This window comes from Thalassovita sp. ABM4_323, assembly GCF_056158665.1.
Genome location: NZ_JBSWTS010000007.1, coordinates 173499 through 393737, shown reverse-complemented (window position 1 = coordinate 393737; position 220239 = coordinate 173499). Strand labels below are relative to the sequence as shown.

The following is a 220239-nucleotide window of genomic DNA, read 5'->3' as shown; positions in this document are numbered from 1 at the left end:
GAAGCTCATGTGCAGACCTTTCGGGTAAGGAAATTACGAAATTCTGGTGATGAGGGTTATTAAATTGCGCACTCCGCTGCAAGCATATTTTGCACCTGCGGCATTTCTTGCGGGCTGATCACGGGTGCAAGGTCGGATTTCTTGACTCACTGCCATGGGTTAGTGTTGGCTACATGCATTGCAATTAAGGGAGGAAAGGATGCTTCACAGTATTAGGTTGATCAGTGCGACGGTATTTGGCGTAGCGTTCACCGCAGGAATGGCCTTGGCCGAATGCCCGAAAAGGCCTCCGTCCCACAAATGGAATATCCAATCCGGCGATCAGAGAGTGGATGCGGCTTTCTTGTCCGCCAATTTGTCCGGAAAACGTGTAAGATACCGGGGTGATGGAACCGAGCGCTATCATAAGGACGGCAGCTATTCCTATCAGTCTGAGGGGCTGGTGTGGCCCGCGCCAAGCTATAAGTTTTATTCCAACGGCGTACGCTGCATCGACTATCCAACCCCAAGATTTGATCTGTACGTGGTGAACAACAAAAAGCTGGTGCTTGTGAACATGCAGGATTGGCGCGGGATAGGTCGGGTCTTGCGGTGACATCCGTGGAAGAAACCACTCAATAACCCTGGAAATCTCGAAGAATCTTGCATGTGCGGCGGATTTCATGCTGCATTTGCAAACACTTTCTGGTCTGAACGCTGAAGACTCTTGGCAAATAGATAATTGCCGAGAGCCAAGACATGATCCAGACACCGTATCTTCTTTTCCTGGGCGACGCGCCCGATCAATTGGCCGCAAAGGTTGCCCAAGGCATCAAGGATTGGAGGCCGGAATTCGCCGTAGGGCAGTTCCGCATGGAGGGCTGCAAGGCCGACATGGGCCTGACCGACATGACGTTGGAACAGGCCAAGGCCGCTGGCGCGAAGACGCTGGTGATCGGTGTGGCCAACCGGGGCGGCGTGATCAGCCCCGCGTGGAAAAAGGTACTTGTGGCCGCGCTGGAAGAGGGTTTCGATCTGGCCAGCGGCCTGCACAACCTGTTGAAGGACGAAGCCGACCTGGTTGCCGTGGCCCAGGCGTGCGGGCGCGAACTGCATGACGTGCGTGTGCCCGAGGTGGATTACCCAATCGCCAATGGTGTGAAACGCACCGGCAAACGCGTGCTGGCTGTGGGTACCGATTGCTCGGTCGGCAAGATGTACACTGCGCTGTGCCTGGAAAAGGAAATGCGTGCGCGTGGCATGAACGCCGATTTCCGCGCCACCGGCCAGACCGGGATTCTGATCACCGGGGACGGGGTGCCTCTGGATGCGGTGATCGCGGATTTCATGGCGGGCTCGATTGAGTACATCACCCCCGACAATGACGCCGATCACTGGGACATCATCGAAGGGCAGGGCAGTCTGTTTCACGTGTCCTATTCGGGTGTGACCATGGCGTTGATCCATGGCGGACAACCGGATGCCTTGATCGTGTGTCACGAACCGACCCGCGCCCATATGCGCGGCCTGCCCGGATACAGCCTGCCCAGCCTGGAGGCGGTGCGGGATATGGCGCTGAGCCTGGCCAAGGTGGCCAACCCCGGGGCGCAGGTGGTGGGCTATGCGATCAACACCCAGCACATGAGCGAAGATGACGCGTTGGCCTATGTTGCCAAGGTCGAGGCCGACCTGGGCCTGCCCGCGACCGATCCGTTCCGTTTTGGTGCGGGCAAGTTGGTGGACGCGCTGGCCGCGATTTGATTTTCTTGGCGTCGGCCGGGTTTGGCGCGGCAGATGTTGGGCAGTTTGAGTATTTGCAGAGCAAAGAAGGAGAGCGGGCGCGTGAGCATCACGGTTGAGAAAGATGTGTTCCCCCTGGCGCAGGTTTTTACCATCAGCCGTGGCAGTCGGACGGAAGCGCGGGTGTTGACGGTTCGGGTGACGCGCGATGGTGTGACGGGTTGGGGCGAATGCGTGCCCTATGCGCGCTATGGCGAGACCTTGGAATTGGTGACACAGGGCATTCTGGGGCTGCCGAGCGACGTGTCGCGCGCGGGTTTACAGGACTTGCTGCCCGCTGGAGCTGCGCGCAATGCGGTGGATTGTGCGCTGTGGGATCTGGAGGCGAAGAAAGCCGGAAAACGGGTGTGGGAGCTGGCGGGGCTGGTTGCTCCGGGGCCGGAGATTACCGCCTATACGCTGTCATTGGCCGCGCCCGCGGAGATGCGGGCGCAGGCAGAGAAGAATGCGTTCCGACCGTTGTTGAAGATCAAGCTGGGCACGCCTGACGATATGCCTCGGCTTGAGGCCGTGCGCGCCGGGGCGCCCGAGGCCAGGATTATCGTCGACGCCAATGAAGGCTGGAGCGCTGAGGTTTATGCCGATCTGGCGCCGCATTTGGTGCGTTTGGGGGTGGCCTTGGTCGAACAGCCCTTGCCTGCGTCCGAAGATGAGGCGTTGATCGGGATGGATCGTCCGGTGCCGGTTTGTGCCGATGAGAGCTGTCATGACCGCGCCAGCCTGCCCGACCTGAAGGGCAAATACGACGTGGTCAACATCAAGCTGGACAAAACCGGCGGTCTGACCGAGGCGCTGGCCCTGCGTGATCAGGCTCTGCGCGAGGGGTATCAGGTGATGGTGGGGTGCATGGTCGGATCGTCTTTGGCGATGGCTCCGGCGACCTTGGTGGCGCAGGGTGCGATGGTAACAGACCTTGACGGGCCGCTCTTGTTGGCCGAAGACCGGGACAACGCATTGCAATTCGATGCGGCTGGGGTGCATCCGCCCACCGCCGCGCTTTGGGGATAAGGAGACGCCCATGACCCGCACTGTTTACGTGAACGGAGAATACCTGCCGGAAACCGAGGCCAAGATCTCGATCTTTGACCGGGCGTTCCTGATGGCGGATGGCGTTTACGAGGTGACCAGCGTTCTGGGTGGCAAGCTGATTGATTTTGACGGCCATGCCAAACGTCTGGAACGCTCGTTGAACGAGCTGGACATGCCCAAGCCGCCTGAATTCGACGATCTGCTGGAGATCCACCGCAAACTGGTGGCCGAGAATGGTGTCGAAGAGGGTATGGTGTATCTGCAGGTCACGCGCGGTTCGGCTGGTGATCGTGATTTCGCCTTCCCCGATCCCGAGACCACCCGCCCCGGAGTGGTGCTGTTTACCCAGAACAAGCCCGGTCTGGCCGACAACCCCGTGGCCAAGCAGGGCGTCAAGGTGATCTCGATCGAGGATATTCGCTGGGGCCGCCGCGACATCAAAACGGTGCAGCTGCTGTACCCCTCGATGGGGAAAATGATGGCCAAGAAAGCCGGGTGCGATGACGCGTGGCTGGTCGAGGATGGCTTTGTCACCGAAGGCACCAGCAACAACACCTATATCGTCAAGGACGGTAAGATCATCACCCGCAACCTGACGACGGACATCCTGCACGGGATCACCCGCGCGGCCGTTCTGAAGTTCGCCAAAGAGGCGCAGATGGAGGTCGAAGAGCGGCCCTTTACCATCGAAGAAGCCCAGCAGGCGGACGAGGCGTTTTTCACCTCGGCCTCGGCCTTTGTGATGCCGGTTGTGGAAATCGACGGTGTGGCCATTGGTGACGGAAAAGTGGGCAAAGTCGCCCCGCGGTTGCGCGAAATCTATCTGGACGAAAGCCTGAAGGCCGGTATCTAAGGCATTCGCGCGAAAACTTTTGGGCACCGCGTTGCGTAATCCGCGCAGCGCGGTGTTTTCGTGTTAGCCTGCGCGCGACCCCAAAAGCGGAGCGCGCGATGCCCAGCCCAGTTTATGATACGTCTCATCCTGTTCTTGTGACCGGGGCCACCGGGTTTGTCGCCGGCTGGCTGGTCAAAGGGTTGTTGAGCGAGGGTTTCACCGTTCATGCAGCGGTGCGCGACCCGGACAACACCGAAAAGGTGGCGCATCTGACGGCGTTGCCCGGCCAGCTGAAACTGTTCAAGGCGGACTTGCTGGAGCCGGGCAGCTATGCGCAGGCGATGGCCGGGTGTCAGGTAGTGTTCCATACAGCCTCGCCCTTTACCCTGCGGATCAAGGATGCGCAGCGCGATTTGGTGGATCCAGCCGTGAATGGCACCCGCAATGTGTTGGAACAGGCCAATGCCACCGACAGTGTCAAACGAGTGGTTTTGACCAGTTCCTGCGCGGCGATCGTGGGGGATGCGGCGGATTTGGCCGACTATCCGGGCGGCGTGATGACCGAGGCGCAGTGGAACACCACGTCCTCGCTGACGCATCAGCCCTATTCCTTTTCCAAAACTCAGGCCGAGGGCGAGGCGTGGAAAATCGCTGGGGCTCAGGATCGGTGGGATCTGGTGGTGATCAATCCGTCTTTGGTGGTGGGGCCGGGCGTGTCGGCGCATCAAACCTCGGAATCCTTCAACCTGATGCGCCAGATGGGGGACGGAAGCTTCAAATCCGGCTTGCCGCCCTATCAGATTGGTATGGTGGACGTGCGCGATGTGGCTCAGGCGCATCTGTTGGCCGGATTTGTTCCCCAGGCCGAGGGGCGTCATATTGTGTCCGAAGGCAGCTATTCCATGCTGGATGCGGCGGAAATGTTGCGGCCCGAGTTCGGCGAAACGCTCCCCTTACCCACCAAAGAGCTGCCGAAATGGATGCTGTGGCTGGTCGGGCCCTTCATTGACCGAAGCCTGACGCGCAAGTTTATCGCGCGCAGCTTTGGCCACCCATGGCGGGATGACAATTCCAAATCGCGCCAGGCCTTGGGTGTGCAATACCACTCGGTGCCCGAGGCGCTGAATGCGATGATGCGTCAGATGGTCGAGAGCGGCCGGGTCAAACCCTAGGCATCAAACCGAAAGCTCGACGCCGTGAGGCCACCAAAAACGCCCTTTTGATGATAGGTGCGCACAGCGGTGTCATTCTCGGCGGCGCCCAACGCGGCGAACAGGGGCACCAGGTGATCCTCTTTGGCGTGGCAGATGCGCGCGTAGGGGGCCGATTCCCAATCCAGAATGCGCGGCGTGCGCTGGGCGGCGGGCAGGGCCAATGTTTCGGTCAGCCAGGTGTCGAACCCTTCTGACGGGACGCGCAATTCCGGGCCCAACATGCGCAGGTTGTGATAGCTCAGCCCCGAGCCGACGATCAGCACTCCCTGATCCCGCAGGGGCGCCAGGGCGCGGCCCAGTTCGAAATGTTCCGCCGGGTCGTAATGCGAGCGCATCGACACCTGAAACAGAGGCACGTTCGCCTGCGGATACATCACATAGGCGGGCACAAAGGTGCCGTGGTCGAACCCGATTTTGTCGTCCAGTCGCGTGGGCAGACCTGCGTCGCGGATCAGATCTGCGGCCTGCTCGGCGATTTGTGGTGCACCGGGGGCGGGATAGACGATCTCGTAGGTTTCGGGCGGGAAGTTATAGTAGTCGTAAACCATCGGCGGGTGGGCCGAATGCATCACCGCATAGTCCGGGCCCTCCCAGTGTCCCGAGATCATCAGAATCGCCTTGGGTTCAGGATATTCCGAGGGCATCGCGGCCAGGCTGTCGGCCAGAGGTGCCAGATGCTGGTTGCGATCCTCCATCCAGGGCCACGGCCCGCCACCATGCGAAATGAAATAGGTTGGCAAAGTGGTCATGGCGGGCTCCGATCGTAATTAGGCGGTGACACAATATCGAGCACGGCCTCCGGGCGCCATCCCGATTTCCAAACAGCACCTGTGCGTCAACTGCGGGTGGGTTTAGCCCTTGTCGCCGACATTTTCGGCAAAGGCCTTTTTGAACGCCTCTTGCTGATCCGCGCTGGCCTCGGTCTGAAAGCCCTTTTTCCAGTCGTCATAGGGCATGCCGTAGTAAATCTCGCGGGCTTCGTCCTTGGACATCTCGATGCCGCGTTCGTTGGCGGCCTCTTGGTACCAGCGCGACAGGCAGTTGCGGCAGAAACCGGCCAGGTTCATCATATCGATGTTCTGAACGTCTGTGCGTTTTTCCATCAGGTGCGCGCGCAGGGTGCGAAACGCGGCGGCCTCGATTTCAAGGCGGGTTTGGTCGTCGATCTGGGTCATGTCTGCTCCTCCGTTGGGTGCCTAAGATGTGCAGGCGCGGGTGGTGATTTCAAGCGGGACGAGGTCTTATCCGCCACAATCCTCCAGCGCAGCGGTCAGGATCGGGGCCAAGCGTTTGGCCCAGTCGACCTGCTGCTCTTCGGTTTCGATCAGGTCGTTGCGCAGCTCGATCAGGGTGTTCTGACGTTCATAGGCAATCGCGTGGCGCGCAATTGCATCGCCGGGCAGGTGGCCGCCATAGGGTTCGTTTTCGCCGACGCACAGATCGGGCTCTTGCTCCAGCCGCCGGATCAGCGGCACCGAGAACCGCGTGTCCGCCGCATAGAGAATCCCGATCTGCCACGGGCGCGGTTCGCGGCCCTGCAATTGCCGGGTGAAGCTATGAACCGAGACGATCACCGTATCATCCCGCCGCGCCGCCAGCTGCGCCAGCGCGGTGTGATAGGGGCGATAACAGCGGTTCAGGCGCCGGTCCAGCTCGGCCTGATCTGCGTGGCGATTGGCGGGGATGATCGTCCCGTCATACAGGCGCATCAGCAGGGTGGGGTCGTCCTCGCCGCGGTTGGGATCGATCACCAAGCGCGAGAAATTGGACAGGATCGCCGGGGCGTTCAGCTCTTGGGCCAGGGCCCGCGTCACGCCCGCAGCGCCTATATCATAGGCAATGTGGCGGTTCATATCACCTGCCGCCAGTCCCAGCTGGCCGTCATTGACAAAAGGCGGCACGGTATTTGCGGCATGATCGCATGTGATCAGCCAGCGACCGGGCCGATCAGCGCCTAAAATTTCATATGGTTCGTAGGTCATCAAACTTTCACGTCCTTTGCTCACGCTGTAGGGCAAATTGACAGGGAATGGAATTGCCGCTAGTGCCTAGCGCAGCTATAGTTAGCGGTAACATGGAATTTTGCGCTCTTTCGCGCCAAAGCAATACGGATGAGAAAATGAGACGGCATCGCAATGTGAAAATCGTGGCCACCCTGGGCCCGGCTTCGGACGACTATGATATGATCCGCAAGCTGCACGAGGCCGGCGCGGACGTGTTCCGCCTGAACATGAGCCACGGCAGCCATGAAGAAATCGCCGAACGCCACGCGATCATCCGCAAGGTCGAAGAGGACCTGAACAGCCCCATCGGCATCCTGGCCGATTTGCAGGGGCCCAAGCTGCGGGTGGGCGTGTTTGCCAATGGCTCTGAAGAACTGGTGGAAGGCGCCGCGTTCCGTCTGGATCTGGATCCGGCCGAGGGCACCCTTGATCGTGTCTGCCTGCCGCACCCCGAAATCTTTGCAGCGCTGAAGGTTGGCGCGGGCCTGCTGGTGAATGACGGCAAGATCCGGCTGAAAGTAACCGATTGCGGTGCGGACTTTGCGAATTGCGAGGTCGTCACCGGCGGGACCATATCCAACCGCAAAGGTGTGAACGTGCCGGATGTCGTTCTGCCGCTGGCCGCGCTGTCGAAAAAAGACCGGGCCGATCTGGAATTCGTCTGCGATCTGGGTGTGGATTGGCTGGCGCTCAGCTTTGTCCAGCGCCCCGAGGACGTTCAGGAGGCCCGTGAACTGGCCAAAGGCCGGGCCGCGATTCTGTCCAAGATCGAGAAACCGGCCGCTGTCGATTGCTTTGCGGAGATTCTTGAGGTCAGCGACGGTGTCATGGTTGCACGGGGCGATCTGGGTGTTGAATTGCCGGTGGCCGCGGTGCCGCCGATCCAGAAACGCCTGATCCGGGGCTGCCGTGCTGCGGCCAAGCCGGTGATTGTCGCCACCCAGATGTTGGAAAGCATGATCGAATCGCCGATGCCAACCCGGGCTGAGGTCTCGGACGTGGCCAATGCGATCTACGAAGGGGCTGATGCGATCATGCTCAGTGCGGAATCGGCGGCGGGGCAATATCCGCTCGAGGCCGTGGGCACCATGGACAACGTTGCCAAAGAGGTCGAAAGCGATCCGACCTATGTCGCCGTGATCGAGGCCTCGCGCAAAGCCGAGCGCAGCTCGATCGCCGACGGGATCGTGGCCGCCGCGCGCGAGATCGCAGAAACCACCGATATTCAGGCAATCTGTTGCTATACCCAGTCAGGCACCACGGCGTCGCTGACCGCGCGCGAACGTCCACGCGTGCCGATCATCGCGCTGACCTCGGTGCGGGAAACGGCGGGGCGTCTGGCCCTGACCTGGGGCACCAATTGCGTCATGACCGGCGAGGTTGAGCGCTTCAAGCAGGCGGTTGTCAGTGCGGCTCAGGCCGCGACCTCGCAGGGATTTGCCACCGAAGAGCAGCAGATCGTCGTCGTTGCAGGCGTGCCGTTCAACCAGCCAGGCACCACAAACATCCTGCGCGTTGCCCCCTGTGCGGAACGTTTGATTTATGCCTCTGACCCAGAGTAACCTCCGCTAAACATCGGAGGAGACACACATGGACACGGATACACTGTTCGTACTTGGCCTGTTTCTGGCCATCATGGCGATCCCATCAATCGTATCCGCCTGGAGCGACGGTCACGTCCCACGCGTGGCCTCGATCGTGTTGATCCTTGGGGGTGGGCTCATGGTCTGGGCCCACTCGCAACAGGTTGGGGGTTACAGCTTTGATGAAATCCCCAGTCTGATCGTCAAAGTCGTGGGCAAGTTCATCTGATTTTTCGCTTGCCAGCATCCAAAGACGCCAGTATAGGACCCCCCTGTCTGCGCGACCGGCCGAAGAGGCATGCCGAGTTGCGTTCAAACCGTTTGAAAGACAAGGAGACGGAAATGCCCAAGATGAAGACCAAGTCGAGCGCTAAGAAGCGCTTCAAGGTGACAGCAACCGGTAAGGTTCTGGCAGGTCAGGCTGGCAAGCGCCACGGCATGATCAAACGCACCAAGAAATTCATTCGCGACGCACGCGGCAACACCACGCTGTCCGCCCCCGACGCCAAGATCGTCAAGGGCTACATGCCCTACGACCGCTAAGAGGAGATTTAGACAATGTCCCGCGTTAAAGGTGGAACCACGACCCACGCCCGTCACAAGAAAGTCGTCAAGGCCGCAAAAGGCTATTACGGCCGTCGCAAAAACACCTTCAAGGTGGCCCGTCAGGCCGTCGACAAGGCGAACCAGTACGCAACTCGCGACCGTAAGAACCGCAAGCGGAATTTCCGCGCCCTGTGGATCCAGCGGATCAACGCAGCTGTGCGCTCGCATGACGAGGCTCTGACCTACTCGCGCTTCATCAACGGCCTGAACCTGGCCGGTGTCGAAGTCGACCGTAAAGTTCTGGCCGATCTGGCCGTGCACGAGCCCGCCGCTTTTGGTGCCATCGTCGAAAAGGCGAAGGCCGCGCTCGCGTAAACCCAACCTTGGGTGACACATTAAAGAAGCCGCGGACCTTTTGGGGTCTCGCGGCTTCTTGCGTTTTGGGCCTGTGCTGGTAACAGGGTCCCAACGGAATTGGAGGGTCGGATGGACGATCTGAGAGACAAGTATCTGGGCGCGATCTCGGGCGCCGGTGATGAAAACGCGCTAGAGGACATCCGTCTGCAGGCCGTTGGCAAAAAGGGCGAGGTCGCCCTGAAAATGCGCGAGCTGGGCAAGATGACCCCCGAAGAGCGGCAGGTCATGGGCCCCAAGCTGAACGCGCTGAAGGACGAGATCAACAGCGCCCTGGCCGCCAAGAAATCCGCGCTGGCCGATGCCGCGCTGGACGAGCGTCTGAAAACCGAATGGCTGGACGTCACGCTGCCGGTTCGTCCGCAGCGTCAGGGGACCATCCACCCGGTCAGCCAGGTCACCGAGGAAGTCACCGCGATCTTTGCCGACATGGGCTTCAGCGTGGCCGAAGGGCCCCGCGTGGAGACCGATTGGTATAACTTCGACGCGCTGAACATCCCCGGCCACCACCCCGCGCGCGCCGAAATGGACACGTTCTATATGCACCGCGCCGAGGGCGATGACCGTCCCCCTCACGTGCTGCGCACCCATACCAGCCCCGTGCAGATCCGCTCGATGGAGAAACACGGCGCGCCGATCCGCATCATCTGTCCGGGCGGTGTGTATCGCTGCGACTATGACCAGACCCACACGCCCATGTTCCACCAGGTCGAAGGTCTGGCGCTGGACAAGAACATCTCGATGGCGAACCTGAAATGGGTGCTCGAGGAATTCTTCTCGGCCTTTTTCGGCACGGATGTGAAAACCCGCTTCCGCGCCTCGCACTTCCCCTTCACCGAACCCTCGGCCGAGGTCGATATCCAGTGCCGCTGGGACAATGGCTCGGTCAAGGTGGGTGAGGGCGATGACTGGCTCGAGGTTCTGGGCTCGGGCATGGTGCACCCCAAGGTGCTGGCCGCCGGTGGCATCGACCCCGAGGAATACCAGGGCTTTGCCTTCGGTATCGGGATCGACCGTCTGGCCATGCTGAAATACGGCATCCCCGACCTGCGGGCCTTCTTTGACAGCGACCTGCGCTGGCTGCGCCACTACGGCTTTGCCTCGCTGGATCAACCCACCCTGCACGGGGGCCTGTCGCGGTGAAACGGGATTTGGATCGGATTAGAGAGATCTTATTAGCTTGCGAAAGCTCGACAGAAACATCTTTTCCATTCGAGAAGGGCGTATCAAAATCGGATCAGTATCAGCTTAACAAACTAGCTGAAGCCGGTCTGATTACGATTGACGACCCGAGTAATGGCACTTTTAGGCCAAATTCATTTTCTCAACCCGGAGCAGCACGCTTCTTGGCCCCGAAAACCTTCGAGCTGACGTGGTTAGGTCACGACTATCTCGACGCAGTCCGCGACGAAGGAATTTGGCACAAGACGAAGAAAGCAGTGTCTGAAACCGGTGGAAGCGCAACGCTGGAAATCGTGAAAGCCCTCGCTCTCGGCTTCGTAAAAAAGAAAATTGCCCAACACACGGGGATCGAAATATGAAATTCACCCTCTCCTGGCTGAAAGAGCACCTCGAGACCGAGGCCACTCTGGATGAAATCCTCTATGCCCTGACCGATCTGGGCCTTGAGGTCGAAGAGGTCATCGACCCGGCCTCGAAACTGGCCAATTTCACGCTGGCCAAGGTCAAACACGCCGAGCAGCACCCCGATGCCGACCGTCTGCGCGTCTGCAAGGTGGACACGGATGACGGCGAAAAGCAGATCGTCTGCGGCGCGCCCAACGCCCGTGAAGGCATCACCGTGGTGCTGTGTAAACCCGGCGACTACGTCCCCGGTATTGATGTCACGCTGAGCGTCGGCAACATCCGCGGCGTCGAAAGCCACGGCATGATGGCCTCCGAGCGCGAGCTGGAGCTGTCGGACGAACATAACGGCATTATCGAGCTGCCCTCGGGCGAGGTCGGTCAGAAATTCGTGGATTGGCTAGCCGAAAACGACCCGTCCAAGGTGGACCCGGTGATCGACATCGCCATCACCCCGAACCGCCCCGATGCGCTGGGCGTGCGCGGTATTGCGCTGGATCTGGCGGCGCGTGGCCTGGGCGAGATGAAGCCCGCCAAGACGGCCACGATTGAGGGCAGCTTTGCCAGCCCGATCACCGTCACCATTGACGAAGACACCGCCGAAAACGGCTGCGAGGTTTTTGCCGGTCGCTTGATCAAAGGCGTGAAAAACGGCCCCAGCCCGCAATGGCTGCAGGATCGCCTGACGGCAATTGGCCTGCGTCCGATCTCGGCTTTGGTGGATGTGACCAACTTCTTCACCTATGACCGCAACCGCCCGCTGCACGTGTTCGACGCGGACAAGGTCGAGGGCAACCTGCGCGTCCACCGCACTAAGGGCGGCGAGACGATGATGGGTCTGGACGAGAAAGAATACACCTTCGGCGAAGGCCAGGTTGTGATCTCGGATGACAATGGTGTGGAATCCATCGCCGGCGTCATGGGCGGGCTGCATTCGGGCTGTACCGAAGGCACCGTGAACGTGTTCGTCGAGGCCGCCTATTGGGATCGCATCCAGATCGCAATGACCGGCCGCGCGCTGAAAATCAACACCGATGCGCGCTATCGCAACGAGCGCGGGATCGACCCCGAATACAACATGCAGGCGCTGGACGACGCGACCCAGATGATCCTGGATCTGTGTGGTGGCGAGGCCTCGGACGTGGTGGTTGCCGGTGCTGTGCCGGATGTCAGCCGCGCCTATAAACTGGACGCGGCGCGCATTCAGTCGCTGGTGGGCATGGAAATCCCCGAGGCCGAGCAGCGTCAGATCCTGACCAAGCTGGGCTTCCGTCTGGAGGGTAATCAGGCTCACGTGCCCAGCTGGCGCCCCGACGTGATGGGCGAGGCCGATCTGGTCGAAGAGGTCGCGCGTGTCGTGTCGCTGACCAAGCTGCAAAGCCAGCCTTTGCCGCGCATTGACGCGGGCGTGCCCGAAATGATCCTGTCCACCGCGCAAAAACGCGAACAGATCGCCCGCCGGACCTCGGCCGCGCTGGGGTATAATGAATGCGTCACCTACTCGTTCATTGATCAGAAATCGGCGGCGCTGTTTGGCGGTGGCACTGATGAAACCATGCTGGAAAACCCGATCTCTAGCGAGATGAGCCACTTGCGCCCGGCGTTGCTGCCCGGTCTGTTGCAGGCCGCAGCCCGCAACCAGGCGCGCGGTTTCATGGATATGGCCCTGTTCGAGGTTGGCCCTGCCTTCCACGGCGGCGAACCGCGTGAGCAGCACAATCTGGTGACCGGCCTGTTGGTTGGCCGGACCGGGCCCAAGGATGTGCATGGTGCCTCGCGCCCTGTGGATGTGTTCGACGCCAAGGCTGATGCCGAGGCCGTTCTGTCCGCCATCGGCGCCCCCGCCAAGGTGCAGATCCTGCGCGGTGTGCAGGGCTGGTGGCATCCGGGGCGCTCGGGCAAGATCTGTCTGGGGCCGAAAAAGGTGCTGGCGGTCTTTGGCGAGCTGCATCCCAAAGTTCTGGCTGAAATGGGCGTCAAAGGCCCTGCGGTTGCCTTCACGCTCTGGTCCGACGAGGTGCCCCAGCCGAAGAAGAAAACCTCGACCCGACCGGCGATGGAGATCAGCGATCTGCAAGCTGTCGAGCGTGACTTTGCCTTTGTGGTGGATGACACCGTCGAGGCGCTGAACCTGGTGAATGCTGCCGCTGGGGCTGATAAGGCTCTGATCGATGAGGTCCGCGTGTTTGACCAGTTCATCGGTGGCTCGCTGGGCGAGGGTAAGAAGTCCATCGCCATCACCGTGCGCCTTCAGCCGACAGACAAAACGCTGAAAGAAAAAGACATCGAGGCCGTCGCGGCCAAGATTGTCGAGAAGGTCAGCAAAGCCACCGGTGGCGAACTGCGCGGCTGAGCTTGATTTCGTCTTCGGCGAGGATAATCTGAGAAAAGGGGCCGGTCTGGCCCCTTTTTGCTGAGGGAGGTCTGAGATGTTGGTATTGCGCAGGGCCGCGGCCGGGGATGTCAGCGGAATCATGGCCTGTATCAGTGCCGCCTACGCCAAGTATCGCGCCGCAGGGATCGATTTGCCCCCAGTTGCCGATGGCGTGGCCGAGGATGTGCGGGACAATCAGGTTTGGGTCGCGCTCGATGGCGGGAAACTGGCGGGTGTGTTGGTTGCCGTCGCGGGCGCAGATCATTGGCATCTGGCCAATCTCGCGGTTGATCCTGGCTTTGGCGGTCGTGGCGTGGCACGGCGGTTGCTGGCCTGTTTCGAGGACGGTGCGCGCCAGGCAGGCGTGCTGGATTTGGTCTTGACCACCCATATTGCCATGCCCGACAACGTTGCGATCTACGCGCATTTGGGCTGGTCAGAAACCGGGCGCGAGGGCAACAAGGTATTCATGGCACGTCGGTTGGACGCCACAGAGCAGGAGTAGGGACATGACACTGAACGTCTATCTGTCCGGGGAAATTCACACGGATTGGCGCGAGCAAATCATCGAGGGCTCGGCCGGGCTGGAGGTCGCCTTCAGCGCGCCCGTCACGGATCACGACGCCAGTGACGATTGCGGCGTGGCCATTCTGGGCGCCGAGCCGGACAAATTCTGGCATGACCACAAGGGCGCCAAGCTAAACGCCATTCGCACGCGGCGCTTGATCGAACAGGCCGATGTGGTGGTGGTGCGCTTTGGCGAAAAATACAAACAGTGGAATGCGGCCTTTGATGCGGGCTATGCCGCAGCTTTGGGCAAGTCCTTGATCGTGCTGCACGGCCCGGATCATCAGCACGCGCTGAAAGAGGTCGATGCTGCCGCATTGGCCGTTGCACAAGAACCGCGTCAGGTGGTCGAAATCCTGCGATATGTGCTGACAGCGGAGTTGCCGGGCTAAGGTTTGCGCAGCGTCATGCTAGGTGCTTTGCCAATCGTCACGATAGGTTTCGGGCGGGAGGTGGCACATGGAGTATGACTATGTGATCGTCGGGGGCGGATCGGCGGGGTCGGTTCTTGCCGCGCGACTGAGTGAGAATCCTAAGGTCTCGGTTTGCTTGATCGAAGCCGGCGGGGGTGGCAAAGACTTTCTGATCCGCGCGCCTGCCATGGTGGCTGCGATGGTGTCCGGGCGCCCAAAAATCAACAACTGGGCGTTCAAGACGACACCCCAGGCTGGCCTGAATGGGCGCCAGGGGTTTCAGCCGCGTGGAAAAGCATTGGGCGGGTCCAGCGCGATCAACGCGATGCTCTATGTGCGTGGCCACCCCAAGGACTATGACGAATGGGCCGATCTGGGCTGTGACGGATGGGACTGGGAAAGCGTCCTGCCCTATTTCAAGAAAGCTGAACGCAATGCCCGCGGGGGCGATGATCTGCACGGAGAATCGGGCCCGCTGAGCGTGTCGGATCAAAGCGAACCCCGTGCGATCTCGCATGCCTTCGTAGACGCCGCAGAGCAGGTGCAAATCCGTCGGAACGACGATTTCAACGGTCCAAGGCAAGAGGGTGCCGGGCTGTACCAGGTGACACAGTTCTCTGACGGTCCAAACAAAGGGGAAAGATGCTCGGCTGCGGCGGCCTATCTGTTCGGGGTCACGAACCGGCGCAACCTGACGGTTTTGACGCGTGCGCATACCCATCGAGTCCTGATCGAAGATAAACGCGCCATCGGCGTCGAAATTCGCCACAACCGGTTGATCCGAAAAATCAAAGCGCGTCGCGAAGTGATCCTGTCGGCGGGGGCGTTCGGCTCTCCTCAGCTGTTGTTATTGTCTGGAATCGGACCCGAGAACGAGCTGCGGCAGCACGGGATCGAGCCCGTCCATTCCTTGCCGGGGGTTGGGCACAACCTGCAAGACCACCTGGATTATGTGATCTCGTACAAATCTCCGCGCAAGGACGTGATTGGGCTGACGCCTGGCGGGCTGATGAAACTGGCCCAGGCAGGGTTGCGCTGGCGAAAGACCCGTACCGGCCTGTTTGCCACGCCCTTTGCAGAAGGTGGCGCCTTTCTGCGTTCAGATCCTCGGCTGGAACGGCCTGACCTGCAGCTGCATTTTGTAGTGGGGATCGTGGACGATCACATGCGGAAAATTCATCTCAGCCACGGTTTTTCCTGCCATGTCTGTGTGTTGCGGCCTCACTCGCGTGGTCAGGTCGGGCTGGCCTCGGGTGATCCAGCAAAAGCCCCACGGATTGACCCGGCGTTCTTGTCTGACACGCGTGACCTGGAGCTGTTGATGACGGGCGCGCGCCAGATGGAAACACTGCTTTCGGCACCTCCGCTGGCGCCTTGGCGCGGGAAACGGCTGTATCCGGTCGATGGCAGTGACGCCTCGCTCGAGTCCGATATTCGCAACCGGTCGGACACGATTTATCACCCGGTGGGCACCTGTAAGATGGGCACGGATGATATGGCCGTGACTGACGTGCAGGGGCGGGTCCACGGTGTTCAGAGCCTGCGGGTGGTCGATGCCTCGCTGATGCCGCGCTTGGTCGGTGGCAATACGAATGCCCCCACCATCATGATGGCCGAGAAAATCGCGGATGAAATGAGCGCGACCTGACCGATCATTGTCCGAAAGGCCATTCGGCGTCGGGTGCTCAAGGGAAAGAGGGGGCAAAGCCCCCTCAGACCACTCAGCCTTCGCGCGGGGGGATGTTCATCCCTTTTTGCACGGCCGGGCGTGCACGGAAACGTTCCAGATACGCGATGATGTTGGGGCGGCTGTCCCACTCGACCACGTCGCGCGCACCATAGAAATCAAGCGCGCCCAGCCAGCCGCCCAGGGCGATATCGGCGATCGAATACTCGCCGCAGATCCAATCCTGGCCGTCCAGTTGTTTTTCGATCACAGAGAGCAGGCGCTTGGCTTCGTTGATGTAACGTTCGCGCGGGCGGGGGTCTTCGATGTCTTTGCCAGCAAAGGCAAAGAAGAAACCAAGCTGTCCGAACATCGGGCCAACGCCGCCCATCTGGAACATCACCCATTGCAGCACCTCGTAGCGTTTGGCGGTGTCCGTGGGCAGCAGTTTGCCGCTTTTCTCGGCCAGATAGATCAGGATCGCACCGGATTCCCACAGGCCCATCGGTTGCCCGCCAGGGCCATCGGGGTCAACGATCGCGGGGATCTTGTTGTTGGGGTTCAGAGACAGAAATTCGGGCGATTTCACATCCGCATCGCCCAGAGTCACGCGGTGCGCCTCGTAGGGCAGGCCGATTTCTTCCAGCATGATCGACACCTTGATGCCGTTCGGCGTGGGGAAGGAATACAGCTGCAGGACTTCGGGGTTTTCAGCGGGCCAGCGTTTGGTGATCGGAAAATCTTCAGGAAAAGTCATGTCGTGCTCCTCAATTCGGGGTCTGAGGGGGAATTTAGCGGAATTTTCCCTATGCGACAGGGGGCAACTCTGTGGAATATTGCACCATCGGCTGTTGAGAAACGCGCGAACGCGTCTGCGGCTGTCTAAAAGAGGGAAGGGAACCCAATGCTACAGGAATTCAAAACGTTCATCGCCAAGGGCAATGTCATGGACATGGCGGTTGGTATCATCATCGGTGCGGCCTTTACCGCGATCGTGAAATCCATGGTCGCCGATCTGATCAACCCGATCATCGGGCTGTTCACCGGCGGTGTGGATTTTACCAACAACTACGCGATTCTGGGCGGCGACGTGCCCGAAGGCGCCAGCCTCGAGGCCGCGCGCGAGGCCGGGGCCTCGGTCTTTGCCTACGGCAGCTTTGTCATGGCTGTGATCAATTTCCTGATCATCGCCTTTGTCGTGTTCATGCTGGTGCGCAGCGTGAACAAGGTCAAAGAGGCCGCCGAAAAAGAAGAAGAAGCCGCCCCCGAGGCGCCCAAGGGTCCCAGCGAACTGGACGTTCTGCTGGAGATTCGGGACTCTTTGAAAAAGGGCTAATCCCAAAAAAGAACCCGGTTTCAGGGACTGCCTGAGACCGGGCCAAGGGAGGATGCACCAAAGGTGCAGGGATCAAGGTGACACCGCCCTGGGGCAGGCATCACCAAGGGTTCATTTCACCAGCAATTGAGGCGAGACCACATCCAATCCCAGTGCCTTGCCGACCGCAAAATAGGTCAGCTGGCCAGCATGGATGTTCAGCCCGTTCAGCAGGTGCGGATCGTCCGCGCAGGCCTGTTTCCAGCCTTTGTTCGCAAGCGCCATCAGGAACGGCATCGTCGCATTCCCCAACGCGATGGTCGAGGTGCGCGCAACAGCGCCCGGCATGTTGGCCACGCAGTAGTGCATGATGCCGTCCACCTCGAAGATCGGATCCTGGTGAGTGGTGGCTTTCGAGGTTTCAAAACAACCGCCTTGGTCAATGGCGACGTCCACGATGGCGGCGCCTGGCTTCATCGTGGACAGCTGGGCACGGCTGACAAGCTTGGGCGCGGCGGCGCCGGGGATCAGCACTGCGCCGATGACCATGTCTGCAGTGGTGAGCAATTCAGCGGTTGTCCCTTTCGAGGCATAGGCGGTCTTGAATTCGCCCCGAAAGGCATCATCCAGATAGCGCAGCCGGGGCAGGGACATGTCCAACACGCTGACATCTGCACCCATACCGGCGGCCACGCGGGCCGCATGGGTCCCAACGACACCACCGCCGATGACGACCACTTTGGCCGGGCTGACCCCGGGCACGCCACCCATCAGAACGCCCCGCCCGCCGTTGGCCTTTTGCAGGGTCCACGCCCCGACCTGCGGCGCCAGCTTGCCGGCGACCTCGGACATGGGGGCCAACAGGGGCAGGGTGCCATCCGCGGCCGTCACGGTTTCATAGGCAATCGCTGTGCAGCCCGAAGCCAGCAGGTCGTGGGTCTGATCCGGGTCTGGGGCCAGATGCAGATAGGTGAACAACAGCTGACCTTCGCGCAGCATCTTGCGCTCGACAGCCTGGGGTTCCTTGACCTTCACGATCATGTCGGCGGTGCCAAAGATTTCCTCGGCGGTGTCCAGAATGGTCGCGCCCGCCGCTGCGTATGTGCTGTCATCAAACCCGGCGCCCACCCCGGCCCCGGCCTGAATGAACACCTGATGGCCGTTTGCCGTGGCCTCTTGGGCGGCGTAGGGCGTCATGCCCACGCGGAATTCCTGAGGTTTGATCTCTGTTGGGCAACCGATTTTCATATCGGGTCCTCCCTGCCTTAGTTTTAAGCTTGCTGTCAGAATGTCGCAGGTTGAACGCAAGTGCTTTGAAAAGAGGGTCGTAATCCAGGGATATTTTGGGATAATCTGCGGCCAAATGGGAAATGGTTCGAAGGAACGTGCGCGAAAATGTCTTTGGATGATACGGATCGTCGCATCCTCAGGGTGCTGCAAAACAAAGGACGCATGTCCAATGCCGAGTTGAGCGAACAGGTGAACCTGTCGCCTTCGGCCTGTCACCGGCGGGTGCAGCGGCTCGAGCAAGAGGGCTATATCAAGGGCTACGTGGCCATGCTGGATGCCCGCAAGATGAACGTTCCAACGACAGTTTTTGTGGAAATCACTCTTCAGGGGCAGGCGGATGAAACGCTGGAGGCCTTTGAAAAGGCGGTTGCGCGGATCCCGGATGTTCTGGAATGCCATCTGATGGCGGGGACGGCGGACTATATCCTGAAGGTCGTTGCCGAAAACACCGAGGATTTCGCCCGCATTCACCGTCAACACCTGACCCGGCTGCCGGGGGTGGCGCAGATGCAATCCTCGTTCGCCTTGCGCACCGTGTTCAAAACCACGGCGCTGCCGGTCTGACAGTGCTTGCATCCGGTGGTTGAGGCGTGGCATCTCCGCAAACATGGTTAATGTCGCGATCACCTATTTTTCCGGCGCGGGGCACACGCGCAAACTGGCGGACACGATTGCGGTGGCGCTGGGCCAAGAGGATTGCGCCGCGCGTCTGATCGATGTCACCCGGATGGAGCCGCTGGACTGGCAGGCGCTCGAGGCTGCCGATGCGATTCTGTTTGGCGTTCCGACCTACATGGGCGGGCCCGCGGCCGAGTTCAAAGCCTTCATGGATGCCTCCAGCGACATCTGGGAGCGGCAGCTCTGGGCGGACAAACTGGCCGCTGGCTTTACCGTGGCCACTTTTCCGGCAGGGGACAAGCTGAGCACCTTGATGCAGCTGAGCCTGTTTGCCATGCAGCACGGCATGATCTGGGTCGGCCAGGATCAGATCGGGGCGCCCGTCGATCAGACCAAGCCTGGCATCAACCAGACAGGCAGCTGGATGGGCCTGTCCGCGACCACCGTGCGGGACAAGACCCAGTTGGTCAGCGCCGACGATCTGGAAACGGCCCGCCGTTTTGCCGGGCGTCTGGCGCGTGTGGTGCGACGTTGGTCGCTATAGACTGCGCCCAGATTTCCTGCCTAGTCTTCGCCAGACGCGACCCCGAGTTTGAGGAGATCGGAGGCCATCATGTCATACCATCACGCTGACAGGGTTCTGGAAGGGGCTCATTCTTCGCGCGCTGCGGCGACCTCGCGGTTGGCGGCCTCCTGGCGCCGCTCGGCGGTGACTTATGGATTGGACCCGCGCAACAAACGGGCGCCCGAGCGGGTGATGAACTCGGATGTCATTCAGCGCCGCGATGCCATGGGAGAGTTCCTTGAATTGGCGAACCCGCAGCTGGATCAACTGTTCCGGCTGGTCGGGATGGCGGGCTGCTGCGTGTTGCTGACCGATGCCGAAGGCGTGGTTCTGGAAGAACGCTACTCGGACGCGGACAGCGATATTTTTGACAGCTGGGGCCTGTGCAACGGCGCCATCTGGAGCGAACAGGCCGAGGGCACGAACGGAATCGGCACCTGTCTGGCCGAAAAGCGCCAGTTGGTTATTCACCGCGACGAACATTTCCACAGCCGCAACATCGCCATGAGCTGCATGGACGCGCCGATCTATGGCGCCAATGGAGAGGTGATCGCCGCCGTGGACGTGTCCTCGTGCCGCGCCGATCAGACCGAGGGCTATACCCGCCTGATTTCCAACGCCGTCGCCCAGACCGCCCGTCAGATCGAAACCGAGCATTTCCGCGCCGCTTATGCAGGCGCACGATTCATTGATGTCGCGGGCGATCGCCCGGACGAAGCGCGCCTGCTGGCCGTGGATCATGACGATCTGGTCATCGGCGCCACCCGCGCGGCGCGGCGCGATTTGGGGCTGGATGCGGACAGTTTCGCCAATCCGCGCCCCACATCGGACGTTTTGGGGCTGACCTCTGGCGCACCGCGTCACGAAACCGGGCTGGATCGGGCTGAACGCGCTGCCCTGCGCCGTGCCCTTGCCCGCTCGGGTGGGAATGCCAGTGCGGCCGCACGCGAACTGGGGATCGGGCGCGCCACGCTGTATCGCCGGATGAAGCGTCTGGGGCTGGATTAAGCCGCGCTTAAGAACTGTCTCGGGGTGTCTCACTCCTGAGACAGTTCACCCTCACCGACCGCTTTGACGGGGCTGTTTCACACTTCGAATCACGGAAAGCTTCCTCTCATCCGCCGGAAAACCGGCACCTGAGGAGGAGAATTCCAAATGAATGAAATGAGCAATCCCGCAGCCACCAAGTACGCCTCGCCCTTTAAAGAGCGCTACGACAACTTCATCGGCGGCAAGTTCGTTGCCCCTGTCGAAGGCAAGTACCTGGACAACATCACCCCGATCACCGGCCACAAGGTCTGTGAAGTGGCGCGTTCGGGCGCAGCGGATGTAGAGCTGGCGCTGGACGCCGCCCACGCCGCAAAAGACGCCTGGGGCAAAACCTCGGCCGCTGAACGTTCCAACATCCTGCTGAAGATCGCTGACCGCATCGAGGAAAACCTGGACCTGATCGCGACCGCAGAAACCTGGGACAACGGTAAGCCGATCCGTGAAACCACTGCCGCTGATATCCCGCTGTCGGTCGACCATTTCCGTTACTTCGCTGGCGTTCTGCGTGGCCAGGAAGGTAACATGTCCGAGATCGACCACGACACCGTGGCCTATCACTTCCACGAGCCGCTGGGCGTTGTCGGCCAGATCATCCCGTGGAACTTCTCGGTTCTGATGGCCGCCTGGAAATTGGCCCCTGCGCTGGCTGCCGGTAACTGCATCGTGCTGAAACCCGCCGAGCAGACCCCCGCAGCCATCATGGTGCTGATGGAGTGCATCGCCGACCTGCTGCCCGCCGGTGTTCTGAACATCGTCAACGGTTATGGCGCCGAGGTTGGTGCTCCGCTGGCGAAATCGCCCCGTATTGCCAAGATCGCCTTCACCGGTTCGACCGAAACCGGCCGCATGATCATGCAATACGCTACCGAGAACCTGATCCCGGTCACGCTGGAACTGGGCGGCAAATCGCCGAACATCTTCTTCTCGGACGTGATGGCTCAGGACGATGCGTTCCTGGACAAAGCGGTCGAAGGCTTCGTTCTGTTCGCCTTTAACCAGGGCGAGGTCTGCACCTGCCCCAGCCGCGCCCTGATCCAGGAAGACATCTACGAAGAGTTCATCGAGCGCTGCATCGCACGCGTCAAAGCCATCAAACAAGGCGACCCGCGTGAGCTGGAAACCATGGTCGGCGCCCAAGCCAGCCAGCAGCAGCACGACAAAATCATGTCCTACCTGCAAATCGGTGTTGAAGAAGGCGCCGAAGTTCTGGCCGGTGGCGACGCCGCCAAGTTCGAAGGTGACATCGCCGATGGCTTCTATGTTCAGCCCACCATCCTGAAGGGCCACAACAAGATGCGCGTCTTCCAGGAAGAAATCTTTGGCCCGGTCGTCTCGGTGACCACCTTCAAAACCGAAGAAGAAGCCCTGCAAATCGCCAACGACACCATGTACGGCCTGGGCGCCGGCGTCTGGACCCGCGACGGCACCCGTGCCTATCGCTTTGGCCGTGATATCGAAGCTGGTCGTGTCTGGATCAACAACTACCACGCCTACCCGGCCCACGCGGCCTTTGGTGGTTACAAACAGTCGGGCATCGGTCGCGAGACCCACAAGATGATGCTGGACCACTATCAGCAGACCAAGAACATGCTGGTCAGCTACAACCCCAACAAGCTGGGCTTCTTCTAAGTCACAGCCTCCGGGTTTGGGGCGATCTCCAATCCGCCCCGCTCTTCCCCGGCCTGTCCGGCGCTGTCCGCTCCTCCTCTTTCCCGCGGCAGCCCGATCAGGTCGGGGTCTTTTCAAAACCAAAACGCGCGCCGGTCCCCGCCAGCGCGCGTTTTCCATTTTGCGCAGTCTTCTGCTTTTTCTTGGCTCAAATACCCAAATCCCGACAGCGCGTCGAAACGGATCCCCAGAAAAAGACAAACCCCCGGGCCAGGCACGGGGGTCTTCTTTGCATTCAAGCTGTGAGGAGATCCTAGAGCAGACCCTCGCGCTGAGCTTTCTTGCGTGCCAGTTTACGGGCACGGCGGACGGCTTCAGCTTTCTCGCGCGCTTTTTTGACGGACGGTTTCTCGAAATGTTGCTTAAGCTTCATTTCACGGAACACGCCTTCACGCTGCAGCTTTTTCTTCAGGGCACGAAGGGCCTGATCGACGTTGTTGTCGCGAACGCTAACCTGCATGTGGTTTTCACCACCTTTCTAAGTTGAGTTGCAATGAATTGCAGGAGGTGGCCATATAGCAAAGGCCGCCCTATTTGTCTAGGGTGTCCCAAAGCCCGAAAAGGAGCCCGCCATGACCGCCCCGGATCTCAAGGAAACGCTGTTGGATGCGGCGCTGATTCACGTCGCTTTTGATGGGTGGTCTGCCCAGACCTTTGAGTTTGCGGTCGCAGATGCGGGTGTCGATCCGGTGCTGGCACGGGCCATCTGCCCGCGCGGTGCCGTAGATCTGGCCGTGGCCTATCATCAGCGCGGGGATCAGCTGATGATCGAACGATATAAGGCGCTGGACAGCGATCAGATGCGCTATAGCGAAAAGGTGGCCGCTCTGGTGCGCTGCCGGATCGATGCTGCTGACGATAAAGAGGCGGTGCGCCGTGGCTCGACCCTGTTCGCGCTGCCGCAGCACACAGCCGAGGGCGCGCGGCTGATCTGGAACACCTGCGATCTGATCTGGAACACACTGGGTGACAGCTCGGACGATGTGAATTGGTACACCAAACGGGCGACGCTCAGCGGGGTTTATGGCTCGACCGTGTTGTTCTGGCTGGGCGACAATTCGCTGGACCATCAGGCCACCTGGGCGTTTCTGGATCGTCGCATTGACGACGTGATGCGGTTTGAAAAGTTCAAAGCCGGTGTCCGCAAGAACAAGGCGCTTAGCGCGCTTCTGGCCGGCCCCATGGCTGTGCTGTCGCAGGTCAAACCGCCCGCCAGCGCGCGCGCGGACTTGCCCGGCCATATCAACAACGAACCCTGAGGAGAACGCGATGAGCGAGATGATGCGGGCGGTAGAGATCACCGAACCGGGCGGACCGGATGTCCTGAAACTGTGCGAACGCCCTGTGCCCCAGCCCGCCGCCGGGCAGGTGGTGATCAAGGTGGCCTATGCGGGCGTGAACCGCCCCGACGCGCTGCAACGCGCGGGGTCCTACGCGCCGCCGCCCACCGCCAGCGATCTGCCGGGGCTCGAGGCCTCGGGCGAGATCGTGGCGATCGGTGCTGGCGTCAGCGGCAGGTCCGTGGGCGATCAGGTCTGCGCCTTGTTGCCGGGCGGAGGCTATGCCGAATACGTAGCCACCCCCGCCGCGCATTGCCTGCCGGTGCCGCAAGGCATGGGCATGAAAGAAGCCGCCTGCCTGCCTGAAACATACTTTACCGTATGGTCGAACGTATTCCAGCGCGGTGGCCTGAAAGCGGGCGAGCGGTTCCTGATTCATGGCGGTTCCTCGGGGATCGGGACCACCGCGATCCAGTTGGCCCGCGAATTCGGCGCGCGGGTCTTTGTGACGGTTGGCAATCAAGACAAGGCCGCCGCCTGTGCCGCCCTGGGGGCCGAGCGCACGATCATCTATAATGACGAGGATTTCGTCGACGTTTTGCGCGCCGAAGGTGGTGCGAACCTGATCCTGGACATGGTGGGAGGCCTGTACATCCCGCGCAACATCCGTGCGCTGGCTGATGACGGGCGCCTGGTGCAAATTGCGTTCCTGCAAGGTCCCAAGGTTGAATTGAACTTTGCCCAAGTCATGACACGCCGCTTGACGGTCACCGGATCAACTCTGCGCCCGCAAAGCGACCTGGCCAAGGCCAATATCGCCGACAGCCTGCGCGATCAGGTCTGGCCATTGTTGAACGCCGGTAAAATCGGGCCGGTTATGGACAGCGAATTTGATTTGGCAGATGCGGCCAAAGCTCATGCGCGAATGGAAAGCAGTGGGCATATTGGCAAGATCGTTCTGCGGGTTTGACCCGTAATTCCGGGTGGGGGCTCTGTTGGCCTCGGGTATGAGAGCGCTTGTTGCGACCGTATAAGGCGGGAGTTGAAGGCAAAAGTGCTGTTCGCCTGAATGACCTCAGGTGAGTCGCATGTATTGGCCCGGGTTCATTCCTATCCGTTCAGGAATTAACCAATTGGTCACAATCTTGAGTAAATATCACGGCCTCAGGGGCGCATCTGAGGTCGTCTATTCCGCAAATACAGCATAAATTCAATGCGATAGCTTGTAATTGCTAATTGTTCTGGACTAATTGCCTTTGTGCATTTTTGGAAGGGAGCAAGAAAATGGCAGAAGTGAATATGATTGCTGCGGCCGAGTTGGCCGAAATGTCCTTGCCTGATCTGAAGGCATTGCAGAAGAAAGTCAGCAAGGCGATCGAGACGTATCAGGATCGTCAGCGGAAGGCGGCTTTGGCCGAACTGGAAGCGAAAGCCAAGGAATTGGGTTTCAATCTGGCTGAACTGACAGGCCAATCGGCCAAAGGCGCGAAAGTCAAAGGTGTGCCCAAATACGCAGACCCTTCTGACGCCAGCAAAACCTGGACCGGAAAAGGACGTCGTCCCGACTGGTTTATTGCTGCGCTGGACGCGGGAAAAACACCCGAAGATATGGCCGTCTAATTCAGGCGAATTAAGTGGTATTACCGGACGGGTGCAAATACAGCATCCGTCCGTTTGCAATCCTGAACCACGTCGCGCCCGCAAGGCACCGGGTCCAGGGTTTTTGACAGGCATAGACGGGCTTCTTGGATGTGGCCATCGCGACAGGTGATCGTCAGCATGTCGGGTTCCCAGCTTGGGTTTTCCTTCAGAAATGCTTCTTCGATCAGCGACGCTGGCAGCGTGACCGACTTGGTCAGCTTGCGAAAGATCTGAGGGCGATTGACCAGATCAAACGCCTGACGAGACAGCGCGTAATACTGGCTGGCGCTGAGCCCCGAGCATGTTCCGTGTTTCTTCCACTGATACCAGGCCAGGCCCGCACTGCCCATGATGTCCTCCATCTCGCGGGTCATACGTCGGGTGGGGTGCGGCTCGATCGTTGGGCAAAAGGACGGCCAGCCGCGATGATATTGCGGCCACAACCCGTGCAGAACCCAGCCATACGCGTGCCGGTCATCACATTGAGGGGAGTTGCGCGCGTCGCCCTCGAGCACGCACCAATTCGGTGACCAGCTGAGCGCCAACACATAATAATCGAACGCGCCGGCTTTCTCTCCGTCCGCGCGAATGGGGGTGGCGACGCACAGCGCAAAAAGCAGGGCCAAACCGACAAATCTCATTCACTCTTCCCTTCCTTGGCAAAGGCCACTATATAGGCCCCAAGTTCCCCTACAATGGAAACCCGCCTGAACGAGGGCCGCCTGTTTTCAGGCAACGGGGAAGATTTGCGTCAAGGAGAGATGACATGGCCAAACCGATTATGGCGAAAGCAACCGCCGTTTGGCTGATCGACAACACCACGATCAGCTTCAAGCAGATTGCCGATTTTGTCGGGATGCACGAGCTGGAAATCCAGGGCATCGCCGATGGCGACGTGGCCCCCGGCGTCAAAGGCTTTGACCCGGTCGCGAACAACCAGTTGACCGACGAAGAGATCGCCTCGGCTGAAAAGAACCCGCTGCACAAGCTGAAGCTGAAGTTCAACGCCGCCGCTCAGGGTGAAGAAAAGCGCCGTGGCCCGCGCTATACGCCTCTGTCGAAACGTCAGGACCGTCCGAACTCGATCCTGTGGCTGGTGAAGTTCCACCCCGAGCTGACCGATGGCCAGATTGCCAAGCTGGTGGGCACCACCAAGCCGACCATCCAGTCGATCCGCGAGCGGACCCATTGGAACATCGCCAACATGCAGCCGATCGATCCGGTAGCCCTGGGCCTGTGTAAACAATCCGAGCTGGACGCCGCCGTACAGAAGGCTGCTGCCAAGAAAGCCGCCGAGGGCCAGGCCATGTCGGACGACGAGCGCCGCAAACTGCTGTCGACCGAACAAAGCCTGACCATGGAGGCCGAGCCCAAGATCCCGACTGCGATCGAGGGTCTGGAGACCTTCAGCCTGAAGGACGACGAGGAAGAAGAGAAAAAGGACGAAGAGTTCCTGGACGCCGACAGCTTCTTCAACCTGCCCAGCGGCTCGGACGACGAACAGCCCTGATTGGGGACCAATGCATGCGGAAAGGCCCGGGCGGATCGCTCGGGCCTTTTGCGTTGTGCGGGTGGACAGGCTGGCGCAATGGGTATTTTTGCCAAGAAAAAGCTGAATGCGGGGATTATGGGGCGAGGGTAGGCTGTGACTGGCGCGCAACGCGAGAGGAGCTGCGAATTTGATCGAATTTCGATGCTAGGTGGGGAAATCTTCGATTTTTCAGGGCTTTGTCGCAGCTGGGCCTTGGTGCGCTTTGATCAGAAAATAAGTGCCAGAACCCTGGTGTAAATTCTGCGCCGCCTAGTGCAGTTTTTTCTTGATCGGTGAGGGGCTTGGCCCTAAATCCCGCCGTCACAGACGCCAACGCACGCGCCTCTGGCCGGGTCCGGTTTTGGACTTGTGTTTACGTAGCGACGGTAACGTCTCCGTTGGAAGTGAGCGGTCATAGATGGCCGGGTCTATTGGAGATGACCATGAACGCATACGTAACACCCTTTGCGGGCGGTGACGCCATTCGCACATGCGATGGGATCGAAGCCTTTATCCGTTCGATGAATTTTGACCGCCCGACGCTGGTGCTAGAACGCGCGGCCGTGGCGCGTCAGTTTCAAGCGCTCAAGGCGGGTTTGGGCCGCGCGGATATTCACTATGCCGTCAAAGCGAACCCGGCGCGTGAGGTGCTGGAGGTTCTGGTCGCCGAGGGCAGCCATTTCGATGCGGCCTCGCGGGCCGAGATTGAGCTGTGCCTGTCGCTGGGGGCTCAGCCCTCGGGGATTTCCTTTGGCAATACGATCAAGCGGCCCTCGGATATCGCGTTCGCACATCAGGTGGGGATCACCCTGTTTGCCGTGGATGCCGAAGAAGAGCTGGTCAAGATCGCGGAACATGCACCCGGGGCGCAGGTCTATGTCCGATTGTTGGTGGGCTCGACCGAGGCAGATTGGCCGCTGTCGCGCAAATTCGGCTGTGACGGGGATATGGCGTTGCAACTGATGGGCCGTGCGGTGGACCTGGGGTTGGACCCGGTGGGCCTGTCCTTCCATGTTGGCAGCCAGACCAAACGGGCCGAGATGTGGGTGGACACGCTGGATCAGGTTGCCGCAGTTTGGACGCAGGCGCGCGCGCAGGGGTTTGATCTGTCGCTGATCAATATTGGGGGCGGCTTTCCGGCCTTTTATGGCGAGGCGATCGAGCCGCCCTCGATCTACGCCGCCCGCGTGATGGAGATGGTCGAGGCGCGTTTTGACGGTGCTGAAACCGTGATGGCCGAGCCGGGGCGGGGCATGGTGGCCGAGGCTGGGATGATCGCCGCCGAGGTACTGCTGGTGTCGCGCAAATCCGAGGATGACCTGCTGCGCTGGGTCTATCTGGATATCGGCAAATTCTCGGGTCTGGCTGAAACCATGGACGAGGCGATCCGCTACCAGTTCATCACCGATCGCGATCACGAGGAAACCGGGCCTTGCGTTCTGGCCGGTCCCAGCTGTGACAGCGCGGATGTTCTGTATGAAAAGCGTCCGGTTCAGCTGCCTGTGGGATTGCGGGCCGGGGATCGGGTGATCATCCGCAATTGCGGGGCCTATACGTCGACATACGCCTCCGTAGGGTTTAACGGTTTCCCGCCGCTGGACGTGGTGGTGATCTAAAGCGGCTTGCGCGCATTCAGGGCGGCGGTGATCGTGCCGTCGTCCAGGTAATCCAGCTCGCCGCCGATAGGCACGCCTTGCGCCAGCGAGCTGAGCGTGACCAGCCCGTCCAGCTCGTCCGCGATGTAATGGGCCGTGGTCTGGCCGTCGACCGTGGCGTTCAGGGCCAGGATCACCTCGGAGATGTTTTCGGATTTCACGCGGTCCACCAGGCGGGGGATGCGCAATTCCTCGGGGCCGACGGAATCCAGAGCGGAGAGCGTGCCGCCCAGCACGTGATAGCGGCCCTTGAAAACGCCCGAGCGTTCCATTGCCCAGAGGTCGGCCACGTCCTCGACCACGCACAGAACGCCGGTCGCGCGGGCCTCTGAGGCGCAGATATCGCAGATGTCGCCAGTGCCGATATTGCCGCAGTTCAGGCATTCGCGCGCCGTGTCCGCCACGGCTTGCATCTGCGCGGCAAGCGGGGTCAGCAACAGCGCACGTTTGCGGATCAGGTGCAGCACCGCGCGCCGGGCCGAGCGCGGACCAAGCCCGGGGAGCTTGGCCATCGTCTCGATCAGGGCGTCAATGTCGCGGTTGCTGCTCATGCTTTAGAACGGCAGCTTCATATCTGCCGGCAGGCCCAGGCCTTCGGTCAGCTTGGACATTTCGGCCTGCGCCTTGTCGGCCGCCTTGGATTGCGCGTCCTTGATCGCAGCCAGGATCAGATCCTCGACCACCTCTTTTTCGTCGGGTTGGAAGATCGAAGGATCGATGTCCAGCGCCGTCAGTTCGGATTTCAGGGTGCAGGTCGCCTTGACCAGCCCCGCGCCGGATTCGCCGGTCACGGTCATCACGGCCATTTCCTCTTGCAGGGCGGTCATTTTCTCCTGCATTTCCTTGGCGGTTTTCATCATCTTGGCCATGTCGCCAAGGTTGCCTAGACCTTTCAGCATCTGCTGTCTCCTGTGTGTCGGGCGCGGGGTGCGCGGGATGTTCTGGCCTTCATATCGCAGCGCCAAGGCGTGCGGACAAGGGCTGAGCGGATTAATCCTCTTCGAAAGGATCCCATTCGTCTTCGACCTCTTGTAGGGCATCAGCCTGGGCCTCGGCGGCCAGGTCTTCGTGGGTGCGGACCTCGGTGATCTTGGCTTTGGGGAACGCGGCCAGCGCGGCCTGCACCATCGGGTGCTGTGCGGCTTGCTCTTTCAGGGCGATCTCGGCGGCGTGTTCCTTTTCATAGATCGTCTCGGCGCCATCCTCATTGGTGACGATGACGGCCCAGCGGTTGCCGGTCCAGCTTTGCAGTTTCGAGCCCAGACGTTGCGACAAATCCGAAGGTGCGTCGTCCGTCGGTTGGAACGTAATCCGGCCAGGGCTGTAGCTGACCAGACGCAGATACTTGGCGACATGCGCCTGAAGCACCCCATCCCGATTGGCTTTGATTAGTTCATAAACATGATCAAAGGTGGGGAACCGGGCCAAGGCCTGATCCACATCTTGCGCCAAGGCCATGACCGGGCCGCCAGACGGGCCCGAGGGTGCGTGTCCGCCCGAATACGCATCGGTTTGTCCCATGGGCGCAGACGGCGCCGCGCGACCACCACCGGGCGACGGGGGCGGAGGCGGCGTTGCGTCCTTCAGGCGGCGCACCAGGTCTTCGGGCGCGGGCAGATCGGCAACATGGGTCAGACGGATGATCGCCATCTCGGCGGCCATCATGGTGTTGGGGGCGTGGCCGACCTCTTCGAGGGCTTTCAGCAGCATTTGCCACATCCGCGTCAGCACCCGCATGGGCAGACGGCCGGCCATATCCTGTCCCCGCGCGCGTTCGTCGGGGGAAACGGTGGGGTCCTCGGCGGCTTCGGGGGTGATCTGAACGACGGAAATCCAGTGTGTGATCTCGGCCAGGTCGCGCAGCACAGCCATCGGATCGGCCCCATCGGCATATTGCGCGCCTAGCTCGGTCAGGGCACTGGCGGCGTCGCCCTTCATGATCATGTCGAACAGATCCAGCACGCGGCCGCGATCAGCCAGCCCCAGCATCGCGCGCACCTGATCGGCCGAGGTTTCGCCTGCGCCATGGCTGATGGCCTGATCCAAAAGCGAGGTCGCATCCCGGGCCGAGCCTTCGGCCGCGCGGGTGATCAGGGCCAGCGCATCTTCGGCAATCTGGGCGCCCTCGGCACCTGCGATCCGTTTCAGCATGCCGATCATGTCTTCAGGTTCGATCCGGCGCAGGTCAAAACGCTGACAACGGGACAGAACGGTCACGGGAACCTTGCGGATCTCGGTGGTTGCGAAGATGAATTTGACGTGGGCGGGGGGCTCTTCCAGCGTCTTCAGCAGCGCGTTGAACGCGCTGGTGGACAGCATGTGAACCTCGTCGATGATGTAGATCTTGTAGCGGGCCGAGGCCGCGCGATAGTGGACGCTTTCGATGATCTCGCGGATGTCATTCACACCGGTGCGGCTGGCGGCGTCCATCTCCATTACGTCGACGTGGCGGCCCTCCATGATGGCCACGCAATGTTCGCATTCGCCGCAGGGTTCGGTGGTGGGGCCGCCATTTCCGTCCGGCCCGATACAGTTCATGCCCTTGGCGATGATTCGGGCCGTGGTGGTTTTACCGGTGCCGCGAATGCCGGTCATGACAAAGGCCTGGGCGATCCGGTCGGCTTCGAACGCGTTTTTCAGGGTACGCACCATGGCGTCCTGACCAACGAGATCCGCAAAGGTCTCGGGGCGGTATTTCCGCGCCAGAACCTGGTAACCTTTGTCGGGAGTATCGTTCATGCCGGGGCCTTGTGAATCGCGGGTTTTAGGTAACCTAAGCCCGCAGGGGCGGCGCGTCCACCGGAATGCCTGTTGCAATGGCCCGCGCGCGCCGCAGCGCAGATGTTGCGTGTGTTGAAGGCTTCGGCTTGGCACCGTTTTGCCAAGTTCCGTAGGGTCGCTGTGCGAAAATGAGCAACATCTGATACAACAAGAGCCGGGTGGAGTTTCAAGGACCGAGGACAGCATGGCCGAGTTTGTCATTCATGCCTTGCAGTTGGGCGATGGTATTCTGGCCTTGTCGCCCGTGCCGGGGCGGGGCGGGGACTATGGCGCCGATCTGGAGCATCTGCGTGAATGGCAGCCGGCGATGGTGATCTCGATGACGACCGAGGCCGAGATGATCGCCAGTGGTGCGCGTGATCTGGGGCAGGACTTGCGGGATAGTGGCACGCGCTGGGTCCATCTGCCGGTCGAGGATTTCGCAGCCCCCGGCCCAGACGTAAGCGCGCAATGGCCCGAAGTCAGTCTTGCTGCCCGCAGGGCGCTGGAGGGCGGCGGACGGGTGTTGATACACTGCAAAGGGGGCTGTGGGCGCTCGGGCATGGCCGCGTTGCGCTTGATGGTGGACGCAGGAGAGCCGACGGCCGAGGCTTTGGCGCATTTGCGGCGCGTCCGGCCCTGTGCCGTGGAAACGCAGGAGCAGATGGATTGGGCGGTTACTCCCACTCCATCTGAATGAACACGGCCTGGGCGTTGCGCTTGGCCAGCTGATCGAAATTCGCCAGGTAGGAAAATGCGCTTTGATCCACCGTGACGGACGAGATCACGTCGCCTCCGCTGTCGATCAGCTGGCGCATACGGGTGCGTAGGTTTTGCAGATAGTCGCGCGTGTCGGCCTTGGCGGTGGCCAGATCGGTGGCGGGGCCGTGGCCGGGCACCACATGGGTCGGGGTCAGGGCCGCGATCTCGTCAAATGCCTCCAGCCAATTCGCGCTGTCCGACACCTCGATCACCCCCAACAGACGCGAGACATAGACGATATCGCCGGTAAACACGGTCTGAGCGCCGGGGTGCCAAACATAGGAATCACCGGGTGTATGCGCGCCGCCCTGGTGTTGGATCTGCAAGGTCGTGCCGCCGAGGCTAAGGTCATAATATTCATCAAAGGTGATGTCGGCATGGGCGGGCTGGGTCCCCGCCAGGTTCTCGCTGCCGATCAGGGCGTCCAAAACCGATAGCTGCATCGAGGCCCGGTCGCGCTGATCCTCGACCGCGTCGGCCGAGGCAATGACGGTCGCGCCCTGCTGCTTCCAATACCCGTTACCCATCCAGCGGTGATCCTGCCCACCGGTGTTGATCACGTATTTCACGGGTTGGTCGGTGACGGTTCGGATCGTCTGATGCAGCGTTTGCGCCCCCAGAAAACTGCCGCCCGCATCGATCAGGATCGCGCCATCGGGTGTAATCACCAGCCCATGGGTCGAGTTATTCCCAAGGTTCTGCGGATCGCGATTTCCGATCGGTCCCACCAGCGCATAGCTGTCTTGGGTGATCTGCGTCACCGTCATCTGGGCCGTTGCTGTGGTGCTTATGAACAGCAGGATCAGGGTCAAAAGTCGTGTCATCGGCGCCTCCCCTCGCATGGATGAGGCACCGATGATCTGCGACGGACAGGCGCCGCGCAATGAGACGACCTGCCGCTGCGGCAAGGTTTCGCTGACTAGTGTCCGCGGCGCGCGCGCTTGGCCTTCATGGTGGATTTCACCATCTTGCTGAACTTGCGCCCTCGCGCACGGGATTCGGCCACGGATTCTGAATTCCGCTGATCCTCGTCCTTCAGCTTGCGCCACCGCTCCAGCCGGTCTGGATCCAGGTCCCCGGCGTCGATGGCCGCGCGCACGACACACCCCGGTTCAGTCTCGTGCTGGCAGTCCGAGAATTTGCAGGTCAGAGCCAGCTCGGTGATGTCCGCAAACAGGGTGTCGATCCCGTCCGAGGCATCGTGCAACGCCAGTTCCCGCATGCCGGGGGTATCCACCAGCCAGCCGCCTGCATGCATCCGGTACATGGATCGGGCGGTCGTGGTGTGGCGGCCCTTGGCGTCATCGTCGCGGATGTCCCCGACGGCCAGGTCCTGCCCGGTCAAGCCGCGCGCGATGGTCGATTTGCCCACCCCGGACGAGCCGACCAAGGCTACGCTTTGCCCAAGGCCACAATATGGTTCCAACAGGGCGATATCGGCCGGGTCCTTGGCGTTGATGGCCAGCACTTCGGCGTCCGAGTACAGCGCCTTGGCGCGCTCAACATAGATCTCGGCGCTCATGTCTTCGGGTTTGTCAGCCTTGGTGATCACAACGACCGGAGTGATCCCGGCCTCGATCGCGATGGCCAGGTAGCGCTCCAGCCGGGCCTCGTTCATGTCGGCATTGCAGGATGTGGTGATGAACAGCGTGTCGATATTGGCCGCGATCAGCTGTGTGTCCGAGGTCAACCCGGCCGCTTTGCGCGAAATCAGGCTGCGTCGATCCAGACGGCGGATGATCCGCTCGCCATCGGTCAGGGTGAAGTCCCCCACGGCAAAGTCGCTGGCGACATGTTCACCGGTCAGGGACAGTTCGATCCGGGTTTCATCATCACGCAGCGCAATCAGGCTGCGACGGCGCACCTCGGCGATGCGGACGGGGATCAGGGTTTCGAATTCTTCAGTTGTCAATTGGCTGGTGAAAAACTGGGTCCAGCCGAGCGTGTTCAAGGACGATATCATTGGTCTGCCTTCGTAAACGCGAAAAGTACCCTCGCGCCGGATGTGCGGCGAAGGGGAGCGGTTTCGGGCAGTCCTGAAATGGCGCGTGCCTTAGCGCAGTACAGCCCGAAGGGTAACAGTGGCGACAATCATCAAGAACCCTCCTTAGGTGCTGTTTTGTGCCCGATTGGCACACTGCGTTAGGTGAGAGGCTGGACAACGACCCAAGCGGGGCTCGTTACGGCTGCTTCCTTCCGGACCTGACCGGGTTGGCGAGGCGCTCGCCCGCGCCAACCTCTCAGGCGTTGATATAGGGCGACGGAACCGGATTCGCAAGCCAGAGCGTCACCGCGATGTCACAGGTGGAATCGGTACAATTCCCATCCATCCAGCATCTGACCGGTCCGGGTGATGTTCAACGGGAACTCGGGCAGGTACCGGCGCGCGCGGGGCGAAAGCGGAAACAACAGTGACGTCGCTGGCACATGCGCAAACCGCCAGTTCAAAGATACGGGCATGTTTGAAACACCAATCCGCTGGAAATAGTTCCTCAGGATCGTGCGGACCTCTTCTTGCGAGCTCAATACCTCGGTGCCGATGGTCTGACCGGGCACCAACCCGCCCCCGCCCGCGCGATAACTGTTCGTAGCCACCAGAAATTCCTGGTCGTCGCGCACGGGCTGACCGGCATAGGTCAGTTTGCTGATCCGGCGTGCATCAGGGTGGCGCTGCTCTCCTCGGATTGAATAGCGTGCAGGTTGGGTGAGGTCGATTTCATAGTCGACACCAAGGATCATGTCGAAATTGTAGCTGGGAAATCCCTTGGTCAGAGCAAACTGATTGGCCTGTCCTGGCGTGACCTGAAGAAACTTGCCAGCCGACCGCTCTAACCAATCGCGCAGCTCGGTCCCGGTGACGCGCAGTACAGACAGCGTATTGGGGAACAAATACAGATCAGACAGGTTGCGAATTGTCAGCGGGCCGGCCTCGACCTCGGTGAAATATTGCGGTCCGGCAGTCCCACCCGCCCGAAACGGAGCAGCCGCAGCCAACAGGGGAACACCTGTGTTTCCCAGCAGTTCGGCCGCGCGTTCACGTTTGGCCATCGTGACGACACGGGTCGCCAAATCAAAGCCCAGATAGGTGAAATAGGTGTGCAGGGACTGACGAGTCTCGGCGACCGGGGTGCGAATATAGTTCAGGGTGGCCTGGTGGTTGTCATCCAGCAGTTTGCTCAGCTGCGTATCCGCTGCGGTGTCCGGCTGCGCGCTGCGCAGATCACAGGTATGAGAATCGATGTGCCAACCGGTTTGAGGATCGTGCTTCAACACCAGGTCCAGGACCCCAAGCTCGCTGCCCCAATGCCCGGCCATGATCGCAGGTTTCCCGTGTAGCGTGCCCCGTTCAGTGTCCACGCCATGGATGCCAACGAAATCAGAGCTGGGAAACCGCTTGTGCTGATGACCGCACAAGACAACGTCTATCCCGTCCAGCGCGGCTAGCTGCATGCTGGCGTTTTCGCGCGCCGAGACCTCGTTTGGGGCGGCTATGCCAGAATGGCTGAGAGCAATGATGATATCCGCCCCTTCGGCCCGCATTTTGGGAATATAGGCTTGGGCGGTTTCGGCGATATCGCGAATATGGACGCGGTCTTGGAGGTGTCGACGTTCCCAAATGCTAACCTGCGGAGGCACAAATCCGATGAGCCCGATGCGCAGCACATGCGACTGCCCGTCAGCATCAACGACCTGTCGGTCCAGGATCACATAGGGGGTGTACAGCGGGCGGTCCTCTAGCGGGGTCGCCCCAAGCTGCACAACCGCATTGGCCAGAACGAGCGGAAACCGCGATGAGGAAATCACCCGGGTCAGAAAATCCAGTCCGAAGTTGAACTCATGGTTCCCGATCGTACCCGCGTCATACCCCATTGCGTTCATCAACGAGATGGCCGGGTGCAGGGCGTCTCCGTCCGGGTGATTATATGCATAGAGATCGCCCAAGGGTGTCCCTTGCAGGAAATCACCCGTGTCCAGCAACAGCGTATTCTCGGCCTCGCTTCTGGCCTGATGGATCACGGTCGAAAGCGATAGCAATCCAGCGGCGGCGTCGGGCTGATCGGTGAAATAGTCATGCGACGACAGATTCAGGTGCACATCCGTGGTCTGCAGAACCCTGAGATGTGTCTTGTTTCGAAGTGCATCAACTTGATTTGAATGGTGCAACGGCTTGGGCTTTAAAAGAGTTGAGGCTCGCCTAATGGCTGTATGATATTGATGTATGATGCAAGTATATATTGTATTTCGCGATGGCAATTGCGACATAGCGTCATTATTTTCCTATTTTTTCAGCCGCTTGTCCAATCTCGCTGCGATTGCAGGTGAATTCTTGGTTAAGTTCAGGTTTACCTGAGCGCGTGCAAGCAGGAAGGGGAGCAACATGAAGCTGGCGGAAACGGTGACCTTCGGTGGTTCGGGATTGAACCGGGCAGCAGAACTACGCGCTGCGCCGCAAGACTTGGAGGCCGCGAGAACCTCGGCTGAGGCAACCACCATGATCATGTGGCGCGGCAAACCTCTTGCGGTATGGGGGCCGGATCGCAATTCGGACCTGGCGCGGCTGCCGATGGATCACCCGATACTGGCCGAGACCTTTCAGCCTCCACTGTTCCTGGGGCTCGAGGACCAGGGTCCGGTTTTTGCCCATGATATATCCAGCTGGGACCCCGGTGATGTCGATCAGGCGCAGTTGAACAGCTTTCTGGATCGCAGTGAACAGCATCACCCCAGCCTGCCCCAGACCCATCTGTTTTCAGAGCTGCGCGGCATCATGACGCGCCTGAGCCCACGGGACGCCGAGCTGGCCGCAACGGCGCGCGCCTTGTTCAGCTGGCATCGCTCGCACCGGTTTTGCGCGATGTGTGGTGCCGAAAGCGAAATGGCGATGGCTGGCTGGCAGCGTGACTGTCCTAGCTGCGGGGCACATCACTTTCCACGCACAGATCCGGTGGTGATCATGCTGATCACGCATGGCAATGACGTGCTGATGGGGCGCTCGCCCGGATGGCCCGAGGGGATGTATTCGCTCTTGGCCGGGTTCATTGAACCGGGCGAAACGCTGGAGGCCGCAGTCCGGCGCGAAGTCTATGAAGAGGCGGGGATCACCGTCGGTCAGGTTGGATACCTGGCCAGCCAACCCTGGGCCTTTCCGTCTTCGTTAATGTTTGGATGCTACGGGACTGCGATGGATCGCGAGATCACAATTGACCCGAATGAAATCGAAGATGCGCAGTGGTTCAGCCGCGAAGATATCATGTTGGCGTTCTCTGGGCAGCACCCGGTGCTAATGCCTGCGCGAAAAGGGGCCATCGCGCAGTTTCTGTTGCGGAACTGGCTTGCCGACCGGCTGGATTAGAGCGAAACTGCGCCAGGTTGGGGCCTAGATCAGACAAGAACGAGTATAAGAATGGAATTTTCTAGCAAAGTAGATGTCGATGCACCGGCAGAATACGTTTTTGACTGCCTTTCAGATTTCCAGAGCTTCGAAAAGGCAGCCTTGCGCCGGGGTGCGGATGTGCAACGGATCGACAATCTGGAGACCCTGGGGACAGGCGCCGCCTGGGATGTCAGCTTCAGTTTTCGCGACAAGAAAAGAGACGTGAACGTCGAGTTGACCGAACACATTTCGCCCGAAGTCGCCTGCTACACCGCGACGGGGCAAGGGTTCGTCGCGACCATGCGGCTTGAACTTGTGCCCATGTCCAAGAACCGCACGCGCCTGACCAACACAGTGGTGATGGAGCCCAAGACGCTTCCGGCACGTCTGTTGCTGCAATCGGTGAAGCTGGCCAAAGGTCAGGTGACCCGGCGGTTCGACACGATGATGGAAGACTACGGGCGCCAACTGGCTCGGCGGCACGCACAGCTTGCGTGACCGCAGGCTTGGTCAGCGCCGGACGCACCGGAACAGGTGATGACCCTGCCGGTGCATTTGGGTCATCCGCGACGATCATCCGCTGGGTAGACGCCCAGAATTTTGTGGCTGGCAGTGAAATAGTCCAGCTCTTCCAACGCCAATTTGACGTGGGGATCCTCTGGATGCCCCTCGATATCAGCGTAAAACTGCGTTGCGGTGAAGGACCCGCCGACCATATAGCTTTCCAGTTTGGTCATGTTGATCCCGTTGGTCGCGAATCCCCCCATGGCCTTATAGAGCGCCGCCGGGATGTTGCGGACTTCGAACACGAAGGTAGTGATCATCTTACCGTCACCGCGCCGCGCGTGATCGGCGTCGGGGCTCATCAGCAGGAAACGGGTGGTGTTATTGCCCTGATCCTCGATGTGACGGGCCAACACCTCCAGCCCATAGATTTCACCGGCCAGTTCACTGGCCAGCGCGGCCAGCGCGGGATCGCCCAGTTCCGACACTTGCCGAGCCGATCCGGCAGTATCCGCGCCGACTTTACGGTGAATGCCATGTTTACGTAGGAAATCGTGGCACTGACCCAGCAGCACCGTGTGGCTCATGGCCGTGTCGATCTGATCCAGCTTGGTGCCCGGCAGAGCCAGCAGGTTGATGTGAACCCTGACGAAATGCTCTTCAATGATGTGCAGGCCAGAATCGGGCAGCAAAGAGTGCATGTCTGCCACCCGCCCGTAAGTCGAGTTTTCCACGGGCAACATGGCCAGATCGGCCTGGCCATTTTTCACCGCATCAATCGCATCTTCGAAGGTGCGGCAGGGCAGGGCCTCCATATCGGGACGGGCCTGACGGCAAGCCTGGTGCGAATATGCGCCCAGTTCGCCTTGAAACGCGATGCGATTGGTCATTTTTCGTGGTTCCTGTCGTTTTTCTGCCCCGGGGGCGATTGGTCGCGGAAACTACACCTTGCGCAAGACAAGTGGAAGCGGATAGATACGCGCCGACAGACACGTAATAGACGGGCGAACCATGTTTGACACGATGACCCTTACCAAAGTCGGCGGCGCGCTCTGCGGCTCTCTGCTTGTTTTTCTGCTGGGCAACTGGGCGGCTGAGACGCTGTACCACGTCGGCGGTGGCGGACACGGCGACCACGCACAGCAAGCTTATGTAATCGACACCGGCGAAGAAGAGTTGGGCGCAGCCGAAGAAGAAGGCCCCGCCTTCGCTGACCTGCTGGCCGCAGCAGACCTGGAAAAAGGCGCCAAGGTGTTCGGCAAGTGTAAAGCCTGCCACAAGATCGAGCCCGGCGTGAACGCCACCGGCCCCTCGCTGTACGGCGTTGTTGGTCGTTCGGTGGGCACCGAGGCTGGCTATGGCTACTCGGGTAAAATGGCCGCTGTGGCCGAAACCTGGACCGCGGACAACCTGAACGCCTTCCTGGAAAAACCCAAAGCCTTCGCCCCCGGCACCGCGATGTCCTTCTCGGGCCTGAAGAAAGAAAAGGATCGCGCCAACGTGATCGCATATCTGGACAGCCTGGACGATTGATCCTTCGCTGATCTTGCAGATTAGGGCCGCTACCCGCCGGGTGGCGGCCTTTTTGCTGCGCGGGTGGGGCAAGTGCATGATCGCAATCGCACAAATCCCGGTGATTGGGGGAATCGCCGCTTGAACATGGTCGTCACCCCCCAGTAGCTTATATCCAAACAAGACCCCGGCAGAGTGGCTCGACCAGGAGGAAAACGCATTTGAAACCCCAACGGACCCGTGCGCAAACGCGTTCATTTCCCATTGTGGCTTGGATTTCTACACTGGCTGTGACCCTTGGGGCGCTGATGCTGGCCCTGCCTGCGTTGGCCGAGGACGAGAAAATCATTCGCTCTCATGGGTATTCCTATTTCGGGGATCTGACCTATCCGGCGGACTATCCGCATTTCAGCTATGTGAATCCGGATGCGCCGAAGGGCGGCGAAATTGCCCTGTGGGCGCCCGGCACTTTTGATTCGATGAACCCCTACAGCCGCAAGGGCCGTGCGGGTCGCTACAGCTGGATGGTCTATGAAAGCCTGCTGGGCGAGATGCCGGCCTCGGGCGGAGGTGCGCCTGCGGATGTTTACGGCGAAATGTACGGGCTGCTGGCAGAACGTCTGGAATATGACGAGGGTAAGAACTGGGTGATCTTCTATATGCGCCCCGAGGCCCTGTTCTCCGATGGGGTCCCGGTGACGGCGCATGACGTGGTGTTCAGCCACAACCTGCTGTTGGAACAGGGTCTGCCGTCCTATGCGCAGGCTGTGAAGAAACGGGTTCTGTCCTCCGAAGCGCTGGATGATCATACCGTCAAGTTCACCTTTGCCCCCGATATTTCGCGCCGCAGTCTGATTGATCAGGTCGGCAGCGTCCCCGTCTGGCCGCGCCATTGGTACGAAGAAACCGGTGCCCGTCTGGATGAGCCACGTTTGGATGCGGCGTTGGGATCTGGCCCGTATGTGCTGGACAGCTACGAGGTGAACCGGCGAATTGTCTATAAGCGCAACCCGGACTATTGGGGCTGGCACCTGCCGATCAATCAGGGCCGACACAACTTTGATTCGATCAGGATCGAGTATTTCGGCGACGATTCCGCTGCCTTCGAGGCCTTTAAAGCGGGCGAATACACCTTCCGCGCCGAAGGGAACTCGAAACAATGGGCGACCGGATACAATTTCCCGGCCGTTGAAAAGAACTGGGTCAAGCTGGAAACCCTGCCCGATGGCACCCCGCCGACCCCCACAGGGATCGTGTTCAACCTGGGCCGAGAGGTGCTGAAGGACAAACGTGTCCGCGAGGCGATCTCGCTGGGCTATAACTTCGAATGGACAAACCAGTCGCTGCAATTCGGGCTGTTCAAACAGCGCCATTCGTTCGTCCAAGGCTCGCATCTGGAGGCCATGGGCGCCCCCGAAGGGGCCGAGTTGGAGCTGCTGAAATCCTTCGGTGATCTGGCGCCTGCCGATCTGCTGACCGAACCGGCGGTGGTGGCGCATTCGTCCAAGGCCGACCGGCTGAACGACCGCCGCAATCTGCGCAAAGCGATGAAACTTCTGGATGCCGCGGGTTGGCCCGTGGGCAGTGACGGCAAACGTCGCAATGCGGACGGAGAGCTGCTGACCATCAACTTCCCCATTGCCTCCAGCGGGTCGGCCACGCTTGAGGCCGTGGTGGAAACCTTCACCCAGAACCTGCAGGCCATGGGCATCGACGCCAAGTTCGAAAAAATCGACCCCGCTCAATACACCCTGCGCACGCGCGAACGGGACTATGACCTGGTGTTTGACAGCTATCGCACCTTCCTGGACACGGGCACCGGGCTGCGTCAGATGTATGGCTCGTCCGAGGCGGCGTTCAGCCTGTTCAACCCTGCCGGTCTGGCGAGCCCGCTGGTGGATGCGATCATCGACTATTCGTTGAAAACCACCACGGCCCAAGATCGCGACACCGCCCTGATGGCGCTGGACCGTGTGCTGCGATACGAGCGGATCATGATCCCTGTCTGGTACAATGACAGCAGTTGGGTCGCCTATTGGGACCAGTATGAACACCCGGCTGAGCTGCCGACCTATGCCTTGGGCGTGTTGGATTTCTGGTGGTACAACGCTGACAAAGCCGCTGCACTGAAGGCAGCGGGCGCGCTGAGGTAACCGCCGCATGGGCGCCTATATTCTACGACGTCTGCTGCTGATCATTCCGACGTTGGTCGGCATCATGATCATCAATTTTAGCCTTGTGCAATTCGTGCCCGGCGGCCCAATCGAGCAGGTGATTGCTCAGATGCAGGGTCAGGGCGACGTGTTCGAGGGTTTCTCTGGCTCGGGCGAGGATGCGGGCGCCACTACCCCAACCGGGGACGAGCAATATATCGGTGCGCGCGGCCTGCCGCCCGAGTTCATCGAGCAGCTGGAAAAGGAATTCGGCTTTGATAAGCCGCCACTGACGCGGTTCCTGACGATGATGGGCAACTATCTGCGGCTGGATTTCGGCGAAAGCTATTTCCGCTCGATCAGTGTCACCGATCTGGTGATCGAGAAACTGCCCGTGTCGATCACGCTGGGGCTGTGGTCGACGCTGATCGCCTATATGGTCTCGATCCCGCTGGGTATCCGTAAGGCGATGAAGGACGGCAGCCCGTTTGATACCTGGACCAGCGGGCTGATCATCGTGGCCTATGCCATCCCCGGTTTTCTGTTCGCGATCCTGCTGCTGGTGCTGCTTGCAGGCGGGTCGTACTGGCAGATTTTCCCGCTGCGCGGCCTGACCAGTGACAACTTCGATCAGCTGTCATGGCTGGGCAAGATCGGAGACTATTTCTGGCATATCGCGCTGCCGGTCATTGCTTCGACCATTTCGGCCTTTGCGACGCTGACCTTGCTGACGAAGAACTCGTTTCTGGACGAGATCAAGAAACACTACGTCATGACCGCCCGCGCCAAGGGGCTGGCGGAAAATCGCGTGCTGTACGGCCATGTGTTCCGCAACGCGATGCTGATTGTGATCGCCGGTTTCCCGGCCGTGTTCATCGGCGTGTTCTTTGGCGGGTCCCTGATCATCGAAACGATCTTTAGCCTGGACGGGCTGGGCCGATTGGGATTCGAGGCCGCCGTGGCCCGCGATTACCCGGTGATTTTCGGAACGTTGTTCATTTTCGGCCTGATCGGGCTGGTCGTGGGCATCCTGTCGGACCTGATGTACGTGGTCGTCGACCCGCGCATTGATTTCGAACGGAGGGAAGGCTGATGGCTTTGTCCCCCCTGAACCAACGCCGCTGGAACAATTTCAAGCGCAATCGGCGTGCCTTTTGGTCGCTGATTCTGTTCACTGTTCTGTTCGGGATTTCACTGTTTTCCGAGTTTATCGCGAATGACAAACCGATCCTGGTGAAATACCAGGGCGAATACTTTACCCCGATTTTCAAATTCTATCCCGAAACCGCCTTTGGTGGCGATTTCCAGACCGAGGCCGCCTATCGCGATCCCGAGGTCCAGTGCCTGATCAAATCCGGCGGGATGGAGGATTGTTTCGACGACCCAGAAGAGATCATCGAGGCCATTGATCGGGGCAGCCTGCAAGAAAGCTTGGAACATTTCCAGGAAGGCTGGGCCCTCTGGCCGATCATTCCCTATGCCTATGACACCACGGTGGACCGCCCCGGTGCCGCGCCCTTGCCGCCAAATGGCCAGAACTGGCTGGGTACGGATGACACCAAACGCGACGTGGTCGCCCGGGTGCTGTACGGGTTTCGCCTGTCCATCCTGTTCACGCTGATCGTGACCACGCTGGCCTCGGTCGTGGGGGTCATCGCGGGGGCATTGCAGGGCTATTTCGGCGGTTGGCTGGACTTGATCTTCCAACGCGTGATCGAGATTTGGGGCGCGACCCCGTCGCTCTATGTGATCATCATTCTGTTCGCGATTCTGGGCAGGGGATTCTGGTTGCTGGTCTTCATCACGGTGTTGTTTGGATGGACAGCGCTGGTGGGCGTGGTGCGGGCGGAATTCCTGCGCGCGCGGAACCTGGAATACGTCCGCGCCGCCAAGGCGCTTGGCGTCAGCAATGCCACGATCATGTTCCGTCACATGCTGCCCAACGCGATGGTGGCCACGGTGACCATGCTGCCCTTTATCGTGACCGGCACGATTGCGACGCTGGCCAGCCTTGATTTCCTGGGCTTCGGTCTGCCGTCCTCGGCCCCGTCATTGGGCGAGCTGACGCTGCAAGCCAAACAGAACCTGCAAGCGTCGTGGCTGGCCTTTACCGCCTTCACCGTGTTCGCGGTGATGCTGTCGCTGCTGGTGTTCATCTTCGAAGGCGTCCGCGACGCATTTGACCCCAGAAAGACCTTTCAATGAGCCTGCTTAGCGTCAAAGACCTGAAGGTCAGCTTCCGTCAGGATGGCCGCACCAATATGGCCGTCAAAGGCGTCAGTTTCACCGTGGATCGCGGGGAAACCGTGGCTCTTGTGGGCGAGTCCGGCTCGGGCAAATCCGTCACGGCCCTGTCCACCGTCTCCCTGCTGGGCGAGGCCGCGATGGTCGAAGGCTCGGTCACCTATGACGGGCAGGAAATGATCGGCGCCTCGGACAGGGTGCTGCGCAAGGTGCGGGGCAACGACATCAGCTTTATTTTCCAAGAGCCGATGACCAGTCTGAACCCGCTGCACACGATCGAAAAACAGCTGGCCGAAAGCATCGCCCTGCATCAGGGGCTGGCCGGGGATGCGGCGCGCGCGCGCATTCTTGAGCTGCTGGAAAAGGTCGGCATTCGCGACGCCGAAACCCGTCTGGGCGCCTATCCGCACCAGCTGTCCGGCGGGCAGCGGCAGCGCGTGATGATCGCCATGGCGCTGGCCAATAAACCTGACGTGTTGATCGCGGATGAACCCACCACGGCGCTGGACGTGACCATTCAGGCCCAAATTCTGGAGCTGCTGGCCGAGCTGAAATCCAGCGAGGACATGGGCCTTTTGTTCATCACTCATGATCTGGGCATCGTCAAACGCATCGCCGATAAGGTCTGCGTGATGAAGGATGGCGAGATCGTCGAGGCTGGTCCCACAGCCGAGATTTTCGGCAATCCCCAACATCCCTATACGCAAAAACTGCTGTCAGCGCGGGCGGCCGGTCAGCCCGGTCAGGTGCCTGCCAACGCGGCGGAATTGGTCCGCACGGATGCGTTGCGCGTGTGGTTCCCCATTCAGCGCGGGTTCCTCAAGAAAACGGTCGGCCATGTGAAGGCCGTGAACGAGGCTTCGATCAATGTGCGGTCGGGCGAAACACTTGGAATCGTTGGAGAAAGCGGCTCGGGGAAAACCACGCTGGCGCTGGCGATCATGCGTCTGATCGGGTCTGAGGGCGACATTCGTTTCGATGGTCAGGACATCCGGGAATGGTCCACGAAACAGCTGCGCGCCCTGCGCAAGGACATGCAGATCGTGTTTCAGGACCCGTTCGGCAGCCTGTCTCCGCGGATGACCTGCGAGCAGATCATCGCCGAGGGGCTGGGTGTGCATGGCGTTGATCCGGGGCGCAGCCCTCGGGACCTGGTGGCCGAGGTGATGACCGAGGTTGGGCTGGACCCGGCGATGATGCATCGCTATCCGCATGAATTCTCGGGCGGGCAACGCCAGCGGATCGCGATTGCGCGGGCGATGGTGCTGCGGCCTCGGCTGGTGGTGCTGGATGAACCGACCAGCGCGCTGGATATGACCGTTCAGGTGCAGATCGTCGAGCTGCTGCGCGACCTTCAGGCCAAATACGGGCTGGCCTATCTGTTCATCAGCCACGATCTGAACGTTGTGCGCGCCATGAGCCATAAGATGATCGTGATGCGCCATGGTGACGTGATCGAGGCCGGGGACGCGCAGGATATCTTTGCCAATCCGGGCACGGACTATACCAAGGCGCTGCTGGCGGCAGCAGACCTGGAATGAGCGACCGACTGACCGCCCGGTTCTGGGTCGATGCCTATCTGACCCGGTTGCGCCTGTATGACATCCCGGCCTTTGTTGTGGCGCATGGCGATGATCAGGCGGGGGCCGTTTTGGTGAAACTGAACACGCTGGATGGGCAGGCGCGGGTGTTCCAGCGCTCGTTCGACCTGCTCAGCGGGGCGCGCAAGTGGCTCACCCTGTCCGAGGGCGCAGAGCCGGACGTGGATGCCGCCATCACCCGACAGCGCGACTTTGATCCCGATCTGTGGGTGATCGAGGTCGAGGACGGCCAGGGCCGGCATCTTCTGGACGAACCGGGGCTGGAATAACCCCCGCACCCAAGGGATACTGACCCAATGGAGTGGCGAGATCAGGGCATATTGCTGGGCGTGCGTCGGCACGGGGAAAACGCGGCTATCTTGGACGTGTTCACCCCTGAGCGTGGCCGTCATCTGGGCGTGATGCGCGGGGCAACCAGCCGCAAGATCGCACCTATCCTGCAACCCGGCGCCCAGCTGGACCTGCGATGGCGCGCGCGGCTCGAGGATCACATGGGCAGCTTTACCGTCGAACCCGTGCGCAGCCGGTCGGCCATGGCTTTGGCGGACCGGTTGTCATTGGCGGGGCTGAATGCGGTGGCGGCGCTGTTGATATTCCTGCTGCCCGAGCGCGAACAGCATCTGGCGCTGTATCAGCGGACCGAGGCCCTCTTGGATATTCTGGACGAGGTGGACGTCTGGCCGCTGGCCTATCTGAAATGGGAAATGGCCGTGCTCGAAGAGTTGGGCTTTGGTCTGGACCTGCGCAAATGCGCGGTCACCGGCAGCCGCGAAGACCTGGCCTTTGTCTCGCCCAAAACGGGGCGGGCGGTCTCGCGCGAGGGGGCAGGGGAATGGGCGGATCGTCTGTTGCCGTTGCCCGTGTGTATGCTGGGGCAGGGTGGGGCTGCGGATGCTGAGATTGCGGATGGGCTGAAAACGACAGGGTATTTTCTGACCCATCGATTGGCGCCGACATTGGGAAATAAACCCCTGCCCGAGGCGCGTCAGCGTTTCATTGATCTGTTTTTGCGGCGCTTAGCGTAGCGCCAGCACCAGATCGACCAACGATCCCATCGCGCTGGCATTGTCGGCCTGATCGCGGGCGGACAGATCCTCCATCCCGATATCAGCGGCATAGATGATCCGCGCCCATTCGGGATTGGTGATGCCGGTTTCAGACAGCAGGTTTTCCAGGAACCGCAGGCGCTCGCGATCTACCTCGGCCAAACGATCCGCCACCAGAGAATTGGCGCGCGCCCAGGCGCGGATCGCGGCATCCAGTTTCAGCCCGCCCAGCGATTCGGGGCGGTGCGCGGCGACGATCTGGCTCAGCTTGCGCAACTTGGCGGTTGGGGTTGGCTCGGCCTCCATCGCTTGGGGAATGTGGCTGACGGCCTGTTCAGCCCAAAGGTCCAGCATCGCCGCGTGATAGGCGGGGACATCTGCGAAATGCCAATAAAACGAGCCCTTGGTAGTGCCCAATCGGCGCGCCAATGGTTCGGCCTTCAGCGCGTCCGGGCCATCTTCGGCCAGGGCGGTGAAACCGGCAAGCAACCAGTCGGTCTTGGAAAGGCGCGGCTTTTTCTGCGACATGAGTCCCCGATACGCCGAGTCCGCCTATTTCGCAAACGCAGAAAAAGCTTGTGGCGCTTTTGTCGCTGGAGATGTGGGCCTCTTGCCCGATTCCCCGGCGATATGCGGTCTAAAGGTCCAGTTCCAACACCCCATCGGGCTCGGCTGCGCGGGATTGGCACAGGATGATGGCCTGAGCGCGCTGGGCTTTGGACAGAACGAAATCTCGGTGCTCGATCTGGCCGGACAGCACACCGCATTTGCAGACGCCGCAGATGCCATCGCCGCATTTCACGTCCACGGCGATGCCGTTTTCATTCAAAACATCCGCTGCAGTCTTGTCTGCGGGAACGACATATTCGCGTCCGTCCCTAAGCCTGATTCTAAAGGGGTGATTTTCATATTCGGGCTGTTCCGGGGCGCTGAAATACTCCAGATGGCGCGCCTCTTCGGGGAAACCGCCCTGTTCAGCCGCAGCAATTACCGCGTCCATATAGCGATCTGGCCCGCAGGTATAAACATGCCAGCCGGGCGCGTATCCTTGCAGAATTCTGGCCAAATCAGCGCGGGTGTCTTCGTCGCTGAAATGTAGATGCACGTTTTCGGCCCATGGGGTGCTGGCCAGATCCTGCAAATACCCTGCGGTTTTGCGGGACGCGCAGGAATAGTGCAATTCGAACGGCCGCCCCAAGGCGTGCAGACGATGCGCAAAGGCGATCATGGGCGTGATGCCGATGCCGCCGCCCATCAGAAAGGTTTTGGTCGCGGATTCATCCAGCGCAAAATGGTTGATGGGTTTCGAAATGAACACCTTGCGCCCGGGATGAAAGATCCGATGCATCAAGGCCGACCCCCCGCGACCCTGATCCTCGCGCAGAACGCCGATCTGGTATCTGTCGGTCTGCGCGGGGTTGCCGGACATCGAATATTGTCGCAGGAATTCGGGGGAAACCAGAACATCCAGATGAGCGCCCGCGCTCCATTCCGGCAAAGGCGCACCGTCCAGCGTGGCGAATTCGTACTTGGTGACATCCGGGGTCATTTGTTCGGCTTTGGTGACCTCGACCCGGATCACGGGGGCATCCCCGGGCACCGTGTAGCGGTGGATCATGGACATGTCGCCCTGGGCCATGCGCGCACGGTATTCCTTGGCAGAGACCATAGAGTGATAGGCGGCGATCCCGGCCTCGCGATCCATGGGGAAGGGATAGGGCCATGGCGGCGGGGCCAGATCGGCGGGGTACACGGCCAGGGTCTGATCTTCGTAGCGCAATTCCAGATCCGTTTGCAGATCGCGTCGGTTCACCGGGGTTGGGGTCGGGCGATAGGCCCCATCCTCGGCCAGCTCGATGTCCCACCACCACTTTTTCACCGCGTTCAGCCCGCCATTGCCTACGGCGTCATCCAAACGGGCCAGCAACGGGGCCGCGCTGGGAATATGCGATGCGGCCCAGCGAAACGGAGCCTCGGCAAACAGCCCTTCCAGGTTCCAGGGGCAGGTTTTCATGCAGCGCCCGCACATGGCCCCGCCTTGGGTGGTGATGCGGTAGGTGGCGCATTTCTGGCTGTCGGATTTCCAAATCTCATAGCCATTGAACATCAGTTTCGGCCCGGCCGTGATCGCCCCCGAGGGACATTCACGCGCACATTTATTGCAGGCCTCGCAGAACCGTTGCAGGCCAAAATCAATCGGCCGGTCATGGGCCATCGGCATATCCGTGGTGACGACGCCGGATTTCAGGCGCGGGCCCAGAAAAGGGTTCAGGATGACTTCGCCAATGCGGCTGACCTCGCCCAAGCCAGATAGCAGCAGCAGGGGCGGTTGCAGGACCTCTCCGTCCATCACGGTATGGGCCTTGGCGGCATAGCCCAGATTGCGGATGTGTTTGGCCAGCACGCCGCCCAACAACGAAAACCGCAAATAGGCGCGCATGGATTGGGCCACGCTGATCCAATCGTCGCCCGAGGCGCCCTCCATCGTTTCGTAGCCCTGATCGATGATCATGCTGATGGCCTGATCATGGGGCGGATCGATCGGCGCGCCCGTTGCGTCGTGCGAATACCAGGCCCAGTCCGGACAGCGCGACAGACCTACCGCGTCGGCCCCCAGGAAATAGGCTGTGGCCTTGATATTGGCCGCGTTGATGTGCGGATCCGAGGGGCGTAGACCAAGTGGGTTGGCCGCGCCATTCTGGATCGCGGTAAAGGCCCCCAAGACCCGACGCTGCGCCATGCTGGGGGCCGATTTGCGGGCGTAGTGGCCGTTTTTTGCGCCGTTCTGTACGTTCTGGCCCATATCTCCGAATTGCGCTCGCGCGAACATATCGGCCCGTTTGGGCACACGCGCGACGTGGGCCTCGTCGATATAGGTCGTGGGCGTGTTCGTGCGTTTGAGCGTTTCAAACGGATGCGCTCCGTCCATGAAGCGTCGGCGCGCATAGGGATCCTGCGTGCGGCCTGATTTGGCGTGAGGTCCACCCAACCACCATCGCGCCCCAGTCAGCAGTGAACGCGGTTGTTGATCCATCGGGGCCAGGGGCAGGTCCGGCGTCAGGTCCATATCTGTGGTCACAGCGGCCAGCCCGAACCGCGGCCCAAGCCAAGGCGCGCTCAGGTTCTGATTTTCAACGGTTGCCAGCCCAGCCGTCACGGCCAGGGCGTTCAAATGCACATCCGAACTGGCACCGCTGTGGGCCTTCGCGTTCCACCCCAGCAGGCGCAAATAATTTGCCAGGACCATGGCTGTTTCAGAGGCGCGCAAGCAGGCACGATGGGCCTGGGCGTCTGCGATCCAGTCGGTCCCAGCCTCGGAGGGCCAAGGATCGCGCGGATATTCATACAGAAAGACCAGCGCATGGGTGTGACCCTCGATCCCCTTGGGTGGGGCCTGCATCGCCTCACGCAGCTCGGCCATGATCACGTCAATGCCCGAGGCCAGTGTCTTGGTCTGACGCGTGCGCAGTTCTTCGGCCAGGCGATCAATATCGGGATTGCGTCGGGGGTCGCCAAGGATGGCGTCAGCGGACAAGCGACAAATCCCAACCATGCTGGCGTCACTGAAATACCCAAAGGCCTTCAGATGCTGTGCGCGTTCCGTCGGGTCCGCAGGGATGTCGGCGCGCGCTGTGTTCACAAACCCATCGCGAATGGCATCCAGCATGGCCTGATATTCGCCCATCGCGTTGACGATGCTTTCGGGAGTCTGGGAGCGATGAAAACTCAGCGCGTGATCTGCGGGCACAGCAGAGGCATCTGTCCGCGCCTGAAGGCGCGCCAGTTTTTCCAAGGGGTAGGGCCCCATATGGACAGGTCAATTCCTGTCGGAAAACACCTTCAAAGGCATGATTTGTTCCCTCCCTCGCGATCATTCAGCCTACATCGCAATCCGGTTCTGGCAAGCAAGTTGATGAAAAACCGGGCAAACTGGGTTGAGGGGACGCGGAAAAACGGCCTATTAAATTTTACCAGTTGATAAAAAATGAAAGCGTGGAATACTGAACACAATAAGAAAACCAAGCACAGTGGAGGTTGAAATGCGTTCCAACACCCTGACGCCAGGTATCGCCGCAGGGCGATTGGCGCCCGAGGATTATGCCCAGAATTTCGCCGATCTACATCCGGCGCTCACGGATCACGAGGCGTTGGTGGCGGCAGATCGCTGCTATTTTTGCCACGACGCGCCCTGCATGACGGCCTGTCCGACCAGCATCGATATTCCTTTGTTTATTCGTCAGATCGCCACCGGGACCCCGAACGAGGCGGCCAAGACGATCCTGGAACAGAACATCCTTGGGGGGATGTGCGCGCGGGTTTGCCCCACGGAAACTCTGTGCGAAGAGGTCTGTGTTCGCGAAACCGCCGAGGGCAAGCCGGTGCAGATCGGCCTGCTGCAGCGCTATGCGACCGACACTTTGATGCAGACGGGGGCCCATCCGTTTGAACGCGCCGCGTCCTCGGGCAAGCGAGTGGCCGTTGTCGGCGCTGGGCCGGCAGGACTGTCCTGCGCCCACCGCCTGGCGATGCACGGGCACGAGGTCGAGCTGTTCGATCCGCGCCCCAAAGCGGGCGGCCTGAACGAATTCGGCATCGCGGCCTATAAATCCGTGGATGGCTTTGCGGGCAAAGAGGTCGACTGGCTGCTGCAAATCGGGGGCATCACCGTGAACGCGGGCCAAGCCCTGGGCGAGGGCATTTCGCTGGACGCTTTGAAGACCGAGTATGATGCCGTGTTCCTGGCCATCGGATTGGCTGGTGTGAATGCTCTGAGTGTCGATGGTGAGGACAAGGACGGGGTCCTCGATGCGGTCGAATTCATTGCCGATTTGCGCCAGACCTCGGACATGGGCTCGGTGCCGATTGGGCGGGACGTGGTGGTGATCGGTGGCGGGATGACCGCGATTGATGCGGCTGTTCAGGCCAAGTTGCTGGGCGCACTGAACGTCACGCTGGTTTATCGGCGCGGCAAGGATCGTATGAATGCCAGCGAATTCGAACAGGACCTGGCCACCAGCAAGGGCGTGCGGATCATCACCAATGCCTCGCCCAAGGCGGTGATCGGCAACGGCGCGGTGCGCGAGATCGAGTTTGAGTACACCGATGATGATCTGGCCCCAACGGGGGAAACCTTCCGCCTGGCCGCAGATCAGGTGTTCAAGGCGATCGGGCAGACTTTGGGTCGTTCTGACTTGCCGGAGCTGGACGGGCGCAAGATCGCCGTCACTGAAACGGGCCGCACCAGTATGGCAGGCGTCTGGGCCGGGGGTGATTGCGCCTCGGGTGGGGACGATCTGACCGTAACTGCCGTGGCCGAAGGGCGCGACGCCGCTGAAGACATCCACGCCGCGTTGTCGGCGTAAGCACAGGGAGATAAGCGAATGGCCAATCTTTCAAGCGAATTCATCGGGATCAAATCCCCCAACCCGTTCTGGCTGGCCTCGGCCCCGCCCACGGACAAGGAATACAACGTCCGCCGCGCCTTCGAGGCCGGTTGGGGCGGTGTCGTCTGGAAAACTCTGGGGTCCGAGGGGCCGCCGGTGGTCAACGTCAACGGGCCTCGGTACGGGGCGATCTGGGGCGCGGATCGCCGGCTGCTGGGGCTGAACAATATCGAGCTGATCACCGATCGCCCGCTGGAAACCAACCTGCGGGAAATCAAATCGGTCAAACGCGACTATCCTGATCGTGCGCTGATCATCAGCCTGATGGTGCCTTGTGACGAGGACAGCTGGGCCGACATCCTGAAACGGATCGAGGATACCGGCGCTGATGGGGTCGAGCTGAACTTTGGCTGCCCGCATGGGATGGCCGAACGAGGCATGGGCAGTGCCGTGGGACAGGTGCCTGAATACATCGAAATGGTGACGCGTTGGGTCAAGAAACACTCGCGCATGCCCTGCATAGTGAAGTTGACGCCAAACATCGCGGATATCCGTAAACCGGCCGAGGCGGCCAAGCGCGGCGGCGCGGATGCGGTTAGCCTGATCAACACGATCAACTCGATCACCTCGGTCGATCTGGATGATTTCGCGCCCGAACCGACGATTGACGGCAAGGGTACGCATGGGGGCTATTGCGGCCCGGCGGTGAAGCCGATTGCGCTGAACATGGTGGCCGAGATCGCGCGCAATCCTGAAACCCATGGTCTGCCGATCAGTGGTATCGGGGGGGTCACCACTTGGCGCGACGCGGCCGAGTTCATGACCTTAGGCGCGGGCAATGTGCAGGTTTGTACGGCGGCGATGACCTATGGATTTAAGGTCGTGCAAGAGATGATCTCGGGGCTGAGCGACTATATGGATCGCAAGGGCATGACATCGACCAGCGAGTTGGTGGGACGGGCGGTGCCGAATGTGACCGACTGGCAATATCTGAACCTGAACTACGTCACCAAGGCCAAGATCGACGAAGATGCATGCATCAAATGCGGGCGTTGTTATGCGGCTTGCGAGGATACCAGCCACCAGGCGATTGCTATGTCCGAGGACCGTGTGTTCAGTGTGAAGGACGAGGACTGCGTGGCCTGTAACCTGTGCGTCAACGTCTGTCCGATCGAGAATTGCATCACGATGGAACGCGTGGCGCCGGGTCAGATGGATGAGCGCACGGGCGCCAAGGTTCCTGGGGAATACGGCAATTGGTTGGATCATCCCAACAATCCAAGCAACGCTGCTGCGGCTGAGTGATTTGTTAAAAGGTGCGCCTGCGGCGCGCTGGTTTAGGCGAGGATTTTCATTTTGAAAATCCTCGCCCGTTTGGTGCCTGGGGCCAGTGTTGGGTCAGGATTTCGGGCCGAGCAGGTTGCGGAACAGCGTGTCCAGATAGGTTTCGGCGCCCGCGATGATGTCGTCCTCGTCCGGGGTGAGGACGGAGACCTGGGCTTCGAAATCCGCATAGTGCTGGGTTGTGGCCCAGATCGAAAAAATCAGGTGGCGTGGATCGACCTGGTTGATTTTTCCTGCGTCCATCCAGCCTTGAATGACTTGGGCTTTTTCGTCGAACAGAGGTTTCAGGTCAGATTTCAGATGTGGGCCCATGCGAGGGGCGCCTTGAAGGATTTCATTCGCAAACAGGCGGCTTTCGCGCGGGAATTCGCGGCTCATTTGCGCTTTGCGGCGGACATAGGCGCAGATTTCTTCAAGCGGATCGCCCTCTGGGTCCATTTCGTGCAGCGGGTCCAGCCAGGTCTCCATCAGCTTGTTGAGCAGGGTGACGTGGATCGCCTCTTTGCCATCGAAATAATAGAGAATGTTGGGTTTGCTGAGGCCGGCATGGTCGGCGATTTGATCCAAGGTCGCGCCGCGATAGCCGTGGGTGGAAAAAACCTCGAGCGCGGCGTCCAGAATTTCTTGCGATTTCTCAACTGGATGCGGCTGGGTTTCTTGGCTGGTGCGGTCTTTTGGACGGTCATTCAAACCCCGTTTCTTGATGTGATGCAAATTTCATCGGCGATCAGCTTAGACTAACCACATGGGAAAAGTCGCCAAGAGATTTCTTGACATGTGACAGCCCGTTCGCAATCGTGAATTTACCAAATGGTAAAAAAGCAGCAAGAGGGCATCGCTCTCCAGCCAGGTTGGCCCTCTTGTCAGGATACAACAAGACGAGGGAAGACCAATGCCAGCGCCCGGTGAAAACCTGAAGATCAACGGCGACCGTTTGTGGGACAGCCTGATGGAGATGGCCAAGATCGGCCCGGGTGTCGCGGGGGGCAACAATCGCCAGACCGTGACGGACGAAGATGGCGAAGGGCGCACACTGTTCCAGAAATGGTGTCAGGAGGCAGGCTGCGAGATGGGTCTGGACCAGATGGGCAACATGTTCGCGATGCGTCCGGGCACTGACCCCGAGGCCTTGCCGGTCTATGTGGGCAGCCATCTGGACACGCAGCCGACGGGCGGCAAGTATGATGGCGTTCTGGGCGTTCTGTCCGCGCTGGAGCTGATCCGCACGCTGAATGATCTGGGGATCAAGACCAAGCACCCGATTGTTGCCACCAACTGGACCAACGAGGAAGGCACGCGGTTCGCTCCGGCGATGTTGGCCTCGGGGGTGTTTGCCGGGATTCACACGCAGGACTGGGCTTATGACCGAGAGGACGCCGAAGGGCTGAAATTCGGGGATGAACTGGCGCGGATCGGCTGGAAAGGCGAAGAAGAGGTTGGCGCGCGCAAGATGCATGCGTTCTTTGAGCTGCATATCGAACAGGGCCCCATCCTGGAGGCCGAGGGCAAGGATATCGGAGTCGTCACTCATGGGCAGGGGCTCAGCTGGACACAGGTGACGATCACCGGCAAGGACGCGCATACCGGGTCGACCCCGATGCCGATGCGCAAAAACGCCGGGCTGGGCATGGCCAAAGTGCTGGAGCTGGTCGACGAGATCGCCTGGTCGCATGCCCCCCACGCAGTGGGCGCCGCCGGGCATATCGACGTGTTTCCAAACTCGCGCAATGTGATCCCGGGCAAAGTGGTCTTTACCGTTGATTTTCGCTGTCCCGATCTGGCTGTGATCCAGGATATGGAGGCCCGCCTGAAAGCAGGGGCCACGAAAATTTGCGAAGACATGGGGCTGGGCGTAGAGTTTGAAAAGGTGGGTGGATTCGATCCGGTCACCTTTGACGAAGGCTGCGTGACGGCGGTGCGCTCGGCGGCAGAGCGCCTGGGCTATAGCCATCGGGATATTATCTCGGGCGCGGGGCATGACGCCTGCTGGATCAACCAGGTGGCGCCGACTGCGATGGTGATGTGCCCCTGTGTGGACGGGCTTAGCCACAACGAGGCCGAAGAGATTTCGAAGGACTGGGCGACAGCGGGGGCGGATGTGCTGCTGCATGCGGTCGTGGAAACGGCCCAGATCGTGGACTAACCCCCGGAGGGTTCAAAGTGGTGACAAAGGACGACGTCAAGGCCGCGGTTGCAAAAGCGATTGATGGGTTCGCGCCCGCCAATCGCATGGATGTGGCGACGCTTGAGGACTTCAAAAAAGCGGTAGTCGAGCCGCGCCTTGTCACCGTGAACTTCAGTGGCGGGATCACTCAGAAATGCTGGAACGTGACGCGGTCTAACGGGATGTACCGGGTCATTTTCCTGCCCACGGCGGGGTATTTTTCGCTGTGTGTGGAATCCGATTTTGGGCCGTTGGATATCGGGGTCCACGGTGATGCGATTGGGTGTTTCGGGTCCGTCTGACCCGCTGCGCCGACAGTAAAGACAGGGAGTAACGACATGACCAAGGTGATCAAGGGCGGGACCGTTTGCACCGCTGACCGGACATGGAAAGCCGACGTTCTGATCGAGGGCGAAAAGATCAAACAGATCGGCGAGGATCTGAAAGGTGACGAATATATTGATGCCGAAGGCGCCTATGTGATCCCCGGCGGCATCGACCCGCATACGCATCTGGAAATGCCCTTTATGGGGACAACGGCGGCGGAAACCTTTGAATCCGGCACATGGGCGGCGGCCGTGGGCGGCACCACGATGGTGGTGGATTTCTGCCTGCCGGGCGAGGATGGCAGCATCAAGAACGCGATCCACGAATGGCACCGCAAGTCGGCTCCGCAGATTTGCTCGGATGTGGGCTATCACATGGCGATCACCGGCTGGAACGAGCAGGTCTTCAACGAGATGAAAGACGCCGTCGATATGGGCGTGAACTCGTTCAAGCATTTCATGGCTTATAAGGGCGCGCTGATGGTCGAGGATGACGAGATGTTCGCCAGCTTCAAACGCTGTCGCGAGCTGGGCGCGCTGCCGATGGTCCATGCCGAAAACGGGGATCTGGTGGCGGACATGCAAGAGGAAATGCTGGCCAAGGGCATCACCGGCCCCGAAGGCCACGCCTATTCCCGCCCGCCGGAATTCGAAGGCGAGGCCGCCAACCGCGCCATTACCATCGCTGATGCCGCCGGGACGCCGCTCTATATCGTGCATGTCAGCTGTGAGCAGGCGCACGAGGCCATCCGCCGCGCCCGCCAAAACGGCATGCGCGTCTATGGCGAACCGCTGATCCAGTTCCTGACGCTGGACGAAAGCGAGTATTTCAAGGGCGACTGGATGCACTCGGCCCGCCGGGTGATGTCGCCACCCTTCCGCGATAAATCCCACCAGGACAGCCTGTGGGCCGGTCTGCAGGCGGGCAGCTTGCAAGTGGTCGCCACCGACCACGCGGCCTTTACCAGCGAACAGAAACTGATGGGCAAAGACAATTTCTGCCTGATCCCCAACGGCTCGAACGGGCTGGAGGAACGTCTGGCCGTACTGTGGACGCAAGGCGTGGAAACTGGCCGTCTGACCCCGAACGAATTCGTTGCTGCGACCTCGACCAATGTGGCGAAGATCCTGAATATCTATCCGCAAAAAGGCGCGATCGTCGAAGGTGCGGATGCCGATATCGTGGTTTGGGATCCCAAGATCAGCAAGACGATCAGCCAGGCCAACCACCACTCGGTGCTGGATTACAACGTGTTCGAAGGCTTCGATGTCACCGCTCAGGCGCGCTATACCCTGAACCGGGGCGAGGTCATCTGGGCCTGGGGGCAAAACAGCCAGCCGCAACCGGGCCGTGGCCGCTTCATCCCGCGCCCGGCGTTCAATTCGGCCAGTGTTGCCCTGTCCAAGTGGAAGGAGCTGACCAGCCCGAAAATGATCAAGCGAGACCCGATGAATATCCCGGCCGGGATTTAAGCGCATGACGAAGGTAGCACTGATCGTCGGCGGAGGTAGCGGCATGGGCGCAGATGCGGCCCGCCGTTTGCATGCTGACGGGTTCGACGTTGGTATCCTGTCCTCGTCCGGCAAGGGCGAGGCACTGGCCAAGGATCTGGGCGGATTGGGATTCACCGGGTCGAACCTCGTGCCCGAGGATCTGCAGCGCTTCGTCGATCTGGCGATGGATCGCTGGGGCCGCATTGATGTGGTTGTGAACTCGGCCGGGCATGGCCCCAAGGGAGACCTGCTGGAAATCACCGATGACGCATGGCACGAGGGTCTGAATATCTTCTTGATGAACGTGATCCGCATGTCGCGCCTGATCGCACCCATCATGGTGGCGCAAAAGGGCGGGACGATCATCAACATCTCGACCTTCGCAGCGTTTGAACCGCGCCTGACCTTTCCTGTATCCAACGTATTTCGCGCCGGCCTGGGCGCCTATTGCAAGCTGTTCTCGGACCGTTTCGGGGCCGACAACGTGCGCATGAATAACGTGCTGCCGGGTTTCATCGACAGCCTCCCGCAACCCCCCGAACGCACGGCGAATGTTCCGCTGGGCCGCATGGGCACAGTGGACGAAGTCTCGGCCACCATTGCCTTTTTGGCCTCGGACGGCGCCGCCTATATCACCGGGCAAAACATCCGCGTAGACGGAGGAGAAACGAGATCGGTATGACCGAGCAAACCGACCAAACTGTCATTTCGGCGAAAAATCTGAGCCTGACCTTCCAGACCAATGACGGCCCGGTGCACGCGCTGCGCGATGTGTCACTGGACATCCACAAGGGCGATTTCGTCAGCTTCATCGGCCCTTCGGGTTGTGGCAAAACGACGTTTTTGCGCGTGATGGCCGACCTGGAAACCCCGACCGAGGGCTCGATCACCGTGAACGGTGTCAGCCCCGAGGTAGCCCGCAAGGCCCGCGCCTATGGCTATGTGTTCCAGCACGCGGGCCTGTATCCTTGGCGCACGATCGGGGGCAATATCCGCCTGCCGCTGGAGATCATGGGCTATGACAAGGCCGATCAAGACAATCGTGTGAAAAGGGTGCTCGAGCTGGTCGAACTGGCTGGTTTTGAAAAGAAATTCCCCTGGCAGTTGTCGGGCGGCATGCAGCAACGCGCCTCGATCGCGCGGGCGCTGGCCTTTGACGCGGACATCCTGCTGATGGACGAACCCTTTGGTGCGCTGGACGAGATCGTACGCGATCACCTGAACGAACAGTTGTTGCAGCTCTGGTCACGGACCAACAAAACCATCGGGTTTGTCACCCATTCAATCCCCGAGGCGGTCTACCTGTCCACCAAGATCGTTGTCATGTCGCCGCGCCCTGGCCGGATCACCGATGTGATCGAAAGCACACTGCCACGCGAACGAAGGTTGGATATCCGCGATACACCCGAATTCCTGGAAATCGCTCATCGCGTCCGTGATGGCCTGCGCGCAGGACACGCCTATGATGACTGAGTCGATCCGCTTCCCTTCTGAGCCACGAGGGGCGCTTCCAAAAAGTCGCCCCTCGCGATCTCCCCGCGCTTGGGTTAAGGACGCGGGCCCCTTCTTCGCTCACGGCCATCGGCTCTCCAGCCTGTACCGTGAGGGTAGAAGACCACCAATTCCTTTCTTTGCTCTTAAAATACTCAGAAAACTGTGCGTTTGGCACAGTGGAGCAATTGAGTATTTGCGGAGCAAAGAAGCAGGGGGGGCGCTGGTATGAAGCAGGCGTTGCTTCCTGTTATTGTGGTCGTAGCGGCGATCTTGGCGCTTTGGTATGCATCGGCAGTCGTGTTGAACGCGCCTTGGGCCTATGATCAGGCAAAACGGGCCAAGGTCGAACTGTCGTTCAGTGAGCTGGTTGAGGAGACTTGGAGCCAGGATAAACCCAAGCTGCCAGCGCCTCATCAGGTTGGAATCGAGATCTGGAAGACCACGGTTGAGAAGAAAATCACCTCGAAACGGTCGCTGATTTATCATTCGGGGATCACGCTTAGCTCGACCATGCTGGGGTTTGTGTTGGGTACGGTGCTGGGCATCGGGCTGGCCGTGGGGATCGTCTATAACCGGGTGATGGATATGAGCGTGATGCCTTGGGTCATCGCCAGCCAGACTATTCCCATATTGGCGATTGCGCCGATGATCATCGTGGTACTGAACGCGATCGGTATCTCGGGGCTTTTGCCCAAGGCCATTATCTCAATGTATCTGTCGTTTTTCCCGGTCGTGGTGGGCATGGTCAAAGGGTTGCGCAGCCCCGGCGTGATGCAGCTGGATCAGATGAAAACCTGGAGCGCCAGCGGTGGGCAGGAATTCTGGAAGCTGCGGTTGCCAAGTTCGATGCCCTATCTGTTTGCCTCGCTAAAGATCGCGATGGCGGCGTCTTTGGTGGGGGCCATTGTGGGTGAGCTGCCCACGGGTGCTGTGGCCGGATTGGGGGCGCGCCTGTTGGCCGGGTCCTACTATGGGCAGACCATTCAGATCTGGAGCGCGCTGATCATGGCCGCGGCGCTGGCGGCCTGTCTGGTGGCGATCATTGGAGTGATCCAGCGTGTGACGTTGAAGCGGATGGGGATGGCGTGATGGGCTGGATTGTCTTTGGAGTGATCGCCTGGGCCGCCGGTTGGGGGCTGAACATCTGGTTGTCACGCCTTCCCCGCGGCCGGGCCACATCGTTGGCGGTGCCGATCATTTTCGGCGTGACCATCATCCTGATCTGGGAATCGGTGGTGCGTGGTTTCGGCATCTCTCCGGTGCTGTTGCCCGCGCCGAGTGCGATTGCGGTACGCTTTGCGGCCTCGACCGGCATCCTGTGGGAGGACTTCGTTCAGACCGTGCTGAAAGGCGCGCTGAGCGGGTATATCATCGGCTGTAGCGCGGCCTTTGTCATGGCGGTGATCGTGGATCGGTTCCCCTTCCTGCAGCGCGGGCTGTTGCCAGTGGGCAATTTCGTGGCCGCGCTGCCCATCATCGGGATGGCGCCCATTCTGGTGATGTGGTTCGGCTTTGATTGGCAGTCCAAGGCGGCGGTGGTCGTGGTGATGGTGTTTTTCCCGATGCTGGTGAACACGGTCGAGGGGCTGCAGGACACGGACAACATGCAGCGTGATTTGATGCGGACGTATGCGTCTGGCTATTGGACAACGCTGCTGAAGCTGCGCCTGCCGGCTGCGATGCCGTTCATTTTCAACGGGCTGAAAATTGCCACGACCCTGGCGCTGATCGGGGCGATCGTGGCTGAATTCTTCGGGTCTCCGATCAAGGGGATGGGATTTCGGATTTCCACAAGTGTGGGGCAACTGGCGCTGGATCTGGTCTGGGCCGAGATCGTCGTCGCCGCCGTCGTGGGATCCGCATTTTACGGCGGGGTCGCGCTGTTGGAAAAAGCAGTGACCTTTTGGCACCCGTCACAGAGAGGCTGAGCAAACCAAATTAACGAATAATCAAACTAGGAGTGTATGAAATGAAAACCATGGTGAAAACGCTGGGCGTAGCGGCCCTGACTGTTTGGGGCGGGATGGCTCAGGCAGCAGACGAGGTGACGTTGCAGCTGAAATGGGTCACGCAGGCTCAGTTCGCGGGCTATTACGTGGCGCTGGATAAGGGCTTTTACAAAGAGGAAGGCCTGGACGTCACGATCAAACCCGGTGGGCCCGATATCGCGCCAGTTCAGGTTCTGCTTGGGGGCGGAGCGGATGTGATGGTTGACTGGATGCCGTCGGCTCTGGCCGCGCGTGAAAAAGGCGCGCCAATCGTGAATATCGCGCAACCTTTTGCCTCGTCGGGATTGATGCTGACCTGTCTGAAAGAGCACGGGATCTCGTCTCCGGCTGACTTCCCCGGCCATACTTTGGGAACCTGGTTCTTCGGGAACGAAATCCCGCTGTACACCTGGATGGGCAAACTGGGCATTCCGACGGATGGCTCCGAAGGTGGTGTGACGATCCAAAAGATTAACTTCAATGTTGATCCTCTGCTGCAAAAGCAAGTCGAGTGCGCAACCACGATGACCTATAATGAGTATTGGCAAGTGATCGACGCGGGGCTGACGCCAGACGATCTTGTGGTCTTCAAATACGAGGACGAGGGCATTTCGACGCTCGAAGATGGCCTGTACACAACCGAAGAAAAATTGGCCGATCCTGCCGAAGTCGACAAGCTGGCGCGTTTTGTGAAAGCGTCGCTGAAGGGCTGGAAATATGCCGAGGAAAACCCCGATGAGGCGGCCGATATCGTGTTGGAAAATGATGAAAGCGGTGCCCAGACCGAAAAGCACCAACGCCGCATGATGGGTGAAATCGCCAAACTGACCGCGGGTTCAAACGGGGCGCTGGACCCGGCTGCCTACGAACGTACCGTTGGAATTGTGATGGATGGGGGCGTGATCACCCAAGCGCCCGAAGGGGCCTGGACCCACATGATCACGGATAAGGCACTGAACTGATTTCCGCTCTGAATACCTTGGGAAAGGCCGGCCCGGTGGGCTGGCCTTTTCGCGTTATTTGGGGTTGTTTTGGCTGACCTTCTGCAGCAGCGAAACCAGCGTCTCGCGCTCGTCCTGGGTCAGGCCGTGGGTGATTTCATCCTGTACGTTTGCTGCGACCTGTTCGATCTGAGACAGCACTTCGGACCCCGAATCAGTTAACGTCAGCACCCGCGCCCGCCGATCTTTGGGGGAAACGGTGCGCTGAACGAATTTTTTTTCCACCAATCTATCGACCACGCCGCCCATGGTTGCCCTGTCACAGGCCACCCAGGCCGCAACCGAGGCCTGATCGGCCCCCGGGTTCAATTTGATGGCAGACATGGCTGCAAACTGAAATGGTGTAATATCAATGCCTTCACGGGTCATATGTTCATGAAACAACGCGGTGGAAGCTTGGTGAGCACGTCTGATCAAGTGCCCCGGCATATCGTGATATTTGGACATTTTTTCTCTGGTTTTTCAATATAACCGACCATATGGTCAGCTTTATCAGTGTCTAGCGTTGTTTTCAATTCCATGCTACCCGATTGACATGATCCATAACGATATGAATACATATCTAATAAGCAACAACACAAATCCTAGGGAGGAGGAGCCGTGTTGAGTTACTTGGCCATTGATCACATGAAAGCGCAAGCGTCCCTTGGGGCGTTTGAGTCGGGTTGTCGCATTTGAGCCGCGTCCCCCGAATGATCTTCCGTTTCGAATCTTGATGGAGACCCGACGCCTATGCGTTTTCTAGGATATTTCCGCAGCTCGTCCGCCTATCGGTGCCGGATCGCCTTCAACCTGAAAGGGCTGGAGTATGATTTCGAGAGCGTGCATCTGAAGCACGGAGAGCAAAAGTCACCGGAATTCGCGGCTGTGAACCCGCAGAAACTGGTGCCCGCGCTGATCACCGATGAGGGTGATGAACTGACGCAATCCCTGGCCATTATCGAATGGCTGGACGAAACCTATCCTGCGCCCGCGCTTTTGCCTCAGGACCCGATTTTGCGTGCCAAGGTGCGCGCGTTTAGCCAGGTGATCGCCTGCGAGATCCATCCGCTGCAGAATCTGCGTGTGCTGCAGTATCTGCGAAACGACCTGTCGCAGGACGAAGAGGCCGTGAACGCATGGCTGGCCCGCTGGTTGAGCGACGGATTGCAGGCCTGCGAGGACATCCTGGCCAAAAGCAACACCGGTACGCCCTACTGTTTCGGAGAAACACCCAGCCTCGCGGATATCTGCCTGGTGCCGCAGGTGTTCTCGGCCCAGCGTTTCAACGTTGATATTTCGCAGATGCCGAATATCAACAGAATTTACGAACAATGTCAGCTTCTTAGTGCCTTTTCGGACGCGCATCCGAAGAACCAGCCTGATTTTGAAGTTTGACATCTCAGCTGCACGGAGGAAAGTATCGCAGTGATGGGAAGTGCAATGACAGAAGCCTCGCAAGAATGGGTCTATGGCCCGTGGTGCGACTCTGATTTGTGCTCCGCGCCCTGTCCTGATCCGACCTTTGCAGCCAACGAATAACGTGTCCATGTGGGCACGTTTGGGCCGGTTCTCGGCCAAACCTGATCTTAACCACGGGAGGTAAGACCATATGAAACTTTTCACCAAAGCACTGCGCACCGCAGCTGCTGCCGCCATTCTGGCCGGTAGCACCTCGGCAGCCTTCGCTCAGGATGTGACGCTGAAACTGCACCAGTTTCTGCCCGCACAGGCCAACGTACCGCGCCTGATCCTGGACGTCTGGGCTGACAAGGTTGAAGCCGAGTCGGAAGGCCGGATCAAAATCGAGCGCTATCCCTCGATGCAGCTGGGCGGCAAACCCCCTCACCTGATCGGTCAGCTGGAAGACGGTATCGCTGACATCGTCTGGACCGTTGCGGGCTATACCCCTGGCCGTTTCCCGCAAGGCGAAGCGTTCGAGCTGCCCTTCATGATGACCAACGCCGAAGCCGCCAGCCGCGCATATTACGAGTATGCCGAAGCCAACATGCTGGACAAGGAATACGCGCCCTTCAAAGTCATCGGTCTGTGGGTGCACGGCCCGGGTCTGATCCACTCGAAAAAGCCGATCACGTCGCCAGCTGAGCTGAACGGTGTGAAACTGCGCGCCCCGACCCGCGTGACCAACAAGTTCTTCACCGAACTGGGGGCCACCCCCGTTGGTATGCCGGTTCCCGCCGTACCCGAAGCCCTGTCCAAAGGCGTGATCGACGCCACCGTTATTCCGTGGGAAGTCACCGGCGCACTGAAAGTGCCTGAGCTGGTCAGCAACCACACCGAATTCGGTGACGCATCGCTGTACACCACCACCTTCATCTTCGCGATGAACCGTGACAAGTACGAAGCCATGCCCGACGATCTGAAAGCCGTCATCGACGCCAACTCGGGCGCCGACGTTTCGGCCTGGGCCGGTAAGCTGATGCAGGAATCGGACGCTCCGGCACGTGCCAAGGCTGTCGACAACGGCAACACCATCCATACCCTGACCCCCGAGCAGGTTCAGGTCTGGCGTGACGCCGCAGCCAGCCAAGAGGCTGACTGGGTCGCCGAAATGGATAGCAAAGGCTATGACGGTCAGGCTCTGCTGGATCAGGCGAAATCCCTGATTGCCAAACACAGCAACTAAGGGGCACCCTCCTTAATATCATTGGCTGCCACGGCAAGCGAAATCTTGCCGTGGTTCGCCTCACCCTCTCTAGTCAAGGACGAGGACCTTCATGCAACAGTTCATGAACAAACTTGCCCGATACATGGCGATCACCGGCGGGGTCATTCTGACCTTTCTTGTGCTTTTGACCTGTGTGTCGGTGTTGGGCCGGACGTTGAACACTCTGTTCCACTCGGGCTTTGCCCAAGCCATCCTGGGTGACTTTGCGCAGACCATTCTGGACACGGGCGTGGGTCCCGTTCTGGGCGACTTCGAAATCGTCGAAGCCGGTATCGCATTCGCCATCTTCTCATTTATTCCGCTGTGTCAAATCACCGGCGGCCACGCATCGGTGGACATTTTCACCTCGGCCCTGCCAGTGCGTGTGAACCGCTTTATCCAGATGATCGTCGAGATCCTGTTTGCGGTCGTGCTGATCCTGATTGCCTGGCGCTTGTACGAGGGCATGAACTCGAAAATGCGCTACCAGGAAACCACCTTCCTGCTGCAATTCCCGATCTGGTGGGCCTATGCCGCCAGCCTCGTCGCCGGCTGCGTTTCAGCCATTGTCAGCGTCTACGTTGCTGTCGTTCGGATTGCTGAATTCTTCCAGAACAAGACCATCATCCACGCCGGTGGAGGAGCAGAGCATTGACCAATCTTGAAATCGGACTGACGTCCTTTCCCCTGCTGTTGTTGATGATTTTCGTGCGGGTGCCGATTGGCCTTGCGATGTTCCTTGCTGGCCTGATCGGTCTGTACTTCATCAACGGGGGCTGGAACGTCGCCTTCGCCAAGCTGAAGACCGAGACCTATTCGACCTTCTCCAGCTATTCGCTGTCCATCGTGCCGATGTTTATCCTGATGGGTCATTTCGCGACCCTGGGCGGGATGAGCCAAGCGCTGTTTAAGGCGGCTAAATCTTTCCTGGGGCACCGCCGTGGTGGTGTTGCCATGGCGGCCGTTGGGGCGTGTGCGGGCTTTGGCTCGATCTGTGGATCGTCGCTGGCCACCGCCGCCACCATGAGCCAGGTCGCCCTGCCGGAACTGAAACGCTATGGCTATTCGGGTGGTTTCTCGACCGCGACGCTGGCTGCTGGCGGTACGTTGGGCATCCTGATCCCGCCGTCGGTGATCCTGGTGATTTACGCCATCCTGACCGAGCAGAACATCGCCAAGCTGTTCCTGGCCGCGTTCATTCCCGGCATTCTGGCTGCGATCGGCTATATGATCACGATCTCGATCTATGTGCGTATCCACCCGGATGCCGCAGGTGTGCGTCAGCCACAGCCGATGTCCGAGCGTTTCCGCGCGCTGGCGGATGTCTGGCCCGTGCTGATCGTGTTCATCGCTGTTGTCGGCGGTATCTACCTGGGTATCTTCACCCCGACCGAAGGCGCTGCTGTTGGTGCACTGGGCACCGGCCTGATCGCGCTGATCAACGGGGGTCTGACCAAATCGACGATGGTCGAAAGCTTCATCGCCACCGCGCGCGGCACGGCCATGATCTTCTTCATCGTTCTGGGTGCCGGGTTCTATAACGGCTTCCTGGCCCAAAGCCAGGTGCCCCAAGCCCTGTCCGAATGGGTGGTTGGCCTGGGTCTGAGCCCATGGGTGATTCTGACCGTGATCCTGGCGTTGTATCTGGTGTTTGGCTGCGTCATGGATTCGCTGTCGATGATCCTGCTGACCATCCCGATCTTTTTCCCGATCATTTCGAACCTCGAGTTTGGCATGACCAGCGAAGAGGTCGCCATCTGGTTCGGTATCATCGTTCTGATCGTGGTGGAGGTCGGTCTGATCACACCACCGGTGGGGATGAACCTGTTCGTCATCAACTCGATGGATCGCAAGACCCCGATGATCGAAACCTACAAGGCCGTTATGTACTTTGTAGGATCGGACATCGCGCGTGTGATCCTGCTGGTTCTGTTCCCGGGTATCACCCTGTTCCTTGTGCGCCTGCTGCACTGAACGTGGCCTTGATCAGATGAGAAAAATCAACACCCCGGCGTATGGTACGCCGGGGTGTTTTGTTTCAGGTCCAGCCCGACTGTGCACCTGCAGCGAAGGATTTTCTGGACTCTAAGTCCGAATATAGTTATGACGCATAGCTAATAGCGGAGATAACAATGACAAGCACTGAAATCATCAACGTCGAAATGCAAGACAACATCGCCGTCGTGACCATGAACCGTCCCGGCAAACGCAACGCGATGAATGACGAGCTGTTGGCGGCCCTGGACGACTTCTTTTCCAACCCTCCGGCAGAAGCCAAGGTTGTCGTGCTGACCGGCATCGACGGTCACTATTGCTCGGGTCTGGACCTGAGCGAGCACGTCGCCCGTGACGCCGAAGGCACCATGCGCCATTCGCGCAACTGGCACGGCGTGATGGACAAGATCCAGTACTCGGGCCTGCCGGTCGTGTCGGCCATGTTCGGCGCCGTCATCGGTGGTGGCCTGGAACTGGCGACCTCAACTCATGTGCGGATCGCTGAGCCTTCGACCATCTTCCAGCTGCCCGAAGGTCGCCGCGGCATCTATGTTGGTGGTGGGGCCTCGGTGCGCGTTGGTCGCATCCTGGGTGCGGATCGCATGACCGAGATGATGCTGACCGGCCGCAAGTACAACGCGGACGAAGGCCTGGACCTGGGTCTGGCGCATTACTCGGTGGGTGAAGGCGAAGCCCTGGCTCTGGCCATGGAACTGGCGCGCAAGATCGCCAAGAACGCCGGCCTGTCCAACTATGTCATGATCCACGCTCTGGCCCGGATCGAGGACATGTCCAAGCAGGACGGTCTGTTCGCCGAAAGCCTGTGTGCCGCGCTGACCCAAACCAGCTCGGACGCCGAAGAGGGCCTGCGCGCCTTCCTCGAAAAGCGCGCACCCACGTTCCGGTGATCGCTCATGGTTCGTAAGCCCGCAGCAAAATCCGCCAAGAAACCTGAGGCATCGAACGGTCCGCTGGACCGCCACCTGCGCTCGTATACTGGGTATAATGTCAAGCGTGCCTCGAACATCATGCAATCCAACGCGGCGCGGACTCTGGACGAGTTCGGGCTGCGCATCACCACGTTTTCCGCGCTGTGCGTGATCGTGGACAACCCCGATGTCACCCAGTCGCAACTGGCCGCCGCCCTGAACATGGAGCGGTCAAACACCGTGTTGATCATCGACTCGCTGGAGCAGGCCAATCTGATCGGCCGCTTCCGTGTGCCGACGGATCGCCGGTCGTATGCGCTGCGGGCGACATTAGCAGGAATTAAACGGCGCGATGCCGCCTCGCGTGCTTTGACCGAGGCCGAGGAGGATCGGCTGGCTCGTCTGAACCCGGATGAGCGCGCGCAATTGATTGAACTACTGGGCCGTATCGACCCCCTGGATTGAGGAGATCCACCTGATGACCGATCAGTTTACCGTCCCTCAGGACGTGAGCACCGAAACGCGCGAGGACGGCACCCTGGTGCTGCGCTCGGCTTACCCCTTGGGGGATGTGGTCAACACCACCGGTGAATGGCTGCATGAATGGGCCGAAAAGTCCCCGGACGCTGTGTTTATCGCAGAACGTGATGGCGATGGCTGGCGCGAAGTCACCTATAAGGACACGTTGAACATCGTGCGCAATCTGGGCGCCTGGCTGCTGTCCAACGGCTATGACAAGAAAGGCCCGGTCGTTGTGATGTCCGGAAACTCGGTCGATCACGCGATGCTGGCTTTGGCCACGCAGTATATCGGCATGGCCAGCGTGCCCGTGGCCGAGCAATACTCGTTGATCCCCGGTGCCCATGACCGCTTGCTTTATGTGATCGAAAAAGTCCGCCCCGGCCTGCTGTTCGTTGATGACGCCAAACGCTATGGCGATGCCATCGCGATGGAGGCCCTGGCTGACTATGACGTGCTGGCCAGCAGCACCGAAGGTGCACCCCGCGACGTGATCGCAATGGCTGACGCGCTGAAGGGTGGCGATGCAGATGTTGACGCGGCCCATGCTGCGGTGACGCCTGAAACCGTTGCCAAAATCCTGTTCACCTCGGGGTCGACCTCGAACCCCAAGGGTGTTCTGACCACGCATAAAATGATGTGTGTGAACCAGGCTCAGCTTGCAGGGGTCTTCCCCGGTCTGAAGGCCAAGCCGCCGAAGATCCTGGACTGGCTGCCCTGGAACCACGTGTTTGGCGGGTCGCATAACTTCAACATGATGCTGTCCAACGGTGGTTCGATCTATCTGGACGATGGCAAACCGACCGACAAGCTGTTCCCGCGCACGCTGGAAAATCTGAAGATGCACACCGGCACGCTGGGCTTTAACGTCCCCGTCGGGTTTGCCCGTCAGGTCGAAGCGCTGAAAGCTGACGCTGATCTGCGGAAAGACTTCTTCACCGGGTTGGATTTCACTTTCTATGCCGGTGCCTCGCTGCCGCAGGAAACCTGGCAAGCCCTGGAAGAAATGGCCGAAGAAGTCACCGGCAATGTACCCTTGATGGTGTCCAGCTGGGGCATGACCGAAACCGCCCCGGCGACGCTGGTGGTGCATGAAAAGGTCGCGCGCTCGGGCATCATCGGTGTTCCGGTTCCGGGTGCCGAAATCAAGCTGATCCCCGAGGATGATGGCCGCTACGAGCTGCGCTGCAAGGGCCCCAACATCATGACCGGCTATTTCGAGGACCCCGAGAAAACCGCCGAGAGCTTTGATGACGAAGGCTTCCTGATCACGGGTGACGCGGTGAAATTCGTGGACCCCGATGACTATGATCGCGGGCTCAGCTTTGATGGGCGTCTGTCCGAAGATTTCAAACTGACCTCGGGCACCTGGGTGCGTGCAGCGGCGCTGCGTGGCCAGCTGATGTCGGCCCTGGATGGTCTGGTCAGCGACCTGGTGATCACCGGGCAGGACCGTGGCTCGATCGGGGTGCTGTTGTTCCCCGCCGAACCGCAGAACGGCAAACCCGGCGAGATTATCACCGATGCGGAAATGGTCGAAGCCGTTCGCGCCCGTCTGGCCGATCTGGCCAAAGACGCCACCGGCAGCTCGACCCGTGTGGGTGCCGCGCTGATCCTGGCCGAGCCCCCCTCGCTGGCCGATCACGAAGTTACCGCCAAAGGCAACCTGAACGTCCGCAAGGTGCTGGCCCGCCGCGCCGCGCTGGAGGCCCGCATCTATGACGACGCCGACGCCGACGTGATCCGCGTCTGAGCAATAGATTGATGCCGGTGGCAAGACCACGTGCCCCCGGCGTCGCGACTGTGAAAGGACCATAGCAATGGTTGATATTACCAAAGTCCGCGCGCTGGACTTCCACACCCACGCCGAAGAACCCTGCGGCTGTCACGCTGATGATGGCTATGATGATCTGCAAACCACGATGGCCAAGTATTTTGGCGCACCGTGGACCCACCCGCCGACCATCGAACAGACCGCCGCCCACTACCGCGAACAGAACATCGCCGCGGTGATCTTCCCTGTCGATGCCGAGCGCGAGACCGGCTATCGCCGCTATAAGAACGAAGAAGTGGCCGAGCTGGCCGCCGAAAACGATGATGTTCTGATCCCGTTTGCTTCGATCGACCCGTGGAAGGGTAAAATGGCCGCCCGCGAAGCGCGCCGCCTTATCAACGATTTCGGCATCAAAGGCTTCAAGTTCCACCCGACCATGCAGGGCTTCTATCCCAACGACCGCATGGCCTATGAACTGTACGAAGTGATCGCTGAAAACGGTGGTATCGCGCTGTTCCACACGGGCCAGACCGGTGTTGGCTCGGGCATGCGTGGCGGCAACGGCATGCGCCTGAAATACTCGAACCCGATGTATATGGATGATGTGGCGGTGGACTTCCCCGACATGAAAATCATCCTGGCGCACCCCTCGTTCCCCTGGCAGGAAGAGGCGCTTTCGGTCGCGACCCACAAGCCTAACGTTTACATCGATCTGTCCGGCTGGTCGCCTAAGTACTTCCCCGAAATCCTGGTGCGCTACTGCAATGGCCTGCTGAAGAAGAAGGTCCTGTTCGGTTCGGATTGGCCGATGATCACCCCAGACCGCTGGCTGTCCGATTTCGAAAAAATCGCCATCAAGGACCACCTGCGCGAAGACATCATCAAGAACAACGGTGCCCGCTTGCTGGGCCTGATGGACTAAGCTTGTTGACTGTCTGAAATCTCTCACCTTGCCCCGGTTTTCGGGGCAGGGACGCTCCCCTCATGCCCCTCAATGCCCACGGAAAGGTCGCCCCATGAAACCCTTTGCCGCCCCCGTCGATGACATTCTCTTTACGCTGGACCAAGTCGGAGGTGCCGCGTCGCTGGATGAATGGGACGCCGATCTGATGCGCGAAATCACCCAGGCCTTTGCCGCCTTCGCCGAGGGCGAGATCGCCCCTCTGGACGAAATCGGCGACACCCAAGGCTGCAAGTTGGTCGATGGCCGCGTGCTGATGCCCGAAGGCTATAAAGAGCTGTACGCAGCCTATGCCGAACAGGGCTGGCCGTCGCTGACCATCCCCGAAGAATATGATGGCCAGGGTCTGGGCGGTGTCGCCTTGGCCGCCGTGTCCGAGATTTTCTCGGGTGCGAACCACTCGTTGCAGATGGTGACCGGTCTGGTCCCCGGTGCCGTGCGCACCCTGCTGGACTATGGCACCGACGAACAGAAATCGGCCTATATCCCGCGCATGGCCTCGGGCGAGTGGCTGTCGACCATGTGCCTGACTGAACCCGGTGCCGGCTCGGATCTGGGCCGTATCCGCACCCGTGCGGTGCAGGACGGTGATGCCTGGAAAATCAACGGCGAGAAGATCTTTATCTCGGGCGGTGATCAGGACATGACCGACGAGATTTTCCACCTGGTTCTGGCTCGTACCGGCGATTCCGACAGCGGCGTCAAAGGTCTGTCGCTGTTTATCTGTCTGTCGAACCAGCCCGATGGCACCCGCAACCCGATCACCATCACCCGGATCGAAGAAAAGATGGGCCTGCATGCCTCGCCCACGTGCCAGATGGCGTTTGACGATGCCCCGGCCGAGCTGATCGGCAAAGAGGGCGAAGGCCTGAAGGCGATGTTCACCATGATGAACCACGCCCGGATCGACGTGGCGCTGCAAGGCGTCGCCCATGCCACCCGCGCCCATGACATCGCCGCCGCCTATTGCGCCGAGCGGACTCAGGGTCGGGGCGCCGATGGTCAGCCGGTGACGCTGGATTATCACGCGGACATCAAGAACATGCTGGGCGAAATGCGTGCTCTGGCCTTGCTGGGCCGCGCCATCAGCCACGTTGCGATTGTCGAGCTGGAAAAAGAAGAAGACCCGATGCTGGTCGAATTCCTGACCCCGATTGCCAAACACTTCTGCACCGAAAGCGCCTCGCGCGCGGCAGATCTGGGTATCCAATGTCTGGGTGGCTATGGCTATCTGCAAGAATACCGGATCGAGCAGGTCTGGCGCGACGCCCGTATCTGCCGCATCTACGAGGGTGCCAGCGGCATCCACGCGCTGACCCTGGCGACCCGTCTGTTGCAAGGCCGCGCGGCCGAAGCCGCCGATCGCTTTGCCGCCTTCACCGGCGCCAACGCCCCGGCCGAGGCTGTCGCCGAATGGACCAAAGCCCGCGAGGCCATGGCCTCGGCGGCCGATCCTTCGGCCAAGGCGGCTGATTTCATGGCGATCTCGGAATGGTTGCTGGTGCGCGCCCTGGCACCGCGCTTTGACACCCACGAGGCCGCGCCCGAAATCGCAACCTACCTGAAGCGCAGCGAACACATGGGCGCGGTTCTGTCAGCCCGTATCTGCGAAGCCTGATTTCGACGAACCCGAATAGACAAAGGCCACCCTCGGGTGGCCTTTTTCGGCTCTTCAGCTCAACGCAAAGAAGCGTACTGACCTCACCTTTTGACCTAGGTCAAAGTTCTCGTGCAAGACATATGCAATTTCGGGCATTCATCACCGGATTTGCACCGCAGGAAGGGCAACACATGACAGACACGGCGCACACGGGCGAGGGCAACCGGCTGGAACATTACCCGGTCACGTTTTTCGCTACGATCATGGGGATGACCGGGCTGTCTCTGGCGCTGCATGCGGCCGAGCTCAGCTGGGGCGCACCCAGCCTTGCATCGACAGTGATCTACTATGTCGCGCTGGGGATGCTTGTGTTGGTGTCGCTGGGCTATACTCTAAAAGCCATCAAGTACCCGGCGGCCGTTTCGGGCGAATGGCACCACCCGGTGCGCATCGCATTCTTCCCCGCCATTTCGATCTCATTATTGTTGCTTGCGACCGCCAGCCTTAGCCACATACCCGCGATTGCCGAACCGATGTGGCTGGCCGGTATGCTGCTGCAAGGCGGTCTGACGATTGCCGTCGTATCGGCCTGGATCGGCGCGCGCTCTTTCCAAACCGGTCATCTGAACCCAGCCTGGTTTATCCCGGCAGTGGGCAACGTCATCGTACCGCTTGCCGGTGTACAACTGGGATATACCGAGATCAGCTGGTACTTCATGTCCGTCGGGTTGATCTTCTGGGTCGTGCTGATGACTCTGGTCATGAACCGCCTGATCTTCCACGATCCTTTGCCCGGAAAACTGCAACCCACCCTGGTCATCCTGATCGCCCCGCCCGCCGTGGGCATGGTCGCCTGGCTCCGGCTGGTGGGTGATGTGGACAGCCTTGCGCGCATTTTGCTGAACGGAGCCTACCTGTTCACCCTGGTCGTCGCGGTGCAGCTGCCTCGGATCGTCAAACTGCCCTTCGCCATGAGCTTCTGGGCGCTCAGCTTTCCGGTCGCTGCGGTGACGATCGCCAGCCTCCAATACGCCATGAAAACCAACAGCATGGCCCACCAATATATCGGCACCGCCCTGCTGGCCGTTCTGATCGTGATCATCGCCGCACTGTTCCTGCGCACCCTCAGGGCCATGGCCGCCGGCCAGGTCTGCGTCCCGGAATAAGCCTTTCTTTGCTCTTCAAAATACTCGCGCCGCAGGCGCAAAAAAACGGCCCCCATGCAGGGGGCCGTCCCTTATTCTGACGATGCTCAGCTTAGCCCAGCAAGCGGCGGGCGATCACCTGCGCTTGGATTTCAGCAGCGCCCTCAAAGATATTCAGGATGCGGGCGTCGCATAGGATGCGGCTGATCTTGTATTCCAGCGCAAAGCCGTTGCCACCATGGATCTGCAGCCCGTTATCGGCCGAGGCCCAGGCCACGCGGGCGCCCAGCAGCTTGGCCATGCCGGCCTCCAGGTCACAGCGCTTGTCATGGTCTTTCTGCCATGCCGAGTAGTAGGTCAGCTGACGCGCCACCATGATCTCGACCGCCATCATCGCCAGCTTGTCCGACACACGCGGGAAGTTGATCAGCGATTTGCCGAACTGCTTGCGTTCTTCAGCGTATTGGATTGCTACGTCCAGTGCGGATTGGGCCACACCGATGGCGCGCGCTGCGGTCTGGATACGGGCTGCTTCGAAGGTTTTCATCAGCTGTTTAAAGCCCTGACCCTCGACGCCGCCCAGCAGGTTGGTGCCCTTGACGTGGAAATTGTCAAAGCCCAGCTCGTATTCCTTCATACCGCGATAGCCCAGCACCTCGATCTCGCCGCCGGTCATGCCTTCGGTGGGGAAGGGATTTTCGTCGGTGCCGGGGATTTTCTCGGCCAGGAACATGGACAGACCTTTGTGGTCGGTCGTGTTCGGATCGGTCCGCGCCAGCAGGGTCATCACATGAGTCCGCGCAGCGTGGGTGATCCAGGTCTTGTTGCCGGTCACGCGGTAATCATCGCCCTCTTTGACTGCACGCGTGCGCAGGCTGCCCAGGTCGGAACCGGTGTTGGGTTCAGTGAAAACGGCCGTGGGCAGGATTTCCGCGGCGGCCAGTTTGGGCAGCCAGTATTCTTTCTGCGCGTCCGTGCCGCCACCTTCGATCAGTTCGGCCGCGATTTCCGAACGGGTCCCCAGCGAACCCACACCGATATAGCCGCGCGACAGTTCTTCGGACACCACGACCATCGAGGCTTTGGACAGGCCGAACCCGCCGTATTCCTCGGGGATGGTCAGGCCAAAGACGCCCATTTCGGCCAGCTCTTCGATGACTTCCATCGGGATCAGCTCGTCGTTCAGGTGCCATTCATGGGCAAAGGGTTCGACCTTTTCCAAGGCATAGCGACGGAACTGTTCGCGGATCATCTCCAGCTCGTCTTCCAGGCCGGTCGCGCCCACGGTGATGTTTGCCGACTGTTCCTGCATCAGCTCGACCAGGCGTTTGCGCGCAGCGGGCGAGTTCGCCGATTGGGTCAGCGTCATCACGGCCGGTTCCATCAGCGCGCGCATTTCATCCTGTGTCAGGCCCATGTCTTGCAGGCGGATGATTTCGCCTTGGCTCATCGGGATGCCACCGTAGATCTGCCACAGGTATTCCCCAAAGGCGATCTGGTGGATCAGTTGCTCGATCTCGCCAAACTTGCCTTCGCCTTGCAGACGCTCGGCCCAGGCCTGCATCTGGCGCAGCGATTCCACATACGTGGCCAGCCAGGCCAGCCCGTGGGCGGCTGTCTGGTTTTCCTCAAGCAGCTTGCCCGAGATACGGTCGCCGTCCGTCAGCAAAGCGCGCAGTTTGGTCGTCGCTGTGTCCAGCACGGTTTCCGCCGGAGCAATCGACGCTGCGGTCAGCGCCATCAGGTCGGGGAGAATGATCGTTTTCGTCATATCAAGGTCCTGTCCGTCATGAGCCATGATTCACATCCTATCTTTTGTCCGCACCGTCCTAGCTATTTTGCAGGTGCAGCGCAACAAAAATACGTTTGAATATAGACTAATGTTCAAAAGTTGCGCGCAAAAATACTGCGATGCAGCGCTAGTGAACTCTGCTACAGCTTTGTCATGGAATATATTTTAGGTGAATTGACGCTTGCGACCATGGGCCTGTGCCTGATGGTCGCGCTGGTGGCCGGAATTATCAAAGGCATGGTCGGATTTGCCATGCCAATGGTCATGATCTCGGGGCTCAGCAGCATTGTGGGGGCGGAATGGGCCTTGGCGGGGCTGATTTTGCCGACGGTTGCCACGAATTTGTGGCAAGCGCTGAGACAAGGGTGGCGCCATGCCTGGGCGTCGACCAAACGCTTCCGGGTGTTCTTGCTGGTCGGAGGCGTGGCGCTGATCCTAAGCGCGCAGCTGGTCACGATCCTGCCGGCGTCATTACTGTTGCTGCTGATCGGTTGCCCGATCGTACTGTTTGCACTGATTCAGTTGTTCGGGATATCGTTGCGTTTGCCCGAAGGCGGGTCAACACGGGCGGAGGCCGGTGTCGGAGCCTTCGCCGGAATGGTTGGCGGTGTGTCCGGCATCTGGGGGCCTCCGACGGTTATGTATCTGACGGCGATCAACACCCCAAAACAAGACCAGATCCGCATTCAGGGCGTCATCTATGGCTTGGGCGCCGTCGCTCTGTTGGGGGCGCATATCGGGTCGGGGGTTGTCCGGGCCGAAACGGTGCCGTTCTCGCTGGCCTTGTTGCCGCCAGCACTGATCGGGGCGGCGATCGGGTTTCGCATCCAGGACAAAATAGACCAGGCCGCCTTTCGCAAGGCGACCTTGGTGGTTCTCTTGGTGGCAGGAGCCAATCTGATCCGCAAAGGGCTGATCGGGTGAGTGAGGCCCGCAAGTCAGACCCTTTGATCGGCCTCAGGCAGCGGGCTTGTAGTTCGCCACGGCATCAATGAACGAGCGGATCTGGCTTTTCAGACGCTCGTCCGTGATTTTCGAGATGACACTCGCGATACGTGCGGTCTCTTCGTCGATCACGGGGCCGTCATCGTTCTGACCTTCGTCCAAACCGTCAAAGAAATAGGACGGCGGCACATCCAGAATGCGCGAAATTTCGAACAGCTTGCTGGCCGAGATCCGGTTGCGACCCAACTCGTATTTCTGGACTTGCTGAAACGAGATATCCAGACCGTTGGCCACATCTGTTTGAGTGAGCCCACGCAGCACGCGCAGATTTTTCAGTTTTTTACCGACATGTTCGTCTACAGGGTGTGACATTTTCTTATTCCACTATCTATTGTCACATTCTTTTCTATCGAAACGTCCTGTGCGATCAATCTGTTACAAATTACAACTTAAGGTGTGCGTATTTACCCTTGATGGATGATTTATGTACCATACTGTGGCAGGGTGCTGATGAAAGCCCCTGTTTGTGTGGGGATAGGCTTTGCAGGCAGTGAAATACTGTCATAACTTGAATACGTTACCAGTGTGGGAGTGTGGGTAGCATGGGTAAAAATCCCAGTTCAGGATTGTTGTTCGAGCTGCTCAGGTCGTTTGTGACGCTGGCCCATTCGTTGAATCTGTCTCACGCGGTGCGCGAATTAAACTCGACCCGACAGACCGTTCGGCGCCATATTAATACGTTAGAAGAGATTAAAGGCGCGCCTCTGTTCCATGTCGAAGATCGTCAATACCGGCTGAGCGAGGCCGGCCGCCGGTCGTTGCGCGAAGCCGAGGATATCCTGGCCCGTGGCGAGGCCTGGCTGAATGACGAAGCGGGACATATCGAGGGCCTGTTTCATCTGGCCCGGCGCGATGAGGAAACGAATTGGGAATTCTACCTGCAACAACATCCGATCACCTCGGTGTGGTCTGGTCCCTCGGCCTTGCTAAGGCGCGGCATCAAATGCTGGGCCGAGGCGGGCGGCGCACTAGAGGCCGACGCCATGTTGCCCATCCGACCCTATCTGATGGTATTCCGTCGCTTCGAAGAAGACTGGGTCTGTACCGAGGTCGGCAGCAACTCATCCTATGCCACCTGGTACGGCTGGGCCTGGGAACGCAGCGCCGTCGGGCGCAGTGCGCCAGGGTTGCCCGGTGGCAAAGCCTTCGCCCATTTGCTGTCTCAGCCTTTTGAAGAGGTCCGCGCAACCCACGGGTTGCGCTATGATCATGTGCATACGCAAATGGCCCGCGGCGAGGCCGGGCAGATGGAGCCGATCAGTTTCAAGCGTCTTCTGATGGGGGGCACATATGCGGATGGCAGCTTTGCTTTGCTATCCTTGGTGGAACGCACCTACGACCTGCAAATTGCTGGCGTTTCAGACGAAATGATACGTTCCATGCCCGCCGAGGAGGTCATGAACGTGTCAGACCCGGCTTTGCCGCTGGAATAACAAGGAAAAGACATTTCTCTCCTGTTTGGTCATCCTGTTGGGGCACACAACCAAAAGGAGAGATTCGATGACAATTAGTGATGTATTTGACGGTGCTCGGATGCTGACCGAAACAGTTTCGACGCTTCAGTCGAACCAGGTTTTTGTAACGGTCGGGGACGATTTTGACGAATATGCGCGTATTGTAAAAGAGGGCCGTCCCGAGCAGCCGCTTGGCCCGCCCTTTGATCCTGAAAAGCAATTTTTGCCAACTTCTAGAGGCATTTGGGTGGTTGGGCACAACCCGCAAGGCCAGCTGGTCCATACCCAGGCGATGCGCTTGTTGGACCTATGTGATCAAACGTTGGCGCGTTACATGACCTCGCGCTATGGCGAGTTCCCGCCCGGTGGCGTGGGCATTGATATGGACGGATCCTGGTTCCGCGCGGGGCCCGGTGCCAAGCGAATCACAGGGCGCGCGTGCTACCACGGAGAAATGTGGCTAAAGGATGACGCGGCCTATCGGGGACGTGGATTGATTGATCATTTGGCACGTTTCGCGTTTCTGACCGCCTTGTTGCACTGGCAGCCCGACTTCGTATTTGGCTTTATCGTGCGGACCGTCGCGCGGCGCGGTTTGGCCGAGCGCGAGGGCTATATGCATTCGGATCCGTACTGCCTGAGCTGGAAGATTGATGGTCGGAACGAGCCGCTGGATTGCAACATGGTCTGGATGGAAATCGATGATATCCGCCACGTGATGCATGTGCCTCTGGAGCACAAAGTTCCGGTCGCTGCCTGACGTATTGGCCGGGTGGGGCCAAAACGGGGGATGATCGCAAAAGAAACGCCCCGGCGCTTGGGCCGGGGCGTTCTATTCAGTGACGAAGGGGACGCGCCTTAGCCGATTGCGGCGGCTTTTACGTCTTCGTCGATATAGGGCAGGTATTGCTCGAAGTTGTCCGAGAACATCTGAACCAGTTTCGCGGCTTGGGCGTCATAGGCTGCGCCATCGGCCCAGGTCTGACGCGGATCCAGCAGGGTGTCATCCACACCAGCCACCGAAACCGGCACTTCGAAGCCGAAGTTTTCGTCCTTGCGGAACTGAGCGTCGTTCAGCGACCCGTCCAGCGCGGCGGTCAGCAGGGCACGGGTGGCCTTGATGGGCATCCGCGAACCGGTGCCGAAGGCGCCGCCGGTCCAGCCGGTGTTCACCAGCCAGCAGGTCGCACCGTAGGACGCGATCTTTTCGCGCAGCAGGTTGCCGTAGGCCTCGGGACGACGCGGCATGAAGGGCGCGCCAAAGCAGGTCGAGAAGGTCGGGGTGGGTTCAACCACACCGCGCTCGGTGCCCGGCGTCTTGGAGGTGAAGCCGGACAGGAAGTGGTACATCGCCTGCGCCGGGGTCAGACGCGAGATCGGAGGCAGAACGCCATACGCATCACAGGTCAGCAGAATGATGTTTTTCGGATGACCACCCTGGGCTTCGGCCGAGGCGTTGGAAATGTATTCCAGCGGATAGGCGCAGCGCATGTTCTCGGTCAAAGAGCTGTCCTGGAAATCCAGTTCCAGGGTCTCTTCGTCGTAGACCATGTTTTCGATCACGGTGCCGAATTTCGAGGTCGTCGCATAGATCTCGGGCTCGGCTTCGGCGGACAGGTTGATGGTCTTGGCATAGCAGCCGCCTTCGAAGTTGAAGGTGCCACGATCCGACCAGCCGTGCTCGTCATCCCCGATCAGGGTACGCGAGGGGTCTGCCGACAGGGTGGTTTTGCCGGTGCCGGACAGGCCAAAGAAGATGGCGGTGTCGACCGGGTTGCCAATCGCGTGGTTGGCCGAGCAGTGCATCGGCATCACGCCGCTGTCGGGCAGCAGGTAGTTCAGCAGGGTGAAGACAGATTTCTTGTTCTCACCGGCGTATTCGGTGCCGCCGATCAGGATCAGCTTCTTGTCGAAGTTCATCGCGATCACGGTGGAGGAGCGGCAGTTGTGACGCTCGGGGTCCGCCTGGAAGCTGGGGCAGTTGATGACGGTGAAATCCGCAAGGAAGCTGTCCAGCGCAGTGCGTTCGGGGCGGCGCAGCATGTGGCGGATGAACAGGTTGTGCCAGGCCAGTTCGGTCACCATGCGCACGTTGATCGCATAGGCCGGATCGGAACCGCCTACCAGGTCCTGAACGTAGTAATCCTTGCCCTTCATGTGCTCCAGCATGTCGGCATAGAGGTTATCAAAGCCCTCGGGCGACATGGCGGCGTTGTTTTCCCACCAGATGGTGTCCACAACGCTGTCGGTTTTCACGACGTGTTTGTCTTTGGGCGAACGGCCAGTGAATTTGCCGGTGGAGACCAGGAAGGCGCCGCCTTGGCCCAGTTTCCCTTCGCCCTTCTTGAGCGCGGCTTCGATCAGCGCGGGCTCCATAAGATTGTAAAAGACATTGCCCAGCCCTTCGATCCCTTGATCTTCCAGGCGGAATTCCGGGTTTACCCGTCCTAATGTCATAATGCCAAGCTCCTGTAGCCGCGCAATTCGCGGCGTTGTCTTTTCACGCGGTGCGGGCTCCCTCCCGCACTGACCGGGTCGCCCCGATAACGGGCCTCTTAGCATGTCGTATTCATGAATTAACAGGACGGTTTAGCGCAGTTAGCGCAACCAATCGAAGGTTAGCGCAATCACGGCAAAAAATGACCTATACAGGCCGTGCCGCTGGCCCGGGCCGGGCGAAAATTATCAATCCGTTGACGAATGGGCACCACAATAGCGCTGAAAACACAGCTGATTTGCAGATTTGGATTGATTGCCGGTGCCAAACAACGGCATACTGAAAAGAAAAATCTTATAAATGAGCAGTACAAGGAATTCGGAGATGTCTAAAATCGCCCTGGTGGACGATGACAGGAATATCCTGACATCCGTGGCCATGACCCTTGAGGCAGAAGGGTTCGAGGTCGAAACTTACAATGACGGTCAGTCCGCGCTGGACGCATTCAACAAGAAACTTCCCGATATGGCGGTGCTTGATATCAAGATGCCGCGCATGGACGGCATGGATTTGTTGCAGCGCCTGCGCCAGAAAACCTCGATGCCGGTGATCTTTCTCACGTCAAAAGATGACGAGATTGACGAGGTGTTGGGGCTGCGCATGGGCGCGGACGACTATGTGAAAAAGCCGTTCTCGCAGCGCTTGCTGGTCGAACGGATCCGAGCGCTGTTGCGGCGTCAGGATGCGGTGGCTGGCGATATCGTCGGGGACACCGAAGAAACCAAAGTGATGGAACGTGGCGATCTGCGCATGGATCCTTTGCGCCACGCCGTCGCCTGGAAAGGGCAGGACGTGTCGCTGACCGTGACCGAGTTCCTGTTGTTGCAGGCCCTGGCGCAGCGCCCCGGTTTCGTCAAATCGCGCGATCAGTTGATGGACGTGGCTTATGACGATCAGGTCTATGTTGATGACCGGACAATCGACAGCCATATCAAGCGGTTGCGTAAGAAAATGCGCTCGGTCGATAACGAGTTCTCGGCGATCGAGACTCTGTACGGTATCGGCTACAGATATAACGAAGAATAATGGCTCTCGCGGAAGGGATGCATTTGCGGGAAACGGCGCCCAAGCGTGACGGCGAGGTTGTGCTGGGGGATGAATTTGTGGCCCCCGACAGCACCGTTGAAAAGGAAATCCAGGCCCGGCGGGCCCGGCGTGGTTTCCTGACGCTTAATCGGTCGCCGCTGACCCGCAAGATCATCACGTTTAACCTGATTGCGCTGAACGTGTTGGTTGCCGGTGTTTTGCTGTTGAATTCGTCGCGCGACTCGCTTGTAGGCGATCGCGTGAATGCGTTGACCGCACAGGCGGAACTGGTCGCCGACGTGGTCGAGGCGCGATTGCCTGCAGGGGCGACCGCGAACCTGGCCTCGGGCGATGGAATTGATGTTGTCGACACGCTGGGCGGATTGGATTTGCGACAGGGCGTCTCGGTCTATGTCTTTGATCCTTCGGGCGAATTGATCGCTGCGGGGCAGGGGCATGGCGCGTCGCGCAGTCCGGTTGCTGATGACGGAGGATCGACCCTGATCTCGGATGCATTGGCGCGGGTTTGGGACAAGTTCGACGCCTTGTTCAACGGCGCACGGGACACGCATTCGATGCCGGGCGTTGAGCAACTGGTCGGCAACATGGTTGCTCCGACGATTGCATCCGGCACTCAGATTGAAACCGGCCTGCAAACCAATGCGGGCAGCTATTTCGCGGCCTCTACACAGGTGGTGCACAGCGGTCAGGTTTTGGGCGTGGTCGCTTTGACCAGCGCGACGGGTGAGATCGATAAACTGGTCCGAAGTGAACGCGAGCGTATCCTCCAGATGTTCCTGATCGCCACGTTGGTGTCGATCGGTCTTAGCCTGGTGTTGGCCTCGACCATCGCAAACCCCCTGGCCGATCTGGCGACAGCGGCGGAGCTGGGCGGGGCGCGAGACCGGCGCAATACAGCTGCGGGGCGGATACGCATTCCCGACCTGACAGCGCGCCCGGACGAAATCGGGCGCTTGTCCTCGGCGCTGCGCGGTATGGTCTCGGCATTGTATGATCGGATCGACAGCAACGAACAGTTTGCTGCCGACGTTGCCCACGAAATCAAGAACCCGCTGGCCAGTTTGCGCTCGGCGGTGGGGACTTTGCGCGTCGCCCAAAGAGAAGACCAGCGCGAAAAGTTGCTGGATGTCATTGATCATGACGTGCGGCGACTGGACCGGCTGGTCAGCGACATTTCCAACGCCTCGCGTCTGGACAGCGAGTTGGTCAAAGAGGAACAAGAGAACTTTAACCTGCTGAAAATGGTAGGAAATCTTGGCGAATATCTCGGTCAGCAGGCCGAAGAAAAGGGGATCGAGTTCATTATGGACATCCCTGACGGGCCGATCTCGATCCATGGTCTCGAGGCTCGGTTGGCTCAGGTCTTCGTGAATTTGATCACCAACGCGATTAGTTTTTGCGAAGACGGGGATGCTATTCGGGTTTGGGTGCGCCAACGGGACAATCGGGTGTTGGTCGTGGTCGAAGACACCGGCCCAGGCATACCCGAGCAGGCCCTGACGAAAGTGTTCAAGCGGTTCTACTCGGAGCGGCCGGAAAAACAGTTTGGGAACAATTCTGGCCTTGGTTTGGCCATTTCGAAACAGATCATCGAGGCCCATGGGGGCGTGATCTGGGCCGAGAATATCCGCCCGACCGAGGCTGATCCGACCTCGGAACCTCTGGGCGCCCGTTTTGTCGTGGGCCTACCGGTCTGATATGTCCTCGGACCCGATCGTATTGCACGCCAGCGCGGTGGCCCTGAACGGGGCCGCCGTTTGCATATTGGGGCCAAGCGGTGCTGGGAAATCAGGTTTGGCCTTGGAATTGATGGCCTACGGCGCGGATCTGGTCTCGGATGACCGCTGTCGGTTATGGCGGGACGGAGAAGAGCTGTTGGTTGACGCTCCTGACACAATCCGAGGAAGAATTGAGGCCCGATCCCTGGGCATTTTGAACGCATCCGCCGTGGGGTCTGCGCGTGTCGTGCTGTGGGTTGATTTGCACGCCGAAGAAACTCACAGATTGCCAACGCAACGTGAGAAGGTTTGTCTGGGCGTTTCGCGCCCCGTCGTTCACAATGTGCCTGCGCCGCATTTTGCAGCGGCAATTCTTCAATATTTAAAGGCGGGCAGGTACGCTTAGATTCATGCATGACCTGGTTGAAAAGCAGCACCAGAACAAACGGCTTGTTCTGATCACGGGCCCTTCGGGGGCGGGGCGCAGTACGTCAATTCGCACGCTCGAAGATTTGGGATTCGAGGCGATTGACAATCTTCCGCTCAGCATGCTGCCCCGCCTGCTTGAGGGGCCGCCCCTCAGCAGCGACATGGCTCTGGGGCTGGATGTGCGCAATCGTGATTTCTCGGTCAATGCGCTGATCGAAACGATTGATCGCGTGGCGGGCCTGCCCAATGTCAGTCCTGAGGTTCTGTATTTGGATTGTCGCCCCGAAGTCTTGTTGCGAAGGTTTTCAGAAACGCGTCGTCGGCATCCCTTGGCGCCTGCCGAAAACCCCGACCAGGGGATCGAGCGAGAGCTGGATTTGCTGGTGCCCATCAAGGCGCGCGCGGATATCCTGATCGACAGCTCTGAGATGACGCCCCATGATCTGAAAGCCGAGGTCGAGCGCCTGTTCACCGGCGAAACCGGGCGCCACTTGGCGGTTTCGGTGAACTCGTTTTCCTACAAACGCGGATTACCACGGGGCATGGATATGGTGTTCGATTGCCGGTTCCTGCGCAACCCCTACTGGGATGAAACGTTAAGAGGACGGGACGGGCGCGACCAAGGTGTGGTTGGCTACGTGGCCCAGGACGCCCAATTCGATGGGTTCTTTGAGCGTGTTCTTGACCTAACGGAAATGCTTTTGCCGGCCTATCGGGACGAAGGCAAAGCCCATTTCGCGATAGGTTTTGGTTGCACTGGCGGGCAACATCGCTCGGTTGCAATTGCAGAAAAGCTGTCAAAGGCCCTTGCAGACCGGGGATGGCAAGTGTCAACTAGGCACAGAGAAATCGAGCGCAAGGCGAATGCTGCATCGCAGCCTGCCGCAGCTCTGAACGTGACAGCGAAGTAAAGGAAGGCAAGCGTGATCGGTATCGTCATCGTCGCGCATGGGGGGCTGGCCCGGGAATACCTGGCAGCGGTCGAACATGTTGTCGGGACCCAAAATGGAATCCGCGCGATCTCGATCGAGCAAGAACACGATAGGGGCCAGAAACAACGCGAGATCTGCGACGCGGCCGACGCTGTTGACCATGGCGAAGGTGTTGTTGTGGTGACCGACATGTTCGGAGGATCGCCTTCCAATCTGTCCCTCCTGGCCTGCCAACCCGATGGCCGCCGCATTTTGTACGGCGCGAACCTGCCGATGTTGATCAAATTGGCCAAAAGCCGTCATATGACGGTTGCCGATGCCGTGCGGACTGCTACTGAAGCGGGACGCAAATATATTGACAGCCAGAATATCTCCAAAGGTTGATTTCAAATGACCGACACCAACGAGCGCCATCTGCAAATCGTGAATGAAAAGGGGCTGCATGCCCGGGCCTCGGCCAAGCTGGTCGAGGTTGTCGAAGGATTCGACGCGCGCGCCGAGGTATGCCGGGATGGCATGTCTGCCTCGGGCGACAGTATTATGGGTCTTTTGATGTTGGCAGCCTCGAAGGGAACCACTATTGAGGTGCGAACCTCGGGCGCGGATGCCGAAGCTTTGGCGCAAGCCATCGAAACGCTGGTGGCGGACCGGTTCGGGGAAGATATGTAAGCGCCGTTTGGCGCAGCAGAAATGGTGCAGCCAGGTGGAAGACAGGGTGATCGAACAAGAGCAGGAAACGTCCGCCGAGGTTGTGCACACGACCTATGACCGGCGTAGCCTGACCTATGCCAACACCTTCGACAGCCCGTTGACCGCGTTGACGATCAAAACGATCGAGTGGCTGACCGGTAAGCTGACCATCCTGCGCATGATCCGCAAGTTCGAACGTCAGGGGGCTCCACAGGGGCAGGCTTTCTGGCGCGCGGCGCTGGATGTGATGGGCATTCCGTTGCAGACCCCGCAGGATCAGATCGATCGCATTCCGCTGGACGGCCCCGTTGTGGTGGTCGCGAACCACCCGCATGGCATGGTCGACGGGATGATTCTGGCCGAGCTGATCGGGCGCCGTCGGGATGACTATCGTATCCTGACCCGCGCCCTGCTGACCGGGATTGACGAGGTGGCCTCGTCCTATCTGATCCCCGTGCCTTTCCCGCACGAGGACGACGCGCAGCGCAAATTCGTGGAGATGCGTGCGCAGGCTATGGCGATGCTGAAACAGGGTGGGCTGATCACGGTGTTCCCTTCGGGGGTGGTGTCGTCGTCGGAAACCATGTTCGGCCCCGCGATCGAGGCCGAGTGGAACGTCTTTACCGCTCAGATGATCCGCCGGTCGGGCGCGCGGGTTGTGCCGATCTATTTTCCTGGCTCGAATTCGCGCTGGTACCAGATGGCCAACCGGATTTCCGCGACCCTGCGCCAAGGATTGCTGCTGCACGAGATCGTGCACAGCTGCAACAAACCGCAAAAACCCATTGTCGGCGAACCGCTGACGGACGCGCAGATGGAGCGACTGAGCAGCGATCCGCGCGGCTTTATGGCTTGGTTGCGCGAACACACATTATCGTTGAAAAACTGACGCTTAGCGCGTCGGTACTGGCGTTTCCCCGCGGTAGTCATAGAAACCGCGTTGGGTTTTGCGGCCCAGCCAACCGGCTTCGACATATTTCGTCAGCAGCGGGCAGGGGCGGTATTTGGTGTCCGCCAGCCCGTCATGCAGAACGTGCATGATCGCCAGACATGTATCCAATCCGATGAAATCAGCCAGCTCCAGCGGGCCCATCGGGTGGTTCGCGCCCAGCTTCATGGCGCTGTCGATCGAGGCCACGTTGCCCACGCCTTCGTACAGGGTATAGCAGGCCTCGTTGATCATCGGCACCAGGATGCGGTTCACGATAAAGGCCGGAAAATCCGAGGCGCTGGCGGCCGTTTTATCCAGCCGCTCGACGATGGTCAGACAGGCTTGATAAGTTTCCTCATCGGTCGCGATACCACGGATGAGCTCGACCAGCTTCATGACCGGCACCGGGTTCATGAAGTGGAACCCCATAAAGCGTTCGGGCCGATCGGTGCGGCTGGCCAGACGGGTGATCGAGATCGACGAGGTGTTCGTGGTCAGGATCGTTTGCGGCGCCAGATGCGGCAACAGTGTTTCGAAGATCTTGTTTTTGACGTCTTCGCGCTCGGTCGCGGCCTCGATAATCAGATCCTGGGGGCCAAGTTCTGTCAGCTCCATGGTGGTTTTGATGCGGCCCATGGCGTCGGATTTGGCATCCTGGGTGATCAGATTGCGGCTGACCTGACGGTCCATATTCTTGTTGATCAGAGCGACCGCAGCGTCCAGCGCATCCTGGTTGATGTCGTTCAACATGACGTCATATCCGGCCAACGCCATAACATGCGCAATGCCGTTGCCCATCTGGCCCGCGCCGATCACCCCAACCGAATTGACTTCCATACGCCCCGATCCTTTTCTTTGCTCAAGAAAGCATATGCACGGGGTCGCGATTGCCGCAAGGGTATCCGTTGTCGAAAATTCGTTGAGAATTAGAAATTTAGCAGTTTTTCAATGAGTTCCGCCGATTCTCATTCGTGGGTGAAAATATGGTGGGTGAGATGACCTATGAACATGCTGGGGCGGGGGCCCTTGACTATCTTTCTTGTGGCTATGGGCAAACGCGTTTGCAGTTTCGCGGGCCCGAACGATCCCTGGATCAGAAATACGCCGTCTTCATTGGTGGGACCGAAACATATGGCAAATTTGTTGCGCGGCCGTTTCCGTCCCTGACTGAGGACATGACCGGACTGACGACTGTGAACATGGGCGTTGTGAACGCGGGGATCGAGACGTTTCGATCTGATCGAACCGTGCTAGATATTGCGCGCGGGGCCGAGTTTGTCGTGCTGCAGGTGATGGGCCCGGAATATGTGAGCAACCGCTATTACACGGTGCATCCGCGCCGCAATGACCGCTTCATTCGGGCGTCGCATGCCTTGCTCGAGTTGTATCCAGACGTAGATTTTACCGAGTTTCATTTCGTTGGGCACTTGCTGCACCGGCTCCGTCGGCAGTCGGCACAGAAATTTGGCAAAGTGATTGGGGAATGCCGGAGAGAATGGCTTACGTCTTGCGCCAGCCTGCTGCACAGAATCGGGCGCCCGACCTTTGTGTTGTGGTTGCCGCGCCACGCGCAGCCACGCTCGGTTCCGGACGAGTTGATCAATGATCGGCTGCTTGCGCCACTGAGCAAACGATGCGTCGCTGTGGTGCAGGTGCCGCAGGATCAAAGCGCGATGCAGCAGGGGACTTCGGGCATGGTCTTTGGCCAGATGGAAGCCTTTGCAGCGGCGGATTTGCCCAATCCCAGGATGCATACGATCATCGCCGAGGCCTTGTACAAAGCGTTGATCCGGGCCGGATATGACTAGGGCGAGCGGGCGCAGATGGTGAATGTTTGGGCGTATCCAGCAGCGCAAACGGGTCAATTCCGCGCGATTCCCGGCGCTCTGGCTTGTGTTCTTGCCTGCGAGGCATAGCCTGAAAGGGTCGTTACCAGTTTGCGGATAGGAGGCGAATCCAAATGATCCGGGTGTATGAACCTCGCGATAACCACAAAGTAACCGCCTTGATTGAAGAGGCCTATGAACGCAGCGATGAGGCCGATCTTGTGCATTCGTTGCGAAAGGCAAATGACCTGCAATGTGATCTGGTCTGGGACGAGGACGGCGAGATCTTGGGGCACGCCTGCATGGCGCGACATCTGCATCCCGAAGGATGGCAGACGATTACCTCGGTGGCGGTGGATTCGGCTGCGCGCAGTTGTGGTATTGGCAGTGAACTGGTACGCGCCTGTCTCGAGGCCGCCCGCCAAACGGATGCCAGCGCGGTCACCGTTCTGGGGAATGCGCGGTATTATCTGCGCTTTGGGTTTACACGCACCGCTGCTGAAGCCCTGGAGACGCCCTATTCCAAGAAAGACACGCTGATGTACCCCATTCGGATCGAAAATGCGGGAATCATGGCGGAACTTGTCTATCCCCCTGCGTATTCGCGCCTTTAGGGCTAGTGGTTGGGGCAGTTGCTCCTATCTATAGGGCATGCGTTTTTTGATCTTTCTACTGCTGTTTGTGCCATTGCAAGCGCGCGCGGAATGCGTGGTCATGCTGCACGGATTGGCGCGCGGCCCGGGCTCGTTTACCTTGATGGAGGCGGTGTTCCGCGCCCAAGGATATCAGGTGGTGCGACCCGGATACCCGTCCACCTCTGCGCCGATTGATACCCTCTCCAAGGCCACGTTGCCCGATGCGATTGATGCCTGCAAAGGGCAAAGAACCCACTTTGTGACACACTCGATGGGGGGGATTTTGCTGCGTCATTGGCTGACTATGCATAAGATCGAGATGTTGGGCCGGGTGGTGATGTTGGGGCCGCCGAATGGGGGCTCGCAAATCGTGGATACGTTTGGTAAATACGCTCTGTTTGACTGGATCAATGGCCCCGCAGGACAGCAACTGGGGACCAAGGGGCTGCCATCGGACTTACCTCCGGTGTCCTTTTCCTTGGGGGTGATTTCGGGGTCTCAATCCCTAAACCCTTTGTTTTCCAGCGTGATTCGTGGGCCGGATGATGGAAAGGTCTCGGTGGCATCGACCCGGGTCACGGGTATGGCGGATCATATCACCCTGCCCGTGACGCATACTTTCATGATGAACAACGCGGTGGTGATTGCGCAGGCGCTGAAATTCATCGAAAAGGGGGTGTTTGATCACGATATGACATGGGCCCAGGCGATCCGGGCCTTGCCGAGGCCAAAATGACCCTGTCCCTGACTCTGAAGAATGCCGAAGTCCTGCGGCCCGACGGAGTCTCGTTTGACGCGCTGAGCCTACATGACGGGGAGATCGTCGACGGCCCGATCGGGCGCGAAATTGACCTTTGCGGGTTTCGGATTCGGCCCGGGATCATTGATGTGCATGGCGATGGATTTGAGCGCCATCTGGCCCCGCGGCGCGGCGCGATGACCGATTTGTCAGCCGGACTGGCATCGGCCGAGGCGGATCTGGCGGCCAATGGCATCACCACCGCGATGCTGGCGCAGTTCTGGAGTTGGGAGGGCGGCATGCGCGGCCCCGACTTTGCACGTCGGATGCTGGAGGCCTTGGCGGACTATCAAACGCTGGGCACGGATATGCGCGTCCAGTTGCGCTTCGAAACCCATATGCTGGACGACTACCCCCAGATCCTCGAGATCGTGCGCCAGTATCAGATTGGCTTTGTCGTGTTCAACGACCATCTGCCTCATGATGCGTTGAACAAGGGGAAGCGCCCCCCCCCGGTTGACCGGACAAGCGTTGAAGGGTGGGCGTTCCCCCGAGTTGCATCACGCGTTGCTAAAGGCGTTGCATGCCAACGGGGCCTTGGTGCCTGATGCCTTGGCTGAGCTGGCGAACGAGCTGGCCGAACGGGGCGTGATCATGGGCAGTCATGACGACGGCTCGGCCGCAGCTCGCCGCTCAGCCCGTGCGATGGGATTAAGCGTTTCGGAATTTCCAGAAACGCGTGAGGCCGCCGAAGAGGCGGCCCAAGCAGGCGACCCCGTGGTCTTGGGGGCGCCGAATGTGGTGCGGGGAGGCTCGCACTCAGGCAACGTCAGTGCTGCTGCGTTGATCGCCGATGGAATTGGGGATGCGCTGGCTTCGGATTATCACTATCCCGCCCCGTTGCAGGCTGCCCTGACATTGGAGAATTGGGCGCTCGTGTCCGAAGGACCCGCGCGATTGTTGGGGCTAGAGGACCGGGGTCAATTGTTGCCCGGCAAACGGGCTGATCTGGTGGTACTTGACCAGCGTGGGCGCGTTGGCGCCACCATCGCCGCGGGTCGCATAACCCATCTGGCTGGAGAAGTTGCCGAGCGTTTTGTTGTCTAGTATCAACTAGTTACCCGGTTGACATGCCCCATTTTGCGGCCGGGCTTGGTTTCGGACTTGCCGTACAGATGCAGCGCGGCGTTGGGTTCTGCGGCGATCACGGGAACGCGGTCCATATCGTCGCCGATCAGGTTCTCCATCACCACGTCTGAATGGCGCGAGCCATCGCCAAGCGGCCAGCCAGCGACGGCGCGGATGTGCTGTTCGAACTGATCAATCGCGCAGCCGTTCTGGGTCCAGTGGCCGGAATTGTGCACGCGCGGAGCGATTTCATTGACGATCAGACCCTGAGGCGTCACGAACAGTTCCACCCCCATGGTGCCGACATATTTCAGCGCGTTGAGGATCTTGCCGGTCAGCAGAACGGCGTCCATTTTCTGGCTGCCGGTCAGGTTGGCGGGCACGGTGGTCGTGTGCAGGATGCCATCGCGGTGGACGTTTTCGCCGGGGTCAAAGCATGAAACCTGCCCGTCCGCAGCGCGGGTGCCGATGACCGAGACCTCGTGAGTGAAGTTCACGAAACCTTCGAGAATCGCGGGGGCGCCTGCCATGTCGGCCAGCGCCTTTTCGGCGTCGTCAGCAGATTTCAGGCGAGATTGCCCCTTGCCGTCATAGCCGAAACGGCGGGTTTTCAGGATCGCGGGGGTGCCGATTTCAGCAATGGCTTCGGCCAGATCAACCTCGTCATCCACGGCCGCAAAGGGGGCGGTTTGCAGGCCCAGATCGGTCAGGAAGGCCTTTTCGGTCAGGCGATCCTGGCTGACGGCCAGCGCGCGACGGTTCGGGCGGATCGGTTTCAGCGATTCCAGGATATCCAGCGCAGAGGTGGGGATGTTTTCGAACTCGTAGGTGATCACGTCCACCGTGTCGGCAAAGGCGCGCAGGGCGGCCTCGTCCTCGTAGGGGGCGGTGGTCAGCGAGTGGGCCACATCGGCCGCGGGCGGGTTGGCGCCAGGTTCAAAGATATGGGTCTTGAAGCCCAGCCGCGAGGCCGCGACGGACAGCATCCGGCCCAGTTGGCCGCCGCCCAGAATGCCAATGGTTGCACCGGTTTGCAGAACGTCAGTCATCGGAGGGCTCATCAGGAATAGAGGCCGAAAGTGCATCGCGCCAAGCGTCCAGACGCTGGGCGATCTCGGGGTCGTTATTGGCCAGAATGCCAGCAGCCATCAGGCCGGCGTTTTTCGCGCCAGCGCCGCCAATGGCCATCGTCGCCACGGGGAAACCGCGGGGCATTTGCAGGATGGAATACAGGCTGTCCACGCCCGACAGGGCCTTGGTTTGTACCGGAACACCGATCACCGGCACCCGCGTTTTTGACGCCATCATGCCCGGCAGATGCGCAGCACCACCCGCGCCCGCGATGATCACGTGCAAGCCCCGATCCACGGCGGATTTGCCGTAGGTCCACAGACGGTCAGGGGTGCGGTGCGCAGACACGATCTTGGCCTCGTAAGCGATACCCAATTCGTCCAGCACATCGGCTGCTTCTTTCATGGTGGGCCAGTCCGATTGGCTGCCCATGATGATGCCCACTTTTACGTCAGTCATTCTGCGCCCCTTCTCTGCGAGCGCGCACTATAGCCAAGGCAGGGGTTTACGCAATGATATCTGGCGTCAAACGATCCTCGATGATCGCGATCATGTCCTTGAGGCGCAGTTTTTTCTTTTTCAGGCGCCGAATGGTCAGCTGATCCGCGGTGCCGCGTTCGACCATGGCGGTGATTGCCTCGTCCAGATCGCGGTGTTCCTGGCGGAAAACCTCAAGCTCCACGCGCAAGACCTCTTCGGTTTTCATCGAAATGTCGGATTGAGCGTTCATGGCGTTGATTCTTATCGTTGGCTACCCCTGTAACATACTGAAAACCAACCTTTTCGCAAAGCCCTTGCGCCCACGCGCCGCGATGCCCATATTTCATGTAACGGGTCGCCTGATTGGGGCCCATCAAACTGGACTGTCGCTTAAACGTAAGGACGTGCCGATGACCAAACTTACCTTGGGGTCTCACCCGTATATGCTGGGCTTTGATCAGCTGGAACGCTTGCTGGAACGCAATGCGAAATCGGGGAATGAAGGCTATCCGCCTTTCAATATCGAGCAGACCTCGGACAATTCCTACAGAATCACCTTGGCCGTCGCCGGGTTCGCCGAGGACGAGCTGGCCATCACGGTCGAGGATCGCCAGTTGGTGATCCGAGGACGTCAGCGCGAAGACAGCGATGGGCGGATTTTCCTGCATCGCGGGATCGCGGCCCGTCAGTTTCAGCGCAGCTTTGTTCTGGCCGATGGGGTCGAAGTGGGCGAAGCCGTGATGGAAAACGGTCTGCTGCATGTCGACCTGACGCGCGCGTTGCCCGAAACGGTGGTTCAGCGGATCAACATCAAGAAGGGGTAAGTCATGGATACTAAATATGATTTTGGCCAAGGGGCCGAGGGTCGCATCGTCTATGTCCGCCAAGTGAATGTCGCGGACCTGCCCGAAGAGATGCAAGAGGCGGTCGAGGGCGAGGAAACGCTCTATGCCGTGCACAGCGCCGAAGGAGAGCGCCTGGCCGTGGTCAAGGATCGCAAGCTGGCCTTCCTGCTGGCGCGTCAACACGATTTTGCGCCCGTCGCTGTTCACTAAACAGAGGGGCCGCTGATGGTCTTTGCGGTCACGACATTCCTGGTGCTGGCCGCCATGTCTTTGGGCGCGCATCGGGTCTTGCCTGACGTTGAAAAGCTGCCGATGCAATGGGCGGTGGACGGTCGTGTGACATGGTATGCGCCGCGTGCTCTGGCTCTGACATTTCTACCTGCTTTGGCCATTGTCACGCTGACGGTCGTGTCTCGGTTGGCAGGTGACGAAGACATCCGCATTGGCCTGTGGGTCGCCTCGGTGTCCTTTGTTTTGGGGCACGCGCTGTATCTGTGGTTGACCTGGCGCCACCTAAAATAAAACGCCCCACCAAATTGGCGGGGCGTTTTCTGTTTCCGTGTGATCTGGCTTAGCTGGCCGAGATCAGACCCATGGCTTCCAGTTTCAGCAGAACCTGGTGGGCGCAGTTGTCCACGTCCGTGCCTTCGGTGTCGATGCTGAGCTCGGGGTTGGCCGGGACATCATAGGGGTCCGAGATACCGGTGAACTCTTTGATCTTGCCTTCGCGTGCCAGTTTGTACAGGCCTTTGCGGTCGCGGCGCTCACACTCTTCGATCGTGGTTGCCACGTGCACTTCGACGAAGGCACCGAATGCTTCGATGTCCTCACGGACAGCGCGGCGGGTGGTGGCGTAGGGCGCGATGGGCGCACAGATCGCGATACCACCGTTCTTGGTGATCTCGCTGGCCACATAGCCGATGCGGCGGATGTTCAGATCGCGGTGCTCTTTGCTGAAGCCCAGCTCGGAGGACAGGTTCTTACGAACGATGTCACCATCCAGCAGAGTCACGGGGCGACCGCCCTGTTCCATCAGCTTTACCATCAGGGCGTTTGCAATGGTCGATTTGCCCGAGCCCGAGAAACCGGTGAAGAACACGGTGAAACCTTGCTGAGCGCGGGGCGGCTTGGTGCGACGCAGCTCTTTCACAACTTCGGGGAACGAGAACCACTCGGGGATTTCCAGGCCCTCGGACAGGCGGCGGCGCAGTTCGGTGCCCGAGATGTTCAGGATGGTGACGTCGTCACGATCGGGGATCTCGTCGTTGGGCTCGTACTGGGCGCGTTCCTGCACGTAAACCATGTGCTTGAAGTCGACCATTTCGATGCCGATTTCTTCTTGGTGGGCGCGGAACAGTTCCTGGGCGTCATAGGGGCCGTAGAAATCTTCGCCCTGGCTGTTTTTGCCCGGGCCCGCGTGGTCGCGACCGATGATGATGTGGGTACAGCCATGGTTGGCGCGGATCAGGCCGTGCCAGACAGCTTCGCGCGGGCCAGCCATACGCATGGCCAGGTTCAGCAGCGACATGGTGGTGGTCGACGCCGGGTATTTGTCCAGAACGGCCTCGTAGCAGCGCACACGGGTGAAGTGGTCAACGTCGCCCGGCTTGGTCAGGCCAACAACGGGGTGGATCAGCAGGTTGGCTTCGGCCTCTTTTGCGGCGCGGAAGGTCAGTTCCTGGTGCGCGCGGTGCAGCGGGTTACGGGTTTGGAACGCAACCACTTTGCGCCAGCCCAGCTTGCGGAAATAGGCGCGCAGTTCGTTCGGAGTGTCGCGGCGGGCACGGAAGTCATAGTGTACCGGCTGCTGAATCCCGGTGACCGGGCCACCCAGATAGATCTTGCCTGCGTGGTTGTGCAGGTAGTTCACGGCGGGGTGCGCATCGTCATCGGCGCCAAAGACCTTCTCGGCCTCGACCGCTTTGTTGGGTTCCCAACGGTCGGTGACGGTCATGGTGCCCAGGATCACGCCTTCCTGGTCGCGCAGGGCGATGTCCTGACCGATTTCCAGCGACTCGGCGAATTCTTCGCTGACATCCAGGTTGATCGGCATCGGCCACAGCGAACCATCCGCCAGGCGCATGTTTTCTACGACACCGTTATAATCTTCTTCGGTCAGAAAGCCCTTGAGCGGGTTGAAACCGCCGTTCATCAGCAGTTCGAGGTCGCAGATCTGACGGGGGGTCAGGTCCCAGCTAACCAGATCGGCCGCTTCGACTTTCAGTTTCTGGGCCGAGTCGTACGAAACGTACAGTTCGGGGATGGGCGCAAGATTATTTTGCATGATTTGTATCCTACTCTTGAATGGAATTAGGCCACTATTCGTGCCGGTGAGTTCAGCATGCAGAGCCTCATACTCTGCAAATTTTCGGTTCAGGAATTGGTCGGTAAGCCGGTTCTTCTCGGCCGCGCCGCGGGCGGTGATGGCATAGGCAAACCGTTGCCGTTTGTCGGGGCCATTGCGCTCGGAGATCTTGATCAGTCCGGCCTGGGCCGTGGTGCGCAACAACGTGTTCAATCGGCCCAGTGAAATCCCCAATGCGCCGGCCGTCGCGCGTTGCGTTGCCTCTGGCGCGATGTCCAGTTGGCGCAACAAACGAAAGAGCATGTCTTCCTCGGCGGCATTGAGCTTTGACGTTGGCATTGTGGTATTCTGCTGGGCGACTCAAGGTGTGTTCACGATTGAACGCATAGCACGACATGTGTGTTCAGCAAAGAACAAACTTTGCGGATCGGCAGATTTTCGCAATGTAGGGTAGGTTTTCCAACTTTTTAAGCAAAGCCGGGACCCGGTTCCAGGGGATGCCAGTCGGTGTAGACGGGCTAGCCAGGGGCCGATGCAAACGCTGCATCTTGTTCCGGGGGCCAGCCACATGGGCCCGCCCCCGGTATTGGGATGTCGGTCGATTACTCTTGTTCGGCCAGCCAGCGTTCGGCGTCCAGCGCCGCCATGCAGCCCATACCGGCCGAGGTCACGGCCTGGCGGTACTTGTGGTCGGTCAGATCGCCCGCAGCGAAAATACCTGGGATCGACGTTTCGGTGGTGCCGGGTTTGACCAGAACATAGCCGCCGTTGTGCAGCTCCAGCACATCCTTGACCAATTCGTTGGCCGGAGCATGGCCGATGGCGACGAAAACGCCCTTACAGGGGATTTCGCTGACCTCGCCGGTTTCCACATGCTTTACGCGCACGGCGGTGACACCCTTGGGGTTGTCCTCGCCGACGACCTCGTCCAGCACGTGATCCCAAAGCGGTTCGATTTTCTCGTTCTTCATCAGGCGGTCGATCAGGATCTTTTCCGCGCGCAGCTCGTCGCGGCGGTGGATCAGAGTAACTTTGCTGGCGAAGTTGGTCAGGAACAGCGCCTCTTCGACGGCTGTATTGCCGCCCCCGATGACCACGATTTCCTGTCCGCGATAAAAGAACCCGTCACAGGTGGCGCAGGCCGACACGCCAAAGCCCTTATAGGCCTCTTCGCTGTCCAGCCCCAGCCATTTGGCGCGCGCGCCGGTGCACAGGATCACCGCGTCAGCGGTATAGACAGTACCGCTGTCGCCGGTCGCTTTGAATGGGCGCGCGGACGTGTCCAGGTCGGTGATGATATCGCCGATGATCTCGCAGCCCATCGCGGCGGCGTGTTCCTGCATCTTTATCATCAGGTCGGGGCCCTGAACCTCGGTAAAGCCGGGATAGTTCTCCACCTCGGTGGTGGTGGTCAGCTGTCCGCCCGGCTCGATCCCCTGGACCAGAATCGGGTTCAGCATCGCGCGGCTGGCGTAAACGCCCGCGGTATAGCCCGCAGGCCCCGAGCCAATGATCAGAACCTTGGTGTGTCGCGTTTCGGCCATGGAATCCTCTTTCGCTTGTCTTGCGTTCCAGAGGCATATAATGGTCTGCCGCGCTGGCGAAAAGCCCTTGTTGCTGTGCGTTGTGGCCTTGTGGTGCGGCCGAAGTCGCGATTTCGGCGCTGGATTATAAAATGGGCGAGATTCAAAATAATAGGTAACTATGTTGCGGAAGGGCGAAATATTATTGCGCTATCGCATTGGTTGCTATAAGAAACCGATCCATAGGAGGATAGTTATGCCGACCTCACGTCTTGACCCAATTGATCGGAAAATTCTGGCCGAATTGCAGGCTGATGGCCGCATGACCAATGTCGAATTGGCCAAACGGGTTGGGATCTCGGCACCGCCGTGTTTGCGCCGGGTGCGGACGTTGGAAGAGGCTGGATTTATCCAAGGCTACCACGCCCGTGTGGATTTGCGCGAATTGGGATTCGAGGTTCAGGTCTTTGCGATGGTCGGACTGCAAAGCCAGGCCGAGGTTGACCTGAGCGCCTTTGAGCAGCGCTGTCGCGACTGGCCCTTGGTTCGCGAATGCCACATGTTGAACGGCGAGGTGGACTTTATCCTGAAATGCGTCGCGCCTGATCTCAGTACGTTCCAGTCTTTCCTGACCGAACAGTTGACGGCGGCGGACAATGTGGCCAGCGTGAAAACTTCGTTGGTGATCCGCAATGCCAAGGACGATCCCGGCGTGCCTTTCGACGTGTTGGAAGAGCGGTTGAGCCGCTCTGCCTAAGCGAGGGTTTCCTCAGTACATTTCCGCCTGTAGGTGCGTGGCCTCGTCGTGGTGCGGATGCGCCATCGGTCCGAATTCGGGCATGCTGCGCAGATGCGGGAAGAGGCTGAGGAAAATCCGCAGCAGTTCGGGGCCCAGCATCTCGGCTTTGTAGCGGCCCGGATGGTAGGATTCCAAATGCAACCCTCCGGCCAGAATGGTCGCGTGGCGCGGCAGGCAGATGTGATAGGCCCGCGTCGGGGCGGGCGGGGTCAGCTGAAATACGCCATCCCCATCCACCAGCTCATGCGCGGGCACATAGGTTGCCTCTTTGCCTTCGCCTCGTAGCAACCGAGCCCGAGGGCCCAGGATCATATCGATCACGGGGCGGCCAATGCCAAAACGATCCGCCATGATGCGCACCAGGCTACTCAGCTCTGGGCGATCCGTGGGCAGATTCGGGATGATTTGCATCGACCCGATCCACAGGACGGGCAGGGGGCCGTATTCCAGCGTTTCGATCATCATGCCGGGTTCCAGATCCTCGATCGCACAGGGGCCATCGATGGTCGAGATCAGCAGCCCACGACCATAGGCGGAAAACGCGGCCTCGAACGAGGGCAGGCTGGGCGCGATCACCTGGCGGTATTCGGGCGTGCTGTCATCGTTCAGATAGGCAATGTCATAGCGGCGCGTCGGGACAGGACGCCGCTGCGTATCCGCCGGCGTGGACCGCAGGTTGAGAGAGTAGTTGGCAGCCGTATCGAATACGGGGGCAATTTTATTCATGAACGCACCTGTTCAGGTTCGTCACATCCGCGTCGGCCCCCACCGACAACGACAGAAGGACAGGTTTCCATCTGTTGATAAGGAAATAGTGGCCGCTGAGGCCCGCTATTGTCAAAGGATTCTGTCTATTGTGTCTTTGGGTCGGGATAGATGGGGTAGTCTACTTGTGATTGTTTCACATGGCTGAACAGATGCGCCACATTCTGGGGGTCTGGCCGAATCGATGCGCAAAAAAATGGCCGCTCAGGTATGAGCGGCCAGATCAGTCGGGCGCATGAAACTTGTATTGGGATCAACCCGCCTGGCGGGCGTCCTTTGACTGTTTGGTCGCGGCTGCCTTCGCGGCCTTCGCTTGCCGGGTCCAGGGCATGGCGGGCATGTCGGACTTGGAGGTTGCGATCACGGATTTCATCCAGCGTTTCTGAGTGCGTGCCATTCTGACTGCTCCTGCAACTCGGGGTTATTCGTTGTTCTGGAAACAATCTGCCCGGCCAATGCGGCATTGTTTGGGCGCTGATCCCAAGACTTTGCGGAAGAAATGTGTCGTTTAGATGCCGGGGCGCTAGAGCCGGATCACCGAGATCAGCCGACCGTAGTCCGCCTCTTTCTCGTGCGTGGTCCGGCGATAGGAAAAGAACCGGTCAGGATCCGAATAGGTGCAATGCCGAATCCAGGTGGCCAGGCCGATCCCCGTATTGCGCAGCCGGTGCAGACCATAGGCAGGCAGATCGAACATATACCGATCTGCGTCACCGCTGATGAAGAAGCGCCCATTGTCCGGATTATCGGCCAGAAAACTGTCCAGGAATTCGGGGCCAACCTCATAGGCGCGCTGGCTGATCGAGGGGCCGACAACCGCGCTGATGTTTTCGCGTTTGGCGCCCAGATCAGACATCGCCTGAACGGTGTTTTCCAGAATGCCGTCCAGCGCCCCGCGCCAACCGGCATGGGCAGCACCAACAACACCCGCCTCGGCATCCGCAAATAGCACAGGTTGGCAATCGGCGGTCAAAATCCCCAAGGCCAGGCCGGGCACGTCGGTGACCATCGCATCGGCAGGGCCGGTCGTCTGATCCGTCTCCTTGATCACCTCAACATCCGCTGAATGCGTCTGGTGGATCGTGACCAGCGCATCGCCTGCGACCTCCATCGCCTGAGCCACGCGCGCACGGTTGATCGTGACGATTTCCTTTTGGTCCGACGAGCCAAAGCCGCAGTTCAAGCCCTGAAAGACGCCCGAGGACGCGCCGCCTTTGCGCGTGAAAAAACCGTGGCGCGTGTCGCGCAGGTCGTCAGAGGTCAGGATTTCCAAAGTCATGACGGGTCAAGGCTCCAGTCCGGGGGGCGCGGTTTGGCCATCGGGATACAGCCCGATGACCTTAAAGAGCGTCCCCATTTCCTCTGGATGCGTCAAGCGTCGATGTGCCTGGATCAGGGTTTCCAGCTCGGCTCCCTGTACCTGTTTGGCCAAGGCTTGGGCACGTGCGGTGATCCCAAGACGTTCCAAGAACACGCCTTGCCCGGTCAGGTGGGTGAATTTGCAGGGGACGGCCTGTGCAAGGGCTTCGAAATCCACATGGGCGGTCAGATCAGCCTGACCCGGAGCGGCCAGCGGGTCAGCGCGTTCGTGGTTGCGCAGCGCTTGCAGCGTGTCGCCCAGGCTGCGCCAGTCCCCATAGTCGATCAGCAGCGCGGCACCGCCATGGTCGGCAATCCGCTGGCCCAGATCTGCGGTGATGGCCGGGGCGGGGGGGCATATCTCGACCAGATCACCGTCTTTCGTGTCGTCCAGCCGGTGGGTCAGGGCCTCTTGCGGGGCCGGACCGGCCAGAGCGAAGATCAGCGCGTCCTCCTCTGCGGCGACCCGTTTTTCGCGCCAGCCATCCCCGTCGCGCACAAACTGGCGGATGGGCAGGGCGTCAAAAAATTCGTTGGCGACAAAGAACAGTGGCAGGCCCGAGGGCAGGTCGGACACCTGTTCATGCCATTGTGGCGAGTACTTCGCGAGGGTCTGAGCCTGTGCCGCCCGTAGGGTTGGCGAGGCCTCGATAAGATGCAGCTGCATGGCGACATGAAAACCGGGCACGGCGCGGGTGGCGCGCAGAATATCAGCCATCAGGGTTCCGCGTCCGGGGCCGGCCTCGGCCAAGACAAAGGCCGAGGGCGCACCCTGATCCATCCAGCATTGCGCCAGCGACAGGCCGATTAGCTCGCCAAACATCTGGCTGATTTCGGGGGCGGTGGTGAAATCGCCCGCAGCGCCCAGAGGATCGCGCGTGGTGTAATAGCCAAAGCGCGGATGCAGCAGGCATTCGGCCATGTAGTCGGCGACGCTGAGGGGGCCGTTGCGACGGATGCGATCAATCAGGTGGGTCTTCAGGTCAGTCATTGCGTCGCTGGGCATATAAGACAAACCCCAACCCCACAATCACCATGGGCAGTGACAGCAGTTGCCCCATGCTCAGGCCAAATTCCCCCAGACGGATCACATGCCCCAGTGGATTGTCCATGGTGATGAACTGATCGTCGGCCTGCCGGAAATATTCAACGAACATCCGCGCCAACCCATAGCCCAATAGGAACGTTCCCATGATCAGACCGGGCTTTTTCAGCGCCCCACGCCGGAAGGCCATCCACAGCAGCAGCGTTGCCAGAATAACACCTTCCAGAAAGGCTTCGTACAGTTGCGAGGGATGGCGCGCGCACAGGCCCACGATGCCCTCGCAGGCTTGCGCGGATTCACCCGGGAAAATCACACCCCAGGGCAGGTCGGTCGGACGGCCCCATAGCTCGGCGTTGATGAAGTTCGAGATCCGGCCCAGCATCAGCCCGATGGGCACTGCCAAGGCCAGCAGGTCTCCGGTGGACAGACGCGGGATACTGTGGCGGGCGGTAAAGACCAGGGCGGCTAGGACCACGCCCAGAAAGCCCCCGTGAAAGGACATGCCGCCCTGCCAGACTTTCAAAATCTCGGCGGGGTGATCCAGATAGTATCCGGGTTGATAAAACAGCACGAATCCCAGGCGCCCCCCTAGGATGATACCGACGATCATCCAGGTCAGCAGATCCTCGACCTGGCCGTCGGTCATCGGGGCGCCCTCGCGCCACAATCCAGGGCGGCGGATGGCCATCAGCACGATGCGCCAGCCGATCAGGATGCCAACGATATAGGCCAGCGCGTACCAACGCAGGGCGAACTCGAATCCGAACAAAGAGATCGAAAACAGCTCGGACGAGATGTCGGGAAATGGGATGCCTGTGCTCATGTGCGTCTGTGTGCCTCTGGCTGGATGGTGAAGTCAACCTTGTGGCTGGCCCCGATGCGCCCCATATAGGGTGCAAAGTGTAACGGTGGAGACGCAGGATGCAGACCCGGAACAAATTTCTGGACGATATGTCCCAATTGATGACCAACGCGATGGGCGTGGCCCAGGGTGCCAAGGACGAGGCCGAAACGGCGATGAAGTCCATGATCGACCGCTGGCTGGCCGATCGTGATTTCGTCACCCGCGAAGAGTTCGAGGCCGTGCGCCTGATGGCCCAGAAAGCGCGCGAGGAAAACGAAGCGCTCAAGGCCCGTCTGGACGCGCTGGAACAAAACGCCAAGTGAATTGATCAGGGGGCCGTTTGGCCCCCTTTGTCATACGGTGTTGGGCGGGGTTTGCCCGTCGAAAAATGCTTGCAGATTGTCCAGCACCATCATCCCCATATCCGTGCGCACATTCAGCGCCGCCGTGCCCAGATGGGGCAGCAGTGTGACCTTGTTGCTGTCACGCAAAGCCCGGGGGATGGCGGGTTCCTGTTCATAGACATCCAGGCCCGCACCGCCGATCTGGCCGGATTCCAGCGCTGCGATCAGGGCGGCCTCGTCCACCACATCCCCGCGCGAGATATTGATGAAATGCGCGTGGGGCTGCATGGCCGCAAAGATCTCTGAATCGATCAGATGATTTGTTGCTGCGCCTCCGGGCACGGCTGTCACCAGGATGTCGACCTGTGCTGCCAATTCCGTCAACGAATTGATCTGCGTGGCGGGCATGTCCACGGATTTGGGCGAGCGGTTGTGAAACAGCACCTCCATCCCAAACCCAAAGTGACAGCGCCGCGCAATCGCCTGACCTATGCGGCCCATGCCGACGATACCGACCTTGCGGCCTGTGACATGCAAGCCCAGCATCTGCGTTGGATGCCAGCCCTGCCACGTGCCCGAGCGCGCCAGACGTTCGCCCTCGGCGGCGCGGCGCGCGCTCATCAAGATCAGGGTCAGGGCGATGTCGGCAGTCGCATCCGTCACCGCGCCGGGTGTGTTCGTGACCGTCAGCCCGGCTGCCTGAGCGGCCGCCACATCAATATGGTTGTAGCCCACGCCGAAATTCGCCAGGATTTGCGCGCGGGGGGTCGGAGCGGCCGCAAAAATATCTGCACTGAACAGATCGCCGAGTGTCGGCATCACCCCGTCAAAGTCCTGAAGGGCTTGGATCATTTCATCGGGGCTCATGGGCAGGGTATCTGCGCGCAGTTCGACGTCAAACAAGCCCTGCGCCCGCGCGATCACGGCGTCAGGCAGGGGGCGGGATATTAGGACGCGCGGCGCCATCAGTACATGCGCCCACCAACGGGAACGTCTTTGTCGGGGGTCAGCAAGACGACCTCGCCCGCGTCGTCGGGCACGCCCAGAACCAGGACCTCGGACATGAATTTGCCGATCTGGCGCGGGGGGAAGTTCACCACGCCCATCACGGTTTTTCCGATCAACTCTTCGGGGGTGTAGTGCTTCGTCACCTGAGCGCTGGTTTTGCGCTCGCCGATGTCCGGGCCAAAATCGATCCACATCTTGATCGCGGGTTTGCGGGCCTCGGGGTAGGGTTCGGCGCGCAGCACTTTGCCGACGCGGATGTCGACCTTCAGAAAATCATCAAAGCTGATTTCAGCCATTGGCCAGCTCCTTGGATCGGTCGGTTGCTGCCTTGACCGTTGCCGCCATCAAGGGGGACAGGCCGGTGCCGGAGTCCATCAGCACCTCTAGCCCCGCTTGCGTGGTGCCGTTGGGCGAGGTCACGTTCACGCGCAGCTGACTGGGGGTCTCCTCGGCCTGCATGGCCAAAGCGCCCGCGCCCGCGACCGTGGCCTTGGCCAGTTGCATGGCCAGTTCCGGGGACAGGCCTTGGGCCTCGCCGGCGGCGGCCATGGTTTCGATCATGTGAAACACATAGGCGGGGCCCGAGCCGGACAGCCCGGTCACCGCGTCCATCTGGCTTTCGGATTGCAGCCGGACAACCTGGCCCACGGCCTCGAGCAGGGATTGCGCCAGGGCCAAGTGATCGCTTGATGCACAGGAATTGCCGATGATCGCCGTGATGCCTTGCCCCACGGCGGCAGGCGTGTTGGGCATGGCGCGGATGATCGGGGTTCTGGCGCCAAGGATGGTTTCGTAGGTGGGAATGCTAACCCCGGCCGCGACCGACACGAACAGTGTGTCGCCATTGCCCATTGCCGCCAGCGTGGGCAGGGCATCGGCCATCATCTGAGGTTTCACCGCGATCAGAACGATCGCCGGGGCGCTGGGCAAATCAGCGTTCAAATGCACGCCGCTGGCCTTCAGCCAATCCGAGGGGAACGGATCATTCACCCAGACAGACGTGGCAGGCAACCCGTTGTTCAGCCAGCCCTCCAGCATGGCCGAGCCCATCTTGCCGCAGCCCAGCAATACCAGCCCGGCCTTGGCCACGTGATCCATGTTCATAAGAAACCCCCGTCATCTTTCGTCAATGTCGGGGGCAAGTGTTACGCGCGACCGTAGGCCTCTGCAATGGCGACCTGAAGGGCCTCTTCGGGTTCACGCCCCCCCCAGACAACCAGTTGGAAGGCGGGGTAATAGCGTTCGGCGCTCAGCACCGCGGCGCGGATCATCGTGTCCACCTGGTCGGGGCAGGCGACCTGACCGCCCGCCAGCACCAGACCGTAGCGATAGACCATCAGTTGCTGATCTTCCCAGAAGGTAAACGCCCCTGCCCAACACTGATCGTTCACGGCGTTCAGCGCCTTGTACATCGAGGGCAGGGTGTCCTTGGGGGGCTCCATTTCAAAGCTGCAGACCAGACGCAGGGTTTCGTCGTAATCGGACCAGGCCAACGTGATCGAGTAGGTTCGCCACTGTCCTTCAACAGCCATCGCGATCTGATCATCTGCGATCCGATCGAATTCCCAATCGTGATAAGTCGCGATGTGCTCGACCAGATCGATGGGGTGAAGGTCTTCGTGTAAATACTGCTCGGACAATGCCATGGCGCCACCTCTTTATGCTGTGTAGCGTTTGGGGCTTGGCAGCGCCCCAAGCGCTAGGTGCCTGCTCTAAGGAAGGGGGCTAGTCCCGCCTCCCTTACCAGATATGGTGCATGGGCGGCGGTTCACATGTAAAGCTAAATTTTGTGGAAAACCGCAATAAGTTGTGGACGAATTGAAGAAAGCTACTGAATAATGGGCAAAACGGAGGCGAATGTTTGCCACACCTGACCGCAGGGACGCAACCTGTGTCAGGCATAGAACAGTTTTCAGTGTAGCCGGTCAGCAAAATCGGCAGTGTTTGACACCAATATCTGCAGCAGAACGGTTTTTACCCAACAGCGAATGACTCGAGGTCGCTTGCTGACTGCCCGCTGCCTTTAAAAGACCGCGATTTGGACAGGCATTCAATAGTCGTTGAACGCACGTTTATCGCTCAATCAAGGGGGCGAACTAATCAACAGTTCAGCGCAGCCTCAGAAGAACCCGCCCTCAGAAACCTTCAGCTCAAAAAGCACCGAGGTGACGGTGTCTGCGGCGTGAATGGTTGGATCGAGGTTCATGATCGCGCCGGTGGCGGCGTCCAGGCCCGCATGGGTATCGGAAAGAACCTTCTGGCGGTTCATGTCGGCCGCAGTGCCCGTCCCGTCCGAGGATTTCCAGTCCACAATCGTCGTGTAACTGGTGTTGCTTTGGATGATGATTTCCGCGTCAAACCGGCAAACCGCGTCGCCCGCTGGCATATCAAACTGGTCCTGATAGCTTCCGAACGTATCCCATTTCAGGTTGGCTGAGGCATTGCTGCCTGTTTTCTTAAACACCTGGCGCAAATGAATGCGGCCCGATCCGATCGTCCCCAGATGATTGGCCACCTGCACCACCTTGGGAACATAGGCGTCATCGACCTCTGCGCCGGTATCGCCCGGGTCCAGGTTGGTTTCGACCTTGTCAACATACAGCGTGTGCATTTCGCCAGAAGGCAGTGGCGCGAACCAGCGCACCGAGCCATCGACGGCCTCGACATTGACCCGGCGGCCGATAAGGTTTGGGTTGACCGCATTGTCATCGGCACCGTCCAGTTCGAATCGGTACAAACCCGACCCCCTGAACTCGCCTTCCGGGCCGAACAGCACGCCGTCCGACGGCAGCTTGATCCGCAACGTGCCCCGGTTCTCTACTGCGGTATCAATTGCAATATCGCCACAGTTAAAGCCCCGCACCGCTGTGGCCGTCGCCGCTGCAACGTCGATTGTGAAATCCACACCGTCAAGGATTGTCACTTCGGTCTTCGGGAACCCTGCTGCGTTCTTCACAAGCGCTTGAGGTTCATCGAGATCGAAAACGCCCGTGTCATCGAAGGCTTCAAGGGGTAAAGCGCCGTCGAAGTCGGACGCTTCGAACGTGCCGCTAGCGCCCCAGATCAGTTTGCCCTTGCTTCGACCTGCTGCGCCCTCAACAACATCACCAAAGAGCCTGTGCGTTGCGGCCTTGATCCGCGCGGTTCCGTTTACCTCGAGGGTGGCGTTGGAAAAGTCAAACGGCGGGCCTTCGCATTCGATGTCGGGATCGGTAAGCTCCACCTTTGTCATGTCCTCTCGGCGCTTGCTGTTTGTGAAAAAGTCCTCATCAGCGTCCCCGCTCTGATATTCCGTAAAGCACATCACACCGTACTTGCAGTTGCGCACCTGCAGCTTATGGACGGTAACATCCCCCCGGAAAGCCGCGGCCTTGCCGGACGCACCCGCCACGTAGGGGGAGAAGAAGATTATGTCCTCACATCCTTGGTGCGTGTCGAGCGGGGCGTTCTCACCACCTTCACCATAGAACCCATACACCCGTGCGCCTCGCGTGTTCGCAGCGCCAGCTACTTTCAACAGGTCTGTTTCGCCAACAGCGATACGAACGCTGTTGGTCGTGTATACGTGTCGGTCATCAATCCCGGTCAGGCCGTAAATGTGTGTGGCCAGCCCAGTGTCCGAGACGCCGTAGCCATGTTGGTCGTTTTCGGGATCATTGGCCAGATGTTCGGCGTGACACTCACGGAGCGTCAGGTTGTATGTACCGACATTCGAAATCATGGCGTCATAGCCACGCGTCTGGCGCAGGTTTTCGACCAGCCCATGGGAGTAAGGTCCGATTTTCAAGAAAGTCCCGGTCCACAGAGCGCCCCCTTGGCCAGCCGCATGGCCATCGTCGTACCAGGCGTGGACGTTCTTGAAAGCAAACTCAGCACTCATATCGGGCACGATAATGCGTGCGTTAAATGCCGTGGTGAACGCCTCAACCAGAGCCTCATCCCCCGCGCTTACCGCTGGGTGTACGCCTCTGATCTTATCGAGAGGTCGGGAGAGCACCACGTTGGTCGTGGTGCTGCCCCGGCCCACAAAGGCGTAGCGCGCCTTGCGATACTGTGTGGTCGCGCTCCCCTTGTCGCGCTGACCGGGCTCGTTCGCATCGGAGACGACCATGATCACCTGACCGGGCCGCAATGCCGTCCCCGTGTCCACGACAGGGAGGTTGGTGCTCCCCGCGACGTAATCTTCCGCCAGGTCGTAGCTTTCTATTTCTGGAGTAAAAACAAACGTGCCACCATTCGTGGACTTGCGCACCGCAGCGCCACGCCCATCAAACTTGACCGTGCCTGTGTGGGTGATTTTGCTGGTGATGTTGTAGGTGTCACCAAGCCGACCATGCACCGTCTTGCCAGATGCTTTCGACCACGCGAACGCCTCGGCCAGGCGCATGGTGTCATCCGTCTCTCCGTCGCCAGACAGCCCAAAGTGCGGGCACTCGGCTTCTCCTGACGGTTCGACACCCGGCATTGCATGTACCGGATCGCCCGCCGCGCTGTTGAACGCGTAGTTCAGGCCACCGGCGGCGATGATTTCCCCATCCGGCAGGCGCCAGTCTGCCTGCAATGCGGCGCTGGCCAGTTCGCGGCTGGGGAAATCGCGCGTGATCAGGCGGTATCCCGCAGGCGCGATACCGGGTATAACGGGTGCCGTGGCGTCCCGCTGAACCTGATAGACCCAATCATCCTTGCGCAGATGAATGATTGAGCATTCCGCCACATCAAACCCGTCGCCAATGGCGTCCGTCAGGTCCGTCACCGATGCAAAAGCGTGCTGCTGGGTGGACCCGGCGGTGCGGCCCAGCGATTGCACGTCAATGGCGCCCCCGCGCGCCGCATTGACCGCCGTGATATCCGCGCGCACATGCTCGGGAAGGAAGCAATCATCAAAATTCAGCAATGTCAGCCCCGCTGGCATATCCTCGGCCACGAACTTTGAAAAGTCCGCCTTGGGTGCTTTTTGCAGACGGAAAGTCGTCAGGGTCCGGGGCCACAGGCGCGGCTCGACCAGCCCGCTGAACTCTGTATGACCCGCGATGTAGATCTGCGACAGCGGCGCTTTCGGCCCCAGGGTCAGCCCCCTGATCTGGCCGGTGGGATCAGCATTGTTCACGGCCAACGTATAGGGCTGATCCTCCCCCGCAAAAGCTGGCAGCCAGACCTTCAGCCGCGCGGCGGGCTGTTCAACCACAAGGCTGACTGCCTTGGTTACCTCATCCGTGGCCGTCTTGGTCTGCACCCCGTCCAGATCGAACACCACAGGCGCGCCACCCACCACGCTGCCGATGGTGACCGTATCCGCGTCCCCGGTGGTCGGATCGAACGGCATCTCGGCGGCCAGGTGATACAACTCGCCATCAATGATCGTGGCGGCCTGGCCAAGCCCCGCATAGTGCAGCGCATCCGATCGAATGCCGGGGTCATGATCCAACGAGACATCCGCGAAGCGCCGCCCGTATTCGTCGATTCCCAGACCCGTGGCGTGAATACCGTCGCCCTGCAGCTCCAGACCGGCCGCGCTGACCAGGCGCAGGTTGTCATAGCGCCCCGAGGCCACCAGCCGCGCCCATTCCCGGTTCGCCCGGTGAGCCGTGCCACCATCCGCCTCGCGCATGACCTCGCCAAAGATCAGCCCGGTGCGTGCATCGCACCAGCTTTGCGCCCGCCAGCCTTCGATCAGCTCGCCGAACCGTTCCTCGCTGATGGTGTAGAGAGGCCCCAGATCCGACCAGTCCTCGCCATGGACCATCCCGATGAAATCAGCCGTATCTTTGCCCGCCACCAACGTGCCGGATGCAGCCGCCAGCGCCGCCGTCATCGCCGCATCAAAGGTGGTGAAATTCTCGCCACCGGGCAGGTGAGTGGCCAGACCAGAGCCGCCCACCGGCTCGTTCACAATCAGCACAGGGCGGCGCAGTTCTGTTGCCAGACGCTTGGCCCAGGCAAAGGCCACGGACGCGATCTGGCCAGCGGTTGCAAAGGGTTCCGCCCCCAGCTGCGCTGACACGATCTCACCAGCGACATGGTCCCATGCAAAAACATCCGGGTGGGTGGACAGATCGCCCCCGGTCTGGCCGGGGTTCTCGCCCGCATTGGACTGGCCCGTCATTCCGATCACGATGGCTTCAGGGGCGTACCAATTTGATCCGACCTGAATTTTCTGGGTTCCCAGCGGTTCTGTGGCCCCAAAGGACACCCAGCCCAGATTGCCAATATGCTGCTCCATTCCAACAATCTGTCGGACACTGGGCATCGACACACGGACGGTGCTGCCGTCGCGATTTCCAATGAGCTCATCAACGATCGTAACCGGATCAAGTGTTGTTGCGCGAACGCCAGCTGCAGCCATGTTCCGCTCCTCCTAGTAGATTGTGATTGTGAAGGGCCCGGCCAGTGGGCCAGGCACGCCGTCCGCGTTTTGCGGTTCCAGCCAAAGAAAATGTGAGCCCTGATCCAGGCAAGCGGCTGTTTCGAGATAGGCGGTGACATCATCGACCGCGCCGTCGAAATCAGAGCTGGCCAGCAGCTCGATCGTATCGTTTCCGGTTACGGCCTGGATACGGTCGCTATGATTTCCATCCACCGCGATATCTGCGCCAGGCCGATCTGACCCGCCTGTCAGGCGCGCGGTCACCGTGCCCGCCGTGCGGCCCGAGACAGAGAGCGCAACCCGGTAGTATTTTCCAGCCAATGCACTCAGGGCCTGGCTGATCGCATCGGCACTGCCTGCGCTATGCTGTGCCACGCCCGCACCGATGCTCCAGCCCGCACCCAGCGCCCAGGACAAAGCATTGTCCATCTGCCCGCCGACCACCAGGTCGGTGCGCCCGGTATCGCCTACGCTCAGGGAATGGCTCTGCTTTGGGGCTACGGTCAGGGCCGCGCCCACGGCGTCGGTCTCACGATCCAGCACGGCCGAGTTGGACCGATAGAGCTGCACTTGCGCGGTGCTTGCATCTTGGCCCGTAGCAAACTGGATCAGTGCGCCGCCCAGAAGGGTTGTAACGGTGATGGCTTCCTCGTCCAGTGCTTCTGGGATGGCCGTGTCCGCCGCACCAACATTGACTGTCAGGATTGCGCTATCTGGCCCCGTCACTCCGGTCGCGCTGACACCGCGCAAGCGTAGCTCCACCACATCTCCAGTCATGTAGAGGTCCAGGCTTCCACCGCCGTTGGCGGCCGGGATCGAGACGGTTGACCAGGCCTCGGCGCCATGAAGACGGTGGTCCAGCTCATAGCTCGCGGTTGCAATCGCGCCCGCACCCGGCTCAATAAGGAAGGTGATCAGGCCCTCTTCATCTGTGCCATCCAGACCCGAGGCGACTGAGAAAAAGCGCGGGGCTGACGGTTGTAGCAGGTTTGCATCCAGCTCCTCTCCAACGCGGGAAGACCAGGTGGGAACTTCGGTATTCGCCAGAACGGCGTCGATCTCAGGAGCTGCATCAATCGTATGAAGGATCGAACACATATCTTCGCTCGCTTCAACGCCGCGAACGATATGCAATGCACTTTCCGACGCCAGCGGACCAAAATGTACAACATCCCACTGCGCCGGCAGAGCGCCGTTGCCCTCCAAGCTTAAAAGCTGGGTCTCTCCGATGTTCGCCCTGACCTGGCGAACAACCGACGTGCCGATCGAATCTTCTTGGCCTGCAAAAACACGAAACCGGATGGCGTAGGTTTGGCCTTCTTCAATCGTGACCAGCTCGTCCAGCTCGATCGCGTTGCCGCTGACCGCGCGGACCCGTGCGGCGAGCTGAACCCGGCTCAGCACATCATGAGACAGCATGATCGCATCCCCGCGCGTAACCACACGAACTGCGCCATCCTGTGTGGCCTGATAGGTGTCGGCGCGATAGATGGTTTCGAGCTGGCGACGGCGGGCCTCGCGCCAGACCTCATCGGCATAGACCTTCCCCGGCAAAGCCAGCGCCTCGGTCAGTTCGATGTCGCCGTCATAGCCCGGCCAGCGCACCACACGCTGTGTCTCCTTGAAGTCGTTTCCAGCGTCCTTGAAGGTGACGACAAATGCATGGGGCGGGTCTGCATAGGCACGCTGCCATTTAAAGGCCCAGGAATTGCGCGGGTTGACGTGGTCTACGATCAACGCGTTCTCGTCAGGGCGATCAATGACGACCCCCCAGGTTCGTCCGTCATGGCGCGGTGTAGCACGCCCTGCTCCTGCTACTTCGGCCAAGATGTCGCGCAGAGTTGTGCCTTTGTCCTGAAGAACTCGGTTATAGGTCAAGCCTTTCGCGGTGCAGAACTCTGCGAACTCCTCAATTTGGGCGAGGTCAAGGTCCGCATCGTCAGCTGGTTTGGGGTTGGCGGGGCTTTGCAGCACATGGCGGTACAGGCTTGCAGGGCTTTGCGTTGCGCGGGCGACCCAGCTTTGCGTCGCTTCATTCCAGTCAGCGCAAATTCGGCGGGCCAGCACGTTGAAACTGTCCAAAGCTCCGTTGAGCTGGTGGGTGGCCTTGATCCTGACAGCCACAAGGGCCAGCGGGCGCGGATAGGCCAGCGGGTATTCGGGGCGGTGAGTTTGCAGCGCCGCCCAGTTGGTGCGTTGTTGCACCTGGCTGCTTTCGGTCTCATCCGTCAACATGGTTAGGCGCACTTGCCAACGGGCGCGCGATGGGAAGTCCCAGGAATGCTGCCGGAAAAAGCCCTCGGTTTTGCTGGCGGCGATCTCCAGCTCCTCGACCAATTGCCACTCAGTGGCCTCTACCAGGCGCTGCTCGACGCGCACACGGACAGAGTGGGTCCTCTTGCGGCCTTTATCGTTGAAACTGACCAGGCCTGCGGGAAAGGCCAGAATGACACTGGCGCCCGAGGCATCAGCGCCTGTGGTGCGCACAACCGGGGTTTCGATAGCAGGCTCGCCCGCGATGACCTCACCCAGATCATCGCGCGGCAACGGGCGCGTCAACTCGACGCCGATCTGCTCTTCGACGATCTGATTGGGAAAAAGACTGACAGGTAGTTCGCCGGGGATTCCATAGCGCACCTCGGTTTCCACCTCGTCAAATTCTGACAGACTGGTCTCGCCGATCCGCATATCGTCGATCGCCAGCTCGCCTTCGCCCAGCACAAACAACGCGCGCAGATACTGATCATCGCCCACGATTTCTGTGTAAGGATGCGCAGCAAAGGGCGGTGCGAAACGCACTGTTCCCAGCACCACTGGTACGGCTCCGTCGGGATCGAGCTGGTTTTTCCAGCCGGAAATCGAATAGCTTTGGCGCACATCTTCCTGGGTGGCGGGCGGGATAAGAGCATTCACCAAAAGCTGGCCAACCATGCTGGCGCCCAGCGTAACGAGCGCCGTACCGGCAGCTTTCCCGATCCCCAGGGCGGCCCCCACGGTTGGGCCGAATACGTTGCCGATCGCCACCGCCGCGACGGATACAACAATCTGGAGAACCGAGCGCAATGTGTCTTTGGCTGGGATAAGGCGGATCACGATTTGGACACCCGGCTTGGGTCGAGTTTGAGACCAATACTCGCGCGCCAGCAGGGCCGTGCCTTTAGGCGAGGTCAGCGAAACGCGCAACTGGCCCCATTGATTGTCGGGAACCGCCGGCAGCGCCTGGCGAATGATCTGGTCCACACTCAGGCCGTAAGGCATATCCAAATTGAGGCGATACTGGCCGGGGTCAATCGCCGTGCTGGCCAGAACATGGATCGGTAAATCCTTCATCGCGGGGCCTCCGAGACGATTTGAACTGGGCGTTCAACAGCCCTTGAATGGTGGCGATAATGCCCCGCGAAGCGATTGGCCCAGGGGCCGTGGCGATAGTCCTGGTGTTTGGCCGCGTCCTCGGCTGCCATATGGATCATGATCCCGTGACGCACCACTATGCCCAAATGCGTGGGCAGCCGGCCGCGCCGAAACACCGCGATATCAAAGGCGATGGCCGGGCCACTGACGGGCAGCCACAGGGGAGAAACCTGCGCCCCCTCGATCAGCGCCGAGATCTCGCCATGCTCCTCGGCCGAGCCATAGCCCAGATAGTCCGGCAAGCTGATGCCCAGCTCTTCTGCGTAAATGATGCAGGCCAGGCCCCAGCAATCCGCCCCCTCGCGGGTGCGACCGAGATCCTCGTGAGGGATGCCGACGAAACTGTTGGACCAGGTCATTCGGGATTCCCCTCTTGGGACAGCGATACGCAGCTGTTACCCATCAAGTGTCGGAGGGCGCCCCAACGCCCTCCGACATTCATTCCTAAGTGATGCAACCACGAAAGAACGAACCTGATGAATGAAGAGGAAATACTCGATGAGCTTGAAGAGCTTCGGCTTACGCAGCTTGTCCACTCAACCTTTATATCCCTCGTATTGGCCGAACTGACACTTGAGCACCCCACGGTACGCGAGTCGTTGGAGAACTTGCTTTGGCAGGCCGAAGAAAATGCCAAAGTGCACATCCCGGCAGAGGTTGGACAGATGATGCCAGAGATTAACCGCATCACGAAGGATCTCTTTGCTTTGGTGAATAAGCAGCTTCCAACGCCTTTGAAGCCCGTGAAAATTTCCCGATAGAAGCCTCCACCTGAGCCGCCAAACTTGGCGGCTCTAGGCGGCGGGTTTTGGCTTTGCGGCGCAATATCCGGTTAATGAGTTTGATTATCCTCCTCATAGGTGCAGCCCCGGAAACTTGTGGCGGCTCATCCGGCCGGAGGGGAAATGCTCCAGCTCGATCTCTTCGCGCGACAGCGACAAAACAATCTGACCCGCATCTCCCTCGGCGTTCATCAACTTTAGACCGAGCCATTCGCCCTCGATGTCGCTAGGAGAGGAGGCCAGGACCACAGCCATGTGCATCTCCGCCAGCTCAGTGAAGCTGCGCAGCACTTCCGTCATACGGTCGTCCAGATTCTCAAGAACGATCTGCGAGGCAGCAGGTACGTCTTCGCTGTCGTCAGGAATGACAGCGCTCGCGATGATCCAAAGATATGGATCGCTTAGCGGATTGGCTCCGCGCCAGGCTGACCGCGTCCCATAGATCAACGGGTCCACGCTTAGGCGCTCCGTGTTGTCCGTGGAAAGTCGGATCGGACCTTCCAGAGCCGGATGGTTGATTTCGAACAGGACAACCTCGATCTCAGCCGAGTGGTGTTCATCATGCGCCTGGCGCGCGTTCAGGGAAATTCTGCGGCTCATGGCATCACCACAATCTGAAAAGATTTTCGAAACTCGACCTGGCCTGCGATGCTTTCTTGCGGGGGCTCATCGCCCCAGGCACAAAGCCATGTTGCAGCAACCAAAAGCGGCGTATTGTCATCGACCAGCAAGGGCCGATCATCCTCATCAAGAAGCGCCCAGCCGTCAGTGGTCGGGTCCGGCATCCAGAAAAGATGTGCCCCGTGCGCGCATTCCAGGCGATAGAACTGGTCAAAGACGGCCTTTTGCGTCCGCGTCAGAATAACCGACAGCGTGACAAACTCAGCCGCCGACGAAAAACGGCGGCGATAGCCCGGCGGGCCGCCATCATGCTGGCGCTTCCGGCGCGCGTCCTGGGGCTGGGCGTTCCAGGTCTTGCGCTCGGGGCGCGGGAGGGTATCGGGCCAGGTCGCAATCATCCGCGCGCGATCCCCCGAGGTTTGAGCCCATAGCGGCTGCCCATGACCTTGGCTGCCTGCCCGCCGCGCGCGCCGGTGCCGGTCGCTACCGCATCGGATAGAACCAGATCGTACCTGCGCTGCCCGCGCGCATCGGTGCTTTCCTGAACCTGCATATCCAGCGCGGCGGAGCTGTTGTTGATCGGAGCGATGATCGGGGCAAAAGTCACATTGGCGGGCTGCATCGTTCCGGTACCTGTCAGGAACGAATACCCCCGAGCATGGCTGACATACCCACCACTTTCATAGCCCGGCATCGTGCCACGTCGGATTGCTTCCAGATTGGCAACTCCGATCCTGGCTGTGCTGACCGCATCGAAAACGTACTCGCTCTCGTGAACCAAGCCTGCCACGCGTTTTGGGTCAGAGCCACCGGTGGCCCCACCGCCGGAAAACCCAGGCAAGCCCAGAGCCTTGAGACCCAGCCCGATCAGCGATCCGAAAATGCCACCACCACCCGATCCAACCTGAACCTGTGAAAGCGCCTGACCAAATACATCGAACCCGCCCCCTAGAACATCGAGGTTCTGCGTGGCCGTGCCCGTCGTTGTGGAAAAACGGGTGAGTGCCTGCTCGGCGGATGCCAGGCGCCGATCCCAATGAAGCGACCCCATCGGATTTGCGGCGGACCACCCGGCCGGTCGTTCAAACCCAGCAAAAGCGGAGGTGGCTTCCTGCACATCGATTGAGGCCAGAAGCTTTTTAAGAACCCCCGCTTCCGAAGTTTTCAGCTCCCGCCATACATATTCAAGTTGAGCGTTGACATCGCCCAAGCCTTCACGCCCACCAACAGCATCGAGCAGTCCGGCACCGCGCGTCTTGTGATGCTGGAACAGGCCGAAAGACGTTCCTGCATCGCCAACCGCCTGGGGGTTGAAACCGCTTTCCACCTGCACATGGCCTAAGATCCCGGAGACCTGATGTGGGGCCAGTCCTTTGCTGGAGAAGAAATCCCAAATCTGGCCCGCGACGGGGTTGTTCGATAGGTTTGCCGCGCTGAAGTCGGTGCCCACCCCACCCATGATTTGACTGACACCACCGCCGCCAATCACTACGGTCGCGGCGGTGACATCCATCCGTGCGACAGATTGAGCGGCAGTTCCTGCCGCAACGGAGGCCGGATCAACCTTTACTGACTTGCCGACAAGGCGATCCCAGATCCCGGCCAGCCCGCCGGCATCGCTCAAGGTCGCGTAATCCGTTCCGACGAGCGCATTTTTGAGAGGGTTTTTGATTGCCAAATCGGCAGCCAACGTCTGGATTTCCTCTGCGACTCCCTCGAATACTCCCGGAATGTCCGCATCGAACATAGCATCGACGATCTTGTCGATCGCGCTCTCGGCCGAGCTTTGCACATCCTCCCAGGCATCCACCTGACGGGCAACTTCAGCGGCCAGATCGCTTTCGGCCAATGCGCCTTCGCGGATCTGATCGGCCAATTCGCTGGCCGCATCGATATTGCGTTGCCGAATTTCCAACTCGGCCTCATAGAGTGCCAGGGCCTGACGGCGGATGGTTGCGTTCTGGCCCATCAGGGCCTGCTCAAATTGCAGTTTGGCCAGAGATTTGGTTTGCGCCTCCAACAAGGACTGCGCGCTGGCGAGGATGCCGAACGGATCGACCCCGGCCAGACCCTTGGCGAGTTCCCATTGAGCCCGCAGGTTCTCCATCGTGGCTTCGGAAACATTCAGGGTTTTCAAAGACTGTTCAAATTCTGCGCGGGCCGCATCGATTTGAAGACGCTTGACCTCCAGGCTGTCCTTTCCATGGCGCAGGATGGCCTCATTGATACGCACCTGGTTTTCCAGGCTGGCGATCTGAGCTGCTGCAGATTTTTCGACCTTGTCCGTCTGAACATCCCGAATGGCTTTGCGCTGTTGCTCTAGTAGTGCTTCCGCCTTGGCGATCTGCTCATCGGTGGCGCCGAGTTCCGCCAGGCGGATTCGCAACACTTCCTTGGCCTGTTCCGTGCGCAGGCGCTCCACCTCAACGCTGAGCTCACCATTCGTCACGATGGCCGCCGCGACGGCGCGCTCATCCTCCATGCTCGTGAGTGTCGCATTGATGGCCTTTTGCCGTTTGCTATCTCGCAGATAAAGCTCTTGTGACTGAGCTTGCTCTAGAGCGACCAAGGCTTCTTTTTCTTTCGCGCTGCCTTCTTCAATATTCATCTCCCGAAGGCGCAATTGCAGCGCCTCGCGGGCATGGCGATTACGGACAGCATCGACCTGTGAGCTGTTTTCCCCGTACTGTGAAATCGCGGCGGCCAACTCGGCCTGACGGGCATAGGACGTTGCCAGCTTAGCGACCTCTTTGTCCTGGCGCGCAGCCAAAGCGCTGCCGTTAAACATGGCCTCAATTTCAGCCGTCTTCTGGGCCACATCACCCAAGGTTAGCAGCACCTTTAGGAGGTCATCATTAAGACCTGTGATCGGTCCGCCTTCTGCAAAATCCAGAATAAGAGATTTGACCTCGGAAAACACCTTCTGCGCTTCGCCGGCCTCAGCAAGATCGGTAATTTTCTGACGACGCTGCAGGAACTCATCGTAGGAGGGGCCGCGGCCATCAGTGAGCGCGGCATAGTTTTCGCGACTATGTTTAGCCTCCAGAGCCTGGCTCATTTGTCGGCCAAGACTGTCTGGCGCGGCGGTCATCGCTCCGGGTCCAAGACTACGCTTAACCCATTGTCCCCAGGTTTCCTTGTCGAAGTCGAGAGACTCTGAAAGGACACTTTGAAGGTGTTTCAACCCGGCGGCCCGGTCCAGTGCCAACAAGGCTTCGGTCATATCCCGAACGTCGCCGGCCATTGTGCCGAAGGTCAAAGACAGGTTCTGGTCGCGCAGGGTTTTCAGCCGATCGGCAACAGATTGCAGACTACCATCCAGCTTGTTCATGCGCTCATCGAGCGACCCAGCGGACTCTTCGGTCGAGAGCAGCATCGAGACCAAGGGCGTTCCTAGCGCGACCACTGCCCCCATCACAGCCCCAATCATACCCATGCCGCCCAGAAGTTGGGGCATCTGTTGGGCAAAAACGATCGATGCGGCGGTGCCAGCCTGCAACTGGACCGCCGCATCGGCAATTTGGTAGCTGGCATTCTGAACGCCGCCGCGCATCGCCCTGGAAGAGCGAGCAACCCGGTTCTGCCCAGCCGCCAAGGCATCATACCGCCCCTGAAGCAGCTGCATACTGCGATTGGCTTCGTCTTGTGTGGCCACGCCCGAAGCAACGGCGGCATTCACGACCTTCTGGGCTGCGGCCAGTTCACGTTCCGCGCGGATCAGCGGATCGATGCTTTCTTCTAATGCACGGTACGCCTGTTGTGCCCTTGTAGCATCCTCGAAAGCCCGTGCACTTTCCCGCGCTGATTTCCGATCAGCACCAAAATCGTTGAACGTGGTGTTAAGGCGGCGCTGCATTCGCTCGGCCGCCTCGGACTGCACTTTGACTTTCTGGAAGTTCTGCGCGGTTTTTTCGGCTGCGCCGGACATAGTATCCAGCCCGCCGGTGACGCGCTGCGCCATGCCGACAACAGCAGAGCCGTCCGCTTCAACAACCAGTTTCGCGCGCATTTCTGTCATGTCGCCTCCAGCACCTTCAGCGCGGCCCGTTCAATGATGCCCAGCCCATCCAGTAGGGCGGGGTCCGGTGCGATCTTCAGCCAGCGGGCCGCCACGTCGATTTCGCTCAGATCGAAGCCAAGCAATTTGGCTCCACCCATCGGCTTGCTGACCACGCGCCACTTTCCGACGGTTGCCAGCGCCAACTGGATCAGGCGGCGCTCGCTTTCGGGGAGGCGCAATTCAGGGGCATCGACGCCCATCATGGCTTCGGCCTGTTCCTGCGCCTGCTGGCGGGTCAGCCCGCCTTCGGCCATCAGATCTTCAATCAGGTCATCGGATATGGCCGCGCCGCCGTAGATCGCCTGCGCGGCCAGGGTCAGTTTTTTTCCCGCAAACCCAACACGGATTCGGACAAGGCCCGATCGACGGCTTCTCGCACGGGCCGCTGGCGCAACAGCCGGGCGCGGGCATCTTCGGAAAACGCCAATTCACCGCTACCGCGTACCTCGATGCCATGCCAGCCGACCCAGTATTTCGAGAGGCGGTCGCGGACCCCGGAAATGACGCCGGAGATGCTTATGTCTTCAGGCTTGGCATAGATCTCCAGTTCATCCTCTGGCAGCCGGAAAATGCCCGTGAACTCTCGGGTATCCACCCCGCCGTCAGCCGGGTATTCGACGGTCACCGGCCATTCAAACGTGTAGTCAGGATCAAAAACGAACATGGCTATCCTCAGCTGAAACGGATTTCGATTTCGTCATCATTGGCGGCGGTGGGCAGGAAGCGCAGATCCAGACGGATGCCAAGATCACCATTGATTTCCTGCTCGGACGGGGCCTTGATCTGCACTTTCGGGGCGGTGACCGTCAGCGTCTTGCCAGCAACCTTTCCCAGCGTGAAAATCAGCGGCTCGGTGACAGCGTTCTTGACCATGCTCAGCAGGTCCTTGGTGGCCAGGTCGGGGTGTTTGACCGTCATAGCGCCGGTGAACATGCGCGGGCTCAGCTTGGTGCCCTCGCAGTTCATATACTCGTTGACCTTTGGGGTTCGCCCATCGGTGAAGTTGAAGCTGGTGACGCATAGCTTGGTGCCGCCCAGGGTGAATGCGAACATGTTTTCCGGGGTGCATTCCAGGCCACGCGGCCAGCTCGAAAAGTCATGCGCTTCGGGAACAAAGGCAACCGGTGCCACGTACTGGCCCTGGCGGGTGAAACTGAAATGTGCCTTCTTGTTCACCTCGGCTGTGAACCCGAAAGAGCCGCGCACCCCGACAACGGTCTGCATCGAAGCACCGTTGCGCAGCTGCTGTGTGCAGGACGGGATTTCGGTGCCGACCGGCAGCGGTGTGAAGACGGTGTCTCCAGCATCATCGGCCATTGCCATGGCGGAGGATTGCAACAGATGCGCATAGGCCGGGGGCGTAGCTGCAACCGCAGGAGGGGCGGCTTCGACCTGATAGGTTGCGCCGGCGCGGATGTTGCTGGGGTCTTCCAACTGGGCCCCTTCCTGCCCGGTCAGAAAATCCTGCTCGGTATAGTCCGCGTCGAGCATATTGAAGGTCACCTCCCGACACAGGATCGCGTCAGCAGCGGCGGTTACTTCGGCGGTGCCGGAGGTGGTTTCCAGAACCTCGCGGATCAACCGCTGTTTCCAGGTTGCCATAGTTTACACTCCTCAAGTGATCTGAATGCGCCGGTCAAAGCGCAAGGTGAAATCGTCCTGCCAGAACAGCCCGCCATGCGAGGCGATCCCGCTCTGCAATGCGCCCCGCACAAAGCGGAACGCCTCGCCGCCTTCTTCGGGGATGAACCGGCACAGAGACAGCAGCACCGCTTCGCGCAGCGGCTTCAGGCTGTTGGTAGCGGCGGCTCCGCGCCGGTCCGCCAAATCGCGCACGGCCATGATCACGCCGATCCGGGCGGTGACTTTCTGATCGATCATGTCTTCGTTCTGATAACGGTTCTCGCCTGCCTGCTCGCCCAACAGGATCACGAAGGCGCTGGGGTATTGCAAAGTGCTGGCGGTGACGCGGCCCAGATCGGCCGACAATCCGACGAATTTGAAACCCGCCACCGTGTCGCGCAGACGGTCCCGTACCTGCATGGGGTCCAACTGAAGCATCACAGGCTCCCTGCATCCAGAAGGTCGGAAAAATACATCGTCGACAGCTCTTCGATTTCGGCCTGGTCTTCGTCGGACACGCCCAGATACGGACGCGCAGGGAGTGTCACAGATCCAACAACCGCGGCCTCGCCATTTGCCAAGGTGAAGGCCAGCGCTTTGCCGCCCTTGGCTTTGATCGTGGCTCCCGCTTGGTGGACGCCGGCATAGATCATGTTGCTGCCGATCTCGACCTGGTCAGGAGCGGATACATGCGTGATTGAGCGCATCAACTGGCCGCTGTCGTGCAGCGTCTTTCCTTGCTCCAGCTGCGCACGCAGGCTCTTCGGCCAGGGCGCACCATCTGGCGCGACATTGGTTTGCCCGATGCGCTCGACGGCACCATTCACCAGGACCGTTCCTATCAGATCCATCAACGGAGCGAGATCTCGGACGCCGGCCTCCAGACGCAGAGCCGCCGCTTGCGGAGCCACATCGTCAAACCGGGCGGTCAGGGTTACGGCCATTTCAGAACCCCTTCAGGCTGTCGCGCGTGAACTCGCGCGCTGGCCCATCGGTCATCGCTACGCCTGGCGAGGTCAGAGCGGTTTCTCCGTCTCCGTCATCCCCGATGGCCGTCTCGCCACGCGCAATGGCTTTCAAGGTCGAAAGGGCATCCTTGCGCAGGGTGCCATAGACCTCGGCGTTATGCCCCAGATTGACATAGAGCCGGTGCATCGCCAGATCGCGGCACAGAACCGTCAAAAGATGAGGCGGATCGGCGAGGGGCAGTTTGACCACCTTGGCCAGATAGGTGTTCATTTCGGCGGTCGCGTCGGCCAGCGCCTGCTCCAGACGGGTATCAGAAGGCGTGTCCGCCCCCTCGAAATCCGTCAAGAGCACGAGATCCCCAGCCGGGATCACCGCCTTTAATTGATCGACGCTGGCATAAGGCATGATCAGCCTTTCTTGACCGTGAATTGCGGATCGGCCTCAAGCTGCGCGATCTCGAAATCGGACAGCTCCTCGGCGGCGACAGTGGTTTCACCCTTACCCCAGCGACGACCCACACGGCGGCGGCCGTCCTCGCGGTGGCAAATCACGGTAATCGTCAGAGCCTCATCGGCGGGGGCCATCGCTTGCCCCCCGCCGGTGGTTGCTGTTGCCGCCTTGGCTGCGGCGGTATGAGCCTTGGCGGCATCTGCCGTGCCATCGGCTCCCTGGGCATTCTGGGTATCCTGGGGATCAGTCTGGGCTTGTTGATCTGCCTTGGCCCGCGCCTCTTCAACACGCGCAGCCAGTTTCTCGTCACCGATGTTGGGCGCAAAGCTGACGCCAAGATCGTGCGCCTGTTTCTCAAGGATTTCACGTTCAGACATTTCAGGTCTCCTGTCAGTTTACAAAAGGGGCCGGACCTGCCGGTCCCTCCAAAAACTGACCGCATTCAACTGATCAGAGGCTCAGACGCCCCTCGACCATCAGTTCTGCGGTGTTACGCCATTTGTTGGTCGCACCTGCCGCATCCCGTTCGTTCATCAGAATTTCACGCGCGGCACCCTCGTTGGACGCCGAGACAACCAGCAGCTTGGGCTTCAGGTTCAGCTTGCGGCCGCGATGGCCCCGCGCCGAGATCATGGCCGCGCGCGCCAGGGCATAGTTCTCGGCCGTCAGCGGCTGACGGGAGGCATAGGCCAACTGCCAGGCACCGAACCCGGACCCACAGCGGCGTTTTGCGCCCCATTTGAATTCGTCGTGATCAAACACGTTGTCATCGGTCAGCGACGTCTTGGGCACGATCTTGGCTTTTTCACGGTCCTGGAAAATGATCGGCTTGATCACGCGACTGTCGTCGATCAGATACCAAGCTGCACCCGCACCGCCCTGGAAGTTGGATACGGATTGTTCAACGCCATCTGCATCCACCACAGGGTGGTCAGTGTCGAAGAACATCTGGCCGTCATAGTGCTCGGTGGTGAACCCCAGCTCCAGTTGCTCCCACACCAGATCATCCGGCAACTCAGCAGCCACCTGGCCCATGTCGCTGACGACCGGGGCATAAATCCCGATCTGATCGTCGGCGATGTCATCGGCCTGGATTGCGATCGTCTTCTCAAACTTGCGGTTGCGGATCGTAAACCCGTCCGCTTCCAGGCGCTCGACGAAGCGTTCGCCGATCCATTCACGCATCGGCCCCAGTTCGGACAGCTTGGGGTAAGTCTGGTTGCGTGTGGTCGAGTTCACCGTCATGGCGATCCGGCCATAGGTGGTTTCAACACCCGTCAGACGTTCGTTAAAAGCGGTATTAAACGCCGTGTTCAGTGCCGCCAGGGCGGCGCGATTGATATCCATGTCAGGAAGCTCCTCAGAGGATTTCGACGACAACGCCTTCAGGCGTGACGTCCAGGCATTTTCCGGCGACCAGCGTTCCGGCCGCCCCGACGGTGTTGTCATCGACCACGTAGACATCGGTTCCGATATCGGTCCGGTCGAGGCTTCCGTCATTCGCCGCCAGGAAGGGACCGCGCTCGATTTCCACGGTTACGTCACCGGCGGCGCCGGTGGTGTTATCCGCCTCAGCCAGTGCAACCCCGCGCATGACGGTGCCGGTGGGAATGGCCGGAATGGCATCTCCCGCCGCGTTCAGCGCCACCAGCGCGCCGCTGAAAATCTGCACTGACGCGGCTACCGGATCGACGAAGCGGCGACCTTTTCCAACGCGAGTGCGCGGACTGTTCTTTGCAAGTGCGACCATTTCAGACCTCCTTCAGTTCGGCATCACGGGTGGCGCGGAATTTTTCGTGATCGACGCCCATCAGGGACGCGACCTGGCGCTCGGTCTTGTCCAGCGCGCCGGTGTTCACCGGGGGCTGACGACCAGCCAGTTTGCGCGCGGAAGGCGCAATTACTACCGGTGCAGAGGCCGCCCAGCCCTGGAACTCGCTCAGGTCCTTGGAGGCCAGCTGTTTGGCCCAGTCCTCCATTGCCGGTGTCAGTTTGCCCTCGTCGCGCGCCTTTTGCAGAGCGACTTCAGCCTTGCCCTCGCCCACCTCGGATTGCAGTGAGGCGAGCTGCGTCTGCAGATCCGCGAAGGCCGACATCGGCACGTATTTCGCGGGATCAACGTCGGCACCAGCGCCTTCCTTCAGGCGGCTACACACCTGGGTGACGGCGTCATCGCCGCTGACACCCGCTGCGGCGGTGACCGAGGCCAGATGGGTTTCGGTTTCGAGAAGCGCTTCAACGCGCTCCGCGATCTGATCGGTGTCGTCAGCCGGCAGGCCAAGCAACTCCGCGATCTGTTCGATCGGGTCCATGTGTTCATCCTTCGATGCGATTTGACGAATTTCCGGGAGGGCCGGATTGTTGACGAGGCCAGCACCCTCGATCAGCACGACGCGCCCATCCGAGCGCAGCGTGGTGAATACGGGAGAAATAAAGCGATAGCTTTTCGACTTGATCGCGCGACGGCCTTCCGCCGTCCATTCGACCGAAGCCATGACGCGATCACCTTCCACATGCATTTCGGTGATCCAGCCCGCCGCGCGGCTGTCGGCAGTACCCTGAGCCGACAAAGAGCGGTGATCAAAATCGATGGGCAAGACGTTGCCCGCTGCATGGGAGAAACTGGCCGCAATAACAGATTCGGCGTCTTCGGGGTACATGCGCAGTTTTGCCCCTGCGCGATTGCGCTTGTCTTTCAGCGCAAAACGCAAATCACCGACCGGCATGACCTCAATTTGGTCAGGCACCGTATCCGGCAAAGGCGCAAGAGCGCAGAAATGTCGTGCTGTTTTACTCATGACGCATCTATGTCACGAGCTGTGCCATATAGGGCCGGGGATGTGGTCTAGGGGATGTTTGACCCTTCTGTGGCAATCCGCGTCCGGGGATGGAGATCAGATACCGTTCAAATCCGCCACAGAGCCTTCAAAAACGCCCGCCTCTGATTTTTATAGGGGATAGGGGCGGCGCGGCCTCAATCGGCCTCTACGGGCAAAATTTCGGGGTGTTCTGTTTTGGCGTCTTCGCTCAGTTGTCGGATCATGGTTTCGGCCCATTCGATTCCCATGTCACGACCGACCGTATCCTCGGGAAGCGACTGCAATTCCTTGAGGTGCGCTTTCCACCCGTCGAGATCTCCGAACACAGGATCTGGGATCAGTGCGATCTTCATTTTGACAACCTTTCAATCAGATCGGCATGCCGTGCAAAAAACTGCGCGAGCCGGTCCGTCAATCCGAAATGATAGTGGATCGCCCCTCTACGCTCAAGGAAAAGCGCCAAGGCGTGATTGATGATATAGGTCGCGTCCTCTTGGGGCATCGCGGACAGTTCGTTCTGCCAGACCGGAATTGCCCTGGCGCTGAACTCAGCGAATTGCGGCCCTAGGATTTCCTGAGCCGGTCGGGCACGCCAGAGCGCCCCCCCAGGTGATACGGCGGTGATTGATCTCACTCGCGGATGTTTGAGTGTCTGAATGTCCGCAAAGGAAAGCGGCGCGTCCGTAATGTGGCTATGCAGAAGCTCGACCCCTGAGACGCGGTTCTGGTTGTCGAAATCGCGCAACAACCCCGCAACAGGCACCCTGTCTGGGGTGTCAATGTCTGCGTCCATGATGGCCGTTGCCGTCCCGTCCGCATCCAGAATGGTAAGCGTCTCGCGCCCGATCGCCATGCGGCGAAGACGCAGGCCCTGCAACACGCCCCGCACATGAGCCTGGCGCTCTAGCGCCATATCCGGCATGGTATTTGCGACACGGGATTCGATATCCAGCCAAACAGCGCCGGGGTTGGTGTCGAAGCCGGGCGTGATACCGCGCGGAACATCCTGCACCTCGCCGGTACGCTTGTGCACCCAAGGCTGTTCATCCAGATCGGGCGTAAGTGACACGTCCCGACCGTGGCGCTTCATCCAGCCTTCGGTCCGCTGAACGGTGTGGCAGCCGCAGAAATAGCCGTTGGGCGGAAAAATCCGGCGCCAAATTGGATTGTCTACCCGCCAGATATGATCGTGAAACCGAGCGTGGTCATGGCGTTTGCTCGGGCGCTCGATCTGAATGTACTGCAGATACGGGAATGCAGCCTGGGTACGCTGAATGCGGGCCCAATGACCCGCTGCATGAGCCGTGCGCATATTGGTGTCATAGATCGTGCGCAGCCGCCGCATCGACCCGAGCTTTACCTCTTCAAACGCGCCCGTGACCGGGTCGCGCATGATAGCCTCGCCCCACCAGCCCGCGGCCTGCAGTGCTGGTTTCATGTCATCTTGGAACTGCGCAAGCGTCCGGCCTTCGCGCATCGATCGGAGGAGCTCTTCACGGATCAGTTCGAGCACATCGTCGCGCATCGCCTTGGCCACGACGAAGTTTCGGGCATGTTCCTCGCGCCAAAGATCCTGATGGTGAAACCGCTGCAGTACCGGCGCAAAGCCCTTGGACTGGAAGTAGGTGATGGCTTCCTTGGGGGCCAGCGGCTTGAGTTCGATCATTGCTTGTCAACCTTCGCGCCGACCTCTCCCGCAAGACGGGCCGCGTAAGTTGACCGGCTGAGATGCTCTTGCAGCGCCTTTGAGCCCGCGCTTTGACTGAACGCCTCCAGGATATCCTGGACATCGGCAAAATCCTGCGCGCTGAAAATCGCCTCCAGCAATGGCCCGATTTCACCCTCCATGACCTTCTGCAATTCACCATCCAGCATCAGCTCATCCACCAGCGCATCGATGCTGTCTTTGGGCGCATCAACCGGGGCGGTCGATGCAGCCTGGCGATCGATCGGAGCTTCGTCGGTCGGAGGCACCTCACCACTCTGCGGCTTCAGGAAATCTTCACCTTCTTCCGGCTCTCGCAGGCTGAACGCTTTGTAAATATCCGCTGTGGCGATCCGCATGCCGAGGGCCGGGCCCTTCTCCATCAGTCGCAACAGAAGGTCTGGATCGGTGCGCTCGGGTGTTACGAAGCTGATTTCCGGCAGCGGAACATTGTGCCGTGGATCGAAGTTCAGTCGAATGATCGCTCCAGCCAGATCACGTTGCAGAGATCCCGCCAGTTGCTCGGCATCGGCGTCCCGAATATCAGATCGCACTTCCTCGTGGATTTTGCCAACCGCATGTCCTCCAGCGATAGCGTCTGTCGTCGCAACCTGACCGAGGATCCCTTTGGACAACTGCTCGTCCCAAAACCGCGCTTTGCCCTCATAGAGCTTTTCCGCGCCCGTTGCGGCCGCCGCAATGACATCGACCTCCATTTCTTTTGGGATGATCGCGGCCATATCAACGCCAATCTGACGCACCGCGCGCAACAGGGTCATACGGTCCTCGGCCGAGGCGGACGTGTCGTATTTACCCAAGCGCAACGGATGGCCGTAGGCTTCACAGAAGATCGCCCAATCCTTGAGAGTGTAATTCTTGAACAGGTAGGCCCAGCCCGCCAGGCGCGCCAGTCCGCCACGGATGGGCAGGCCGGATTTGGCCCTTGCCATATGGATGACATAGCCGTTCAGGCGTAACGGCTGAGGCCCTGCGTTGTCGCGCAAATAGATGTACTGACCGTTTTCCTGATCGAACTCGAACCAACGCGGATCGACCAAGTCCAGAGAAGACACCTTCAGGTTCTTGCCTTCGCGCGCCCAATCGATCTCGCAGACCGAATAGCCCTTTCCCAGAGCGTCCATCATGTCGATAAGCGCTGATTTCACCGGTGGCGAGTTCAGTGTCTGGCGCACCATGTCCGCCGCTTCGTTGGCGAGTTCCGTATCGTCCCCCGGGTTGACCTGAAGCGACAAAGAGCGGATCGCGCGTTTGCGAACCCCCAACACGGCGGAATAGTGCAGATCCTTTTCTTCCATCTGCTCCGCCAGTTCGAGATATGCCGTAGCATCCCCAAGCTCAGCGGCGCGCAGGATCGAAGTCAGACGTGTTGTGGTCAGACCATCTGCGGGATGTCCGCTGTGGATCTGTCGCACCGATCCCAAGGATGGCACGGCTTGGCGCTCCAATAGTTCTGAAACCGGAACTGGCTTCAATGGGCGTCCAAATTGGTCAAGTAGCGACATTACCAAGCTCCTTTGCCAAAGCGGCCTGCTCCGGCACTAAATTCATCATCGTCAGAGTTTTGATCGGCATAGCGAGAACGCGTTCCCGGAACGCCTTGATAGGCATATTCCGCATATGTTTGACGGCTGGCAAAATACCCCAGCGCACAGGCGATCGCGCTGTCACCATGCCGGTTGAACCCATCGCTACCTTTAAATCGAAAATCCTTGGGCACCCGGATGATGCCGTCGACATATTGCAGCGCCTGGTGGTCCGCCAGGACGTCGGCATGTTTGGGCAGCTCGATCGTCTTGTCACCAAAGGCTTCGATATAGGGCGGCATTTCCAGCTCGTACCATTGGCGGGAGAAGCTGACCTCGACGATGCGGGTGCCATAGCGTTGCGCGGCCTTTTCGGCGAGGTAGGCCCCATTGCCGGTTTTATCGAGGGCGCCCTTGGCGAAGTTGGGGATGCGGTCGCAGATGTAGAACAGAATATCGCGCTGCTGATCGAAGGGGATGTTGCGCAGCTCGACAACCAGCTTGGTGCGCCGCACCAGGTCCTTACCCAGCTCCATGATCACGATATCGGTCACGTCGCCTGATCGGGCAAAGTCCTCACCCATGAAGTGCTGCAGATTCTCATTGAGCGTCTTCAGCACCGGCCCCAGATGGGTGTCGCACCATTCGCGGGCCTTTCGGATGCGCTCGGCGTCTGGCGCATTCTTGAATTCGTCCGGCTGGGACCAGCGTTCGACCGGAACGCCTGGCTTCATTACAGCCTCGATCTGGACGCGGGTCAGGGCTGCGCCTTCCATCTCGGCTGGGATCGCGTCGAGTTCCTGACGCATGGCGGCCGTGCGCGCGCCATAGGCGCCCCGGATCAGCGCCTCCCATTCGTCCTGGGCCTCTTGCGACCAGGTCTTGCCCTTCATCTGGCAGACGCGCTTGTAAAGACCGTTTTCAACCGCCTTTGAAAACGGGATGAAATGGACTTTGAAGGGATTCTTTCCGGCCTTGGCCTCGCGGATCAGCTCGTTGAACGGATTGAGCACTCCGTTGTGGGTCGAGATGACGCGCACCTTGCCGCCCCAGATCAGCAGCGCGTTCACCGCATCGATGACCTCGCGCACGTCCTTGTGAAACGCGGCCTCGTCGATCACAACAACGCCCTGAAGGCCGCGAATGTTGGCCGGGTTGGAACTCAGCGCCTCAACCCGAAAGCCGCTTTTGAAGGTGACGCGATAGGCGCTGATATCCTTGGAGGTGCCATCAGGGCGTTCGTCCTTGAACAGGAACTCCTCGATCTCGCCCAGGGCCTCGCCCATCACCTTGGCAAAATGGGCGACATAGCCGATGAACTCTCGGCCCTTATCCTTGGTGTCACCGATGTAGAAGACATTGTCGCCCCCGGCAGATCGGCTGGCCGCGGCGATCAGCGTATCGCCCAGGGCCTCGGCAAAGGTGATCCCGGTACGCCGCCCCTTCTCAGCGATCTTCAGATCCGAGGTATCCTGCAGCCAGTCGATCTGGTGCTGCATGAGGATGCCATCAGCCAACGGATCCAGATCCTCGGGGATCTGCGCGCCGCGGGGCAGCTCTTCTGGTAGGGCTTCGCCATCGCGGGAAAGAACTGGCTTTGTGGGGGCGAGGTCAGCTTGGGTCATGTCACGTCCCCACCACCCAAAAAGCGACCCAAAGCCCTAGCCCAAAGAAAATGCCCGAAAAGAACGGGGTGACTCCATGCTCCGCAACGTAGAAACATACCCTCCAAATCAACTCCTTCCAGCGGATCATGTCTTGGCCTCGCTTAGATCAATCAAATACGGCTGACCGCGCCACCAGGCGATATGGGCGACATCGCCCAGATGCGTGACAAACTCTTCGCGCCGTCCCAGGAACCTGGCGCAGAACGCCTTCCAGCGCGGCCCCTTGCGCCAATGCCAGTCACCCGCCAGCAGAATGGCGTCCTGGACCACAGGGGGACGGCGCGACTTCATCACTTCACGCCCAGGAACTGGTTGCGCATCTGTGCGATACGAGCGGCGCTCAGCCCCCCTTCGCGAGCAGCATCCTCAACCACCTCTTCAAAACGCAAAGCGGCTTCGGCCTCGGCTGCAGCGGTGGCTTCACGCGCCACGCGCTTGCGTTCGTCCTCCAGCAGCTTCTCGCGCATGCTAGAGCTCGACATCAGATCCTTGAGCATCCGGCCAAGGTTCATCAGATCCTTGGGGTCCAGGTGCCCATCTTCTTCACGCACATTCTGGATCATGTGGACCGCACTGGTGGCGATCATCTGCATGAGCACCTTGTGCAGCTCACCCTCGGCCTCGATGTCGATCTCCGACAGCAGTGTCTCGGCGATCTGGAAAGCATCACGCTGATCCTTGAGCGCCTTTGAGAACTTGCCGACCGCCGTCTTGCCTACGGTCAGCTCCAGGCCTTCCTCCTGAAGGCGGAAATTCAAAGCTTCGGTCACATCGATGATGTCACCGAAACCGCGCGTCTCCAGTTCTTCCTTGAGCCACTGGCGCAGCTCGGCTGGTATGAGGTCCAGTTTGGCCGCGGCGGGCATGGCTCAGCTCCCCGGTTTGGGGCGCTGCACACCAGGGTGACGCGCGATGCCCTGCGCTACCTCAACGCCGCGCACGGTTGCTGTCACCACCATAAACCCGGCGTGATCCTCGATCGTGACCAGTCCCTGCTCCTTGAGCCAATTCACCTCGGAGGTGACCTGGTCACGCGTGTAGCCAATGCCCAAGGGGTGCAGCAGCATTTTGATCATGGAGACATTGCTGGTGTATTTCGGGGCCTCTTCGAGCAGGCGCAGAATGGCGATGCGGGCGTGTTCGCTCAGGGTGTCTTGGTATTTGCTCATTTCCGGCCCTCGCTCAGCAGGTGGTCCTCGTGCCGGCTAACGATGTTCTCAAGTCGGCTCATGATCTTTTGATTGCCCTCCATGATCGCCGACATGGTCTCCATCGTGCCGCTCATGCGCGTGAGCTCCATCTGGACGGCGTGGAGGTCGTCCTTGCCGGGCATGACCTTTACGGTCTGTTCCAGCGAAAGGATGCGGTTCTCGTGCCGGTCCATGCGGTCGGACCCTTCTTTGAACCTCTTGTCTGTGTCTTTCTGACGGGTGGCAAAGAAGGTCCAGATGATGGCGCTGAAGGAGAGAGCGAAGCTGGAAAGCTTCAGAAAGGTGTCCAGGTCGAGGGTCACGCCGCACCCCCGTTTCCAGAGATACGCGTGGCCAGTTTGGTCACCACATCCTTGACGGTGTGACCGCCCATGTAGAGACCGAAATACAGCCCCGAGAGCTGCAACAACTGCTCAAACGGCATGGGGGGAAGCGCGATCTTGGCGATGGCGTTGGTGACATGCAGGATCACCACATTCCACAGCCACAGGACGCCGATCAGATACATGCCGGCCGGTCGCCAGGCACTTTTCCACGCCGCATCCGCCTGGTCGGATTGCAATGTGGCGTTGGCAAATTCCATCTCCTGCGCATAGAGCGCGACCATGCCCGGTGCCTGGGCTTCATCCACCTCGACAATGGCTTTCTTCACCGTTTCAGGATCGCTCTCGGCCAGCTGGGGCAGCGCATCAACGGAAACACCTACGCGGCGAGCGATCAGCCCGACGACGCCAGTGGCCAGTTCGGTATTCTCAGCACCTATGCGCTTTGAAAGGATATCCCGCACAAGCGGGGCTCCGGCTTGCAGGGCCAGAGAGATCAGGGCGGCACTCATCAGATGCTCCTCAATTTTGCAGCAAGGGTGGGGAAACGGGTTTGGGCCTTGGCAGCCACAGCATCGCGGTATTGCCAGGCGCGCCACGCCAGCCAGATCAAGGACAGGCCAATGGCGACCGGGATAACCCATTCCAGGGCGGGGATGGCGGACACGGCCTCGGGCCCGGCCGAGGGCAGGTCGATCGCCTCGAGCGAGCTTGAGGACGAGGCCGCGACAGTCGGGGCAACAGCTTTGCTGCGCGCATCAAGCATCCGCTGCAGGGTGGATAGCGTGGCGGCGCCGATGATCCCATCAACGGTCAGGTCGTGATCGCGCTGGAAGGCTCGCACAGATTCCGTAGAAACACCGCGCGGTTTTGCGCCTGGCTCGTAGCCTAACTTGCGCAGCTCGACCCGGATGCCTTCGAGGATTTCGGTATCCATGGAAATCACGATGCGGGCGCAGCCCTGGGGCGTGAATTTCACGCCATCGGGATACATGCCATAGCGGATCATCGAGAACTCGTCGGCACGGCGGCGGGTCAGGCCGGAAAGAACCTTGCCGCCCCCTTTGTTCCAGGCGTAGAGGCGATTTTTGACTCCAACCCAATCGTGGACGCGCCATCTCTTGACCCAGGAGGCGCGGGCGATCGCTCCGGTGTTGAAATGAAACGAGACCGCGCCGTCAAACTCGCCCTGATTGGCGTCCGGCATTTCTTTGGCGACCGCAGGCTCGTAGTTCATCCCCAGCGCCACAGACAGAAGCCGGTCGGATTCCTCGGCCGTGATTGTCATGCCAGGTTTGGGGTCGACAACCCCCGAGGCTTTGGTCAGTCCAGGGCCAATAGTCCAACGCCCAGCGGGGCAGCGGTACGCCTTCAGGACGTCGCCTTCGTGGAGCTTCAGCGCAGCACGGCCGCGCGGGGATGTTTTTTGGGACATGTCGCCTCCTGGAATACGTCGCAGGGGCAGACCACACCCCGTCCCTAACGGGGTGCCATGTTGGGGCTAAAAAAGGTCGGGGGAAGTGGTTTGGGGGCAGAAGGCCACAAGCTATTCATCTCCAAGTGGCAGTGAGAGCTGCTCGTCCAGCCCCTGCTCGCGGCGCATCTGGGTCCGCAATTTATGGACCCAAGCGGCCGTCACGCCAAACTCGGATGCGATGACATTCGCCGATCTCGTCGGCTCGGTCAATCCTGCCTCCAGGATAGCGGCGCGCAATGCCGCTGCACGGTCCTGCGTTTCGCGGGCTCGGGCACTGGGAATGTCCAAGGCGGTGCCACCGAATTGCGCTGAGAGCCAGTCAACAACGTCCTGCCCGACCTCACTGGTAAGATTGGATTTTCTGGAGCTTTTTGGAATGTCCCGCCGCTGCCCGCCGATATTCGCTAACAGTCTTAAAGCGGCTGCTTGACCAAGATCCCGCTCCAATTCATCGATCCATGCATCACGCGGCCGCTCAGACATCGCCGACCTCTTCGAACTTGCCGACCTCGTTGCCCCAGACATCGTGGCCAGGCCATTCCTCGCGCGCGAAAAGCTCGCAGCAGAATGCACTCGGAACAAGGCGCTCGATCATCTGGCGCATTTCAGGCGGCTTGCGGCTGTGTTCGCGGCGCACCGCCTCTATCGCGTTGGGGATCTGCTCCGGCGCAAGGATCAGATTGCGTTCGGATCGGCTGGCCGGGCGCGGCGATCCTATTTTGCCGACAAGGAACGGCTCGGTCGCGGAGCGCAGAACATAACCGGTCCCGAAACAGATCTTCCCCTTGGGTGTCCGTTTGGTCCATGACCCGCCGGTGACATAGTCGAACCCCCAGGCATCCATGACCTCCAGCGCCTGAGACAGGTGCGGCCAGGTCGACCACATGAAGAGATAGCAATCCGGTCCCGCCAGATGCCCGACCGGCAAAGCCTTGATCTCTTTCAGCGGCATGGTCTCATAATGCGCTTCGGGCGATTTGGCGTAACCCTTCTGCGAGCGCATTTCATAGAGCCACGGGTTGTCCGCCAGGATGGCCCCGTATTTCATTGGGGTGAGGGTTTCAAAAGGCCAGTCCATCACTTGCTTCCCTTCTTGCGCCCACGGTGGGTGTGTTTGTTGGGCTGGTTCTTGATCCAAACCGTGCTGACCACGCCTTCGACGATTTTGTAAACGACACTGCCCACGACGACCCCAATGGCCCCTTGCTCGATGCCGCGATCGACGGTGTGCCCGATCTTGCGTCGGATGGTTTCTATATCCATGCCTTCGACACGTTCGAGGTAGCGGATGACAGCGTGATCAGAGACGGAATGCAGAGGCTTTTTCATTTGCGCCCCCTGCTGAAATCAAAATCCACATCTTCGCGCCGCGCCCAGGCTTTCAGTGCCTGAATGACATCGTCGATTTGCGTGTGGTCCCGCAGCATGTCTACATCTGCCGGCACGCTTTGCCATGTCTCGCCAAATTGCTTGCGTATGAAGTTGTTCAGGCCCGCGCGCGATGGCTCGCGCAAAGCGCCAGCCTCTCCCAGCTTACGCCAGAGCACGTGGACCAGGCGCAGATCCGCGCGCGGGGCGCGCTTGTTTCTCGTTTTGCCGGATTTTTGAACCACAAAGCCTTTTGTCTTCAACGCATCGACCACAAGTTTCAGCTCACGCTCGTTCATGTCGGTCAGGCTGGATTTGCCAGTGACGTTAAGCTGCAAATCATGACGGGTTTCGTGGTCCAGTCCCAGCTCGCGGCAGCCTACGAAAATCTGTTTGCGCAAGGTTTCGGCGCTCATTCGCTGTCCCTTTCACCTTCAGGGCGGCAATCGGTGATTTCATCCACCGCGATGTTACTAAACCTGCCGTCTTCGAATTCGGCGGTTGGGCGCACCCAAATCTGACCGTCCCACAAACTCATGTAGATCGTTGCCGGAACCAGGCCTTCCTCGATCAGCCCATGCCCCACAACTGTGTAGAGCCCGCCGGATTGCCGGTGTTGCCAGATTTCGCTTTGCTGAGTTGCGCTCATGACAGCAGCACCTCCAGCTCTCGGGCGATCTGATACAGATCATGGGCGCTTCGGGTGTCAGCAAATTCAGCGGTTACCCACACGTATTGGTCAGCCCCAGACCATTCGACGGACATGGTGTCATCGCGGTCCAGGACCTTGCCCAGGGCCTCTTGGAGGACATCAACGCGGTGCGCGACGGTTTGCTGGTCATTGAGTTTCATGTTTGCACGCCTTCCCTTTCGGATGCTCATCAGGCCGGGGCCACCACGCCCAGGCGACGTCCCCGGCGCAGGGCCGGGAATGTTTCGCTTAGAAATCGACGTTCAAGGCGTCCTTCAGGGCTTTTGCAGGCGTAAATCCAACACCGGTTGAGGCCATGATTTCCATCGCTTCACCCGTTGCGGGGTTGCGTCCGGTGCGCCCCTTGCGGTGGACGGGTTTGATCACGCCCAGACCCGCGATCTGAACGTGGTTCCCGGCCTTCAAGCTGTCCGTGGTCACGGCCTTGAACGCATCCAAAAAGGTCTGCGCCTCAGATTTGGTGGTGCAGGCTGCGGCGGCTATCGCGGCAACCAGTTCGGTGGTGGTGGTCTTCTGTGCCATGTCAGGTCTCCTCTTGATGGCGGGTGAAACTCAAAATCGTGTGGTGCGTCCTTGTGAGGATCGGGCGCGGGCGATGTCCTTCAGGTTGGATTGCGGGGCACTTGCTTCACGAATGGCTGGCTGCTCGAATTTCTACCGCCAAATCTCGCCCTGCCTCTGTTAGGACGCCGGGCGGCTTGACCATTCCCCAATTCTGAAGTGATGCGTAACAAACTCCATTCGGGTCAGCTTGAAATACTGCGCGGTCGATAGCTTCCAAGCCCTTCCCCTCTGCTTCCAGCATCGCTGTTAGCAATCTTCTCTTTGCGGCAGTGAGTTTCATTGCTCGTCGCTCCCTTCAGTTCACAAGGCGCACGGGCGCGTCATTATCCGCCCCGTCGCCCGAACCATCGACCACGTCCGCGAACATCTGCTTGGTCAGGTCATCGGGCAGGCCGTAGGTCCGGTTGAGCTGGATCGCCGCAAGCATGAGGGTGAAAGCCGCCGCTACTGGGGTGGGGGTGGCCTGCCGGGATATTTGCGCAAGCTGGTCGGCAAGGTGGGACAGCTGGTCATCAGTCATGACGCTTGTCCCGGGCGACCGTGATCAGAAACATGAGGAATTCCCTCAGACCATTGACAAGAACCCCCAAACCGATGGTGATGCCCAGCCAGACCCAGAAACTGGAAGTGTAGAGTTGCAAGATTTCATACATCGTCAGCCCTCATGCCTTCGCCAAATCGATGGTGATCGCCTGCCAGCCTGCATCCTGCGTGGGCCGCTGGTAGCAGCGCACGTAGGCTTTGGTGGCGACGGGACGAATGGCGTCGCGCGTGGCTTTAATCGCGCGCTGCCACCGCTCGTCGGTGCTTTCCATGCGCAGGAGGCTGTAGATTTCCGCCCGGTTAATTTTTCCTTCTTTGTCCGTGTTGAAGGCCCGAGTGACAAACACACGCAGCTCATCCCGCGCGTCGGCGGACCATTCATTCAGGCATTCGTCAAAGAGCCCTTTTGCGACTTGCAATTCGGGACCAAATTCAACGAGGTCCGCAACCGCAACCTGGACCTTGAAGAGGCCATCGTGGGACAGGAATGTCTTGTTCCCCTTCTTCCCGCCTTTGGTCAGTTCGTATTGCTGTGCCAGCAGCGCTTCGAAATCCGACAGATCCTCGAATGTGTGCTGCTTGAAGCGCGAGACCCCGGCGGACAGCGAGATCGCGTATCCGATTATTTTGCGCACCAGCTCGTCCTCCAGAAGGTGCTGGGGCTTGATCAGCTTGACCGGGACCAGGCTGCCTTTGGCGTCGGCCAGATATTCGGTGTCGCCAATCACCTGGCGTCCCGTGCCGATCGGATACGGGCTGTTCTCGTGGACCACTTTCACCAGGTGGCCGATATGAACGCCGCCCGTGCGGCCGGTGATCTTGATAACGGTGTCGCCGCTGCCCAACACCCAGGGTTCAGAGCGGATCTCTGCGTGTTGGTATTCAGGGCTATCGTCACCCGAGACAGGGAAGTAAAAAACCTCGCTGCCGATCGGGAACATGGTGGCCACCTGGGCCAGGCTCAAAGCGGTCATTTCAGTTTCCTTTCACTTGGTTCAGCCGATCAACGGCTTCGGCGGTTTGCAGGCACAGATGGCCAGCACCGGTGGTGTCGATCAGCGCGGCCATGGCGGTGATCTCTTCATGGGTGACCTGCTCGACGCCGCGTGGGCCGCGTTGGTCGATTTTGCGTAGCGCCCGGCCGCAATGGGCCAGCATTTCGGTCTCGGTCATGGGCGTGGTTTTCACGGCTTTTCCTCGGCATTCAGCGGGCAGGATTTACAGGCCCGGAACATCATCACGTTGCGCGAATTTACGGGGTTGTAGCGGCGCGACTTCGTGCGCCAGGTGCGACAATCACTGATCGGCATTTCGCCCTGGGCTGGGCATGTCACGGTCGCCTTTTCAAAAACGCCGCGGTACATCTGCTCAACCCGCTCGAGGTCACCGGGGTACTTGTTCGCCAGGACTGCGGAGATCAGCGAGCCAGAATAGCCCATCGCTTTGGCAACCTTATTTTGGCTGCTTTGCATGCAGGCTTTGGCAAGGCCTTCCACCCAATCCGGCAGGTCTTTTCCCCAGCAACGACGGGTCTTTTCAAGAGGTGTTTCAATGCTCATTTAAGGGTCCTCGCAACATGGGTGAACTCGCCCTTATTTTCATCCCAAACCGCGCGAATGCGCTTTTCGCGAGGGGGGATCGGGCCGGTGTTGTGAATGAGGCGGTAAAGCGCCAACCGGCCTTTGTTGTCGGCCTTGCGTTCGATCCGAAGGTATCCGGCGCCCACCAGCATCCGGCAGAAATCGCGCGCTTGATCTTCGGTGACAGGTGTGGCTTCGGTGTTGGCCTGCATTGCGACATCGCGGTAGCTGAACACCCCGGCTTTGCGGATCACGAACCACATCGATTCAGTCGGGGTAATCGAGCTCAACACGCGGCCTTTCTCGTCAGACACAGGCGGCGTTCCAGGCTTTTTTGTCACCTTGTAGAGATCGCGGTTGCCACGTTTGCCATTTGACTTGGCATAGCCCCACCGCACCCAATCCTTGATGGCCAGACGTACGAATTCCAGGCTGCGCTTGCCTGCAGCCGAAAGATCATGCGCAGTGAACTCGTTATGAATTTTGGCTAGCTCCCACAGGTGAGAACGGTTTGCCAGTTTGGTACGCTGAAACCCCATCACACGAACCTCCGCATTTCTGGCGGTCGGCCGGTGTGCAATTGATCCGCGGGCAAGTCTTTGAGCGATACAGAGGTCTTCCCTAGGATATCAGCTTGCAGGTTCGCCAAGTCAAAATTGTTCACCATGAGGCGCGCCGAACCTTTGCTGGCGGCCTTGATGGCGTTCTGAAGGTCAGGCTCGATCGTCACTTTTTTGCACCGGATGGCCAGCAGGTGCCCAAAGTCATCGTCATCCAAGGGTTCCGCTGCGACGCGCGCGAGCATGCGGCTGTTGATCCGCTCCCAGGCCTGCAGTTCGAACGGAAGCTTTTCTTCCCCCACCAGGATGACAGGGACCGCCGAGACCTCGTAAATATCTCGCACAATCTCGATCATCTTCTTTTTCACCAGAAAATCAGCCTCGTCTATGATCAGTGGCTGATTGCTCTGGATCAGAATTTCGCCGATCTGATCGACCATGCTTGGCACAGTGCGCGCGGGCTCGGCCCCAAGGTCCTTTAAGATTTTCTCGCAAAGCGTTTTTCGCGTCCAAGCACTCAGAACCTCGACCAGGCATGCGCGCCGACTGTTGGCGGCATAAATGCTGGCCATAGTTTTGCCGAACCCGCTGGGGCCGTAAAAGCACCCCATTCCAGGCAGGCCGTGGCTGCGGTCCTCCAGGCGGTGCACCATTGCCATGAAGTTCATGACATTGCGCAAGGGGGCGAGAGTGTTGTGTGAGTGGCTGCTCTGTGTCATTGTTTCCTCGTTGCTTTCTTGCAATTCGGCGCGGTCTGGCCGTTACCCAGCCGCGCCACCTTCTTCAGAAGCCCCTCCGAATTCGCCCTGCATCTCCTGCATCGCTTTGTATTCGGGGGTTCTCTGGTAGCCTTTCAGCCACCGGTTTTGGTCACCCGTCAGAGCCACGCCTTCGGCTTGCCGGGCTTCCATCTCTTTTGCTCGCGCAAAGCGGGAGCGAATGTCGTCGTCTTTGTGTGGTGCGGATTTGATCGCGTCTTTTGCCCGATCTTCAAAACTGGCCACAAAGGCCTCGCGCTTGGCCTGCTCTGAGGCACTGAGAGGTCGGGCAATTGGGGCGGGGCGGGGCGCCTTTTCAAAGGCGGCGGGACGGACAACCTTCGCCTCAAGCCCCGCGCTTTCTTTCGGTGCGCTGGCTGAAAGACCGTCAAGGTAGCCCCCTAGCTGCACCGCATCGTATTTGCGCAAGGCTTTGGCCGCTTCTTTCTCGGCCTTTACCCACTTGCGGCGCGCAGCGGCATGATCTCGGGCCTCCTCGATGTCAAAGAAGCCTGCCGGCACACGGCACTCTGCTTCGCCAAGGTACTCGCCTGTCAATGCATAGACATGCAGGCCATCGTGCAGCGCGGCGGGGTCAAAACGCGCCACAACTTTCTGGCCTGAGATTTCGTACATCCAGTCCGCGTGATACTCGTTGCCCATGAAGCGCAGCAGGCCGTTGGAGCGATCAGCATTCAGACCTTCCGCTCCCATCAGCCACAGGCGCCGCTGTTCGTCTGTGGCCTTGCGGATCGGGGCCTGGGCATAGCTTTCCTCAAAGGTTGCCAGGATAGAGCTGCCCATCGTGGTCTGGCCGCGCCGCCCGGCGCGCGCATTGTGCTCTTCGATCCCTTCGGCAACCACCTCAATGAAGCGCTCAAGATCGATTGCCTTCGCGCCATAGTTTTCCGGCTTGGCATCGGGTCGATTGCCGGTATATGCCCCCGCAAAACGCGGGTCTTTGGCGATGTCATCGGCCATATCACGGAAGGCCCGCTCGATCGGCTTGGATTGGCCGGAATAGGGCGTGGCCCAATGGACCTCGACGCCCAGCGTGGTCAGGATGCCGGGAATGTCGTCATCTTTGACTTTGAAGCGAAAACGGGTCGGGGTTCCCCCCGTCAGAAACTTGTTGGCAAATTCACGGCCATTATCGAGAACGATATGCTCAGGAATGCCAAAACGCTCAACCATATCTCCCAGGGCCAGCGAAACACCTACCTTGTTTGGCGTCTTGTCGATCCGCCAGCTAAGGATGCGCCCGGAGTAGATATCCTGAAACGCCACCATTTGCGGACGTACAATTTCGCCCTCACCAGAGTTTGAGCCTGCCTCGGCGGGCCAGCGAACAAACACGTCAAAGCGGTGATAATCCGCGTTCACCGCCTCCATCGCATGCAGGCTCAGCTTATCGCGTGTTTGCGCAGGGTAGATCGCTTTGAGCGCGTCAACACCCTTGCGGCATAGCGTGATGGTCAGCTGCGAGACCTCCGCCTCAAGCCGGCGCCGCATTGTGCGCTCGGGGGCTGTTTGGTAGCCTTCGGCGCGCGCCAGCTTCACCGCACGGCGATAGCAAGACGCAAAGCTGGGCTTCTCAGGCCGCAGGAAGTCGGACTTTAGATAATCCCAAAACTCCTCTGAGACCTCAGCCCGCGTCGCCTTGCGCGTTGCCGCCTGATGCCTGGGGGCCAAATGCGGAAGCCGATCGTCGATGCGAACCCCATCAAGCAACCCAAACCAGGACCAGATGGTGCGTGCGCCAACGCCCCAACGCGAAGCTGCGATATGCACAGCGGTATCCTTGGACTGTCCGGCGCGGCAAAGCACCTCGACCGCCTGAATGATCTCGAGGCGGCGCCGGGCTTCAGCTTTTGGCTTTGCGGGCAAGCTGTCGAACCAGGACCAGGTATCAACGCGGCTGCGCGTCGGCGCTGTCGGTTCTGCATTGGGGCTCAGCAAGGCCAGCAAGGCGCTCTGCGCACGTAAGGGGAGCAGTTTCCAGTGGTACTCCCACCCGCCGCCACGCCCTTTGCGACGCCGGGCATGCTCAGGATGGGCGCGCCAGTTGCCGCGTTCGATCATCGAATTCACACGGCGCTTGCTGACCGGCATGTCGGGCAACTTGGCCTGTGCGAGCTCTTCGGCACTCCACCAGATCTGTTGTGGCTCTGTCGCGTTGGGCATCAGGCATCCCTCCGATTTTGTTCGTCGGAGATGTACTCGCTCAGATCATCATATATCTCGCTCACCAGTCGGCGGCGGGCGGCAACAGGAGCACGTTTCCAGCGTGCAAAAAGGTCTTTGAACGCCTCTTCAACGGGGTCTTTAGGCAGGGCTGACGTGTCGCTACTGGCAAGTGCGCGGCGCGCTTCGGCAGTCTGTTTTCACCTTGCCTGAAGACAGGCGCATGACCACGGCTTTGCGGTCCGCGTCTTCGCCTATTTTCGAGATCTCGGTCAGGTCTTTCAGCGTGACTGGACGATCAGAGCCGCGCAGGAGGTCTATTTCGTCGCGACCCAGCCTGGACCCAGCTGCGACGATCTTTTGAATTTGGCGCGTTGTCATGCCAAATTTTTCGGCGGTTACAGCAGCAAACGAACCGAGTTCGCTTGCTGAACCCTGTCGAGCCAAACCGCCCGCAATCCCCTGCTTTGTCTCAGGGTGTAGCTTTTCGTATACGCGCTTGCGTTCTGCCAGAAAGATGGCGGTGTCCAGGGCGTTCATCTCGGCGCCGGCCAGGTTGTCGTCGATCTCCATCAGGCGCGCCCAGTCGTCCGTTACTTCGGCCCAGACCTTCGCCTCAATCGCACTCCAGCCCAGGCGGCGCGCGGCCTCCAGGCGGTGGCCGCCGGCGATCAGGACAAAGGTGCCTGACTTGGTTTTCCGAACATGAATGGGGTCTTTCATCACGCCCAGTTCGCCGATCGAGGCAATTAGGCTTTCTACCCCGGCCTCGCTTATCGGGCGCAGACGATTGCTGTCGTCGATCGCATCAACAGGAAGCTCGTTTACGGTCATCAGTTTTGGTTCAGACATCGGAGGCAACCTCCGAATTTTGCGATCCACCCGGTGCGGGGTGGGCTTCCCCTTGCACCGGGTGGACGCCACCATCGGCAGGGCCAACAAACCGACGGAGGACCTCGTATCGGAGGAAGCGAACCTTCAGGGGGCTTGCTGCGTCGCGAGCGCGCGCGGCGCGCGGGCAGAGCTTGTTGTTCAGCCGCTCCTCAAGGCAGAGTTTCGCAACCACGAAATCAAGTATTGTGGGTTGAATACACATCGTTTTTTGGCCCTTTCAACATTGTGTAATAGAATCGGACAGCACCGTTGACGCGGCGCTTTTGGCAGTGGATCTCAGCGCCATGTTGGCGAAGCTCCGAAATACAGGCGTTCACCGCCATCACTCGTGCCCTACGAACGATTTGGCGGGTCGTGTGGGGCTTTCCGTCCTTCAGGACGCCCAGGACACGCTGCAGGCGCGGAGAGCTGAGTGGCGCGGCATGCACTAGGTCAGCCCTCCTTCCAGCGAAATGCTGTGGCTGGGAACCGCATCGGCCGCTTTGCTGCGGCAAGGAGTGCACATGCGATTGTGTGGCCCGGCGCTGAGAAAGGTGGCGCCGCAGGTGAGGCACTTGCGAATGTCGTTCTCGGCACTGACCAAGCGGGTCTCGCAATCCGTCAGTGCAAACTCATAGCTGTGGAAGAACGGGCTAACCCTGCATCCTTCTGCATTTTTCACCGCGAACTGCTTACCAACCTGCTGAACGCGATATGGTGGCAGGGTGGCGCTCATGACAGCCCCCCCCCAAAACAGCAGGGTAAAGAGCATCACAAACAGCGCTAGTGCGCCGACGGCATCCTCCAGCCAGTACCGCCACTCACCACTCGCCCGCTTTCTGCTCTTGCGCGGGCGAGTGGCCTCCCGACTCTCTTTTGATGTGTGAGCGGTGGCTTCGGTCGGGTGATCAGGGACAGGCAGGTAGCTCAGGCCATCGAGGTTGGCTTTGCAGAGGCTGGAGCCATGCTCGCCAATGAAGCGGGCGGCCTGATTGACTGCTGTAAAGTCTGCTGTTTGGCGGATGGTTTCGATCAGCAGCACGGCGACAGCGGCGCGTTCGTTCGGGGCCAGGCCAAGGGCGATTTCGTGGGCCCGGAGCCGGATGTCGTCATGCGTCATCATGGGGCACCTTTTGGGATTCTGGGGGGCGGGGGATATGGGTCGGCCATTCCAGATCGGCCGGCCAGCTTTCAGAAAGGGCACGAATGCCCTTCTCAACGGTGTCTGCGAACGGTCGTGTGCCGTTTTTGATTCGGTGGAAGAAATCACCCTTCTTGAAGATGCGGCGCGAGACCGCCCAGTGGGTAATGCCTTCGTGGGCACAAATCTGCTCGCACAGATGGATAAGGTTGTTTGTTGCGCTGCTCATGGGTTGCAGTCCCGGCTGGTCGTTATCAGCGCTTTTTCTACGCACTGTCTTGGCGACAGCGGCGTTCGAGCCAAATGATCTAAGTACCGCTATGCGCAACCGCTCAACTTCGTGCCGCGTCGCGTCGATTTCGGCCTGAACTGCCGACCGGAGTTGGGTCTGCTCATGCGTCATCATCAGAATTACCTCGTGGGGCGGGGAACGGGATTCTGTCGGGCCATTCAAGGTCGGCTGGCCAGTTTGCGTGAAACCATTGGAGCGCATCTCTGTAGGTGTGGGCATTGCAGCCCGCACCCTGGCGCAGGCGCGAAAACAATCGCGCATGGCCGACTATCTTGGTGGAGATGGTCGCCTCTGACCTTTGCAAGTGTTGCGCGAGGTTTTCCGCCAACAAAATCAGGTGACCGTAGTCGATGTGAATAAGGTTTTGACTGCTCATAGGTCGCATTATGAAAATTTACATACTTTAGTCAATGTAAATTTTCATACTGGACGGAAAACCTTACTGTTGCAGAATCTAAAAATGTGTAAAATTACACTTCCATGGACCCAAAGCAGATTTATGAGATTCTGGAAGAACGCAGAAAAGCCCGCGGCCTCTCTCAAACAGAGGTTGGGATGCTTGCCTTCAGCAAACCGGACAATGCTCCCTTGCAGAGCCTTCGAAGAGGCTCTTCGCCCTCTGTTGAGCGGCTCTCTGCTTTGGCTGAGGCTCTTGATTTGGAGTTTTATTTCGGAAAGCGGAGGGAGCCTGGCAAGACGCTTCACTGGAAGGCCCCGATACCTCATCATGGCTTCGCCAAATGCGGTGTTCATGGCTGGGGAAAAGATCAACCTGATCTGCCAGCGTTGCCGGCGCCAGATTTCATGAACGATCCCTCGGCGTTCTACGTCACGGCAAGCGGTTCCTCAATGAAGCCTGAAGGAATTGATGCCGGCGATTATTGCCTGGTCTCGCCAGTGCAAGATATTCGCGAGGGGGATCGCATCTGGATAAAGGACAAAAGCGGTGCGACCTCTATTAAGCGCCTGGATGAAATGACGGGCGATCGGCTGAAGCTGCGGGGATGGCTGCCGGTTGAGGGGGGAACGCAAAAGTCTTTCGACGAGGAACAATTCTCTAACTATGTGGCAAAGGCCCATCCGGTCGTCGCGGTTTTCAGGGGCAAGCCCGGCTCTGATCATAGCGAATTCATACCGGACCCGCGTCATATCAGTTTTCCTTTTTCCGCGCCCTCGGCTGCCGGTGATTATGGCGTGATCGCGCTTCATGACGTGCAGGCAGCGGCGGGTCCCGGTCGCCTGAACTGGAACGATCAGGTGATTTCCTCGCTCGCCTTTCCGACGCCCTGGCTGAAGGCGAACGGGATATCGCCAGACATGGCCTCATTAATTTATGTGGACGGCACATCCATGGAGCCGACGCTGAAGGACGGATCTATTGTCATGATCAATCACAATCGCACGGCTATTCGGGGTCGGCGAATGTATGCGTTCAGCCAGGGTGGAGAGCTGCGTGTAAAACGGTTGGAAACACTATCCGGCGGTGACATCCTTGTACTGAGCGATAATGCAGAGTTCTCCAGCGAAGTGATCACGGGCCAGGATGGGCATGATTTCAAAGTTATTGGTGAGGTCGTCTGGTCGGCGTCAAGCTTAGCTCAATAGGAGATGGGGATGATTAAATATTCACTGATGGTGTTTTTTGCTTTTGGCGCAACTGCCGCAATAGCGGAGGATACCCACCTATCACCCGAACAAGAGCAGACCATTTCAGAGGCGTTCAAGGCCGTTTTAATCGACCCTGAAAGCGGGATGCTCTCTGACCTGTCTGCAGCGAAATCGGCGAACGGAACACTTTCAGTGTGTGGTTATATCAACGCGAAAAACCGTTTCGGCGGATACACTGGGAAAGTGCCTTTCTTTGGTACTTTTCGTGATGCTCACTTCGAGGTCAGAAGCGTGGGTCAAGACAGCGACACTCTGCAGCAGGTCATGAACCGCTGCCAGATGTTTGGCATCTGGAACTGATACAGCGACACAGGTCAATATTGTGCGTCGGTTTCTTCTGATATTGTGGTAGGAGCCGCCGAATCGCGTCCCAGTTCGAAAGTTGCATTGCGTGGACGTATATCGGCCTTAGTCTTTGTTTTTGTTGCGTTAATCCATTTCTGGGACGCTAAATTCATTCTGGGACGCCAGCGTCCCAGTTCCGCACACCTCCGAACCGCCGCATTGGGCCAGTTCTCAGCGCTCTTGAACGTCAAAAATCTTTTGTTGAACAGCACTTACGCCCCATCTGGCGCTATGCGTCGCCAGTGGTCCAGAATTTGACATAAGTGCCCTTATGCGGCTTTTCGGGCCGTGTTACTCTGTCAACGCAAGGCGGACGTGCAGCATCGCTGTAGCTTCTCTATGGCACTTATTTTGTTGGGTTTTCCGCCTTCTTCCAGCCTCTTCTATGATCTTCCGCACTCACTGCAGGTATCTCTGTCAACTAACATTCAGCTGATAAGTCCGAACAAAGAGACCGCCCAGGCCACGCCCGCGGCGATTGCGGCGACGGCCACGCCTGCGCTGCCGGCATCCTTGGCCTGTTTCGCCAGCGCGCGTTCGTCTTTGCCGATGTCATCCACCGCGCGTTCAATGGCCGAATTGATCAGCTCGAACGCCAGAACCAGGATGCCCAAAGCCAGGATCAATGCACGATCCGCGCTGTCCAACGGCAACCACAGCGCCAGTGCAGCCGACACCAGATTGGCCCAGACCCAGCTGCGAAACGAGTGTTCGGTGCGCCAGACGTCAACGCATCCGGCCCAGCTCCAGACCACGCGCAGCTTCAGGCGTTTCAGGAAATACAGCATTTGTCTCCTCCGGCCTTGGATCATGCGGCAATTCCCAAGATATGGCCAGACCGAAGCACTTTCGCACACGCAGCAAATTCTTGCGACGGTATTGCTGAGTGCGTGCGTATCAGAGGTGTCATTCGACGTTTGTCGCGGCCGATGCGGCCGAGCCTTTAGCAATTCACGAGAGCACCATGTCTAATCTACGCAAATACGCCACACCGATCACCATTGGCAGTTTTTTCCTGATGGCTGTCACTGGGGTTTTGTTGTTTTTCCACATGAACACCACGCTGAACAAAGTCGCCCATGAATATCTTGGGCTGGTCATGATCGCGGCCGTGGCGTTGCACGTGGTTCTGAACTGGCGCGCCTTCGCTTTGTATTTCAAGAAACCGCTTGCCATGGGGTTGATGGCAGTTTTTGTCGTCGCGCTGGGTCTGAGTTTTGTGTCCGTACCGCAAACAGGAGGGCGGCCTGAATATGCGGTTGTGAATACGGTGATGACGGCACCGATCGAACAGATCGCCTCCATTTTGGGAACGGATACAGCGGGGTTGATTGATCGGCTGGCGGACCAGGGGATCATGGCCTCGATGGGGCAGTCCCTGGTCGATCTGGCCGGACCCGAGCGCGGGGCAGCCCCGGCTCTGTTCGTCACCCTGGCGCCATAGACCCTAGTGTTTCAGCTTGTTCAGGGTATTCGCGTTCGGGCAATGGGCCGGGGCCTCGGTTGCGCCAAAGCCGGTCTCGGCCAGCCAGGCCTCGCATTGTTGCACGCAGGGGCATTTGCGGCATTGCGTCACCAGCTGGGCATAGCCCTGCGCCGAGATACGGCCTTCGCTGAGGGCTTCTGAAAAGCTGAGCCCCATGCTGCGGGCGACAGAACGGGTCAGCCAGAAATGTCTGGCTGGGTCACCTAACGGATAAAGCACACCCATTTTTATGTCCTTTCAGATCCCTCGCGGGTCTCTAGCGTCTGCAAGTCGGAGAAGCGCGCGCAGTTGGCGCAGCTGTCCGGTACGGTGGACGTGCTTGTGTGCCCTTGCAGCCATCGTTCGCACCCGTCAGTCCAGGTGCAGCCACGGCAGTTATGAACCATCCGAGCCCATTCGCTTTGATCCAGTTCACCCTGGTCGAAAGCCGAGACCAGATCGGCACCGGTTGTTTTGGCCATACGTTGGGCCAGCCAATAGTGGCGCTTTCTGTCTCCGAGTGGTTTCAAGGTCAGCTCCTTCAGGTCAGATAGGCAGCACGTCAACGGGTTTCATGATAGGGGCGAAACCGACATGGTGCCTTGATGCGGATCAATCTGCCTGAGCCCCTTTTAGCGAGCGGAACAGATCCTGGTTGCGGCAGTACGACGGCGTGCTTTGCTGTGGGGCTTTGTGCGCGGCCAGCCAGGTGTCGCAATCCTCTGGATTGGTGCAGGCGGTGCAGCGAAGCACAGCATCCGCCAGATCGTCGGGCTGCAATCGCCCTTGCATGGTTGTCTCTTCCAGGTCCAATTCCAGCGCGGTGGCCATATGGTCCACAAGCGTGGCGTGGCGTTTAATCTTGTCTTGGCTCTGCATGGCCCGTTCCTCCGATGCAGTGTTTCTGGTGCCTGAAACGCTAGTCAGAGTCGGGACGAGCACTTTGACCTAGGTCAATGCAGGGCGTCCAGATAGGCCTTCACGCAGGTTTGCACATGGCGAAAGCGGTCTCCGCCTAAATGTTTGCCACCGTACCAGCGCGTGACCACGATCACATGATCGGTCAGGTTTTCACGTTCCAACATGCGAAGAATCACCATGCCCGCGCCGGATTCGCCGTCGTCGTTCTTTACCTGCGTGCCGTCAGAATACAGAACCGCCCAGGTGTTGTGGGTGGCCTTGGCATAGCGTTTGGCGCGTTTGAGCTGCTTCAAAAATGCGGTCACCTCGTCGGGCGAATGCACTCGCCCGCCAGAGACGGCATATCGCGATCCGCGATCATTGACGACGTTATCGATCTGCAACATGGATCATCCTCTGACCAGAGCGCGACGGCGGGTTGGCGTTAAAAGATGACAAGCCGGTATTGGTCTGACGTCAATCCACACGGCATACGCCATAATGACCCGCAGCTTCTTTTTCGAGCACCATTTGGCCTTCCGCAATGGCGCGCAACCTGCCACCATGGAGACAAAGGAACAAGCGGCGAATGATCCCGAAGCGAGGTAGAGATGTTTTCAATCGAGCATGATTTTGATGCGACCGTCATCACTCTAGTGGATGAAGGGTCGCCAAACCTGCAAGAAGACGTGACCATCAACGCGTTTGAAGACTGCATCGTGATCGAACAGCTGGATCCGCGCACGGATTTGGTGGAACGGATCACTCTGTCGATTGCACAGCTCAAGGATTTGTCTGCGGCGCTGGATCTGCCCGAAGGCGTGTATCAGCGCGTGCGCGAAAGTAAAACCGACTAGTCCACCCGAAAAACCTTGTCGCGGCTGGTCTGGCCGCGGATCAAGGTCAGGCGGGATTTGGCCAGACCCAGCTGTTTGGCCAACAGTTTTTGCACAGCGGTGTTCGCCTTGCCGTTTTCAGGAACCGTGGTGACGTAGACCCGGATCACCCCATCCACCAGCGAAACCTGGTTGCGAGATGCTTTGGGGGTGACACGTACGGCGATCTCGGTGCCGGGCATTGCAAGATGGGTAAGTTCGCTCATGGGGGCCTCTGCCGTAGAACCCCGGATTTACACCAATGCCTCTGCCAGAGATAGTGCATGTGAAACCCCAAGGAGGCGAAGATGCGCACAGGTTTTTTCTGGGATGAGAAGTGTTTCTGGCATGCCGGAGGGGACTATGCGCTGACCCTGCCCGTTGGCGAATTCGTTCAGCCACTGGCCGCAGGCGGGCTGCCGGAAAATCCGGAGACCAAGCGACGGTTCAAGAACCTGCTGGATGTGTCGGGCTTGTTGGATGAATTGCATGTCCGTTCAGCCCCTGCCGCCACGCGCGTAGACCTAGAGCGCGTCCATCCGGCCTCGTATCTGGATCAGTTCAAACAACTGTCTGATGCGGGCGGCGGCGATCTGGGCCTGCGCACGCCCTTCCTGAAAGGTGGCTACGAAATTGCGGCACAATCGGCCGGGCTGGCCAAGCAGGCGTTGTTGGACGTGCTGGATGGGGTCTTGGACAACGCCTATGCGCTGTCGCGCCCGCCGGGCCACCACTGTCTGCCCGATTGGCCCAATGGGTTTTGTCTCTTGAACAACATCGGCATCGCGATCGAGGCTGCGCGGGCGGGCGGCAAAGCCAAACGTTTCGCTGTGCTCGATTGGGACGTGCATCACGGCAATGGAACCGAGGCCGTGTTCTATGATCGTGACGACGTGCTGACCATCAGCCTGCATCAGGAACGCAATTACCCGTTGGATACTGGTGACGTCGCCGATCAAGGGACAGGGGCAGGGAAAGGGTTCAATGTGAACGTGCCTTTGCCAGCAGGGACCGGTCACGCGGGGTATCTGCACGCGATAGAGCGGATAGTTCTGCCCAAGCTTCAAGCGTTTAAACCTGACGTGATTGTCATTGCTTGCGGGTTCGACGCGTCGATCTTTGATCCGTTGGCCCATATGCTGTGTACCGCCGAAACCTTTCGCCTGATGACACAACAGGTGATGACGGCCGCCGATCAGCTGTGTGATGGCAAGCTGGTGATGATTCACGAGGGCGGATATTCAGAGGCCTACGTTCCTTTCTGTGGACATGCGGTGATGGAACAGCTGTCGGGCAGCGAGATCACCGCTCCGGATCCCATGGCGCAGGTGGTGGCGCAACGCCAGCCGGGGCCGCGCAGTCAGCAGATGGTTGAACAGCTGATCGGTGAAATGGCCGTGGAATTGGGGCTGGTGGGTTGACCCAGAGGCCATGAGGCCCGACATAGGGCCTGACCCATTTCGAAAGGCCCCAAATGCCCGAAAAGAATTCTGCAGCATTGGAATTTCTGCTCACGCGGCGCTCGCGTCCGCAAAAGACGCTGACCACGCCGGTGCCCACTCGCGAAGACCTGACACCGATCCTGACCGCCGCCGCGCGTACGCCCGATCACGGCAAGCTGGAACCCTGGCGTTTTATCGTTCTGGAACGCGCGGCGCTGCGCCGTTTGGGCGATCTGGCTCGCGCGCGCGCCGAGGATTTGAGCCTGCCCGAAGACAAGGCAACGAAAGGCCCGATGCAGTTTGACACCAGCGATCTTGCGGTGGCTGTGATCGAAGTTCAAAAGGACAGCGAAAAGGTGCCACCGCTTGAACTGACCTATTCTGCGGGTGCGGCCTGTCTGGCGCTGCTGAACGCCGCGCTGGCTGCGGGTTGGGGGGCCAATTGGCTGAGCGGCTGGCCAAGCCATGATCGTTCTTTCATGTCTCAGGGCCTGGGGCTGGCGGATCACGAACGCATCGCGGGTCTGATTCATATCGGTACAGAAAAATCCGCCCCGCCCGAACGTCCCCGTCCAGATCTGGAGAGCATCGTCACATGGCTATCGGATTGATTTTCAGCTCGTTTTTCAAAGCGCTGGGCCAAATCGGAGACCGCCGCTTCCGGCGCGTTCTGATGCTGGGCATCGTGCTGACACTGGCGCTGTTGGTTGGTGTTTTCGCCGCCTTTTTGTGGTTCTTGCAGGTCACTGTCGGCGACGAGGCCGTGATTCCGCTGATCGGTCAGGTGACCTGGCTGGATGATCTGCTGTCCTGGTCCAGTTTCTTGGTGATGATCATCCTGTCGGTGTTCCTGATGGTGCCTGTAGCCTCGGCCATCACCTCGATGTTCCTGGACGAGGTCGCCCAGGCGGTCGAGGATCGCCACTATCCGCATTTGCCACCCGCCACCAAGGTTCCCTTTTGGGATGCGGTAAAGGACAGCGTGAATTTCATGGGGATCCTGATCGGTGCGAACCTTTTGGCGCTGCTGCTATATGTCATCCCGATCTTCACGCCGTTTTCGCTGTTCATCTTCTGGGGGTTGAACGGGTTCTTACTGGGGATGGAGTATTTCACCCTGGTCGCCATTCGGCGCGTCGGGCGTCAGGGCGCGAAAGAGCTACGCAAGCGCTATCGCGGCACGATCTGGATCGCGGGCAGCCTGATGGCCGTGCCTTTGTCCGTGCCTTTGATCAACCTGCTGATCCCTATTCTGGGCGCGGCGACGTTCACCCATATCTACCACGGAGTGACGGGCGGGCGGCGGTAACCCTATTGCCGCCCCAACTGGGCAATGACGGCGCGGCCGGCGGCATGGACCTGCTCGGGCGGGGCTTTGGCGCGTATCAAGGCGGAAATCCCGACCACGGCCATGGAAAAGAAGGCCGCAAGGTCGGCAAGGTTCGCCTGGGCTTCGACGGCGCCGTTGGCGCGCGCGTTCTCCAGGGCGCCCCGGAACCCGTTGTTCAGCCGTGCCAGATACGCATCAACGAACTTTGCGCTGCCAGGGTCTAGCGCGGCGCGCTCAACCGCCGTATTGGCCATCAGGCAGCCAAGCCCATTGAACGGGCCGTCGATGGCGGACGCATATCCAAGAAACGCGTGCTGAATCGTGGTTTCGTCTGCCTCTGGGTCCTCGATTGGGGCAAGCACCCTGGACAAGTTCACCTGAGAGTACCGGTCCAACACCGCTTCGAACAGGCCCTGTTTCGAGCCAAATTCAGCATACATGCTTTTGCGGTTGATCCCCAGTTCTTCGACCAGTTCAGCGGTGCTGGTACCAGAATAACCCTGCCTTCGAAACAGCTCGATCGCTTTGTCCAGCAGGTCATCTCGTTTGTAGCTTTTGGCGTTGGGCATTTGGTCCTCAAAGAATAGTTGTTGACTCAAGGTAACTGATTGGTTACCCCTGTCAAGGTAACTGAATGATTACCTTGCTTTCACGTCCTCGAATGCCCAACAAATGGAGAAGACAAATGAAAATGCTAAAAACCGCCGCAGCAACCGTCGTCGCCCTGTCTCTGGGGGGCGCTGTTCAGGCAGAGTCTCAATCTTCAGAGATTGCCCTGACCTATGTCTGGACCGCCCACGAGGGCATGGAAGAGCGCTTGGTGAATACTTACCAGGCTGTCGGTCAAATCCTGGAGGCGAATGAACCGGGGCTTCTAAGCTATGAGATCGCAGTCTCGGAAACCGGGGATCAAATCGTGATTCACGAGGTATTTTCGGACGGAAACGCGCTGGCCTTCCATCTGTCGGAAACCGCCGCGCAGTTCTTTCCCCAACTGGTGGAATTCGCCACGCCCGGCCCGTTCATCTTTCGCGGGGACGTCCCCGAAGAGTTGAAGGCCGCTGCCTATCAGATGAACATGGGCGCCATTTTCACGGCCGAATGGACAGGATTCGCGCGAAACTGAGCGCTGAATAAAAAACGCCCCCGCATATCGATGCGAGGGCGCTTGGACGTCACTATAAACAAGGCTAGCTGGCCGGCCCCATTCGATTAAACCAGTCGAAATCCCGCACTGAAATCCAACCAGATAGGATAATCCCTGAAATGATCAGCCACAGGATCGCGGCGACGATCGTTGTGATGATCGCTTTTTTCTTCAGCTGATGATGCTCGGGGGCGCCCGCATGGGTGCCGGGAACCACGTCGCCCACGTCCCCTTGCGTCTGCAGACGGATCGGGATCGCGATGAAAAAGGTCATGAACCAGATCACCGCATACAGAACGATGGCCGAGGTGATTGTCATCAGACTTGCTCCAGCTCGACCAGGCAGCCGTTCATGTCTTTGGGGTGCAGGAACAGCACGGGCTTGCCATGAGCGCCGATCTTGGGCTCGCCATTGCCCAGCACGCGCAGGCCGGTGGCCTTCAGCTGATCACGGGCGGCCAGGATGTCGTCGACCTCATAGCACACATGGTGGATGCCCCCGGCCGGGTTCTTTTCCAGGAAACCGGTGATGGGCGAATTGTCCCCCAGCGGATAGAGCAGCTCGATCTTGGTGTTGGGCAGTTCAATGAACACCACGGTGACTCCGTGATCGGGTTCGTCCTGCGGGGTGTTTACCTTGGCACCCAGCGCGGTGCGGTATTGCTCGGATGCGGCTTCCAGATCGGGAACAGCAATTGCGACATGGTTCAGGCGGCCAATCATGGGGGTCTCCTTTTGAAAACGGTTCGCGCTGTTATGTAACGCACGGTGCTGCGGTTCAAGCTGTCAGGGGGACGCATCCGACCAACGCACAAGGCACCTGCGGAATGTTAACGCCAAATTCACCAAAGTTGACCCATCCTGAGTTGTGCCATCATCAGCAGGAGGATGCCCGAATGGACGATCGTGATCTTTTCCAGTCAGCCCGGTTTCCCACACCCTCGCGGCCCTTGTTGGGCCTGACCATTCTGGTGGTCGAGGACAGTCGCTTTGCGTGCGAGGCGATCCGTATGATGTGTGTCAGATCCGGGGCTCGGATTCGGCGGGCCGATTGTATTTCCTCGGCCGAGCGGCATTTGCAAGTCTATCGTCCCTCGGTGATGATTGTGGATCTGGGCCTGCCGGATGGGAACGGAGCAGACCTGATTGCGGCGTTGAACGTTGCCACCCCGCGCATCCCTGTGATCCTGGGGACCAGCGGGGACGATCTGGCACAGGATGCGTGCCTGGCGGCCGGAGCCGATGGTTTCCTGTCCAAACCCGCGCACAGCCTGGCCGAATTCCAAGAGCTTATTCTGTCCTGTCTACCCGAAGACCAGCGCCCGATGGGGCCGCGCGTCATCAATGACGAGGAAATCATGCCGGACGAGATTGCCTTTCGTGATGATCTGGCTCATGCGGCCGAACTGTTGTGCGATGGCACGAACGACAAGCTGCTGGACTATATCGCCCAGTTTGTAACCGGTATCGCGCGCAGCGCCCATGACGGTGCGCTGTTGACCGCTGGCGAGGCGCTGACGATCTCGCGTATGCGCGGCAAATCCTGTCGCTCGGATGTGGCGCGGCTGGCCGGGCTGGTTCAGGAGCGTCTCAGCGAGCCCGAACCCGTCTAGCGCGCCAGCGTCGGGTCTGATGCGACGCGGGCCAACCGGGTCAGATCTGCGAGGCTTTCGTTCTGCCGTCCACGCTCGTCAAAATTGGAGGGCGACAACCAGACCGCAAAGGCTTCTTTCAGTGCGGGCCAATCTTTGTCCGTGGCGGCAAACCAGGCTGTATCGCGGTTCCGCCCCTTGACGACGGTATGCTGACGAAACAGCCCTTCGTAGCTCAGACCCAGCCGCTGGGCTGCCCGGCGCGAGGGGGAGTTCAAGGCATCGCATTTCCATTCAAACCGACGATATCCAACGCCAAACGACCATTCCATCATCAGGAAAAATGCTTCGGTGGCGGCGCGTGTCTGTTGGATTTGCGGCGACAGATTAATTGCGCCCAGCTCGATTGATCCGGCGTGCGGTGTGATGCGCATCAGGCTGGCGACACCGCCATAAGCCTGTTTTTCCTTGTCGTAGATCGCAAAGAAATACGGGTCGGTCCCGGCGGCCATTTCGCGAATCCAGCGATGAAACTGTGCGGCGGACCCGAACGGGCCCCAGGGCAGATAATCCCAGGTTTGGTCATGGCCATCAAATGCGCGAAACAGCAACGCGGCGTGGTCCTCGGCGTTCAATCGCTCCAGTCGAGCGTAGCGCCCTTCCAGGCGCGTCAGGTTTGGAACAGGTGGAACTGTCCAGCCCTGTATGATCGGACCAACTGGTCTTTCTGGTGACATCGCGACCTCCGGTGCGGCATACACCACAGCACGGTAATACAGCGTGAATGCAGGCAAAAGCCCAATTGTTACAGGATCAGGCCCGGATCCGCTCCAAGCTCCATTCCCGGGAAAACCGCGCCTTCCAGGGTGTAGCGCTCCAGGCCAAAGAGCCCACGCATCATCCAGGCCGCATGGGCGCGCACATCGCGCGTGGGCATCAGGTCGCGGCCCTTGTACAAATCGGCCTGCGACAGCCCCGGCCAGTCGCCGTAAACCTGCCCGCCCCGGATTGCACCACCGGCCAGAATCATCGCGCCTCCGGTTCCGTGATCGGTGCCCTTGGTGCCGTTCTGGCGCACGGTGCGCCCAAATTCTGTCATCGCGACCACGCCGGTCTTTTCCCAAGTCGATCCCAGAGTCTCTCGCAGCACCAATAGCGCGTCGGTCAGTTGGGCAGCGGCACGATGAATGGCAGCGTGCTGACCCCGATGCGTGTCCCATCCGCCGATCGAGAACGAGGCGATGCGGGCGTCCTGACGCAATTGTTTGCCGGTGAACTGGGCGATCTGGCGGATGCCTTGCGTGCCTTTTCCGACCACCCCGGCAACCTCGCCGGATCCCATGGTGTCATTTTCGGGCATTGCCGTCAGACCACCCTCGGAGGTTTCCAACAGCATGGCGGCCTCGTCAAAAGCATCGGCAAAGGCCGGGTCATCGTGCAAGATCAACTCGGCCAGGCGACGCCCCTGCGGGCTAAGGCGCAGCCGCACATCGGGCGACCAGTTCGATACCGGCGCCTCTCCGGACAAGAGCAGCATGTTTTCATGCCCGACAGCAAAGGCGAATTTGGGCGCGATTCCCGGCACCGTTTGCAGCATCCAATTCAGCCAGCCATCACGCGCACTGGCTGGGCCCAGGGTGGGGGTGCCGGCCTCGAGCAGATCCTGACCATCGAAATGGCTGCGCTTGTCCCGATACGGAGTCGAAACAGCGTGGACAAAGGCCAGTTCTTGGGCCTTCCACAAGGGCATCAACGGGGCCATGGCAGGATGCAAGGCAAAGAACCCGTCAAGATCCAGCGGGCGCGCATCGTTTCGCGGCCTCAGCGTTGGGCGCGCCTGGGCGAAATCGCGATCCCCATAGGGTTGCACGATGTCCAGCCCGTCCATGGCGCCGCGCAGGATGATCACCACCAGGCGGTTGTCAAATGGTGCCGAGGCGAAGCTGACCGGTGTCACCAGCGGGCTGGCCGCTGCGGAACAGCCCAAGGCCAGCGCACGACCAAGGACGGCACGACGGGTTAGCGGGATCTGTGTCATCTGGTGTTCTCCTGTCATCGGCGCTGAAACGCCGGAGAGATCAGTACAAGGGCGATGCCTTCTGGCCGGTTCTCGGCGGCACGCGCGGCAAATCGAACCGAATCCGGCGCCTCGGGGCCCAACGCGATCTCGACGAAATCGCGCGGGTCTGGCAGCTGAGAGCGCAGCAGAGCATTCGGGGTCTGCAAAGCCCATTCCATCCGCGCCGCCAGCCCCTGCGGCGTGATCCAGTACGCGTCTTCCTCGGGCCAGCCATCTGGTCCCAGCGGTTGCTCATAGGGTTGCCCCATCCGCCGAAGGGGGCGAATGAAATGGCGTTTTACCCGTTGCTCGACATCATTGGCCTTCCCCTTGAACGGGGTGTCGGCGACGGCCAATGCGCGCATGGCACCCGAAATAAAGTCCAGAGGCGGTTTCACATTCGTGCGGGTGTGCCCCCAGGCGTCAGGGTGCGACAGCATGGTGCGATAGACCTGCGCCAGGTTTCCCGAGCTCGCCATCCAGGTGTCCGTCATCTCGGCGATTAATCCAGTCGAGGCCGCGTCAGACACGAAATGAGTTGCCAGTTTCCAGCAAAGATGCCGCGCCGTCGCCGGGTGCACGGCCAGATCGGCCAAAACCTGATGGACGTCCGCCAGCTTGGCCGGATCACCCCCATAGGTCTGGTCCAGAACGGTTTCGGCCCCGGGCTCGGCCCAATTGGGTTTGAACGTAACCGTATATTCCTTGGACAATGTCAGGCCCGTCAGCAGTTCCGCCAACTGACGCACATCGGTCTGCGTATAGGGGCCATCCACCCCCAATGTGTGCAGTTCCAGAATTTCACGTGCCAGGTTTTCGTTCAGTCCCCGAAGGCGTCCCTTGGCCCTGATTTTGGCCTGAATTTTGGCCTCGGGTCCGATCGAATTCATCTGGTCCAGATAGCTAAGCATCACCGGATTGGTCACCCCGGCAATCAGCAGATCCGCGAAGGGACCGTTCAGATAGGGCCGCACATGGCTTTCTGCATTGGGTAGGGATCCCCGCCGCAAGACCGCGCCAAAGCCGCGCACCGTAAAATGATCGGCCCAGAAACTGACAAGCCTTTCGCGAAACCCATCCTGCGTATAGCTGCGCCGGGCCAGGTTCTGCATCAGCCAGTTGCCCTGCGCCATCCGTGTGTCGCGCACCGCCCGGCGGTATTGCTTGTCGAACTGCTCCTCTTCTGCCTTGGTTTTCGCGGTTCTGCGCGCTTTTCTCAGCGCCTCGACCGCGACCATGCGCTCGCGCAACTGATCATAGGTGTCAATCGGATAGGCGTGGGCCATTTCGTCGGGCCCGGTCAGCCGAGACAGCATCTGCCCGACCGAGTCAGGCGGGGCGATGCCAGGGGCCAGCCCAAAACCAAACCGAAGGTCCGCAAGATAAGGATCAAAAGCCATGAACAAGCTCCGCGTGGTGTCAGCTAAGAGTATAGCGTGAATTGCTGCGATCTCAGATAACATCAGCGCGAAACGGCCCGCTATCCAATGACAAGCGGAAATATGCGTCGGACATGTGGTCTGATCGGCGGCGTGCCGCCGATGGCGCATTAAAAAACGCCCAAGCGCATGCCTGGGCGTTTGAATTGGCGTCGGGTTGGGGCGATCAGTCCTGAGGAATCACCCGCAGCGATAGCTCCATCAGCTGATCCGAGCTGGGATCCGAGGGCGCCTGCATCATCAGGTCCTCGGCGCGTTGGTTCATCGGGAACATGATGACCTCGCGGATGTTGGCCGTGTCGGCCAGCAGCATCACGATCCGGTCGATCCCAGCTGCACAGCCACCGTGGGGCGGGGCGCCATATTGGAACGCCTGATACAGCGCGCCAAAGCGGCTTTTGACCTCGGCTTCGTCATAGCCCGCGATTTCAAACGCCTTCAGCATCACGTCGGGCTTGTGGTTCCGGATTGCGCCGGAGACCAGCTCGTACCCGTTGCAGGCCAGATCGTACTGATAGCCCAGAACGTCCAGCGGGTTGCCGTTCAGCGCGTCCAGACCACCTTGGGGCATCGAGAACGGGTTGTGCTCGAAATCGACCGCGCCGGTTTCTTCGTCTTGTTCATAGATCGGGAAGTCCACGATCCAGGCAAAGGCAAAGCGGTCCTTGTCGGTCAGGCCCAGTTCGTTGCCGATCACGTCGCGCGCCTTGCCGGCGACCTTTTCGAATGCCTTGGGCTTGCCACCCAGGAAGAAGGCCGCGTCGCCGATGTTCAGGCCCAGCTGTTGGCGGATCGCCTCGGTGCGCTCAGGCCCGATGTTCTTGGCCAGCGGACCGGCGGCTTCCATGCCACCCTCGACCTCGCCGGATTTCAGCTTGGCCTGGGCTTCCTTCACGGTGATGCCCAGTTCCTGCGCGACCGCATCGGCGGTTTTCTCGCGCCAGAAGATATAGCCCATGCCGGGCAGACCTTCGCCTTGGGCGAACTTGTTCATCCGGTCACAGAATTTACGACCGCCGCCGGTGGGGGCGGGGATGGCGCGCACCTCGGTGCCTTCGTTTTCCAGCAGGTTGGCAAAGATCGCAAAGCCCGAGCCGCGGAAATGTTCGGAGACATCCTGCATCTTGATCGGGTTGCGCAGGTCGGGCTTATCCGTGCCGTACCATTTCGCCGCGTCCTTATACGAGATTTGCGGCCAGTCCTGATCAACCTTCCGGCCACCGCCGAATTCTTCGAAGATGCCGGTCAGCACGGGCTGGATGGTGTCGAACACGTCCTGCTGTTCCACGAACGACATCTCCAGGTCCAGCTGGTAGAAATCGGTGGGCGAGCGGTCGGCGCGCGGATCTTCGTCGCGGAAACAGGGCGCGATCTGGAAATACTTGTCATAGCCCGACATCATGATCAGCTGCTTGAACTGCTGCGGGGCTTGCGGCAGGGCGTAGAACTTGCCCGGATGCAGACGCGAGGGCACCAGGAAGTCGCGCGCACCTTCGGGCGAGGACGCAGTGATGATCGGGGTCTGGTATTCGCGGAAGTCCTGTTCCCACATCCGGCGGCGCATCGAGGCCACAACGTCCGAGCGCAGGGTCATGTTGTTCTGCATCACCTCGCGGCGCAGATCCAGATAGCGGTACTTCAGGCGGGTTTCTTCAGGATATTCCTGATCGCCGAACACCATCAGCGGCAGCTCGTCCGAGGCGCCCAGCACCTCGATGTCGCGCACGAACACTTCGACCTCACCGGTGGGCAGTTTGGGGTTCACCAGTTCGGGGTCGCGCGCTTTGACGTTGCCATCAATGCGGATACACCATTCGCTGCGGACCTTTTCCACCTCGGCGAAAACCGGGCTGTCAGGGTCGCACAGGACTTGGGTCACGCCATAATGGTCGCGCAGGTCGATGAACAGGATGCCGCCGTGATCCCGGACCCGGTGGACCCAGCCCGACAGGCGGACGGTGTCGCCCACGTTGGATTTGTTCAGCTCGGCGCAGGTATGGCTGCGATATGCGTGCATTTTGTGACCTTTCATCAGGCATCGGCGGCGCAGAGGTCTGCGCAAAGTTCGTCCGTATTCGTCCGGGCCGATACACAAGGTTGCGGCGCTATTGTCAAGCAATGTGGGTGAATTGAGCACATTCGGGCGCCCAAACGCCCCGTGTCGATCCGCGCAGCGAATTGATCAGGTGGATCGAGCGGGCCGCGCGCAGGTCTTTCAGGGTCAGAACGGCCTCTTTTACCTGGCCTGTGTTCAGCAGGCTTTGGCGATAGACACCGGCCAGACACCCCGAGGCCAGCGGAGGCGTCAGCTGTTCGCCATCGGGGGTGGTGATGCTGATATTGGTGATCGTGCCCTCGCAGACCTCATCGCGCTCGTTCAGCAGGATGGCTTCGTCCACGCCACCGGGCAGCGCCGCGCGGGCCAAATCATAGACGGCACGCTGGGTGGTCTTGTGGCGCAACAGCGGATTGGCTGAATCCAGCCGCTGATCTGCGATGACAAACCGCATTTCGGTCATCCGCGCGGGCATAGGAAATGTTTCCAGCTCCAAGGCGCCGTCCTGCGCTAGCATCAGCCGACAGCGCAGCGAGGCTGGGCCGGTGATTTTATCCAGCAGCGCCTCGGCTGCGTCCCGATCATGCGCAAAGCCCAAAGCCCGCGCCGACCCCATCAGCCGCGACACATGCAAACCCTGCCGCGCGACCCCCTGGCCGGGGACATAGCCGAAGGTTTCGATCAGGCGGGTTCCGGCTGGAACATCGCATAGCGGGCTTTCCATAGGGCCTCCTCGTATTCTGCGTCTGCGGTGCTGTCCCAGACCAGTCCGCCGCCGACGTTCAGCGTCGCGCGATCTCCGTCCAGCATCACCGTGCGGATCGCCACGTTAAAGCACGACCGCCCGTCCGGCGCTGCCCAACCGATGGTGCCGCAATAGGCCTCGCGGGGCCAGGGTTCCAGCTCGCGGATGATCTGCATCGCCCGCAGTTTCGGCGCCCCGGTGATCGACCCGCAAGGATACAGCGCCTTGAAAATGTCAGACAGCCCGGTACCGGGCAGTAACTTGCCTTGGACGGTCGAGACCATCTGATGCACGGTCGCATAGGTTTCGACTTTGAACAGGTCAGGCACCTTCACAGACCCGATTTCGCAAATCCGGCTGATATCGTTGCGCAGCAGATCCACGATCATAAGGTTCTCGGCCTGGTTTTTCTCATCAGCAGCCAGGGCGGTGCGCTGCGTCGCGTCGGCGTCCGGGTCGGTCAGCCGGGGCAGGGTGCCTTTCATCGGACGGGTCTGGATGCGGCCCTCGGCATCCGTTTGGAAAAACAACTCGGGCGAGCGGGACAGCAGCGCCGGACCGTCCGATTGTTCGACCAGAACGCCATGGCCCACAGATTGCCGCGCGGCCAGGGCTGCATAAAGCCCCCGCGCCGTGCCCTGAACTGTCGCATCAATGGGAAAAGTAAGGTTCGCCTGATAAATGTCCCCCGCGCCGATATAGTCGTGCACATCCTGAAAGGCGCGGGCATAGCGGCTGGCGTCCCAACGCGGTTGCAACTGGTGCACGGCGCCATCCGCGATCAGGGGCTCTGCGGTCTTGGGCCCGCGAAAACACCCAAACCGCAACAAAGGCAACCCGCGCCCCTTTGGCATCAGGGGCAGCAATCGAGGTTCCAGCGCATAGCCCAGCTCGTAGCTGGCATAGCCCGCCAGCCAATACCCTTCAGCGCGGGCCTTGTCCAAACGCGCCAACGCAGCGGGGACATCCGAGGCGTCCCAGGCGAGGATCTCGTCCAGCGGATCGGTGAATTCTTCGGGTAATCCGGTCGGGCCGGCATCAAATCTTAGTCGCAAGGCTTCTCACCGCACGTGATGTGCCCTCCCCATGCCAGCTATAGCGTATCGACGCGCGGGGTACAGTCCAGACACGACGGATCAAAGATGTTTTGTGATCCCTCTTGCGCCTTGCCGTTCGTTAGCTATAACCCACGACAATTTGCGTGGGGTGAGTTTTAGCCCCGCGTTGTGCTGCCCAACCGCCAGAGTCCAAGAGGTCCGCCATGCCCAAAAGAACAGACATCTCCTCGATCATGATCATTGGTGCGGGGCCGATTGTTATCGGGCAGGCATGCGAATTCGACTACTCGGGTGCCCAGGCCTGTAAGGCGCTGCGCGAAGAAGGCTACCGGGTGATCCTGGTGAACTCGAACCCGGCGACGATCATGACCGACCCCGGCCTGGCGGATGCGACCTATATCGAGCCCATCACCCCCGAAGTGGTCGCCAAGATCATCGAGAAAGAGCGCCCCGACGCGCTGCTGCCGACCATGGGTGGTCAGACCGGCCTGAACACCAGCCTGGCACTGGAAGAAATGGGCGTGCTGGAAAAATTCGGCGTGGAAATGATCGGCGCCAAGCGCGACGCCATCGAAATGGCCGAGGACCGCAAACTGTTCCGCGAGGCGATGGACCGCATCGGACTGGAAAACCCCAAGGCCACCATCGTCACCGCGCCCAAGAAATACAACGGCGACGCCGATCTGGAAGCCGGTGTTCAGATGGCGCTGGACGAGCTGGAAGAGATCGGCCTGCCCGCCATCATCCGTCCGGCCTTTACTCTGGGCGGCACCGGTGGCGGCGTGGCCTATAACCGCGAGGACTACATCCACTTCTGCCGCACCGGCATGGATGCCAGCCCCGTGAACCAGATCCTGGTCGATGAATTGCTGCTGGGCTGGAAAGAATATGAAATGGAGGTCGTGCGCGACCGGGCCGACAACGCGATCATCGTGTGTTCGATTGAAAACGTCGATCCGATGGGCGTGCATACCGGCGACTCGATCACCGTGGCGCCCGCGTTGACGCTGACTGACAAGGAATACCAGATCATGCGCTCGGCCTCGATCGCTGTTCTGCGTGAAATCGGCGTGGAAACCGGCGGTTCGAACGTGCAGTGGGCCGTGAACCCGGCCGATGGCCGTATGGTCGTGATCGAAATGAACCCGCGTGTGTCGCGCTCGTCCGCGCTGGCGTCCAAGGCCACCGGTTTCCCGATTGCGAAAATCGCCGCGAAACTGGCCGTGGGCTATACCCTGGACGAGCTGGACAACGACATCACCAAGGTCACCCCGGCCTCGTTCGAGCCGACCATCGACTATGTCGTCACCAAGATCCCGAAATTCGCCTTCGAGAAATTCCCCGGCTCGGAACCCTACCTGACCACCGCGATGAAATCCGTGGGCGAGGCGATGGCCATCGGCCGCACCATCCACGAATTGCTGCAAAAGGCGCTGGCGTCCATGGAATTGGGCCTGACCGGCTTTGACGAGGTGGAAATCGAAGGCGCGCCCGACAAGGCCGCCGTGATCAAGGCGATCAGCAAACAGACCCCGGACCGGATGCGCACCATCGCTCAGGCGATGCGCCATGGTCTGACCAACGATGAAATTCACGCGACCACCATGTTCGACCCGTGGTTCCTGGCTCGCATCCGCGAGATCATCGAGGCCGAGGACGAGGTCCGCAAAGACGGCCTGCCCGTCACCGAAGAAGGTCTGCGCAAACTGAAGATGATGGGCTTTACCGATGCCCGTCTGGCCACTCTGACCGGCCGGACCGAGGCCAACGTGCGCCGCGCCCGTCAGAACCTGGGTGTGAACGCCGTCTTCAAACGCATCGACACCTGCGCCGCCGAATTCGAGGCGCAAACGCCCTATATGTACTCGACCTACGAAGCCCCGATGATGGGCGAAGTGGAATGCGAGGCGCGCCCCTCGGATCGCAAAAAGGTCGTCATCCTGGGGGGCGGTCCGAACCGGATCGGCCAGGGGATCGAGTTCGATTACTGCTGCTGTCACGCCTGTTTCGCGCTGACGGATGCGGGTTACGAAACCATCATGGTCAACTGTAACCCCGAAACCGTGTCCACCGACTATGACACTTCGGATCGCCTGTATTTCGAGCCGCTGACCTTTGAAAACGTGATGGAAATCCTGCGGGTCGAGCAGCAAAACGGCACGCTGCACGGTGTGATTGTTCAGTTTGGCGGTCAGACACCGCTGAAACTGGCCAACGCCCTGTTCGAAGAAGGCATCCCGATCCTGGGCACCAGCCCCGACGCGATTGACCTGGCCGAGGACCGCGAGCGGTTCCAGCAGCTGGTCAACAAGCTGGAGCTGAAGCAGCCCAAGAACGGCATCGCAAGCACCGACGCGCAGGCCCTGGCCATCGCCGAGGAAATCGGCTTCCCGCTGGTGATCCGCCCCTCCTATGTTCTGGGTGGCCGCGCGATGGAGATCGTCCGCGACATGGCCCAGCTGGAACGTTATATCGCCGAGGCCGTGGTGGTGTCGGGCGACAGCCCGGTCCTGCTGGACAGCTACCTGTCGGGTGCGATCGAATGTGACGTCGATGCCCTGTCGGACGGCAAAACCGTCCACGTCACCGGCATCATGCAGCACATCGAAGAGGCCGGCGTGCACTCGGGTGACAGTGCCTGTTCGCTGCCCCCTTACAGCCTGCCCGAAGACATCATCAGCGAAATCAAGCGCCAGACCGAAGCCTTGGCCTTGGCGTTGAATGTGGTTGGCCTGATGAACGTGCAGTTCGCGGTGAAAGATGGCGAGATCTACCTGATCGAGGTGAACCCCCGTGCCTCGCGGACTGTGCCGTTCGTTGCCAAGGCGACCGACAGCGCTATCGCCTCGATCGCGGCGCGCCTGATGGCGGGCGAGCCGATGGAAAACTTCCCCTTCCGCGGTGCCTACCCCGAGGGCGCGACCCCCGGCAGCCTGCCGATGGCGGATCCGATGACCTTGGCCGATCCGAACATGCCCTGGTTCAGCGTTAAAGAGGCCGTGCTGCCCTTTGCCCGTTTCCCCGGTGTGGACACGATCCTGGGGCCGGAAATGCGCTCGACCGGCGAGGTCATGGGGTGGGACACGTCCTTCCCGCTCGCCTTCCTCAAGGCGCAGCTGGGCGCGGGCAGTGATCTGCCGACTTCGGGCAAGGTGTTTGTCTCGATTAAGGATGATGACAAGACGGACCTGATGATCGAGGCCGCGAAAACCTTGACCGAGCTGGGCTTTGGTCTGGTCGCGACTCGTGGCACCGCTGGCTGGTTGCAGGCAAATGGCGCCGAGTGCGAGGTCGTGAACAAGGTTTACGAAGGCCGCCCCAACATCGTGGACATGCTGAAGGACGGCGAGATCACCTTGGTTCTGAACACCACCGAGGGCGCGCAATCGGTGTCGGACAGCCGCGAAATCCGCTCGGTCGCGCTGTATGACAAGATCCCGTATTTCACCACGGCCGCCGGAGCTCAGGCCGCAGCGCAAGCCATGAAAGCCCGCGCTGAAGGTGATTTCGGAGTGAAAGCGCTGCAGGGATAGTCCTGCAGCTTCGCCTAGCTATCGTTTGAAACCGAAGGCTTGGGGTCGTTGCTGGCGGTACATTTCGCTAGCAATTTGGCGAACTCATCGAAGGATTGCGCGGATTCTCGTAGACCAGCGCTGCGGCCTCCAATTCCTTCTTCTCCTGATCGGTTTACTGCCGAATTAAGGCTACCCAAAACAGTGGAATAATCGGCGACATCCCTCACCACACGTTCGCGCGCCGAAATGCGAACATAATCGATTGCTCCTTGGGTAAGAGTAATCGCGGCGGCTTCCGGTGCGACGCCAAATGCATCGCCAATTTTCGCGATCGTGGCGATACAGTTCAGCTGTTTTGAGGCTTGATAGATCGACTGGATCGCTGCCTTTGGCGATGTACGCGTTGCTAGTTGAGAGCTCATCGCCCCTGCCACGCCGCGTTTTGCCAACACCGCGTCGCTGGTCGTGCCCGCGGCACCGACAACGACAGACCCTGCAGCGGCCAAAGTCAAAAAAGCAAACGCATCCTGAGCACCAGATACTCTGGCTGCGGCGCTTAGATATTCTTTTGACAATTGGTCGGCGTAGTTTCCAATCGAAACCATTGAATTTCGACTGGTTGTTTTGTTTGCGCGTTCTTCGGCCTTTTCAATTTGCTGATCAGCACAACCCGCAAGTGTGGAGATGGCTAGTACAATTAGGATGTGTTTCATAGTTCCCCCTGATTCCAGTTTGAGAAGGGAATTATAGAATGAATAACAATTTAAAGTAGATTGACGCTTGAATTGAGTTGTGGGCAAAGGACGAATCACACCCTATAGGGGCGCTAATGGCCTCAATCAGTCTATCTATGATAGAAAGTAGAGTCGGAGTATCGGCGCTCGAAAAATCTATGCTGCAGATGCAAAATTTTTCGGCGACATAAAAATAATTTAATTACAATGTGTTAGGGAGTCTGGCGTTGGGTGGCCTGCAGAACTAGCCTCTATCTTCCGCCAATTTGCGCAGTGTCACAGAATTTTCACGACAAACTTTCCCAAAATAACCTATACTTAAGGGTATAGAGCAAGCGTCAAAGCTGGATCCCCAATCGGCACCGACGGCCAGTTTTATTTCATCTGGTTATGCTCTGGCACTATGAAAAAGGCCTTGGCGGACCCCAAGTCACCGTCTAGGGCGCCGGTTTTCATAATACCTTTTTAAAATTGCTGAGGCCTTCCGAGAAATCGGAAGGCCTCAATTCTGTGCAACCTTATCAGGTAGGTCCCAGCTTCGGATTTGGCGTTTATGAGGCTTCCTCTTCCAGGTGCAGCTTCATCTCGATCAGGACATGTTGCAGCGCCAGGGTTTCCTTTAAGAGGCGCTTGGCCTCGTTGATGGTGATGACGCCGTCCTCGATGGACTGGTTATATTCGGCCATCAACATCGCGAAACGTTGGCTGAGGGCGATGACATCCGAATTGATGCCGCCGTTGTCCGAGTTCTTGCGGTCTTCGTTGTAAGACAGCGAAATTCCTCGCAAATCCGCCAGGGCGCTGGTGACGTGCGGGTGGCTGGCTGCGGCTTCCAGCGCGGCCACTGCATCGATTGGCATGAAACGGTCTTTGTGTTCCGGGTTGTCAGAGTAGTAGCGCCCCAGCGTCGCTTTGGACTTGCCGGTCAGCGAACAGGCGGCCTCGATACCCACATCTTTGACCAAGGCTTCGGTGTGCTTTTTCAGATATCCTGATGCGACTGACATTCTTGACCTCTTCTACCCCCGGTGAGGGGGAAAACCTTCTATCGTTTCCCATTAATCATTTTCTGAAGCTATGTCATTGCTAAAGCTGACCCTGGTCGGTTTCAGGGGCAAAGAAGTTGTTTGAATGTAACAAGTTGCCGGTTTTCGTGATTGGCAATTAAGCGTTTCGGGTCAATGTGTGCAGACCTGAAGCAGGCCGGGCAACCGGTCAAAATGGCGAGACCGCGGCACAGGTACCCGTGCCGATCATCCCCAGGGCATTGCCCGTCAGTACGTTCCTGACCGTAGTCTCGCCAGGCTCAAATCGCGCTTGATCCCGGCCGAAATTGCCGACAAAACCAGCGCTATGGCCAAGCTCTATTTCCACTATTCGACCATGAACGCCGGCAAATCGACCGTTCTTCTGCAAGCCTCGCATAACTATCGTGAACGCGGGATGCAGACCTATCTGTTGACTGCGCAGTTCGACAATCGTGCGGGGCAGGGACGGGTGGCCTCGCGGATCGGGATCGGGTCCGAGGCGGATACTTTCAGCGCCGGACAGGACCTGTTTACCCGGGTTCAGCAGCGCCTGGCCAAGGGCCCGGTGGCCTGTGTTTTCGTGGACGAGGCGCAGTTTCTGGAAAAAGAGCAGGTCTGGCAATTGGCGCGGGCGGTGGATGATCTGAACGTCCCGGTGATGTGCTATGGGCTGCGGGTCGATTTCCGAGGCGAGCTGTTCCCCGGATCGGCGGCTTTGCTGGCGCTGGCGGATGAAATGCGAGAGGTCCGCACGATCTGCCATTGCGGGAAAAAGGCGACGATGGTGGTGCGGATGGGGCCCGATGGGACGGTGCTGACGGATGGGGCGCAGGTTCAGATCGGCGGAAACGAAACCTATGTGTCCCTGTGCCGTCGTCATTGGCGTGAAAGCGTTGGCGACGCCCAATAGAAAAGGGCGCCCCGCAGGACGCCCTTTCAAAACAGCGATTGCCAGCGATCAGACCTTCAGGTTCGGAATGATCTGTTTTTTGCGGCTCATGACGCCGGGCAGGACAACAGTGTCGCCGGTCACGGTGGCGCCGAAGGATTTCTCGGCCACGCCTTTGACCAGATCGTTGGGAACCAGCAGGGTGGCTTCTTCGTTCAGGATGTCTACGGCGAACAGCAGAACTTCGTCCACGCCGTCCTCTTTGGCGACATCTGCGAACGAGGCCATCAGGCTGTCCTTGCGGTCCAGAACCAGTTTCGGTGCGGTGGTTTCCAGAACCGAGACGCGGAACTTGGTGCCGTCGACTTCGTATTCCTTGCTGTCCATGCGGATCAGTTCAGCATCCGAAAACGCCGAGATGTCGGATTTGGCTTCGAACATTTCGCTGGCATAGGCGGCCACGTCCACACCCAGATCGGCGGCCAGCGCCTCGACCACTTCGCGGTCACGGTCGGTGGTGGTGGGCGAGCGGAATTCCAGCGTATCCGAGATGATGCAGCTCAGCGCGGCGCCTTTGATGGCTTCGGGCATCTTGGCGGCGTCGTCACCCATCAGGTCGTACATGATGGTGGCGGTGCAGGCCAGCGGACGGATGGTGATGTCGATCGGGCCTTTGGTTTCCAGGCCGCCGACCAGCTTGTGGTGGTCGATGATCGCGGTGATGTCGGCATCGTTGATCGCGTCGGGCAGCTCGGCGGGGTTGTTGGTGTCCACGATGACCACGGGCGCGCCGGCTTCGACACCGTCGATGATTTCAGGCTTGTCCAGGTTCCAGCGCTCCAGCACGAACAGAGCCTCGGTGTTGGGCTCGCCCAGCAATTTGGGGGCCGCGGCCACGCCTTTGACTTCGTTCAGGTACCAGGCCCAGACGATGGGCGATCCGGTGGAGTCGGTATCGGGGGATTTATGGCCAAAAACCTGGGTGGTCATGTCGAGATTCCTATTCAAATTGGGTCATTTTGGGCGTCTTATACGCAACCAGTGGGGGCTTGTCACCACTTCCCGCCGCGCTGCGGCAATTGCACAGGGTGCGTATGACCAAGGTATCGGAAATTCAGCTATACGCGCCCGTAAAACGGTTTCTCGAGGCGCTGGGATACGAGGTGAAGTCCGAGATCGGGGCGGCGGATGTTGTTGCCATGCGCGCGGACGAGCCTCCCTTGATCGTTGAGCTGAAGACCGGGTTTTCCCTGACCTTGTTGCAACAGGCGGTGGCACGCCAGGCGGTGACCGATCAGGTCTATGTTGCTGTGCCTCGGTGGAAGGGTCGGGCCGGTTGGCGTGCGTTCAAGGGCAATGTGGGGCTGTGCAAACGGTTGGGCCTGGGGGTGATGACGGTTCGGTTGGACAGCGCTGAGGTTCAGGTGCATCACGAGCCCGCCCCCTTTCGCCCGCGCAAGATCAAGCGGCGGCAAAACACGTTGATGGCAGAGTTCGAGCGGCGGGATGGCGACCCCAACCAAGGCGGGGCCGTGCGCCGGGGATTGGTGACTTCGTACCGACAAGAGGCGCTGCGCTGCGCTGCCTATCTGGCCGAACACGGGGCCAGCAAAGGCAGCGTCGTGGCCAAGGGGGCCGGGGTCGCCAAGGCGACGACCATGATGCGGGACAACCACTATGGCTGGTTCGCTCGGGTCGGCACCGGAATCTACGATTTGACGCCTCTGGGGCAGCAAGCTCTGAGTGCTCCAAAATAACAGCTGCGCCAGTGAAAAAAATTGTGGGAATCACCGAAATTTGCTTAATCCTGAACAGGAATTTGGTTTGTATGTATTGGAGAAAATCATGGGTTTGAAATTTTCCCGGGTAATGGCGCTATGCACGGTTTTGTCTGTTGCTCTGGCTGCACCGGTCTTGGCGGGATCGCCAGAATTCGCCAAGCGTGGCACCACGGTGACGTGGAAATGGAGCGGCAAGTCCTCGGACGGAAAACGCAGCAGCGGAACGAATACCGTGCAAGTGGTCGGCAGCCGCGGCGAGGTTGGAAAATTCAAAAAACAGGGTGAAAGCAAAACCCACAGTTTCATCCCGGCCTGTTGGGTCTGCTCCAGTTCTTCGTATACCTACGACAAAAAGGCCTATGCAAAGCTGTGGCCCCTAGAGCCGGGTAAATCCGTTCAGGTCGCCTTGAAGAAAAAGAGCGGCCGCACGTTCGTTTCGACCTTTACCGTGGGCAAGTTGCAGAAGGTCCGGCTTGGGTTCGGGACTGTCGAGGCCTTCAAAATCACCGAGGAAATGCGTGGCACAAAGGGCAGCTCCTATCGGTCCGTGCACACGTCCTATTGGGCGCCGTCCATCGGTTGGAACGTAAAATACGACCGAAAATCGTCTAGTGGCTCGCGCTACAAGGGCGAACTGACGGCAGTCAATTAGAAAACCACTGGATTGACAGACAGCAGGCGACGGCGCGCTTTGGCTCGGGGGGGCATTTTGATGCTGCGCTGCCGCGTGAAAATTTGTCGAATTTGTCCTGACAATCAGTTGACTCCCCCCATTGCTATTCCTAACTATGCCGCCGTTAGCACTCGACATTGGTGAGTGCTAACGGCCTCGCTTCATGAGAAGGAGGCCAGAGGGAAACTTTGAGCAAGGAGTCTCAGAGATGGCATTTAAACCGCTGCACGACCGCGTGCTGGTACGCCGCGTTGAAAGCGAAGAAAAAACCGCAGGTGGGCTGATCATCCCCGACAGCGCCAAAGAAAAGCCGGCGGAAGGCCTGGTTATCGCCGTTGGCGCAGGCGCCAAGGACGATGACGGTGATCGCATCGCAATGGACGTCGCAGAAGGCGACAAAATCCTGTTCGGTAAATGGTCCGGCACCGAAATCACCATCGACGGTGAAGAGCTGCTGATCATGAAAGAATCCGACATCATGGGCATCCTGTCCTGATCGTCGACGACAGAATTTAAGAAACAGGAGCAAGCACAATGGCTGCTAAGGACGTAAAGTTCGAAACCGATGCCCGCAATTCGATGCTGCGCGGCGTGAACATTCTGGCTGACGCCGTGAAAGTGACCCTGGGCCCCAAAGGCCGCAACGTGGTCCTGGACAAATCCTTTGGTGCGCCCCGCATCACCAAGGACGGTGTGTCGGTCGCCAAAGAAATCGAGCTGGAAGACAAGTTCGAAAACATGGGCGCTCAGATGGTCAAAGAAGTGGCCTCGCGTACCAATGACGAAGCCGGTGACGGCACCACCACCGCGACCGTTCTGGCCCAAGCTATCGTTCGCGAAGGTCTGAAGCAGGTCGCAGCTGGCCTGAACCCGATGGACCTGAAGCGCGGCATCGACGTTGCCACCGCAACCGTCGTCCAGTCGATCAAAGACATGGCCCGCGAAGTCAAAGACTCGGCCGAAGTTGCTCAGGTCGGCACCATCTCGGCCAACGGCGAAGCCGAAATCGGCCAGCAGATCGCTGACGCGATGCAGAAAGTCGGCAACGAAGGCGTGATCACCGTCGAAGAGAACAAAGGTCTGGAAACCGAGACCGATGTCGTCGAAGGCATGCAGTTCGACCGCGGCTACCTGTCGCCCTATTTTGTCACCAACCCTGACAAAATGATCGCAGATCTGGAAGACTGCCTGATCCTGCTGCACGAAAAGAAACTGTCGTCGCTGCAGCCGATGGTTCCGCTGCTGGAGCAAGTCATCCAGTCGCAAAAGCCCCTGCTGATCATTGCTGAAGATGTCGAAGGCGAAGCCCTGGCAACTCTGGTTGTGAACAAACTGCGCGGCGGCCTGAAAATTGCTGCTGTCAAGGCACCTGGCTTCGGCGATCGCCGCAAGGCCATGCTGCAGGACATCGCCATCCTGACCGGCGGTCAGGTCATCAGCGAAGACCTGGGCATGAAGCTGGAATTGGTGACCATGGACATGCTGGGCACCGCCAAGAAAGTCGTCATCACCAAAGACGAATCCACCATCGTCGACGGTGCCGGTGAAAAAGCCGAGATCGAAGCCCGCGTTGGCCAAATCCGCACCCAGATCGAGGAAACCACCTCGGACTACGACCGCGAGAAACTGCAAGAGCGCGTTGCCAAACTGGCAGGCGGTGTTGCCGTGATCAAAGTCGGCGGCATGACCGAAGTCGAAGTGAAAGAGCGCAAGGACCGTGTGGACGATGCTCTGAACGCGACCCGCGCTGCTGTTCAGGAAGGCGTGATCGTCGGTGGCGGTGTTGCTCTGGTTCAGGCTGGCAAGGCGCTGGAAGGCGTCGAAGGCGCCAACGCTGATCAGAACGCTGGTATCGCCATCGTGCGCAAAGCTCTGGAAGCTCCGCTGCGTCAGATCGCTGAAAACGCCGGTGTCGACGGCGCCGTTGTGGCCGGTAAGGTCCGCGAGTCGGCCGACAGCACCTTCGGCTTCAACGCTCAGACCGAAGAATATGGCGACATGTTCTCGTTCGGCGTGATCGACCCTGCCAAAGTGACCCGTACCGCTCTGGAAGACGCGGCCTCGGTTGCTGGCCTGCTGATCACCACCGAAGCCATGGTTGCTGACAAACCGTCCGAAGGCGGCGCAGCCGGTGGCGGCATGCCCGACATGGGCGGTATGGGCGGCATGGGCGGCATGATGTAAGTCACGCCATCCAGTCGGATGATTTTGGGGTCGCCTTCGGGCGGCCCCTTTTCTTTTGCGCCGGTTGTGCCACTTTGCCCGGTATGAAGTTGTTATTGCTCACCGCGCTCACCATGATCGCCTTTGCCGCCAATTCGGTGTTGAACCGGATGGGGTTGGCGCAGGCGGGAATGGACCCTGTGCAGTTCGGGACTGTTCGGTTGTTTGCCGGCGCGGTCACCCTGGTGGTTTTGGCGCTGATCCTGCGGCGCGGGTTGCGGGTTTGGGGACCGGGGCGGTTGGTGTCCGTGCTGTCCTTGTTGCTCTATATCTATGGGTTCTCAATCGCCTATGTGGTCTTGGATGCGGGGCTGGGGGCGTTGATCCTGTTTGGCACCGTGCAGATCACTATGTTCGTCGGAGCGCTTTTGCAGCGCGAGCCCATCCCGGCCTTTCGCTGGCTGGGGGCGGGGATTGCCTTTGCTGGGCTGGTTTGGTTGCTGTGGCCGGGGGCGCAGGCCGCGGTCCCGTTGTTGCATGCGGGCATGATGGTGCTGGCCGGGCTCGGCTGGGGAGCCTACTCGCTGGCTGGGCGACAGGCGGGGGACGCGTTGCAGGCAACGGCGGCGAATTTCCTGTTGGCGGCGCCGGTGGGTCTGATCCTGGGGATGTTGCGCCCGGTGTCGCTGGATATGGCCAGCGCCACAGCCGAAGGTATCCTGCTTGCTGTCCTTTCGGGCGCGGTCACGTCGGGGTTAGGTTACGCGCTGTGGTACAGTCTGGTGCCCGCGCTGGGGGCCGGTCGCGCGGCGGTGGCGCAGCTGTCGGTCCCGGTGATCGCGATCCTTGGCGGCGCGTTGTTGCTGTCCGAAAGCCCGGACATGCGCGTTCTGATTGCCGGAGCGGTGGTGCTGGGCGGCGTGGCGCTGTCACTGCGCGCCAAATAGAAACGGGCCCACCAATTGGCGGGCCCGCATTTTCGTTCTGTGACCTGGCTCAGAGCTTTTCGGTCAGCTCGGGGACCACATCAAACAGGTCGGCGACCAGACCGAAGTCCGCAACCTGGAAGATCGGGGCCTCTTCGTCTTTGTTGATCGCGACGATGACCTTCGAGTCCTTCATGCCCGCCAGGTGCTGGATCGCACCCGAGATGCCGACAGCGATATAGAGCTCAGGGGCGACGACCTTACCGGTCTGACCCACCTGCCAGTCGTTCGGCGCAAAGCCCGAGTCGACGGCGGCGCGCGATGCGCCAACGGCAGCGCCCAGCTTGTCGGCCAGGCCTTCGATCAGCGCGAAGTTTTCTTCGGAACCGATGCCACGACCACCCGACACGACAACGCCGGCCGAGGTCAGCTCGGGGCGATCGCTTTCGGCAACCTTGTCTTCGACCCATTCGCTGAGGCCGGGGTTGCCAGCAGCTGCGGCAGCCTTGACAGCGGCCGAACCACCTTCGCCAGCGGCGTCAAAGGTCGAGGTCCGCACGGTCAGGACCTTTTTGGGGTCGTTCGATTTGACGGTCTGCATAGCGTTGCCAGCATAGATCGGGCGTTCAAAGGTCGACCCGTCCACAACGGCCGTCACATCCGACATCACCATCACGTCCAGCAGGGCAGCAACGCGCGGCAGCACGTTTTTCGCCGATGCGGTCGAGGGCGCGATGATGTGCTCGTACCCGTCGGCCAGCGATACAACCAGGTCAGCAACCGGTTCGGCCAGGCCGTTGGCATAGGCTGCATCGTCAGCGACCAGAACCTTGGCCACACCGTCGATTTTGGCAGCGGCGTCGGCAGCAGCGGCAGGGCCAGCGACCAGAACGGTCACGTCGCCCAGGGCTTTGCCTGCGGTGACAGCCTTGGCGGTGGCGTCCAGCGCCAGTTCCCCGCCCGAGATTTCTGCAAGAAGAAGAACAGCCATTACACGATCCCCTTTTCTTTCAGCTTGGCGACCAGTTCGTCGACCGAGCCCACGATTTCACCGGCCTGACGCTCGGACGGCTCGGCGGTTTTCACGATTTCCAGACGCGGAGCAGTGTCGACGCCGTAATCGGCGGCGGTTTTCTCGTCCAGCGGCTTTTTCTTGGCCTTCATGATGTTGGGCAACGAGGCATAGCGCGGCTCGTTCAGGCGCAAGTCGGCGGTGACGATGGCGGGCAGCTTGACCTTGATGGTCTGCAGGCCGCCGTCCACTTCGCGGGTCACGACGGCGCTGTCGCCATCAATGTCCACTTCGGAGGCAAAGGTCGCCTGACCCCAGCCAGTCAGCGCGGCCAGCATCTGGCCGGTGGCGTTCATGTCATTGTCGATCGCCTGTTTGCCCGCGATGACCATGCCGGGCTGTTCTTCGTCGATCACGCCCTTCAGGATCTTGGCAACGGCCAGAGGTTCGATATCGGTGTGAACATCGTCGGCAGCGTTCACCAGGATTGCGCGGTCAGCCCCCATGGCCAGCGCGGTCCGCAGGGTTTCCTGCGCCTGCTTCACGCCGATCGAGACGACAACAACCTCGTCGGCTTTGCCTGCTTCTTTCAGGCGAATGGCCTCTTCGACGGCGATTTCGTCGAATGGGTTCATTGACATCTTTACGTTGGCGAGATCGACACCCGATCCGTCCGCCTTGACGCGGACTTTCACGTTGTAATCAATCACGCGTTTCACAGGTACGAGTACCTTCATCGGCGCGGTCTCCTTTGAGTGACGGGGGCCGCGAAACGACTCCCCACTAAATTCTCTTGGTTGTGATATATTCTTGCGCGCGGATGAAACAGTGCAAAATCGTCACGTGAGCGCTAAAGGACGCCGCGTTTCGCGAATTGTTGGCATAAAGACATGAAGATTTGTCATGCTGGCAGAGCCAGAAAATGCATAGATACCGAATGGAACAAGAGAAGGCCCGATTGAAATGACGCTGCCAAGCCCTGAAATACTCAAGTCCCCGGCCCGCGAAATGCTGGCACTTGCCCGGGATTTCACGATGGAGACACGGTCACAAATCCCCAAGCTGTGGGAGGATTTCTTTGCCCTACAGCTGGCCCCTGAGAATGCTGAAGGCGACGCGATCTATGGCGCGTCCTTTGGCATGCAACCCGATGGGAGCTTTAAATACGCGGTGGGCATAGTGGTCGATCCCGCCGGTGAAGCCACCGGCGAGACCTGCCACGTGGTTTTGCGCCAAGGCACCTATGCGGTGTTCCGCATGACCGGGCCGTTCAGTGACATCCCGGTGGTATTTGATGCGATTTTCTCGGAATGGTTACCGGCGTCCGACTGGATGCCTGACGCTGGCGCGGTGTTCGAACGCTATCCGACCGACATGATGGGGCAGGACGAGCAACCCAGCTATGAGATCTGGGTGCCGGTGGCCCCAAAGCCCGCCTAGCGGTTCGCGCCCGGTACCCACAGCACGTCCGTTTCGCCATTGTCATTGGCGACGCGGGCGGCGACGAACATCCAGTCGCTCAGCCGGTTCAGGTATTTGACGGCGGCGGGGTTCACATCCTCGATCAGCGCCAGTTCGACCGACAGGCGTTCCGCACGGCGTGAAACGGTGCGGCACAGGTGCAGATGCGCCGACAGCGCCGAGCCTCCGGGCAGGATGAAACTGCGCAGCGGCGACAGGGCCGCATTCATCGCGTCGATTTCAGATTCCAGGCGTTCAACCTGCGTGTCAGCGATGCGTAGGGGCGGGTATTCGGCCTCGGCATCGCTGGCCATGTCGGGGCGGCACAGATCAGCGCCCAGATCGAACAGGTCGTTCTGGATACGCTCCAGCGCTGTGTCCATGTCACCGCTTGCGTGCAGGCGGGCCATGCCCAGCGTGGCATTGGTTTCATCCACGGTGCCATAGGCGTTCACGCGGGCCGAGTTCTTGGCGACTCGATCACCGTTGCCCAGGGCGGTGTCGCCCTTATCGCCGGTGCGGGTGTAGATCTTGTTCAGAACGACCATGTCAGCCCCCCGAGCGCAGCCAGACAAACAGCAGGATCATCGCCACGGCAATGAACTGGGCCACGATCCGCAAACGCATGATCTTGTTGGCGTATTTACGATTGAAATCGCCGCCCTTGGCAAATCCACCAATGCCGGTCATCAGGATCACCACGACGGCCAGACAGGCAATCGCAACAACGTAAAACAGGGGATCGTCCTTCATCCGGGTTCGTCCTTTTCATAGCTTGGGTCTGATGTAGTCGGATCGCGCGCAAAAGCGAACCCGTGTTTTTGTCGCGTCAGCCCTTGGCCAAGATCCAGTCCAGCGCGCGCGAGGGTAGGATGCGCCGAAGTGCCCCCATGATATGCGTCGCCTTGGTCACGTAATAGCGCGGGCGAGGGTTGTCTGACTTCAGAATGCGCAGCAGTTTGGCGGTGACGACCGAGGGGGGCAGCTCGAACGGGTCCTTGCCCTCTTTCTTGGCATAGAGCCGCGGGATCAGCGCATCGCGATACTGCGCCGCGCGGGGCGAGTTTTCCCAGTCGATCCATTTCTCAAAATACGGCACCGAGTTGGCCCGGATGCGCGAGGTCACGGGGCCGGGCTCTAGCAGCACCACCTTGATATTGGTGTCGCGCATTTCGATCCGCAGCGTATCCGTCAGCCCCTCGAGCGCGAATTTGCTGGCGTTATAGGCGGACCGCCACGGGGCCACGACAATGCCCAGAACGGACGAACAGTTGATGATATGCCCATGCCCCTGCGCCCGCATCACCGGAATCACCTGCCGGGTCAGGTCGTGATAGCCCAGCACGTTGACCTCGAATATTTCGCGCAGGGCAGCGCGGGGCAGATCCTCGGCGGCACCAGGGCAGGCGAACGCGCCATTGTTATACAGCGCATCCAGCGTGCCGCCGGTCTGTTCCAACACCCAGGTCAGCGCATCGCGGATGCTGTCCTCCGAGCCATAGTCCAGCTGACAGCTTTCCAACCCTTCGGCGCGCAGGCGGTCCACGTCTTTTTGCTGGCGGCAGGTTGCGAAAACGCGCCAGCCGGCGCGGTGCAGCCCATGCGCGGCGTCATAGCCGATTCCTGACGAACATCCAGTGATCAGAATAGATTTGCGCATGCCTGTTGCCCCTGCCTGTTCGGCTAAGGGCTAGGAAAATTCCGCTGTGGTTGCAAGCCTGTGGTCAGCCTGTGGTCAGCCTGTGGTTTTTTCCAGCAGACGCGCGGCCATCCAGCCGATGCGGCCTGTGTCCTCGACCTTTAGCTTCACCCAGCCATTGCCGGGGTCCTGAAGGATCTCGACGCGGGTGCCACGGGTTAGTTTCAGGATGACATTGTACCGGGTCGAGGGACCGTTGCGCACATTCACGCGGGTGCTTTTGACCTTGCGCAGGTCGATCTGAGGCTCGTCCGCAGCCTCGGCCGCAGGGGGGGCGACCGGGTCAACCCGCGCGGGTTTCGGGCTTGGCTGAGCCACAGCCACAGTGGTCGGATCAAAGGCCGCACGGGTCACCATGGCCTCGTTCACCACGGCGGCTTTGGCAGCGGCCAGCCGGGTTTTCTCGGCTTCAGCGGCCAGCGCGGCAGCGCGTTTTTGCTCTTCTTCTACCTGTAGGGCGGCCAGCTTCTCGGCCTCCAATTCCTTGGTGAAATCCGCCCCGCCGCTGACCTCGTAAAAGGCCCAGCCAAGGAAGAAAATCGACAGCAATACAAAGCGCGACATGGCGCACCTCCTTTAACCCAAACCCAAAAAGAACAAAGACCACTATAGCACAAGTCATTGAAATTGCTTATGGGGAAACCCGCACTACTGTTCCCCTTTGCAAAAAACACCGTGCACAATTCTTCAACGTTCCGGGTGGGTTAGCCTGTGGAAAACCGCGTTTCTTGCCCAAGTTGACGCTGAATCCGGGCTGCATCTTGCCGTGCCAGATTTTGGGGGGTACACAGCATCTATGAGCGACTTGCTGGACGACCCCAACATGAACCCCACCGAATTGGCCGAGCCGCTGCGCCGCGCCATTGGTGATCGTTACCTGACCTACGCGCTGAGCACGATCATGCACCGCGCCTTGCCCGACGCGCGTGACGGGCTGAAACCGGTGCATCGGCGAATCCTTTACGCCATGCGCGAGCTGCGACTCACCTCGGGCGGGGGGTTCCGAAAGTCGGCCAAAATCAGCGGCGACGTGATGGGCAACTATCACCCGCATGGCGATGCTGCGATCTATGACGCGATGGCGCGTTTGGCGCAGGATTTCGCGGTGCGCTATCCACTGGTCGACGGGCAGGGGAACTTTGGCAATATCGACGGCGACAACCCGGCCGCCAGCCGATACACCGAAGCCCGCATGACCGCCGCCGCCGAGGCCCTGCTGGAAGGGCTGAACGAAAACGCCGTCGATTTTCGCGAAAACTATGATGGCACCCTGACCGAACCTGTGGTGCTGCCCGCCGCCTTTCCGAACCTGCTGGCCAATGGGGCCGCAGGGATTGCAGTGGGGATGGCGACGAATATTCCGCCCCACAACATCGAAGAGCTGTGCAATGCTTGCCTGCATCTGATCAAGGCGCCTGATGCCCGCGATGACACTCTGCTGCAATACGTACCGGGGCCGGATTTCCCCACCGGCGGCGTGATCGTCGAGCCCAAGGAAAACATCGCCAAGGCCTATCGCACCGGGCGTGGCAGTTTCCGCCTGCGCTGCAAATGGGAGACCGAGGATCTGGGCCGCGGCCAGTATCAGATCGTCGTCACCGAGATCCCCTATCAGGTGCAGAAATCCAAGCTGATCGAGAAGCTGGCCGAGGTCATCCAGACCAAGAAAGTGCCAATTCTGGCCGATGTACGCGATGAATCCGCAGACGACATCCGCCTGATCCTGGAACCCAAGTCGAAAAACGTGGACCCGCAGCTGTTGATGGGCGCGCTGTTCCGCAACACCGATCTTGAGGTCCGGTTTAGCCTGAACATGAACGTGCTGATCGACGGGGTCACGCCCAAGGTCTGCTCGCTCAAGGAAGTGCTGCGCGCGTTTCTGGATCACCGCCGTGACGTGCTGCAACGCCGCTCGCGTCACCGGTTGGACAAAATCGATCATCGCCTGGAAGTGCTGGAAGGTTTCATCATCGCTTTCCTCAATCTGGATCGCGTGATCGACATCATCCGGTACGATGATGATCCCAAGGCCGCGCTGATGGCCGAAAACTGGGGGCTGAAACACGCGCGGGCCACCTCCGAGGCGGACTATCTTTCGCCGCTGCCCAGCAAGGGCGAGGGCGAACTGAGCGAAGTCCAGGCCGAAGCCATCCTGAACATGCGCCTGCGCAGCCTGCGCCGCCTGGAAGAGATCGAGCTGGTCAAGGAACGCGACGCCCTGATGGAAGAGCGCGCAAACCTCGAGGACCTGCTGGCCGACGAGGGGCTGCAATGGGCCCGCATCGCCGAAGAACTGCGCGAGACCCGCAAAAAATTCGGCAAAAACTATGAACGCGGCAGCCGCCTGAGCCAATTCGCCGAAGCGACCGAGGCCGAAGAGGTGCCGCTGGAAGCAATGATCGAGCGCGAACCGATCACGGTTGTTTGCTCGCAAATGGGGTGGGTGCGGGCCATGACCGGCCATATCGACCTGAATCGCGAGTTGAAGTTCAAGGACGGCGACGGCCCCCGGTTCATCTTCCACGCCGAAACCACCGATAAGCTGCTGATCTTTGCCTCGACGGGGCGCTTCTACACCGTGCAGGCCAGCAATCTGCCGGGCGGGCGCGGCATGGGCGAGCCCCTGCGCCTGATGGTGGATCTGCCCAATGAGGCCGAGATCGTCGATCTGTTTATTCATACGCCCGGGCAGAAATTGCTGGTCGCGTCCTCCGAAGGGAATGGTTTTTCGGTCTCCGAAGACGAAATTCTGGCGCAAACCCGGACCGGGAAACAGGTGCTGAACGTGGGCAAAGATGCGCGCGCACAACTGGTGCGGCCGATCATGGGGGACCACGTCGCGATCGTCAGCCAGAACGGAAAGTTCCTGGTCTTCCCGACCTCGGAACTTCCGGAAATGACCCGTGGCAAAGGCGTGCGCTTGCAGAAATACAACATGGCGCGGGGTCGCCAAGGAACGCTGGAACTGGATGGCGGCCTAAGCGATATCACAACGTTCAACTGGTCCGAAGGATTGAGTTGGGAAATGGGAGGCGGCAAAACCCGCCACGAAACAGATATGACCGAATGGCTGGGCAAGCGTGCCGGTGTGGGTAAAAAGCCCCCCTATGGCTTCCCCCGGTCGTTCAAGTTCAGCTAAACGGAGCGCGCTGACGCGCGCGCCTAATATCTCGTCATCGGCCTTTGGCCTCTTCCTCGGGTGGCGTTACGCCGGGATGTCGCGGTACAGTATCCACGTCAAGGCTCAGCCTTTCTTTGTTCTCTAAATACTCCGGGGAGTCCGCCGCAGGCGGACGGGGCAGAGCCCCTACGCCTTTTCAGCCTGAAGCCAAACACCGCCTTCGGGCCGCAGTGTCAGGATCATCACCGGGTCCGGGCTGCGACCGTGGACAAGGTGGAACCGATACCTGCTGAGCAGGGTTGCCAGGATGATCACGGCCTCTTGCAAAGCGAAACTTGCGCCGATGCAGATGCGGGGGCCATCGCCGAAGGGCAGGTAGGTGAAGCGGCGGATGGCCTTTTTGTCCGCGAAGCGATCAGGAACAAAGCGGTCGGGATCTGGCCAGAGCTCATGGCTGCGATGCAGCGCGTAGATAGGCAGGATCACAGTGTCGCCAGGGCGGATTTCGCGCCCGCCCAGGGTATCTGCCTTCATCGCCGTACGTGAGACCAGCGCCGCGGGGGGATACAGCCGTAGCGTCTCGTCAATGATCGTTCGGGTGACGGGCAGGGCGGGGAGGTCCTGCGCCGTTGCTGTGCGCCCAGACAGGACGGATTGCGCCTCGCTTCGTGCGCGCTCCTGCACCTGTTGGTCAAAGGCGCAAAGATAGAGCGCCCAGGACAGTGTGAGGGCGGTGGTTTCGTGACCGGCCACGATGAAGGCCAGCAGGTTGTCGCGCAGCTCGGCCGTGTTCATTGCGCGCTTTGTGTCCGGGTCTTCGCCTGCCAGCAGCAGATCCAGCAGGTCGGGAATATCGCTGCTGCCCGTCGATTTGCGCGATTCGATGGCGTGATCGGCCATGGACTTCATCTGTTTCACTGCGCGCCCGGCGAAAATTCGGTTGGGTCGTGGAAACCAGGCGGGCGCGCCGATCATATCCAGCAGGCTGACACGTCCGGCCTCGGCGATATAGCTGTCGATGGCTTTGTGGACCGCATTTCGGTCAAACCCCTCGTCGCCCGAGAAGGTCACGTCGCTGATCACTTCGAAGGTGGCGCGCACCATCTCGTCATACATGTTCAGGGCCCGGGGGCGTGCGGCCTCGATCCGTTGCGAGGCATGATCAGCGGCGGCACTCATGATCGGGCCCAGGTTGGTGACATTGCGGTGAGAAAAGACCGGGGCGGCCGCGCGTCTTTGCCAGCGCCAATGCGCCCCCTCGGCCACGAACATCGATTCCCCGATGGCCGGGCGCAGCAGGTTCTTTGTGACGTCTGATTTGGGATAATCGTCCAGTTTCTCCAGCAGCACCCGTTTCAGCGCCTCGGGGTCCATCACCATGTGCCAGCGCTTGCCGGTCTTGCCGCTGACCATAGGCTGAGTTGTCGCGATTTCAGGGATGATCGACAGGATATTGCGCCGGGCGGCGGCCAGGCTGCCAAGAATGCCCAGCGGCTCGGTCACCAGGGGCACGCGGACGGGTGTTGGGGCGGGATGCGTCACGGGATGCGTCATGGGCTCCTCCTTGGGGCAGGATATAGCGCGCAGCGGGGCTGCGCAAAGAGCCGCCGCCGCGATTGCGCTGATGCGCCCCATGCAGTATCCCAAAACAAATTGACCGCCGGAGAGCCCCCATGTTGCGTATCCTCGTCCTTCTTGCCCTGCTTGTCGGGCTGACCGCCTGTACCAATCCCAATGATCTGGACGAGGCGCCGGTGGATCTGGGCGCGTTTGATCTGGGGCACAATATTGTGGTGGCGCCAAACATGACCAAGGGCCCGGTGTCGCGCGATGCCACGCCCGAGGAATGGATTGCCTCTTTGACCACGGCGATTGATGAACGCTTTGGCCGCTACGAGGGCGACAAGCTGATCCATTTCGGTGTCTCGGTCGAAGGATTCGTTCTGGCGCAGCCGGGCATTCCGATCGTGGCCTCGCCCAAGTCCGTGCTGATCATCAACCTGACCGTCTGGGATGACGCTGCCGGGGCCAAGCTGAATGAAACCCCCGAACAGATCACCATTCTGGAAAGCTTCTCTGGCAAGAGTTTCCTGGGATCGGGGCTGACGCAAAGCCGGGAAACCCAGATGCTGGGCCTGTCGCGCAACGCCGCCAAACAGATCGAGGCCTACCTGGTGAAGAAACATGCCGAGGAGGGCTGGTTCGTGCCGACTCTGCCCGCAGACGAGGCCGCAGATCAGGGCTGATTCTCTGACATCTGGCAAAACCCGCCAAAACGGCGTGGATTCTGACCGATTCCGGCGTCAACCAAGGCTTGATTTCCGCTTCTCAAACCAATAAATCGGCCTCCGAAGATCAAACCGGGCCGATGGGGCCCCCAAATGCGAGGCGCCATAGAATGGCAAAGGAAAAGTTTGAGCGTAGCAAACCGCACGTAAACATCGGCACCATTGGTCACGTTGACCACGGTAAGACGACTCTGACCGCGGCGATCACCAAGTATTTTGGTGACTTCAAAGCGTATGACCAGATTGACGGCGCGCCCGAAGAGAAAGCCCGCGGGATTACCATCTCGACCGCGCACGTGGAATACGAGACCGAGACTCGTCACTACGCGCACGTCGACTGCCCCGGCCACGCTGACTATGTGAAGAACATGATCACCGGTGCGGCGCAGATGGACGGCGGTATCCTGGTTGTGAACGCAGCCGACGGCCCGATGCCCCAGACCCGCGAGCACATCCTGCTGGCGCGTCAGGTTGGTGTGCCTGCTCTGGTCGTGTTCATGAACAAAGTTGACCAGGTTGACGACGAAGAGCTGCTGGAGCTGGTGGAAATGGAAATCCGCGAGCTGCTGTCCGAATACGACTTCCCCGGTGACGATATCCCGATCATCGCAGGTTCGGCCCTGGCCGCAATGGAAGGCAACAACCCGGAAATCGGCGAAAACAAAATCAAAGAGCTGATGGAAGCTGTTGATTCGTACATCCCCGAGCCCGAGCGTGCGATTGACCAGCCGTTCCTGATGCCGATCGAAGACGTGTTCTCGATCTCGGGTCGTGGTACCGTTGTGACCGGCCGTGTCGAGCGTGGCGTGATCAACGTTGGCGACGAGATCGAAATCGTTGGCATCAAAGACACCACCAAAACCACCTGTACCGGTGTTGAAATGTTCCGCAAGCTGCTGGACCGCGGCGAAGCCGGCGACAACATCGGCGCCCTGCTGCGCGGCATCGACCGCGAGTTGGTCGAGCGTGGCCAGGTTCTGTGTGCCCCCGGTTCGGTGAACCCGCACACCAAGTTCGAAGCCGAGGTCTATATCCTGACCAAGGAAGAAGGCGGCCGTCACACCCCGTTCTTTGCGAACTACCGTCCGCAGTTCTACTTCCGGACCACCGACGTGACCGGCACCTGCATCCTGCCCGACGGCACTGAAATGGTGATGCCCGGCGACAACCTGAAACTGTCGGCCGAGCTGATCGCCCCGATCGCGATGGAAGAAGGCCTGCGCTTCGCCATCCGCGAAGGCGGCCGCACCGTCGGTTCGGGCGTTGTCTCGAAAATCATCGAGTGATCCGCTCGCTGACATGACCTACGAATGGGCCGCTCAAATGAGCGGCCCTTTTGCGTGTGGCGGTTTCCGTTGATTTGAAATGGCTGGGTCCTTTGTTCGGTGACGCCCGTGCCCTGCGCCCCTGATTTCGAGATTGGTGCGGCCCTGACTGAAACCCGGTCTTGAAATTCCGAACTTGGGGGCGTAAATGAGCCTTCGTCCCGATCAAAGGAAGACGCGAACAAATGGCACGTACTAATCCGCTTCAGTTCATCCAGCAAACCCGTTCGGAGGTTGGCAAGGTTACTTGGCCGACCCGCCGCGAGGTGCTGCTGACAACAGTGATGGTTTTCGTCATGGCCTCGCTGACGGCTGTGTTCTTTGCGCTGGTCGATATGCTGATCCGCGGCGGATTGCGCGGGCTGCTGTCGTTCTTTGGCTGACGAAAAAAGCCCTGTTACGGTGCTGTAAGGGTTGATTAATTCGGCTCTTGGGGGTAGGTGACAGGCCTGATCCGGAAAATGGCGTGCGGCAATTCGTGTTGCACGCCGATTTTTTGTTTCACAGATGGGTGGTTAACCGCCTGAGAAGACGAAGATTTTGGGCCTTTTGGGCCTTGGGATGCAAGGACTGACTCGACATGGCGAAGCGTTGGTATTCGGTGAGCGTACTCTCGAATTTCGAGAAGAAAATCGCCGAGCAGATCAGAACGGCTGTGATCGAGAACGGTCTTGAGGACCAGATCGAAGAAGTTCTGGTGCCCACCGAAGAAGTGATCGAGGTCCGTCGTGGCAAGAAAGTCACGACCGAGCGCCGCTTCATGCCCGGCTATGTGCTGGTGCGCATGGAGATGTCGGATCAGGGCTATCACCTGATCAGTTCGATCAACCGCGTCACCGGTTTCCTGGGCCCGCAAGGTCGCCCGATGCCGATGCGCGACGCCGAGGTGAACCAGATCCTGAACCGCGTGCAGGAAGGCGAAGAGGCCCCGCGCACCCTGATCAACTTCGAAGTTGGTGAGAAGGTGAAGGTCAACGACGGTCCGTTCGAAGATTTCGACGGCATGATCGAAGAAGTCGACGACGAGAACCAGCGCCTGAAGGTGTCGGTCTCGATCTTTGGCCGGGAAACCCCGGTCGAACTGGAATTCACTCAGGTCACCAAGCAGGCCTGAGACTGAACCGTGGGAGGTTCCGGGCGCGCGCGTCTGGGCCGGACCACACAACTGAGAGCCTGAGGAACGCGTTCCAAGGGCGTTGGAAGAAGGAGAGGCCAAATGGCCAAGAAACTGGTTGGTACGCTGAAGCTGCAGATCCCTGCAGGTCAAGCTAACCCCTCGCCGCCCGTGGGTCCTGCCCTGGGTCAGCGCGGCATCAACATCATGGAATTCTGCAAGGCGTTCAACGCCAAGACGCAGGAAATGGAAAACGGCGCCCCGTGCCCGACCATCATCAACTACTATCAGGACAAGTCCTTCACCATGGACATCAAGACGCCCCCCGCGTCTTACTACCTGAAGAAAGCTGCTGGTCTGAAGCCCGTCGGCAAGCGTAACCGTCCCAAGGGTGCTGAAAACCCCGGTCGTGAAGTGGTCGCCACCGTGACCGCCGCTCAGGTCAAAGAAATCGCCGAAGCGAAGATGAAAGACCTGAACGCCAACGACGTCGAAGGCGCAATGCAGATCATCCTGGGCTCGGCCCGGTCCATGGGCATCGAGGTGAAGTAAGATGGCAAAAGTCGGAAAACGCACCGCCGCTGCTCGTGAAGCATTCGCTGGCAAGGCAGACATCTCGGTTGAAGAAGCCGTCGCACTGGTCAAGGCAAACGCCACCGCCAAGTTTGACGAAACCGTCGAGATCGCAATGAACCTGGGTGTTGACCCCCGCCACGCAGACCAAATGGTCCGCGGCGTGGTTTCGCTGCCCAACGGCACTGGTAAATCGGTTCGCGTCGCTGTGTTCGCACGTGGCCCCAAAGCCGAAGAAGCTCAGGCCGCAGGCGCGGACATCGTGGGCGCCGAAGACCTGATGGAAACCATCCAGGGTGGCACCATCGAATTCGATCGCTGCATCGCGACCCCGGACATGATGCCCGTCGTTGGTCGTCTGGGTAAAATCCTGGGCCCGCGCAACCTGATGCCGAACCCCAAAGTTGGCACCGTGACCATGGACGTGAAAGCGGCCGTGGAAGCAGCCAAAGGCGGTGAAGTGCAGTTCAAGGCGGAAAAAGCCGGTGTTGTGCACGCAGGCGTCGGCAAAGCTTCGTTCGACGAAGCCAAGTTGGTCGAGAACGTCAAAGCGTTCGTTTCGGCCGTTGCCAAGGCCAAGCCTGCAGGTGCCAAGGGCGCCTACATGAAAAAAGTCGCGATCTCCTCGACCATGGGTCCGGGTGTGTCGATCGATCTGGGCAGCGTGACTGCCGAATAAGAATTCTGGCCGGGGCAACCCGGTCTGAATGGCGGGGCTCAACGGCCCCGTCCTGTCCGAGACGGAGGGTTCAGGCATCTGCCCGAATAATTCCTTCCTGAGATGGGGAACGAGACGAATTGACCGTTGGGTATGAACCCTCGGGTGATCTGGGCTCGGGACCCTGAAATTGGACCCGAAACGGTGGGGCAACCCACCAAAACTGAGCCGGGGGGCAACCCCCAAATTTGGAGTAATACTGTGGATAGAGCCCAAAAAGAGAAGGTGGTCGAGGAACTCGGCCAGATCTTTGACAGCTCTGGCGTTGTGGTCGTAGCCCACTACGCAGGTCTCACGGTTGCTGAGATGCAGGACCTGCGCGCACGCATGCGTGATGCGGGCGGTGCCGTGCGTGTCGCCAAGAACAGGCTCGCCAAGATCGCCCTCGACGGGAAACCCTGCGAAAGCATCGGTGACCTGCTGACGGGTATGACCGTTCTGACCTATTCCGAGGACCCCGTGGCAGCAGCCAAGGTGGCCGAGGACTTCGCCAAGGATAACAAGAAATTTGAAATTCTTGGTGGCGCAATGGGTGAGAACGCTCTGGACCGTGCTGGTGTCACGGCCGTGTCGAAAATGCCTTCGCGCGAGGAGCTTATTGCCTCGATCGTTGGTTGTATCGGCGCTCCGGCCTCGAACATCGCCGGCGCCATTGGCGCACCTGCTTCGAACATCGCCTCCATTCTGTCGACCATCGAGGAAAAGGCAGAGGCGGCGTAAGCAACCTTTTGATCTGCGTGGGGTCGAAAACCTTGCGTTGGAACACATACCTACAAACGGAAAGAGTCTAAAATGGCTGATCTGAAAAAACTGGCAGAAGAGATCGTTGGTCTGACCCTGCTGGAAGCACAAGAACTGAAAACCATCCTGAAAGACGAGTACGGCATCGAGCCCGCCGCTGGCGGCGCCGTCATGGTCGCAGGTGCAGCTGACGCCGGTGGCGCAGCAGAAGAAGAGAAGACTGAATTCGACGTCGTCCTGCTGGAAGCTGGCGCCTCGAAAATCAACGTCATCAAAGAAGTCCGCGCCATCACCGGCCTGGGCCTGAAAGAAGCAAAAGAGCTGGTCGAAGCCGGCGGCAAAGCCGTCAAAGAAGGCGTCGACAAAGCCGAAGCAGAAGAGATCAAAGGCAAGCTGGAAGCAGCTGGCGCCAAGGTCGAACTGAAGTAATAAACGCCGGGGCAACCCGGATGTTTGTTCAGGCTGGGCCCGGAGTTTTCCGGGTCCAGCCGTACCTGTCTTGGTAAAGGCTTTTGCGAAAGTCTTTTCCTGGGAGAGGTTCGAGGATCGGGAGGCTTCTGGTGGGACAGAGGCCGGGAATTGATCAGAACATCCCTGTTTCGGATGACGTGCCGCCGGGGCCCGACGGCTGGCACGATCAGAGGTGAAACGAAAGGTGACATCGACCATGGCTCAGAGCTTCCTTGGCCAGAAACGTCTGCGTAAATATTTCGGCAAAATCCGCGAAGTGCTGGAGATGCCGAACCTGATCGAGGTTCAGAAATCCTCGTATGATCTTTTCCTGCGCTCCGGTGATGCGCCCCAGCCGACTGACGGCGAGGGCATCATGGGCGTGTTCCAATCGGTATTCCCGATCAAGGATTTCAACGAAACGGCGATCCTGGAGTTCGTGAAATACGAGCTGGAAAAGCCCAAATACGACGTTGACGAATGTATGCAGCGCGACATGACCTACGGCGCACCGCTGAAGGTCACCCTGCGTCTGATCGTGTTTGATATCGACGAAGACACCGGCGCTAAATCGGTGAAGGACATTAAAGAACAAGACGTCTTCATGGGCGATATGCCTCTGATGACCCCGAACGGCACGTTCATCGTGAACGGCACCGAGCGTGTGATCGTCAGCCAGATGCACCGTTCGCCCGGCGTGTTCTTTGACCACGACAAAGGCAAGACCCACAGCTCGGGTAAGCTGCTTTTTGCCTGCCGCATCATTCCCTATCGCGGCTCGTGGCTGGACTTTGAATTCGACGCCAAGGACATCGTTTACGCCCGTATCGACCGTCGCCGCAAACTGCCTGTGACCACTCTGCTGTATGCGCTGGGTCTGGACCAGGAAGCGATCTGTGACGCCTATTACGACACCGTGAACTATACCCTGCGCAAAGGCGAAGGCTGGGAAACCAAGTTCTTCCCCGAGCGTGTGCGCGGCACCCGTCCCACCGAGGATCTGATCGATGCCGCCACCGGCGAAGTGATCTGCGAAGCGGGCAAGAAAATGACCCCGCGTTCGGTCAAAAAGATCATCGATGAGGGCAAAATCACCGATCTGCTGGTTCCCTTCAGCGCGATCGTGGGCAAGTTTGTGTCCAAGGACATCATCAACGAAGAAACCGGTGCGATCTACGTCGAAGCTGGTGATGAACTTACGCTGGAGATGGACAAAGACGGTGAGATCACCGGCGGCACCCTGCAAGAGCTGATCGATGCAGGCGTCACCGAGATCCCGGTTCTGGATATCGACAACGTCAACGTTGGCCCCTACATCCGCAACACTCTGGCGCAGGATAAGAACGCCAGCCGTTCGACCGCGTTGATGGATATCTATCGCGTGATGCGTCCCGGTGAGCCGCCGACCGAAGAGGCCGCCTCGGCCCTGTTCGACACGCTGTTCTTCGATTCCGAGCGTTACGATCTGTCCGCCGTTGGCCGCGTGAAAATGAACATGCGTCTGGCCCTGGACAAGGAAGACACTCAGCGCACGCTGGATCGCGAAGACATCGTTCAGTGCATCAAGGCCCTGGTCGAACTGCGCGACGGCAAAGGCGACATCGACGACATCGACCACTTGGGCAACCGTCGTGTGCGCTCGGTCGGTGAGCTGATGGAAAACCAGTACCGTGTTGGCCTGCTGCGCATGGAGCGCGCGATCAAGGAACGTATGTCCTCGGTCGAGATCGACACCGTGATGCCGCAGGATCTGATCAACGCGAAACCCGCAGCTGCGGCTGTGCGTGAATTCTTCGGCTCGTCGCAGCTGTCGCAGTTCATGGACCAGACCAACCCGCTGTCGGAAGTCACACACAAACGCCGCCTGTCGGCGCTTGGCCCGGGCGGTCTGACCCGCGAACGTGCTGGCTTTGAGGTCCGCGACGTGCACCCGACCCACTATGGCCGGATGTGCCCGATTGAAACGCCGGAAGGTCCCAACATTGGTCTGATCAACTCGCTGGCCACCTTTGCCCGCGTGAACAAGTACGGCTTCATCGAGACCCCCTATCGTGTCGTCAAAGACAGCAAGGTGACCGACGAGGTCCACTATATGTCCGCGACCGAGGAAATGCGTCACACCGTGGCGCAGGCGAACGCCTCGTTGGATGAAAACGGTCAGTTCCAGAACGATCTGGTGTCGACCCGTCAGTCGGGCGACTACACCCTGGCGCCGCGTGAAAACGTGGACCTGATCGACGTGTCGCCGAAACAGTTGGTTTCGGTCGCTGCCTCGCTGATCCCGTTCTTGGAAAACGACGATGCGAACCGCGCTCTGATGGGTTCGAACATGCAACGTCAGGCCGTGCCGCTGCTGCGCGCCGAGGCCCCGCTGGTCGGCACCGGGATCGAAGAAGTTGTGGCCCGCGACTCGGGTGCTGCCATCATGGCGGCCCGTGGCGGGATCATCGACCAGGTCGATGCACAGCGTATCGTGATCCGCGCCACCGAGGATCTGGAACTGGGCGACGCCGGTGTGGATATCTACCGGATGCGCAAGTTCCAGCGTTCGAACCAGAACACCTGCATCAACCAGCGTCCGCTGGTGAAAGTGGGCGACACGGTTCAAAAGGGCGAGGTGATTGCTGATGGTCCGTCCACCGATATCGGTGAACTGGCGCTGGGTAAAAACGTGATCGTCGCGTTCATGCCCTGGAACGGATACAACTACGAAGACTCGATCCTGATCAGCGAACGTATCGCGCGTGACGACGTGTTTACCTCGATCCACATCGAGGAATTCGAAGTCGCCGCCCGTGACACCAAGCTGGGCCCGGAAGAGATCACCCGCGACATCCCGAACGTCGGTGAAGAAGCGCTGCGCAACCTTGATGAGGCTGGCATCGTTTACATCGGTGCGGACGTTGAACCGGGCGACATTCTGGTCGGTAAGATCACCCCCAAAGGTGAATCGCCGATGACGCCCGAGGAAAAACTGCTGCGCGCCATCTTTGGTGAAAAAGCCTCGGACGTGCGCGACACCTCGCTGCGCGTGAAGCCCGGTGACTATGGCACCGTGGTCGAGGTGCGCGTCTTTAACCGCCATGGCGTGGAAAAAGACGAGCGTGCCCTGCAGATCGAGCGTGAAGAGGTCGAACGTCTGGCCCGTGACCGCGACGACGAGCTGGCGATCCTGGATCGCAACATCTACGCCCGTCTGCGCGGCCTGATCCTGGGCAAAACCGCTGTCAAAGGCCCCAAAGGCGTCAAAGCGAACTCGGAAATCACCGAGGATCTGCTGGACAGCCTGAACTCGTGGCCAATGGTGGCAGCTGGCCCTGGAAGAAGAGGCAGACGCCCAGATCGTCGAAGCTCTGCACGAACAATACGAAGTGCAGAAACGTGCGCTGGACGCCCAATTCGAGGACAAGGTCGAAAAAGTCCGCCGTGGCGACGATCTGCCCCCGGGTGTGATGAAAATGGTCAAGGTGTTCATCGCGGTGAAGCGTAAGCTGCAGCCGGGTGACAAAATGGCTGGTCGTCACGGGAACAAAGGTGTGATCTCGCGCGTTGTTCCGATGGAGGACATGCCCTTCCTCGAAGACGGGACCCCCGTTGATTTCTGTCTGAACCCGCTGGGTGTGCCGTCGCGTATGAACGTCGGTCAGATCCTGGAAACCCACATGGGCTGGGCCTCGCGTGGTCTGGGTCTGAAGATCGACGACGCTCTGCAAGAGTACCGCCGTTCGGGTGACCTGACCCCGGTTCGCGAAGCAATGCACGACGCCTATGGTGATGATGTCTATGATGAAGGCATCGCCAACATGGACGAAGCGCAGCTGCTGGAGGCCGCAGGCAACGTGACCCGTGGTGTGCCGATCGCAACGCCCGTCTTTGACGGCGCGAAAGAGGCTGACGTAAACGACGCCCTGCTGCGCGCTGGCTTCAGCGAAAGCGGTCAGTCGGTTCTGTTCGACGGTCGCACCGGTGAACAGTTCGCGCGTCCGGTGACCGTGGGTATCAAGTACCTGCTGAAGCTGCACCACTTGGTCGACGACAAAATCCACGCGCGTTCGACTGGTCCGTACTCGCTTGTCACGCAGCAGCCGCTGGGTGGTAAGGCGCAGTTCGGTGGTCAGCAATTCGGTGAGATGGAAGTCTGGGCCCTTGAGGCATACGGCGCCGCCTACACCCTGCAGGAAATGCTGACTGTGAAATCGGATGACGTGGCCGGCCGGACGAAAGTCTACGAGTTGATCGTCAAAGGCGAGGACAACTTCGAAGCTGGCGTGCCGGAATTGTTCAACGTTCTGGTCAAAGAAGTCCGTGGCCTCGGCCTGAACATGGAACTCCTGGATGCGGAGGGTGAGGAATAAGGGCCCTTGGCCCCATTCCCCCCACCCATCTGCAAGAATTTGAGGTATCAAAATGAACCAGGAACTGACTAACAACCCGTTCAACCCGCTGACCCCGCCGAAGGTATTCGACGAGATCAAAGTCTCGCTGGCCTCGCCGGAACGCATCCTGTCGTGGTCGTACGGCGAAATCAAAAAGCCCGAGACCATCAACTATCGGACGTTCAAGCCCGAGCGTGATGGCCTGTTCTGCGCGCGTATTTTTGGCCCGATCAAAGACTACGAATGTCTGTGCGGCAAATATAAGCGCATGAAATATCGCGGCGTTGTCTGCGAAAAATGTGGTGTCGAGGTGACGCTGCAAAAGGTCCGCCGCGAACGCATGGGCCACATCGAACTGGCCGCGCCCGTCGCGCATATCTGGTTCCTGAAATCGCTGCCCAGCCGCATCGGCCTGATGCTGGACATGACGCTGCGGGATCTGGAACGCGTTCTGTACTTTGAAAACTACGTTGTCATCGAGCCCGGTCTGACCGACCTGCAATACGGCCAGATGATGAGCGAAGAAGAGTACATGGATGCTCAGGACGCGTACGGCATGGACGCCTTCACCGCCAATATCGGCGCCGAGGCCATTCGTGACATGCTGTCCCAGATTGATCTGGAAGCCGAAGCCGAGCAGCTGCGCGCTGATCTGGCCGAAGCCACCGGCGAGCTGAAGCCCAAGAAGATCATCAAGCGTCTTAAGGTCGTGGAATCCTTCCTGGAATCGGGCAACCGCCCCGAGTGGATGGTTCTGACCGTGATCCCCGTGATCCCGCCGGAGCTGCGCCCGCTGGTGCCGCTGGACGGTGGCCGTTTCGCGACCTCGGATCTGAACGATCTGTACCGCCGCGTGATCAACCGGAACAACCGTCTGAAGCGCCTGATCGAACTGCGTGCGCCCGACATCATCGTCCGGAACGAAAAGCGGATGCTGCAAGAATCCGTTGATGCTCTGTTTGACAACGGCCGTCGCGGCCGCGTGATCACCGGCGCCAACAAGCGCCCGCTGAAATCGCTGTCGGACATGCTGAAAGGTAAGCAGGGTCGCTTCCGTCAGAACCTTTTGGGGAAACGCGTCGACTTCTCGGGCCGTTCGGTCATTGTGACCGGCCCGGAACTGAAGCTGCACCAGTGTGGTCTGCCGAAAAAGATGGCGCTGGAGCTGTTCAAGCCCTTCATCTATTCACGACTGGAGGCCAAGGGCCTGTCCAGCACCGTGAAACAGGCGAAGAAGCTGGTCGAAAAAGAGCGTCCCGAGGTTTGGGATATCCTGGACGAGGTCATCCGCGAGCACCCGGTTCTGCTGAACCGCGCGCCCACGCTGCACCGTCTGGGCATCCAGGCTTTCGAACCCACTCTGATCGAAGGCAAGGCGATCCAGCTGCACCCGCTGGTCTGCTCGGCGTTCAACGCTGACTTTGACGGTGACCAGATGGCCGTGCACGTCCCGCTGAGCCTTGAGGCCCAGCTGGAAGCGCGTGTTCTGATGATGTCGACGAACAACGTTCTGTCGCCTGCAAACGGCGCGCCGATCATCGTTCCGTCGCAGGATATGATCCTGGGTCTGTACTACACGACCATCGAACGCGAGGGCATGAAGGGCGAGGGCATGACCTTCGGCTCGATCGAAGAGGTGCAATACGCGCTGGATACCGGTGTGGTTCACCTGCACTCGAAAATCACCGCGCGGATTCCTCAGATCGACGAGGAAGGCAACGAGGTGCTCAAGCGCTTTGAAACCACCCCCGGTCGTGTCCGTCTGGGCGCGCTGCTGCCGCAGAACGCCAAGGCACCGTTCGATCTGGTGAACACGCTGCTGCGTAAGAAAGACGTGCAGAAAGTCATCGACACGGTCTATCGCTACTGCGGTCAGAAAGAGTTGGTCATCTTCTGTGACCAGATCATGACCATGGGTTTCCGCGAAGCGTTCAAGGCCGGGATCTCGTTCGGTAAGGACGACATGGTGATCCCCGACAACAAATGGGACATCGTCGAAGACACCCGCGAACAGGTGCGTGACTTTGAACAGCAGTACATGGACGGCCTGATCACTCAGGGTGAAAAGTACAACAAAGTTGTGGACGCCTGGTCGAAGTGTAACGACAAGGTCACCGACGCGATGATGGGTACCATCTCGGCTGAAAAGCGCGACGAAAGCGGCGCCGTCAAGGAACCGAACTCGGTTTACATGATGGCCCACTCGGGTGCGCGTGGCTCGGTTACGCAGATGAAACAGCTGGGCGGGATGCGCGGCCTGATGGCCAAGCCGAACGGCGACATCATCGAGACCCCGATCATCTCGAACTTTAAAGAAGGCCTGACCGTGCTTGAGTACTTCAACTCGACCCACGGTGCGCGGAAAGGTCTGTCGGATACCGCTCTGAAGACGGCGAACTCGGGTTACCTGACCCGTCGTCTGGTTGACGTTGCGCAGGATTGTATCGTGCGTGAAATCGACTGTGGCACCGAGCGCTCGATCACTGCCGAAGCGGCCGTGAACGATGGTGAGGTTGTCGCGTCGCTGGGCGAACGTGTTCTGGGCCGTGTGGCTGCAGATGACATCCTGGTTCCTGGCACTGACGAAGTTCTGATCGCCAAGGGTACTCTGATCGACGAACGCATGTCCGACTCGATCGAAGAGGCGGGTGTTCAGTCCGCACGTATCCGCAGCCCGCTGACCTGTGAGGCCGAGGATGGCGTTTGTGCCATGTGCTATGGTCGTGACCTGGCGCGCGGTACCCGCGTGAACACCGGCGAGGCCGTCGGCATCATCGCGGCGCAGTCGATCGGTGAACCCGGCACGCAGCTGACGATGCGGACCTTCCACATCGGCGGCGTTGCGCAGGGTGGTCAACAGTCGTTCCTGGAAGCAAGCCAGGAAGGCCTGATCTCGTTCGAGAACCCGCAGCTGCTGACCAATGCCAACGGCGAAGTTCTGGTCATCGGCCGGAACATGAAGCTGCGCATCGTGGACGAACATGGTGAAGAACGCGCCAGCCACAAGCTGGGCTACGGCACCAAGCTGTTCGTAACCGATGGCCAGACCATCGCGCGCGGCGACAAGCTGTTCGAATGGGATCCCTACACCCTGCCGATCATCGCTGAAAAGGACGCAACGGCGAAATACGTTGACCTGACCAGCGGTGTGGCTGTTCGCGATGAAACTGACGATGCCACCGGTATGACTCAGAAGATCGTGATCGACTGGCGCGCTGCCCCCAAAGGCAACGAGCTGAAGCCCGAGATCATCCTGATCGATGGCGAAGGCGAGCCGGTGCGCAACGATGCAGGCAACCCGATCACCTATCCGATGTCGGTGGATGCGATCCTGTCGGTCGAAGACGGTCAGCAGGTCAAAGCCGGTGACGTTGTCGCGCGTATCCCGCGCGAAGGCGCCAAGACCAAGGACATCACCGGTGGTCTGCCGCGTGTGGCCGAACTGTTCGAAGCCCGTCGTCCGAAAGATCACGCAATCATCGCCGAGCTGGATGGTTACGTGCGCTTTGGCCGCGACTACAAGAACAAGCGTCGTATCGCGATCGATCCCGTGGACGAAAGCCGTGAGCCCGTCGAATACATGGTGCCCAAGGGCAAGCACATCCCGGTGCAGGAAGGCGACTTCGTGCAGAAGGGCGACTATATCATGGACGGGAACCCCGCGCCGCATGACATCCTGGCCATCATGGGTGTCGAAGCGCTGGCAAACTACATGATCGACGAAGTGCAGGACGTGTACCGTCTGCAGGGCGTGAAGATTAACGACAAACACGTCGAAGTCATCGTGCGCCAGATGCTGCAGAAATGGGAAGTCTCGGACAGCGGTGAAACCACGCTGCTGAAGGGCGAACATGTCGACAAAGCCGAATTCGACGCTGCCAACCAGAAAGCTCTGGATAAGGGTGGACGTCCGGCCGAAGGCGAGCCGATCCTGTTGGGGATCACCAAGGCCTCGTTGCAGACCCGTTCGTTCATCTCGGCGGCGTCGTTCCAGGAAACCACCCGCGTGCTGACCGAAGCTTCGGTTCAGGGTAAGCGCGACAAGCTAGTTGGCCTGAAAGAGAACGTCATCGTGGGTCGTCTGATCCCGGCCGGGACCGGTGGGGCCACCATGCGCGTGCGTCACATCGCTCAGTCGCGTGACAACGTGGTGATCGAAGCCCGCCGCGAAGAAGCCGAGGCCGCTGCTCAGCTGGCCGCCCCGGTGGATGACGTGGTCGGTGGTGACGATTTCGACACCCTGGTCCAGACCCCTGAAAGCCGCGACGAATAATCGTAGCGAATAAGAATGCGATGCGCCCTCGGTTAATCCGGGGGCGTTTTGCATTTCGGCGCTTTCTTCAGCTTTGCTTTGGCCGTACGCTGGGGTGGAACAAAGAACGCGTTGGCAGCGGGCGGGCAGAAATGAAGCTATGTATCAAAGGGTTGGTTCGGTTTTCCTATCCCTCGATCGGGGGATTCCGGATCTCCAGCGGGCGCAGCCCGGAAGAGCTGCAACACACGCTTTTTGAACGCGATCGGCTCGAATCCCGCTTTGAACTGTTCGAGAAGATCACCCTGCCCACCGTGTTGAGGCAAAGCGATATGGGGTTCTCTTTGGGGATTTTGGTGGGCGATCTGCTGCCCGACTGGGCGCGCGATCGTCTGGACGGTCTGGTCGAAGACCACAAATGCCTGCACATCGTGCAACAGCCCATGCGCCCCCATTTTCGCGCCATTCGCGATGCCTATACTGATCTGCCAACCGATGACGGGGCCACACATATCGCCAGTTTTCGGCTGGATGATGACGACGGATTGCACCGCGATCTGATCGCGCGGGTTCGGACGTTAGCCCTGGGATTGCACGCGATGCGCGACGAAGACCGCCCCTTTGTGATCGGCTTTAACCGCGGCTATTTCCTGAGGCTGGATTCCCCGGATGAGCCTCTGTTCGAGGTCACCGAGCGCACGCCTTTGGGCATTGGCCTGACCCTTGTTGCGCCGGTGGGCGAGGCCACGAATATTTATCGGCGCAATCACCGCAGCGTCGGCGCGTATTATGATGTCTATACCGAGTTTTCGCGGCCCATGTTCCTGCGCACGGTGCATGGTGGCAACGACAGCGATGCGTATAACTCGGGAAACAGCATCCCGGTCAACGGAAAACGAGGCCTGGCGACGTTCCATGACGGATTTGGGTTGAACCTGAACGATCTTCCGGGATTGGCGGGCGCGTGAACAGCAACACCAAAGGCGCGCTGTTGATGATGTGTTCAATGGCGGCGTTCACGTTGAATGACAGCTTTCTCAAAGGACTGGCCGGGCAGGTGCATCTGTTTCAGGTTCTCACGTTGCGCGGCGCCCTGACCACGGTGCTGATCGCAGTGGTGGCCTGGCGGATGGGGGCTTTGCATTTGCGAATCCCGCGCGCAGATCGCTGGCTGATCGGGTTGCGGATGGTGGCCGAGGTCGGCGCTGCGTATTTTTTCCTGACCGCCTTGTTCAACATGCCGCTGGCCAATGTGACCGCGATTTTGCAGTCGATCCCGCTGGCCGTGACGCTGTGCGCGTCGCTGCTGTTTGGCGAGGCCTTGGGATGGCGCAGGTTGATCGCTATTTTGATCGGGTTTGTCGGGGTGATGCTGATCGTCCAGCCGGGCGGGGCAGGGTTCACCAGCTATTCGATCTACGCGCTGATCGCGGTGGGCTTTGTCGTGCTGCGGGATCTGGTCACCAGGCGGCTTAGTGGGTCGACCCCTTCGCTGACCGTGACCTTTGCAACCACCCTAGCTGTGACGGTGTGTTTTGGCGCGGCCAGCCTATCGGTCGAATGGGTTGCGATGGACACCGACCAAGTTTTGCTGATCGTGAAGTCCTCGGTGATGATCATAGCGGCCTATCTTTTTTCGGTGATGGTGATGCGGGTGGGAGAGGTGTCGTTCGTGTCGCCCTTCCGCTATACTGGTCTGCTGTGGGCCCTGGGTCTGGGGTGGTATATGTTTGGCGAATGGCCCAGCCCGCAGGAACTGACCGGCGCCGCCATCGTGGTGGCCAGCGGGGTGTTCATGCTGTATCGCGAAGGTGTGGCGGCGCGCAGACAGGCGCGGGGCCTGACCAAGGGCCTCTAAGGGCAGGGGTGCTGTTGACAAGGGGGGCGACTCCGCCTATACGCGCGACCATCCGGCACCTTGGGGTTCGCCCCCTGACGCCGAATTCAAATCTGTAGTGGCCAAGATCCAAGCAATTTCGTCGCTTTGATCCTCTGCGAACTCACCGCGTCGTTTACCTCGGTACGGAAACGATTGCGGTTTTTGTCTTTGCGGGCGTGTCAAAGCGCCTGAACTGAAATCGCCAGGGGCTTCGGCTGTTGGCAACACAAGAGTAGGAAACGGGGAACCGCCCAATGCCAACGATCCAACAGCTGATCCGCAAACCGCGTCAGCCCAAAGTCAAACGTTCGAAGTCCATGCACCTGGAGCAGTGCCCGCAGAAGCGTGGCGTTTGCACCCGTGTGTACACCACCACGCCGAAAAAGCCGAACTCGGCTATGCGTAAAGTTGCCAAGGTCCGCCTGACCAACGGTTTCGAGGTCATCTCGTACATCCCCGGTGAAAGCCACAACCTGCAGGAACACTCGGTTGTTCTGATCCGTGGCGGCCGTGTGAAAGACCTTCCGGGTGTCCGTTACCACATCCTGCGTGGTGTTCTGGATACCCAGGGCGTCAAAGACCGTAAGCAGCGTCGTTCGAAATACGGCGCCAAGCGTCCTAAGTAAGGAGATCACAGAATGTCTCGTCGTCACGCTGCTGAGAAGCGCGAAGTTCTGCCCGACGCCAAGTATGGCGATCGCGTGCTGACCAAGTTCATGAACAACCTGATGATCGATGGTAAGAAATCGGTCGCAGAAAAAATCGTCTACAACGCGCTGGATCGTGTTGAAGGCAAAGTTAAACGCGCCCCCGTCGAGGTCTTCCACGAAGCCCTGGACAACGTGAAGCCCGCCGTTGAGGTTCGCTCGCGTCGTGTGGGTGGTGCCACCTACCAGGTTCCCGTCGAAGTTCGCCCCGAGCGTCGCGAAGCCCTGGCAATCCGCTGGCTGATTTCGGCCGCACGCGGCCGCAACGAAAACACCATGGAAGAGCGCCTGGCAGGGGAACTGCTGGATGCTGTGAATGGTCGCGGTACCGCCGTGAAGAAGCGCGAAGATACTCATAAAATGGCCGACGCGAACAAAGCGTTCAGCCATTATCGCTGGTAATCCTCAAAGGACTTTAGACCAATGGCACGCGAATATCCGCTCGACCGTTACCGTAACTTCGGTATCATGGCGCACATCGATGCAGGTAAGACCACCTGCTCGGAGCGTATCCTGTATTACACCGGCAAATCCCACAACATCGGTGAGGTGCACGACGGTGCAGCCACCATGGACTGGATGGAGCAGGAGCAGGAACGCGGGATCACCATCACCTCGGCTGCGACCACCACTTTCTGGGAACGCACCGAAGACGGTCAGACCGCAGAAACCGAAAAGCACCGCCTGAACATCATCGACACCCCCGGCCACGTTGACTTCACCATTGAAGTTGAACGTTCGCTGGCGGTTCTTGATGGTGCCGTTTGTGTTCTGGACGCAAACGCCGGTGTTGAACCCCAAACCGAAACCGTGTGGCGTCAGGCTGACCGCTACAAGGTTCCGCGCATGGTGTTCGTCAACAAGATGGACAAAATCGGCGCTGACTTCTTCAACTGTGTGAAGATGATCGAAGACCGCACCGGCGCGCGTGCAATTCCGGTTGGTGTTCCGATCGGTGCCGAAACCGAGCTGGAAGGCCTGGTTGACCTGGTCACCATGGAAGAATGGCTGTGGCAGGGTGAAGACCTGGGCGCATCGTGGGTCAAGGCCCCGATCCGTGCCGAGCTGCAGGACATGGCCGCCGAATGGCGCGAGAAAATGGTCGAGGCTGCCGTCGAAGAAGACGAAGAAGCCATGATGGAATACCTGGAAGGCAACGAGCCCGACGTGCCCACCCTGCGCAAACTGCTGCGTAAGGGCACCCTGGCTCTGAACTTTGTGCCTGTTCTGGGTGGTTCGGCGTTCAAAAACAAAGGCGTGCAGCCCCTGCTGAACGCTGTGATCGACTATCTGCCCAGCCCGCTGGACGTTGTTGATTACATGGGCTTTGAACCCGGTGACGAAACCGAAGAACGCAACATCGCGCGTCGTGCAGACGACGAGATGGCCTTCTCGGGTCTGGCGTTCAAAATCATGAACGACCCCTTCGTTGGTTCGCTGACCTTCACCCGTATCTACTCGGGCACCCTGAACAAGGGTGAGACCATGCTGAACTCGACCAAAGGCAAGAAAGAGCGCGTTGGTCGTATGATGATGATGCACTCGAACGATCGTGAAGAGATCGAAGAGGCATTCGCAGGCGACATCATCGCGCTGGCCGGTCTGAAGGACACCACCACTGGTGACACCCTGTGTGACGCCAAGGATCCGGTTGTTCTGGAAACCATGACCTTCCCCGATCCGGTGATCGAGATCGCGGTCGAGCCCAAAACCAAGGGCGACCAGGAAAAGATGTCGCAAGGTCTGGCCCGTCTGGCCGCCGAAGACCCCTCCTTCCGTGTGGAAACTGACCTGGAATCGGGCCAGACCATCATGAAAGGCATGGGCGAACTTCACCTGGACATCCTGGTTGACCGTCTGAAGCGTGAATTCAAGGTTGAAGCAAACATCGGTGCGCCCCAGGTGGCCTACCGTGAAACCATCAGCCACGAAGCCGAAGTCGACTACACCCACAAGAAACAGTCGGGTGGTTCGGGTCAGTTCGGTCGCGTCAAAATGGTCATCACCCCGACCGAGGCCGGCGAAGGCTACTCGTTCGAATCCAAGATCGTCGGTGGTTCGGTTCCCAAGGAATACATCCCCGGTGTGGAAAAAGGCATCCAGTCCGTCATGGACAGCGGCCCTCTGGCTGGCTTCCCCGTGATCGACTTCAAGGTTGCCCTGATCGACGGTGCATACCACGACGTTGACTCGAGCGTTCTGGCGTTCGAAATCGCGGCCCGTGCAGGCATGCGTGAAGGTCTGAAAAAGGCCGGCGCGAAACTGCTGGAACCGATGATGAAGGTCGAGGTCATCACCCCCGAAGAATACACCGGTGGCATCATCGGCGACCTGACCTCGCGTCGTGGTCAGGTTTCGGGTCAGGAACCCCGTGGTAACGCGATCGCGATTGACGCGAACGTGCCGCTGGCCAACATGTTCGGCTACATCAACACGCTGCGTTCGATGTCGTCGGGCCGTGCCCAGTTCACCATGCAGTTCTCGCACTACGATCCCGTTCCGCAGAACATCTCGGACGAGATCCAGGCTAAATACGCATAACAGCGGTGGGCCAGTGGCCCACCCTACCCCCAACAGTAGGGTGCGGGGGAACCTCGCACCGCTTCAAAGAGCTAAGGAGGCCATAGAATGGCAAAGGAAAAGTTTGAGCGTAGCAAACCGCACGTAAACATCGGCACCATTGGTCACGTTGACCACGGTAAGACGACTCTGACCGCGGCGATCACCAAGTATTTTGGTGACTTCAAAGCGTATGACCAGATTGACGGCGCGCCCGAAGAGAAAGCCCGCGGGATTACCATCTCGACCGCGCACGTGGAATACGAGACCGAGACTCGTCACTACGCGCACGTCGACTGCCCCGGCCACGCTGACTATGTGAAGAACATGATCACCGGTGCGGCGCAGATGGACGGCGGTATCCTGGTTGTGAACGCAGCCGACGGCCCGATGCCCCAGACCCGCGAGCACATCCTGCTGGCGCGTCAGGTTGGTGTGCCTGCTCTGGTCGTGTTCATGAACAAAGTTGACCAGGTTGACGACGAAGAGCTGCTGGAGCTGGTGGAAATGGAAATCCGCGAGCTGCTGTCCGAATACGACTTCCCCGGTGACGATATCCCGATCATCGCAGGTTCGGCCCTGGCCGCAATGGAAGGCAACAACCCGGAAATCGGCGAAAACAAAATCAAAGAGCTGATGGAAGCTGTTGATTCGTACATCCCCGAGCCCGAGCGTGCGATTGACCAGCCGTTCCTGATGCCGATCGAAGACGTGTTCTCGATCTCGGGTCGTGGTACCGTTGTGACCGGCCGTGTCGAGCGTGGCGTGATCAACGTTGGCGACGAGATCGAAATCGTTGGCATCAAAGACACCACCAAAACCACCTGTACCGGTGTTGAAATGTTCCGCAAGCTGCTGGACCGCGGCGAAGCCGGCGACAACATCGGCGCCCTGCTGCGCGGCATCGACCGCGAGTCGGTCGAGCGTGGCCAGGTTCTGTGTGCCCCCGGTTCGGTGAACCCGCACACCAAGTTCGAAGCCGAGGTCTATATCCTGACCAAGGAAGAAGGCGGCCGTCACACCCCGTTCTTTGCGAACTACCGTCCGCAGTTCTACTTCCGGACCACCGACGTGACCGGCACCTGCATCCTGCCCGACGGCACTGAAATGGTGATGCCCGGCGACAACCTGAAACTGTCGGCCGAGCTGATCGCCCCGATCGCGATGGAAGAAGGCCTGCGCTTCGCCATCCGCGAAGGCGGCCGCACCGTCGGTTCGGGCGTTGTCTCGAAAATCATCGAGTGATCCGCTCGCTGACATGACCTACGAATGGGCCGCTCAAATGAGCGGCCCTTTTTGGTGTGCACAGGAACTGAACCAAGTCGTGTCTACATTTCGTCGCCTGACAGTAACTGCACCAACGCATCATTGACGTAGTAGTTGTTGCGGCCATCAACGATTTTGGTGAGTGGTACTCTTTGGTCATCGCACAGTTTTTCAAGGTAGCTTGTGGCGGTCGGACGCGAGACATCAAGGTCGTTCATTAAATATTCGATACGGGTGTATGGGTGGCGGAAGAGATTGTTGATCAGGTCCTGTGAATAGATTTTTTTGTGGTGTTCTCGGATGAGGCGTTTGAAATTTGCCATCATGTGTCGAATGCCTTCTATTAAGTCCAGCGTCAGAAGAGAGGTCTCGGTCACAACGTCGAGCATGTATACCACCCAATCTTCCCACGCGCCCTCATCACGAACGGCCTGAAGAAGGCGATAGTAGTCCGCCTTGGTTCTGTTGATGCCCCGGCTTAAGTAAAGAATCGGGATCCCAAGCAGGTCTTCTTTCGTAAGGTAGAGAACGTTCAACATCCGTCCAACACGACCGTTGCCATCCGGAAACGGGTGAATACTTTCGAACTGGTGGTGGATGATGGCCATGCGAATAAGCGGGTCCAGTTCGTCGTTTGTGTTTATGTAGGTTTCCAACGCCTTCATGTGTGCTTGGACATCCGCAGCGCTTTGAGGGGGAACGTAGACAATTTTTCCGGAGTTGTTTTGCAAACCGGTTCCTGGCAGCTTGCGGAAACCGTCCTCTCGGTTTTTGAGGAGCTGAAACTGCTCGATCAGGGTTCGATTGGTGATCAAACCTGTGTCGCGTAGATGCTTAAATCCTAGCCGCAGAGCGTCCCGATACACGGCCACTTCTTTTGCTGGGCCGCCCAATTGTATGTCCCGATCGTGGCCGCCGCGAAACAGCTCGTCATTGGTCGTAACAATGTTCTCGATCTCCGAGCTGTCTTTTGCCTCTTGCAGCGACAAGGTGTCGATGAGAATGCCCTGATTGGGTATCACTGGTGCAAGGCCTTTGACCTCGGCAAGGGCGCGCGTGGCCTTGTTAAGGGCTTTCATTATTCGCAGTGTTTCGAAATCTGCCGAGGGCGGAAGCGTTGGGATCTGATAAGTTTCTTTCAACATCGCGGCTCTCATTGCAAATATTTGCCAAAATCTTTACATGAGGCTCCGGGCATGTAAATGTTTTGCCGATTTTTTTATGCGATCTAACTGGCGCTGGTTTAGGGCTGCTTTCTTCTTGCCACACCCCCATTCCCCCTGTATACGCGCGCAAGTTCCGATTGGAACGTAGCGGCGGGGTGATTCCCGCCGTTTGGGTTCGACGAGGGTTCGCGGTGGTCGCTGATCCTCCTCTCAACTCCAACGCCTAAGAAAAGGCTATGAAATGCAAAGCCAAAACATTCGCATTCGGCTGAAGGCATTCGATTTCCGCGTACTGGACGCCAGCACCCAGGAAATCGTCAACACGGCAAAGCGCACCGGCGCTTCGGTCCGTGGCCCGATCCCGCTGCCGAACAAGATTGAGAAGTTCACCGTTCTGCGTGGCCCTCACATCGACAAGAAATCCCGCGACCAGTTCGAGATCCGTACGCACAAGCGTCTGCTCGACATCATTGATCCGACCCCCCAGACCGTGGACGCGCTGATGAAGCTCGACCTGGCCGCTGGTGTGGACGTCGAAATCAAGCTGCAGTCGTAAGATCGGAGGGTATAGAAAATGCGCTCTGGTATTATCGCTAAAAAGGTGGGCATGACCCGCCTGTTCATGGAAGACGGCAAGCAGATCCCTGTGACCGTTCTTCAACTGGAAAACCTGCAGGTTGTTGCACAGCGTACCGCCGACAAGCACGGCTACACTGCTGTTCAGCTGGGCTGCGGTTCGATCAAAGCAAAACGCGTCAGCAAAGCCATGCGCGGCAACTTCGCCGCTGCCTCGGTCGAGCCCAAGCGTAAGCTGGCCGAATTCCGCGTGACCGAAGACAACCTGATCGACGTTGGCGCCGAGCTGTCTGCCGAGCACTATGTTGCTGGCCAGAAAGTGGACGTTGCCGGTACCTCGATCGGTAAAGGTTTCGCCGGTGCCATGAAACGCCACAACTTTGGTGGTCTGCGCGCCTCGCACGGTGTGTCGATCAGCCACCGTTCGCACGGTTCGACCGGTCAGTGTCAGGACCCGGGCAAGGTGTTCAAAGGCAAGAAAATGGCCGGCCACATGGGTGCCGTCCGCGTGACCACTCAGAACCTGGAAGTCGTCAAAACTGACGCCGACCGCGGCCTGATCATGGTCAAAGGCGCCGTTCCCGGCTCCAAAGGCGGCTGGGTCACCATCAAGGACGCCGTGAAAAAGAAACTGCCCGAGAACGTTCCGTTCCCGGCTGCTCTGAAAACCGCTGCTGTCGAAGCTCCGGCTGAAGAAGCCCCCGCGGAAGGTGGTGAAGCATGAAACTTGACGTGATCAAACTGGACGGCGCGACCGCCGGTTCCGTGGAACTGTCCGAAGACCTGTTCGGTCTGGAGCCGCGCGCAGACATCCTGCACCGTGTGGTTCGCTGGCAGCGTAACAACGCTCAGGCCGGAACCCACAAGGTTCTGACCCGTTCCGAAGTGAGCTACTCGACCAAGAAGATCTATCGCCAAAAAGGCACCGGTGGCGCACGTCACGGGTCCCGCAAGGCGCCTATCTTCCGTAAAGGTGGTATCTACAAGGGCCCGACCCCGCGTAGCCACGGCCACGACCTGCCGAAGAAATTCCGCAAGCTGGGTCTGAAGCACGCTCTGTCCGCGAAAGCCAAGGCAGGCGAGCTGGTCGTGATCGAAGCCGCTGAAACCGAGGGCAAAACCGCTGCTCTGGCCAAACAGGTTGCAAACCTGGGCTGGAAACGCGCCCTGATCATCGACGGTGCGTCGGTGAACGAAGGGTTCGCCCAAGCCGCCCGCAACATCGAAGGTCTGGATATCCTGCCGACGATGGGCGCTAACGTGTATGACATCCTGAAGCGTGACACCCTGGTGATCACCAAAGCAGGTGTCGAAGCTCTGGAGGCTCGCCTGAAATGACCACCAAGGCAGAACTGTACGACGTGATCCGTAAGCCCGTCATCACCGAGAAGGCCACCATGGCCTCGGAAACCGGTGCTGTCGTGTTCGAGGTCGCCATCGACGCTAACAAACCCCAGATCAAAGAGGCCGTCGAGGCCCTGTTCGGTGTGAAGGTGAAAGCCGTCAACACCACGATCACCAAGGGTAAAGTTAAGCGTTTCCGCGGCCAGCTGGGCAAGCGTAAAGACGTGAAGAAGGCCTACGTGACCCTGGAAGAGGGCAACACGATCGACGTGTCGACCGGACTGTAAGGTCCAGGCTTTCGCAAGAAATGAAAGGCCCCTCGGTGAAAACCGGGGGGCCTTTGTTTTGCCCCACGTCAGGGTGTGTCATGGCGCCAGCGCCCAGGATTTCTGGTGTTTTGCGCAATGACATCTTGGCGCAGTCCTCCGGGCGCGATAGGCTGATTGTTAGGTAGCGAACAGAGGGGGCAGCCACCATGCAGATGGCGGATGAACGGATCATTCAGGTGGACCGCGCAACGGTTTGGGCAGCTTTGCAAAGCCCGGATGTGCTGAAGGAATGCGTGCCAGGCGCGCAGACGCTCACAGGCTCGGTCGAGGACGGGTTTGACGCCACCGTGGTGCAGAAAGTCGGGCCGGTGAAGGCGACGTTCAAGGGGCATGTCACGTTTTCAGACATCGTGGACCTCACAAGCCTGACCCTGAGCGGAGAAGGCAAGGGCGGGGCTGCTGGCTTTGCCAAGGGAGGGGCCAAGGTCACGCTGAGCGAGGTCGAAGGCGGCACGCGCCTGGCCTATGAGGTCGAGGCCAAAGTGGGCGGCAAGATCGCCCAGCTTGGCAGCCGCTTGATCGACAGTTTCGCCAAGAAAATGGCCGACGAGTTCTTTGCCCGCTTCCAGGACGCGCTGGAACCTGCCTCCGAGGCCGAGGAAGAGGGTGAAACCAAAAAGGGATGGTTCGCCAAGCTGCGGGGTTAAGTCGATCAGGCGCGGGATTTTGGCAACGTCCCAACGATTTCGTGCCTCCTTGCGCAAGGTGATGCATGGCCCCGCCTTGTTTGTCGCGACCCGGCATTCTACATGAGCATCTATGAAACGCTTTATCCCCTTCGTTAAGTCGCCGCCACGCGTCGCAGTGCTACGCCTGCAAGGCATGATCGGGTCTGGACGCGCGCCTCTGAACGACGCGGCGATGGCTCCGATTATCGAACGCGCCTTTCGCAAGGGGAAACCCAAGGCCGTCGCGCTGATCATCAACTCGCCGGGTGGTTCGCCCGTGCAATCGGCGCTGATCGCCGCGCGTATTCAACGCTTGTCGAAAGAAAAGGACGTGCCTGTACACGCCTTTGTCGAGGACGTCGCGGCCTCGGGCGGGTATTGGCTGGCCTGCGCTGCGGATGATATCTGGGCGGATTACGGCTCGATCGTGGGGTCCATCGGTGTGATCTCGGCCGGGTTTGGCGCGCACGAGCTGATCGCCAAGCACGGGGTTGAACGGCGGGTGCATACCTCGGTCAAGTCCAAATCCATGATGGATCCGTTCAAACCGGAAAAGCCCGAAGATGTTGAGCGACTAAAGGAAATTCTGGGCGACATGCATACTGGGTTCGAAACCTATGTGCGCGATCGCCGTGGTGCCAAGCTGGCGGATGATCCGGATCTGTTTACCGGGCGCGTCTGGCTGGGGGAAAAGGCCACTGCGCTGGGGCTGATCGACGGGCTGGCCCATGTCGAACCCAAGCTAAAAGAGCTGTACGGCGACAAGGTGCGGTTCATTCGCTATGGCCGTCGGCGCGGGCTGTTGCAGCGTTTTGGCGCACAGCTGACCGACGATGCCCTAAGCAGCATCGAGGAGCGCGCCGCCTACGCGCGTTTCGGGCTCTGACGTGATTTTCAAGATCATCTCTCTGTTTCTGGTCGGTATGGCCGTTTTGGCCATGTTCGGCAAAATGCGCTTTCCTGGTCAGAAGAAACTTCAATCCAAACGCTGCCCGAATTGCGGCCGTTTCAGAATTGGCAGCGGCCCGTGTCCCTGCGAAAAGGGAGTGCGCTGAGTATGGATTGGGTGTTTGCCGGGGTCGGCCTGGTGATCCTTTTGTTGGCCGGGGACGCGCTGGTGCGCGGGGCGGTAAATCTCAGCCTGCGGATTGGGATTCCGGCTTTGATCGTCAGTCTGACCATCGTGGCCTTTGGAACCTCGGCGCCCGAGCTGCTGATCTCGATCACGGCCGCGCTTGAGGGCGTGCCCGGCATCGCTTTGGGCAATGTCGTGGGGTCCAACACTGCAAATATTCTGCTGGTTTTGGGCGTTCCGGCGCTGCTGGCGACCATGCACACGGCCGATTGCGAGACCCGCAAAAGCTATGTTCTGATGATTGCGGGCTCGGTCTTGTTCATCGCCCTGGCTTTCTTGGGCGAGTTCAACTGGATCAGCGGCGTCGTGCTGGTGCTGGCGCTGGCCTTTGTGTTGTTGGATGCTGTGCGCGATGCCCGGGCGCATCGCGCTGCGGGCGAGGATGACGAGCTTGAAGACCCCGAAGGCGCAGACCCCGAAATGCGCTGGTGGAAGATCATCCTGTTCCTGATCTTGGGCCTGATTGGCCTGCCTTTGGGCGCGAACCTGCTGCTCGAGGGCGCGACCTCGATCGCGCGGGATTTCGGCGTCAGTGAAACGGTGATCGGGCTGACGCTGGTGGCCATCGGGACGTCTTTGCCGGAACTGGCCACCACGGTCATGGCAGCGCTGCGCCGACAGGCGGATGTGGCGTTGGGCAACGTTATCGGGTCCAACATGTTCAACCTGCTGGCCATCATCGGCGTGGCCTCGTTGGTGCATCCGATCCCCGTGGATCCGGCCTTTTTGCGGTTTGATCTGTGGGTGATGCTGGGCGCGTCGCTGTTGTTGTTCCCGTTTGTGTTCCTGAAATGGAATATCAACCGGATCTGGGGTGTGGTCTTGACGTCGCTGTATGTCATCTATGTTCTCAGCGTACTGACCTGAGTAACGGAGAACCTGACATGCCTCTTGCATTGGTGACGGGTGGGGCCAAGCGACTTGGCCGCGCGATGGCAGAGTATCTGGCGGCGCGTGGCTATGACGTGGCGGTGCATTACGCAAGCTCCGAGGACGCCGCGCAAGAGACCGTAGCAGCGCTGCAAGCGGCAGGTGTGCAGGCCCATGCCTTTCATGCGGATCTGCTGGACGAGGCCCAGGTGCAGGCGTTGCTGCCCGTTGTCACGGCCCATTTTGGCACGCCGGTGACCTGTTTGATCAACAACGCCTCGATCTTTGAATACGACCGGCTGGAAACAGCGACGCGCGAAGGTTGGGACCGCCATTTCGAATCCAATCTGCGCGCCCCGTTCGTCCTGACGCAAGCCATGGCCGCGCATGTGCCCGACCCGACGCTGGACGCGTTCGAAGAGCCCATTGCGCAGGGATTGGTCATCAACATGATCGATCAGCGCGTGCGCAAGCTGACGCCCGAATTCATGACGTATACACTGGCCAAGATGGGGCTGTGGGCGTTCACGCAGACGGCGGCCCAAGGTCTCGCGCCCCGCGTGCGTGTGAATGCCATTGGGCCCGGACCGACCCTACAAGGTGGGCGGCAGACGCAGGATCATTTTCAGCGACAGCGCAAAGCCACGATTCTCGAGCGCGGCTCGAACCCTGCTGACATCACCGGAGCGCTTGGATATTTCCTCAATTCTCCGGGTGTGACGGGCCAATTGCTGTGTGTTGATGGTGGGCAGCATCTGGGCTGGAAAACACCGGATATTCTGGGGCTCGAGTAGCATTTCGCCTGCACCTATCCGAAAGTTGTGCACGGGTAACGGCTTCGTTTCAAAAGCGTTACAAAAACGTCAATGTTTTCAATATTTTGCTAAGTGTTAAATTTATTGTTCAATGAAAACAGAGGCTTAAATATATGCTTATTTATTGTGCAAATCACGGAAACCGCCCTGAAACAAGGGAAATTTGCGGATACCGACAAGTTATCGGCAGACTTATCCACAGGTTTGGTGGACGGAATAACGCTTGCCCAAGGGGGCCAAAGATTGCAGCCCAGCCCAGAGAATCATAACTTTTGAACGATGATGGATGATTTGCCAGACAACCCAGCCAACAATTCGACCCTGACCGGCCACAAGCTGATCCAATCCTATCTGAAGATGCTGGACAGCTCGCCGGGGGTGTACCGGATGTTGGACGCGCAGGCGCGGGTTCTGTACGTGGGCAAAGCGCGCAACCTGCGCGCGCGGGTGTCGAACTATGCGCGCCTTTCCGGCCATTCCGAGCGCATCGCGCGGATGATCCGCGAAACCACCAAGATGATGTTTCTGACCACCAAGACAGAAACCGAGGCATTGCTGCTGGAACAAAACCTGATCAAGCAGATGAAGCCGCTGTACAATGTGCTGCTGCGCGACGACAAATCCTTTCCCAATATCTTGGTCACAACGGGGCATGAATTCCCGCGCATCAAAAAACACCGCGGTGCGAAGAAAGAGAAAGGCGCCTATTACGGCCCCTTTGCCAGCGCCGGGGCGGTGAACCGCACGCTCAGCCAGTTGCAGCGCGCGTTCCTGCTGCGGGACTGCCCGGATTCACAGTTCGCCTCGCGGACCCGGGCCTGCCTGCAATATCAGATCAAACGGTGCTCGGCCCCCTGTGTTGGCAAAATCAGCGCCGAGGAATACGCCAGCGTTGTTCAGGATGCCCAGCGGTTCTTGTCGGGGCGCTCGACCGGGATTCAGGAAAATCTGGCGGCCCAAATGGCCGAGGCCTCGGACGCGATGGAATTCGAACGCGCCGCCGCCCTGCGCGACCGGATCAGGGCATTGACCCAGGTGCAGACCGCGCAGGGGATCAACCCGCGCACCGTCAGCGAGGCCGATATCATCGCCCTGCATCTTGAGGCGGGGCAGGCCTGTGTACAGGTGTTTTTCATCCGCGCCGGTCAGAACTGGGGGAACCGCGATTTCTACCCGCGTGTCGGGCCCGAGATCGAAGAGGCCGAGGTGCTGGAGGCCTTTCTGGGTCAGTTCTATGACACCAAGGAACCGCCCAGACAGGTGATCTTGTCCCATCCCATCGAGAACATGGATCTGATGCAGCAGGCGTTGACGCAGAAACTGGGGCGCAAGGTGGACATCCTGGTGCCGCAACGGGGCGAAAAATCCGAATTGGTCGCCGGGGCCGCGCGCAATGCCCGCGAAAGCCTGGGCCGGAAAATGTCGGAATCCGCGGCGCAATCCAAGCTGCTGAAAGGCCTGGCCGAGGCCTTTGATCTGGAGGGCCCACCAGAGCGGATCGAGGTCTATGACAACTCGCATATCCAGGGGGCCCATGCTGTGGGGGGCATGATTGTGGCCGGCCCGGACGGGTTCGTGAAAAACCAGTACCGCAAATACAATATCGAGGGGAAAGATCTGACCCCCGGAGATGATTTCGGCATGATGAAAGAGGTGCTGACGCGGCGCTTCAAACGCTTGCTGAAGGACGATCCGGATCGCGTCAAAGGGCTGTGGCCTGACCTGTTGCTGATTGATGGCGGGGCCGGTCAGGTCAGTGCGGTTTTGGAAATCATGCAGGATTTCGGGGTCGAAGACATTCCCATGGTTGGTGTGGCCAAAGGGGTGGATCGGGATCACGGCAAAGAGGAATTCCATCGCCCCGGCCAGCGCCCCTTTGCGCTGAGGATGAACGATCCGGTTTTGTATTTCGTGCAGCGCCTGCGCGACGAGGCGCACCGGTTCGCAATCGGCACCCATCGGGCAAAACGAGCGAAATCCGTCTCGGCGACGCCCTTGGACGAGGTGCCCGGGGTTGGGGCCGCGCGCAAAAAGGCGCTGTTGGCGCATTTTGGATCAGCCAAAGCGGCCAGCCGCGCCAATCTGGTGGATTTGAAAGCGGTCGAAGGCATTTCAGACGCGATGGCCGAAACGATCTACAACTTCTTTCACGAAAAGGGCTGATCAGGCCGCTGGCAGCGTCACAATAAAGGTGGTGCCCTGGCCAAGCGTGCTTTCATAGCGCACGGCGCCGTCATGGGCTTCGAGGATCTCTTGCGTGATGTTCAGCCCCAGACCCGAGCCGCCACGGGCGCGGGTCGAGGCGGAATCTACCTGGCTGAAACGCCCGAATACCTTGTCCTCGCATCCCGGAGGGATGCCGACGCCATGGTCGCGCACCAGAATTTCATTCTGATCTCCGCGGCTGCGCAGCATGATTTCAATGCTTGTGCCCCCGTCTGAAAACTTGGCCGCGTTGGACAGCAGGTTGTTCATCACCTGCGACAGGCGCTTCTGGTCGCCGTGAACCAGGGTCGGCGTGTCGGGAAATTCTGCCACGGCCTCGACCTTGAATTTGTCCAGATAGGATTTGTTGGCGATGATGGCGTCTTTGATCAGCGGCACCAGGTCCATCTGCTCCATGTGGAATTCCATCAGCCCTTGCTCCATCCGCTGCAAATCCAGCAGGTCATCGATCAGGGTTTTCAGGCGGCGGGTGTTGTTGGCCGCGATCTCGATCAGATGCGCGGTTTGCTGAGGCAGCGCGTCCTGGTCGGTCAGCTGCACGATGTCCAGCGCCCCCTGGATCGAGGTCAGTGGCGTGCGCAGCTCGTGGCTGACAGTTGACAGAAAATCGGATTTGGCCCGGTTGGCGGTTTCCGCCTGTTGCGCGGCCCGGGCCATCAGGTCGGCATGGGCCTGTTGTTCGGTGATATCGACAAAGGTCAACGTCCAGCCAACCGCAGGACCGCGAGGATTGATCGGGCTGGCCAGCGGATGCAAGCGCGGGTCATAGGTGTGGCGCCCCCACACGACCGAATGATGCGCGGGCAACCGTCCGGATTTGACGACCTTGCTCACCAGCGGCCCGATCTGCGGCAGATGTGTCAGCGGGGCGCCGACACGGATGTCTTCGCCCTCCAGCAGGCGCTTGGCGGGTTTGTTCAGGCCAGACAGGCGGCCTTCGTCGTCGAAAATCAGCGTCGGCGTGTTGGTTTCATCAAACAGCAGATCGCGCGCGATTGTGGTGATGTCCATCATCCGGTTGTTCACGATCAGCCAACCAAAGGCGGCCAGCACAAACGAGAACATGAACGGAGTTGGATCAAACCCAAACAGGGTCACGCCCCACAGGATATAGGCGGCATTTCCCCCCAGTGGCACCAATGTGATCAGCAACAGAGTCACAAAGAAGGGACGCAGCGTGGGCTTGGCCCGGCGCAGCGTTGCAAAACTGATCGCGACCGAGGCCATCATGAACGCATAGACATAGCTGACGGCAACAAAGAAGAACGGCCCGTGATCAAACTGGCCGGACATGCGACCGTCGACCTCGACCAGGCGGGTGCCCTGGCCGTACAGCAGGTGGTGAAAATCATTGGTGAACGCGACGATCGAAATCAGGGTCGGGCCAACAAAAATCGCGAATTTCTTGAGCTGGGGCAGGGAATCATCCTGACCAAGCGAGTAGTGAAACAGGAACATCGCCCAGGCCGATGGCATCAGTACAATTCCGGGCCAGGCCAGTTGCGACCACAGGATCTTGCAGTCCAGACTGGCGTTCGACAGCTCCATCATCGCAGTGAAGACCCACCACAGCATGCCGATCTCGGCGGCCATGAAGGATCGTTTGCCGGGGAACTGATGTTGGTGCCAGACCCACAGGGCGAACAACACCGATCCGATCAAAACGATCAGAGTCCCGATAACGGGCAGGTCAATGATGTCTGGTGCCAGACAGCTCAAAGGTCTTTTCCTTGGATTGGCCGCGCGTCGGGGCCTCGAAAATCTACTTAATTCGATCAAAATATCTTGCAGCTATGTGTCAAAACTTGGGCTAGTTATGGCGCATACCGGGGTATTGTTGCCGCTTATCACGCTGTCCCGGGACGAAAGGGTGCTTTCCAGCCGAGTGTTAACGGGTTAGGAAGCATCATGACTTGGACGATCCCAAATATCCTGACGGTCATTCGTCTGCTGGCTGCGCCAGGCGTGGCCCTGATGTTCTTGTACTTCACACGCCCCTATGCCGATTGGTTTGCGTTGATGCTGTTCCTCGGAGCGGCGGTCACCGACTGGTTCGATGGCTATCTGGCCCGGCTGTGGGGACAAGAGACCAAAATCGGCGCCATGCTGGACCCGATCGCGGACAAGGCAATGGTGGTGATCGCCCTGATGGTGATTGTGGGTTATTCCTCGATGTCGCCGGGGCTGGTGCTGCCGGCCACGTTCATTTTGTTCCGCGAGGTGTTCGTATCGGGCCTGCGCGAATATCTGGGTGACACGGCGGGGACGCTCAAGGTGACCAAGCTGGCCAAGTGGAAAACCACCTTTCAGATGACCGCGATTGCGGTCCTGTTCCTGCAAGGCGTGTTCGAGCACTATTTCGGCATGTCCAGCTATGGCATGGATGCGGCCATGGTCGAGGACATTCTGGCGGGCCGCGAAGAGGACCTGCAAGGGCTGAACTGGAAACTGGATGGTATGATTTACAGCGGCTATGCCGGGCTGATCCTGCTGTGGGTCGCGGCTGTTCTGACAATGGTCACGGGCTGGGATTACTTTCGCAAGGCGCAGCCGCATCTGCGGGATGAAAGCTGATGGACGTTTTGTATTTCGCATGGGTCCGGGAACGGATTGGCATCCCGCGTGAACAGGTCGACACGCAGGCCGCAACCGTTGCGGATCTGGTGGCGGAACTGATCGCCCGCGAGGAGCGCTATGCCGCAGCATTTGCCGATCTGTCCGCGCTGCGGGTGGCCGTGGATCAGGAACTGACGGATTTCGATGCCCCGCTTGAGGGCGTGCGCGAGGTGGCCTTTTTCCCGCCGATGACGGGGGGCTGACTATGGCGGTTCGCGTGCAGGCCGCGCCATTCGATCTGGGCGCGGAAACCGAGACCTTTGCCAATGCGCAGACCGATATGGGCGCCGTTGTGACTTTTACCGGCATCGTCCGCGATCTGCCCGGGGACAGCCTGGATCGCATGGTGATCGAACACTATCCCGGCATGACCGAAAAGGCGCTGGAAAAGATCGAGTCCGAGGCCCGCCAGCGGTGGTCCTTGGGCGATGTTCTGATCATCCACCGCTTCGGGCCCATGGCCGCAAACGAGCGCATCATGATGGTGGCCACGGCCTCGCGGCATCGCAAAGACGCGTTCGAGGCCGCTGAATTCCTGATGGATTACCTGAAATCCCGCGCGCCCTTCTGGAAGAAGGAATTTACCGCGTCCGGCGCCGATTGGGTTGCCGCCAAAGACGAGGATGAAGCGGCGCTGACCCGCTGGTAGTGACCCGCTGGTCGCGGATCAATCGGGCGCGTTTGCTTTTTCGATATAGGCGCGCAGCTCTTCGGCTTCGTGACGGGCCTCGCGCAAGCCATCCATGGTGGCGGACAGCTCGGCCTCGGTCTGGGCCAGCTGGTTGGTCAGCTCGGCCTCGCGCTGCTGCAAATAGGTGATGGCCTGATCGCGGGTTTCCTCGGCCTCGTGCAGCTCCTGCGCCATTTTCTCCAGCTCGCCCATGTCGGATTTGGATACGCGGGTAAAGCGGTGGATCAGCCAGTTGGCAAACCAACCCACGCAGAAGGCGATGAACAGAACGATTGCGGTGACAATGATGAACTTCAGTCTATCCATCGTCTGATCCTCCTTCGGCCGTCGGTTCGGCCTGCTCTGACTGAGCGTTGTCTTGGGCTGGTTGTTCCATCGATTCAAGCGTGGTTTCGTTTTCCGCCGTGGGTTCGGGGCGGATCAGCTTTATTTCGATGCGCCGGTTCGCGTCCCGGCCTTCGGCGGTGTCATTGTCAGCGATGGGCTGCGATTCCCCATAGCCCTTGGCCGAGAACGAGGCCGTCAGCACCTGCCGTTCACGCAGCGCATTCAGAACTGCCTGGGCCCGACGCTGGCTGAGCGCCTGGTTCATTTCCTCGCGGCCCTGGCTGTCGGTATGTCCGCCGATCTCCATCTTCAGCGCTTCGCATTGGCGCAGCACATTGGCGATGTCATCCAGAATTCCCGTGGCCTCGGCATCAGGTTTATCCGAGCCAGGTTCAAAGTTGATCTTGCGCGTTTTCAGGATCTCGGCCACGTCTGCTTCGCATTCTTCCGGGGTCGGCAAGGACGCGATCGGATCCAGCGCCTCGACATATTCCACGCGGATCTGGAAACGGTCAGTTTCAGACAGCTGGTTGGCAAAGATGCGGGCGATTTCGGCATTGGTTTCGGTGTTACCCGTCTTACCGGAAATCGAGATCAGCTCGGGCGTCACGACGATCAGACCGTTGGACAAGCGCGACAGACCGTCCAGCGCGGTCAGGATGCGCAGGCTCCAGCGGCTGGGCAGGTCTTCGTCCAGACGGGCCGCGTTATAGATCGCGTCGCTGCCAAACCGGGCCTTGGCAAAGGTTTCGACGGTGGTGCGTACTGTTTCGTCGTTCAGGCGGCCACGCAGCTGCACCAGGCCCTCGGGCGAAAGCGTCGCGGTGAATTCAGGGATTTCGGTTGCCACGTCCGTTTCGGCGGGTTTGGTCAGAACCGAATGCAGCGCAAAGACATCGGGCAGGTTGTTTTCCAGCTCGCCGATGACCTGATCGAATTGCGCAGGCGAGGTGGTTTCAGCGGCGATCAGCGTGATGTCCGCATCCGAGAATGTGACCGAGCCCATCCCCATGTCCGACAGGGCCTTGATGGATTGTTCCACCGCCGTGGCCCAGTTTGGGGACGGGACGCCCATGCCAACGGTGCAAGTTGCGTTGCCCTCCAGACCGGCCGCATAGGCGGCGTTCAGGATCCGGTCGCGCGCTGTGTCGCTTTCGGCAGAGCAGGCATCGAACCGGGCGCCGCCTTCGTCGATCACATAGCGCAGGGTAAAGGGAGTGATCACCGGGCGCGGCGCCGTGATATCCAGATTCAGAACCACATCATCGGGGACGCGTCGGTTCAGATCGCTTTCTAGTTTGCGCTTGCTTTTGGCGCTGTCGGCCATGGCTTTGATTTCGACCATGCCCGCCGAAACCGAGATTTTGCTGCGCGGCAGGAACTCCAGCGCCTCCAGCGCGAAGTCCATGGATTGGTCCCACTCGGTCGGCACCGGGTAATCGGCGACCTCCAGCAGATCGGTCGCGCGGCCTTCGGCGGCCAGGGGACGAATGATTTTCAACAGGGTCGCGCGGTCGGTCGAGGCAGGCACCAGCCCGATCAGGGAAATGCCGCTGTCGTTGCGCAGAATTTCAACCGAGAACGTGGGCGCCAGCAAATCCGCGCTGTCCTTGACCGACATCTGGTCAATCACACGGGCGGCATCCACAACGGTGCCAGCAGTGGACAGGGCGTTAAACCGTACGGCTTCGGATGGGGCCTCGCCTGTCAGGAAAACCTGCAATCCGTTGGCCTCGACCTCGGCCCAATGCATCAGTTGCGCATCCAGCGCGCGGCGCACACCCAGTTCGGACTGATCCTCGACCACATTCACGGCAAAGCCCGCACCGATACCGGACAGGACAGCCGCTGCCCCGAAGGTTGCCGAAATGATGGCGATAGAAGATAGTCGCATGGGCCCTGTCGGTCGTTAGTTCCTAGTGTCTTTAAGGGGCACCGCGGCGCAGCGCAATCACAGGAACATCGCACCGGCAAAAAACAGCAAAGGGATCAGCCCCGCATCGCGGTTGGCGCGAAACAGCTTTAGGCAAATCGCGCTGTCGTCGATATCCAGAACCCGCATCTGCCACATCAGGTGTGCCCCCAGCGCCCAAGGCGCCAGCAGCGCGACCAATATCGCAAACGGGCGGTCGGCCTGGCCAGACATCGCGACCAAGATGGACAGCCCCATCAGGATCACGGTTGCCATCAAAAAGCGGCGTAACCATACAGGGGTGTTTTCGGCAAACAAGCGGGCGGTGGATTTCACCCCGATCAGGGCGTCATCCTCTTTGTCCTGGTGTGCATAGATGGTGTCATAGAACAGCGTCCAGACGATCCCGGCCACATACAGGATCAGCGGGGCGATATGCAGGCTGCCGGTATGGGCGACCCAGGCCAGCATGGCCCCCCAGTTGAACGCCAGACCCAGAAAGACCTGTGGCCACCAGGTAAAGCGCTTGGCAAAGGGATAGATCGCAACCGGCAGCAGCGCCAGCACCCCCATCAGGATCGCGGCCGTATTAAAGGTCAGCAGGATCGCGAAGGAAATCAGCGCCTGAACGCCCATCCACACCACAGCCTGTTTCACAGTCACCTGACCTGAGGGGATCGGGCGGGACTTGGTGCGCTCTACCGCGCCATCGAAATCCCGGTCGGTGATATCGTTCCACGTGCACCCGGCGCCGCGCATCAGCCACGCGCCCAGACCACAAGCGACAAAGATCCACAGATCATACAACCCGACCTGACCGTCATGCAGGATCGCCAGCGCCAAACCCCACCAGCAGGGCAGTAACAGCAGCCAAGTCCCGATGGGCCGGTCCGCCCGTGACAGCCTGAGATACGGGCGTGTGAACGCCGGCGCGCGATGGTCAACCCAATTGCCTTTCACAGCGTCGGAAACCTGGCCCTCTGGCTCTGGCATATGCGTGGGTTCGGGCATAAGAATGGGTCCATGACTGTGAAAATCCGCCTCTATGTAGACCATCCCTTGGGCGATGGGCAAACGGTTCCGCTGGACCGCGATCAGGCGCATTATCTGTTCGGCGTGATGCGCCAGCAGACGGGTGCGCAGGTGGCCTTGTTCAATGGCCGCGATGGGGAATGGCGCGCCGAGGCGACCAAGGCTGGTAAGCGAGCGGGCGAGCTGACCTGTCAGGAGCAGACCAAACCTTTGCAGATGCCGCCGGACCTGTGGTTGCTGTTCGCACCGATCAAAAAGGCGCGCACCGATTTCATCGTGGAGAAAGCCGCCGAAATGGGCGCGGCGCGGATCATGCCAGTGCAGACCGAGTTTACCAACTCTGAACGTATCCGTCAGGACCGGTTGCAGGCCCATGCCACAGAGGCCGCCGAGCAATGCGGCGGCACCTATGTCCCCGAGGTGTCGGATCTGCAAAAACTGGACCGTCTCTTGGCCGACTGGCCTGAAGATCGCCAGCTGATGTTCTGTGACGAGGCCGAGGCCGGTCAGGCCCGCGATCTGACCGCAGCCGATCCCGGAAAATGGGCCATTCTGATTGGTCCCGAGGGCGGCTTTTCCCCCGCCGAACGCAAACGCCTGCATGGGTTGCCCTATGCCCACGTGGTCAGCCTTGGGCCGCGTATCCTGCGGGCAGACACGGCAGCCGTGGCAGCGCTGACCATCTGGCAACAGGCGCTTGGGGACTGGGGCGCATGAGCCTGATCCGACCAAACGCAATGAAAGAACTGTCGCGCTGGGCCGAGCCCCTGACGGCATTGGCGATCATCGCGCTTGGGCTTTGGTGGGCGTTGACCACCTTTGGCGTCTTGATGTGGCTGGGGTGGGTTTTGGTGATCGCGGGAGGGGCCTTTCTGGTGTTGGGCATTCGCCGGGCCCGGTTCTGGCGCGGCACCGGAGGCCTGGGCCACGTCGATGTAGACGAGGGGACAATTACCTATTTCAGCCCCGACGGCGGGATCGTTTTGCCCATTGATGATCTGACCCGGATCACGTTGATCTCAAACGGGAATTCGCAGTGCTGGCGGTTGTTTGCGCGCGGTTTTCACCCGCTGAGCATTCCGGTGGATGCCAGCGGGGCGCAGGCCTTGTATGATGTCTTTGCCAGCCTGCCCGGAATCCGAATGGAATCGCTGCTTGGTGCATTGCAGAAGCCGGGCGAAAACGATGTTGTGATCTGGTCCCGAAACCTGACTGCGCTGCATTGACTTTGCCGGCGATAGGCCGCAATTCTGGCCGGACCTGAGGGACTTAAGACCGGAGCGAGACATGTCCATTCCCCAATCTGGCGGCGGGCCGATCGAGAACATGGCCCAGCTGGCCGAGTATCTGGAATCCGGCTGCAAACCAAAAGACGACTGGCGCATCGGGACCGAGCACGAAAAGTTCGGCTATTGCAAGGACACGCTGAAACCGATCCCCTACGAGGGCGAACGCTCGGTCCTGGCGGTGCTTGAAGGCCTGCGGGACGGTCACGGCTGGGCCCCGCTGGAAGAAAACGGCAAGCTGATTGGCCTTGAAAAAGACGGGGCTAATGTCAGTCTGGAACCGGGTGGGCAGTTGGAACTGTCCGGTGCCCCTCTGGAAACCATTCACCAGACTTGTGACGAGGTGAACGAGCACCTGCGCGACGTCAAAGACATCGCAGACAAAGTGGGTGTTGGCTTTATCGGGCTGGGCGCGGCCCCCATCTGGACGCATGAACAGATGCCGATGATGCCCAAGGGGCGCTACAAGCTGATGACCGACTACATGGATCGCGTCGGCACCATGGGCAAATCGATGATGTATCGGACCTGCACCGTGCAGGTGAACCTGGATTTCGCCTCCGAGGCGGACATGGTTCAGAAATTCCGCGTTGCCCTGGCGTTGCAGCCGGTGGCGACGGCGCTGTTTGCCAACTCGCCGTTTTTCGAAGGCAAGCCCAACGGTCACAAATCCTGGCGTTCGCGCGTTTGGCGTGATCTGGATGCGGATCGCACGGGAATGTTGCCGTTTGTGTTCGATCAGGGCTTTGGCTTTGAACAATACGTGGACTACGCCTTGGATGTGCCGATGTATTTCGTCTATCGCGACGGAAAATACATCGATGCGCTGGGGCAGTCCTTCCGTGATTTCCTGAAGGGCCAGTTGCCCGCGCTGCCCGGTGAGACGCCGACCCTGTCAGATTGGGCCGACCATCTGACCACCATTTTCCCCGAGGCGCGGATCAAGAAATTCATGGAGATGCGCGGCGCCGATGGTGGCCCGTGGCGCCGGATTTGCGCTCTGCCAGCGTTCTGGGTGGGACTGATGTATGATCAATCCAGCCTGGATGCGGCTTGGGATCTGGTCAAAGACTGGGATGCCGAAACGCGCGAGGCCTGGCGGGTCGAGGCCTCGGTCCACGGCTTACAGGCTGAGGTTGGTGGTGAAAAGATGATCGACCTGGCCGCCCGCGTGCTTGAGATTTCGCGCAAAGGCCTGATCGCCCGTCAGTGCAGCGGGCTGGGCGGAATGGTTCAGGATGAACGCCATTTCCTGCACGCGCTGGAAGACAGTCTAGAAGCCGGAATGACCCCGGCGGATGAACTTCTGGAACGCTATAACGGCGACTGGAATGGGGATCTGAGCAAGATCTACCAAGAGTTCAGCTATTGATGTGAAGGCCCCCCCATGTCGGGGCGCTATTCATTTCTGGCCGATCCTAGGTTCTGTGCCGGCGCGAATGCGACCGATATTGGCGCGGTGCGTCCAGAAAATCAGCAGGGTCAGGATGGCCCCCAGCGCGACCATGTGGCCATAGCCAAACACCACCATCCAGATCGAGGACAGCGCAGCAGCCATCAGCGCCGAGAAGCTGGAAATCCGCAGCACCACTGCGGTCAACAGCCACGTGGCGCAGGCCGCCAGCCCGACGGGCCAGGCCAGCCCCAGCAGCAGGCCCAGAAAGGTTGCCACGCCCTTGCCGCCTTTGAATTTCAGCCAGATCGGGAAGCAATGGCCCAGAA

At 59.7% G+C, this 220239-nt stretch carries 234 protein-coding genes, 2 other RNA genes and 3 pseudogenes (2 of these 239 running past the window's edge); 124 read left to right on the top strand and 115 right to left on the bottom strand.

Annotated elements, in window-relative coordinates:
• Positions 1-9 carry the start of an L-malyl-CoA/beta-methylmalyl-CoA lyase gene (locus ACXADQ_RS04295; protein ID WP_475315852.1) on the bottom strand. It extends 951 nt beyond the left edge of the window, so only the first 9 of its 960 coding nucleotides appear in the window; its start codon is at positions 7-9; its stop codon lies off the left edge, out of view.
• A 190-nt stretch (positions 10-199) separates the two neighbouring features.
• On the opposite strand from ACXADQ_RS04295, the gene ACXADQ_RS04290 reads away from it, so the two are divergent.
• From ACXADQ_RS04290 to ACXADQ_RS04270, 5 genes are all read left to right on the top strand, one after another.
• A complete protein-coding gene (locus ACXADQ_RS04290; RefSeq protein WP_475315851.1) occupies positions 200-595 on the top strand; it encodes a hypothetical protein in 396 nt (131 codons plus the stop codon).
• A 143-nt stretch (positions 596-738) separates the two neighbouring features.
• A complete protein-coding gene (gene dgcN, locus ACXADQ_RS04285; protein ID WP_475315850.1) occupies positions 739-1740 on the top strand; it encodes an N-acetyltransferase DgcN in 1002 nt (333 codons plus the stop codon).
• 81 nt (positions 1741-1821) lie between these two features.
• A complete protein-coding gene (dgcA, locus tag ACXADQ_RS04280) occupies positions 1822-2787 on the top strand; it encodes an N-acetyl-D-Glu racemase DgcA (protein ID WP_475315849.1) in 966 nt (321 codons plus the stop codon).
• A gap of 10 nt (positions 2788-2797) precedes the next feature.
• On the top strand, positions 2798-3661 hold the full coding sequence (locus tag ACXADQ_RS04275; protein WP_475315848.1) for a D-amino-acid transaminase: 864 nt from the start codon (positions 2798-2800) through the stop codon (positions 3659-3661).
• Between the two features lie 98 nt (positions 3662-3759).
• Positions 3760-4815, top strand: coding sequence for an NAD-dependent epimerase/dehydratase family protein (locus tag ACXADQ_RS04270; protein ID WP_475315847.1), 1056 nt, complete (start codon positions 3760-3762; stop codon positions 4813-4815).
• On the opposite strand, the gene ACXADQ_RS04265 is transcribed toward ACXADQ_RS04270, so the two are convergent.
• The 3 genes from ACXADQ_RS04265 to ACXADQ_RS04255 form a co-directional block, all read right to left on the bottom strand.
• On the bottom strand, positions 4812-5606 hold the full coding sequence (locus ACXADQ_RS04265) for a dioxygenase family protein (RefSeq protein WP_475315846.1): 795 nt from the start codon (positions 5604-5606) through the stop codon (positions 4812-4814). The genes ACXADQ_RS04270 and ACXADQ_RS04265 overlap by 4 nt on opposite strands.
• A 102-nt stretch (positions 5607-5708) precedes the next feature.
• Positions 5709-6032, bottom strand: coding sequence for a DUF1244 domain-containing protein (locus ACXADQ_RS04260; protein WP_475315845.1), 324 nt, complete (start codon positions 6030-6032; stop codon positions 5709-5711).
• Positions 6033-6098: 66 nt separating this feature from the next.
• Complete coding sequence (locus ACXADQ_RS04255) at positions 6099-6839, bottom strand: N-formylglutamate amidohydrolase (RefSeq protein ID WP_475315844.1); 741 nt, start codon at positions 6837-6839, stop codon at positions 6099-6101.
• A gap of 137 nt (positions 6840-6976) precedes the next feature.
• Between ACXADQ_RS04255 and pyk the strand changes: the two genes are divergently transcribed.
• From pyk to ACXADQ_RS04205, 10 genes are all read left to right on the top strand, one after another.
• Entirely contained in the window at positions 6977-8422 is a 1446-nt protein-coding gene (gene pyk, locus ACXADQ_RS04250) for a pyruvate kinase (protein WP_475315843.1), read from the top strand.
• A gap of 28 nt (positions 8423-8450) precedes the next feature.
• Positions 8451-8672, top strand: coding sequence for a hypothetical protein (locus ACXADQ_RS04245; protein ID WP_475315842.1), 222 nt, complete (start codon positions 8451-8453; stop codon positions 8670-8672).
• Positions 8673-8785: 113 nt separating this feature from the next.
• Entirely contained in the window at positions 8786-8986 is a 201-nt protein-coding gene (rpmI, locus tag ACXADQ_RS04240; protein ID WP_010443552.1) for a 50S ribosomal protein L35, read from the top strand.
• 15 nt (positions 8987-9001) lie between these two features.
• Positions 9002-9364 carry a 50S ribosomal protein L20 gene (gene rplT, locus ACXADQ_RS04235; protein ID WP_425096134.1) on the top strand — a complete coding sequence of 121 codons (363 nt, stop codon included), beginning with the start codon at positions 9002-9004 and terminating at the stop codon, positions 9362-9364.
• A 111-nt stretch (positions 9365-9475) separates the two neighbouring features.
• Positions 9476-10546: a phenylalanine--tRNA ligase subunit alpha gene (gene pheS / locus ACXADQ_RS04230; protein ID WP_475315841.1), complete on the top strand. Its 1071-nt coding sequence runs from the start codon at positions 9476-9478 to the stop codon at positions 10544-10546.
• On the top strand, positions 10543-10944 hold the full coding sequence (locus tag ACXADQ_RS04225) for a DUF2513 domain-containing protein (RefSeq protein ID WP_475315840.1): 402 nt from the start codon (positions 10543-10545) through the stop codon (positions 10942-10944). The genes pheS and ACXADQ_RS04225 overlap by 4 nt, the downstream gene beginning before the upstream one ends.
• Positions 10941-13340, top strand: coding sequence for a phenylalanine--tRNA ligase subunit beta (pheT, locus tag ACXADQ_RS04220; RefSeq protein WP_475315839.1), 2400 nt, complete (start codon positions 10941-10943; stop codon positions 13338-13340). The genes ACXADQ_RS04225 and pheT overlap by 4 nt, the downstream gene beginning before the upstream one ends.
• Before the next feature lie 76 nt (positions 13341-13416).
• Complete coding sequence (locus ACXADQ_RS04215; RefSeq protein WP_475315838.1) at positions 13417-13866, top strand: GNAT family N-acetyltransferase; 450 nt, start codon at positions 13417-13419, stop codon at positions 13864-13866.
• Between the two features lie 4 nt (positions 13867-13870).
• Positions 13871-14320 carry a YtoQ family protein gene (locus tag ACXADQ_RS04210; protein WP_475315837.1) on the top strand — a complete coding sequence of 150 codons (450 nt, stop codon included), beginning with the start codon at positions 13871-13873 and terminating at the stop codon, positions 14318-14320.
• Between the two features lie 67 nt (positions 14321-14387).
• Positions 14388-15989, top strand: a complete 1602-nt coding sequence (locus tag ACXADQ_RS04205; RefSeq protein WP_475315836.1) for a GMC family oxidoreductase — start codon at positions 14388-14390, stop codon at positions 15987-15989.
• A gap of 73 nt (positions 15990-16062) precedes the next feature.
• On the opposite strand, the gene ACXADQ_RS04200 is transcribed toward ACXADQ_RS04205, so the two are convergent.
• Positions 16063-16764 carry a glutathione S-transferase family protein gene (locus ACXADQ_RS04200; protein ID WP_475315835.1) on the bottom strand — a complete coding sequence of 234 codons (702 nt, stop codon included), beginning with the start codon at positions 16762-16764 and terminating at the stop codon, positions 16063-16065.
• Between the two features lie 147 nt (positions 16765-16911).
• On the opposite strand from ACXADQ_RS04200, the gene mscL reads away from it, so the two are divergent.
• The gene (gene mscL, locus ACXADQ_RS04195) at positions 16912-17343 is read left to right on the top strand and encodes a large conductance mechanosensitive channel protein MscL (RefSeq protein WP_475315834.1); all 432 of its coding nucleotides are present in this window, start codon (positions 16912-16914) and stop codon (positions 17341-17343) included.
• A gap of 111 nt (positions 17344-17454) precedes the next feature.
• Here mscL and ald read toward each other — a convergent pair whose 3' ends face one another.
• Positions 17455-18570, bottom strand: a complete 1116-nt coding sequence (gene ald, locus ACXADQ_RS04190) for an alanine dehydrogenase (protein WP_475315833.1) — start codon at positions 18568-18570, stop codon at positions 17455-17457.
• Positions 18571-18717: 147 nt separating this feature from the next.
• On the opposite strand from ald, the gene ACXADQ_RS04185 reads away from it, so the two are divergent.
• The 4 genes from ACXADQ_RS04185 to exaC all read left to right on the top strand — a co-directional run bounded on the left by ACXADQ_RS04185 (position 18718) and on the right by exaC (position 22474).
• Positions 18718-19176 (top strand): Lrp/AsnC family transcriptional regulator, encoded by a 459-nt coding sequence (locus ACXADQ_RS04185; RefSeq protein WP_475315832.1) that lies wholly within the window; start codon positions 18718-18720, stop codon positions 19174-19176.
• 43 nt (positions 19177-19219) lie between these two features.
• Positions 19220-19774, top strand: a complete 555-nt coding sequence (locus ACXADQ_RS04180) for a flavodoxin family protein (RefSeq protein ID WP_475315831.1) — start codon at positions 19220-19222, stop codon at positions 19772-19774.
• Positions 19775-19843: 69 nt separating this feature from the next.
• A complete protein-coding gene (locus ACXADQ_RS04175) occupies positions 19844-20803 on the top strand; it encodes a GAF domain-containing protein (protein WP_475315830.1) in 960 nt (319 codons plus the stop codon).
• A gap of 147 nt (positions 20804-20950) precedes the next feature.
• On the top strand, positions 20951-22474 hold the full coding sequence (gene exaC / locus ACXADQ_RS04170) for an acetaldehyde dehydrogenase ExaC (protein ID WP_475315829.1): 1524 nt from the start codon (positions 20951-20953) through the stop codon (positions 22472-22474).
• Between the two features lie 292 nt (positions 22475-22766).
• Here the strand turns inward: exaC and rpsU are convergent, their stop codons facing one another.
• Complete coding sequence (rpsU, locus tag ACXADQ_RS04165) at positions 22767-22973, bottom strand: 30S ribosomal protein S21 (protein ID WP_043871123.1); 207 nt, start codon at positions 22971-22973, stop codon at positions 22767-22769.
• Positions 22974-23085: 112 nt separating this feature from the next.
• Here rpsU and ACXADQ_RS04160 point away from each other — a divergent pair, with 112 nt between their 5' ends.
• The 3 genes from ACXADQ_RS04160 (at position 23086) to ACXADQ_RS04150 (ending at position 25413) form a co-directional block, all read left to right on the top strand.
• Positions 23086-23772 (top strand): COQ9 family protein, encoded by a 687-nt coding sequence (locus ACXADQ_RS04160; RefSeq protein ID WP_475315828.1) that lies wholly within the window; start codon positions 23086-23088, stop codon positions 23770-23772.
• Between the two features lie 10 nt (positions 23773-23782).
• Positions 23783-24763: an NAD(P)H-quinone oxidoreductase gene (locus tag ACXADQ_RS04155; protein WP_475315827.1), complete on the top strand. Its 981-nt coding sequence runs from the start codon at positions 23783-23785 to the stop codon at positions 24761-24763.
• Between the two features lie 314 nt (positions 24764-25077).
• Positions 25078-25413 carry an H-NS histone family protein gene (locus ACXADQ_RS04150; protein ID WP_475315826.1) on the top strand — a complete coding sequence of 112 codons (336 nt, stop codon included), beginning with the start codon at positions 25078-25080 and terminating at the stop codon, positions 25411-25413.
• Positions 25414-25433: 20 nt separating this feature from the next.
• On the opposite strand, the gene ACXADQ_RS04145 is transcribed toward ACXADQ_RS04150, so the two are convergent.
• Positions 25434-26075 (bottom strand): ribonuclease T2 family protein, encoded by a 642-nt coding sequence (locus tag ACXADQ_RS04145; RefSeq protein WP_475315825.1) that lies wholly within the window; start codon positions 26073-26075, stop codon positions 25434-25436.
• 125 nt (positions 26076-26200) lie between these two features.
• Between ACXADQ_RS04145 and ACXADQ_RS04140 the strand changes: the two genes are divergently transcribed.
• Positions 26201-26944 carry a DUF1013 domain-containing protein gene (locus ACXADQ_RS04140; protein WP_475315824.1) on the top strand — a complete coding sequence of 248 codons (744 nt, stop codon included), beginning with the start codon at positions 26201-26203 and terminating at the stop codon, positions 26942-26944.
• A 464-nt stretch (positions 26945-27408) separates the two neighbouring features.
• Positions 27409-28581 (top strand): type III PLP-dependent enzyme, encoded by a 1173-nt coding sequence (locus ACXADQ_RS04135; protein ID WP_475315823.1) that lies wholly within the window; start codon positions 27409-27411, stop codon positions 28579-28581.
• Here the strand turns inward: ACXADQ_RS04135 and recR are convergent.
• The 3 genes from recR to ACXADQ_RS04120 all read right to left on the bottom strand — a co-directional run bounded on the left by recR (position 28578) and on the right by ACXADQ_RS04120 (position 31359).
• Positions 28578-29171, bottom strand: a complete 594-nt coding sequence (recR, locus tag ACXADQ_RS04130) for a recombination mediator RecR (protein WP_475315822.1) — start codon at positions 29169-29171, stop codon at positions 28578-28580. The two genes, ACXADQ_RS04135 and recR, sit on opposite strands and share 4 nt — an antisense overlap.
• A 3-nt stretch (positions 29172-29174) precedes the next feature.
• Positions 29175-29519 (bottom strand): YbaB/EbfC family nucleoid-associated protein, encoded by a 345-nt coding sequence (locus ACXADQ_RS04125; RefSeq protein ID WP_475315821.1) that lies wholly within the window; start codon positions 29517-29519, stop codon positions 29175-29177.
• A 91-nt stretch (positions 29520-29610) separates the two neighbouring features.
• The gene (locus ACXADQ_RS04120; RefSeq protein ID WP_475315820.1) at positions 29611-31359 is read right to left on the bottom strand and encodes a DNA polymerase III subunit gamma/tau; all 1749 of its coding nucleotides are present in this window, start codon (positions 31357-31359) and stop codon (positions 29611-29613) included.
• 226 nt (positions 31360-31585) lie between these two features.
• Between ACXADQ_RS04120 and ACXADQ_RS04115 the strand changes: the two genes are divergently transcribed.
• Positions 31586-32080: a protein-tyrosine phosphatase family protein gene (locus ACXADQ_RS04115; RefSeq protein WP_475315819.1), complete on the top strand. Its 495-nt coding sequence runs from the start codon at positions 31586-31588 to the stop codon at positions 32078-32080.
• Here the strand turns inward: ACXADQ_RS04115 and ACXADQ_RS04110 are convergent.
• The 4 genes from ACXADQ_RS04110 to ACXADQ_RS04095 all read right to left on the bottom strand — a co-directional run bounded on the left by ACXADQ_RS04110 (position 32058) and on the right by ACXADQ_RS04095 (position 36405).
• On the bottom strand, positions 32058-32966 hold the full coding sequence (locus ACXADQ_RS04110; RefSeq protein ID WP_475315818.1) for an MBL fold metallo-hydrolase: 909 nt from the start codon (positions 32964-32966) through the stop codon (positions 32058-32060). The two genes, ACXADQ_RS04115 and ACXADQ_RS04110, sit on opposite strands and share 23 nt — an antisense overlap.
• Positions 32967-33061: 95 nt before the next feature.
• On the bottom strand, positions 33062-34105 hold the full coding sequence (gene rsgA / locus ACXADQ_RS04105) for a ribosome small subunit-dependent GTPase A (protein WP_475315817.1): 1044 nt from the start codon (positions 34103-34105) through the stop codon (positions 33062-33064).
• 181 nt (positions 34106-34286) lie between these two features.
• An RNA gene (ffs, locus tag ACXADQ_RS04100) (signal recognition particle sRNA small type) lies at positions 34287-34385 on the bottom strand.
• A gap of 55 nt (positions 34386-34440) precedes the next feature.
• On the bottom strand, positions 34441-36405 hold the full coding sequence (locus ACXADQ_RS04095; protein WP_475315816.1) for a bifunctional 2',3'-cyclic-nucleotide 2'-phosphodiesterase/3'-nucleotidase: 1965 nt from the start codon (positions 36403-36405) through the stop codon (positions 34441-34443).
• A 115-nt stretch (positions 36406-36520) separates the two neighbouring features.
• On the opposite strand from ACXADQ_RS04095, the gene nudC reads away from it, so the two are divergent.
• Both nudC and ACXADQ_RS04085 read left to right on the top strand, forming a co-directional pair.
• The gene (nudC, locus tag ACXADQ_RS04090) at positions 36521-37495 is read left to right on the top strand and encodes an NAD(+) diphosphatase (RefSeq protein WP_475315815.1); all 975 of its coding nucleotides are present in this window, start codon (positions 36521-36523) and stop codon (positions 37493-37495) included.
• Positions 37496-37546: 51 nt separating this feature from the next.
• A complete protein-coding gene (locus tag ACXADQ_RS04085; protein WP_475315814.1) occupies positions 37547-38014 on the top strand; it encodes an SRPBCC family protein in 468 nt (155 codons plus the stop codon).
• Positions 38015-38076: 62 nt separating this feature from the next.
• Here ACXADQ_RS04085 and ACXADQ_RS04080 read toward each other — a convergent pair whose 3' ends face one another.
• Entirely contained in the window at positions 38077-38910 is an 834-nt protein-coding gene (locus tag ACXADQ_RS04080) for a prephenate dehydratase (protein WP_475315813.1), read from the bottom strand.
• A gap of 121 nt (positions 38911-39031) precedes the next feature.
• Between ACXADQ_RS04080 and ACXADQ_RS04075 the strand changes: the two genes are divergently transcribed.
• The 7 genes from ACXADQ_RS04075 to recO all read left to right on the top strand — a co-directional run bounded on the left by ACXADQ_RS04075 (position 39032) and on the right by recO (position 46555).
• Positions 39032-39553: a c-type cytochrome gene (locus ACXADQ_RS04075; protein ID WP_475315812.1), complete on the top strand. Its 522-nt coding sequence runs from the start codon at positions 39032-39034 to the stop codon at positions 39551-39553.
• Between the two features lie 200 nt (positions 39554-39753).
• Entirely contained in the window at positions 39754-41685 is a 1932-nt protein-coding gene (locus tag ACXADQ_RS04070) for an extracellular solute-binding protein (RefSeq protein WP_475315811.1), read from the top strand.
• 7 nt (positions 41686-41692) lie between these two features.
• Entirely contained in the window at positions 41693-42778 is a 1086-nt protein-coding gene (locus ACXADQ_RS04065; protein WP_475315810.1) for a microcin C ABC transporter permease YejB, read from the top strand.
• The gene (locus ACXADQ_RS04060) at positions 42778-43890 is read left to right on the top strand and encodes an ABC transporter permease (protein WP_475315809.1); all 1113 of its coding nucleotides are present in this window, start codon (positions 42778-42780) and stop codon (positions 43888-43890) included. The genes ACXADQ_RS04065 and ACXADQ_RS04060 overlap by 1 nt, the downstream gene beginning before the upstream one ends.
• Entirely contained in the window at positions 43887-45470 is a 1584-nt protein-coding gene (locus ACXADQ_RS04055) for an ABC transporter ATP-binding protein (RefSeq protein WP_475315808.1), read from the top strand. Before ACXADQ_RS04060 ends, ACXADQ_RS04055 begins: the two co-directional genes overlap by 4 nt.
• Positions 45467-45799, top strand: coding sequence for a DUF1491 family protein (locus tag ACXADQ_RS04050; RefSeq protein ID WP_475315807.1), 333 nt, complete (start codon positions 45467-45469; stop codon positions 45797-45799). Before ACXADQ_RS04055 ends, ACXADQ_RS04050 begins: the two co-directional genes overlap by 4 nt.
• 27 nt (positions 45800-45826) lie before the next feature.
• Positions 45827-46555: a DNA repair protein RecO gene (recO, locus tag ACXADQ_RS04045; protein WP_475315806.1), complete on the top strand. Its 729-nt coding sequence runs from the start codon at positions 45827-45829 to the stop codon at positions 46553-46555.
• Here recO and ACXADQ_RS04040 read toward each other — a convergent pair.
• Together ACXADQ_RS04040 and ACXADQ_RS04035 are read right to left on the bottom strand one after the other, a co-directional pair.
• Entirely contained in the window at positions 46547-47104 is a 558-nt protein-coding gene (locus ACXADQ_RS04040; protein WP_475315805.1) for a TetR/AcrR family transcriptional regulator, read from the bottom strand. The genes recO and ACXADQ_RS04040 overlap by 9 nt on opposite strands.
• Positions 47105-47213: 109 nt before the next feature.
• The gene (locus tag ACXADQ_RS04035; protein WP_475315804.1) at positions 47214-50384 is read right to left on the bottom strand and encodes a 2Fe-2S iron-sulfur cluster-binding protein; all 3171 of its coding nucleotides are present in this window, start codon (positions 50382-50384) and stop codon (positions 47214-47216) included.
• A 232-nt stretch (positions 50385-50616) separates the two neighbouring features.
• Between ACXADQ_RS04035 and ACXADQ_RS04030 the strand changes: the two genes are divergently transcribed.
• Positions 50617-51939 carry an NAD(P)-dependent oxidoreductase gene (locus ACXADQ_RS04030; protein ID WP_475315803.1) on the top strand — a complete coding sequence of 441 codons (1323 nt, stop codon included), beginning with the start codon at positions 50617-50619 and terminating at the stop codon, positions 51937-51939.
• A gap of 18 nt (positions 51940-51957) precedes the next feature.
• Positions 51958-53265, top strand: a complete 1308-nt coding sequence (preA, locus tag ACXADQ_RS04025; protein ID WP_475315802.1) for an NAD-dependent dihydropyrimidine dehydrogenase subunit PreA — start codon at positions 51958-51960, stop codon at positions 53263-53265.
• Positions 53266-53358: 93 nt separating this feature from the next.
• Here the strand turns inward: preA and ACXADQ_RS04020 are convergent.
• Positions 53359-53990, bottom strand: a pseudogene (locus tag ACXADQ_RS04020) (TetR family transcriptional regulator C-terminal domain-containing protein).
• Between the two features lie 206 nt (positions 53991-54196).
• On the opposite strand from ACXADQ_RS04020, the gene ACXADQ_RS04015 reads away from it, so the two are divergent.
• From ACXADQ_RS04015 to ACXADQ_RS03980, 8 genes are all read left to right on the top strand, one after another.
• Positions 54197-55447: a Zn-dependent hydrolase gene (locus tag ACXADQ_RS04015; protein ID WP_475315801.1), complete on the top strand. Its 1251-nt coding sequence runs from the start codon at positions 54197-54199 to the stop codon at positions 55445-55447.
• Positions 55448-55467: 20 nt separating this feature from the next.
• Complete coding sequence (locus ACXADQ_RS04010) at positions 55468-55770, top strand: hypothetical protein (protein ID WP_475315800.1); 303 nt, start codon at positions 55468-55470, stop codon at positions 55768-55770.
• A 36-nt stretch (positions 55771-55806) separates the two neighbouring features.
• Positions 55807-57267: a dihydropyrimidinase gene (gene hydA, locus ACXADQ_RS04005; RefSeq protein WP_475315799.1), complete on the top strand. Its 1461-nt coding sequence runs from the start codon at positions 55807-55809 to the stop codon at positions 57265-57267.
• 4 nt (positions 57268-57271) lie between these two features.
• Positions 57272-57970, top strand: a complete 699-nt coding sequence (locus tag ACXADQ_RS04000; protein ID WP_475315798.1) for an SDR family oxidoreductase — start codon at positions 57272-57274, stop codon at positions 57968-57970.
• Positions 57967-58761, top strand: coding sequence for an ABC transporter ATP-binding protein (locus tag ACXADQ_RS03995; RefSeq protein ID WP_475315797.1), 795 nt, complete (start codon positions 57967-57969; stop codon positions 58759-58761). The genes ACXADQ_RS04000 and ACXADQ_RS03995 overlap by 4 nt, the downstream gene beginning before the upstream one ends.
• Positions 58762-59007: 246 nt before the next feature.
• Positions 59008-59871 carry an ABC transporter permease gene (locus tag ACXADQ_RS03990; RefSeq protein ID WP_475315796.1) on the top strand — a complete coding sequence of 288 codons (864 nt, stop codon included), beginning with the start codon at positions 59008-59010 and terminating at the stop codon, positions 59869-59871.
• The gene (locus ACXADQ_RS03985; RefSeq protein WP_475315795.1) at positions 59871-60710 is read left to right on the top strand and encodes an ABC transporter permease; all 840 of its coding nucleotides are present in this window, start codon (positions 59871-59873) and stop codon (positions 60708-60710) included. The genes ACXADQ_RS03990 and ACXADQ_RS03985 overlap by 1 nt, the downstream gene beginning before the upstream one ends.
• A gap of 50 nt (positions 60711-60760) precedes the next feature.
• Positions 60761-61732 (top strand): ABC transporter substrate-binding protein, encoded by a 972-nt coding sequence (locus tag ACXADQ_RS03980; RefSeq protein WP_475326030.1) that lies wholly within the window; start codon positions 60761-60763, stop codon positions 61730-61732.
• Between the two features lie 54 nt (positions 61733-61786).
• Here the strand turns inward: ACXADQ_RS03980 and ACXADQ_RS03975 are convergent, their stop codons facing one another.
• The gene (locus ACXADQ_RS03975; RefSeq protein WP_475326029.1) at positions 61787-62140 is read right to left on the bottom strand and encodes a MarR family winged helix-turn-helix transcriptional regulator; all 354 of its coding nucleotides are present in this window, start codon (positions 62138-62140) and stop codon (positions 61787-61789) included.
• A 363-nt stretch (positions 62141-62503) separates the two neighbouring features.
• On the opposite strand from ACXADQ_RS03975, the gene maiA reads away from it, so the two are divergent.
• The 10 genes from maiA to ACXADQ_RS03925 all read left to right on the top strand — a co-directional run bounded on the left by maiA (position 62504) and on the right by ACXADQ_RS03925 (position 73362).
• On the top strand, positions 62504-63148 hold the full coding sequence (gene maiA / locus ACXADQ_RS03970) for a maleylacetoacetate isomerase (protein WP_475315794.1): 645 nt from the start codon (positions 62504-62506) through the stop codon (positions 63146-63148).
• Positions 63149-63362: 214 nt separating this feature from the next.
• A complete protein-coding gene (locus ACXADQ_RS03965) occupies positions 63363-64397 on the top strand; it encodes a TRAP transporter substrate-binding protein (protein ID WP_475315793.1) in 1035 nt (344 codons plus the stop codon).
• A gap of 91 nt (positions 64398-64488) precedes the next feature.
• Complete coding sequence (locus ACXADQ_RS03960) at positions 64489-65073, top strand: TRAP transporter small permease (RefSeq protein ID WP_475315792.1); 585 nt, start codon at positions 64489-64491, stop codon at positions 65071-65073.
• Positions 65070-66392: a TRAP transporter large permease gene (locus ACXADQ_RS03955; protein WP_475315791.1), complete on the top strand. Its 1323-nt coding sequence runs from the start codon at positions 65070-65072 to the stop codon at positions 66390-66392. Before ACXADQ_RS03960 ends, ACXADQ_RS03955 begins: the two co-directional genes overlap by 4 nt.
• A 158-nt stretch (positions 66393-66550) precedes the next feature.
• Positions 66551-67321 carry a crotonase/enoyl-CoA hydratase family protein gene (locus ACXADQ_RS03950; protein ID WP_475315790.1) on the top strand — a complete coding sequence of 257 codons (771 nt, stop codon included), beginning with the start codon at positions 66551-66553 and terminating at the stop codon, positions 67319-67321.
• A 6-nt stretch (positions 67322-67327) separates the two neighbouring features.
• A complete protein-coding gene (locus ACXADQ_RS03945; protein ID WP_475315789.1) occupies positions 67328-67807 on the top strand; it encodes a MarR family winged helix-turn-helix transcriptional regulator in 480 nt (159 codons plus the stop codon).
• A gap of 13 nt (positions 67808-67820) precedes the next feature.
• Entirely contained in the window at positions 67821-69614 is a 1794-nt protein-coding gene (locus tag ACXADQ_RS03940) for a feruloyl-CoA synthase (RefSeq protein WP_475315788.1), read from the top strand.
• A gap of 67 nt (positions 69615-69681) precedes the next feature.
• The gene (locus ACXADQ_RS03935) at positions 69682-70557 is read left to right on the top strand and encodes an amidohydrolase family protein (protein WP_475315787.1); all 876 of its coding nucleotides are present in this window, start codon (positions 69682-69684) and stop codon (positions 70555-70557) included.
• Positions 70558-70651: 94 nt separating this feature from the next.
• The gene (locus tag ACXADQ_RS03930) at positions 70652-72214 is read left to right on the top strand and encodes an acyl-CoA dehydrogenase family protein (RefSeq protein ID WP_475315786.1); all 1563 of its coding nucleotides are present in this window, start codon (positions 70652-70654) and stop codon (positions 72212-72214) included.
• 173 nt (positions 72215-72387) lie between these two features.
• Entirely contained in the window at positions 72388-73362 is a 975-nt protein-coding gene (locus tag ACXADQ_RS03925) for an SLAC1 anion channel family protein (protein ID WP_475315785.1), read from the top strand.
• A gap of 91 nt (positions 73363-73453) precedes the next feature.
• On the opposite strand, the gene ACXADQ_RS03920 is transcribed toward ACXADQ_RS03925, so the two are convergent.
• Positions 73454-75139: an acyl-CoA dehydrogenase family protein gene (locus tag ACXADQ_RS03920; protein ID WP_475315784.1), complete on the bottom strand. Its 1686-nt coding sequence runs from the start codon at positions 75137-75139 to the stop codon at positions 73454-73456.
• Between the two features lie 147 nt (positions 75140-75286).
• Here ACXADQ_RS03920 and ACXADQ_RS03915 point away from each other — a divergent pair, with 147 nt between their 5' ends.
• Complete coding sequence (locus tag ACXADQ_RS03915) at positions 75287-76057, top strand: sulfite exporter TauE/SafE family protein (protein ID WP_475315783.1); 771 nt, start codon at positions 75287-75289, stop codon at positions 76055-76057.
• Positions 76058-76090: 33 nt separating this feature from the next.
• Here the strand turns inward: ACXADQ_RS03915 and ACXADQ_RS03910 are convergent, their stop codons facing one another.
• Positions 76091-76450, bottom strand: coding sequence for a helix-turn-helix domain-containing protein (locus tag ACXADQ_RS03910; protein WP_475315782.1), 360 nt, complete (start codon positions 76448-76450; stop codon positions 76091-76093).
• A 230-nt stretch (positions 76451-76680) separates the two neighbouring features.
• Here ACXADQ_RS03910 and ACXADQ_RS03905 point away from each other — a divergent pair, with 230 nt between their 5' ends.
• Entirely contained in the window at positions 76681-77571 is an 891-nt protein-coding gene (locus tag ACXADQ_RS03905) for a LysR family transcriptional regulator (RefSeq protein ID WP_475315781.1), read from the top strand.
• A gap of 67 nt (positions 77572-77638) precedes the next feature.
• Positions 77639-78352 carry a hypothetical protein gene (locus ACXADQ_RS03900; RefSeq protein WP_475315780.1) on the top strand — a complete coding sequence of 238 codons (714 nt, stop codon included), beginning with the start codon at positions 77639-77641 and terminating at the stop codon, positions 78350-78352.
• 98 nt (positions 78353-78450) lie between these two features.
• Here the strand turns inward: ACXADQ_RS03900 and ACXADQ_RS03895 are convergent, their stop codons facing one another.
• Positions 78451-80049, bottom strand: coding sequence for a phosphoenolpyruvate carboxykinase (locus ACXADQ_RS03895; protein WP_475315779.1), 1599 nt, complete (start codon positions 80047-80049; stop codon positions 78451-78453).
• A 364-nt stretch (positions 80050-80413) separates the two neighbouring features.
• Here ACXADQ_RS03895 and ACXADQ_RS03890 point away from each other — a divergent pair, with 364 nt between their 5' ends.
• Genes ACXADQ_RS03890 through ACXADQ_RS03860 form a run of 7 tightly spaced genes read left to right on the top strand, consistent with a single transcriptional unit; the run spans position 80414 to position 85794 of the window.
• Complete coding sequence (locus ACXADQ_RS03890; RefSeq protein WP_475315778.1) at positions 80414-81115, top strand: response regulator transcription factor; 702 nt, start codon at positions 80414-80416, stop codon at positions 81113-81115.
• A complete protein-coding gene (locus ACXADQ_RS03885; protein WP_475315777.1) occupies positions 81115-82833 on the top strand; it encodes a sensor N-terminal transmembrane domain-containing protein in 1719 nt (572 codons plus the stop codon). Before ACXADQ_RS03890 ends, ACXADQ_RS03885 begins: the two co-directional genes overlap by 1 nt.
• Position 82834: 1 nt before the next feature.
• Positions 82835-83260, top strand: a complete 426-nt coding sequence (locus ACXADQ_RS03880; RefSeq protein ID WP_475326028.1) for an HPr kinase/phosphorylase — start codon at positions 82835-82837, stop codon at positions 83258-83260.
• 4 nt (positions 83261-83264) lie between these two features.
• A complete protein-coding gene (gene rapZ, locus ACXADQ_RS03875) occupies positions 83265-84194 on the top strand; it encodes an RNase adapter RapZ (RefSeq protein ID WP_475315776.1) in 930 nt (309 codons plus the stop codon).
• A gap of 12 nt (positions 84195-84206) precedes the next feature.
• Positions 84207-84599 (top strand): PTS sugar transporter subunit IIA, encoded by a 393-nt coding sequence (locus ACXADQ_RS03870; protein ID WP_475315775.1) that lies wholly within the window; start codon positions 84207-84209, stop codon positions 84597-84599.
• A 6-nt stretch (positions 84600-84605) separates the two neighbouring features.
• On the top strand, positions 84606-84884 hold the full coding sequence (locus ACXADQ_RS03865) for an HPr family phosphocarrier protein (protein WP_475315774.1): 279 nt from the start codon (positions 84606-84608) through the stop codon (positions 84882-84884).
• A gap of 46 nt (positions 84885-84930) precedes the next feature.
• Complete coding sequence (locus ACXADQ_RS03860; protein WP_475315773.1) at positions 84931-85794, top strand: lysophospholipid acyltransferase family protein; 864 nt, start codon at positions 84931-84933, stop codon at positions 85792-85794.
• A gap of 3 nt (positions 85795-85797) precedes the next feature.
• On the opposite strand, the gene ACXADQ_RS03855 is transcribed toward ACXADQ_RS03860, so the two are convergent.
• Positions 85798-86673 (bottom strand): 3-hydroxybutyryl-CoA dehydrogenase, encoded by an 876-nt coding sequence (locus tag ACXADQ_RS03855; RefSeq protein WP_475315772.1) that lies wholly within the window; start codon positions 86671-86673, stop codon positions 85798-85800.
• A 158-nt stretch (positions 86674-86831) separates the two neighbouring features.
• Here ACXADQ_RS03855 and ACXADQ_RS03850 point away from each other — a divergent pair, with 158 nt between their 5' ends.
• The 4 genes and pseudogenes from ACXADQ_RS03850 (at position 86832) to ACXADQ_RS03835 (ending at position 90143) form a co-directional block, all read left to right on the top strand.
• A complete protein-coding gene (locus ACXADQ_RS03850) occupies positions 86832-87644 on the top strand; it encodes a DUF6473 family protein (RefSeq protein WP_475315771.1) in 813 nt (270 codons plus the stop codon).
• A 152-nt stretch (positions 87645-87796) separates the two neighbouring features.
• On the top strand, positions 87797-88276 hold the full coding sequence (locus ACXADQ_RS03845; protein ID WP_475315770.1) for a GNAT family N-acetyltransferase: 480 nt from the start codon (positions 87797-87799) through the stop codon (positions 88274-88276).
• Between the two features lie 37 nt (positions 88277-88313).
• On the top strand, positions 88314-89033 hold the full coding sequence (locus ACXADQ_RS03840; RefSeq protein WP_475315769.1) for an esterase/lipase family protein: 720 nt from the start codon (positions 88314-88316) through the stop codon (positions 89031-89033).
• Positions 89030-90143 (top strand): annotated as a pseudogene (locus tag ACXADQ_RS03835) (alpha-D-ribose 1-methylphosphonate 5-triphosphate diphosphatase). The gene ACXADQ_RS03840 and the pseudogene ACXADQ_RS03835 overlap by 4 nt, the downstream one beginning before the upstream one ends.
• A 2-nt stretch (positions 90144-90145) precedes the next feature.
• Here the strand turns inward: ACXADQ_RS03835 and ACXADQ_RS03830 are convergent.
• From ACXADQ_RS03830 to ACXADQ_RS03820, 3 genes are read right to left on the bottom strand one after another with little or no spacing between them, the layout of a single operon-like run.
• Positions 90146-91213, bottom strand: coding sequence for a 5-(carboxyamino)imidazole ribonucleotide synthase (locus ACXADQ_RS03830; protein ID WP_475315768.1), 1068 nt, complete (start codon positions 91211-91213; stop codon positions 90146-90148).
• Positions 91206-91694 (bottom strand): 5-(carboxyamino)imidazole ribonucleotide mutase, encoded by a 489-nt coding sequence (gene purE, locus ACXADQ_RS03825; RefSeq protein WP_475315767.1) that lies wholly within the window; start codon positions 91692-91694, stop codon positions 91206-91208. The genes ACXADQ_RS03830 and purE overlap by 8 nt, the downstream gene beginning before the upstream one ends.
• A gap of 46 nt (positions 91695-91740) precedes the next feature.
• Positions 91741-91965 (bottom strand): YdcH family protein, encoded by a 225-nt coding sequence (locus ACXADQ_RS03820; protein ID WP_475315766.1) that lies wholly within the window; start codon positions 91963-91965, stop codon positions 91741-91743.
• Between the two features lie 160 nt (positions 91966-92125).
• Here ACXADQ_RS03820 and ACXADQ_RS03815 point away from each other — a divergent pair, with 160 nt between their 5' ends.
• From ACXADQ_RS03815 to ACXADQ_RS03805, 3 genes are read left to right on the top strand one after another with little or no spacing between them, the layout of a single operon-like run.
• Positions 92126-92539, top strand: a complete 414-nt coding sequence (locus ACXADQ_RS03815; RefSeq protein ID WP_475315765.1) for an Hsp20 family protein — start codon at positions 92126-92128, stop codon at positions 92537-92539.
• 3 nt (positions 92540-92542) lie between these two features.
• Positions 92543-92770: a DUF1150 family protein gene (locus ACXADQ_RS03810; RefSeq protein ID WP_475315764.1), complete on the top strand. Its 228-nt coding sequence runs from the start codon at positions 92543-92545 to the stop codon at positions 92768-92770.
• Positions 92771-92785: 15 nt separating this feature from the next.
• Positions 92786-93082: a hypothetical protein gene (locus ACXADQ_RS03805; protein WP_475315761.1), complete on the top strand. Its 297-nt coding sequence runs from the start codon at positions 92786-92788 to the stop codon at positions 93080-93082.
• Positions 93083-93131: 49 nt separating this feature from the next.
• On the opposite strand, the gene ACXADQ_RS03800 is transcribed toward ACXADQ_RS03805, so the two are convergent.
• A complete protein-coding gene (locus ACXADQ_RS03800) occupies positions 93132-95204 on the bottom strand; it encodes a bifunctional sulfate adenylyltransferase/adenylylsulfate kinase (protein WP_475315758.1) in 2073 nt (690 codons plus the stop codon).
• A 263-nt stretch (positions 95205-95467) separates the two neighbouring features.
• Entirely contained in the window at positions 95468-96409 is a 942-nt protein-coding gene (gene trxB, locus ACXADQ_RS03795; RefSeq protein ID WP_475315755.1) for a thioredoxin-disulfide reductase, read from the bottom strand.
• Between the two features lie 235 nt (positions 96410-96644).
• Between trxB and ACXADQ_RS03790 the strand changes: the two genes are divergently transcribed.
• Positions 96645-97145: an Lrp/AsnC family transcriptional regulator gene (locus tag ACXADQ_RS03790; protein WP_475315751.1), complete on the top strand. Its 501-nt coding sequence runs from the start codon at positions 96645-96647 to the stop codon at positions 97143-97145.
• A 12-nt stretch (positions 97146-97157) separates the two neighbouring features.
• Here the strand turns inward: ACXADQ_RS03790 and ACXADQ_RS03785 are convergent, their stop codons facing one another.
• The 5 genes from ACXADQ_RS03785 to lgt form a co-directional block, all read right to left on the bottom strand.
• The gene (locus tag ACXADQ_RS03785; protein WP_475315748.1) at positions 97158-97913 is read right to left on the bottom strand and encodes a Hint domain-containing protein; all 756 of its coding nucleotides are present in this window, start codon (positions 97911-97913) and stop codon (positions 97158-97160) included.
• A gap of 292 nt (positions 97914-98205) precedes the next feature.
• On the bottom strand, positions 98206-98349 hold the full coding sequence (locus ACXADQ_RS03780; protein WP_475315745.1) for a hypothetical protein: 144 nt from the start codon (positions 98347-98349) through the stop codon (positions 98206-98208).
• A gap of 126 nt (positions 98350-98475) precedes the next feature.
• The gene (gene pgeF / locus ACXADQ_RS03775; RefSeq protein WP_475315742.1) at positions 98476-99231 is read right to left on the bottom strand and encodes a peptidoglycan editing factor PgeF; all 756 of its coding nucleotides are present in this window, start codon (positions 99229-99231) and stop codon (positions 98476-98478) included.
• Between the two features lie 6 nt (positions 99232-99237).
• Positions 99238-100302 carry a class I SAM-dependent methyltransferase gene (locus ACXADQ_RS03770; RefSeq protein WP_475315738.1) on the bottom strand — a complete coding sequence of 355 codons (1065 nt, stop codon included), beginning with the start codon at positions 100300-100302 and terminating at the stop codon, positions 99238-99240.
• On the bottom strand, positions 100295-101179 hold the full coding sequence (lgt, locus tag ACXADQ_RS03765; protein ID WP_475315734.1) for a prolipoprotein diacylglyceryl transferase: 885 nt from the start codon (positions 101177-101179) through the stop codon (positions 100295-100297). Before lgt ends, ACXADQ_RS03770 begins: the two co-directional genes overlap by 8 nt.
• A 98-nt stretch (positions 101180-101277) precedes the next feature.
• Between lgt and ACXADQ_RS03760 the strand changes: the two genes are divergently transcribed.
• Entirely contained in the window at positions 101278-101523 is a 246-nt protein-coding gene (locus ACXADQ_RS03760) for an accessory factor UbiK family protein (RefSeq protein ID WP_475315732.1), read from the top strand.
• 30 nt (positions 101524-101553) lie between these two features.
• Here ACXADQ_RS03760 and ACXADQ_RS03755 read toward each other — a convergent pair whose 3' ends face one another.
• The 7 genes from ACXADQ_RS03755 to ACXADQ_RS03725 all read right to left on the bottom strand — a co-directional run bounded on the left by ACXADQ_RS03755 (position 101554) and on the right by ACXADQ_RS03725 (position 112686).
• A complete protein-coding gene (locus ACXADQ_RS03755) occupies positions 101554-102510 on the bottom strand; it encodes a 2-hydroxyacid dehydrogenase (RefSeq protein ID WP_475315729.1) in 957 nt (318 codons plus the stop codon).
• Positions 102510-102848, bottom strand: a complete 339-nt coding sequence (locus ACXADQ_RS03750; RefSeq protein WP_475315727.1) for a tRNA-binding protein — start codon at positions 102846-102848, stop codon at positions 102510-102512. The genes ACXADQ_RS03755 and ACXADQ_RS03750 overlap by 1 nt, the downstream gene beginning before the upstream one ends.
• Positions 102841-103656 carry a pyrroline-5-carboxylate reductase gene (gene proC, locus ACXADQ_RS03745; RefSeq protein ID WP_475315725.1) on the bottom strand — a complete coding sequence of 272 codons (816 nt, stop codon included), beginning with the start codon at positions 103654-103656 and terminating at the stop codon, positions 102841-102843. Before proC ends, ACXADQ_RS03750 begins: the two co-directional genes overlap by 8 nt.
• A gap of 41 nt (positions 103657-103697) precedes the next feature.
• Complete coding sequence (locus ACXADQ_RS03740) at positions 103698-104198, bottom strand: type III secretion system chaperone family protein (protein ID WP_475315722.1); 501 nt, start codon at positions 104196-104198, stop codon at positions 103698-103700.
• 473 nt (positions 104199-104671) lie between these two features.
• On the bottom strand, positions 104672-108895 hold the full coding sequence (locus ACXADQ_RS03735) for a hypothetical protein (protein ID WP_475315717.1): 4224 nt from the start codon (positions 108893-108895) through the stop codon (positions 104672-104674).
• 12 nt (positions 108896-108907) lie between these two features.
• Positions 108908-112246, bottom strand: a complete 3339-nt coding sequence (locus ACXADQ_RS03730) for a host specificity factor TipJ family phage tail protein (RefSeq protein ID WP_475315713.1) — start codon at positions 112244-112246, stop codon at positions 108908-108910.
• Positions 112243-112686 carry an NlpC/P60 family protein gene (locus ACXADQ_RS03725; RefSeq protein WP_475315709.1) on the bottom strand — a complete coding sequence of 148 codons (444 nt, stop codon included), beginning with the start codon at positions 112684-112686 and terminating at the stop codon, positions 112243-112245. Before ACXADQ_RS03725 ends, ACXADQ_RS03730 begins: the two co-directional genes overlap by 4 nt.
• 117 nt (positions 112687-112803) lie before the next feature.
• Between ACXADQ_RS03725 and ACXADQ_RS03720 the strand changes: the two genes are divergently transcribed.
• The gene (locus tag ACXADQ_RS03720; protein ID WP_475315706.1) at positions 112804-113088 is read left to right on the top strand and encodes a hypothetical protein; all 285 of its coding nucleotides are present in this window, start codon (positions 112804-112806) and stop codon (positions 113086-113088) included.
• A gap of 93 nt (positions 113089-113181) precedes the next feature.
• Here the strand turns inward: ACXADQ_RS03720 and ACXADQ_RS03715 are convergent, their stop codons facing one another.
• From ACXADQ_RS03715 to ACXADQ_RS03505, 43 genes are all read right to left on the bottom strand, one after another.
• The gene (locus ACXADQ_RS03715; RefSeq protein ID WP_475315704.1) at positions 113182-113709 is read right to left on the bottom strand and encodes a hypothetical protein; all 528 of its coding nucleotides are present in this window, start codon (positions 113707-113709) and stop codon (positions 113182-113184) included.
• Complete coding sequence (locus ACXADQ_RS03710; RefSeq protein ID WP_475315700.1) at positions 113706-114128, bottom strand: hypothetical protein; 423 nt, start codon at positions 114126-114128, stop codon at positions 113706-113708. The genes ACXADQ_RS03715 and ACXADQ_RS03710 overlap by 4 nt, the downstream gene beginning before the upstream one ends.
• The gene (locus ACXADQ_RS03705; RefSeq protein WP_475315698.1) at positions 114125-117748 is read right to left on the bottom strand and encodes a phage tail tip lysozyme; all 3624 of its coding nucleotides are present in this window, start codon (positions 117746-117748) and stop codon (positions 114125-114127) included. Before ACXADQ_RS03705 ends, ACXADQ_RS03710 begins: the two co-directional genes overlap by 4 nt.
• On the bottom strand, positions 117745-118044 hold the full coding sequence (locus ACXADQ_RS03700; RefSeq protein WP_475315696.1) for a hypothetical protein: 300 nt from the start codon (positions 118042-118044) through the stop codon (positions 117745-117747). The genes ACXADQ_RS03705 and ACXADQ_RS03700 overlap by 4 nt, the downstream gene beginning before the upstream one ends.
• 62 nt (positions 118045-118106) lie before the next feature.
• Positions 118107-118454 carry a hypothetical protein gene (locus ACXADQ_RS03695; protein ID WP_475315693.1) on the bottom strand — a complete coding sequence of 116 codons (348 nt, stop codon included), beginning with the start codon at positions 118452-118454 and terminating at the stop codon, positions 118107-118109.
• A gap of 8 nt (positions 118455-118462) precedes the next feature.
• On the bottom strand, positions 118463-119392 hold the full coding sequence (locus ACXADQ_RS03690) for a phage tail tube protein (protein WP_475315688.1): 930 nt from the start codon (positions 119390-119392) through the stop codon (positions 118463-118465).
• A 12-nt stretch (positions 119393-119404) separates the two neighbouring features.
• Complete coding sequence (locus ACXADQ_RS03685; RefSeq protein ID WP_475315684.1) at positions 119405-119851, bottom strand: phage tail terminator protein; 447 nt, start codon at positions 119849-119851, stop codon at positions 119405-119407.
• Positions 119851-120357: a phage virion morphogenesis protein gene (locus tag ACXADQ_RS03680; protein ID WP_475315682.1), complete on the bottom strand. Its 507-nt coding sequence runs from the start codon at positions 120355-120357 to the stop codon at positions 119851-119853. Before ACXADQ_RS03680 ends, ACXADQ_RS03685 begins: the two co-directional genes overlap by 1 nt.
• Before the next feature lies 1 nt (position 120358).
• Complete coding sequence (locus ACXADQ_RS03675) at positions 120359-120787, bottom strand: gp436 family protein (protein ID WP_475315680.1); 429 nt, start codon at positions 120785-120787, stop codon at positions 120359-120361.
• 2 nt (positions 120788-120789) lie between these two features.
• Positions 120790-121209, bottom strand: coding sequence for a hypothetical protein (locus tag ACXADQ_RS03670; protein ID WP_475315676.1), 420 nt, complete (start codon positions 121207-121209; stop codon positions 120790-120792).
• A 73-nt stretch (positions 121210-121282) separates the two neighbouring features.
• Positions 121283-122179 carry a Mu-like prophage major head subunit gpT family protein gene (locus tag ACXADQ_RS03665; RefSeq protein ID WP_475315672.1) on the bottom strand — a complete coding sequence of 299 codons (897 nt, stop codon included), beginning with the start codon at positions 122177-122179 and terminating at the stop codon, positions 121283-121285.
• A 13-nt stretch (positions 122180-122192) separates the two neighbouring features.
• A complete protein-coding gene (locus tag ACXADQ_RS03660) occupies positions 122193-122582 on the bottom strand; it encodes a hypothetical protein (RefSeq protein WP_475315668.1) in 390 nt (129 codons plus the stop codon).
• 1 nt (position 122583) lies between these two features.
• Positions 122584-123630, bottom strand: coding sequence for a phage protease (locus tag ACXADQ_RS03655; protein WP_475315664.1), 1047 nt, complete (start codon positions 123628-123630; stop codon positions 122584-122586).
• A gap of 176 nt (positions 123631-123806) precedes the next feature.
• Complete coding sequence (locus ACXADQ_RS03650; protein WP_475315660.1) at positions 123807-124004, bottom strand: hypothetical protein; 198 nt, start codon at positions 124002-124004, stop codon at positions 123807-123809.
• Positions 124001-125317, bottom strand: coding sequence for a phage head morphogenesis protein (locus ACXADQ_RS03645; RefSeq protein WP_475315658.1), 1317 nt, complete (start codon positions 125315-125317; stop codon positions 124001-124003). The genes ACXADQ_RS03650 and ACXADQ_RS03645 overlap by 4 nt, the downstream gene beginning before the upstream one ends.
• The gene (locus tag ACXADQ_RS03640; RefSeq protein ID WP_475315653.1) at positions 125314-126879 is read right to left on the bottom strand and encodes a DUF935 domain-containing protein; all 1566 of its coding nucleotides are present in this window, start codon (positions 126877-126879) and stop codon (positions 125314-125316) included. The genes ACXADQ_RS03645 and ACXADQ_RS03640 overlap by 4 nt, the downstream gene beginning before the upstream one ends.
• Positions 126879-128525, bottom strand: a complete 1647-nt coding sequence (locus ACXADQ_RS03635; protein ID WP_475315649.1) for a hypothetical protein — start codon at positions 128523-128525, stop codon at positions 126879-126881. Before ACXADQ_RS03635 ends, ACXADQ_RS03640 begins: the two co-directional genes overlap by 1 nt.
• 126 nt (positions 128526-128651) lie before the next feature.
• Positions 128652-128858 (bottom strand): hypothetical protein, encoded by a 207-nt coding sequence (locus ACXADQ_RS03630; protein WP_475315645.1) that lies wholly within the window; start codon positions 128856-128858, stop codon positions 128652-128654.
• The gene (locus ACXADQ_RS03625; RefSeq protein WP_475315641.1) at positions 128858-129433 is read right to left on the bottom strand and encodes a phage protein Gp27 family protein; all 576 of its coding nucleotides are present in this window, start codon (positions 129431-129433) and stop codon (positions 128858-128860) included. The genes ACXADQ_RS03630 and ACXADQ_RS03625 overlap by 1 nt, the downstream gene beginning before the upstream one ends.
• A gap of 3 nt (positions 129434-129436) precedes the next feature.
• Entirely contained in the window at positions 129437-129736 is a 300-nt protein-coding gene (locus ACXADQ_RS03620) for a VpaChn25_0724 family phage protein (protein ID WP_475315638.1), read from the bottom strand.
• Entirely contained in the window at positions 129733-130080 is a 348-nt protein-coding gene (locus ACXADQ_RS03615) for a DUF2730 family protein (RefSeq protein ID WP_475315636.1), read from the bottom strand. The genes ACXADQ_RS03620 and ACXADQ_RS03615 overlap by 4 nt, the downstream gene beginning before the upstream one ends.
• Positions 130077-130613 carry a hypothetical protein gene (locus tag ACXADQ_RS03610; protein WP_475315632.1) on the bottom strand — a complete coding sequence of 179 codons (537 nt, stop codon included), beginning with the start codon at positions 130611-130613 and terminating at the stop codon, positions 130077-130079. Before ACXADQ_RS03610 ends, ACXADQ_RS03615 begins: the two co-directional genes overlap by 4 nt.
• Complete coding sequence (locus tag ACXADQ_RS03605) at positions 130613-131536, bottom strand: glycoside hydrolase family protein (protein ID WP_475315627.1); 924 nt, start codon at positions 131534-131536, stop codon at positions 130613-130615. The genes ACXADQ_RS03610 and ACXADQ_RS03605 overlap by 1 nt, the downstream gene beginning before the upstream one ends.
• 111 nt (positions 131537-131647) lie before the next feature.
• Positions 131648-132061: a hypothetical protein gene (locus ACXADQ_RS03600; RefSeq protein WP_475315623.1), complete on the bottom strand. Its 414-nt coding sequence runs from the start codon at positions 132059-132061 to the stop codon at positions 131648-131650.
• Entirely contained in the window at positions 132054-132656 is a 603-nt protein-coding gene (locus ACXADQ_RS03595; protein WP_475315620.1) for an MT-A70 family methyltransferase, read from the bottom strand. The genes ACXADQ_RS03600 and ACXADQ_RS03595 overlap by 8 nt, the downstream gene beginning before the upstream one ends.
• On the bottom strand, positions 132656-132907 hold the full coding sequence (locus ACXADQ_RS03590; protein WP_475315619.1) for a hypothetical protein: 252 nt from the start codon (positions 132905-132907) through the stop codon (positions 132656-132658). The genes ACXADQ_RS03595 and ACXADQ_RS03590 overlap by 1 nt, the downstream gene beginning before the upstream one ends.
• The gene (locus ACXADQ_RS03585) at positions 132904-133362 is read right to left on the bottom strand and encodes a gp16 family protein (protein WP_475315618.1); all 459 of its coding nucleotides are present in this window, start codon (positions 133360-133362) and stop codon (positions 132904-132906) included. Before ACXADQ_RS03585 ends, ACXADQ_RS03590 begins: the two co-directional genes overlap by 4 nt.
• Entirely contained in the window at positions 133359-133595 is a 237-nt protein-coding gene (locus ACXADQ_RS03580) for a hypothetical protein (protein WP_475315615.1), read from the bottom strand. Before ACXADQ_RS03580 ends, ACXADQ_RS03585 begins: the two co-directional genes overlap by 4 nt.
• Positions 133592-133798 (bottom strand): hypothetical protein, encoded by a 207-nt coding sequence (locus tag ACXADQ_RS03575; protein WP_475315611.1) that lies wholly within the window; start codon positions 133796-133798, stop codon positions 133592-133594. The genes ACXADQ_RS03580 and ACXADQ_RS03575 overlap by 4 nt, the downstream gene beginning before the upstream one ends.
• A gap of 16 nt (positions 133799-133814) precedes the next feature.
• Positions 133815-133888: hammerhead ribozyme type II (locus ACXADQ_RS03570), an RNA gene on the bottom strand.
• Complete coding sequence (locus ACXADQ_RS03565; RefSeq protein WP_475315607.1) at positions 133887-134180, bottom strand: HU family DNA-binding protein; 294 nt, start codon at positions 134178-134180, stop codon at positions 133887-133889. Before ACXADQ_RS03565 ends, ACXADQ_RS03570 begins: the two co-directional genes overlap by 2 nt.
• 106 nt (positions 134181-134286) lie before the next feature.
• Positions 134287-134502: a hypothetical protein gene (locus ACXADQ_RS03560; protein ID WP_475315603.1), complete on the bottom strand. Its 216-nt coding sequence runs from the start codon at positions 134500-134502 to the stop codon at positions 134287-134289.
• Positions 134503-134517: 15 nt separating this feature from the next.
• On the bottom strand, positions 134518-134742 hold the full coding sequence (locus ACXADQ_RS03555; RefSeq protein WP_475315601.1) for a hypothetical protein: 225 nt from the start codon (positions 134740-134742) through the stop codon (positions 134518-134520).
• Positions 134735-134875, bottom strand: a complete 141-nt coding sequence (locus tag ACXADQ_RS03550; RefSeq protein WP_475315599.1) for a hypothetical protein — start codon at positions 134873-134875, stop codon at positions 134735-134737. Before ACXADQ_RS03550 ends, ACXADQ_RS03555 begins: the two co-directional genes overlap by 8 nt.
• 9 nt (positions 134876-134884) lie before the next feature.
• Positions 134885-135739: a DUF3164 family protein gene (locus tag ACXADQ_RS03545; RefSeq protein WP_475315595.1), complete on the bottom strand. Its 855-nt coding sequence runs from the start codon at positions 135737-135739 to the stop codon at positions 134885-134887.
• A gap of 1 nt (position 135740) precedes the next feature.
• Positions 135741-135953 (bottom strand): hypothetical protein, encoded by a 213-nt coding sequence (locus ACXADQ_RS03540; protein ID WP_475315591.1) that lies wholly within the window; start codon positions 135951-135953, stop codon positions 135741-135743.
• The gene (locus ACXADQ_RS03535) at positions 135950-136324 is read right to left on the bottom strand and encodes a hypothetical protein (protein WP_475315587.1); all 375 of its coding nucleotides are present in this window, start codon (positions 136322-136324) and stop codon (positions 135950-135952) included. Before ACXADQ_RS03535 ends, ACXADQ_RS03540 begins: the two co-directional genes overlap by 4 nt.
• Positions 136321-136884, bottom strand: coding sequence for a hypothetical protein (locus tag ACXADQ_RS03530; RefSeq protein WP_475315583.1), 564 nt, complete (start codon positions 136882-136884; stop codon positions 136321-136323). The genes ACXADQ_RS03535 and ACXADQ_RS03530 overlap by 4 nt, the downstream gene beginning before the upstream one ends.
• Positions 136884-137648 (bottom strand): AAA family ATPase, encoded by a 765-nt coding sequence (locus tag ACXADQ_RS03525; RefSeq protein ID WP_475315579.1) that lies wholly within the window; start codon positions 137646-137648, stop codon positions 136884-136886. Before ACXADQ_RS03525 ends, ACXADQ_RS03530 begins: the two co-directional genes overlap by 1 nt.
• Before the next feature lie 18 nt (positions 137649-137666).
• Positions 137667-139847, bottom strand: coding sequence for a transposase domain-containing protein (locus ACXADQ_RS03520; protein ID WP_475315575.1), 2181 nt, complete (start codon positions 139845-139847; stop codon positions 137667-137669).
• Between the two features lie 162 nt (positions 139848-140009).
• Positions 140010-140786, bottom strand: a complete 777-nt coding sequence (locus ACXADQ_RS03515; protein ID WP_475315571.1) for a ParB/RepB/Spo0J family partition protein — start codon at positions 140784-140786, stop codon at positions 140010-140012.
• A gap of 382 nt (positions 140787-141168) precedes the next feature.
• Positions 141169-141843: a hypothetical protein gene (locus tag ACXADQ_RS03510; protein WP_475315567.1), complete on the bottom strand. Its 675-nt coding sequence runs from the start codon at positions 141841-141843 to the stop codon at positions 141169-141171.
• Positions 141830-142267, bottom strand: coding sequence for a hypothetical protein (locus ACXADQ_RS03505; protein WP_475315562.1), 438 nt, complete (start codon positions 142265-142267; stop codon positions 141830-141832). The genes ACXADQ_RS03510 and ACXADQ_RS03505 overlap by 14 nt, the downstream gene beginning before the upstream one ends.
• Positions 142268-142633: 366 nt before the next feature.
• Between ACXADQ_RS03505 and ACXADQ_RS03500 the strand changes: the two genes are divergently transcribed.
• Together ACXADQ_RS03500 and ACXADQ_RS03495 are read left to right on the top strand one after the other, a co-directional pair.
• Positions 142634-143758 carry a S24 family peptidase gene (locus ACXADQ_RS03500; protein WP_475315558.1) on the top strand — a complete coding sequence of 375 codons (1125 nt, stop codon included), beginning with the start codon at positions 142634-142636 and terminating at the stop codon, positions 143756-143758.
• Between the two features lie 9 nt (positions 143759-143767).
• Positions 143768-144121, top strand: coding sequence for a hypothetical protein (locus tag ACXADQ_RS03495; protein WP_475315555.1), 354 nt, complete (start codon positions 143768-143770; stop codon positions 144119-144121).
• A gap of 473 nt (positions 144122-144594) precedes the next feature.
• Here the strand turns inward: ACXADQ_RS03495 and ACXADQ_RS03490 are convergent, their stop codons facing one another.
• Positions 144595-144954 carry a diacylglycerol kinase gene (locus ACXADQ_RS03490; protein WP_475315551.1) on the bottom strand — a complete coding sequence of 120 codons (360 nt, stop codon included), beginning with the start codon at positions 144952-144954 and terminating at the stop codon, positions 144595-144597.
• Between the two features lie 176 nt (positions 144955-145130).
• Here ACXADQ_RS03490 and ACXADQ_RS03485 point away from each other — a divergent pair, with 176 nt between their 5' ends.
• On the top strand, positions 145131-145610 hold the full coding sequence (locus tag ACXADQ_RS03485; RefSeq protein ID WP_475315546.1) for a DUF4405 domain-containing protein: 480 nt from the start codon (positions 145131-145133) through the stop codon (positions 145608-145610).
• 3 nt (positions 145611-145613) lie between these two features.
• Here the strand turns inward: ACXADQ_RS03485 and ACXADQ_RS03480 are convergent, their stop codons facing one another.
• The 4 genes from ACXADQ_RS03480 to ACXADQ_RS03465 form a co-directional block, all read right to left on the bottom strand.
• Positions 145614-145877: a DUF6455 family protein gene (locus tag ACXADQ_RS03480; protein WP_475315542.1), complete on the bottom strand. Its 264-nt coding sequence runs from the start codon at positions 145875-145877 to the stop codon at positions 145614-145616.
• A gap of 2 nt (positions 145878-145879) precedes the next feature.
• The gene (locus ACXADQ_RS03475; protein WP_475315538.1) at positions 145880-146161 is read right to left on the bottom strand and encodes a DUF6455 family protein; all 282 of its coding nucleotides are present in this window, start codon (positions 146159-146161) and stop codon (positions 145880-145882) included.
• Between the two features lie 82 nt (positions 146162-146243).
• The gene (locus ACXADQ_RS03470) at positions 146244-146510 is read right to left on the bottom strand and encodes a DUF6455 family protein (RefSeq protein ID WP_475315534.1); all 267 of its coding nucleotides are present in this window, start codon (positions 146508-146510) and stop codon (positions 146244-146246) included.
• Between the two features lie 74 nt (positions 146511-146584).
• Positions 146585-146938 carry a YigZ family protein gene (locus tag ACXADQ_RS03465; protein ID WP_475315532.1) on the bottom strand — a complete coding sequence of 118 codons (354 nt, stop codon included), beginning with the start codon at positions 146936-146938 and terminating at the stop codon, positions 146585-146587.
• A gap of 204 nt (positions 146939-147142) precedes the next feature.
• On the opposite strand from ACXADQ_RS03465, the gene ACXADQ_RS03460 reads away from it, so the two are divergent.
• A complete protein-coding gene (locus tag ACXADQ_RS03460) occupies positions 147143-147388 on the top strand; it encodes a hypothetical protein (RefSeq protein ID WP_475315530.1) in 246 nt (81 codons plus the stop codon).
• On the opposite strand, the gene ACXADQ_RS03455 is transcribed toward ACXADQ_RS03460, so the two are convergent.
• A complete protein-coding gene (locus ACXADQ_RS03455) occupies positions 147385-147633 on the bottom strand; it encodes a DUF167 domain-containing protein (protein WP_475315528.1) in 249 nt (82 codons plus the stop codon). The two genes, ACXADQ_RS03460 and ACXADQ_RS03455, sit on opposite strands and share 4 nt — an antisense overlap.
• An 81-nt stretch (positions 147634-147714) precedes the next feature.
• Here ACXADQ_RS03455 and ACXADQ_RS03450 point away from each other — a divergent pair, with 81 nt between their 5' ends.
• From ACXADQ_RS03450 to ACXADQ_RS03440, 3 genes are read left to right on the top strand one after another with little or no spacing between them, the layout of a single operon-like run.
• The gene (locus ACXADQ_RS03450) at positions 147715-148827 is read left to right on the top strand and encodes a class II histone deacetylase (protein WP_475315524.1); all 1113 of its coding nucleotides are present in this window, start codon (positions 147715-147717) and stop codon (positions 148825-148827) included.
• 53 nt (positions 148828-148880) lie between these two features.
• Positions 148881-149459 carry a nitroreductase family protein gene (locus tag ACXADQ_RS03445; RefSeq protein ID WP_475315521.1) on the top strand — a complete coding sequence of 193 codons (579 nt, stop codon included), beginning with the start codon at positions 148881-148883 and terminating at the stop codon, positions 149457-149459.
• Positions 149444-150157 carry an EI24 domain-containing protein gene (locus tag ACXADQ_RS03440; RefSeq protein WP_475315518.1) on the top strand — a complete coding sequence of 238 codons (714 nt, stop codon included), beginning with the start codon at positions 149444-149446 and terminating at the stop codon, positions 150155-150157. The genes ACXADQ_RS03445 and ACXADQ_RS03440 overlap by 16 nt, the downstream gene beginning before the upstream one ends.
• A 2-nt stretch (positions 150158-150159) precedes the next feature.
• Here ACXADQ_RS03440 and ACXADQ_RS03435 read toward each other — a convergent pair whose 3' ends face one another.
• Positions 150160-150747, bottom strand: a complete 588-nt coding sequence (locus ACXADQ_RS03435; RefSeq protein ID WP_475315516.1) for a TetR/AcrR family transcriptional regulator — start codon at positions 150745-150747, stop codon at positions 150160-150162.
• Between the two features lie 116 nt (positions 150748-150863).
• On the opposite strand from ACXADQ_RS03435, the gene ACXADQ_RS03430 reads away from it, so the two are divergent.
• On the top strand, positions 150864-151304 hold the full coding sequence (locus ACXADQ_RS03430) for a putative quinol monooxygenase (RefSeq protein ID WP_475315512.1): 441 nt from the start codon (positions 150864-150866) through the stop codon (positions 151302-151304).
• Between the two features lie 64 nt (positions 151305-151368).
• Here ACXADQ_RS03430 and ACXADQ_RS03425 read toward each other — a convergent pair whose 3' ends face one another.
• Entirely contained in the window at positions 151369-151644 is a 276-nt protein-coding gene (locus tag ACXADQ_RS03425; protein ID WP_475315508.1) for a DUF1467 family protein, read from the bottom strand.
• Complete coding sequence (gene mce / locus ACXADQ_RS03420; RefSeq protein WP_475315504.1) at positions 151644-152048, bottom strand: methylmalonyl-CoA epimerase; 405 nt, start codon at positions 152046-152048, stop codon at positions 151644-151646. Before mce ends, ACXADQ_RS03425 begins: the two co-directional genes overlap by 1 nt.
• 173 nt (positions 152049-152221) lie before the next feature.
• Here mce and ACXADQ_RS03415 point away from each other — a divergent pair, with 173 nt between their 5' ends.
• Positions 152222-152938, top strand: coding sequence for a response regulator (locus ACXADQ_RS03415; protein WP_475315501.1), 717 nt, complete (start codon positions 152222-152224; stop codon positions 152936-152938).
• Here the strand turns inward: ACXADQ_RS03415 and ACXADQ_RS03410 are convergent.
• The 6 genes from ACXADQ_RS03410 to ACXADQ_RS03385 all read right to left on the bottom strand — a co-directional run bounded on the left by ACXADQ_RS03410 (position 152935) and on the right by ACXADQ_RS03385 (position 160271).
• Entirely contained in the window at positions 152935-153654 is a 720-nt protein-coding gene (locus ACXADQ_RS03410) for a GNAT family N-acetyltransferase (protein WP_475315498.1), read from the bottom strand. The two genes, ACXADQ_RS03415 and ACXADQ_RS03410, sit on opposite strands and share 4 nt — an antisense overlap.
• A 68-nt stretch (positions 153655-153722) precedes the next feature.
• The gene (locus ACXADQ_RS03405; RefSeq protein ID WP_475315493.1) at positions 153723-154955 is read right to left on the bottom strand and encodes a DUF1501 domain-containing protein; all 1233 of its coding nucleotides are present in this window, start codon (positions 154953-154955) and stop codon (positions 153723-153725) included.
• Positions 154956-154969: 14 nt separating this feature from the next.
• Positions 154970-156376, bottom strand: a complete 1407-nt coding sequence (locus tag ACXADQ_RS03400) for a DUF1800 domain-containing protein (RefSeq protein ID WP_475315488.1) — start codon at positions 156374-156376, stop codon at positions 154970-154972.
• A gap of 205 nt (positions 156377-156581) precedes the next feature.
• On the bottom strand, positions 156582-158432 hold the full coding sequence (gene aspS / locus ACXADQ_RS03395) for an aspartate--tRNA ligase (protein WP_475315486.1): 1851 nt from the start codon (positions 158430-158432) through the stop codon (positions 156582-156584).
• 94 nt (positions 158433-158526) lie between these two features.
• Complete coding sequence (locus ACXADQ_RS03390; protein ID WP_475315484.1) at positions 158527-159195, bottom strand: aminotransferase class IV family protein; 669 nt, start codon at positions 159193-159195, stop codon at positions 158527-158529.
• On the bottom strand, positions 159153-160271 hold the full coding sequence (locus ACXADQ_RS03385; RefSeq protein ID WP_475315482.1) for an aminodeoxychorismate synthase component I: 1119 nt from the start codon (positions 160269-160271) through the stop codon (positions 159153-159155). The genes ACXADQ_RS03390 and ACXADQ_RS03385 overlap by 43 nt, the downstream gene beginning before the upstream one ends.
• A gap of 206 nt (positions 160272-160477) precedes the next feature.
• Here ACXADQ_RS03385 and carB point away from each other — a divergent pair, with 206 nt between their 5' ends.
• Complete coding sequence (gene carB / locus ACXADQ_RS03380; RefSeq protein WP_475315480.1) at positions 160478-163807, top strand: carbamoyl-phosphate synthase large subunit; 3330 nt, start codon at positions 160478-160480, stop codon at positions 163805-163807.
• Between the two features lie 14 nt (positions 163808-163821).
• Here the strand turns inward: carB and ACXADQ_RS03375 are convergent, their stop codons facing one another.
• Both ACXADQ_RS03375 and ACXADQ_RS03370 read right to left on the bottom strand, forming a co-directional pair.
• On the bottom strand, positions 163822-164502 hold the full coding sequence (locus tag ACXADQ_RS03375; RefSeq protein ID WP_475315476.1) for a hypothetical protein: 681 nt from the start codon (positions 164500-164502) through the stop codon (positions 163822-163824).
• A 572-nt stretch (positions 164503-165074) separates the two neighbouring features.
• Positions 165075-165530, bottom strand: coding sequence for a hypothetical protein (locus ACXADQ_RS03370; RefSeq protein WP_475315472.1), 456 nt, complete (start codon positions 165528-165530; stop codon positions 165075-165077).
• A 346-nt stretch (positions 165531-165876) separates the two neighbouring features.
• Between ACXADQ_RS03370 and ACXADQ_RS03365 the strand changes: the two genes are divergently transcribed.
• The gene (locus ACXADQ_RS03365; protein WP_475326027.1) at positions 165877-166461 is read left to right on the top strand and encodes a thymidine kinase; all 585 of its coding nucleotides are present in this window, start codon (positions 165877-165879) and stop codon (positions 166459-166461) included.
• 48 nt (positions 166462-166509) lie between these two features.
• Here ACXADQ_RS03365 and ACXADQ_RS03360 read toward each other — a convergent pair whose 3' ends face one another.
• A complete protein-coding gene (locus ACXADQ_RS03360) occupies positions 166510-167430 on the bottom strand; it encodes a manganese-dependent inorganic pyrophosphatase (protein ID WP_475315469.1) in 921 nt (306 codons plus the stop codon).
• 104 nt (positions 167431-167534) lie between these two features.
• Here ACXADQ_RS03360 and ACXADQ_RS03355 point away from each other — a divergent pair, with 104 nt between their 5' ends.
• The 5 genes from ACXADQ_RS03355 to ACXADQ_RS03335 all read left to right on the top strand — a co-directional run bounded on the left by ACXADQ_RS03355 (position 167535) and on the right by ACXADQ_RS03335 (position 172004).
• Positions 167535-168197, top strand: coding sequence for a DUF2161 domain-containing phosphodiesterase (locus ACXADQ_RS03355; protein ID WP_475315465.1), 663 nt, complete (start codon positions 167535-167537; stop codon positions 168195-168197).
• Between the two features lie 88 nt (positions 168198-168285).
• Positions 168286-168873, top strand: coding sequence for a hypothetical protein (locus tag ACXADQ_RS03350; protein ID WP_475315461.1), 588 nt, complete (start codon positions 168286-168288; stop codon positions 168871-168873).
• Positions 168874-169102: 229 nt separating this feature from the next.
• Positions 169103-169390: a co-chaperone GroES gene (gene groES, locus ACXADQ_RS03345; RefSeq protein WP_475315456.1), complete on the top strand. Its 288-nt coding sequence runs from the start codon at positions 169103-169105 to the stop codon at positions 169388-169390.
• A gap of 38 nt (positions 169391-169428) precedes the next feature.
• Positions 169429-171078, top strand: coding sequence for a chaperonin GroEL (gene groL / locus ACXADQ_RS03340; protein WP_475315454.1), 1650 nt, complete (start codon positions 169429-169431; stop codon positions 171076-171078).
• Between the two features lie 95 nt (positions 171079-171173).
• Positions 171174-172004 (top strand): DMT family transporter, encoded by an 831-nt coding sequence (locus ACXADQ_RS03335; RefSeq protein WP_475315450.1) that lies wholly within the window; start codon positions 171174-171176, stop codon positions 172002-172004.
• A gap of 49 nt (positions 172005-172053) precedes the next feature.
• Here the strand turns inward: ACXADQ_RS03335 and ACXADQ_RS03330 are convergent, their stop codons facing one another.
• Entirely contained in the window at positions 172054-172974 is a 921-nt protein-coding gene (locus tag ACXADQ_RS03330) for an electron transfer flavoprotein subunit alpha/FixB family protein (RefSeq protein WP_475315446.1), read from the bottom strand.
• Positions 172974-173732, bottom strand: coding sequence for an electron transfer flavoprotein subunit beta/FixA family protein (locus ACXADQ_RS03325; RefSeq protein ID WP_475315442.1), 759 nt, complete (start codon positions 173730-173732; stop codon positions 172974-172976). The genes ACXADQ_RS03330 and ACXADQ_RS03325 overlap by 1 nt, the downstream gene beginning before the upstream one ends.
• 226 nt (positions 173733-173958) lie before the next feature.
• Here ACXADQ_RS03325 and ACXADQ_RS03320 point away from each other — a divergent pair, with 226 nt between their 5' ends.
• Positions 173959-174435 (top strand): GyrI-like domain-containing protein, encoded by a 477-nt coding sequence (locus ACXADQ_RS03320; protein WP_475315438.1) that lies wholly within the window; start codon positions 173959-173961, stop codon positions 174433-174435.
• On the opposite strand, the gene ACXADQ_RS03315 is transcribed toward ACXADQ_RS03320, so the two are convergent.
• From ACXADQ_RS03315 to ACXADQ_RS03300, 4 genes are all read right to left on the bottom strand, one after another.
• Positions 174432-175004 (bottom strand): cob(I)yrinic acid a,c-diamide adenosyltransferase, encoded by a 573-nt coding sequence (locus ACXADQ_RS03315; protein WP_475315436.1) that lies wholly within the window; start codon positions 175002-175004, stop codon positions 174432-174434. The genes ACXADQ_RS03320 and ACXADQ_RS03315 overlap by 4 nt on opposite strands.
• Before the next feature lies 1 nt (position 175005).
• Positions 175006-175209, bottom strand: coding sequence for a twin transmembrane helix small protein (locus tag ACXADQ_RS03310; RefSeq protein ID WP_420568467.1), 204 nt, complete (start codon positions 175207-175209; stop codon positions 175006-175008).
• 76 nt (positions 175210-175285) lie between these two features.
• Entirely contained in the window at positions 175286-176116 is an 831-nt protein-coding gene (locus ACXADQ_RS03305) for an SDR family NAD(P)-dependent oxidoreductase (protein WP_475315433.1), read from the bottom strand.
• Between the two features lie 75 nt (positions 176117-176191).
• Positions 176192-176719 carry an SH3 domain-containing protein gene (locus ACXADQ_RS03300; RefSeq protein ID WP_475315428.1) on the bottom strand — a complete coding sequence of 176 codons (528 nt, stop codon included), beginning with the start codon at positions 176717-176719 and terminating at the stop codon, positions 176192-176194.
• Between the two features lie 232 nt (positions 176720-176951).
• On the opposite strand from ACXADQ_RS03300, the gene ACXADQ_RS03295 reads away from it, so the two are divergent.
• On the top strand, positions 176952-179294 hold the full coding sequence (locus ACXADQ_RS03295; RefSeq protein ID WP_475315425.1) for a DNA topoisomerase IV subunit A: 2343 nt from the start codon (positions 176952-176954) through the stop codon (positions 179292-179294).
• 168 nt (positions 179295-179462) lie between these two features.
• Here ACXADQ_RS03295 and ACXADQ_RS03290 read toward each other — a convergent pair whose 3' ends face one another.
• A complete protein-coding gene (locus tag ACXADQ_RS03290) occupies positions 179463-180830 on the bottom strand; it encodes a cytochrome P450 (protein ID WP_475315421.1) in 1368 nt (455 codons plus the stop codon).
• Between the two features lie 119 nt (positions 180831-180949).
• On the opposite strand from ACXADQ_RS03290, the gene ACXADQ_RS03285 reads away from it, so the two are divergent.
• From ACXADQ_RS03285 to tuf (ACXADQ_RS03210), 16 genes and pseudogenes are all read left to right on the top strand, one after another.
• Positions 180950-181522 (top strand): hypothetical protein, encoded by a 573-nt coding sequence (locus ACXADQ_RS03285; protein ID WP_475315418.1) that lies wholly within the window; start codon positions 180950-180952, stop codon positions 181520-181522.
• A gap of 152 nt (positions 181523-181674) precedes the next feature.
• On the top strand, positions 181675-182850 hold the full coding sequence (tuf, locus tag ACXADQ_RS03280) for an elongation factor Tu (RefSeq protein ID WP_475315414.1): 1176 nt from the start codon (positions 181675-181677) through the stop codon (positions 182848-182850).
• A 224-nt stretch (positions 182851-183074) separates the two neighbouring features.
• The gene (secE, locus tag ACXADQ_RS03275; RefSeq protein WP_475315410.1) at positions 183075-183272 is read left to right on the top strand and encodes a preprotein translocase subunit SecE; all 198 of its coding nucleotides are present in this window, start codon (positions 183075-183077) and stop codon (positions 183270-183272) included.
• Between the two features lie 197 nt (positions 183273-183469).
• Positions 183470-184003, top strand: a complete 534-nt coding sequence (gene nusG / locus ACXADQ_RS03270; RefSeq protein WP_475315408.1) for a transcription termination/antitermination protein NusG — start codon at positions 183470-183472, stop codon at positions 184001-184003.
• A gap of 102 nt (positions 184004-184105) precedes the next feature.
• Complete coding sequence (gene rplK / locus ACXADQ_RS03265) at positions 184106-184555, top strand: 50S ribosomal protein L11 (RefSeq protein WP_425093983.1); 450 nt, start codon at positions 184106-184108, stop codon at positions 184553-184555.
• Between the two features lies 1 nt (position 184556).
• Complete coding sequence (gene rplA / locus ACXADQ_RS03260; RefSeq protein ID WP_475315402.1) at positions 184557-185255, top strand: 50S ribosomal protein L1; 699 nt, start codon at positions 184557-184559, stop codon at positions 185253-185255.
• A 240-nt stretch (positions 185256-185495) separates the two neighbouring features.
• Entirely contained in the window at positions 185496-186014 is a 519-nt protein-coding gene (gene rplJ / locus ACXADQ_RS03255; RefSeq protein ID WP_475315399.1) for a 50S ribosomal protein L10, read from the top strand.
• 72 nt (positions 186015-186086) lie between these two features.
• A complete protein-coding gene (rplL, locus tag ACXADQ_RS03250) occupies positions 186087-186464 on the top strand; it encodes a 50S ribosomal protein L7/L12 (RefSeq protein WP_475315395.1) in 378 nt (125 codons plus the stop codon).
• Positions 186465-186702: 238 nt separating this feature from the next.
• A pseudogene (gene rpoB, locus ACXADQ_RS03245) lies at positions 186703-190840 on the top strand (DNA-directed RNA polymerase subunit beta).
• A 52-nt stretch (positions 190841-190892) separates the two neighbouring features.
• Positions 190893-195134, top strand: coding sequence for a DNA-directed RNA polymerase subunit beta' (gene rpoC / locus ACXADQ_RS03240; RefSeq protein WP_475315391.1), 4242 nt, complete (start codon positions 190893-190895; stop codon positions 195132-195134).
• 131 nt (positions 195135-195265) lie between these two features.
• The gene (locus ACXADQ_RS03235; protein WP_475315387.1) at positions 195266-196081 is read left to right on the top strand and encodes a glycosyltransferase; all 816 of its coding nucleotides are present in this window, start codon (positions 195266-195268) and stop codon (positions 196079-196081) included.
• Positions 196078-196971, top strand: a complete 894-nt coding sequence (locus ACXADQ_RS03230; protein ID WP_475315383.1) for a DMT family transporter — start codon at positions 196078-196080, stop codon at positions 196969-196971. The genes ACXADQ_RS03235 and ACXADQ_RS03230 overlap by 4 nt, the downstream gene beginning before the upstream one ends.
• A gap of 275 nt (positions 196972-197246) precedes the next feature.
• Entirely contained in the window at positions 197247-197618 is a 372-nt protein-coding gene (gene rpsL, locus ACXADQ_RS03225) for a 30S ribosomal protein S12 (protein WP_005621086.1), read from the top strand.
• Positions 197619-197630: 12 nt separating this feature from the next.
• On the top strand, positions 197631-198101 hold the full coding sequence (gene rpsG, locus ACXADQ_RS03220) for a 30S ribosomal protein S7 (protein WP_475315378.1): 471 nt from the start codon (positions 197631-197633) through the stop codon (positions 198099-198101).
• Positions 198102-198122: 21 nt separating this feature from the next.
• The gene (gene fusA / locus ACXADQ_RS03215) at positions 198123-200240 is read left to right on the top strand and encodes an elongation factor G (RefSeq protein WP_475315374.1); all 2118 of its coding nucleotides are present in this window, start codon (positions 198123-198125) and stop codon (positions 200238-200240) included.
• 87 nt (positions 200241-200327) lie between these two features.
• A complete protein-coding gene (gene tuf, locus ACXADQ_RS03210; RefSeq protein ID WP_475315371.1) occupies positions 200328-201503 on the top strand; it encodes an elongation factor Tu in 1176 nt (391 codons plus the stop codon).
• Positions 201504-201586: 83 nt separating this feature from the next.
• Here the strand turns inward: tuf (ACXADQ_RS03210) and ACXADQ_RS03205 are convergent, their stop codons facing one another.
• Positions 201587-202669: a Fic family protein gene (locus ACXADQ_RS03205; protein ID WP_475315367.1), complete on the bottom strand. Its 1083-nt coding sequence runs from the start codon at positions 202667-202669 to the stop codon at positions 201587-201589.
• A gap of 262 nt (positions 202670-202931) precedes the next feature.
• Here ACXADQ_RS03205 and rpsJ point away from each other — a divergent pair, with 262 nt between their 5' ends.
• The 9 genes from rpsJ to uvrC all read left to right on the top strand — a co-directional run bounded on the left by rpsJ (position 202932) and on the right by uvrC (position 210590).
• Positions 202932-203246: a 30S ribosomal protein S10 gene (gene rpsJ, locus ACXADQ_RS03200; protein ID WP_475315362.1), complete on the top strand. Its 315-nt coding sequence runs from the start codon at positions 202932-202934 to the stop codon at positions 203244-203246.
• Between the two features lie 18 nt (positions 203247-203264).
• Positions 203265-203990 carry a 50S ribosomal protein L3 gene (gene rplC / locus ACXADQ_RS03195; protein ID WP_475315357.1) on the top strand — a complete coding sequence of 242 codons (726 nt, stop codon included), beginning with the start codon at positions 203265-203267 and terminating at the stop codon, positions 203988-203990.
• Positions 203987-204604 carry a 50S ribosomal protein L4 gene (rplD, locus tag ACXADQ_RS03190; protein WP_475315354.1) on the top strand — a complete coding sequence of 206 codons (618 nt, stop codon included), beginning with the start codon at positions 203987-203989 and terminating at the stop codon, positions 204602-204604. The genes rplC and rplD overlap by 4 nt, the downstream gene beginning before the upstream one ends.
• Positions 204601-204897 (top strand): 50S ribosomal protein L23, encoded by a 297-nt coding sequence (locus ACXADQ_RS03185; protein ID WP_475315352.1) that lies wholly within the window; start codon positions 204601-204603, stop codon positions 204895-204897. Before rplD ends, ACXADQ_RS03185 begins: the two co-directional genes overlap by 4 nt.
• 188 nt (positions 204898-205085) lie before the next feature.
• Complete coding sequence (locus ACXADQ_RS03180) at positions 205086-205586, top strand: CoxG family protein (protein ID WP_475315348.1); 501 nt, start codon at positions 205086-205088, stop codon at positions 205584-205586.
• A 112-nt stretch (positions 205587-205698) separates the two neighbouring features.
• On the top strand, positions 205699-206493 hold the full coding sequence (locus tag ACXADQ_RS03175) for a S49 family peptidase (RefSeq protein WP_475315343.1): 795 nt from the start codon (positions 205699-205701) through the stop codon (positions 206491-206493).
• Between the two features lie 171 nt (positions 206494-206664).
• The gene (locus ACXADQ_RS03170; RefSeq protein WP_475315339.1) at positions 206665-207609 is read left to right on the top strand and encodes a calcium/sodium antiporter; all 945 of its coding nucleotides are present in this window, start codon (positions 206665-206667) and stop codon (positions 207607-207609) included.
• 17 nt (positions 207610-207626) lie between these two features.
• Positions 207627-208406, top strand: a complete 780-nt coding sequence (locus tag ACXADQ_RS03165) for an SDR family oxidoreductase (RefSeq protein WP_475315336.1) — start codon at positions 207627-207629, stop codon at positions 208404-208406.
• Positions 208407-208709: 303 nt separating this feature from the next.
• Entirely contained in the window at positions 208710-210590 is a 1881-nt protein-coding gene (gene uvrC, locus ACXADQ_RS03160) for an excinuclease ABC subunit UvrC (RefSeq protein ID WP_475315331.1), read from the top strand.
• Here the strand turns inward: uvrC and ACXADQ_RS03155 are convergent, their stop codons facing one another.
• Positions 210591-212372, bottom strand: a complete 1782-nt coding sequence (locus tag ACXADQ_RS03155; protein WP_475315328.1) for a histidine kinase N-terminal 7TM domain-containing protein — start codon at positions 212370-212372, stop codon at positions 210591-210593. It lies immediately after the preceding gene.
• Positions 212373-212561: 189 nt separating this feature from the next.
• On the opposite strand from ACXADQ_RS03155, the gene pgsA reads away from it, so the two are divergent.
• From pgsA to ACXADQ_RS03140, 3 genes are read left to right on the top strand one after another with little or no spacing between them, the layout of a single operon-like run.
• Positions 212562-213227: a CDP-diacylglycerol--glycerol-3-phosphate 3-phosphatidyltransferase gene (gene pgsA, locus ACXADQ_RS03150; protein ID WP_475315324.1), complete on the top strand. Its 666-nt coding sequence runs from the start codon at positions 212562-212564 to the stop codon at positions 213225-213227.
• On the top strand, positions 213227-213472 hold the full coding sequence (gene moaD / locus ACXADQ_RS03145) for a molybdopterin converting factor subunit 1 (protein WP_475315322.1): 246 nt from the start codon (positions 213227-213229) through the stop codon (positions 213470-213472). Before pgsA ends, moaD begins: the two co-directional genes overlap by 1 nt.
• A 2-nt stretch (positions 213473-213474) precedes the next feature.
• Positions 213475-213918 carry a molybdenum cofactor biosynthesis protein MoaE gene (locus ACXADQ_RS03140; RefSeq protein WP_475315320.1) on the top strand — a complete coding sequence of 148 codons (444 nt, stop codon included), beginning with the start codon at positions 213475-213477 and terminating at the stop codon, positions 213916-213918.
• Between the two features lie 18 nt (positions 213919-213936).
• Here ACXADQ_RS03140 and ACXADQ_RS03135 read toward each other — a convergent pair whose 3' ends face one another.
• Genes ACXADQ_RS03135 through ubiA form a run of 3 tightly spaced genes read right to left on the bottom strand, consistent with a single transcriptional unit; the run spans position 213937 to position 217210 of the window.
• Positions 213937-214266: a hypothetical protein gene (locus ACXADQ_RS03135; RefSeq protein ID WP_475315318.1), complete on the bottom strand. Its 330-nt coding sequence runs from the start codon at positions 214264-214266 to the stop codon at positions 213937-213939.
• Positions 214259-216181 (bottom strand): OmpA family protein, encoded by a 1923-nt coding sequence (locus tag ACXADQ_RS03130; RefSeq protein ID WP_475315316.1) that lies wholly within the window; start codon positions 216179-216181, stop codon positions 214259-214261. Before ACXADQ_RS03130 ends, ACXADQ_RS03135 begins: the two co-directional genes overlap by 8 nt.
• A gap of 57 nt (positions 216182-216238) precedes the next feature.
• On the bottom strand, positions 216239-217210 hold the full coding sequence (ubiA, locus tag ACXADQ_RS03125; protein WP_475315314.1) for a 4-hydroxybenzoate octaprenyltransferase: 972 nt from the start codon (positions 217208-217210) through the stop codon (positions 216239-216241).
• A 12-nt stretch (positions 217211-217222) separates the two neighbouring features.
• Here ubiA and ACXADQ_RS03120 point away from each other — a divergent pair, with 12 nt between their 5' ends.
• From ACXADQ_RS03120 to ACXADQ_RS03110, 3 genes are all read left to right on the top strand, one after another.
• On the top strand, positions 217223-217948 hold the full coding sequence (locus tag ACXADQ_RS03120) for a 16S rRNA (uracil(1498)-N(3))-methyltransferase (RefSeq protein ID WP_475315310.1): 726 nt from the start codon (positions 217223-217225) through the stop codon (positions 217946-217948).
• Complete coding sequence (locus tag ACXADQ_RS03115; RefSeq protein WP_475315308.1) at positions 217945-218457, top strand: SHOCT domain-containing protein; 513 nt, start codon at positions 217945-217947, stop codon at positions 218455-218457. The genes ACXADQ_RS03120 and ACXADQ_RS03115 overlap by 4 nt, the downstream gene beginning before the upstream one ends.
• 61 nt (positions 218458-218518) lie before the next feature.
• Positions 218519-219889, top strand: coding sequence for a glutamate--cysteine ligase (locus ACXADQ_RS03110; protein WP_475315306.1), 1371 nt, complete (start codon positions 218519-218521; stop codon positions 219887-219889).
• 30 nt (positions 219890-219919) lie between these two features.
• On the opposite strand, the gene plsY is transcribed toward ACXADQ_RS03110, so the two are convergent.
• On the bottom strand, positions 219920-220239 hold the 3' portion of the coding sequence (gene plsY, locus ACXADQ_RS03105; protein WP_475315304.1) for a glycerol-3-phosphate 1-O-acyltransferase PlsY. 286 nt of this gene lie beyond the right edge of the window; the window shows 320 of its 606 coding nt (coding positions 287-606); the start codon falls outside the window, past its right edge; the stop codon is at positions 219920-219922.

Excerpts from the sequence above, each read along its gene's own strand:
- ACXADQ_RS04290 (WP_475315851.1), top strand. The coding sequence starts at position 200 with ATGCTTCACAGTATTAGGTTGATCAGTGCGACGGTATTTGGCGTAGCG.
- dgcN (WP_475315850.1), top strand. The coding sequence starts at position 739 with ATGATCCAGACACCGTATCTTCTTTTCCTGGGCGACGCGCCCGATCAA.
- ACXADQ_RS04275 (WP_475315848.1), top strand. The coding sequence starts at position 2,798 with ATGACCCGCACTGTTTACGTGAACGGAGAATACCTGCCGGAAACCGAG.
- ACXADQ_RS04270 (WP_475315847.1), top strand. The coding sequence starts at position 3,760 with ATGCCCAGCCCAGTTTATGATACGTCTCATCCTGTTCTTGTGACCGGG.
- ACXADQ_RS04265 (WP_475315846.1), bottom strand. The coding sequence starts at position 5,606 with ATGACCACTTTGCCAACCTATTTCATTTCGCATGGTGGCGGGCCGTGG.
- ACXADQ_RS04260 (WP_475315845.1), bottom strand. The coding sequence starts at position 6,032 with ATGACCCAGATCGACGACCAAACCCGCCTTGAAATCGAGGCCGCCGCG.
- ACXADQ_RS04255 (WP_475315844.1), bottom strand. The coding sequence starts at position 6,839 with ATGACCTACGAACCATATGAAATTTTAGGCGCTGATCGGCCCGGTCGC.
- pyk (WP_475315843.1), top strand. The coding sequence starts at position 6,977 with ATGAGACGGCATCGCAATGTGAAAATCGTGGCCACCCTGGGCCCGGCT.
- ACXADQ_RS04245 (WP_475315842.1), top strand. The coding sequence starts at position 8,451 with ATGGACACGGATACACTGTTCGTACTTGGCCTGTTTCTGGCCATCATG.
- rpmI (WP_010443552.1), top strand. The coding sequence starts at position 8,786 with ATGCCCAAGATGAAGACCAAGTCGAGCGCTAAGAAGCGCTTCAAGGTG.
- rplT (WP_425096134.1), top strand. The coding sequence starts at position 9,002 with ATGTCCCGCGTTAAAGGTGGAACCACGACCCACGCCCGTCACAAGAAA.
- pheS (WP_475315841.1), top strand. The coding sequence starts at position 9,476 with ATGGACGATCTGAGAGACAAGTATCTGGGCGCGATCTCGGGCGCCGGT.
- pheT (WP_475315839.1), top strand. The coding sequence starts at position 10,941 with ATGAAATTCACCCTCTCCTGGCTGAAAGAGCACCTCGAGACCGAGGCC.
- ACXADQ_RS04215 (WP_475315838.1), top strand. The coding sequence starts at position 13,417 with ATGTTGGTATTGCGCAGGGCCGCGGCCGGGGATGTCAGCGGAATCATG.
- ACXADQ_RS04210 (WP_475315837.1), top strand. The coding sequence starts at position 13,871 with ATGACACTGAACGTCTATCTGTCCGGGGAAATTCACACGGATTGGCGC.
- ACXADQ_RS04205 (WP_475315836.1), top strand. The coding sequence starts at position 14,388 with ATGGAGTATGACTATGTGATCGTCGGGGGCGGATCGGCGGGGTCGGTT.
- ACXADQ_RS04200 (WP_475315835.1), bottom strand. The coding sequence starts at position 16,764 with ATGACTTTTCCTGAAGATTTTCCGATCACCAAACGCTGGCCCGCTGAA.
- mscL (WP_475315834.1), top strand. The coding sequence starts at position 16,912 with ATGCTACAGGAATTCAAAACGTTCATCGCCAAGGGCAATGTCATGGAC.
- ald (WP_475315833.1), bottom strand. The coding sequence starts at position 18,570 with ATGAAAATCGGTTGCCCAACAGAGATCAAACCTCAGGAATTCCGCGTG.
- ACXADQ_RS04185 (WP_475315832.1), top strand. The coding sequence starts at position 18,718 with ATGTCTTTGGATGATACGGATCGTCGCATCCTCAGGGTGCTGCAAAAC.
- ACXADQ_RS04180 (WP_475315831.1), top strand. The coding sequence starts at position 19,220 with ATGGTTAATGTCGCGATCACCTATTTTTCCGGCGCGGGGCACACGCGC.
- ACXADQ_RS04175 (WP_475315830.1), top strand. The coding sequence starts at position 19,844 with ATGTCATACCATCACGCTGACAGGGTTCTGGAAGGGGCTCATTCTTCG.
- exaC (WP_475315829.1), top strand. The coding sequence starts at position 20,951 with ATGAATGAAATGAGCAATCCCGCAGCCACCAAGTACGCCTCGCCCTTT.
- rpsU (WP_043871123.1), bottom strand. The coding sequence starts at position 22,973 with ATGCAGGTTAGCGTTCGCGACAACAACGTCGATCAGGCCCTTCGTGCC.
- ACXADQ_RS04160 (WP_475315828.1), top strand. The coding sequence starts at position 23,086 with ATGACCGCCCCGGATCTCAAGGAAACGCTGTTGGATGCGGCGCTGATT.
- ACXADQ_RS04155 (WP_475315827.1), top strand. The coding sequence starts at position 23,783 with ATGAGCGAGATGATGCGGGCGGTAGAGATCACCGAACCGGGCGGACCG.
- ACXADQ_RS04150 (WP_475315826.1), top strand. The coding sequence starts at position 25,078 with ATGGCAGAAGTGAATATGATTGCTGCGGCCGAGTTGGCCGAAATGTCC.
- ACXADQ_RS04145 (WP_475315825.1), bottom strand. The coding sequence starts at position 26,075 with ATGAGATTTGTCGGTTTGGCCCTGCTTTTTGCGCTGTGCGTCGCCACC.
- ACXADQ_RS04140 (WP_475315824.1), top strand. The coding sequence starts at position 26,201 with ATGGCCAAACCGATTATGGCGAAAGCAACCGCCGTTTGGCTGATCGAC.
- ACXADQ_RS04135 (WP_475315823.1), top strand. The coding sequence starts at position 27,409 with ATGAACGCATACGTAACACCCTTTGCGGGCGGTGACGCCATTCGCACA.
- recR (WP_475315822.1), bottom strand. The coding sequence starts at position 29,171 with ATGAGCAGCAACCGCGACATTGACGCCCTGATCGAGACGATGGCCAAG.
- ACXADQ_RS04125 (WP_475315821.1), bottom strand. The coding sequence starts at position 29,519 with ATGCTGAAAGGTCTAGGCAACCTTGGCGACATGGCCAAGATGATGAAA.
- ACXADQ_RS04120 (WP_475315820.1), bottom strand. The coding sequence starts at position 31,359 with ATGAACGATACTCCCGACAAAGGTTACCAGGTTCTGGCGCGGAAATAC.
- ACXADQ_RS04115 (WP_475315819.1), top strand. The coding sequence starts at position 31,586 with ATGGCCGAGTTTGTCATTCATGCCTTGCAGTTGGGCGATGGTATTCTG.
- ACXADQ_RS04110 (WP_475315818.1), bottom strand. The coding sequence starts at position 32,966 with ATGACACGACTTTTGACCCTGATCCTGCTGTTCATAAGCACCACAGCA.
- rsgA (WP_475315817.1), bottom strand. The coding sequence starts at position 34,105 with ATGATATCGTCCTTGAACACGCTCGGCTGGACCCAGTTTTTCACCAGC.
- ACXADQ_RS04095 (WP_475315816.1), bottom strand. The coding sequence starts at position 36,405 with ATGTCGCAATTGCCATCGCGAAATACAATATATACTTGCATCATACAT.
- nudC (WP_475315815.1), top strand. The coding sequence starts at position 36,521 with ATGAAGCTGGCGGAAACGGTGACCTTCGGTGGTTCGGGATTGAACCGG.
- ACXADQ_RS04085 (WP_475315814.1), top strand. The coding sequence starts at position 37,547 with ATGGAATTTTCTAGCAAAGTAGATGTCGATGCACCGGCAGAATACGTT.
- ACXADQ_RS04080 (WP_475315813.1), bottom strand. The coding sequence starts at position 38,910 with ATGACCAATCGCATCGCGTTTCAAGGCGAACTGGGCGCATATTCGCAC.
- ACXADQ_RS04075 (WP_475315812.1), top strand. The coding sequence starts at position 39,032 with ATGTTTGACACGATGACCCTTACCAAAGTCGGCGGCGCGCTCTGCGGC.
- ACXADQ_RS04065 (WP_475315810.1), top strand. The coding sequence starts at position 41,693 with ATGGGCGCCTATATTCTACGACGTCTGCTGCTGATCATTCCGACGTTG.
- ACXADQ_RS04060 (WP_475315809.1), top strand. The coding sequence starts at position 42,778 with ATGGCTTTGTCCCCCCTGAACCAACGCCGCTGGAACAATTTCAAGCGC.
- ACXADQ_RS04055 (WP_475315808.1), top strand. The coding sequence starts at position 43,887 with ATGAGCCTGCTTAGCGTCAAAGACCTGAAGGTCAGCTTCCGTCAGGAT.
- ACXADQ_RS04050 (WP_475315807.1), top strand. The coding sequence starts at position 45,467 with ATGAGCGACCGACTGACCGCCCGGTTCTGGGTCGATGCCTATCTGACC.
- recO (WP_475315806.1), top strand. The coding sequence starts at position 45,827 with ATGGAGTGGCGAGATCAGGGCATATTGCTGGGCGTGCGTCGGCACGGG.
- ACXADQ_RS04040 (WP_475315805.1), bottom strand. The coding sequence starts at position 47,104 with ATGTCGCAGAAAAAGCCGCGCCTTTCCAAGACCGACTGGTTGCTTGCC.
- ACXADQ_RS04035 (WP_475315804.1), bottom strand. The coding sequence starts at position 50,384 with ATGGGGCCCTACCCCTTGGAAAAACTGGCGCGCCTTCAGGCGCGGACA.
- ACXADQ_RS04030 (WP_475315803.1), top strand. The coding sequence starts at position 50,617 with ATGCGTTCCAACACCCTGACGCCAGGTATCGCCGCAGGGCGATTGGCG.
- preA (WP_475315802.1), top strand. The coding sequence starts at position 51,958 with ATGGCCAATCTTTCAAGCGAATTCATCGGGATCAAATCCCCCAACCCG.
- ACXADQ_RS04015 (WP_475315801.1), top strand. The coding sequence starts at position 54,197 with ATGCCAGCGCCCGGTGAAAACCTGAAGATCAACGGCGACCGTTTGTGG.
- hydA (WP_475315799.1), top strand. The coding sequence starts at position 55,807 with ATGACCAAGGTGATCAAGGGCGGGACCGTTTGCACCGCTGACCGGACA.
- ACXADQ_RS04000 (WP_475315798.1), top strand. The coding sequence starts at position 57,272 with ATGACGAAGGTAGCACTGATCGTCGGCGGAGGTAGCGGCATGGGCGCA.
- ACXADQ_RS03995 (WP_475315797.1), top strand. The coding sequence starts at position 57,967 with ATGACCGAGCAAACCGACCAAACTGTCATTTCGGCGAAAAATCTGAGC.
- ACXADQ_RS03990 (WP_475315796.1), top strand. The coding sequence starts at position 59,008 with ATGAAGCAGGCGTTGCTTCCTGTTATTGTGGTCGTAGCGGCGATCTTG.
- ACXADQ_RS03985 (WP_475315795.1), top strand. The coding sequence starts at position 59,871 with ATGGGCTGGATTGTCTTTGGAGTGATCGCCTGGGCCGCCGGTTGGGGG.
- ACXADQ_RS03980 (WP_475326030.1), top strand. The coding sequence starts at position 60,761 with ATGGTGAAAACGCTGGGCGTAGCGGCCCTGACTGTTTGGGGCGGGATG.
- ACXADQ_RS03975 (WP_475326029.1), bottom strand. The coding sequence starts at position 62,140 with ATGACCCGTGAAGGCATTGATATTACACCATTTCAGTTTGCAGCCATG.
- maiA (WP_475315794.1), top strand. The coding sequence starts at position 62,504 with ATGCGTTTTCTAGGATATTTCCGCAGCTCGTCCGCCTATCGGTGCCGG.
- ACXADQ_RS03965 (WP_475315793.1), top strand. The coding sequence starts at position 63,363 with ATGAAACTTTTCACCAAAGCACTGCGCACCGCAGCTGCTGCCGCCATT.
- ACXADQ_RS03960 (WP_475315792.1), top strand. The coding sequence starts at position 64,489 with ATGCAACAGTTCATGAACAAACTTGCCCGATACATGGCGATCACCGGC.
- ACXADQ_RS03950 (WP_475315790.1), top strand. The coding sequence starts at position 66,551 with ATGACAAGCACTGAAATCATCAACGTCGAAATGCAAGACAACATCGCC.
- ACXADQ_RS03945 (WP_475315789.1), top strand. The coding sequence starts at position 67,328 with ATGGTTCGTAAGCCCGCAGCAAAATCCGCCAAGAAACCTGAGGCATCG.
- ACXADQ_RS03940 (WP_475315788.1), top strand. The coding sequence starts at position 67,821 with ATGACCGATCAGTTTACCGTCCCTCAGGACGTGAGCACCGAAACGCGC.
- ACXADQ_RS03935 (WP_475315787.1), top strand. The coding sequence starts at position 69,682 with ATGGTTGATATTACCAAAGTCCGCGCGCTGGACTTCCACACCCACGCC.
- ACXADQ_RS03930 (WP_475315786.1), top strand. The coding sequence starts at position 70,652 with ATGAAACCCTTTGCCGCCCCCGTCGATGACATTCTCTTTACGCTGGAC.
- ACXADQ_RS03925 (WP_475315785.1), top strand. The coding sequence starts at position 72,388 with ATGACAGACACGGCGCACACGGGCGAGGGCAACCGGCTGGAACATTAC.
- ACXADQ_RS03920 (WP_475315784.1), bottom strand. The coding sequence starts at position 75,139 with ATGGCTCATGACGGACAGGACCTTGATATGACGAAAACGATCATTCTC.
- ACXADQ_RS03915 (WP_475315783.1), top strand. The coding sequence starts at position 75,287 with ATGGAATATATTTTAGGTGAATTGACGCTTGCGACCATGGGCCTGTGC.
- ACXADQ_RS03910 (WP_475315782.1), bottom strand. The coding sequence starts at position 76,450 with ATGTCACACCCTGTAGACGAACATGTCGGTAAAAAACTGAAAAATCTG.
- ACXADQ_RS03905 (WP_475315781.1), top strand. The coding sequence starts at position 76,681 with ATGGGTAAAAATCCCAGTTCAGGATTGTTGTTCGAGCTGCTCAGGTCG.
- ACXADQ_RS03900 (WP_475315780.1), top strand. The coding sequence starts at position 77,639 with ATGACAATTAGTGATGTATTTGACGGTGCTCGGATGCTGACCGAAACA.
- ACXADQ_RS03895 (WP_475315779.1), bottom strand. The coding sequence starts at position 80,049 with ATGACATTAGGACGGGTAAACCCGGAATTCCGCCTGGAAGATCAAGGG.
- ACXADQ_RS03890 (WP_475315778.1), top strand. The coding sequence starts at position 80,414 with ATGTCTAAAATCGCCCTGGTGGACGATGACAGGAATATCCTGACATCC.
- ACXADQ_RS03885 (WP_475315777.1), top strand. The coding sequence starts at position 81,115 with ATGGCTCTCGCGGAAGGGATGCATTTGCGGGAAACGGCGCCCAAGCGT.
- ACXADQ_RS03880 (WP_475326028.1), top strand. The coding sequence starts at position 82,835 with ATGTCCTCGGACCCGATCGTATTGCACGCCAGCGCGGTGGCCCTGAAC.
- rapZ (WP_475315776.1), top strand. The coding sequence starts at position 83,265 with ATGCATGACCTGGTTGAAAAGCAGCACCAGAACAAACGGCTTGTTCTG.
- ACXADQ_RS03865 (WP_475315774.1), top strand. The coding sequence starts at position 84,606 with ATGACCGACACCAACGAGCGCCATCTGCAAATCGTGAATGAAAAGGGG.
- ACXADQ_RS03855 (WP_475315772.1), bottom strand. The coding sequence starts at position 86,673 with ATGGAAGTCAATTCGGTTGGGGTGATCGGCGCGGGCCAGATGGGCAAC.
- ACXADQ_RS03850 (WP_475315771.1), top strand. The coding sequence starts at position 86,832 with ATGACCTATGAACATGCTGGGGCGGGGGCCCTTGACTATCTTTCTTGT.
- ACXADQ_RS03845 (WP_475315770.1), top strand. The coding sequence starts at position 87,797 with ATGATCCGGGTGTATGAACCTCGCGATAACCACAAAGTAACCGCCTTG.
- ACXADQ_RS03840 (WP_475315769.1), top strand. The coding sequence starts at position 88,314 with ATGCGTTTTTTGATCTTTCTACTGCTGTTTGTGCCATTGCAAGCGCGC.
- ACXADQ_RS03830 (WP_475315768.1), bottom strand. The coding sequence starts at position 91,213 with ATGACTGACGTTCTGCAAACCGGTGCAACCATTGGCATTCTGGGCGGC.
- purE (WP_475315767.1), bottom strand. The coding sequence starts at position 91,694 with ATGACTGACGTAAAAGTGGGCATCATCATGGGCAGCCAATCGGACTGG.
- ACXADQ_RS03820 (WP_475315766.1), bottom strand. The coding sequence starts at position 91,965 with ATGAACGCTCAATCCGACATTTCGATGAAAACCGAAGAGGTCTTGCGC.
- ACXADQ_RS03815 (WP_475315765.1), top strand. The coding sequence starts at position 92,126 with ATGACCAAACTTACCTTGGGGTCTCACCCGTATATGCTGGGCTTTGAT.
- ACXADQ_RS03810 (WP_475315764.1), top strand. The coding sequence starts at position 92,543 with ATGGATACTAAATATGATTTTGGCCAAGGGGCCGAGGGTCGCATCGTC.
- ACXADQ_RS03805 (WP_475315761.1), top strand. The coding sequence starts at position 92,786 with ATGGTCTTTGCGGTCACGACATTCCTGGTGCTGGCCGCCATGTCTTTG.
- ACXADQ_RS03800 (WP_475315758.1), bottom strand. The coding sequence starts at position 95,204 with ATGCCAACGTCAAAGCTCAATGCCGCCGAGGAAGACATGCTCTTTCGT.
- trxB (WP_475315755.1), bottom strand. The coding sequence starts at position 96,409 with ATGGCCGAAACGCGACACACCAAGGTTCTGATCATTGGCTCGGGGCCT.
- ACXADQ_RS03790 (WP_475315751.1), top strand. The coding sequence starts at position 96,645 with ATGCCGACCTCACGTCTTGACCCAATTGATCGGAAAATTCTGGCCGAA.
- ACXADQ_RS03785 (WP_475315748.1), bottom strand. The coding sequence starts at position 97,913 with ATGAATAAAATTGCCCCCGTATTCGATACGGCTGCCAACTACTCTCTC.
- ACXADQ_RS03780 (WP_475315745.1), bottom strand. The coding sequence starts at position 98,349 with ATGGCACGCACTCAGAAACGCTGGATGAAATCCGTGATCGCAACCTCC.
- pgeF (WP_475315742.1), bottom strand. The coding sequence starts at position 99,231 with ATGACTTTGGAAATCCTGACCTCTGACGACCTGCGCGACACGCGCCAC.
- ACXADQ_RS03770 (WP_475315738.1), bottom strand. The coding sequence starts at position 100,302 with ATGACTGACCTGAAGACCCACCTGATTGATCGCATCCGTCGCAACGGC.
- lgt (WP_475315734.1), bottom strand. The coding sequence starts at position 101,179 with ATGAGCACAGGCATCCCATTTCCCGACATCTCGTCCGAGCTGTTTTCG.
- ACXADQ_RS03760 (WP_475315732.1), top strand. The coding sequence starts at position 101,278 with ATGCAGACCCGGAACAAATTTCTGGACGATATGTCCCAATTGATGACC.
- ACXADQ_RS03755 (WP_475315729.1), bottom strand. The coding sequence starts at position 102,510 with ATGGCGCCGCGCGTCCTAATATCCCGCCCCCTGCCTGACGCCGTGATC.
- ACXADQ_RS03750 (WP_475315727.1), bottom strand. The coding sequence starts at position 102,848 with ATGGCTGAAATCAGCTTTGATGATTTTCTGAAGGTCGACATCCGCGTC.
- proC (WP_475315725.1), bottom strand. The coding sequence starts at position 103,656 with ATGAACATGGATCACGTGGCCAAGGCCGGGCTGGTATTGCTGGGCTGC.
- ACXADQ_RS03740 (WP_475315722.1), bottom strand. The coding sequence starts at position 104,198 with ATGGCATTGTCCGAGCAGTATTTACACGAAGACCTTCACCCCATCGAT.
- ACXADQ_RS03735 (WP_475315717.1), bottom strand. The coding sequence starts at position 108,895 with ATGGCTGCAGCTGGCGTTCGCGCAACAACACTTGATCCGGTTACGATC.
- ACXADQ_RS03730 (WP_475315713.1), bottom strand. The coding sequence starts at position 112,246 with ATGAAGGATTTACCGATCCATGTTCTGGCCAGCACGGCGATTGACCCC.
- ACXADQ_RS03725 (WP_475315709.1), bottom strand. The coding sequence starts at position 112,686 with ATGACCTGGTCCAACAGTTTCGTCGGCATCCCTCACGAGGATCTCGGT.
- ACXADQ_RS03720 (WP_475315706.1), top strand. The coding sequence starts at position 112,804 with ATGAATGAAGAGGAAATACTCGATGAGCTTGAAGAGCTTCGGCTTACG.
- ACXADQ_RS03715 (WP_475315704.1), bottom strand. The coding sequence starts at position 113,709 with ATGAGCCGCAGAATTTCCCTGAACGCGCGCCAGGCGCATGATGAACAC.
- ACXADQ_RS03710 (WP_475315700.1), bottom strand. The coding sequence starts at position 114,128 with ATGATTGCGACCTGGCCCGATACCCTCCCGCGCCCCGAGCGCAAGACC.
- ACXADQ_RS03705 (WP_475315698.1), bottom strand. The coding sequence starts at position 117,748 with ATGACAGAAATGCGCGCGAAACTGGTTGTTGAAGCGGACGGCTCTGCT.
- ACXADQ_RS03700 (WP_475315696.1), bottom strand. The coding sequence starts at position 118,044 with ATGGCCGAAGGCGGGCTGACCCGCCAGCAGGCGCAGGAACAGGCCGAA.
- ACXADQ_RS03695 (WP_475315693.1), bottom strand. The coding sequence starts at position 118,454 with ATGTTCGTTTTTGATCCTGACTACACGTTTGAATGGCCGGTGACCGTC.
- ACXADQ_RS03690 (WP_475315688.1), bottom strand. The coding sequence starts at position 119,392 with ATGGCAACCTGGAAACAGCGGTTGATCCGCGAGGTTCTGGAAACCACC.
- ACXADQ_RS03685 (WP_475315684.1), bottom strand. The coding sequence starts at position 119,851 with ATGCTTCAGTTGGACCCCATGCAGGTACGGGACCGTCTGCGCGACACG.
- ACXADQ_RS03680 (WP_475315682.1), bottom strand. The coding sequence starts at position 120,357 with ATGGCCGTAACCCTGACCGCCCGGTTTGACGATGTGGCTCCGCAAGCG.
- ACXADQ_RS03675 (WP_475315680.1), bottom strand. The coding sequence starts at position 120,787 with ATGCCTTATGCCAGCGTCGATCAATTAAAGGCGGTGATCCCGGCTGGG.
- ACXADQ_RS03670 (WP_475315676.1), bottom strand. The coding sequence starts at position 121,209 with ATGTCTGAACGTGAAATCCTTGAGAAACAGGCGCACGATCTTGGCGTC.
- ACXADQ_RS03665 (WP_475315672.1), bottom strand. The coding sequence starts at position 122,179 with ATGGATATCAATCGCGCCGCCCTGGCGGCACTGAACACGGCGTTTAAT.
- ACXADQ_RS03660 (WP_475315668.1), bottom strand. The coding sequence starts at position 122,582 with ATGGTCGCACTTGCAAAGAACAGTCCGCGCACTCGCGTTGGAAAAGGT.
- ACXADQ_RS03655 (WP_475315664.1), bottom strand. The coding sequence starts at position 123,630 with ATGAGTAAAACAGCACGACATTTCTGCGCTCTTGCGCCTTTGCCGGAT.
- ACXADQ_RS03650 (WP_475315660.1), bottom strand. The coding sequence starts at position 124,004 with ATGAAGATCGCACTGATCCCAGATCCTGTGTTCGGAGATCTCGACGGG.
- ACXADQ_RS03645 (WP_475315658.1), bottom strand. The coding sequence starts at position 125,317 with ATGATCGAACTCAAGCCGCTGGCCCCCAAGGAAGCCATCACCTACTTC.
- ACXADQ_RS03640 (WP_475315653.1), bottom strand. The coding sequence starts at position 126,879 with ATGTCGCTACTTGACCAATTTGGACGCCCATTGAAGCCAGTTCCGGTT.
- ACXADQ_RS03635 (WP_475315649.1), bottom strand. The coding sequence starts at position 128,525 with ATGACCCAAGCTGACCTCGCCCCCACAAAGCCAGTTCTTTCCCGCGAT.
- ACXADQ_RS03630 (WP_475315645.1), bottom strand. The coding sequence starts at position 128,858 with ATGAAGTCGCGCCGTCCCCCTGTGGTCCAGGACGCCATTCTGCTGGCG.
- ACXADQ_RS03625 (WP_475315641.1), bottom strand. The coding sequence starts at position 129,433 with ATGCCCGCCGCGGCCAAACTGGACCTCATACCAGCCGAGCTGCGCCAG.
- ACXADQ_RS03620 (WP_475315638.1), bottom strand. The coding sequence starts at position 129,736 with ATGAGCAAATACCAAGACACCCTGAGCGAACACGCCCGCATCGCCATT.
- ACXADQ_RS03610 (WP_475315632.1), bottom strand. The coding sequence starts at position 130,613 with ATGAGTGCCGCCCTGATCTCTCTGGCCCTGCAAGCCGGAGCCCCGCTT.
- ACXADQ_RS03605 (WP_475315627.1), bottom strand. The coding sequence starts at position 131,536 with ATGTCCCAAAAAACATCCCCGCGCGGCCGTGCTGCGCTGAAGCTCCAC.
- ACXADQ_RS03600 (WP_475315623.1), bottom strand. The coding sequence starts at position 132,061 with ATGTCTGAGCGGCCGCGTGATGCATGGATCGATGAATTGGAGCGGGAT.
- ACXADQ_RS03595 (WP_475315620.1), bottom strand. The coding sequence starts at position 132,656 with ATGGACTGGCCTTTTGAAACCCTCACCCCAATGAAATACGGGGCCATC.
- ACXADQ_RS03590 (WP_475315619.1), bottom strand. The coding sequence starts at position 132,907 with ATGAAAAAGCCTCTGCATTCCGTCTCTGATCACGCTGTCATCCGCTAC.
- ACXADQ_RS03585 (WP_475315618.1), bottom strand. The coding sequence starts at position 133,362 with ATGAGCGCCGAAACCTTGCGCAAACAGATTTTCGTAGGCTGCCGCGAG.
- ACXADQ_RS03580 (WP_475315615.1), bottom strand. The coding sequence starts at position 133,595 with ATGAGCGCAACTCAGCAAAGCGAAATCTGGCAACACCGGCAATCCGGC.
- ACXADQ_RS03575 (WP_475315611.1), bottom strand. The coding sequence starts at position 133,798 with ATGAAACTCAATGACCAGCAAACCGTCGCGCACCGCGTTGATGTCCTC.
- ACXADQ_RS03565 (WP_475315607.1), bottom strand. The coding sequence starts at position 134,180 with ATGGCACAGAAGACCACCACCACCGAACTGGTTGCCGCGATAGCCGCC.
- ACXADQ_RS03560 (WP_475315603.1), bottom strand. The coding sequence starts at position 134,502 with ATGAAACTCACTGCCGCAAAGAGAAGATTGCTAACAGCGATGCTGGAA.
- ACXADQ_RS03555 (WP_475315601.1), bottom strand. The coding sequence starts at position 134,742 with ATGACTGATGACCAGCTGTCCCACCTTGCCGACCAGCTTGCGCAAATA.
- ACXADQ_RS03550 (WP_475315599.1), bottom strand. The coding sequence starts at position 134,875 with ATGTATGAAATCTTGCAACTCTACACTTCCAGTTTCTGGGTCTGGCTG.
- ACXADQ_RS03545 (WP_475315595.1), bottom strand. The coding sequence starts at position 135,739 with ATGACCGCTTTGAGCCTGGCCCAGGTGGCCACCATGTTCCCGATCGGC.
- ACXADQ_RS03535 (WP_475315587.1), bottom strand. The coding sequence starts at position 136,324 with ATGAGCATTGAAACACCTCTTGAAAAGACCCGTCGTTGCTGGGGAAAA.
- ACXADQ_RS03530 (WP_475315583.1), bottom strand. The coding sequence starts at position 136,884 with ATGGGGTTTCAGCGTACCAAACTGGCAAACCGTTCTCACCTGTGGGAG.
- ACXADQ_RS03520 (WP_475315575.1), bottom strand. The coding sequence starts at position 139,847 with ATGCCCAACGCGACAGAGCCACAACAGATCTGGTGGAGTGCCGAAGAG.
- ACXADQ_RS03510 (WP_475315567.1), bottom strand. The coding sequence starts at position 141,843 with ATGATGACGCATGACGACATCCGGCTCCGGGCCCACGAAATCGCCCTT.
- ACXADQ_RS03505 (WP_475315562.1), bottom strand. The coding sequence starts at position 142,267 with ATGATGACGCATGAGCAGACCCAACTCCGGTCGGCAGTTCAGGCCGAA.
- ACXADQ_RS03500 (WP_475315558.1), top strand. The coding sequence starts at position 142,634 with ATGGACCCAAAGCAGATTTATGAGATTCTGGAAGAACGCAGAAAAGCC.
- ACXADQ_RS03495 (WP_475315555.1), top strand. The coding sequence starts at position 143,768 with ATGATTAAATATTCACTGATGGTGTTTTTTGCTTTTGGCGCAACTGCC.
- ACXADQ_RS03490 (WP_475315551.1), bottom strand. The coding sequence starts at position 144,954 with ATGCTGTATTTCCTGAAACGCCTGAAGCTGCGCGTGGTCTGGAGCTGG.
- ACXADQ_RS03485 (WP_475315546.1), top strand. The coding sequence starts at position 145,131 with ATGTCTAATCTACGCAAATACGCCACACCGATCACCATTGGCAGTTTT.
- ACXADQ_RS03480 (WP_475315542.1), bottom strand. The coding sequence starts at position 145,877 with ATGGGTGTGCTTTATCCGTTAGGTGACCCAGCCAGACATTTCTGGCTG.
- ACXADQ_RS03470 (WP_475315534.1), bottom strand. The coding sequence starts at position 146,510 with ATGCAGAGCCAAGACAAGATTAAACGCCACGCCACGCTTGTGGACCAT.
- ACXADQ_RS03465 (WP_475315532.1), bottom strand. The coding sequence starts at position 146,938 with ATGTTGCAGATCGATAACGTCGTCAATGATCGCGGATCGCGATATGCC.
- ACXADQ_RS03460 (WP_475315530.1), top strand. The coding sequence starts at position 147,143 with ATGTTTTCAATCGAGCATGATTTTGATGCGACCGTCATCACTCTAGTG.
- ACXADQ_RS03455 (WP_475315528.1), bottom strand. The coding sequence starts at position 147,633 with ATGAGCGAACTTACCCATCTTGCAATGCCCGGCACCGAGATCGCCGTA.
- ACXADQ_RS03450 (WP_475315524.1), top strand. The coding sequence starts at position 147,715 with ATGCGCACAGGTTTTTTCTGGGATGAGAAGTGTTTCTGGCATGCCGGA.
- ACXADQ_RS03445 (WP_475315521.1), top strand. The coding sequence starts at position 148,881 with ATGCCCGAAAAGAATTCTGCAGCATTGGAATTTCTGCTCACGCGGCGC.
- ACXADQ_RS03440 (WP_475315518.1), top strand. The coding sequence starts at position 149,444 with ATGGCTATCGGATTGATTTTCAGCTCGTTTTTCAAAGCGCTGGGCCAA.
- ACXADQ_RS03435 (WP_475315516.1), bottom strand. The coding sequence starts at position 150,747 with ATGCCCAACGCCAAAAGCTACAAACGAGATGACCTGCTGGACAAAGCG.
- ACXADQ_RS03430 (WP_475315512.1), top strand. The coding sequence starts at position 150,864 with ATGAAAATGCTAAAAACCGCCGCAGCAACCGTCGTCGCCCTGTCTCTG.
- ACXADQ_RS03425 (WP_475315508.1), bottom strand. The coding sequence starts at position 151,644 with ATGACAATCACCTCGGCCATCGTTCTGTATGCGGTGATCTGGTTCATG.
- mce (WP_475315504.1), bottom strand. The coding sequence starts at position 152,048 with ATGATTGGCCGCCTGAACCATGTCGCAATTGCTGTTCCCGATCTGGAA.
- ACXADQ_RS03415 (WP_475315501.1), top strand. The coding sequence starts at position 152,222 with ATGGACGATCGTGATCTTTTCCAGTCAGCCCGGTTTCCCACACCCTCG.
- ACXADQ_RS03410 (WP_475315498.1), bottom strand. The coding sequence starts at position 153,654 with ATGTCACCAGAAAGACCAGTTGGTCCGATCATACAGGGCTGGACAGTT.
- ACXADQ_RS03405 (WP_475315493.1), bottom strand. The coding sequence starts at position 154,955 with ATGACACAGATCCCGCTAACCCGTCGTGCCGTCCTTGGTCGTGCGCTG.
- ACXADQ_RS03400 (WP_475315488.1), bottom strand. The coding sequence starts at position 156,376 with ATGGCTTTTGATCCTTATCTTGCGGACCTTCGGTTTGGTTTTGGGCTG.
- aspS (WP_475315486.1), bottom strand. The coding sequence starts at position 158,432 with ATGCACGCATATCGCAGCCATACCTGCGCCGAGCTGAACAAATCCAAC.
- ACXADQ_RS03390 (WP_475315484.1), bottom strand. The coding sequence starts at position 159,195 with ATGGAAAGCCCGCTATGCGATGTTCCAGCCGGAACCCGCCTGATCGAA.
- carB (WP_475315480.1), top strand. The coding sequence starts at position 160,478 with ATGCCCAAAAGAACAGACATCTCCTCGATCATGATCATTGGTGCGGGG.
- ACXADQ_RS03375 (WP_475315476.1), bottom strand. The coding sequence starts at position 164,502 with ATGAAACACATCCTAATTGTACTAGCCATCTCCACACTTGCGGGTTGT.
- ACXADQ_RS03370 (WP_475315472.1), bottom strand. The coding sequence starts at position 165,530 with ATGTCAGTCGCATCAGGATATCTGAAAAAGCACACCGAAGCCTTGGTC.
- ACXADQ_RS03365 (WP_475326027.1), top strand. The coding sequence starts at position 165,877 with ATGGCCAAGCTCTATTTCCACTATTCGACCATGAACGCCGGCAAATCG.
- ACXADQ_RS03360 (WP_475315469.1), bottom strand. The coding sequence starts at position 167,430 with ATGACCACCCAGGTTTTTGGCCATAAATCCCCCGATACCGACTCCACC.
- ACXADQ_RS03355 (WP_475315465.1), top strand. The coding sequence starts at position 167,535 with ATGACCAAGGTATCGGAAATTCAGCTATACGCGCCCGTAAAACGGTTT.
- ACXADQ_RS03350 (WP_475315461.1), top strand. The coding sequence starts at position 168,286 with ATGGGTTTGAAATTTTCCCGGGTAATGGCGCTATGCACGGTTTTGTCT.
- groES (WP_475315456.1), top strand. The coding sequence starts at position 169,103 with ATGGCATTTAAACCGCTGCACGACCGCGTGCTGGTACGCCGCGTTGAA.
- groL (WP_475315454.1), top strand. The coding sequence starts at position 169,429 with ATGGCTGCTAAGGACGTAAAGTTCGAAACCGATGCCCGCAATTCGATG.
- ACXADQ_RS03330 (WP_475315446.1), bottom strand. The coding sequence starts at position 172,974 with ATGGCTGTTCTTCTTCTTGCAGAAATCTCGGGCGGGGAACTGGCGCTG.
- ACXADQ_RS03325 (WP_475315442.1), bottom strand. The coding sequence starts at position 173,732 with ATGAAGGTACTCGTACCTGTGAAACGCGTGATTGATTACAACGTGAAA.
- ACXADQ_RS03320 (WP_475315438.1), top strand. The coding sequence starts at position 173,959 with ATGACGCTGCCAAGCCCTGAAATACTCAAGTCCCCGGCCCGCGAAATG.
- ACXADQ_RS03315 (WP_475315436.1), bottom strand. The coding sequence starts at position 175,004 with ATGGTCGTTCTGAACAAGATCTACACCCGCACCGGCGATAAGGGCGAC.
- ACXADQ_RS03310 (WP_420568467.1), bottom strand. The coding sequence starts at position 175,209 with ATGAAGGACGATCCCCTGTTTTACGTTGTTGCGATTGCCTGTCTGGCC.
- ACXADQ_RS03305 (WP_475315433.1), bottom strand. The coding sequence starts at position 176,116 with ATGCGCAAATCTATTCTGATCACTGGATGTTCGTCAGGAATCGGCTAT.
- ACXADQ_RS03300 (WP_475315428.1), bottom strand. The coding sequence starts at position 176,719 with ATGTCGCGCTTTGTATTGCTGTCGATTTTCTTCCTTGGCTGGGCCTTT.
- ACXADQ_RS03295 (WP_475315425.1), top strand. The coding sequence starts at position 176,952 with ATGAGCGACTTGCTGGACGACCCCAACATGAACCCCACCGAATTGGCC.
- ACXADQ_RS03290 (WP_475315421.1), bottom strand. The coding sequence starts at position 180,830 with ATGACGCATCCCGTGACGCATCCCGCCCCAACACCCGTCCGCGTGCCC.
- ACXADQ_RS03285 (WP_475315418.1), top strand. The coding sequence starts at position 180,950 with ATGTTGCGTATCCTCGTCCTTCTTGCCCTGCTTGTCGGGCTGACCGCC.
- tuf (WP_475315414.1), top strand. The coding sequence starts at position 181,675 with ATGGCAAAGGAAAAGTTTGAGCGTAGCAAACCGCACGTAAACATCGGC.
- secE (WP_475315410.1), top strand. The coding sequence starts at position 183,075 with ATGGCACGTACTAATCCGCTTCAGTTCATCCAGCAAACCCGTTCGGAG.
- nusG (WP_475315408.1), top strand. The coding sequence starts at position 183,470 with ATGGCGAAGCGTTGGTATTCGGTGAGCGTACTCTCGAATTTCGAGAAG.
- rplK (WP_425093983.1), top strand. The coding sequence starts at position 184,106 with ATGGCCAAGAAACTGGTTGGTACGCTGAAGCTGCAGATCCCTGCAGGT.
- rplA (WP_475315402.1), top strand. The coding sequence starts at position 184,557 with ATGGCAAAAGTCGGAAAACGCACCGCCGCTGCTCGTGAAGCATTCGCT.
- rplL (WP_475315395.1), top strand. The coding sequence starts at position 186,087 with ATGGCTGATCTGAAAAAACTGGCAGAAGAGATCGTTGGTCTGACCCTG.
- rpoC (WP_475315391.1), top strand. The coding sequence starts at position 190,893 with ATGAACCAGGAACTGACTAACAACCCGTTCAACCCGCTGACCCCGCCG.
- ACXADQ_RS03235 (WP_475315387.1), top strand. The coding sequence starts at position 195,266 with ATGAAGCTATGTATCAAAGGGTTGGTTCGGTTTTCCTATCCCTCGATC.
- rpsL (WP_005621086.1), top strand. The coding sequence starts at position 197,247 with ATGCCAACGATCCAACAGCTGATCCGCAAACCGCGTCAGCCCAAAGTC.
- rpsG (WP_475315378.1), top strand. The coding sequence starts at position 197,631 with ATGTCTCGTCGTCACGCTGCTGAGAAGCGCGAAGTTCTGCCCGACGCC.
- fusA (WP_475315374.1), top strand. The coding sequence starts at position 198,123 with ATGGCACGCGAATATCCGCTCGACCGTTACCGTAACTTCGGTATCATG.
- tuf (WP_475315371.1), top strand. The coding sequence starts at position 200,328 with ATGGCAAAGGAAAAGTTTGAGCGTAGCAAACCGCACGTAAACATCGGC.
- ACXADQ_RS03205 (WP_475315367.1), bottom strand. The coding sequence starts at position 202,669 with ATGTTGAAAGAAACTTATCAGATCCCAACGCTTCCGCCCTCGGCAGAT.
- rpsJ (WP_475315362.1), top strand. The coding sequence starts at position 202,932 with ATGCAAAGCCAAAACATTCGCATTCGGCTGAAGGCATTCGATTTCCGC.
- rplC (WP_475315357.1), top strand. The coding sequence starts at position 203,265 with ATGCGCTCTGGTATTATCGCTAAAAAGGTGGGCATGACCCGCCTGTTC.
- rplD (WP_475315354.1), top strand. The coding sequence starts at position 203,987 with ATGAAACTTGACGTGATCAAACTGGACGGCGCGACCGCCGGTTCCGTG.
- ACXADQ_RS03185 (WP_475315352.1), top strand. The coding sequence starts at position 204,601 with ATGACCACCAAGGCAGAACTGTACGACGTGATCCGTAAGCCCGTCATC.
- ACXADQ_RS03180 (WP_475315348.1), top strand. The coding sequence starts at position 205,086 with ATGCAGATGGCGGATGAACGGATCATTCAGGTGGACCGCGCAACGGTT.
- ACXADQ_RS03175 (WP_475315343.1), top strand. The coding sequence starts at position 205,699 with ATGAAACGCTTTATCCCCTTCGTTAAGTCGCCGCCACGCGTCGCAGTG.
- ACXADQ_RS03170 (WP_475315339.1), top strand. The coding sequence starts at position 206,665 with ATGGATTGGGTGTTTGCCGGGGTCGGCCTGGTGATCCTTTTGTTGGCC.
- ACXADQ_RS03165 (WP_475315336.1), top strand. The coding sequence starts at position 207,627 with ATGCCTCTTGCATTGGTGACGGGTGGGGCCAAGCGACTTGGCCGCGCG.
- uvrC (WP_475315331.1), top strand. The coding sequence starts at position 208,710 with ATGGATGATTTGCCAGACAACCCAGCCAACAATTCGACCCTGACCGGC.
- pgsA (WP_475315324.1), top strand. The coding sequence starts at position 212,562 with ATGACTTGGACGATCCCAAATATCCTGACGGTCATTCGTCTGCTGGCT.
- moaD (WP_475315322.1), top strand. The coding sequence starts at position 213,227 with ATGGACGTTTTGTATTTCGCATGGGTCCGGGAACGGATTGGCATCCCG.
- ACXADQ_RS03140 (WP_475315320.1), top strand. The coding sequence starts at position 213,475 with ATGGCGGTTCGCGTGCAGGCCGCGCCATTCGATCTGGGCGCGGAAACC.
- ACXADQ_RS03135 (WP_475315318.1), bottom strand. The coding sequence starts at position 214,266 with ATGGATAGACTGAAGTTCATCATTGTCACCGCAATCGTTCTGTTCATC.
- ACXADQ_RS03130 (WP_475315316.1), bottom strand. The coding sequence starts at position 216,181 with ATGCGACTATCTTCTATCGCCATCATTTCGGCAACCTTCGGGGCAGCG.
- ubiA (WP_475315314.1), bottom strand. The coding sequence starts at position 217,210 with ATGCCCGAACCCACGCATATGCCAGAGCCAGAGGGCCAGGTTTCCGAC.
- ACXADQ_RS03120 (WP_475315310.1), top strand. The coding sequence starts at position 217,223 with ATGACTGTGAAAATCCGCCTCTATGTAGACCATCCCTTGGGCGATGGG.
- ACXADQ_RS03115 (WP_475315308.1), top strand. The coding sequence starts at position 217,945 with ATGAGCCTGATCCGACCAAACGCAATGAAAGAACTGTCGCGCTGGGCC.
- ACXADQ_RS03110 (WP_475315306.1), top strand. The coding sequence starts at position 218,519 with ATGTCCATTCCCCAATCTGGCGGCGGGCCGATCGAGAACATGGCCCAG.